Source organism: Streptomyces ruber (genome assembly GCF_014648075.1).
Taxonomy (GTDB): domain Bacteria; phylum Actinomycetota; class Actinomycetes; order Streptomycetales; family Streptomycetaceae; genus Streptomyces; species Streptomyces ruber.
Window position 1 is genome coordinate 1 of the sequence record NZ_BMQK01000012.1, and the last position, 227,073, is coordinate 227,073.

Genomic DNA, 227,073 nt, shown 5'->3' on the forward strand with positions numbered 1-227,073 from the left:
AGAAGAAGGCGGGTCTGCAGTTCTCCGGCACCTCCCCGGACGGCAAGCTGGTCGAGTACGTCGAGTACCCGCGGGACGTCCACCCCTACCTGGTCGCCACCCAGGCCCACCCGGAACTGCGCTCCCGCCCGACCCGTCCGCACCCGCTCTTCGCCGGACTGGTCAAAGCCGCCGTGGAACGTGTGAGCACTGCCTCCCCGCCCGAAGTCAGTGGCTGAGCGGCTCTCGCCCCGCACGACGATACGGATCATCGACGCCGTCGCGCCGCTGCGACTTGCCGTGGTACCAGGGCAGACAGAGTGGTCGCGAGCACATCCGTGGTGCGGTCGTGCGCATGCCGGGGTGCGTGCTTGCAGGCTGCTGCCGGGCAGGTACGCGGAGGCAACCGCGGCATGCCACGCCGACGCAGACAGGGGACGCGGCACAGCCCCTCCCTCGAACCACTGAGGCAGTGTCGAACAGGCTCCGTTGCGGGCGCAGCCGGCAGTCGGTCCGGCCGAGCGGGGCGCGGTGGCACGGGAGGGATGGCGGCCCAGCCGCAGGTCGGCGAAATGATCAGTTCGCTCCTGCGGACAACACCGATGGTGCGCCCATTGTGGTGAGGCGCCAGCGGTTCGTGAACCAGTCCACTTGGCACTGGCAGCCCGTGCGGCGGCGGATCCGCGAGCGGATGCTGCCGCTGATCCAGCCAGTGGCGGTGGGCGATCGACGATGTGTCGGTGCCCGAGGACGGGACCATGTCCGTCGGCGTGCCCCGGCAGCACTGCGGCGCACTGGGCAGGCGGGCCAACTGCCAGGTCGCGGTCAGCATCCACGCGGTCAGCGCGACGGCGTCGTGTCCGCTGCAGTGGCGGTTGTTCCTGCCCGAGGACTGGGCGGCGGATCCCGTCCGCCGGACCAGGACCGGCGTCCCGCCAGGTCACCCACCGAGAGAAGTGGCGCCTCGCACTGGGCGCTCGACACCCTGGCCGACTGGGGCATGACCCCGCCGGTGATGGTGGCCGAAGCCGCCTGCGGCACCACTGCACCACTGCACCGCCGCGGCCGGCCCTGGACGAGCGCCGGCTCGCCTATGTGCTGGCCGTCCGCGCGGAGATGACCGCCCACCCAGCACGCTCGGCCGCCGCGGCGGCACCTTCCGCTTCAACGGCACGGGCGAGCTCAGCTCCTGCCTCACGGTGTTCCGCGAAATCCTTGAACCGCACCGCGAGCTCCCGTCCCGACAGCCCTGACTCCCGTCCCGACAGCCCTGACTCGCGTCCCGGCAGCCCTGACTCGCGGCCCGGCAGATCCTCTCGAACAGCGCTTCGCGCGACTTGCCCACCAGCGGTCTGCCCGACCTGGACCGTGATCGACGAACACCAGCGCGGCGGCCAAACAGCCCAGAGCTCCTGATGACTACGGAAGCGGCACGTCACACACCATCAAGGTGACTCCCGCACTCACCGGAGAACCGCTGGCTCTCAAAGCCGCCGGAGTCAAGCCGCCGGAGTCATGGCGGCGACAGCCCCTTCACCTTACTCGCGTGCCGTCGGTGAGGCACCGCCCGGCGCGGTCCGACCGGCTTCCCCGCGACACCTCGCCGACCACGTCGGCGGGCGCATGCTCCTCGGTCAGCGCCTCCAGACACTCCTCCAGGCCGACCGGTTGGCTCCCGCGGCAGCCGCTACTTCCTGCCTGACCGACTGCACCCGCGCGCAGCCAGGACGGCCGACACAGCTCGCCGGAGAAGCTGCGCACTGCCGATGCATGATGAAACTACTGTTACGCAAGGTGCCGGAGTCAGTCACCACCCACATACTTTGAGACATCTGGCACCTCTTTCATGCTTCTCGCATGCGCCTTCACCCCAGTGTGAACAGGACGTTGTCAATCACCGCCCACACCTTCCGGTCGGTGAATAATTAGTTGATGCATGCATGTGACATGCATCACACCTACTGCTGCAATGCGTAGGTAAGGTCCCCTGGGCGTTGGGCGGAATTACTCCGCTCTCGCGCAGTGCGGGCATTATCCGCGCAAGTACTTGATTGTGCGGTGCCCGATCGGTTCCATTCTACTGAGGAAGGTGCTATGTCGCCCGTAGTCACCAAGGTGAACGAGAACGCGCAGATCAACTCCCTTGCAATGCTGAGCAGCCACGCCAAGGAGGGGGAAGTCGTCGTCGGCGCCTGGCCGGCAGCAGTCATGGACGGAGTGATGGGAGCGCTCGGGTGCGCCCCTGCCGTCGCTAACGAGGTCGGAAAGGCCGTCTACGCCGCAGTCGGCTGACAGGCTCCGCCTCTCTAGTTCCGCAGTACGTCCCTCCACATATGGAGACGACTGCTCTCGTACAGCGAAATCACTGTTAGCTAGCCAATTAGATGGAGGTGAAACATGTCTTCGATGCTTTCGGCTGTCAACGAAGATGAGCGGATCGCAGACCTGAACTTCGAAACCGCTCAGCCCGAGATGCTCGCCGATGAGGCTGTTCCTGTGCTCTGCACACCGGCGGTTCTCGTTGCGGGCATCAACGCGGCGAACGCGGTGCGCACCGCCCTCGTCGGCTGATCAGCGGTTTTCGCATTGATCAAAGGTACGCGGCCGCCAGGAGATGCGTATCTCTGGCGGCCGCGTTCTCACGATTTTCGGCCATCAGTAAGGCGCCACGCCACTCTGACCATCGATATGGGTACGTCATGGGAATGAAGCTCTGGATGCGCTCCGCCGTCAAAGGGATCCTCACACCTCCCCGTATATCTCGGGAGTCAGCGCTTACGCTCACTGAGCAAGGCAGCGCCTTGACACATATGATAAGCAGCCTAGAAGCCCTGGCGGCGGAAAGAGATCGCCAAGCCGGCGGTCTCAATGACTGGCGTATCACACGTCAGAACTACGCTACTTTGCCTCGTTCCGCTCGTCAGTTGCTTGATGCGCTGAGTCACCCTAGAAGCGTGCGAGCTATACATGGAGCACGCGTTCTGTGCGCTGCCTCTCTGTTGGTGCCAGGCACACATCGGAAAGTTAGGGCAACTGCCAATGGGATACTCGCGCTGACATCGGCAGTCGGGTACGTGAACCAGCGGTATGGAACGGATGGGACAGATCAAGTTACGTTTATTACGCAGTCTGTCTCAACTATTGCAAGGATTGGCAACCGCAATCCGAGGCTGGTGGATGCCTGCCTGTGGTATATCGCATTGCAAGCCACACTGTCGTATGCAATCTCTGGCATCGTCAAACTGCCGAGTGAGGGCTGGCGGTCCGGCGAGGCTCTCCCCGGAGTCCTGAGAACGGAGTCCTACGGCGATCCGACAGTTTACAAATTGGCTCGGAAGCACCCAAGGCTGACGAAGACGGTAGCGCACGCTGTGCTTGTACTGGAATGTTCCTTCCCCATCGCCTTCGCTGCGAAGGGAGCATTCGCACCATTGATGCTTGCCTGCACGGGATCCTTCCATCTGGTGAATGCCCGGGTGATGGGCCTGGGGAGGTTTGCGCTGGCCTTCCCCTCAATGTACCCGGCGATTCTTTACGCCGCGCAGCGACAAGATGCTCGTATTCTTCAGCCAGGCGACAGGGGAATCAAATGACGACACGGCACGACACCCTGCCGAAGGTCGCAGGTGCGATCCTGCTCAGCGCAGCTACACTTGGGATAACCGCACAGAAACGCCGTCACCGTCGCGTTCTTGAGGGCCGGGGGGACGAACTCTTCTTCCGCACGACGAGGGGCAGTGTTCTTTCTTACACATTCCGTGAAGCGTCAGCATCAAGGACCGCTCGGCCGACAGTCCTCGTTCTCGAGTCAGGTCTGCTGACAACGGATACACACTGGTCCTGGTTCCGGCACCTTCTGGGTGATGACCACCCCATTCTTTCATACGACCGCGCAGGTTACGGACGCAGCGAATACGCCAGTAATACGCCGTTCGATCTTCGGTCCTCCGTACTGGACCTTGAGGAGCTGGTGCGGCACGTCTGTGGGGATCGTCCAATCGTTCTGGTCGGGCACTCGCTGGGCGGGTACCTCGCTATGCGGGCAACCGCGTCCATGGCAGATATTGCCCGAGGGCTCATCTTGCTTGATCCCACGCATCCAGGACAACTGCTGCGGTCCTCGGCTCAAAAGAACGGTGCGAGAAGCACGCATAACATCCTTAGTCTCATGGCTGAATCGGCTCGTCTCGGGCTGGGCCTTTTGCTTGCTGCACCTCCCTGGAGCACCGAACTTCCGCAAAAGGAAAGCAAACTTTATCTTGACCAGTTCCGAGACTGGAAGATGTGGGCGGCTGCAAAACGCGAATGGTCAGCCGCAGAGAAGGAATTCCTCGGTTTCGACGGAACCCTTCCGAAGGTGCCTGTCCCCACTCTTCTCATAGCCGCGGGTCACACCCACGCGACAGACAGGATAAGCAGCGATCTGCACGAGGAGCTCGTCTCGGTAGCGCCCCTTGGCAGCGTCAAGGTGATCGCGGATGCCAAACACACTGAGCTTCTTGTCAAGCAGAAGACCGCTACCCAGGCCGTTTCATATGCTCGCGAATTTCTGCACGAGATGGGAGAGGGTGAGCTGGAACGATGAGGAAAGTGATCGAGCTGATACGCTCCAAGATGCCAAGTTCCTCCAGCTTGGCCGCGCCATCAGTGGAAGTAGCGCTGGCTGTGTGGCTGGTCGCTACGGCCCTCAGCCAGCATCCGAACAGATCCTTCGATGGCCTGCGAAGGTACGACCCGCTGGGCGTCATGATACCGAACTGGAGGTTCTTCGCGCCGACGCCGGCACAGCATGACTATCACCTCCTGTACCGGACGTTGTCTCATGACGGAGAGCAATCACAATGGGAGGCTGCATCAACGATAACTCCTCGAAGCTGGGCTCAGTCCATATGGTCTCCAGGCCGCCGGCAAGAGAAGGCAGTGTTCGATCTGTGTAGTGAGCTGGTCTCTATCGACGGGCACGGGAAGAACATAGTGGAAACTACTGCGTACAAATTGTTCAAGGGATTCGTGGCCCATAAGCTTGCAAATGCCGAGGGCGGCAACAGAGACATCAGAGGGTTCCAGTTCCTGATTGTGCGGTACAGCGGTCATGACGACTCCGAAGAACCTCTGTACTCCTTTGTTTCCCCTTTCATTCCCGCAGCACAGGTGGGATAGGCGTCCACAGGACATCGAAGCACCTGGGAAACGCGTCGGAAGGTATGCCTACATCTTCCCGCATGCAAGTGACCTGCTCGCGGGTGTGAGGAAGTCCCCGGACACACTGGATGAGCCTGTTCAGGCCGGCCCTCGAAAAATACCTGGCGGCGGGCGCACATGGTGTTGTATCGAGAGGTATTTCGGGAGAGCGGGCGGTCCAGGCGATTCACAGCGTTCACTCCGGCAATCGGTACGTTGATGCAGAGTGCTTCAGTGAAGCAATGAGCCGGGGACGCCTCGCACACCCTAAGAGGAGTGAATAATTGTCGCTGGTGAGCCGGGACACGGACACTTATTCGGCACTTCCTCCGGCTCGCCAGTGCTTCGTTGCATGGTCACCGTTCTGAAGATACCCGCCACCGCGGCGTTGTCACCTGCGATATCGCTCGTACTGCGAGCGGGGACCGATATGTGCCATGCCCACCCCGTGACCGGAAGAGCATCCTGCGTATGTATCATTCACCCCTTCGCAACCCAACCTGTTCCAGCAACACGCTGACCGATCCTCTCAACAAGGCAGCAGAAGGCGCGCGAAATGTTCCTCAGGGCGCAGCCAACACCGTTTCAGCTCGTCGAGCGCCTCGAAACGATCTTGCGTACACGGTGTCGAACGTCGAGCTCGCCGTGGACTTGAGGGCCGCCCGTCTACAGCATTCGACGCCCACGCCCGCCGGGACCGCCATATGACCGACGCCGCCATCGTCGGCACCGGCCCCAACGGCTTGGCCGCTGCCGTCACACTCGCCCGCGCCGGTCTTACCGTCACCCTGTACGAGAAGGGCAACACCATCGGCGGAGGCCTGCGCACCACCAGCTACTTCGACACCGACATCGTCCACGACGTCTGCTCAGCCGTGCACCCCATGGCGGCCGCATCCCCCTTCTTCCGCGCCTTCGACCTGGAGGCACGCGGGGTCCGACTGCACCAGCCGGACATCCCCTACGCTCACCCGCTGCCGCACGGCCGGACGGCCGCCGTCTGGCGAGACCTCTCCTGCACCGCCGAGCGCCTCGGCGCCGATGGCCCCCGCTGGACCCGGCTGATGGGCCCGCTGATCGCACACACCCGGGGCGTGGCCGACCTGCTTCTGTCGAATCAGCGTGCACTGCCTCGCGACCCGGCCGCTGCCTTCCGGTTGGCCCCCCGCGTCCTGGCCCACGCCACCCGCCGCACGCCTTTCACCACCGAGGAGGCCCGCGCCCTGCTCACCGGGGTCGCCGCGCACAGCGTCGGCAAGCTGCCCTCCCTGGCGGGCACCGGGGTCGGCCTTTTCCTCGCACACACCGCCCACTCCACCGGCTGGCCGCTGCCCGCAGGCGGCAGCGGCAGTATCGCGGAGGCGATGGCCGACGACATCCGCGCGTACGGCGGCATCTTCCATACCGGCCACCGCGTCACCGACCTCGCCGAACTGGACGGCGCCCCGATCGTCCTGCTCGACGTGGGGCCCAAGGAGTTCTTGAACATCGCCGGCGACCGGCTCCCCGCTCGCTACCGTCGCGCCCTCGTTCGCTACCGATACGGCCCGGGCGCCGCCAAGGCCGACTTCCTGGTCGACGGCCCCATTCCCTGGGCGGACCCGCTGACCGGCCGGGCCGGCACCGTTCATCTCGGCGGCACATACGCCGAGATGGTGCGGCAGGAGAACGCCACCGTCGCCGGGCACGCCACCGACCGGCCCTTCGTCCTGGTCGTGGACCCCGCAGTCACCGACCCCGCGCGGGCCGTGGGCGGCAAGCGCCCGATCTGGGCATATGCGCATGTGCCCAACGGCGACACGCGGGACCCCGTCGAACTGATCACCCGGCGCATCGAGGAGTACGCCCCTGGATTCACCGACACCATACTCGCCTCCCGGGGCACCACCGCCGTCAATCACGAGGAGTACAACCCGAACTACGTCGGCGGTGACATCTCGGCGGGCGCCTTGACCCTGCGCCAGGTCCTTGCTCGTCCCACCCTCCGCGCTGATCCGTACACCACGCCCCTCAGCGGGGTTTACCTGTGCTCGGCGGCCACTCCGCCCGGCCCGTCGGTGCACGGCATGTGCGGCCACCTGGCCGCCCTGTCGGCCCTCCGTCGGCATCACGGCATCCGCACGTCTCCGACCCTCAGGCCCGCGCCGGCGTAGACAGCCCGACACCGCCCCCGCTCCCGCGGCGGTTGTCCGGTACCTCCTGCCACCACGCTCCCGGACGACCGCACCAGGCAGCATCGAGGACTGCGGCAGGGAGGTTTCCCACCAGCTGACCCGATACGCCACCGGCCGCAGCGGCCGGTCCCCTCCACACGCGCAAGGCCCTGCGCGCCTTGCTGGAGCTGCGTACGGCGCCGCTCGTCTCGGACGAGCGTACGGGCAACTGCCCCGCCAACACAGCTCATCACGATTCGAGCATCCGAGGAGTGAAGAACACCATGGCCCGCAAGACGCTTCAGATCCTTCCCCGAGTGGCCGTTCTGGCCTCGTGCGCCACTCTTCTCCTTACCTTCTCCCCCGCTGCGACCGCCGCGGAGGCAAGCGCAACGGCACAGCAGGCAGAGAATGCCTGGACGATGACGCACGGCACAGCCACAGCAACCGGCACCGCCTCCCGGGTGAACGGCGAGGCCTTGTACACCGACCTCGTCGCTCACGGCGAGCTCACCAACACCGGCTCCGAGTGCTACTCGGTGTGGGTGGGCATCAAGCAGGACCTCACCCCTGCGTTCCCCTTCAAGCGGGCAACCCTGTGCGGCGAGGGAACCGAGTCGGTCAACCTCTCCGTACCGAACCTCATGCCAACCACGACCGTCTACGGCTACCTGTGCCGCGGTGAGCAGAACACCGAGGACTGCAGCGCCCCGTTGCGTCTGGTGTAAGAGGTCGTTCACTCCCGTTGTTCCATCCCGTGATGCGCGACATCACGGCACACCAGAGCAACAGAAAGGTGACGAACAGTGATCGCACGTTGGTTGGCAACATCTGCCAGTGCCGTGGTTTTGGCTGCTACGGTCGCCACGAATCCGGCCACTGCACATGCGGACACAGCGCCCGTGAACACATGGACGGTCACACATCAAACCGCAGTAGCAGCAGGAGAATCGTGGTGGGAGAATCCCACCCACTCCTCCACCCTCGCACTTGAGGGAACTCTGTCCAATTCAAGCGACGCTTGCTACTCACTGTGGACAAGAGGCAGCCGAGACTCCCAGCCCTTCCCGCCGAATATCGGCACCAAGAGGGCCGAAATATGCGGCTCGGGGGACGTGGACGTCAGCATCAGGCAAGCAACCCTGCCCAACACCTGGTGGCAGATCACCGTATGCTCCGGTACGCTGAATATGGACGATTGCGCGCAATGGAGGGACATCGACCTCAACTGACCGGGGCGAATGCTGCGCGCGGGAACAGCCGAGTCATAACTCGTCGCCTGTCCCGACTATCCTGCCGTGTGGCGAGAGAACCAAGCCTTTGCGGTAGGTTTGGGGTTTCGCACACGGGGAGGTTGACCGTTGTTCACGGCCCCTGTGCGCGGTGAGGAGCAATGGGGACTGCTGCACCCCGCTCCGTCCAGGCGTGTATCCGGAAGTCCTGCGCGTATCGGAGAGCGACGCCGTGCGGGGAGCCAGGCGTTGACATGGGCCTCGCCGGGTGTTCGATCGAAGCGCCAGCATCGTCCGCCCACCCGGCGAGTCTGTGGTCAGTGTGCGCCCGCCCTCCGTATATCCCAATGCCGTCGGCTGCCGAACGTGAGCGATTACGCAGCCTGTTGCGCGGCCAGGGCCGGACGGTGGTGCGGGCGATGATGGCGCTGCTGTCACTGCATGGCGCGTCACCTGCACAGATCGCCGTGCTGGTGGAGTACGACCCGGCCACCGTGCGCCGCTGGATCGGCCGCTTCGACGTCGTACCGCGTGCCGCCGGTGGTGATGCCGGCGAGCTGGCTGTGGCCGGTCCAGGTCTCGTTCGTGCGGGCGGTGGTGGTGGTGCGGCCGCCGGCGGTCTCGGTGCCGAGCCTGTCGTACGACCAGGGGGTCGCCGAGGCGATCCGGCCAGTCAGCTGGCCGGCGTCGTTGCAGGTGAACTCGGCGCTGCCCGTGGCGTCGTTACCCGTCTTGGTGTAGTCGTAGGTGAGGTCGGTGAGCGTCGTTCCGCCCGACGTCGTCCCGATCGCCTGCGGGCGGCCGTTGTCGTCGATGCGCCGCGGTGTCGAGCCCCTTCGACGTCGACTCGAAGACGATGTTCCCTCACATCAGGGCCCGGAGTACGAGAGGCCAGGTGCCGATCCGGGTGGCCCTGGAGGCTCTTGGGACTCGGCTGTCCACCGGCCTACGATGAGCGGCATGCCGCCCGATGTCTCCCCGTCCTCCGTCTGGCCGGTCCTGCACTACGACGACACCAGGGCGGCGCTGCGCTTCCTGGTCGACGTGCTGGGCTTCGAGCAGGCGGTCGCCGCGCCGGACGAGCACGGCGGGATCGGGCATGGGGAGCTTCGGTGGCCCGGCGGTGGGGCGCTGGTGTTCGGTTCGACCCGGCACACGGACAGCGTGCACGGGCGGATGCGGGCGGGCGCCAGCGCGGTCTACGTGGTGAGCGACGACGTGGACGCGGTGCACCGGCGGGTGGTCGACGCCGGCGGCGAGGTTCTCGAAGCGCCGCATGAGACGCGGTTCGGGTCGGGGGCGGCGGCGTACGTGTGCACGGTGCGCGACCCGGAGGGCAACCTCTGGACCTTCGGCACCTACCGCGGTCCTTCACCGGAGTAGCGAGCCAGGACGAGACGGGAGGACCCCGGCCGGTTGGGCCGGGATCCTCTTGGTGTTGCCGCGCTGGGGGTCAGTGGCTGCCGGCGAGTTCGCCGGTGAGCTCGCCGTGCAGGTCGGCGCCGGGGTCGTTCAGGTCGGTGATCTCCACCGTCTTGCCCCGCTGGGCGTACTCGGTCTCGATCGCGTCCAGGGCGGCCGCGGAGGAGGCGTCCCAGACGTGTGCGGCGGACAGGTCGATGACGGCCTTCTCCGGATCACCCGCGTAGTCGAACTGGCCGACGAGGTCGTTGGAGGAGGCGAAGAACAGCTCGCCGGTGACCCGGTGGACGACGGTCTTGCCGTCGGGGCCGACCACGGCGGTGACCTCGGCGAGGTGGACGACGCACGTCCGCACCGGTCAGTGGCATGGAGCTCGTGCGGTCGCCCACCGAGTCGCTGAGCACCGGCAGACGGACGGTCGCGGCAAGGTCCGCGACCGCGTCCGATGCGTCTTCGGCTGCGTCCGGCGCGTTCTCGGCTGCGTCCGGCGCGTTCTCGGCCGCGTCCGGCGCGTTCTCGGCCGCGTCCGACGTCACGATGTGTCCTTCTTCAGACGCCGGCAGGGGCGTGGAGCGGGCGCCGCACGCTGTCTCGGTGGTCGTCGGGGCCGAGGGCGGCGCGCTCGGTGCGTCGGCTGCGTGGTGTGCGGATCTTCAGACGCCTGAAGTGCCTCCCGGTGCTGCCGGCGGCCAGGGAGGTGCGTCCGTGCAGGGTCCGCCTGTTGTCCAGGCGCAGTAGATCCCCGGGGCCCAGTGGGACGGTGGACACTACTGAGGCGCACCCGAGGGCGTCCGCGAAGGCCCGCAGGGCAGCCCGGTGCGCATCGTCGAGGGTCTGCGGATGCAGCCGCAGCCCGTCGCGTGGATGGCTGTCGTGGGAGCGGACGGTCAGGTCGTCGTCGCTGCGGTCCAGGACGGGGCCGAAAAGGGGTGGGCGGTCACCCTTGACGAACGGACAGCAGCCGTCCTGGAGCAGCGCCGTCGCGCCGGGGGCACTCTCGTCGAGCCGTGCCACCACGTCGCGGACCCGAACAACCAGTGACCGTCCTTCGCCGTCAGGTGCCGCCCGGACGCATGCCGGACCCACATACGAGTGCGGATCGCGGTCGAACACCGTGTCGGTGTGGGGGGATCGGTGCCGTGTCCGGTCTCGCCGCGTCGTACGCGGCGATCCAGGCCAGGCCGTTCGCGCGCAGTCGTTCCCGGTGGGGCCGCCGCAGTCGCGTCCACATCCGTTCGAAAGTTTCGAACGTCGCGCACATGCTTGCGTTACGTTCCTCCCATACCTCATTCCATCCCTCACGACGGTTCGCGTGACAGGTAGTTTGACCAGCGCTGCTGTACTCGCCAAGACCTCATCCGGTGAAGGGAATATTTCCGAAAGACTGTCGAAAGTGTTGACAGGCTCATGGCGCTTTTCGAAAACTGTGGCCACCGAACGACAGGAGACCGTTGTTCCCCTTGCGTCATGTGACCGGGGATGGCGGCCGGTCGTTGCGGCACGACGACGGGCGACCCCCGCCGTGTTCCATGCAAGGCCGCGGGCAGCACAAGCCGCCCGACCCCCACCAGCCTTCATCGGGAGGACGCATGCAGCAGGACGGCACGCAGCAGGACCAGATCCAGCAGAACCCCGCTCCCTTCAGCGGCTTGAGCCGACGAGGCTTCCTCGGCGGCGCCGGCACCGTCGCGCTCGCCACCGCGTCCGGACTGCTGCTGCCCGGCACCGCCCACGCCGCCACCACCATCACCACCAACCAGACCGGCTACGACGGCATGTACTACTCGTTCTGGACCGACGGCGGCGGCTCCGTCTCCATGACACTCAACGGCGGCGGCAGTTACAGCACCCGGTGGACCAACTGCGGCAACTTCGTCGCCGGCAAGGGCTGGAACACCGGCGGGCGCAGGACGGTCCGCTACACCGGCTACTTCAACCCGTCGGGCAACGGCTACGGCTGCCTCTACGGCTGGACGTCGAACCCGCTGGTGGAGTACTACATCGTCGACAACTGGGGCAGCTACCGGCCCACCGGCGAGCACAGGGGCACCGTCTACAGCGACGGCGGCACGTACGACATCTACAAGACGACGCGGTACAACGCCCCCTCCGTCGAGGGCACCCGCACCTTCGACCAGTACTGGAGCGTCCGGCAGTCGAAGGTGACCAGCGGCTCCGGCACCATCACCACAGGCAACCACTTCGACGCCTGGGCGCGCGCGGGCATGAACCTGGGCCAGTTCAGGTACTACATGATCATGGCCACCGAGGGTTACCAGAGCAGCGGAAGCTCGAACATCACGGTCAGCGGCTGACCTCTGTCCGGCGAACAACCGGCTGCGGGGTCCGTCCTCGTGGCGGGTCCCGCAGCCGTGGCGGGTCCCGCAGCCGTGGCGAACTCCCCACCATGGCGACCTCGCCACCATGGTGGGGCACCCACGGCCTAAGGCTGGGAAAGGGTCGACCGGCCCGACAACCAGCACCTGCACACAGCGATCGGCGACATCCCACCCCACGAGCACGGGACCGACCACCGCGCTCAACACCAGTCCCCGACCGGCAGCTGGAGTCAATGCACAGAGGGGTATGCCCTCTCCACGGGAACACCGGATGCACCACGGCCGCAGCAGTGGTGACGCTGACGAAGACGACACTCCCGGCACTCCGTGGACGGCGACCTCCGACTCCACAGCCGGACTCCACTTCGTACCTGGCCGACGGGCGGGTCAGGTCGGTCCACCGTCAGTCGTCGGGACGGGCCGGTCATCGCATGCGAAGGCCGGGGTCAGGTATGCGATTCACGGCTCGCCCGGCCCTGAGCGTGTGCCGGGGGCCACAGACCTACAGCTGCTCGAAGTGGAAGGAGCGGATGAAGCAGTCCCGTGGTTGGCCGATCGCGAAAAGGACACAGTCGAGGACGGATTGGGCGGTCAGTGGGTCGTCCGCGGTCCGGGAGGCTTGGTCCCAGGTGGAGTGGAGCGGATCGCCGTCCGAGAAGTCCGGTGGGTAGAGCGAGATGACTCGGATGCCCTCGGGACGGAGCCGATGAGAGAGGACGTCGGCGAAGCCGGCCTGGGCGGCCTTGGCCGCGTAGAACGCGGGATGCGCTGAAGAGCGGTGGTTCCGGGCTTCCGCGGCTGAGGAGATCAGGTTGACCACGTCTGCGCCCTCGGAAGCGCGCAGCAGGGGCAGGAAGTGCTTGACGGTCAGCAGGGTGCCGGTGGCTCCGGAAGCGACGGTGTCGGTGATCGACTCGTCGTCGGCGTCCCACAGGTCCGGGCCTTCCAGGTAGCGGGCGCCATTGTTGATCAGCACATCCACCTTGTCGGCGTGAGCGGCGACCCCCTCCGCGAAGCCCCGTACGGTGGCTGGGGCAGCCAGATCACAGGCGAACGCATCCACTCGCGCCCCGCTGTCGGCCGCCACCTCGTCGGCCACCTTTTGAGCGGCAGCCAGAGTGCGAGCGGATACGAACACGCGCGCACCCATCCGGCCCGCGTGCAACGCCAACGCCCTCCCGAACCCACGCCCGGCCCCGGTGACCACCACTGTCTTCCTGACGAGATCCATACGCGCACCTCCTTCGACCTTCTCGTATTGCTCGCGGTGAGCGTAACTGTGGCGTTGAACGCGGCGTGGCTCGGCCAGCCGGCCCAGTGCCCACTGACGAGTGGCCGAGGCGGAACGGTCGGCGTGGCTCGCGCACGGTGGTTCCCGCAGGCGGGCGATTCGAGCGCCCGAGCGCCCGAAGTACCACTTCCACGGCTTCTCGCTCCTCGCTTCTCGCCGATGAGGAGGCAGTGCGGTACCCGTCATCCGAGTCAGCCCACTTCCGTCCGCTTGCGTGCCTCTTGGCCATCCGTTCCCGGTCTGCTGGGACAGTCGGCCAGCAGCGCGGTGCCGTCGGTGTGGCGGGCGAAGAGCTGTGGCACCCAGGAGCGCACCGGCCCGCGATGGTTGCGCCGCACCGGCCGCCCGGCCGCGGCTCGGCGCTCGGCTTCCGCGATCTCACCAGCTACATCGCCCGAGCACTTCCCGAGGCTGGCGGGATCAGATCCCAACTACACCCTTGACCACACCCTTGATTACTGAGAGCCCTGTATGTCGAGGCGCACGACCGCGCCGATCTCGACCAGTTGGTCCGGCAGTGCGAGATCGGAGACCCCCATGACGGTACTGGTGGGGCGGTGCTTCCCGAAATAGTCGGAGTGGAGGCGCGCGGTCGCGTCGAAGTGTTCTCGCAAGTCCCTGACCAGCACTGTAGTCTCCACGATCTGGTTTCGCTTGGCCCCGAAATGCACCAGCACCAAGTCCAGGTCGGCCAGCGTCGTCTTGACCTGGAGTTCGAAGTCGCCGGCACCTACGAAATTGCCGTCCTCGTCGTGGGACAGCTGCCCGGAGATGTACGCCGTATCGTGGACCCGAAGTGCCTGGCTGTATCCGTAGAAAGATTCCCACGGCATACCGAACCCGAATGCTTCCGCCCGAAGGTTCTTGAATTGCCTCCTGCGTCCGATTCTGCTGGTGGTTTTCCATGCGCGCCGACCACATGATGAGCCGTCCCGGGCAGAAGCAGCCGCGACTCCGGCCTTTTCCTGCCGGGCCTGTGCTCAAACAGTGTCCCTCCTGGGCCGACGCCCATTCATAATCTATTCGCGCCCAGAAGAGTGGCTTGTCGAGGAGTGAACAAGAAGTTATCCGTGAATACCATCGGACGTGCCCGCACCGCGGAGCCGCCGAAGGCGGACCATGTGCTGACGCTGCGGTCGGAGACGAGGGCGGCGATTGCGCGGTAGGTGTCGGGCAGCCGGTCGCGTCGGTGCATCCAGCGAATGAGCTGTTCCCAGCGTTCGTGGTCGGCCAGGGCGTGCTCGACGGTGACGCGGTCGGACGAGTGGCCGTGTCGGTCGCGTTCCCACTGCGGGACCCTGCCCGGCAGGGCTCCGGGGCGCGGCTTTCTCGGCCTTGGGAGGGCCTGACCGGGGCGGTCACGGCCCACGTCCAGGCAGCCGTCGCCGAGGAGGACCTCGCCCTGGTGGAAGTGGCCGAAGCAGCCGGTCACGCCTGCCGCGCGAGCGGCGGTGGTCTCGGGCAGTGGCCTTCATCGTGTTCTGTGTCTTCTTGCCCGACACCAACGCCCGCCTGCCCCAGCGTAAGGAACAAGCTGAGGGCGGGACCCTGCGGCAGGTCCGTGCCGGCCTGCCAGTGCGTGACCCGCCCCTCGGTGGAGCGGACCGGGTACACATACCGCAGGGCTCCCGCCGACGCCTCGGTGGTGTGCATCGCGTCCAGCGGCGTCCCGGCCACCACCTCGCCGCGGTCCGTCGCGCACACGGCGGCCTATTGCCACGCGCCCTTGCCGTCGTCCTCAGTGGGCGACGTGGTGCGCACCAGGAGGCGCTGGGTGGGGTCCTGGGCCCACCCTGCCGCCGGGCGCGGTTTCGGCGGTCGGCTCCAGCCGGACGGCGACGATACGGTCGGTCCGCACCACTGCTCGTCCACCCGGACTCGGAGCTCGGTGAAGTGCGCTGACACGCCGTATCTCCCTGGTGAGCGAACGGCGCCGGGCGGGCCCTTGGCGGACCCGCCCGGCAGCGGTGTGTTCTCAGTGTTGCGGAGCTGACGCGTGGACGTCAGGGGTTCTTGATCAGCCGTGGCACGAGGCGTCCTCGGGGATGCAGGTGCCGACGTCTTCGGCGGCGGTGTGGACCAGGTCATTCCGGAGCCAGCCCGTCTTGCCCTTGGCGTTGCCGGTGGTCATCTTGACCTTCGTCCAGCCATAGCTGCCGGACCAGTTCCAGTCCTTCTCCGAGCACTTGTTGCCCTTGTACGCGACACCCACCACCGTGGAGCTGGTGGACGGCTTGGAGCGGAGGTTGGCCGCGGACGCCGTGACGTAGCAGCCCTTCGCGGCGGCCTCTGCCGTACCGGCGGCGGCCAGACCGGACCCCGCCAGGGCGGCGGTCATGGTCAGCGCAGTGACGGCTCTACGGATCTGCATGTACTCCCCCGTACCTTCTCGTACTTCTCGAGGCACTCTCACGAATGCCTTTGCTGGTGAAACCGAAATGCATTCAAGGAGCATCGAGACAACCTGTCAAATATTTTCGCACCGCGCAACATGTGCCATTGTGCGAGTTTTTCGCATCGCGAAACGACGCCGAACGGAGGATTGCCCATACGGCGCTTTTCGCGTGGCGCCTCGGTTCCATTTCGCGTAGCGCAATCGATGCCCCTTTTGTCCGGAATCGAGCGATTTGAAACCGTGATGCCGTTCCGCATCGCGCATGTAGAGTTGCGATCAGTAGTTCGATCTGTGATCAGCGGGGGTGAGGAAGAACTCAGGGGGCAGGGCCGCGCTCGACCGGCGACATCACACGGACAGACGGCTCGCAGAGAGGGCCGCCCGCTTCCTTGTCCATGGGGAGGGAGGGCGGCATGCACGACAAGGAACAGCATGCTCAGCCGCACCACGCTGAAGGAAAAGAACACAGCCGAATCGCAGCCGGAAAGCGAACGCGCGGGCGGAACCGTTCACGCCCGCCGGGTCATGCTCGTCGTCCAGGCATTCACCCTGCTGCCCGGCGCGGATCACGGTCCCAGTGAACTGGCCGCCGCCACGGGCCTGCACATCACCGTCGTCTACCGGATACTGCAATCCGGGATCGCCACCTCGATCTTCCTGCGAGTACCGCCGGGCCGGTACCGGCTCGGGCCCGGAGCCGCCCAGGTCGGTATGCAGGCCATGGCCGCCACGCTCGACGCCGGCGTCGCCCGCCCCGCCCTGGAGCACCTGAGCCGGACCGTGGACGGCTTCGCGCTGCTGTGGGTGCTCTCGCCCTACGGCGGCCCGCGCAAGGCCTACGGCACCAGCGCGCCGGGCCGCTACGACTTCGAGTCGCTCGGGCTGAGCGTCACCGACCTGATCGAGGTCAGCCACTCCCTGCGCGTCGGAGCCTCCGGGCGGGCGATCGCCGCCCATCTGCCCCCGTTCCTGCTCTCCAGCATCCTGGAGCAGCCGCTTCCCGCCGGCGCCGGGCCGGGGACGGCCCGCACCCCTGCGGAGTTCGCCGCGTCCCTGGACGAGATCCGCGAGGCGGGCTACGCCGTCGCCCGCGAGGAGGTCCCCGGATGGAGCGCGGTGGCCGCCCCCGTCATGTGGGGTGACTCCGTCTACGGGGCCGTTTCCGTCCTCAAGCCGTCCTCGCTGATGTCCGGCGACCTCGCGCTGCCCGTCGCCGCGACCGTCGCGACCGCCGAACGGCTCAACCTGCTCGCCTCGGGCGGGACGGACCCCCGCTCCTTGGCCGGATAGCCCCGGACGCACGACAGGGCCGCCTCCGCGTACCGGACGCGGCCCTCGGTCGTGTCGGGGCGCGGTGCCGCGGGGTCCTGATGGAACCGCCCAGGCCACAGGGAGCCGCCTGGCCTGGCACCCGCAGCTCAACCGCTCGACGTGGGCGAGGACCACATGCCGAACCACTGCTCGGCGCCGTACTCCTCGAACCGCTTCACCTCGGTGAACCCCAGCTTCGCCGCGAGACGCAGCGAGCGGTCGTTGGCGGTCTGGGTGCAGAGCACCACCGGCTCGCCGGGCAGCGCGTCGGCGAACCAGCCGAGTGCTGCCGCGCACGCCTCGGTGGCGTACCCGTGTCCCCACGCCTCGGGCAGGAACATGTAGCCGAGCTCGGCCTCCCCGGCTTCCGGGCGGAGGTGTCCCGGACGCTCCGCGTCGCGCCGCCCGAGCGTGACCGTGCCGATCATCGCTCCGTGGAGATCGATCACGAACAGCCCAGGGCGCCGCCCGGGTACCGCCGGCACCGCGCGTTCGAGCTCGTCACGCGGTCGAGGGCCACCGAGGTAGGTGCGCACCTCCGGCGAGGCGAACAGTTCGACGAACGCCGCACGGTCCTGGGCCTCGGACTCGCGGAGCACGAGCCGTTGGGTCCGTATCGGGGCAGGTGGCCAGGCGACGGGTCCGAGTCCGGTCATGGCGGGCAACCTAACGCACGCCCGACGTCTGTTGCATGCGGGTCCGAACCAGCACTGCAGCAAGGCCCGCAACTGAGCGGTAGACGATCGCGAGCTTGTCGAACCCCATGGCCAGGCCCCGCCACTGCTTGGGCAGAGCGCGCACCGTTCCACAACGTTGCGGTTCTCGTGTACCGCCGGGTCGAACTTCGGTGGGCGGCCGCCCCCGGACCACGACGGTGACGATGTTTTCGCTGGTCCTTGCGTTCTTTGAGGACCGCGGTGATCCCGCGCACCTTCAGCGTCAGGCGGATCGCGCGGGAGGAGTACGCCTTGCCCCGCTGCTCGGCTCGGGAGGTCCCGCCAAGGGATACCGGTGCGGTACCGGCAGACGATCGCCTCCACGATCCTGCGGTGGTCGGCCCAAGGTCCGCCATGGCGACCGACGCTGGTGGGCAGTAGGGGTTGGATGCAGTCCCACTGCTGGTCGGTCGGCCGGGCGTGACGGGGCATGGAGATCAGACCGCAGACCTCGCCTCCGGCGTCCTCGTCCGGGCCGTTCGAGGATGCCGGAGACCGGTGGCCCGGCCGGGTTCAGTCGATCGTCCTGATCACCCGGGCGGGGACTCCCGCGACCAGGGTGCGGGCAGGAACATCGCCGGTCACCACCGCGCCGGCGGCGACCACGGCACCGGCACCGATGGTCACTCCCTGCAGGATCACGGCAGACGCCCCGATCCAGACGTCGTCTTCGACGACGATCGGGGCGAAGGAGAGATACTCGCGACGCTCGGCGAGGGGCAGAGGGTGCCCCCCGGTGATGAGGCTCACCTTCGGGGCGATCATGACACCGTTGCCGATGCGGATCCCGCCCTTGTCCATGAACGTGCATCCCTGGTTGACGAAGACGTTCTCTCCGAACGTCGTGTTCAGCCCGAACTCGGTGAAGAACGGCGGGTAGATCGTCACCGACTCCGGGAGCGGGCCACCGAACACAACAGAAAGTAGTTCAGCACGGCCTTCACTGTCACTGAACGGCAGCACGTTCAGGCGAGAGGTCGCGTCAGTCACTTCCACGATTCGCTCCGCATGGCGCGCGAACTCGGGCGACTGAACGTAGAGGACCTGGTCTGTGCGGGTGGGCATGTGGCGATCCCACCACCCGTAGAACGCACGATCAAACAACCTCACGACCTACCGACACAACCTGTCGTTGTGTCGATAGGCTGAAGGTGTGGATGTTGAGGCGCTGCGGACGTTCGTGGCCGTAGCCGAGGCCGGCCAGTTCCAGGCAGCGGCGGACGAGCTCGGGATCAGTCAGCAGGCGGTCTCCAAGCGGATCGCAGCCCTGGAGAGACACCTCGAAGTCACGCTCCTGGTGCGAACCTCACGAGGCTCCCGGCTGAGCCTCGACGGGCAGGTCTTCCTGCCGCACGCCAAGAAGGTCCTCGCAGCCCTCGAGCAGGCCGAGCAGGCCGTGCGCCCCGGCAGCCGGCCTTTGCGCGTCGACATCCTCAACCGGCGCATCGCTCCGGCCCAGGCCGTCTACCGGTTCTACCGCTGCCACCCCGAGATGGACCTGGACGCGGTCACACTGAGCAACGAGAACGCCGCCCAGGCCGCCCAGGCGGTGCTCGAAGGAACCGTCGACGCATCCTTCCGCGCCCTGCCGGTAGACCAGGTCCCAGCCGGAATCAGCACCGAACGACTCCTGGACGCACCCCTGGAACTCCTGGTCGGACCCGGCCATCCCTTGGCGAACGCACCCTGGGTCAGGCCTGCGGACCTGGCCGGCCACCGCATCTGGATCCCCGGGATCAGGCCAGGCACGGAGTGGGCGGCGTTCTACCAGGCGCTGTCCGAGGCCTTCGGCCTGAGCATCGACGCGCTCGGCCCCAACTTCGGTGACGAGGCCCTGATGGACGCGCTGGCCGACTCGGCCTCGCTGGCCACCCTCGTCGGCAGTGGGGACCGGTACCTGTGGCCCCAGACCCACGACCTGCGGCGCGTCCCGTTGCACGAACCGACCCCGGTCTACCCGCACGTGCTGTTGTCCCGCACCGGAGACCAGCACCCCGTGCTGACCGCGTTGCGTGACCATCTGCGCACGTCAGGGCCTCGAACCCCGGACGACGTATGGGCGCCGGACTGGGTAAGCCGCTGACCTGAGGACAGCTGCGACGGACACGCCCTCGTTGTGCTGTTCGGGCACGTCGGTGACGGCATGCGGTCTTGCATGGGTGAGGGCCTTCTGGATTCGGTGGGGGTTGCGACACCTTCCGCCGGTCCGAGGAGGCTCTCATGTGCCACGGTGACGCCCCGCTGATGCCGACCGGGAGGCTGCGTCTGGCCTGGTGCGTGGTCGGGGACGGCCGGCCGCTGCGCCGGGCGGCCGAACGGTTCCAGGTAGGCCACCGCCGAACGACGGGCCGGCCGCTACCGGCCGCCCGCTCGCCGTCACGCTCACCGACGGAACCGCCATGACGCCACCCGACTCCTGCCCTTGTCGGACGCGGTCCCACCGTTCCGCAGACGCTCCAGGCCCAGCGCGAGGTCGTCCCCGAAGCAAGCCGCGGCGCTCAAGGCCGACCGCGGCCACGACTTCGACAAGTACCGCCGTCTGCGGTGGAAACGCGGCGTCGAGCCGACGATCGCCCGCCGCGGTGTCGCGCACGGCTCCGGACTCGGCACGGTGCGTTGGGTGGTCGAGGGTACCTTCGCCTGGCTGCACCAGTTCAAGCGCCTGCGCATCCGCCACGAGTGCCGAGCCGAGCCTCGCCAGGGCCCGCTCGAGCTCGTCTGCAGCACCATCTGCCTCCGACGCCTCCGTAGATCACTCCGAAACGATCAGTGTGCCTCCTGACACGACCTCGCCGTCCCGGGTGGCGACCAGGTTCTCGTTCTGGAAGGACAGCTCCAGCGTCGCCCCGGTGTCGCCGGACAGTCCGGCGAGCCGGGCCGTGCCCCGGGCGAAGCCGCCTTGGGTTCTGCGCAGCACGTCGCCGATCTTGCCGGTGAACATCAGCCGTCCGCCGAGGACACCGGCGGCCGCCGCCACGTGTTCCCAGCGGCTCCGGTAGAGTCGTGCTCATGTCTGGTGCTTGCTGCGCGGCCGCCTGCGCCGCGGTGACGAGGACGCTCCGCTAGCGGCGGGCGTTCGTCTCACATCTGCTGAACGTTCCGTCGCTTCCGGTCGGTCCGGAGCGGCTCCTTGAGCTGCCCGGAAACATCTTCCGAGCAACGGAGCATTACCAGTGTTTCCAGGCATTCTCTCTGCGCGCCGGGACGTGTCGTCCCCCGTGCGTGCGTGGCTGGTGCTGTGCTGCATGGCCATGCTGCAGTTCCTCATCGCGGTCGACGTGACCGTGGTCAACGTTGCCCTGCCGTCGATCGGAGCCGACTTCGGCGCGGACGGCGGTCAGCTGACCTGGGTGGTCGTCGGATACACGATCACCGGCGGCGGTCTGCTGATGCTCGGCGGCCGGCTCGGCGACGTGCTCGGCAGGCGCCGCGTCCTGCTGGCCGGGACGGCGGTCTTCGGCGCCGCGTCCCTGCTGGCCGGGCTTGCACCGTCCTTCCCCTTGCTCGTGGGAGCGAGGCTGCTCCAGGGGGCCGGTGAGGCCCTCGCCCTGCCGGCGGCGATGGCGGTGATCGTGCTCATGTTCCCGGAGGGACCGCGCCGGTCCCGGGCGCTGAGCGTCTGGGCGGCGGTGGCCAGCTGCGGTCTGGTGCTCGGCTTCGTGCTCTCCGGGATCATCACGGAACTGCTCGGATGGCGGTGGGTCTTCCTGGTGGCCGTGCCGTTCATCCTGGCCGCGCTCGCCGCGGTGCTCCTCCTCGTGCCCGCCGATCCGCCGGCCGAGCGCACCGCGCTGGACCTGCCCGGATCACTTCTGCTGACCGCGGCTCCGCTGCTGTTCGCCTACGGCGTCGTGGAAACAGGAGAAGGAGACAGCGCACAGCCATGGCTGCCGCCCCTGGCCCTGGCCGGTGCCGCGCTCGCCGCGATCCTGTTCGTCTCCGTCGAACGCCGCGCGGCGAACCCACTCGTCCCCCTCAGGTTCTTCCGCAACCGCTCACGGGTCCTGGCCAACCTCGCGACCGCGCTCCTGAGCGCGGCACTGTCCACCTCGTTCCTGCTGTTCACCTACTACCTGCAGAACCAGCTGGGCCTGAGTCCCCTGGAGGCAGGCTTGACGCTCCTGCCCCTGGCCGTGTCCCTCATCGCCGCCTCCATCGTCGTCCCGCAGTTGCTCGGACGCTTCGGCGCCCGCGTCTGCGCCCTTGCCGGAGTCGGTTTCACCGCACTGGCCATGGCCGCCATCGCCCTCACCACCCACCTCGGCGCGAACGCCGCCGCGATGATGCCGGCGATGATCCTCATCGCGGCCGGCATGGGCTTCGGCATCGTCGGACTGCAGTACGCCGCGGTGAGCGGAGTCACCGAGCATGACGCCGGCATCGCCTCCGGTGTCCAGCGAGCCGCCGACCAGCTCGGAGGATCCACCGGCGTCACCCTCTACGTCGGCATCGGCTTCGCCCCCGTGCTGAACGGCACCGATCCGTTCCTCACCAGCAGCCTTCTCGCCATCGCAGGGCTGACGGCCTCCGGGGCCATCGCCTGGCGCATCGCCATGCCGGCCACCCCGCCCGAGTAACGGCCGAACAATCGCCTGACGGGGACACGCCGCCCCGGTCTTCCGGCCGATGTGCCCCCGTCAGGCAGCGACTCAAGTCGCGAACTGCAGACACGCGAGCTCACCCATTCCTCCCGCTCACCTTCGCACTCGCCCATCGTGACTGCCTGGTGGGCGGTACTGTCCCGCGGCCACATACGGTCACCGGTCAAGGCATATGACCCGGCTACTCATCTTGTCGTTCAACCTCGGTCAGCGGATCCTTCGAGGAGATCGATGAGCGGGGCCAGGACCCGGGGCAGATCGTTCTCCGAGGTGATCACCTGCTCGTCCTGCCAGGTGTACTCGGTGCGGGAGTCGATGAAAAGCAGTGAAGCGCTTCCCTGTTCCCATACGAACAGCTTCCCCAGACGCTCGTCCGACTCCAGAGCGAGGCTCACGGCCGTTGCCTTCGGGCGCCCTCTGGTGGCTGTGCCAGGGGCCGGCTGCTGCACCGTGAGGCTGATCCCGCGAGAGCGGAGTTCTTGTTCATGTGCGGCGTGCCAGTCCACAAGCCACTGCATGATCGCCGGCATTACGTCCCTCGCTGTCACAGTCGAACGAGTCGTCGAACCTGATCGTACGGATGGCGTTTTCGACCAGGCGACGAGGTCGCCGCCGTAGGCGGAGTCCGCCCAGGCGACCGTCACCTCCGGATGTGCGAGCCGAAGGCGGAAGAGCCGGGCGGGCCGCCCCTGCTCGAAGCGGGCGGCAGCGCCGCCCTCAGGCAGGGACTGCGCCATCCGCGACCATCGTGGCGCGCTGCTCGCGCGCGACCCGGGACTCCAGGTACGCCCTCAGGCACGTCTCAACGATGCTTCGAGCGTGGCGCACCGCGTAGAACAGCAGGAGGAGAGCGGGGAGAGATACCCCGCCCGCCGCCAGCCAGTACGACCAAGTCATCGACCAGGCCTCCCCGTTGTGACGACTCGTTGACGAGAACTCATCGCCCTCACCGTCTGCACGCGCCACGTGGCCCGAATCCGGATACCAGCTGCTGACTTTTCCCTCCTACGCCTCCTCCGCGTCGAGCGCCACACTGTTCACGCACGTCACGCAAGTTTTCGGCCGCCGACGAGCCGTCGGAATAGTTCCCACACGACACGACAGGCACCGACCGTCTTCCGAGCGCAGCAAGTAATGCCCTCGTGCTCTTCAGCACGAGGTACATGGACGCCGCGGTGAACCAGCTGCGCGCGGACGGCTTCGACGTCCGCGACGAGGACGTGGCCCGCCTCTCCCCGTTCGTACGGCATCACATCAACATGCACGGCCGGTGCTCCTTCCAGCTTCCCGACCTGCCCGGCGGCCTGCGCCCGCTGCGCGACAAGGACGCCACCGACGAGGAATGACCGGCGCTGGCCCGCACGGCCGGACGGGAGACCTCTGGAGGTACGGCCAGGAGGAACGTCCGGCGGTGCAGCCAGCGCGTCATCGAGCTGTCTGATGGCAGCAGGCGGTCGCGACGGTACTGCGGATCGGCCTGCCGTACTCGGCCTGCCGTACTCGGCCCGCCGTACGAGGCCGTGTGATCCTGACCGATGTCCTGGTCCGCGTGACTCGTCCGGGCCGGGCCACGAAACCACGCAACAGCAGAACGCGCTGGCGGGCGTGCCGGTGTGCCCGGCCCGCGCGATAACGCCCGCGGGTGTGCGGGCGTCGCCGGCCGATACGGGCACCATCCGTCGGACACGTTCCTAGGTGGTGCCGGACTCGTTTCTGCGCAGCAGACCCTCGTCCACGAGGGCAAGAATCCTGCAGTGCCCAAAGGCCGGACTCGTACGCGAGGTCAACATCTACGGACGCCCAGGGACGGGTTCCGGCAGGGATGGATCGAGGAGAACCGAAAGCCCGGTGAACTCGCTCTCACGGGTGGGTACGGGCGGTGTGATCGGCCCGGGTCGGCTGATCTCAGTGACCCACTGTCACGGAACCCGGCAACCGCTGCAGGACGACCTCCCTGCAAGCATTCAGCCGCACAGAACGTTAGGAGGATCTGGCTCACCCTCATGGCCTTCGTCGTGGTCACGTGTGTCCTTGGTCGGAGCACATGAGCGGACGAAGGCCGCCTTGGCTTCGTCCTCTTTTAGCAGCAGCGTTTGTTCGCCAGTGCGAACAGCAGATGGAGGTCGACGGGCTCGGGCAAGTCCACGAGAGATGACGTCGCCTCAGTGGCTGGGTCGATCGACGTCCGGACGGTCACCGAGACGACAGCCCCGCGGGCGGCCTCCTCGATGGGCCGTGTCGGCGGGCGGCCTCGGCGCCACGGGCCCGCTCGGCACGGGCGTACAGGGCCGCGTGCTGGTCGGCCGAGTTCACGTCGGGCATCCCACCGTGCAGGGTCTCGATCGCCTGACTGGCGGCGGCCACCCAGTGCAGGAAAGGAGTTCCGGGAAACGCCCCTGGACATCCTCCCTGCGAACATCCGGCCGATGGGTCGGATCCGACAGTGCTCCAGGTGTGCCGCGGCCAGTTCGGCCAGCGCCGGGCCGGTCTCGTAGGCAAGGGGAGCCAGCTCCGGCGGAGGGATGTAACCATCGGGCATCGCCGCATACGCGCGGTCCATCAGACGGGTGTAGGCCTCGGTCAGGGCGCCGGGCCAGGTGCCGGTCAACGGCGGTCGCATCCGCGCCTCTGCCGCCAGCGCCGCGTGGTGGGCTGCTGCTTCGGCGACTGCCTCGTGCAGGGACCAGTCGGTGATCAGGTCCCGGCACGGAGCGAACGCGGCCAGCGGACCCGGCAAGGGAGCGCAGGTCCCGCCGGGGGCCAGAAGGGCTCGCGCCAAGGCGGTGGCGATCAGCGGGGAGGTGTGCAGTCCGTCGCGGTGCGTGCCCGAGACGGCCCACAGGCCCTGTCTGGGGGTGGGGCCGATCACGGGATGGCCGTCCAGGCCGACGGGCCGGTTGCCGTGGTGGATGCGCAGCAGGCCGGCGGTGGCCAGCTGGTGGTCGAGCTGGCCGACCGCGTCACACCCCCCTGACCCGCACCGGCGTACGGCGCACCGTGCTCAACTTCGCCTGCACACTCCCCACGGCCACCCCACGGGCCACTCCTTCGGCGCACGAGCTGTACGCATAGCCGACCCGGGCAGGCCGGCCGTGTCCGGGTCCGTCACACCCCGGCCGGGCGGCAGAGCACCGAGGTTTCCCTCGGGCGGGCGTGGAGGACACCGGCCGCGTCAGCCACGTGCGCGGCCGGACCGCTGTGACAGCACTTCACGAGCCTCGCTGTCCAGCCAGGCCGTTCCAGGCCGCCAGGGCGGGCGCGGCGCCGAAGACGTCCTCGAAGGTGTGGGCCCGGTGGGTGGTGGCCTTGACCCAGGCGGTGTGCGTGCTCGGCATGCAGCTCGTGGGCGATGCGTTGTTCGTGGGCGTCGCCGACTCCTGCCCGGTTCTGACATGACGTCAGAGTGCCCACCGCTCCCCCATTTCGCTGCGCCGAGATGCTGTGGGTCGAGCTCCCTGGATCCGCCGGCAACGGTGTGTACGAGCACCGACTCCGGCGTCGCCTCCCTGCCGGCCGTCATGCGGTGCACCGTCAAGACCGTGCGCGAGCGCGCCGCCGACCTGTGCCCCGAGGCCCTGACACGGATGCGGACCGCCCGGGAGACCGAGCAACGGTTTCGCACCGGGCGGCGGCTTCCAGGACACGTAGCCCGCGCCCGGCTCGCGACCCGGGCCGGAGTCATGCTGCCGCGTCACCTGGCCGGATGATGTACCGACACCCGTAGTGTCAGCCGGGGACGACGTCGGCGGGGCTGTCCCGGGTGAGGCGTTCGAGTCTGTCGCGCAGTTCCTTGGCGGACGGATGGCTGATGTCCTCGGCGGTCTCCGCGGCCTGTGTCCAGGCACGACGGGCTGCGTCGGTGTCGCCGGCGGCGAGGTGGGCGTTGCCGAGGTGCTCCAGGATCTCGGTCTCCCCGTGCTGGTCACCGGAGGCCCGGTCCAGGGCGAGCGCCCGCTCGTAGCAGTCGATGGCGTCGGTGTATTCGGCGAGGTGGTGGTGTGCGTAGCCGAGGCTGTCCCACGCTCCCGCTTCGGCGTGCCGGTCACCGATCTCCTGGTTGAGCTCCACTGCTCGGGCACAGTGGTCCAGTGCCTGCCGGTGGTTGCCGAGCATGATGTGCAGCCATCCGATGTTGTTCAGTGCCTTGGCCTGTCCGGTCCGGTGGCCGGTCTGCCGGTAGAGGGCGAGGGCCCGGTTGTTGTGGTCGAGCGCCTCGCGACGGTGCCCCTGTCGGTCACACGCCCAGCCCAGGCCACGGTAGGTGTGGGCCTGGCGCACCCGATCGCCCAGAGCACTGTAGAGATCGAGGGCGTGCTGGAAGTGGGTGCGTCCGTCGTCCAGCAGGCCCATCTGGGTGTGGACGGCGCCCAGGCTGCGATGTGCCCCGGCCTGCCAGGACCGGTCGCCGAGCCGCCGGGCCGCGTCGAGTGCGGTCCGCTGGCCGGCCAGCCAGTCGTGCCAGTGACCGCAGTAGTCGAAGAACGTCTCGAGGGCCCAGGCGAGTTGCCACACCTGTACGTCACAGCCGGCGCTCACCGCGAGCTCCATTGCGCCGAGCAGAACGGGATGTTCTGCGGTGAACCAGGCCAGGGCAGCGCCGTGGTCGGTCAGTTCCTGTGGCGTCACCCCCGGCCGGGGAACGGGCAGGGAGATCCGGTCCCGGTGCGGGTCCAGCCGCCCAGCGGCGCTGTGGGCCGTGTGCAGGTGGAAGTCGATGAACCGCAGCAGCGCCTCGTCATTGTCGTCGGCGGGCTCCTGCCGCGCCTCCTCCGCTGCGTGGAGACGGACGAGGTCGTGCATGCGGTAGCGGCCCGGTGTGTGTTCCTGAACCAGGTGGACCGCCTGGAGCCTGCGCAACAGGACGCGTACCCGCGGCAGGGGAACAGCGGTGAGGGCGGCGACGGCGGACAGACTGACATCGGGGCCGGGTGTCAGCCCGAGCAGCCGGAAGACGCGGGCGGCGTCCCGGTCGAGCGCGCGGTAGGAGGAGGCGAACACCGCTCGCAGGTCGGCGGTGACGTCACCCGTCTCCAGAGCGTCGAGCCGGGTGCGTGTCTCGCGGAGTTCCTCGGCCAGTTCGGCGAGGGAGATCTCGGGGCTGATGCCCGCGCGGGCGCACAGGATACCGATGGCCAGCGGCAGGCCGGAACAGTGGTTCAGCAGGGCAGCGGCCGCGTCGGGTTCGGCGGCCGCACGATCGGCACCGAGGTGGCGGACGAGCAGGTGACGCGACTCGTCGTCGGTGAGCACGTCCAGAGTGAGAAGGCGAGCGCCGTGGGCAGTGGTCAGGCCGGTGAGCCGGTCCCGGCTGGTGATGAGGACGGTGCACGCCGGGCTGCCGGGCAGCAGGGGAACGACCTGGGCACTGTCACGGGCGTTGTCCAGGACGATGAGCATGCGTCTGTCGGCGGTGAGACTCCGATACAGCGCGGCCTGGGCCTCCGGATCCGCGGGGACGGCCGCCGGGTCGCAGCCGAGAGCGTCCAGGAAACCGCGCAGTGCCGTCTGCGGCGGGAGCGGACTGCTGGAGGGATCGAAACCGCGCAGGTTGACGTACAGCTGCCCGTCGGGATAGCGCTCCAGGTTCCTGTGGGCCCAGTGGAGGGCCAGCCAGGTCTTGCCGACGCCTCCCACGCCGCCGATCGTCGACACCGTCAGCACCTCGTGCCCGCCGCCGGACGAGCGCAACTGGTCGTCCAGGGCGGTGAGTTCGCGGGTCCGGCCGGTGAACAGCGGTGGCGGCGCGGGTAACTGGCGCGGCACCGTCGTGGGCGGCGGTGCGGACCGGGGGGCGGGGGCGTCGAGGGCGGGGTCGGCGGCGAGTACCTGATGATGGAGCTGTCTCAGCGCCGGTCCGGGATCGGTGCCCAGTTCCTCGGACAGCCGCCGCCGGAGGACGTCGTACCGGTGCAGGGCCTCGGCGGCCCGTCCGCTGCGGTACAGGGCGGTCATGAGTTGTCCGGCCACCCGCTCGTCCAGCGGATGCTGCGCCACCCGGGCGGACAACTCGGGCAGGAGCGTGGCGTGCCGGCCGATGAGCAGGCGGGCATCGGCCAGATCCAGCTCGGCCGCGAGGCGTTCCTGATGGAGTGTGCTGCGCAGGGCGTTGAACCAGGGGGTGTCGAAGCCGGCAAAGGCCTCCCCGTTCCACAGGCCGAGAGCCTGCTCCAGCAGAGACGGCACGCGTTCGTCGTTCACGTCGTCGCCACCGGCCTGGGCGACCAGGTGGCGGAAGCGGTGCAGGTCCACCGCCGAGGTGTCGACGGTGAGGAGGTAACCTCCGGACTGCCTGGTGATGCGCACCTCCTCGGCCGCGGGCGCCAGGGCGCGGCGCAGACGGGAGATACAGCTGTACAGCGTGCTGTGAGCTCGCTGCGACGCGTGATCGGCCCACACGCGGTCGATCAGCTGCTCGGTCGGGACCACGCGGTTGGCGTCGACCAGCAAGGCCGCCAGGACGCTCCGTTGACGGGCGTGGCCCAGGTCCTCGACGAGCACCCCGTCGATCCGCGCCTGAACGGTGCCGAGCAAGCAGAAGTTGACGTTCACGCGATCCCCCCTCGCATCCCCCTGCTCTTCCATACCCGCTCTGATCCGCCGTGACAAGGTTCGCGACGGCACCCGGACGGGATCGGGTGCCGCAGGCCGATGTCCGGGGCAAGGACGGGGCAAGGACGGGGCAAGGACTGCCGAGGGGAGCCGAGTACCGGTGTGCGGCCGGCCCCGGGGGGTGGAGGAAGGGTCTGAGCAGGGGTGCCGGGGCACCCGGTGAGGTCAGGACCTCTGCCGTGCGTGCTGCAGTGTGTCCACGAGCCGCAGCTCGACGGGGGTGCCCTGGTTCGTCACTCGGCCGTGCTCCATGACCAGTACGCGATCGGCCCGGTGGACGGTGGAGAGACGGTGAGTGATGATCAGGCAGGTGCGCCGGGCGAGGAAGGGCTGAAGGGCTTCCATGACCGCTCGCTCCGTGGACGCGTCCAGGTGCGAGGTGGCCTCGTCGAGAACGACGACCTCGGGCGCCTTGAGAAGCAGGCGCGCGATCGCCAGCCGTTGGCGTTCGCCGCCCGACAGCCGCACCCCCCGGTCGCCGAGCACGGTGTCGAGGCCGTTCGGCAGCCGTTCGACCACATCCCATATCCGGGCGGTCCGGCAGGCGTCGGCGATCTCCTCGTCACCGGCGTGCGGCCGGGCCAGCAGCAGGTTCTCGCGCACCGTGGTGTGGAACAGGAAGGTGTCCTGGGCCACCACCCCCACGGTGCGCCGCAGTGACGCCAGATCCGCCCGGCGCACGTCCAGCCCGCCCACCTCGACCTTTCCGGCGTCGACGTCCCAGCATCTGGTGAGCAGGCGTGCGAGGGTCGACTTGCCGGCCCCGGACGTACCGACGATGCCGAGGGTCGTTCCCGCCGGTACCTCGAAGGTCACCGCCTCAAGGGCCCGGCGCGACGTCCGCCTCGGCCGGGTGGGGTCATGGCCCGCTTCTCCCGGCTGCGGGCCGAGGGAGGCCGGTCCCGCGGCGTGGTCCTGCGGATAGCTGAAGGCGACTTCGGTGAAGGCCACCGACGTGCCGGGTACGGGCTGCGCGTCCTCGGGCTGCCGGACACCGGGCGAGGCGCACATCACCTCTCGGACCCGCTCGAAGCTGACGGTGCCCGCCACCAGTTCCATCCTGCAGGCGGGCAGGGCCGCGAGCGGACCGTAGACACGGGTGATCAGGGCCACCGAGGCGACCATGGTGCCGAGCGACAGCGCGTCCCCCGCGACCAGCAGGGCCGCGACCACGTAGACGCCCGAGGTGGCCAGGGAGAGCAGTACGGTCAGACAGGCGCCGAGCCGGGCGTCGAGGAACGCACCGCGTACCGCGGCGTCACGTACGCGACGCACACGCCGGCGGAACTCGTCCGTCTCCCGGTCGGCGGCGCCGTGGAGACGGATCGCTTCCGCGCCGCCCTGGCTCAACCGCTCCGCGGCCATCGAGTCCAGGTCGGCGACGGCGTCCAGCCGGCGCTGGGTGAGTTCGCGCAGCGCGGCGCCGAAGCGCGTCGTGATCACGTACAGCACCGGGGTCAGGCACAGGAGCGCGGCGGCGATGCGCCAGTCCAGTACGAGGACCGCTGTCCCCGCCACGACGAGGGTGACCAGTGCGGAAGTCGCGGTCACCAGGGTGCGCGCGATCAGGTCGCGCACCCCCTGTACGTCTCCGTGCAGACGGGAGACGATGGCTCCGGTCCGGGACGCGGCGAAGAACGCGGCCGACTGGCTCTGCAGATGCTCGAAGACGTCCACCCTCATCCGGGCGGTCACGTCTTCGGCCAGCCCGGCGGTCGCCCAGCGTTCGGCCAGCGTCGAACAGGCCGCCACCACCCCCACCGTCAGCAGGGCCCCGCCGAGAAACCAGACGCGCCGGGTGTCGCCCGGTACGGCGCCCTCGTCGATGAGCCGCTGTGTGAGGAACGCCGGCCCGACGGCCAGTCCCGCGTTGACCGTGATCAGCACGATCACGCCGGCGATGCGCCGGCGGAAGGCGAAGAGGAAGGTGCTGAGTCGGGCGTAGTCGCCACGTGGCATGAGCCGTCCCTGTCGTGGAGTACGGGTGTGTCCGCCGGAGGGCGGGTGGCCCGGGTACGTCCGGGCCACCCGCCTTTCCCGTCCGTCATCGGACGGGGCCGGTGCCGGGCGAGGTTCAGCCGCAGGCGAAGAGCGAGATGTCGGACGGCCGGTTGTTGCCGCACGACCACCAGCTGACTTCACTCGCCATGGTGGTGGCCGGCTCGTCGTGTGCTTCCATGCCCTGCAGGTCGTACATGCTCATCCGTTCTCTCCTTGTCTCGCCTCCCCGCAGCCGGGGAGGGCAACCTGTCCGGAGCCGGACGGCTCCGGACGCCAGTGGGGCGCTCATCGCGCCGAGGGGGTCACCGCAGGAACGGCAGGCCGAGCTGTGCTCCGTCGTGCGGAACGCCGTGCGCCGCGGCCAGCGCCAGCAGGACCCCCGCGCTGCCGGTCGCCAGGTCCGTCGACAGACGCAGCAGCTGGTTGCCGGGAAAGGCGAGTCCGCCGGCCCGGTCCAGAGCGTGCCAGCGCAGGCCCCGCACCTGACGGGCCACGCTGTCGTGATCGAGCGGCCGTGTTCCGCCCTGCCGGACGGAGTTGAACAGGACCATCCCCGCACGGCCGTCGAACAGTCCGGAGAAGACGTAGAAGTCGGAGTCCGCCGCCAGGTCCACGGCACGGAGCCGGTCGTGCAGCGACTCGTCGGGCGCGTTGCCGAGGTAGCGGTGCAGGGCGAGTCCCACTCCCACGCTGCCCTTGCCGAGGTAGGGGACGGTGCGCCATCCCTCGTCGACCCGCAGGGCACCGGCCTCGTCCGGCACGCATGCGCTCAGGTCCCGCTCCAGGGCCGTCCGCGCGGCGTCGAGCAGGGGAAGCCGGCCGGTCGCCTCGTACATGGCCGTGAGGAAGAGGGCGGCTCCGGAGGACCCGCGCAGCAGGCCCGCGACGGGCCGCCCCGCTCCCCCGCTGATCTGCGGGCCCTCCCCTGCCGTCGGCACACGGCTTCGGACGGCGTCGGCCAGGTGCTCCGCCTGCTTCCGGTAGGCGTCCTCACCGGTCCACCCGGCGAACGCCAGGCAGGTGAGACCGATGCCGGAGAGCCCGGAGAACAGACTGCTGTCCAGCGTGTCGGAGTCGACACGCGCCGTGGCCAGCAGCGCGACGGCCTCGTCGTGGTATCCGAGTTCCCACAGGGCGTAGGCGATGCCGTGCCGCCCGTTGTAGAAGCCGTTCGGGAGCCTCTCCGCCATGGCCCGGGCCCGTCGGACCAGCCACAGCTCACCCCGGCGGTAGCGGTCGGCGCCGACGGCGCGCAGGGCCCAGAGCACCCCTGCGGCACCGTAGGCCATGGACAGTCCCCCGCCTTCCCCGTCGAACTGCCCGACGTCCCCGGGGAAGAGCCGGTCCTGCCGGTCCGGGGAGGCGTCCGCCAGGATCACGGTCGCGAGCGCGTCCCGCACCTCGGACCAGCGCGAGGAGGCCATGTCGACTCGCGGCCCGGCGCTCTTCCTCCGTGGGGCGCCCCCGGCCCGGAGCGGGGTGGTCAGTTGGCGGACGGCGTCGTCCAGGGAGCCGGGTTCCGTTCCGAAAGCCTCGGTGATCAGCGTGGCGAGGTGATGCGCCTTCCCGCGGTCCAGCCGTACAAGGGTGGTGAGCGGCACGTGGAGGCCGATGCGCAAGGCGGCCAGGGAGTACTCGTCGGCGGCGAAGCCCTCACGGTCGGGCGGGGCCCCGAAACCGGGATGCTCCAGAGTGGGCCGCCGCTTCTCCCGCACCGGCCGGCTGACCTCGAAGTCCACCAGTACGGCGCGGAGACCGGCTCCGTCCTCCTTGATCAATACGTTGAACAGGTGCAGGTCTCCGTAGACGACACCGCGTCGGTGAACCGCCCGCAGCGCGTCCTCCACGGAATCGCACACCCGCCGCACCCATGCGCCGTACTCCACGAAGCGGTCCCGGCGGCCGGCCGGGGCTCCCACAAGCGGGTTGCGCTCGGCGAACAGGCGATTGAGCGGTACGGCGTCGACGAATTCCTCCACCAAGTACTCGTTCTCCCCCGACAGGCGGTAGTCGATCAGCTCGGGGACACAGCGCAGGCCGCGCAGACGCTCCAGCACGTCCCGCTCGTTGCGGAGACGAGTGACGGCATCCTGGCCCGCGGCGTCGAGCCCTGCGTGGGGACGGGCCTCCTTGATGACGAGCCGCTGCCCTGACCGGCGATGTCTCCCCTCGTAGACACCGCCGCCGTTCGAGAAGTGCAGCGCCCGTACGACCTCGTAGGGGAAGGAGTCGACCGTCAGCCGATTCCTCCGGTCCAGCTCCGGCTGCAGGAAACGGGGTATCGGCACCCACGCCGGTGTCGTGAACACCGGCCCGCGCGGATCGGGCACCAGCTTGCCGTGCGGGTCCTCGATGCCCGAGCGGACCGTTCCCGAATCGTCGAGACAGGGACGGTGCAGGAAAGAGCCGTACCTCACGTACAGCGGTCCTTCTCCCCAGCGCAGATCGCTGAGGATGTAGGGGCCGGGTTGGCCGGCGAGCAGCTCGCCGAGCTCCTCCAGCACGCGCTGCAGACCGCTCTCGTCCGCAGGGTAGAGAGTGGCCAGTTTGCCGCTTCCGCTCCGGTCGGCGTACTTGGAGTTCTTCATCACGAACTCCTGCGTCGTCGTCACGATCTTGAAGGGCAGCCGCCGCTCGACGCAGTACTCCCAGACCGTCTTCGCCACTTCTCCCGCGTTCGCGGGGGTGGCGGACACATGCACCTTCCAGCCCTGGGAGGGTACGTCCGCGTCCGGAGGCACGTAGGACCGCCACCCCTTCAGACCGACCCGCCGCCAGCCCCGCGGCAGCACGCGACGGTGCACGTCGTACCGGTGCTCGCCCGCGCGGGCAGCGCCCAGCGCCTCGTAGAACACCGGATCGGCAAGACAGAACTCCTCATACCGCGGATCCATCAGTCCCCCCCTGTGTCCTCGGCGGCTGCCGCATCGGCAGGGTGCGGATCACCCCGCCGCATGACGCCGGACCACAGCCCGGTCGGCGGCCTCACTGACAACAGTGGCCAGCCGGCCTTGCACAAACCTTGGAGAAACCCGCCGGTGCCTGACCGAGGTGCACTGCACGCCTGGTCAGGGGGTCCCTCGGCGTCGACCGGGCATGTGTACGCGGCTCTGCCGGGCAGCGGGCCGCTGTCAGGTCCGCTGTTCCAGCCCCTCCCACAGGGCCTGCTCGCGGTCGCGCGGTCGGTGTCGTGGGACCCGGCGGATGCGCGCAGGGTCCCGGTGCGGTGGACGCACGATCCGGTCGGCGCGCTCGTGCACCCGAGGACGACGTCGGCGCGCTCGTGCACCCGAGGACGACGTCGGCGAGTTCGCGGCCGGCTGTGGCGGCCGGCGGTCGGCGGTCGGCGGGGGGTCGACGGCCGACGGTCAGGCCCGGCAGGTCCGGCAGGTCCGGCAGGTCCGGCTGACCCCGCGTCACCTCCGCGCTGGCCGGCTGGGCGTCAGCAGGCATCCACCGCTCCGGCCGCCAGGCGTTGGCGCGCCGTGACCGGCGGTGTGCCGACGGGAGTGAGTTGGGCGAGCAGCACCGGGCGCGCCGAGACGCAGGCGCGGCCGTCGACGCGCAGCGTGGTCGGGCGGCCAGGGACGAGGAGGAGCAGTCCGACGCGTCCGGTCTGCAGCACGTTGTGCATGGTGTCGAGCCGCTCGTTCCCGGTCGCGCCGGGGATCGCCACCGGTCCGCCCGTCCAGCACCGGGACGAACCCGGCCGGGCCGCCGCGCGGCGTCACGTCCGCCCCGGGTCAGCGCTGTCTCACCCGCCTTCGCATGTCACCGAGTACGCCTTCCCATACGGCGTTCAGCGGACGCCACCCTGCTCGCGCGCTCGTTAACGGCCGGCGCGGAGACCGCCCTTCTGCGTGGGCGAGGCGGCACCCGCTTGCGGCAGCTTCCCTTCCCGCCGTGCCGGGAGGCGCTGCCCTGGCGACGGCACCGCAAGCCGTCGAAACGGACGGCGCTGCCTGAGGTTTTCGTTCCACCGCAAACGATGGAACGGGCACGCAACGTCGCCTACACAGGAAGGAACGGACGCGGCCACCGAGTAAGCAGAGGCGGGGGAAACCATGGACAACCGAGCGGCACAGCACAGTCAACCCCAACCTGCCCCCGCACCCCGTCCAGCGGTGCAGCGGATACCGCCGCCCCCGACGTATCCGCCGTTCGTTCCTCCACCGTCCGGCCCACGCGGATGGTGGCAGCGCCAATCGACCACTGCCAAGGGTGCGGTCCTGGCAGTGATCGGTGGCTTGATCGTGACCGGTCTGAGCAACCCACTGGGACCGGCGCTCACGGACCTGGGACAGCTGCTCAACCCCTTCGCCGGCACCGCGAACGAACTGAAGGTCGTGGCCCTCGGCCCCGACACCGACATCACCGACGGCTACATCGTCCCGGACAAGACCTTCGACGACGTCACCCCGCTCCCCGGCCCGGACAGTACGGACGGCTACCTGTACGCGTCACCGGCCGAGTGGAAGCAGTGGAAGAACCGGGTCGGTGCCGTCTCCGCAGGCAGACACCTACTCAAGCTCAGCCTGCAGGGCGGATCGTCCAAGGCCGTCACCATCCACGGCATGGACGTGACGGCCGACTGCCACGACCCCGTCCCCGGCGTGCATCTCGTCTATCCCGGGGCCGGAGGCCTCCCCTCCCGCCACTTCCGCATCATCCTGGACGAGCCGGGCGGCCCGACCGTCACGCCCTACGGCAAGACCGGCGAGGAACGACCGGACCCCGAACCGGCCCAGTTCCCCTTCTACGTCTCCGAGAGCGAACTCGAGTACTTCGTGCTCGACGTCCAGGTCCGCTCCCGCTCCTGCACCTGGCGGGCCACCCTGCACTGGAACGTCGACGGACGCCAGGGAACCACCGAGATCGGCGACGACAGCACCGCCTTCCGCGTCACGGCCCCCACCGCGGCAACCTCGCGTCACCACCTGAACGGCACCCGTCTGTAGCAGCCGCACAACCAGGCGGTCGTCGACCAGGCGAAGCGAGAACCTTTCCGCACCTCACCGTCCGCATGTGATCCACTCACGTCAATCGATACGAAGCTTAATCTTCGTAGAGATCCCTTATTACGCGGCTGTTCGGCGGTTGTAGCTCACAGGTACCAAGCTGTAGCTTGGTACCTGTGAGTGATGTCGCAGATGATCAGGCTCAGCACGACCTGGCCCTGGCCGAGTCGTTGCGCTGGGCGGTGTCCCGGCTCGCGTCCCGGCTGCGGGCCGAGCAACCGGGCCGGAGCCGGCCGCTGTCGCGGCTGGCCGCATCGGTCCTGGCGAACCTCCGCCACAGCGGAGCGCTGACCCCGTCCGACCTGGCGGCCATCGAGGGACTGCAGGCACAGTCACTGACCCGGGTGCTCAACGAGCTGGAGGAGCAGGGCCGCATCCGCCGTTCCCGCAGCGAGGTGGACGCCCGACGCCAGAACATCGTGATCACCGAGGCAGGGCGGGAGGCCCTGCGCGAACACGTCCGCGACGGCAACGCCTGGCTGGCCGCGGCGCTCACACAGACGCTGTCCCCGGCCGAGCGCGGCGTACTGCAGATCGCCGCCGGGCTGCTCGAGCAGGTGGCGGCCGCCGAGGTGCCCCACGGCCACCGCGGGCCCGAAACGGCGTCCGGACAGACGCAAGGGGCGGCTCCCGCGCTATGACCACGTCCTCCCCCGGCAAGACCTCCCGTGGTCCGCGCAGCCCCCGGACCGTCGCTGCCCGGCGCGCCCGATCACTGCTGGTCCTGGCAGGGCTGAGCGCTGCCAGCCCGCTGGCCACCGACATGTATGTGCCCGCTCTGCCGGACCTGGCGCGGTCGTTGGGCACCGACGCCGCCGGCGCACAGATGTCGCTGACCGGATTCCTGGTGGGCATCATCATCGGCCAGCTGCTGCTGGGCCCGCTCAGCGACGCCACCGGCCGTCGCCCGGTTCTCATCGCCGGATCGCTGCTGTTCGCCGCCTTCTCCACCGTGTGCGCGCTGGCGCCGACCGTGGAAGTGCTCAACGCGGCCCGAGTCGGGCAGGGCATCACCGGAGCGGCCGGAATCGTCGTCTCCCGCGCCGTCGTCGCCGACCTCTTCGACGACCGGGAACTGCCCTCCGTCTTCTCCCGGCTCGCTGCGATCACCGCTACGGCCCCGGTCCTGGCCCCCCTGCTCGGCGGCGCCCTGCTGCTGGCGGTCTCCTGGCGCCACGTCTTCGCCGCCCTCGCCGTCACCGGCCTGCTCCTGGCCGCGGGCGTGCTGCGCTGGATCCCCGAATCCCACCCGCCTCAGGCGCGTCCGACCGGCGGACCGTCCTCCAGCCTGCGCGCCATCGGCCGCGCCGCCGGCCGGCGCGCCGTCGTCATGCCCGTCCTGGCCCTCGCCTTCGGCGGAGCCGCCGTCTTCGCCTACATCGCCGGAACGACCTTCGTCTTCCAGGACATCTACCGCCTCTCCCCATCCCTGGCCGGCCTCGTCTACGGCGTGAACGCCCTCGGCAACATGACCGGCAGCCTGGCCTACGGCCGACTGGCCAGGCGCAGGTCCCCCGAGACCCTGCTCATCGCCAGCGGCACCGTGGCCACGGCAGGAACAGGCGTCCTCCTCCTCGTCCAGACGACCACCGGCAGCACCATGCCGCTGACCTGGCTGTGCCTGCTGACCGCCATCACCGCATTCGGCGTTTTCTTCCCCGCCGTGATCACCATCGCGCAGAGCCACGGCCGCGCTGCCCCCGGAGCCACCTCCGCCCTGCTGGGCGGCGGCCAGTTCCTCCTCGGCGCGGCAGCCTCACCCCTCGTCGGACAGTTCGGCACCCAGAGCCCCGCACCGATGGCAGCCGTCATGACCAGCTGCCTCGCCGCGGCCACCCTCGCCGCGATCCTCACCAGGACAGCGACTTCCGAACCGCCCCGGCAGGCCGAGCACGGATAGCGAACGGGACTGGCCGGAGTCGGTGAAGGCCGCCGCTGAGGGGTCCGGTCGTCTCGATGTCGCTCCCGGTTGTCAGTGCGGGGTGGAACACTGCCCGGCATGATCGAACCGAACCCGAAAGCGGACCTTCTCCGATATCTGCAAGAAGGGCGTGATGCCCTCATATGGAAGCTCGACGGACTCTCGGAATACGACATCCGCCGCCCGCTGACTCCCACCGGCACGAACCTGCTGGGGCTGGTCAAACACGTCGCCAGCGTCGAGCTGGGGTACTTCGGCGACACGTTCGGGCGGCCGTTCTTCGGCGAGAAGCCGCCACCCTGGTGGTATACGGAGGACCCGGAGCTCAACTCGGACATGTGGGCCACGGCAGACGAGTCCCGCGAGGACATCGTCGGGCTGTACCGCCGGGCGTGGGAGCATTCCGACAGCACGATCGCGACGCTCGCGCTGGACGCGGTCGGCCATGTCCCGTGGTGGCCGGAGGAACGTCGGGAAGTGACGCTGCACCACATCCTGGTGCGCGTGATCTCCGATACTCAGCGACACGCCGGCCATGCGGACATCGTGCGAGAGCTCATCGACGGAGCCGTCGGATATTCGCAGGACAAGGACAACATGCCACCGGGTGACCAGGCATGGTGGGAGGACTACCGGAGTCGGCTGGAGCGCGTGGCGCAGGATGCCAACGGCTGATCTCGCCCGGCCGGCCGACCCCGTCGGCTCCGGGTCGGCCATGCGGCCGGATGACGGCTTGCGGGGGCCGAGTCCCGCGGCACGGCGGGGTGTCGGACAGCGGCGGCGCAGCGGGGGCCTGGTCTACGGCTGGTGAGCAGTGTGTGCGTCGGCCGATGTCGGCGCCGCGCTGGTCGCCCCGGCGATGGTCTGCGCCGGTGCCGTCACCGCCTCGGCCCTCCGTTCGTTACTCAGCCGCGCGTCCGCGAGTAGCCGTTCGGCGGCGGGATGGTGGGAGAGCTCCAGCGGTTGATCGAAGTACGCCTTGAGGTGACTCCGCCCACGCCGGGGACGGCGCGGTGCTGCTGGCCGGCCCCGACGGAAACGAGTTCCGCGTGCTCAGGTTCCCCGTCACCGCACCGACCACTCAACGCGTCCCACGAGGAGAGCCACACCCATCGGCTCCCTCGGCCGTCAACGCCCCATGCCTACGCCGCACCTGAGGATGGCTGCCGTCATGACGCCCGAGTTCGCATGACCAGCGGATCGCATCGGACACGTGATCACAGGCTCCGAGGCCGAGGAGGCGGCCGAATTCCCCCTGGGTCGGCCCTCAAGCGGGCGGTATGTTCTGTAATGCACCAAATGGAGCCCTGTGGGGTGACCTCGTGAGCGTTCGAGCGATGAAGCGATGAAGCGCAGGACACGGCTCCTTCGAAGAAGCGCACGGCAGCGCCTCGAAGGGATCGCTCGCTGCTCTCGGTCGAGCATCACGCCGGCCCTGCAAGGACACCGGCTCCCGGCACCTGGACCGCACTCCCGAGACGGAAGGGGCATGGCATGCCTGTCAGTATTCCGGTCGACGTGACCGGCTACCTGGTGCTGGCCACCGACTCCAGCCGCGGTGCCACGTTCGCGGTGAACAACAGCTGGGACTGGGCCATGCTCAGCGATCCGGGCAAGAGCAAGACGATCCAGAAGCCGAGCCCGTTGACGCTCCGCAAGAGTGGCGAGGGATACATCGTCGACTCCAGTGCGGACTGGCCCGACTATCGATGGTGGTGCGGAGGCAACAACGGCATCAAGTTCGACGTCAAGGACAAGGCCACGGTCTTCGCGGCGGAAGCGTCCGGGGACGGCTTCCTGCTCAAGGTGGGCACCAAGCCCGTCTCCGTCCGCACCTACGACGCGCCTTACCTCTACGTGTACTCCGGCTCCGGATTCGACCCCATAACCTGGAAGTTCGTCAGCAAGACGTGACCCCCCTCCCGTCAGGTGCTACTGCGCGTCGGCAGGCCGGTTCCGGCGTCGTGAGGGAACGTGACGGGGTCAGCTCGTCGCAGCCTTCTTGCCGGCGCGGATGATGCCCGTGAGGACGGGGCGCACATCGTGCAGTTCGGCGATCTGGTCGTCGATGCGCCGGCGTTCTCGGTCCAGCTCGGCGACGAGGTCCTCGCATCCGGGAGCGAGGTACTCGCCGTCGTCGATCATGCAGGGCAGCATCTCTCTTGGTACCGGCCCGACTTCGGACCTGTGTCGACGCTGCCGATCCGGCCGTGTGCCTGGTTGCCGTGGCGGGAGTCGCCCTCCTGGGGTTCGGGCCGTGCGGCGACGAGGTGCCGGTAGTGCAGAGGCAACAACACCCGGGCGTCGACGCTCCCTGCAGCGCCTGACGTATTCGCTCAGGCTCCGTAGCCGACGCCTTGGCGAACACGCCAACCGGGCGCATAATGGTCCCTACCTCGCCGAACGGCATGAAATTAAGCGAATCGGTCGATTCCACCTTAAGTCCGGATGCACGCCTCGACGGCGAGGCAGAACGATAAGAGGCGCGACCCGCTCCGTAACACGGTGCTGGTTCCACTGCTCTCAGCAGAGGTCCGGTACGGGGGATGTCACCGAAAGGAGCGATCTCATGCACGAGCCGATCCAGGAACAGGAAGCCGTTTCCCGGAAGTCAGAACTTCACCCGCCGGCACCGTCGAAGAGGTGGCACTTCGCCAACTTCGCCACGGTCAACGCGGCGCTGACGTTCGTCAACGCGTCGCCCCCGCAGGTCGCCGGCGAGATCAGCGCGACCGCACGGAACGACGGCACGGTCGGGATGTTCTACTTCCTCTGACACCACCGGCCTTCCGCTCACCACACACAGCGGGAAGCGGAAGGCCACACCGGGCGACGGACCGGACAGGTCCGTCGCCCGGTGGACGAGCGGCTCGCCTCCACCACGCCGCTCGGCCAACCCCTTGACAGCTCCGGATCTGCCCGCGGCGGCTGCTCCAGCATGGCCGGCCCACGGCAGAACACTGCACTCGCGGGCCCTCCGCTATTACGGCGTAATAGCGGAGGGCGCGCGCATGGACGTCACATGGGCCGCGATCGATCACCCCAAAGCACTCTTCTCCGTCATACCTGCTGAAATGCGACCGCCGGAACGGCACCTCTCGCGGCCGAACGCGACCATCCCGGTGTGACACGGCCTTCGGCGTCGAGATAGGCCGCGAGAGAGCCGCTCAGCCGATTTCACCTGACCCGCTGGGTGGCTTTCGGGTTGTCGGAGGCTCCGCCGTCACCGTCCCCACACTGCTGCTGCGGAGAGCCGACACTGGCAGCCGATGCCGGAAACCCTCGACCGGCTCGCGACCGTACTGCCCCACGCTGGCCGGGCAATGTCGTGAGCGTGACACCAGCGCTCCATGTCCGCCGTGTCGGCGACCATCGATGCGAGGGCGCGGCACCAGCCGGGTGCGTCGTCGGGCTCACTGCCGGCCGGCTCGCCCGCGTCCATGAGGTCCAGCAGCGCGGCCGGGACACGGGCCATCTTCTCCGCCAACAGCCGGTCGTCCCGGCGCCGGTCACCGCGCGCGGTCAGCTCCCCGAACCCGGTCAACACCGGCGCCAGTTCCTGGCCCGCCGCATACAGCGGAGGCTTCCACAGCACCAGCGAACGAAGCGGCAGTCCGGCTGCCGCGGCGCGCAGGGCGACGGTGGCGCCGTAGGACATACCGACCAGGTGTACAGGGCGGCCGATCCTGCCGATCAGCGCTCTGAGATCCTCCACCTCGTCGGTGGAGCGCTTCGCCGCCCGGCCCGGTCCGCTCGGGACGTTTCCGCGCCGGCCGGTGTCCACAGCTCGAATCGGTCGGCGAGCCGTTCGGCCACCGGCTGCCAGGAACGCAGGCCACTGCCGGACTCGCGGACCATCACCACCGGCGGCCCGGAACCCCTGTGTCGACAAGGTGGCGCGCCCCTCCCCCAGGTGCGGTCTCGCATCGCACCGCAGATGAAGGATGATGGCCCCGTGTCACTCGACCCTCTATTACGTCGTAATAGAGGATGGCCACTCGATGGCGTGCCTGGGGTCTTAACGCGGAAGTCCCCCGCCATAGTGTGGCGGAGGACTTCCCGCAACTTCCTGCGACTTCCTGCGACTTCCTGCGACTTCCTTCGGCTCCCTGCGGCGAGCTCTCAGGCGTCAGCAGCGCTGGTCGTCGCCCGCTTGTTCTGGTGTTCGTTGAGGATGAGGAGCATCTTGTCGAACTCCGTGTCGCTCATCTTCCTGATCAGGTGCATGGCCAGGAAGGCGCCGTCGTCGTAGGGAAGCTTCGACAGCGCACGTGGACCGGGCTCGCCGGAGCCCGTGTCGCTATGAGTGCGGCCGCTGGTGCGCGGTTCCGGCACAGTCTCCGTGGGTCCGGCGTGTGCCTCTTCCACTTCGGCATCAACGGGTTCAGCCGAGGCGGACGCGCTGCCGTTCTCTATTACGCCGTAATACTCGCTGTCGGCAACGTCCGCCTCTCCCCCGCGCTCCACGGGAACCCGCGGCTTCTTGCTCCTGCTCTCCTGCTTCGCCGCCTCCTTACGCGACCGGTCGGCCTTCAGACCCTCAAGGGCCGTCTGTTGCTGCTCGGCCGGCTTGTTGGCGACCGCGCGGAGCAAGTCGATCGGCTCTTGGCCGATGCGTTCCTGGAGGTCCGAGGTGAGGTTGAGCAGGGCGAGGCGCTGTGAGACCCAGCCTTGGGACTTGTGCAGGCGTTTGGCCAGCTTGGTCTGCGTGCCGTGGATGGCGAGCAGTCGCTGCAGGGCGCGGGCCTCGTCGAGCGGCTCCAGGTCCTGGCGGTGCACGTTGGCGACGAGCGCGGACTCCAGGATCGCCTCCCCGTCGGCGCCTTGGTCGTCATCGACCATGACGTTGATGTGGGGGAGTCCGGCCTCCCGTGCGGCCGCCAGGCGGCTGCTGCCGTCGACCACGACATGGGTGGTGTCGGGCTCCAGTTCCGGTTCGCGCTCGGGGTTGGCTGTGAGGTAGGCGTCACGGTTCATGACCGTGATGGCCTGCTTCTGTCCGTGCTCCTTGAGGCTCCCCGCCAGTTCGGTGAGGTCTCCCAGGCTGGTGCGGGGGTTGTCGGGGTTGAGACTGATGCGGTGCACCGGGAGCCGTGTGGGCGGGGCGACGCCCTCGGTGGGCACGCCGGTGGCGGCACCGATCGCCGCGCGTCGCGCACTGACGGGCCTCGCGGCTGCGCCGAAACGCCCGGCTCCGAGTCGGTCGGCCTTGCTCATGAGATCTCCCGCGCGAGTGCGCGCATGCTGATGGCCTGCTGTGAAGTGGGAGCGTAGGACAGAAGGGGCTGCTTCATCCGGACGGCCTCCTTCTGCTCCTTGAGGTCGCTGACGAGTCCGACGACCCGGGGATCCTTTATGTCGACCCAGCCCTGGAGGGAGGAGGTGGCGATGTAGCCGCGGCGGCCGTCGTAGAGGTTGACGACGATGCCCAGGTAGTCGAGGTCGAGAGCGAGGTCGTTGCGGAGGTCCTCGATCTGGTGGGTGAGCAGGTCGTAGGCGTCGGCGGAGCTGTCCTCGGCCTGGACGACGATGAGGGCTCCCGACTGGCCGGGCCGTTCACCGTCGCGGCGGCGGCCGTAGTAGGCGGCGGCGTCCATGCTCAGCCCCAGGCTGGGTGGGCAGTCGACGATGATGACGTCGTAGTCGCTCTCCAGGGGTGTCAGGGCGCGTTCGAGGGCGGCCTCCCGGGCCCGCACGGCGGACAGGCGCACGTCGAGCAGGAACGCGTCGTGGCAGGCGGGCAGCAGGTGCAGGCGTCCGTCGAAGGTGTCGTCGTCGACGGACACGATGAGGTCGCGCAGGTCGCCCTTGGGATCACCGGCCATGTGGTTGGTGAGGCTGTCGCCGTCCATCGGCAGGGGAGTGCCACCGAGCTGGTTGGTGAGGTGGCACTGCGGGTCGAAGTCGACGAGGAGCACACGGAGTCCGGGACCGGGCAGGCTCTCGATCTCGAGGGGGTTCTGGTCCGGTCCCTCCTCCGATGTGTGCGTGGCACTGGCGCGGAGGGCGGCGGTGAGTGCCTTGGCCACGCGCACGGGGTGCAGGGTGTTGGAGTCCTCCGCGAGGGCCTCGCCGAGGCCGGCGGTGATGGCGGTCTTGCCGACGCCGCCCTTTTGGTTGCAGACGACGATGCGACGTGTGATGGTCGGCCGCTCGATGTCCGGGGCGGGGGTGGTGTCGAGCCACAACTGGACGGACTGGGCGAGACCCTGGATGAGGGAGACGCGACGGTCCGAGGCGACGGCGCGGAAGGTCTCCCACTGGCCTTCGGGAAGGAAGGTGGCGAAGGAGTCGGCACCGGCGGTGTCGATCGGTTCGCGTGCCGAGGCCAGGTCGATCCAGGCGCTGATGCCCTGTTCGACGGCGGTTTGGATCTCGATGCCGTGCTGTGCGGCTCTGACTTTGAGGTTCTGCCGGAGCCATCCCGGCAGTTTGGAGACGACCTTCTCGCGGTCGCCGGTGGCGGCAGGTGATGTCATGGGGGACACCTTACTAACGTTCATGATCGACGGAGTCACCGACACGTTAGTTAGCCATGCAGTGCTGGTTCATCGAGGGCCGCCGTCCCCATTACGGCGTAATAGCGCGCGCCCGCGAGCTGCCCGGCAGCCAGCTATTACGCCGTAATAATCGACAGCCGCAGGAGCATCCCGGGCGTCGCCCCCAAGCGCGCCCGATTCGATGGTTCGCTGCCGGATGTGCGTGTCCCGGACACTTCGGTGGAGGACTGGCAGGCGGTGCTCGATCTGGTGCGGTCGCAGGGGTGGTCGTATGGGTACTTCGAGGACGGCGTCGCAGTCCGGCTGCCACGTGCCGCGGACCTGCCGGTCCGCAGCGAAACGCCGATGCCCTGTGTCGTCTGCTGCGGGCGATCGGGCGACGGTTGGGGAAGCCGGTACTGATGACCCCAGAGACGGATCCGCTGCACCCCGTTCTCGGCTTCGACGTCGCGGCCGGCCGAGCGGTGTTACTGGCCGAACCGGGGCTCGGACGAGGGGGACTGGTCCCCACTCGTCATAGGCGCCGTGCCGTCGCGGAGCATCGCGGAGGCAACGCCTGCTCGTCTGTGGGCGAGGCGGAGGAGAACCGGGTGTGGTGCTTGCTCCGGCCGGATCTGCTGGTCGTAGTAGGTGGGGGAGGAGGGGCAGCATTCCCCCGGATGCAGTGGTCAGCCACGGTCAACGAGGGTGCCCCCACGGTCGGGGGGGTCGGCTCCTCACCGGGTGCCGAAGCGCCAGCGCCTCGATCGTCCAGCCTCTCTCCCGAATGCCTGCCCTCTGCTCCGCTCAGGTCGAGGGCGTGGATCGTTCGGGGGACCGAGTGGGGCACCTGTAGTCCATGACCAACGATGCAAGCCGCATCCGGCTGGTGCAGACCGTGCTCGACAGCACCGACGCCCGCAGACTCGCCGGGTTCTACCGGTTACTGCTGGGGCTCGACTACGCGAAGGGGGACGAGCCGCCTCCGGCCGGTCAGCCGGACGAGCACGGCAGGGACCGGCTGGTCCTACGTCATCCCGACGGCGGACCGCAGCTTGCCTTCCAGCAGGTGGAGCGCCTGCGCGAACCGGACTGGCCCGACGGCCCGGTGCCCCAGCAGATGCGCCTCGACCTGCGCGTCGCCTCGTTGGAGGAACTGCGGAACCAGCACGAGCGCGTGCTCGCCCTCGGCGGCGATCTGCTCAGCAACCGGGACCGGCCGGACCCCGACGACGAGGAGCGCTTCCGTGTCTACCGGGACCCCGAGGGCCACCCGTTCTGCATCTTCGTCGCGGAGTGAGCGGAGCGGGACGAGTAGCCCGCGGGGGCACCGTAGATGACGGCGGGCGGCCCCTTGCGGGCGGAAGCCGACAGGCGGCCGCCGTCGAGGACTCGCCCGGCGGCGGACGGAAGTCCGTCCGGTGCCCATGTCGATGGAGCACCTGCTCGTGATCACGCCTGGCGGCCGCGAACACCGCGAGTACCTGCTGCAGTCGATCAGCCGGGACTTCCGCGCCCCCCTGGTGCCGCCCCCGCCACCGCCGTAGCCCAGCATCATGCTGCCGACACCCGCTTCAACAGTTCGAACCCAACCCGTCCGAAGGCCGTCGTCAACGGGTGCGACAGCCGGTGAAGGCCGCCGAGCGGTTCGCTCGATCCAGGTTGCTCGCTCCAGCAGATGACGCCGTCCGGCGCGCAGCACAGCTGGCAGCTTGTGCGGCAGCCGGCCGTCGGTGACGCGTTCGTCAGCGGCACCCCCTTCTTGGCCGCGTGGTCAGATCGGCAGAGTCGCCGCCAGCGGTGCACCGATCTGGATATCGAGGTAGGCCACGAGACCTCCGTCGAAAGCGTTCGAACGCGCGTCGATGATCACGACCGTTCCGGCCACGATGCCGATGAAGCTGGTACCGGTTCGTCGGGACTGTTCGATGCGCTCCGTGACGGGACGGCGGACCGCCTCGGTGAGGAAGGTAAGGCCGTGCGGGAACTCCTCACCGAGCGGGTGCTGTTGCCGCCCGGACTCGATCAGGCTGCCGATGCCGAACCGGGCCGAGACGATCTGGTCGCCACGGAGGGTGACACCGAAGTAGCCGTTCGACTGGACACGGTCGCAGCTCTGCTGGGGTGGATAGAAGCAGTCGTAACCACCGGAGCGAAGATCATCGACGGCGGAGCTCATCGAGGTCGCGTAGTGCTCGGAGCCGAACGGCCAGCGCCGTACGGAGGCGTCCCGGGCGGTGACGACCAGTCCGTTGTGCGGGTCGTACCTGTACACCGCGTACGCGTCCCGCCACCCCGTCCGGGACACACCGCCGTCGCGCCCCCACGTGTCAGTGCGGTACTCGCCATTGAAGTCATCGATCTCCTCCCGCACACGATCACCAGCACCGGGCCAGATCGCGGTCAGCGTCGAGGCCGCCGCCACGGCAACCTCCTGGTCCTCATGGTTCTCAGGGTCCACCTCGGTGGACGGAAACCATGCCCAGACAAGCCGGTCGTCGCGGTCGAGCAAGTACTGCGCCACCTGCGCATGGACCGTGTCCGCCTCGTCGCGACGAGCGATACGGCACCACAGGGCGCGGCCGTCCGCATTGGCTCGGACCTGCGCACAGAACCAACCGGCCTCCCTCAACGGTCCAGTGAGAGCCCCTGCCACGCCGTCGGTCGGAATCGGCTCGGCCTGTGAGTTCTCAGCCGCTGCACCGTGCTCGTACACGCCGGCGGGCGGAAGGGACAGCGGCTCGTCCCAGCGGGCGCAGCCGGCCATCACGAGCAAGCCGAGCAGAGCGACCTTCAACGCCGTACGAGTCGTTCGTGGGACCGGTCTGCGTCGGACCGGTCCACGTGGGACCGGTCTACGTGGGACCGGTCCACGTGGGACCGGTCCGTATCGGCGTACGGGTATGGAGAAGAGGCGGGACACGGGACTCATCGAAGCTCCTGGAACACGAGTTCGGCAACTTCGGTCGTCCGCTGCCGGGTTGCACCACTCGTCGGGACATCCGATCCGGCGCATCGCATCGTCGAACACGCTGCTCCGCCCACGTGGCCCCTGGCCGCACGTGGCGACCGCTCGTACCTCCCCCTGGAGGCATCTCCTGACGCGCTGGTCGTCGCCCTGGGCAATGCGGCTCGACCAGCCGGCAAACGCCTTCCGTACGCAATTAGTCCGCAATTCGTACGCTATAAGTGCGTCAGACGCACGGTGTCCGCGATAGGGTGCCGGTCAGGAGGTACTGCATGTCCGAGTTGTTCGATGCGGTCGACGCACTGGTCGCGTCTCGCGCTCCGTTGCCGCCGGCGCAGGAGCGCAAGCGGCTGCGCCAGGCCCACGGTCTGACCCTGGACGACGTGGCCGGCGCGCTGAGGGTGCGCCGGGCGACGGTGTCCGGCTGGGAGTCGGTCAAGAAGCCGACCGAGCCACGCGGCCCGGAACGTGAGGCCTACGCGCGGCTGCTGAACAGACTCGCGGAGCTGTACCCCACGCCTGCCGCCCCCACCGCGGTACCGGCCACACGCAACGAGCAGCCGGCCCTCGCGGAGCAGGTCCTGCCCACGGTCGTGGCCCCGGATGCCGTGGCCACGACCGCACACGTGAACTCCTCCCGAACCGCCCCAGCCGTCACCGCCACCACCCCAGCCGCGCCTGCCCCCGCCGAGCAGGCCGCACCGCGCCCGGCGCGCACAGCCAGGAGCACGGCGGCGTCACGCCGCCCGGGCGGGCGGAAGGCGGCCCCTGCCACCGCCCCGGCACGCGACACCGACCCGCGGTTCGAGAACGGTCCACTGGCGGTCGTCGACGTCGACGTCGACGGGCAGGTGCTGGCGTACTGCACCGGGGGCCTGGTCCTGGACGTGCCCGCCAAGTCCCTCCCGTCCCTGGTGGACTGGACGCTCAAGGAGGCGAGGCTCGGGCAGCCGAAGCTGTCCGGCCCGGGCAAGGACGCCGACCCGCTGCTCGTGCTCACCGAGGCCGCACTGAAGCGCTACGGCCTGCCGGTCACCCTCACCGAGGAGGAGCGGCTCGCCGGGCGGATCCCGGAGGGGCACAAGGTCGTCAGGCAACTGGCGCGCGCCGACTGGAAGCTCACCAAGCGCGGGTTCGGGCCGTGGGCGCGGATCTACCGTCCGGCGCAGGGTTCGGAGCGGGCCTGCGTCCAGCTGTGCATCCCGTCCTGGCACGCACTCGACTCCCGCCACTGGGGCCCGGCCGCTCAGCTGCCGCCGGCGGAACTCGCCCGGCTCCTGGGCGTGTACGCGTCCCGGGTGATGACGCCCCGCGGCTCCACCGCCGTCACCGGCCTGGAGCTGATGACCGCGCTGCACCCGCCGACCTACGCCGTGCGCGACGAGGCCACCGGCGCCTTCCGCAAGGCCGACGGCAAGGCCCCGGGCTCGCTGGGCGAGCACCCGGTGGACTGCGCGCCGTGCGAGGCCCCGGACGGCCACCCGCTCCTGAAGGACCTGCCACGATTCCACGTGCGCGGCCCCGCGGAGAAGCTGTTCGAGGAGGCGTACGACTGGGCGCGGCCGATGACGGACGCCGAATGCACGCTGCGGTACCTGGTCGGCATCGACGTCAACCTCGCGTTCGGCGCCGGCGCCAACGGCCTGATCGTCGGCCTCGGCGCGCCCACGCACGTCAAGAACCCGGTGTTCGACCCGAAGCTGCCCGGCTCGTGGCTGGTGGACCTCTCCCACGTCGACCTGTCGCACGTGCAGGTCGGCAGGGAACGGGTGGAGCTGGACGGCTCGCTGCTGCCCAGCCCGTTCACGCCGAAGGGCGAGCGGCCCGAGGGTCCGGCCTGGTACGCCACGCCCACCGTCGCCTACGCGGTGGAGCTCGGCTACGAGGTGCGGCCGGTCGAAGCGTGGGTCCGTCACGAGAACGGCCGCTACCTGGACGACTGGTACCAACGGCTCCGCGACGCCTACCTCGCCACGATGGCCGACCTCGGTGTGCGCGCGGACATGACGCCGACGGACTTCCTGGCCGCGATGGACGGCTACAAGGAACGCGATCCGGAGCTGGCCGTCGTCGTCTCGGCGATCAAGGCGACGGTCAAGGGCGGCCTGGGCAAGCTGCGTGAACGCCCGCGGGGCGAGGGGTGGCGGCCGGGCGAACCGTGGCGGGCCCTGTCCCGCCCGACCTGGCGGCCGGACATCCGCGCCGCGGTCATCTCCCGCACGCGCATCAACCTGCATCGCAAGATCGTCAAGCATGCGGCGTTCACCGGGCAGTATCCGATCGCGGTCCTGTCCGACTGCGTCGTGTACGCGGCCGGCGGCCCGTCGCCGCTGGACTTCCTGCCGTACCGGGACGGCAAGCCGCTGCCCGGCGGTTTCAAGCTCGGCGTCAACCCCGGCCTGGTCAAGCACGAGGGCACCCAGACCGTGCTGTGGGGCGAGGAGGTCCGCGAGCGGTTCGACGCTCCGGAGCTGAACCTCGCCCGGTACATCAAGGACGGCACCGTCACCGACGTCGACAACGGGGAGTAGACCGCGATGAGTCTGTTCGGCGACGGCCTGGACGCCGCGGTGCAGAAGGCGTTCACCCGCCCGGCGCCCAAGAGCGCGGGCGCGCAGATGCGGTACCTGGTGAGGCAGCTCAAGGGCACCCGGGCGGTCGCCCAGCTGCTGCAGATCTCCCAGCGCACCGTCGAACGGTACGTGAAGGACCAGATCAAGAAGCCCCGCCCCGAGCTCGCCGCGCGTCTGGAGCGCGAGGTGAAGCAGCGGTGGCAGCCGCAGGTGCGGGCCAGGGCCCGGCAGAAGGCGGCGACGACCGACGGCATCGTCATCGACACCCGGGCCCGGATCGGCTACACCGCACCGGTCGGCTCGACCGACGACGCCCGCATCCGGCACCTGACCGTCGCGCTGCCGCCGCATTACGCCGCCCGCCTCTTCGACGCCCGGCAAGCCGGCGCCGGTGACCAGCAGCTGCAGCAGATCGCCGCCGAAGGCCTCAAGGAGGTGTACTTCCAGGACGGCGGCCGCCGCGCGGGTTCTCTGGAGGAGGTCCGCTTCACCGACATCGAGCACGTGGACTTCGATCTCTGATCTCTGATCGCTGATCTCCGCTCCCCGTGCCTGCACCTGCACCTGCACGATGATTGCCACGATGGTCGTCGTCAGACCGTCTCGGTGGGTTTCTGCTTCGCCGCGCCGCGCCAGGAGGTGGACCGGTCCTCCCCGCGCTCCACAGGCTGTCACCGCCGGTCCGGCAGCCTCGGGGACGTCGACCGCCGTGTAGCTGTCCCGGTCGAGAACGGCCCCGCAGGCTCCACATGCCCCTACGCGGATGCGCAGGGGTTCGGGGCCGCTCTCGACGCGGTCTTCGGCCGCTTGCCCCGTCGCCTTCGGCACGGGCGGAAAATCCGCTCTCCACGCCTACGGGCCGGTACATCCTCGGCCCCGGGGGGCCTCCGGTGCACCGACGGGGCATGCGGGTGATCGGGCGGCTGCGGTGAGTTCGGGGGTGTCATGGGACAGCGTGGCTGAGACCGGCGTGGGCTGATGGAGACACACGTGACGGGTGCTTCGTCAGGTGCGGACGCGTCGTAGCTGGCTTTCGCAGGCTGAGGTCGGGGGAGTGGAGGGCGAGTTCTGTCGACCGGTGGGGGAGTGGCGCGGTCCTGAACGCTCCGCAGGGAAGAGCGCGGCCGTGCCTCGCGCGACTGCTTCCTGGGACATGGGGCGTGGGCCAGGAGCCCCCGGTCACGGCCTGTCCCACTGCTAAAGAGAGCGCGGTCGGCAGATCCGTCCTGACCTGCGTAAACACCGTTCTGCACCCAGATCCTACGATCTGGCACCCAGTTCTCAGCATCGTGCACCCGGTTCCTGTGAGCGGGGCAGGCAGTTCCTGGAGCCGTAGTGCCCATGTCCTGAGAACCGTGAGCACTGTTCCAGGAACCGACCAGATTGACGTCACGTTCATGAGCAGCCCCCTTTTCGCGCGGGGCGAGGGAGTGTGGGAGATCGATGCAGGGTGGAGCGACACGCCCTGGGAGCGGAGTACATGTACTTCACGTTCATGTACGTTAGGTTCATCTGGTCGGCCTGAGGGCCGAGGCTCGTACACGTTGAGGCAATGCCCGGCCTTGGAGGGCCTGTTGGGAGCAGTACGCAGACTGGTCGACGCCGACACAGGCGAGGCCATCCCCTATGCCCCCTACGCCTTCTCCGGCGAGCACATTCAGGTCGACAAGGCCAGAGTCGCAGCGATCACCGAGAGCAGGGACTTCACCCCGAGCCAGAAATACCTGGTGCTGTGGTGGATCGGAGTCTCTCCTCAGGGCATGGCACCCTTGAGGGCGACCGGCGCGGACATCGCCAAGAAGGTCGGGATGACCGCCGATGCCGTCGGCAAGATCAACCGCAAACTGCTCAAGCGGCGCATCCTGATCGAACGCGGACGCATCGGCAACTACAGGCTCTACCGCATCAGCCCGTACATCGCCTTTCACGGGACCGGGGTCGAACAGCGGGAAGCGATCAAGACATGCAACCCGCCGGACATCCCCGGCTTCGACAACACAACCCCTTCGCAGTGGGAGGCCCAGTGAACAACGACGACAAACGGAAGCTGCTGGACGTCCTCCACCGCACCGCCGGCATGACCGCCAACCAGCGCCTGATCATCATGCTCTACGCGATGCACCCCACCGACCGCGCCGGCGCCGTCATCGACACCGGCGCCAACCTCGCCCAGCTCGTCGGCATGTCCCCGACCGTGTTCTCCCGCACCCGGCGCCAGGTCGTGGAAGCCGGCTGGCTCGAGGAGTCCGAGCGGCTCGCTCACATCAGCTACTACCGGCTCAGCGCGAAGAGCACGGGCGAGGACGTCGTCGTCCCCCTGCGCCGCGCGACCTGAGCGACTCCGACGTGCGGACCTCATGTACGTGAGGTCAATGAGAACCGCTTCGGCGATCGCTGCTCATTGACTTCACGTACATGACAGCCCCGTGTCCCGGACGCCGGACCCCGGATCACGGACACGGTCGGGACCGACCGCCGGATGACTCCGGGCCCCTGACCGACGACAGGCCCTGACCGACGACAAGGAGCCGTGCCGTCGCTCCGACCGCACCGACAGCGGCAGCCCGGCCCTGAGCACACCGGCCGGTCCAGGGTGCCCCCGAGCTCGTCCAGGGAGCCGATGCGCAGCCCGGGGGCGCCCCGTGCCCGGAGCCCGCCTCAGCCGCATGGCCGGCCAAGCCACGTGCGGGCCACGACTGCACGACCGCATCACAGTTGTGGGGCGGAGCGTGCGGGCGCGCTGCCACGCCGGTGATTGGCTGGAACTGCATGCAACAGGCCGGCTGTTCACCTGTCTAACGGAGCGACGCGGGCGGTTTGCAGAGACTCCGTGGTGTCCCGGTGGCTCGGCAGGCGCGCTCCGTGCACGTCGTCGTCACCGAACGGGAGCCGAGCCACCATGACCCCACGCGCGACCACCTTTGCCCTGGCCGTGTCCGCTCTGCTGAGCACCTCCGTGTTGAGCACGCCCGCGAGCGCCGCCAGGTCGGAGCCCAGCCCCGCCGACGGATGGCGGCGGGTGGACAACGTCAAGTTCTCGCAGTCGTTCCCCTGGACCCCCTTTCCCGCCGACGCCGAGGAGTACCCCGTCGCACTGGACTCCTTGGCCAACCGCAAGTTCATCACCACGGAGGTGAACCGCCCCGAGCCCGGCACGGGGCTGCTGCGCGCCCGCTCGCAGACACACGCGGGCTGGGAGACGCTCGTCCTCGACTACGACAAGGCCACGCAAAGCTGGTCGCTGAGATCGGCGGCCAACGGCAAGTACGTGGCGGTCGAGAAGAACTTCACCGGCGCCTCGCAGTACGCGCTGCGGGCCCGGTCCGACGAGGTGGCCGGCTGGGAGCGCTTCCACCTGTGGGTCAACCTCTACGACCACCGCCTGGCGTTCCAGTCCCAGCTGAACGACCGCTTCGTCACCATGGAGAAGAACTACACCGGGACCTCGGAGTTCATGCTGCGGGCCCGGTCCACCGACGTGAACGGCTCGTGGGAGACGTTCAGCATCTACGACCTCCTGGACGACCAGTGAGGTCTCGCGCCGGTCGGGGAGGCACCGAGCGGTCGGTCGCTTCGGTCGCTCGGGTCGCTGCCGCGGATAGGGGGCAGCGACTGAAGAATCAGCGACTCAGCGGCCGTTCAGTCGCTGTCAGTCGCTCCTCGGTTCCCTGTTAAGGCGCAGGTCAGCGCGTTGCCACGAGCTACGCAGCGACTGAAGCGACCGAAGGGTCGGGTATATGAAGACATTCGCGTGCGCGTGTGTGCGTGATATATAGAAGCCTTCAGTCGCTTCAGTCGCTGTTTCGGTAACTGGACCAGCTCTCACCTGCTATTTCTTCCTGCCCTCCGAGGAGCGACTGAAGGAGCTCGGTCGCTGCGCCTCCGGCTACGGTCGCTGATGGCTTCCGGCTCGTCACATCCTCGGCACAGGCGCGAGGCGTAACCGCGAGTACTCCATGACCTCGCCGGTCACGTTCGCTAGTCTGTGTCAGTCGTTGAGTCGCTTCGGTCGCTGGTGAGGGGTGCAGATGCCTGCTGAGCTGCGTTTTCCTCGCAGCGACCCATGGCCGTCCACCCCGGAGTCCTCAGTCGCTGACCGGCGGTCGCTGGCCACTGCACGCTGGTGCGCGCGCCACGGATGGCCCGTACATCCCCTTGCCCCCGGTCGCAAGGTCCCGGCGGCGAACTGCGCCGCCTGCCGTTCCCGGACGCACCACGCTGCGGACTGTCCGTGCCTCCCCGCGGGACGGTGGTGCCACGGCTTCCACGCCGCGACCCTGGATCAGAGCCGCATCGAGCGATGGTGGGGTGCCCACCCGGAGTTCGGCGTCGGCATCGCCTGCGGTCCGGCCGGCCTGGTCGTCATCGACATCGACGCCCACCCTGCCCAGCCCCCCGACCGGGACCGCATCCTGCCCGGCATCCCCATCGCCGACCACATCGACCTCACCGGCCTGGCCAACGGCTTCCACACGCTCGCCGTCCTGGCCGCGCTGCGCGACCGGCCCAGCCCCGCCGACGACACCGCCACCCTGCGCGTGCGCACCCCCTCCGGCGGGCTCCACGTCTGGTACCGGGTCGCGGACTCCCGCCGCTGGCAGTGCTCGAGCGGCTCCAGCCAGGGCCGCGCCCTGGCCTGGCAGGTCGACGTCCGCGCCCACGGCGGCTACATCATCGCTCCCGGCACCACCACCCGCCACGGCACCTATACGCCCGTCGGTGACACCCGCACGCCGGCGGTGCTGCCCCTCTGGCTCGCCCAGGAACTGCAGCGCACCGGCCACCTGCCCGCGGACCACATCCCGGCCCCGCGCCCGGTCCCGCCCCGCGCCCGGCAGGCCGTCCTGGCCGCCGGCGACGGCCGCGACCGCATCCACCGCACCCTCGCCATGGTGCTGGCCCCCGTGGCCGCCTGCGGCCAGGTTCCCGAAGGCGCGGGCTTCTCCGACGCTCTCAACCGAGCCGCCTTCACCCTCGGCGGCCTCGTGGCCGCCGGACGACTGCCCTACAAGGAGGCCCAGCGGCACCTGCACGACACCGCCAGCGCGGCCCGCCCCGGCCAGGAACGCCGCATCCGGCAGATCATCCGCAGCGGCATGGCCGCCGGCCTCAAGCGTCCCCTCCACCCGGCCCAGGAGCGGCGCCCGTGACCACACACCGCAACGACACCGAGACCCTCTTCGACTTCAACCCCGAAGCCGTCGCCGCCCAGATCCGCAGCCAGGCCCCCACCGTGCCCGCACAGGCCGACGCCGCCCCCGCCAGGGACGGACACGCCACCGCCGCCGGACTGCTCCCCGACACCCTCACCGACCGCGGCAACGCCAAACTCTTCGTCAAGCTCTACGCCAACGACTACCGGCACGTCCCCGGCATCGGCTGGTACCGCTGGGACACCACGCGCTGGCAGATCGACGAGGACGACACCGTCCTCTGGGCCGCCGGAGACCTCGCCGAGAACATCGCCACCCACGACCCCCGCGGCCTGTTCACCACCAGCGCCCTGCACAAACACCGCCGCCGCGCCCTGTCCACCACCGGCATCAACGCCATGCTCACCCAGGCCAAATCAGCTCCCGGCATGGTCCTGAACGCCGCCCGCCTGGACGCCGACCCCTATGCCCTGTGCACTCCCGACGGCATCGTCGACCTGCGCACCGGCCTGGTGAGAACCCCGGACCCCGACAAGGACTTCCACTCCCGCTCCACCACCATCGGCCCCCGGCACAGGCCCACCCCGCGCTGGCAGCGATTCCTCACCGACACCTTCGGCGACGACGCCGAGGGCCACGAGATGATCGCGTACCTGCAGCTGCTGCTCGGCTACTCCGTCACCGGCGACGTCGGCGGCCAGGTCCTCCCCTTCCTGTTCGGCTCCGGCAAGAACGGCAAGTCCGTCCTGCTGGACGTGCTGATGAAGCTCCTCGGCGACTACGCCGACGCCGCCCCGCCCGGCTTCCTCATGGCCCGCCCGTACGAGGGCCACCCCACCGACCTCGCCGAACTCCACGGCCGACGTGTCATCGTCTGCTCCGAGGTCAAGCACGGCGACAAGTTCGACGAAGCCCGCGTCAAGCTCCTCACCGGCGGCGACCGCATCAAGGCCCGCCGCATGCGCCAGGACTTCTTCAGCTTCCAGCCCACCCACAAACTCTGGCTGCTCGGCAACCACCGTCCCGAGGTCGGCACCGGAGGCTTCGCCTTCTGGCGCCGTATGCGCCTGATCCCCTTCGAACGCGTCGTCCCCGACCACCGCAAGATCGACAACCTCGCCGACATCCTCGTCATCGAGGAGGGCCCCGGCATCCTGGGCTGGCTCATCGACGGCGCCCGCCGCTACCTCGCCGGCGACCGCGACCTCACCGGCCCCGAACGGGTCCGCATCGCCACCACGGCCTACGCCGAAACCGAGGACCACACCGGCCGCTTCTACGACGAACGCTGCGTCCTGGGCCCGGACCTGCGCGCCGAGCAGACCGCCCTCTACGCCGCCTACAGGACCTGGTGCCACAATGAGGGCGCCCCGGCCATGACCTCGCGCGCGTTCGCCGCCCGCACCCGCGAACTGGTCGGACTGGCCTCACCCAAGGAAATGATCCTGTCCAATCAGCGCAAGCACTACCCGGGCATCGGACTGCTCACCGACGAGGAAAGGGCCGCCGACGCATGAGCTCCCTCATCACCGAAGACGAGATCAATCACGAGACCGACCTCGTCTGGCTGGAAGACATCACCGACCTGGACTACGTCCGACAGAGCCTGGACCGCTTGCCCACCCGCAAGGGCAAACCCGCCTACCACCGTGACGGCCGCATGGTCGGCTACGCCCACCTCGGCCCCACCGCCAAGGCCTCCCGCGCCTCCGGCACCTTCCGCCGCCGCGTGTTCTGGCTGCTGCCCCACGACCGCGACAGCCAGCCCGAGGGCCTGTACGCCAGGAGCGCCCCCGCCGAGGCGATCGACCCGCGCACGCTCGCCCCGCGCGTCAAGGGCTACAAGACCGAACGCTCCGAAGGCGGCCCGCCTTCCAGCGCCATGCGAGAACTGGGCATAACGCTTCCGCTGTGACCCCCGGCGGCTGTCGCGGGCCCGCGAGCGCGCGGACCGGTACCGGCGAAGCCCGAGGCACCGGCAGCGGCGTAGCGCGTGCTCCGCAGATGCTGTGCCGCTGCCTAGGACAGGGGCCGGTCAGGTGTGCCGGGGCGCCGCGGACATCCGGGGCCGGTCTCCCGAGTTGCGGTGGGGTCGTCTCGGGCCGTCACGTCCGGCGGCCGCCACGGCGGTGTCCTGCGGAGTGAGTCGGGCGCGCGCTGCCCCCTACCCCCGTGGGGGCAGTGCGCGCCCGGGTCTGTGGCTGTCTCACGCGGTCAGGGCGGGTGCCTCCGGCGCGGTGGGCAGCAGGGACGCGAGGAGCTTCGCGACGTGGACGAGCGTGCGTTCCGACAGGTACGGACCGATGATCTGGACGGACAGCGGCAGCCCGTCCGCGGTGGCGCCCGCGGGCACGACGATGGAGGGCAGCCCGGCCGGGACGGCGAGATTGAGCCAGCTCGTCTGGTCGAAGAAGCTGCGCTTCTCCCCGTCGACGGTGATGTGCCGCTGCGGAAGGGCGACGGAGGTCTGGTCGGGGACGGCCGCGGTGGGCGTGGCCGGGGTGATCAGGATGTCGTGGGTGGTGAAGTAGTCGGCCCAGGCGGCGCGGAGCTTCTGCCGGTCCTCGTCGGCGCGCGCCCAGTTCCGGTGCCGCATGGTGCGGGACTTCAGGTACAGGGCGGAGGGGTCGTCGTCGGCGAGGGCGTCGGCCGCCGCCACCTCGCCGGCGAACGCGTCGTCGGCGGCGCTCGCCGAGCTCGTGGCGTACATCAGGCGCAGCAGCAGATCGTTGCTCGCGGCGAAGTCGACGGGCCGGGCGGAGTCGTCGATGCTCGCGCCGGCGTTGCGGACGGCGGCGGCGACCCGGCCCATGAGGGTGCGCATGTCGCCGTCGACTCGGCAGAAGTCGTCGTCGGCCCACAGACCCACGCGGTACTGGCCGAGCCGGTGCCTGGCCGGCTCGGGGAGACGGATGCTCCAGGCCGGGGCGTCGGCCGGGCTCGGTGCGGCGATGACGTCCAGGAGCAGGCCGAGGTCGGCGGGCGTACGCGCGATCGGGCCGAGGGTGAGCATGTCCGAGCTGGTGAGCCAGCCCGGCGGGCGGGGGATGTGGCCGCGGGTGGGGACGACGGGGGAGGCACCGCGGGAGGTGCGCAGGGCGTAGACGCCGCAGTACGCGGCCGGGAGGCGCAGTGATCCGGCGAGGTCGGAGCCGACCTCGAGGGAGGTGAGGCCGGTGGCGACGGCCGCGGCCGGGCCGCCGGAGGAGCCGCCGGCGGTGCGCTCGGCGTCGAAGGGGTTGTTCGTCTTCCCGAAGATGGGGTTGCTGGTCTGGATGTCCTGGCACATCGTCGGCACGTTCGTCTTGCCGACGATGACGGCGCCCGCTGCACGGAGCAGGGCGACGACGTCGGCGTCGGTGTCGGGGACGTGGTCGGCGAGGTCGGTGGAGCCGCAGGTGGTGCGCATGCCCGCGGTTTCCAGGGCGTCCTTCACCGTCATGGGCAGACCGTGCAGGGGGCCGAGGGTCCGGCCGGTCCGGGCGAGGTACCGGTCCGCCTCGTCGGCGGCGGCGCGTGCGGCATCGGTGTCCAGGGTGACGACGGCGTTCAGCGCGGGGTTGATCCGGTCGTGGTGTTCCAGGAGCTGGTCGAGCAGGGCGCGGCTGGATGTGCGGCCGTTGTGGAGGGCCGCGGCCTGCTTGTGCGCGGGAGCGAGGTGCAGCGCACGGGTGCCGCTCGTGGTGGTCCTGCCGTCGGCGGCGGCTGTCGGGCGGGGCAGTCCGAGAGATCCGGCAACGGCCGCGGACGCGGCGAGAAGGGGGCGACGGGACATCACGTACGAACTCCGTGTGTAGGGCTGGAGGTGGAGGACCGAGGAGGGATCTCCAGCCGCGGCGGTGAGAAATAGCGGGCGACACGCAGGAGATGCTGTTGCTCGGCCTGCGGGGTGTCGAGGAGGAGGGCGGTGTCGGCGTACTCGACGGGCTCGGCGACGGGCTGGTCCCGGTGGTGCAGGACGATCGCGTGCCGCAACTGGTCGGCGGTCACCGCGGCGGCCAGCCTGTCGCCCTTCAGTCCCTCCCGGGTGCGGCGCGTTTCGGCTTCGGCGCGTGCGGCGGGGGAGAGGTAGGGCCGCAGCGCGACCAAGCCGTCGCGGATCTCCATACGGCGGCGGATCAGCGGGTAGTGGATGCTCTCACGCTTGCGGAGGTAGTCGCGCTGGGGAGCGAAGTCGGTGAGGACGACGCTGGGGTCCGCGTGCACGACGGCGGTCCACAGTCTGCCGAGCCGGGCGTAGACGTAGTGCTCGTAGGACGCGGCGTACAGGGTCCCGGCACGGGCGGCGATGACGGGCAGGAAGTATCCGATCTGCGTGAGGGTGGCGCCGATGTCGCCGCAGGCCCACGCGAGTTCGTTGAGGTGGCCGACGCCGAACCCGGCCTCGGCGCCGATGGCGGCCGCCAGGCGCTGCCCGCTGTAGAGGAGGGTGATGACGGCGCCGACGGTGACCAGGCGCAGCCCGATCGCGATGGACCGGGTGGCCGCGGCCCGGGCGTACTTCCAGCACGACCGGGCGAGGTAGATCTCCGCCAGGGAGTACGTGCCGAAGTAGAGCAGTACGTACGCCTGGTAGTAGGGGTCGTGCGCGTAGTACATCGCGAAATCGACGGGCCGCTGGGTGGCCGGTGTCAGCAGCGTGAAGAGCACGCCCATGCCGGTGATGACCCCGATGCCCGCGATCAGGAGCAGCCGCGCGCGGCGACGGGCCCCGTCCGGCGGTTTCGACCAGTACGCCAGGACGGTGCTCTGGAGCGTCAGGACCAGGATCACGAAGCCCTGGGCGATGGGCACGACGATGTTGGGCACGCCGAAGAACGCATCGACGTGCACCCACACCCACGTGATGGACACGGCGTAGCTGAGGGCCGAGGCCAGGAACGACATCGCGAGGGCGACCAGGGCCCGGTCCCGGCGGTCGCGGGCGACGTCGCGGAGCATGACGAGGAACCCGGTACCGGCGATGAGCAGACATAAGGGGTGGAGGAGGTCTTTCAACGGTGCCTTCGCAGGAGGGTTCGGGATATCGGATCGTCTCGGTCCGGAACGGCCGTACGGCTGGAGTGGACGTGTTCCAGGAGGAGGGAGCCGAACGTCTCCGCGTCGGCCTCGTCGGGTTCGGCGTAGCGGGTACGGCCGAGGAGCATGCGGATCAGGCCCGGGGTCATGTCCGGCAGCAGTCCGCCGAGGGTGCCGACGCCGGCGAGCAGGTCGTCGTCCACGGTGTGGTGGCGCAGCAGGATGTGGCCCAGCTCGTGGGCGATGATGCCGTCTGCGTGCGCCTGGCTGGTGGTCCCGTCGTAGAAGATGAAGTCCGAGGTGTCCGTGGCGAGCCAGAGCCCGCACGGAGTGGCCGCGTCGAGCGATGCGGGCAGCGACTCCGCGTCGGTGACCGGCATGAGCTGGATACGGCGGCCCGTGTGCCTCTCGGTGAACGGCAGCAGGTCCCGGACGCTGTCGGCCGGCGGGAGCCGGAGTTCGTCGATGAAGCCGCGGACGCGCTGGTGGTTCCGCGTCTGGGTGTGTCGGAGGGCGTCGGGGTCGTCCGCTGTCACGGGCATGTCGGCCTTGGCCGCCGTCCGCTTGCCGCGAAGCTGCTTCCACATGACGGCTCCTTCCGCAGCCGGTGGGGGGAAAGCGGGTGCATCGGTGTTACGGGGTTTCGTCGGGGTCGTCGGTGGCGGGGGGCAGGCCTTCGGCGGCCCGGACCGCGTCGACCATCTTGAGCAGGGCGTCCTTGCTGGCGGGGGACAGTCCGGCGGCGCGCATGGCGATCTGCTTCACGCCTTGGTCGCGCAGCTGCTGCACGAGCTGGAACTGGCCCACGATCGACTGGGTGACCTCGTCCTCGACGAAGTAGCCGGCCGGGACCTCGAAGAAGCGGGCCAGGAGGCGGACGATACGGATCGTGGGGTTCTCACCTGCCGGACTGCGCAGCTTCCCGATGTACGCCGCGGTGATCGTGCCGTCGCCCCACCCGGAGATGGTGTCGGCCACGTACGCGTTGGAGAACTCCCCGGTACGGGTGTTGATCTTGCTGCGGTCACCGTCGCGTGGCCGCAGTGCGTCGAACAGGTAGTTGAGTCTCTGGTCGAAGCCGGCGCCGGGACCGGGGGCGGGCACCGGCGGCCGGTGCTCGGCGTCCTGCGGTTGACGGTTGGGCATGGATGGGCTGCTCTCGTTTCGTCGGAGTACCTAAATTATAGTTGACTCTGTAACCGGAAGTCCCCTACGTTCTCTTGCGCGACGGGAATTATTGTTTATGGAGCGTGATGAGGGCCCCTCGTGGTTCACGTACGCGAACCACCCGTGCCACAGCTTCAGCACAGCGCCAGTCGACGGGACGGGAGCAGCAGTGACCACTGAACCGGAGCGATGGACTCCACGCCGCCCCGAGCGGAACACCACTCCGGCACCGTCGGCCTTTCTCACGCTGACTACCGGGCACTGTTCCCGCTCGCGGCCACCCGTCGCAGCCGGTTCCTCGGCTCCGCCGCCGACATCACGTCCGTGTGGGCCCGCACCATCGCCCGACCCGTGCTCCGCCCGGTACCGGGCGCCGATGGGCACGCCGTACGCCTCGGCCGTCGTGTCGGGACCTGTGCCTCCGAGCCGGTCGCCATCGCCTGCACCGTCACCATCGGAGAGGACCTGCTGCGCACGAACTGGATCGACCCCGTGACCGGGAACTGCCCACGACAGCCGGCCCCGGCCGGTCCGCAGGCGAACGGCTCGGCGCACGCGAGTGCGCACCGTCATCGCGAACAGGGCGTATAGCCGCTGCGGTGCAACGGTGTCCCCGCCGTGCGCATCCGGGGCGTCACCGCACACCCCGATCCCGCCTGGGCCACCAGCAGACCCGCCAACCCGTTCCGGCACCACGGGACCCGCGCAGCCGACGACTCGGCGACAGCCGAGCCCCGGTGACGGGACGCCCTCGACCTGTCGTCCGGCGCGCCCGACGGCCGCTGTTCCGCTCCGGCTGGGGCGCATACCACTTATGCCGCCATGAGCACACGACTACTCGTTCAGCACGCCAACTTGTCCGTTCTCTGTTGACTTGGCACGTGTAGGGCCTTCGCTCAATTCCTGCCATTCTTGAAGGACTTCGATGATCGCAACCCGGTCCGCGTCGCTACGGAAGCCCAGGACCTCCCCGAAGGCAGCGTTCCGCGACGGCGCAGATGAGGCGTCAACCGTCAGACGAACACGTGTGGTGATCGCCGACCACCACACGATCTATCGCGAGGCACTGAGTGGTCTGCTCGACGGGCACGACGAAGTCGTGGTGGTGGGACATGCCGCGACACCCGCCGAGGCCGTACAGGCGGCGGCCACGCTCAACCCGGACGTGGTGCTGCTCAACCTGCCCGTACCGGACCAGCAGGGCCCCGGCACCGTGCGTCAGATCCTGCGGGTCTCTCCCGGCACCCGCGTCTACGTGCTGACCGGTGACGCCGCCCCGGCCTGGACCGATGAGCTGACCGCGGCGGGCGCCGGCGGCTGCCTGCACAAGGAAGTCGACCGGGGCGCGCTGGTGCGCCTCCTCGCCGGCACCGCTGCGGACCGAGCGGCGCCCGCGATACCGCTTCCGCCTGCGGAGGCGACGGCCAGGATCATCTTCTCGCAGCGGGAGGACCAGATACTCAACTGCGTCGCTTCGGCCATGAGTAACCGTCAGATCGCCGCTGCCCTCGGCATCACCGAGGGCAGCGTCAAACGGCACCTCCATAACGTCTTCCAGAAACTCGGCGCGGTGTCCCGGCTCGACGCCGTGAACAAGGCGGTCGCGGCCTCACTGATCCCGCCGCCTGCCGGGGCTGTCGGCAACAAGACGCCGTAGCCCCCGCCGCAGGGCCGCGCCTTCCGGTCAGGCCGCCGTCCGCGGGCGTCCGGTCGGGGTACGGCAGGCTGCCTGCCCGCACAGCCGTGTTCGGTGCCCCGACCCCCGGACCGGCCGCGCCCAGGACTCCGTGACCGGTGATGCGCACCGGGGCAGGGGCGCCGGTCGTCACAGTCGCTCACGCCTACCCAGGATGACGAGGGCGTTGTTCCCACCGAACGCGAACCCGTGGTCCTGCACGATCCGCGGCCGGGCGGCACGGGAGCGTCCGGCGACGCAGTCCAGGCGGGGCCGAGCGCCGGGTCCGCCGACCGCACCGTCGCGGTCGGCGGCAGGAACTCCTCCTACAGGGCCGCGCAGCAGGCCAGCGCCCCGAAGCCACTGGCGGCCCCCATGGTGTGCCCCAGCGTGGAGCTGATGGAAGAGGCACTCGGCGGTGCCGTCGTGGTCCGGCCGGGTGGGATGCTTGGCGTCGCGGGTGAGAGCGTAGCCCCGTACCTCCGCAGAGATACGGGCACCGCGTCCCGTCGCGCTGTCCCGGGACTGTGTTCGGTGATGTCGGTGACCCGCAGTTGGTCCCGGGCGGACCGGGTGAAGCTGCGTTCCACCAGGTCGGCGACGGACGGCGTGACATGGGCGGAGCGGCGGGTGCGACAGCCGGGCATTCCGTGCCGGCCGGTCCGCTGCATGCCAACACACCGGCCTGGTTGTCGCCGGTCATGAGATTGGTGATGCCGCCCGTTGAGGTTGACCTTCGAGTTGGTCGAAGCCCGATGATGGCGAGGTGCCGAAATCCGAGCTGATGCCGATCGGGATCTTTGCCCGGCGCAGTGGTCTGACCCCCAGTGCGTTGCGGTTCTACGCCGACTCCGGGCTGCTGCCCCCCGCCGAGGTCGACCCGGTCTCGGGATACCGCTACTACGGCGCCGACCAGGTGGCGCGGGCGACCGCGCTGCGTCGGCTCCGCGAGCTCGCGATGCCTCTCCCCGCTGTGGAGGCGGTCCTCGACGCCGGGGCCGACGAGGCGTCCCGGCTGCTCGATGAGCATGTCGCGAGAATCGTCGGGGATGCGGCCGCGGCACTGCAGAAGGCCGCTGTCATCAAGTCCGCGCTCTTCGACGTACCCGGGTGGCCCATCGCGGCGCTGAAGGGGCCCGTGCTGGCGGATGCGGTCGAGCAGGTCCTGACCGCGACCGCTCATGAGCCGGGGATGCCGGTACTCGCCGGCCTGCGCATCGAGGCGGGTCGTGAGGCGGTCGCCCTGACCGCGACCGACCGGTACCGGCTCTCCACCCGCACCCTGGTGCCGACGGAACCACCGGGGCGGACGTGGGCCGGCACGGTCGACGGCGACGATCTGCGGGCCGCGGTCACCGAGATCCGCCGCAGTGCGCTGGTGCGACTCGAAGCGGTGCCGCACGGGATCTGGCTCCGCGTGGCCGACCGGGAGGACCGGTACTGCCGGTTGCTGTCCGGGGACTTCCCCGACCATCGGCTGATGCTCGCGTCACTGGGCGAGGTCACCACCCGTGTGACGGTCCCGAAGGACCTGCTCCTGCGGGCTCTGGAAGAACACCCCGGCGAACGTGTCGTGCTGCACCTCGCGGACCAGGGAGTGGACGTCGTGTCAGCGGACGCCGAGCGCCCCGGCACTCCGCTCCCGGCCACCACGACGGGGCGGGCCCTCCGGATCTGCTTCGAGCTGACCACGCTCTATCCCGCCGTGAGCACCGCCATCGGCTCCGACGTGATGCTCGACCTGAGAGGCGACGACCAGCCCGTCACGATCCGCTCCGCCGACCGCGGCGACCTCACCACCCTGGCCATGCCCGTCAAGTCCCACCACTCCGCCTGAGAACGACGACGAGGAACACCCATGACCACCACCCCCGCCGGCCCCGACCCGACCATGGAAGCCATCGGCCAGGCCGTCACCTTGGGCCGAGCCGGTGACATCGCTGCCGCCCGCCAGAAGCTCCTGAGCCTGTGGTCGGCGATCGGTGTCACCGGCGACCCGCTGCACCGTTGCTCTCTCGCTCACTACCTGGCAGATCTCTACGAGGATCCCGCTCAGTCCCTGGCCTGGGACGTCCGGGCCCTGGACGCTGCCGACGCCGTGACCGAGCAGCGCGCCCAGGAGCACCACGCCGGCCTCCACATCGCCGGCTTCTACCCCTCCCTGCACCTCAACCTCGCCGACAACTACCGCCGACTCGGTTCCTTCGACGCCGCCGGGGAGCACATCGACGCGGCCGAAGCACACGCTCCCGGCCTTCCTCGGAATTCCTACGGTGACCTGCTCCGGAGTGCCGTCCAAGAGGTCGCCGAGGCCATCGCCAGGCGGGATCGCACACGGCGAGCCTCTGCACCCGGTTCCGCTGCGTGACGCACAAGAACGCGCCGCTCACCGCGGAGCCGGACCGCGAACCCACGACGACGCACCAGACGAGGACAACCCGGCAGCGGACAACGCACCGCAACCGTCCGAGCTGCCCTGTGACGACAGTTCGGGACGGGGCAGCCCCACTCCCTGGTCGCGGGGAGCGGGGCTGGACGGGCGGACTCGGCTTGCGCCATGCCTGCCGTGTCCCGTCATCGAACGGGCCGCGTCCTGCGGGTCAGACGCCGACGGTTCCGTCGATGCCCTCGCGCAGGAAGTCGGCGTGCCCGTTGTGCCGGGCGTACTCGTGGATCATGTGGAGCATGACCATGCGCAGCGACACGGTCGTGTCCTTGCGGCGGTCGTGCGCGATGACCTCCAGGGAGTCGGCCGCGGCCTCGATGCGCCGGGCGTGCTCGATCTCCGTGCGCCAGGCGTCGAAGGCCTCCTGCCGGTCCGCCCCTCGGGCGTCGTAGGCGGCCTGGAAGTCGAAGTCGTCCGACCACACCAGCGGGATGTCCTCGCCGTTGACGATGCGGCGGAACCAGGACCGCTCCACCTCGGCCATGTGCCGCACCAGGCCGAGCAGCGAGAGTGTCGAAGGCGGCATCGACTGCCGGCGCAGCTCCTCGTCGGTGAGGCCCTCGCACTTCAGGGCGAGCGTCGCCCGGTGGAACTCGAGGTAGCCGCGGAGCATGTCGCGCTCGTCCGCGATCGGGGGAGGGCTGATGCGTTCGCCTGTCATCGTGATCCTCGCGGTACTGGTCGTGTGGTCATGTCCGTCGCAGCCCGCAGATTGCGCTGACGGCCCCACCGCATGGTAAAGCGCTACGGCTGCTGGGTCCGCGGGCGATGCACCGGTCCGCCGCCCCTGGGGAGTTCGGAACCGCTCGCCGGCCGAGGGTATGCCGGAAGGTGGCGGTGCGGTGGCCGTGTTCGATGGTGGCGGAGCGGGCGAAGCCGACGTCGGGCCGGCCGTACCGGAGGTCCGACGTCGCGGGGTGTCAGGTGTGCGGCCGGTGCGCAGGTGCTCAGCCGTAGACGACCGACCACGGACGGGGGATGTCGTCCGGCGGGTGGGCGGCCCCCTCGCGCCGTGGGGCGGCGGTGTGGTGGCGGGCCAGGACGTCGGCGGCGAGTTCGGCGAAGCGGCGGGCGGCCGGGTGGGCGCCCCGGCCGGCGGGCCAGGCGCCGCTGATGCGCAGGGTGAGGGGGCGGCCCGCCAGGGGGCGCCGGGCGACGCGGGGCTCCGTGCGGGCCACCGGGCCTTGGCCGAAGGCGATGCCGTGCCCCGCCGTCACCAGGGCGAGCGGGAACTCCGGGTTGGAGGCATGGCGAAGGCGACCGGGAACGAAGCCCTCGACGCGGCACACGTCGAGGATCCGGTCGTACCAGCCAGGCGCGTGGGCCCGCACCGGCAGGCCCGGCCCTGCCGGTGCCGGCGCATCCGCACCGCGGTCACAGCCATGCCGGAGCCGGGACGGGTCTCGGCGTCGCCCGGCACGAACGGCCATCGATAGCCATGCTGATATGCGACATGCCCCATGTCGATCTTGGACGCTCACTGATACTTTCTGGTCTCCTTCTCGGCATGAGAAAACATCTCCGACTGCGCTTAGCACTCGCGACGTTGACCGCTTCGGCGCTGCTGGGCGGCCTCGCCTATGCGGCGGGTGCTCCCACCGGCGACACGAGCGCCGCAGCTGATACGAGCGCCGCCGCCGATACGAGCGCCGCCGCCGACGGGAGAAGCGCCTTTGGCGACGCCACCCGGGCGCGGGGCGACGCCTCCTCCGACTCGGGCCTGACCAGGACGCTGCGGGAGTTCGAGAAGTCCTACGACGGGCGGATCGGCGCGGTGGGCATCGACCTGGGGACCGGCCGGACGGTCGGGTACCGGGCCGGCGAGCGCTTCCCGTTCAACTCCTCGTTCAAGGTGTTCGCGTGCGCGGCGGTGCTGGACCGGGCGCGCACCAGCGAGCCGGGCCTGATGGACGAGGTGGTGCGCTGGAAGCCCGCCGACATGGCCGGGCTGACCGGGAACTCGCCGGAGACCACCGAGTACACCGACACCGGGATGACGCCCGCACAGCTGTGCCGCGCCGGGATCACCAAGTCCGACGGGTTCGCGGGCAACATGCTCCTGGAACAGATCGGCGGGCCGCGCGGGCTGACCGCGTTCTTCCGCTCCATCGGTGACCGGACGAGCCGCCTGGACCGGCCGGAACCCTGGCTGACCGAGTGGGCGCCCGGCGAGACGCGCGACACCACCACCCCCGCGGCGGCCGCACGGACCTTCTCCGCACTCACCACCGGTGACCCCCTCCACCCCGGTGACCGGGCGCGGCTGGTCGGCTGGCTGAAGGCCGGCCTCACCGGCGCCGACCGGATCAAGGCCGGGCTGCCGGAGGACTGGACGGTCGGCGACAAGACCGGCACCGGCGGCGCAGGCAACCACGGCACCGCCAATGACCTGGCGATCGCCTGGCCCCCGGGCTCGGACGCGCCGATCGTCCTGTCGGTGTTCACCAACCGCAACCACGACGACACCGCCCACGACGACAAGGTGATCGCAGACACCGCCACCGCACTGGCCAGGGCCCTCGGCAGGCTCTGACCGGTTACCGGACCGTGGCACGGTCCGCGAGCTGAAGGGGATTCGGCTGCCGTCCCGAGCGGTGCACGGCGCACGCTCAGGGTGCCTTCCTTCCGCCACGGCCGCCGACGGACCGCGTCCTTTGCACCGCGCACACAACGGCAGGCCCCGCTTCGCCCGGTGGAAGGCGGCCAGGCCGGGCGAGCCGAGCTGGGAGACCCCCCGGGGCCGGGGCCGGCGCGTCCGTGCGGAGCCGGTCCGGCACCGATGTCGAAGACAGCGTGTGGTGCAGCGTCGCGAGCAGTCGCGCCCGGCGGATGCCGCCAGGGCCACCGCGAGAGCCGATCGATCCATCGTTCCCGACTCGGCATGACGCGGCGCGGCCGCCCCGGACGCCGACCCCGATCGACCGGGGCGCCCGCACGCGTACCTCGTCTGAGCGGGTGTTCCGCGAGCTTGCGTCCGAGGCCGGCTCGGGCCGCCGCCGGAAGTGGCCGATGCCGACGGAACAGGCTGCCGGATCGGGTGAGGCCAGCCCCTCGGGAAGGACGTCCTGACTCGGGTCAGCTGCGCGGGCCCTGGCGGCCCAGGCGGCCGCGAGTGGCTGCCAGGATGACGGCCGCCGCCACCAGGGAACTCAGCAGGAAGGCATGGGTGGAGTAGGCGGGGTCGGCGCCGGGGAAGGTGTCGGTCCAGGCCACGGAGACGAAGTTGTTGACGCTGACGTGGGAGAGCATGACCAGCGGCATGCTCTCCCCGGTGCGGTTGAAGATCCACGTCATCACGAAGCTGAACGCGATGACGGTCACCAGGAATTCGAGCACGTAGAGGGGATCGACGCCCGGGCCGCCGCCCCACTCGGTGAGGAACAGCGGCAGGTGCCAGACGCCCCACAGCACACCCACGACGACCGTTGCGAACAGCGGCCCGTACCGGTCCTGCATCCGCGGCATCGCGAACTCGCGCCAGCCGGGTTCCTCCGCGAGACCCGTGGTGATCATCTGGAGCACCAGGCCGGGCAGGAAGGCCACCAGAACCGCCGCCGGCGGCATGACGGGCGCCTGGCCGGTCAGCACCGAAGTGGCGGCCGTCAGCGCGGCCGGTACGGCGAGGAGGACCACCGCGTACCAGACCCAGCTGACGCGGAACCTGGTCATCCGCCGCACCCAGGTGCGCAGCCCCGCGCGGCCGTCGCAGGCGGCGGTGACGAGCAGGGCCGAGGCGATCGGGCCGAGGTAGGCGCCGGGGAGCACGCCCAGGAGCTGGCTGCCGAGGACGCCGCCGGGGAAGACGAAGTCCCAGACCGCCAGGCCGTGCCCGGACAGGATGTAAGGAGTCCAGGCGACCCAGCTCAGTGCGAACGCCATCGTGAAGAACGAGGCGAGTGGCCGGCGGCGGAGCAGGGCCCGGGCACCACCGGTCCCGGAGCGCGGCGCCGGGGGGCGCGGCGGCTGTTCGGTCGTGGCGCCGGGCGGCGGGTGCAGGGCCATCGGTGATCTCCTTGATCGCTCGAGACGTGTTCTCTCTGGCACCAAGGACATCAGTGGGGTACCGGTGCGATCACTCCCGCGGACTTCCCGGTTCCGGGTACAGCAGGCTGTACCGGAAGCCGTCACGCCGTCGGCCGTGCCGGGCTCAGGGGCGGCGCTGCGGATCGGCCAGGTAGTGCAGGACGGCGGTCACCCGGCGGTCCACCTGGTCCGCGGGTGACAGGTCGAGCTTGGCGAAGATGCTGCGGATGTGCTTGTGCACGGCGCCGTCGGTGACGACGAGCCGTTCGGCGATGGCCCGGTTGCCGAGCCCCTCGGCCATCAGCGCCAGGACGTCCCGTTCGCGGGGGGTGAGCCGCTGCAGCCGGTCGGCGTGGGAGGAGCGGGCGAAGAGCTGGCCGATGACCTCCGGGTCGACGGCGGTGCCGCCGGAGGCGACCCGGTGCAACGCGTCAAGGAACTCCGCCACCCGGCCGACACGCTCCTTGAGCAGGTAACCCAGGCCGGACGTGCCGACGGCGAGGAGATCGGTCGCGAAGCTCTGCTCGACGTAGGCGGACAGCACCAGGACGGCCGTGCCGGGCCGCCGGCGGCGGGCCTCGACCGCGGCCCGGATGCCCTCGTCGGTGTGGGTGGGCGGCATACGGACGTCGAGGATGGCGACGTCCGGCTCGTGCTCGTCGATCGCTGCCAGCACCCCGTCGGCGGTGTCGGCCGTGGCAACGACGTCCAGCCCCTCCGCGCGCAGCAGCAGGGCCAGCCCTTCGCGCAGCAGCGGGTCGTCCTCGGCTATCACTATCCGCATGGGAGATCCACCTCGAGCGTGGTCGGGCCGCCCGGTGGGCTGGTGATCAGCATCGTACCGTCGTGGGCCGCCACCCGGCGGCGGATGCCCGTCAGGCCGGAACCGCCTCCTCCGCCCGTCTCCGCGCCGCCCCGGCCGTCGTCCTCGATGCGCAGGTGCAGCCGTCCGCCCCGGACGCGCACGGTGACGGCCGCCTGCCGGGCGCCGCTGTGCTTGGCGATGTTGGTCAGGGCTTCGGCGACCACGAAGTAGGCGGTGGCCTCCACGGAGGCGGCGCACCGCTGCTCCGTGTCGACCTGCGTACGGCAGGGGACGGGGCTCTCGGCGGCCAGTCCGGACAGGGCGCCCGCGAGGCCCCGGTCGGTGAGGACGGGCGGCAGGATGCTGCGGGAGACGGTGCGCAGCTCCGCGAGGGCCTGTTCGGCCGCGGAGTGGGCGCGCTCCAGCAGCTCCTCGGCCCCGGCCGGATCGCGGGCCACCATGCGGCGGGCCGCGCCGAGCAGCACGGTGACGCTGACGATGCGGTTCTGGGTGCCGTCGTGCAGCGAGCGTTCGATGCGGCGCAACTCGGCGGCGTGCGCGTCCAGGGCGGCGGCACGGGTGGCGGTCAGCTCGGCGACCCGCAGGGACAGGTCGGTGCCGGCCCCGGCCGTCAGCAGCCGGCGGCCGGGGACGGCCTGGAGCCGGGCCATCCCCGGGCCCAGGCCCAGGAGGACGGCCGTCCAGCCGAGCCCCAGCAGGGTCACCGCGGCTGCTTCCGGCCAGCTGCGCGCGGTTCCCAGCCCGATGGATGTGCTGGTGGTTCCCTCGGGCATCAGGGGCCACAGCAGCGGGAAGACGGTGTCGCGGACGGCGGCGACCGGCAGCAGGAGGCCGAGCAGCCCCAGCAGCAGTCCGCCGGTGGCGTGCCGCATCAGCCAGCGTGCCTCCCGCTGGGTCGTGACGTCGAGGACGGCGGTCCGCAGCCGGGTGGGCGGCGGCTCGGGCGCCGGCACCTCGGCGCCGTGACGGGCGAGCCGTGCGCGTTCCCACCCGGCCAGCGCGTGCAGGGCGCGCACCGCCACGGGAGCCAGCAGCAGACCCACCCCGAGCGGCACGGTCACCGCGGCGAGAGCGAGCAGGAGGAGCACGGCGAGCGCCGCCAGCGCCGTACCGAGCCCGCTGACCAGCTCGGCGAGAGCCCGCCGCGCCCCGGCGGCCGTCTGCACCACGGTGGCCCGGGGGCCCGTGTCCCGGCCACCCGTGTCCCGGCCACCCGTGCCCCGGCCACCCGTGCCCCGGTCTGCTCGGAGAGCCGTGGTGCTGCTCCGGGTCGTCGTCATCCGCATCCCCTTTCCTACCCCGACGACCCTAGGACCCCTCCGGTGGAGCTGTGGCGCCGAGTCCGTAGCGGGCCCGGAGAGTACAGCCTGCTGTACCTCTCCTCCGGCAAGCTGCTGGATCGCCCGGACCCCCGCCCCGTCCGTAGCGTCCCCGGTGACCAAGGAGCTTCCAGGAAGGGCGGCAGCCATGCGGCGGACCGAGCACAACGTCTCGACCAACACTCCGGACACGAGCGGTGCGGCCGATGCCACCGCTCCGGACTTCGTCCGCGCGGCGCTGTGGACCGTCGTCGTACTCGGCTGCCTCGGCAACATGGTCGCCTCCTTCCACGACAACCTCCCGGTCCACCTGACTTGTGGTGTGGTTATCCTGCTGGCCGCCGGTGCGCTGGTCGCGCGGGCGCTGCGCGCGAGGCGATGACCGGTCGCGTGCCCTGGAGGGTGTCTGACCGGCTGTTCTCCATCCGCTTCGACGGCAGCGCGGCGCGACGCTGCTGCGGTTCGAGAACAGCCCGCGGTTCCTCACCTGCGCCCCTGGCCGGCCCGGATCGCGGCAGGGAGCCCCGCATCCGGTCGGACGGCGCTGGGTGGGGGACGACTTGTTCAGTACGGCGCGCGTGGCGGCGGTGCGCTGCGCGGTGCGCAGGGCGGCGCAGCCGAGGAGGCCGCCGAGGGTGTCGGCGATCAGGTCGTTGATGTCGACGGCGCGTCCATTGCCGAGGGCGATGTACTGAAGCAGTTGTGCGAGCTCGATCCCGAGGCTGGCGAGGGCGCAGAGCGCGACGGTGCGACCGCGGTGAAGCGGTGGGAGAGCAGTGACGGGAGGAAGCCGAGGGGGACGAGCATGATGACATGGGGGATCATGGAGATGCCGGCTGTGAGCAGCGGGATCGGCTGGATCTGGCCGGTCCGGGGTGCCTCGTTGCGGTATGCGCCGACGTAGACCCACAGGGGAAGACCGTGATGGCGGCGACCCCTGCCGCGTAGAGCGCTGTCAGGGCCCGGAGTGCCAGCGGGCCGCCGCGTCACCCGGGGGTGCCGCCTCGTCGGCGTGCGAGGGCGAGGGGAGCGAAGACCGCGAGCGCCGGGCCGAGGACGGCAGCGGTGGGGATCTGGGTCTGGAAGTTCACGTCGTACTCCTTGGTGCGCCCGTCGATCACCGTGCGGCTCCTGGAACAGCTTCGTACCTCCTCCTCCCGGCCGGCGCCCGCCACCCGGCTGTCCCCGCGCGAGGAGGAAGTCGTCATGCTGCTGGCCGAGGGCATGACCAACGCCGAGATCGCCACAGCCCTGTCCATCATCACCGGCACGGTCAAGACCCACCTCGCCAACGTCCAGGCCGGCAGACCGCCCGCCCGGTCCAGCCCGGGACCGTCGCACAGCGGGACGGTGAGTCCAGCGGCCAGGGCGCCTTCGCCGACCAGCATGGTGGGTGCACGCCGGACATCAGGCCCGCATGCCGGTGCAGGTCGCGTTCGACGAGGACGGGCACGACCACGTTCGACACAGTTGTCGCGGCTCGGGTGGTGGTGACGTGGCGCACGAGGAGTCCACGGCGCCGGCCGTGGACTCGGGAGAGGCGTTCACGGCACCGCAACGATGTCCGTTGCGGCAGTGGCCCTCACCGGACCTGAGAGCACTCGGCATCAGCGGCGCGCGTGATGGCGATCACTTCGTCGAGCCGGTCGCGCACAGCGAGCAGTTCGGTGATTCGCTGCGCGATGCGGACGCGCTCGGCCACCAGCCGGTCCAGGAGTGCCGGGGCGCTTCCCCCGAGTCCACGCACGGCAGCACCTGGCGGACTACTTTGCTCGGCAGGCCCGCGGCGTACAGCTGCTGGATGAGCCGCACTCGGGCGACGGCGGTGTCGGGGTAGTGCCGCTGGCCGCCGGGGCTGCGGTCGGCCCGGAGCAGATCCTGTTCCTCGTAGTAGCGCAGCGCCCGGACGCTCACTCCCGCCTTCTCGGCGACCTCACCGATGCGCACGGTCCTTCTCCGTGTCCGGGCTGCCCGCCCGACTTGCACCTGACGTCAATGTCAGGTTCTAGCGTAGTGGGCGTCGGCGCTCGCCGAGCATTCACCCCGTTGATCCCCTGAAACGGCCGGTCCCGGCCGCGTGGAAAGGCAGAACGTCATGCGCGCAGTCCGCTATCACGAGTACGGCGGTGTGGAGACCCTCGTGGTCGAGCAGGCACCGGACCCCCATCCCGGGCCCGGCGAGATCCGCATCCGCGTTGCGGCGGCCGGCGTCAACCCCGTCGACTGGAAGGTGCGCTCCGGCGCGGTACGCGAGGTGATCACCGTGGACCTGCCCGCTGTTCCCGGGCGTGATGCCGTCGGCGTGGTCGACGAGATCGGTGCGGGCGTACAGGGGGTGAGCATCGGCGACCGTGTCTTCGGACTGGGCGGTGTCACCGGCGCGACGGCGGAACTGGCCGTGCTCTCGGCCTGGGCCCACGCGCCCGGCACCTGGACCGACGAGGAGGCCGCCGGCGCCGGTCTGGCATCCGTGACCGCCATGGGCGGGCTGAAGGCACTCGGCCCCCTGCGGGGGCGCACCCTTCTCGTCGAGGGCGCCGCCGGAGGCGTGGGCAGTGCCGCGGTCGAGATCGCGGTGGCTCGGGGCGCCACCGTGATCGGGACGGCCGGCGAGCGCAACCATGAGTTCCTCACCTCTCTCGGAGCCGTCCCCACCACCTACGGCACCGGCCTCGCGGAGCGCCTCGCCACCCTGGCTCCGGACGGTGTCGACATCGCGCTCGACACCGCGGCCTCCGGGTCCCTGGCCGACCTCGTCGCGATCGTGGGCGACCCTGCTCGCGTGTCGACGATCGCCGACTACGCCAACGCCCAGCGCCTGGGTGTGCATCTGGCCAACGCGGAGAACGACTCCACGCTCCTCGCCGAAGCGGGCGAACTCGGCCGGCAAGGCCGCTACACACCACGCATCGAACGGACCTACTCCATGGAAGAGATCGCGGAAGCGCACGCATACGCCGAGCGCGGACACACGCAGGGGAAGATCGTGATCCGCATCTGAGCCGGCCCCGCCGTTCAGGGCTTCCCGCAGCTTCGGCCGCGGGGAGCCGGCTGACGCACCCGTTGTTCACGGGTGACTCGGTGGCGCGTCCGGCGTCGCCGGCTGAGGAGTCGGCCCGGTCGTGGTCAGCCGCGGTGGAGGGGCGGCGCTTCCGGGAGCGCGGTGGCGCACGGAGGCGAGCCCCGGGTGCCGGTACCCGGTACCGGCTGTGTTCGTGGACCGACTGGTGGCCACGCGGATCCATCTGCGGCACGATCTGCCACACGCCGTCCCGTTGAGCGGCCGACACCGGACAGCACCGCCAGGCACGGATTCCGTGAAGCCGGGCAACGAATCGGGGTGAGACCGACAGGGGCCGGCGCCGCGTCGAAGCCGTGCTCCTTCCGCCTTCACGAACGGAGCGACGTGGTCCCGAGCGGGAGTGAGACGCTTATCCCCACCACTGCTCGACGGCCGCCTGATACTCGGGCGAGGACACGAACCCGATAACCGCGTCCTGGTGATTGAGGCTGGCTCGGAGACTTTCGGTCCAGGATCGCCATCCGTCGGTGTCCGGTTGGCGACGGAGATAGCGTTCGTAGAGACTGTGGCTGAGGTTCCGGCAGTATTCCTCGGACAGCACGAAGCCGCGCGCGACTTCGTAGCGTGGCATTCCCTGCTGCATACGCTGCTGCCAGTCCGCGAATCCACCGGCATCCGGCGGGCGGGCGAGCAGGCGGCGGTAGAGTGAGTCGATGAATGCGTCGTCCGACGGATACTTGTCGCGGTACTCGGCGCTGTCGAGGATTCCGACGATCGCCGACTGCCTGCCCATGCCCTGCTGCAGTTGACTGCGCCAGGAAGCCAGTCCCGCCGGTTCCGGTGCCCGGTCCAGCAGCGTGAAGTACAGGTCGGTTGCGATCTGACCGGAGTGTTCCTCCGAGTAGCAGAAGCCGCGCGCTACGTCCTGAGGGTTGGCTCCTGAGAAGAGACTGCGAATCCAGCCGTCGAGACCCTCGTCGTCGAAACGGCGCCCGAGGATGTCGCGATACAGCGACGCCACCCAGATGTGACGTCGATATACGTGGCGCATGCCGGTGCGGTCGTCCGCCGCCGGGGTTGACGGCGTCGGGTAGAAGGGATTCATCGTGGAGTTGGGAACATTCGTGTGGCCGAGGCCCAGGGAATGTCCGAACTCATGCACCATGACCGTCAACAGGTCGAAACCGGAGCCAGTGAGGCCCTCCTGCCAGGTTTCATCCTCATCGAAGTGGGCGTCTCCGGCGAGAGCGCCACTGTTGGGCGGAGGGAAGAAGGCGTGGGCGAGCACCATGCCGGGACCGTCGAACGCATTGCCGTCGTCGTGTTCGCCCACCGCAAACCGTATTTCGATGTCCGGCGTGTCGGCCGTCTCCCGGAACACCAGAGGAACCACGGCTGACCACCGGTCCAGCGCAGTGGTGATGAGCGCTCGTTGGCGGTCTTGAGGCATATCATCGGATAGCTTGTTGACGCGGTAGGTGATGATCGAATGGTCCCAGACGGTCCCGAACGCCACGAAGGTGCCAAGGCCGGGGTGGGCGGTGCCACGTCGGTCGGGGAATCCACACCGAGGCCGCTCGAACAGCTTGTCCGTGGCCTCGTCCATCTCTCCGGTAGCAGGCAGCAATGCCATCGCCTGACAGGCGCGAACCGCCGCTCGCCCCTAAGGCGAGTTGATGTCCGTGTCTTCAGCTAGATAGCCGAACTCTCGCAGATAGTCGGCCGCACGCTTCTCATCGACCATGCCGCTTCCTTCTCCCCGACCGTAGAACTAATCTCGCGTACTGTGTCCGGCTCCTGGCCGAGACGTCCTGTGGCGCAGTTCGTGCCGGCCTGTCGAGTGCCGCCTCACCGAAAGGCGTAATCATTCACCCGGCGTTACTGAAGTTACCCCCATTGCGGATACCGGCCCGACAGTGTGGTACGCCTCAGCGTCCTGCGTGGAGCCGAAGATGGCCAGAGCGTTTCCAGGAATCGGGTCTATCACTTGCGAAAAGCCCCGGCGGAACGTTTTCGCAGGCATCATCGCCATGCGCTCGCGACGCTTGCTCCCCGTCCGGCCACCCCGCCCACATCTCTGCGGGGCTGCGGGGAATTCCTCGCACAGCGCATTGCCGACCCGCCCGACTCTCTCTGAGTGCGGTGCATGGGCGGGCGGGTGACTCGGGCAGTCGGCCATCCCCAACGGGTGGGCAGAGTCAGCCGCCCCCCGACATAGGCACACGGGGTCCGGCTCTCCCCGGTGCCGGCGCCGGCGTCGGCGCCCGTCACCCGGCCGGCTCGACATCGAGAAGGCAACAGCCGCTACCGGCCGAAGCCGACCGGTCCGTTGATGTCCCGCGCCTGTACGACCGCCGTAGCCGTAGCGAATCGCCTCACCCCCCGTCGACCCTGCTTCGGGGCCAGCACGGTCGCCGCGAAGCGCGTGCGGCCCGGGAGCCGGGGGCCCTGGGCCGCGGAGTGGCGAGCGTGTGCTCAGTGGGAGCGGGGTCTGGCCTTGGTGGCGTGGCGGGCGGCCTTGTAGGTCTCGGGCAGGAAGCGGTGTTCGACGGCGGTGCGCCGGCGCAGGCTGCGGTGTGCCGTCTTCTCTTCGTGTGTGAGGGACATCAGGTAGCTCCGGGGGAGGGGCGGTCAGTGCGGGACGGGCAGCACGCCGAGGGCGATGGCGGTGCCGATGAACAGGAACGGGACGACGTAGAACACGATGAGCGGCACGAACGTGCGGACCGGGTTGACCTGCGCGAGGCTGGTCGAGATGTAGATCGCGGACGCGCCGGGCGGCGATGCGCCCTCGGTCGAGGCGAAGGTCAGGATGGCGCAGGCGGCGAGCACGGGATGCACCCCGGCCGTCACCAGCACCGAGAACGCGACTCTGCCGACCGTGGCGATGGTGGCGGTGGAGCTGAGCGGGCCCGCCACCAGGACGACGACCACGCCCACGATCAGGGCGGCGATCAGCGGCGGGGCGCAGAGGCCGTTGAGCAGACCGCCGAGCTGCTCGGACAGCCCGAGCGCGGCCAGGACGGCGCCGCCGGCGAAGGCGAAGACGAGCGTGGCGCCGATGTCCTTGAACCGGGGCGCGGACTCCTCCATCAGCTCCGCCCAGGCCCGCCGGCTCCTGGGCAGCTGCCTGCGGCCCACTGTCGCGGAGACCAGCCCGAGCAGGACCGGGATCCACACCAGGATGTCGATGGCGTCGACGGCGCTCTCGCCGAGCGCCGAGGCCAGGGCGGCTCCACCGGCTCCGAAGGTCAGGACGATCGGCACGGCGATCGCCACGAACACGAGCAGGGACGTCCATCCGCGGCGCAGACTGCTCAGGAAGCCGGGTATCTCGTCGGCCGGCACGGGGGCGATCTTGTAGCGGCGGACGAAGTACGTCACGCACAGCAGGCGCCAGGCCGCACACCAGCCGGCTGTGGCGAACATGGCCATCAGCAGTTGGTCGACCGAGACCAGGGGTGCGACCGCGGCCGAGCCGATGAGCACGAAGGAGGACGCGCTGGGCGGGATGATGGTGCCGTTGCCCGCGTTGCCCGCGTTGCCCGCGTTGCCCGCGTTGCCCGCGTTGCCCGCGTTGCCCGCGTTGCCCGCGTTGCCCGCGTTGCCCGCGTTGCCGGCGACCACGGTGGCCGCGATCCGCGGCTCCCAGTTGGACCGGCTCATCCACGGGATGGCGACCGCCCCGATCGTCGCGGCGTTCGCCGAGCCCGAGTGCGCGACGCTGCCGAAGGCCGCCGAGCCGACGGTCGCCACGTATCCGGCGCCGCCTCGGACCCTGCCCAGGACGGAGCTGAGGATGTCGACCTGCCGGTGGATGACGCCCGCGCGATGCAGCACCGTTCCGACGAAGGTGAAGGCCTTCGCCGTGAAGACGATGTTCTGGCTCGCGGCCTCCTTGCGGCCCGTCCAGGCCAGTTCGGGGAAGGTGGCCGCACCGGGAACCGGCGCAGCCGCTTCTCGGGCGGCTCGGGCCTGGTCGCCGCCCACGCCCGCCTCGCCCTGGGCGACGGGCCGCAGGACCGGCTGTCCGCGGCGCTCGGCCGGCTGCTCAACCGCATCACGGCCATGCGCGAGATCCACGTGCAGCGCACGGGGCCCCACGCCTGCGCACGTGCCCTGGCCGACGTCTGGGCCGCCTGGCGCACCGACCGGATGCAGCGCGCGATGTCGGACCTGATGAACGGCGCAGCGGACGCCGCCGGTCTCACCGCCCGCGACCGCTGTCTGGCCGACAGCGTGGAAGCCGACCGGCGGCCGGGAGTAACGTCGGCAGCGAACCGTCCGGGCTTCTCGGGCCGCCTCGGGACCGCCCTTCCGGAGTGTCCGGCCGTGCGGGGAAGGCGAGGTGGTCGCGGTGGACGATTCACCTGACGACGTACGGCGCACCGTGTTCTCGACCATGGACGCGGAGCACGGCGCGGAGGTCATGGCCTCCCTGTACGGTACGCGCATCCGGATGAGCCGGCCGCCCGTTCCCCGGGTGTCCTTCCGCCACGAGCGGCGTCTGGCGGGAGAGCTGTGCATGGACTTCCATGTCATGCCCGCGAGGGTTTTCTTCGTCGTGGAGCCGCTGAGCCATCTGCTGGTCTCGGAGGTCGTCGTCGGCCGTCTCGGCATCGACCACGCGCACGGCAGCGGCAGATTCACCGCTGGAGACGTCGAGGTGTCGGCCCAGCCGGGCCTGCCCCACCTGTCCTCCGCGGACGGCCTCGCCCAACGCGTCACCGTGCTCGACCCGGCCCTGTTACGGGACGTGGCGGGTCTGGACGACGACCACCGGGCGCCGCTGCGGCTGCTGCGGCCGTACGCGCCGGCCGCGCCCGCCGAGGCCGCTCTGTGGCGGGCCGCCGGTGACCATGCCTGGCATCTGCTGGACGAGGGTGCGGCGGTGTCGACCGGCCTGATGCGGGATGCGGCGGCACGCATGCTGGCCGCCGCCGCGCTGTCGGCCTTTCCCAGCACCTACACCGCCCATGACCCGCTGCAGCCGAATCCCGGGCAGGTCGGCGACGCCGCCGTGCGCCGGGCGGTCGGGTTCCTCGAGGCCCACGCCGAGAGGCCGCTGACGCTGTCGGAGACGGCTGCCGCGGCCCGGACCAGCCCCCGGGCGCTGCTCGGTGCCTTCCGCCGCCGTCTGGGTACCACGCCGACCGGCTATCTGCGGCAGGTCCGTCTGGCCCGGGTCCACACAGAACTCCGCGCGGCGGATCCGGCCACCGGCGCCACCGTGTCCGGGATCGCCGCACGCTGGGGCTTCCGTTGCGACGCCCGCTTCCAGATCCTCTACCGCGTCGCCTACGGACGATCACCGTCCCGCACCCTGCACAGCTGAACCACGTTCCGGGGGCCAGACCATGCCCACCGTATTCGACAGCACCGACCCCGACGTCACCGGCGACATGGTGAGCAGGCTGTACGCACGCGTCCGGGTCACCGACCGGGACGGGCAGCACCGGGTGACGCTGACCCAGGACCGCATCGGACCGGTCATGCTGCACCGGTTCGACTACCACTGCCTCGTGGACTTCGAAATGGACCCGCTGCGCAGCGTCGTCCTGCTCAACGCCACCCAGGGCGCCCTGCCGCGGCTCACCCTCGGCCACTACGAGGGCGATGTCCACGCCGGTCAGGTGCTCTGCATTCCCCCCGGCCTGCCATGCGCCGGAGAGGTCGACCACCTGACGCACGACTCCGTCATCCTGCCCCCCGACCAGCTCGACAGAGTGGCCGCCACCGCCCCCGGGCGCTCTCCGAAGCCGATCCGGCTGACCGGGTACCTGCCCGTGACGCCGACCGCCGGCCGCTACCTGCGGCACACCATCGCCCATGTGCGCGACACCGTCCGCGCCGACCCCACCCCGTACGAGCAGCCGCTGCTCGCCTCCACCACCTCCCAGCTCCTGGCCGCGGCCGTGCTGGCCACCTTCCCCAGCACCGCGGTCACCGAACCGACCATCGACGACCGCAACGACGCCCGCCCCGTCACCCTGCGCCGCGCCCTGGCCTACATCGACGACCACGCCGGCACCGACATCAGCGCCGCCGACATCGCCACCGCCGCCCGTATCAGCATCCGCACTCTGCAGTACGCCTTCCGTCGCCACCTGGACACCACCCCCATGCGCCACCTGCGCCGGGTCCGCCTCGCCCACGCTCACCGCGACCTTCTGACCGCCGATCCCGCCGCCGGCGTCACGGTCACCGCCGTCGCCGCCCGCTGGGGCTTCTTCCACTCCGGCCAGTTCGCCGCCGCCTACCGCAGGGTCTACGGCCGTCCCCCGCACCGCACCCTGTATCAGGACGCCCCCTGACATGCCCCGACCCGGGCGGCACCCCGACCTCACCTCCATCGGGGAGGCCGACCCGGGGAACGGTGTCTCCACCGGCGGTGTCGCGGTCATCGTGCTCGACAACGGGCGCGCCGTGCCGATGCGGCCTCTGGTCGCGGACTTCGACACCGGCGTGTCCGGCCCCTTCCCCGACCATCGACCGGCTCACCGACTACGGGATCGCGGAGCTGGAGAAGCACGGCCTGTGGGGCGACTGGAACCGTGACCCCGACCCCGGCGAGTCCCGGCCCGCCGACGACGAGCACGGCGACGGCCGGCCCCGCCGACGCGGCCCCGCCGACGCGGCCGCGGCGCCGGCGGGGCGAGGGCGGAGGTGGTGAGCACGCTTCCGTCTCCGGCGGCCACCGCTCCGAGCAGGCCGCCTCACCCCGCGCAGCGGCTCCGTGCACGAAGCCGTGCCGGCGGTCGCACACAGCCGCGAAAGGGAGGCGAGGGCGCCGGTGAGGTGTTGGTCATGCCGTGGATGCCGGAGGGCGGGCTCTCAATCCGGCTGACGGGACACGGCTGCGGAGGTGGACGCCTGCTGCCGATCGAGCTTCTCCAGGACGCGGTCACGGAGGAGCTCGTACTCCTCACGGAGCCTGCGCCACTCGGTCACAGGCGGGCGAGGGATGACGATGCCTCCGGTGACGATCTCCTCCGGTCCGAACTGCTCGCGGGTGAGGTCGACGTCGATGCCCATGCCCAGGCGGTTCCACCAGTGGTAGTCCACACGCTCTCCGCGGACGTGGACCTCTCCCCGGATCAGCTCACCGCCCAGCAGGTCGTTGAGCACCATGGCGGTCACCCCGCACTGGTCCCGGGCCGGATTGTCCGCGGTCCAGCGCGAACGGTACTCAGGCGTGCACGTCTCGGCGCTCCAACTGCTGCGCACGGCTCGCTCGATGTCGGTCAGAAGTGACGGTGTCATACCGGGGATCCTGTCAGCAGGCACTGACAACGGCCGGACGCCGACAGACCCGGCGACGGACTGCTGCCTACGGAGAATGGCGACATCACGCGCGCGTCAGCGGCCCACCGAACGGGTTCCACTGGCGCCCCCCGCCCCGCGCAGGGACTGGGTGGACGGCGGCTACCGCCAGCACGCAGCCGAGCACGCCGCGGCACTCGGCATCGCCATGGAAATCGTGCAACGCCCCGCCGACCAGCGCGGCTTCAGGCCGCTGCCGCGTCGATGGACGGTGAAGCGCACGTTGGGCCCGAAGCCATGGTTCACCGCGCCATGACATCTGATGGCCCGCCGCCTCACCGGCGAGGCCACCGTCTCCTGGCGCGACCCGGCATCACGGGATCGCACGCCCATCTGTCGTTCTTCGCCTTCCGGCAGATGACGAACATCGACATGCTGGCGCCCCGCAAGGCCCTCCTGGTGGCCGGCGCCGACGCGCACTCCCGCTACTACTCCGAGGACGTCCGGGCGATGGCCCCCGACACCGTCGACCTCGTGATCGTCCCGGGTGCGGACCACGTCGACCTGTACGACCGCAAGGACCTCATCCCCTTCGACCGGCTCGACGAGTTCTTCACCGAGAACCTCGCCCGACCGTAAGCTCCCCCGACAGGCCGGTACCGCCACCGGCCTGTCGGGGACCGTCGCGGCGGTCGATTGGCTCATCGGGGAGTTGCGGGGGCACCGCCGGCGGAGCTCCCACCGTGCCGGAGCGGCGTCAGCTGTTCGATGTCGTAGCGGGTGCGCAACTCCTCGATCGCCGCATGGTCCGGAGTCCCCCCGCGCGCGAGGATCTGCAGCAGTTCGTCGAAGTACCGTTCGTGGTCGGGCGGCGGTGACGCCTGGAAGAACATCTTCGCCGGCTCGGCGGTGGGGTTCGCGAACGCATGCGGGCAGCCCGGCGGCACGACGATGACCGTGCCGGGAACCGCCCGCACCACCCGGTTGCCCGACCGCGACTCCCAGTGCCGCCAGCCGTCCGGAGTCCGTACGCGCGGCTCGAAGGCGAGCACGTCCAGCTCGCCCTCGAGCACGTAGAACAGCTCCTCGCTGCGCGTGTGCACATGGGCGCCCACGTCGAAGCCGGGCGGGACGACCACCTCGAAGCTGGACGCCGCGCGTGAGTGCGCGCCCGTCACCTTGAACGTCACGTGCTGGGCCGGGGTGCGCACGGTGCGTCCGTGGCCCGGCGGCACGAGTAGCCCCTCGGATACCGTCATCAGCCGCTCACCAGGTCACGGGCAGGGCCTCGGGCCCGCGGATCAGTGCGCCCTTGCGGAAGGGGACCTCATCGGGCGGCACCGCGAGGCGCAGCCCGGGGATCCGGTCCAGCAGCGCGTCCACCAGCAGCTCCGACTCCAGACGGGCCAGCATCCCGCCCACGCAGTAGTGCGGTCCGTGTCCGAAGGCCAGGTGCGGGTTCGGGCTGCGGGTGACATCGATCCGGTCGGGGTCGGGGAAGACCTCGGGATCTCGGTTGGCCGCCAGGTACGACACGTACACCGCGTCACCCTCCTTGATCCGGACGCCCTTGATCTCCACGTCCTCCAGCGCGATGCGGGACAGCCCCACGGCGTTGCGGTGCGGGATCCAGCGCAGCAGTTCGTCCACGGCCCGGGAACGCACCCCGGGTTCCTCGCGCAGCCGCCGCCACAGGTCGGGGCGGGTGAGCAGGACGAAGAACATCTGGCCGGAGTTGTTGGTGACGGCCTCGCCGCCGATCTGGATGAGCACCGCGAGGCCGACGGCCTCCTCGACGGTCAGCTCCTCCCGGCCCACGGCCGCGCCGAGCAGCGACGCCACATCCTCGGCACTGCTGCCGCGCCGCTCGCCGATCAGCGCCCCGAAGTACGCGCCCATCTCGTCCCGGGCCCGCTCACTGACCTCGGCGCCGTGTGCGGAGGACAGGATCAGCTGGGTCCAGGTGTGCATGCGCTCCCGGTCGGCGGCCGGGACACCCATCAGCTCGCAGATGACGGCGATGGGGAAGGGCGCGAGCACCGCGTCGGTCAGGTCGGCCGGCGGTCCGGCGCGCAGCATGTCCCCGACCATGCCGTCCAGCAGGGCGCGGGCGCCGTCGCGCACCCGCTCCACGCCACGCGTGGTGAAGGCGGCGGCCACCGAGCGGCGCAACCGCGTGTGCTCGGGCGGGTCGGCGAAGCCCACCGCCCCGGCGGCCGGGATGAAGTGCGGCGCGAGCCGGGTCACCTGCCGTCCCATGACGGCCTCGCGGCTGAAGCGCGCGTCGTTGGTCACGAACTTCACGTCGTCGTGGCGCGTCACCAGCCAGGCCCAGCCCTCGCCGTGCGGGAGCTGGATGCGGGTGACCGGGCCCTCGCGCATCAGTTCGGTCAGGACGGGGTCGAAGTCGGCCCCGCTCAGATCGAGGGCCGGCCAGTGCCGGACGGGTGGCATCGGCCCGGTGCGGATCTGCTGTTCCATGGTGTTCACACCGCCTCTCGTACGGCCGCGTGCTGCCAGCGGCCCAGTGCCATCTCGGCCGTGATGCCGGGACCGAAGCCGGCCAGCATCCCGCGTGCCTGGTGCGCGGCACCACCCGCGTCGAACAGCCGGCGCAGCGCGTCCAGCACCACGGCGCTGGCGATGTTGCCGTACTCGGTGAGCGTGGCCCGGCTGAAGCGGAAGGCGTCCGGGTCGACCTCCAGGAACTTGCTGAGGTCGTCCAGGATGCGCGGACCGCCCGCATGGACGATGTAGAAGTCCAGGTCGGAGGCGTCCCAGCCGTGCCGCCTCGCCAGCTCCCGCAGGGCCGGCGCGAGCGGCTCCATCGTGGTCGGCACCCGCTTGTCCAGCAGGAAGTGGAAGCCGGTGGCGCGCACGTCGTACGCGATCCACTCCTCCGTCCTCGGAATCAGGTAGGACCCGTTGCGCTCCAGCTCGACGCCCGTACCGCCCCGGCCCCGGACCACCGCGGCGGCGACGCCGTCGCCGAACAGGCCGTTGGACAGCAGGGAGCCGACGCCGAGGTCGGTCGGCTGGTAGCACAGCGAGCAGAACTCGCAGGCCACGATCAAGGCGTTGGCCTCGGGATAGGCCGAGCAGAAGTCGTGTGCCCGGTTGATGGCCGCGCCGCCCGCCGCACAGCCCAGCTGGGCTATGGGGATCTGCCGGGTGGTGCTGTCGAACCCCATCGTGTTGATCAGCCACGCCGTGAGCGAGGGCATCATGAAGCCGGTGCAGGAGACGTAGACGATCACGTCGATGTCGGTCGCGAGGAGCTCCGCGTCGTCGAGCGCCGCCCGTACGACGGCGGGGACGCGGGCTTTGGCCTCGGCCGCGTAGACCTTGTTGCGCTGCTCGAACCCCGGGTGCCTCAGTGTCTCTTCGATGGGCTGCACGATGTGCCGGGTACGTACACCGGTGTTCTCGATCAGGCGTAGAGCCAGCGGGAGTTGGGGATGGTCGGGGTGTCGGGTACGCGCCAGTTCCAGCGTCTCCTCCATGGTGATCACGTGCTCTGGAACGGAAACCGAGGGCCTGCACAAAGTCGCCATGGGCCTGCGCCCTCCTCTGTCCGCTGAAGGACATGATGCCGACGAGGAGGGGGACGCTACCACCCACAATGGCTCCATAGAACGGACATATCGCGCCGGAGTGCTGAACTTCACGACATGCCCTGATTTCGCGGAGCAACCGCGTGAGGGCTTCGAAGGGGCCGCCGACGAGGTGACACGCGGGAGTGCCCTGTGGAGCCGGGTCAGGTTCGAAGCGATCTCTCGGAGGCAGGTGGCGAGCGGCGCGCTCATCACTCTCCGGTGGCGTGTTTGCCCCGCCTCGCGTGGGCGGCGGAAGTTCTGTGCGACGGCTCCGGGCACGGCATGGCGCGATCTCCGACGTCGGCGCGGCCGGTCGCCGAGTTCCCCGGTGCCGGCCGGAAGCGCGGCAGAGGGCCGCACACCGTGAAGGGGGCGGCCCGCCGGCACTCCGCTCCAGCAGCCACAGGGCCAGGCCGAGCGACGGTCACCAGGCCATGACCGAACGGACATGTCGCCGCGGGCGTACGTGGCCGGTCACGGGGAAGTCGTGGGACGTGGCTACCACCGATTCGAACGCATGCTGGGGTATGCCCCGCGATGTCCCGGGTGGACCGGTGCGATGCCGTTGCGCCGTCAGTCGGTGATCAGTCCCTCCAGCCGTCGGCGCAGGGCGGTGGCGCGCGGGTCGGGGAAGCCCGTGAGCAGGGCAAGCGCTTCGGTTCGATGCTGGCGAGCGTGCCCGGGTCGGCCGTGGTCGGTCTGGGCGTCGCTGAGGTGGGCCAGGGTCTGGGCCAGCTCCCAGGGCTGGGGCGGGTCGCGGAGGATGCGGGCGGCCATGGTGTGGAAGTCGATGGCCTCGGGCAGATGGCCCAAAGCGCGCTGGGTCCGGCCGATGCCGTTATAGGCCTTTGCCTGGCCGAGACGGTCGCCGATGGAGCGCTGGAGGGTTTCGCACGCCCAGTACGCCTCGAGGGCTTGGTCGTGATGGTTCTGCTCCCGCAGCAGTGCGGCCTGTTCGAGGCGGACGGCAGCCTCGAACGCGGGGGGAAAGGTGCGATCCGTCAGGGCTGTGGCGTCGCCGAGGTAGTTCGCGGCCTGGGTGTAGTGGCCGGTTTCGCGGGCGAGGCGGGCCAGGAGGAGCAGGGGATCGATGCGCACGTAGGAATCGGCCCCGGTCCTGCGGTGGATGTGCAGGGACTGGTGAGCGTAGCGGGTAGCCTGCCGGAGCTCGCCGAGCTCCCAGGCGATGTAGCCGAGGTTGCACAGGGTCACGCCGGTCCGACTGGGCGGGCCGTGTTCTCGGCAGATGGCCAGGGCCTGCTCCAGGCGGGTGCGGGCGTCGGCCAGTTCGTGGCGCAGTTGGTGGACCAGGCCCAGGCCGTTGGCGGATGCGGCCACGCCGGCGAAGTCGCCGAGAGCGGTGCGCAGGTCGAGCGCGGCTTGGTGGTGTTCGGCGGCCTGCGCCAGGCGTCGGGAGTCCTTGCACACCATGCCCAGGGTGTCGTGCATGAGGGCCTGGGCCCGCCGGTCCGCCAGGCGCCGGGCTGCCTCCAGCCCGGTACGGGCCATCTCCCGCCAGTCGTCGAAGAAGGCGCCGCGGGCGATATGAATGCCGTGCAGGGTGGCCGGCAGCTGCCAGGCGATCTCGTCCAGTCCGGCCTGTGCGGCAGTTCGTACGACGGCCAGGAGGTTGGCCTGCTCGTATTCATGCCAGGCGAACGCTTCCTGCGGGGTGGTGAAGGCCGGTACGGACTTCGGGCGGGCCCGTTCCGCTTCCGCGGGCAGAACGGAGGGGTAGTAGCTTTGAGCTGCCGCCCGGGCGGCGTCAGTGGTGTGCAGGTACCAGGCGGCCGCCCGCTCGAGCGCGGCGTGCCGGTCCTCGGGGGTCTCTTCCTGGTGGGCCTGGTCGGTGGCGTAGGCGCGCAGCAGGTCGTGGAACTGGTACCGGTCGGCCCCGGTGGGCTGGATGAGGTGGGCGCCGGCCAGCAGGTCCAGCAGGGCGTAGGTCTGACGCGGGTCCTGGCCGGTCAGGGCGGCGGCGGCCGGAACGGAGAAGTCCGGGCCGGGGTGCAGGCCCAGCAGCCGGAACAGGCGGGCGGCGGGCGGCGGGAGGGTGCGGTAGGACCAGGCGAAGACGGTGCGCACCGCGTCGGCTTCGTCCTCGTCGGGACTGGAGAGTGCCTCCCACAGGGTGGACTCGTCGCGCAGCTGGGCAGTGAGCCGGGGCAAGGCGAGCTGGGGGCGGGTGGCGGCGCGTTCAGCGGCGATCCGCAAGGCCAGCGGCAGGCGTGCGCACAGCCGGGCCAGTTCGGTGATCTGGCCGGGGTCGTCGCCGGTGCGGTAGCTGCGAGTGGCGGCGGTGATCAGGTCGGCGGACTCCTCCTCGCTGAGCAGGCCCAGGGTGAGGCGGCGGGCGCCGTCGCGCACGGCCAGTCCGGACAGGCGGTGCCGGCTGGTCACCACCGTCACGCAGCCCGCGGTGCCGGGCAGCAGTGGGCGGACCTGCCCGACGGTGGCGGCATTGTCCAGGACCACCAGCATCCGCTTGCCCGCCAGCAGCGACCGGTACAGCTCCGCGCGTTCCTCCGGCCCGTCCGGGACGGCCGGGCCGGGTACGCCGAGTGCGCGCAGGAAGCGCTCCAGCACGGCTGCCGGCGCGAGCGCCGGGCCGACGTCGTAGCCGCGCAGGTTGATGAACAACTGCCCGTCGGGGTAGCGCCCGCCGATGCGGTGTGCCAGGCGGATGGCGAGTGAGGTCTTGCCCACCCCCGCGGTCCCCGTGATCAGCACCATCGGGACCGCCTCGCCGGGCTGGCCGCCGTTCCGCAGCAGCGCCTCCAGTTCGGCGAGTTCGGCGGTCCGGCCGACGAAGCCGGACACGTCTGCCGGAAGCTGTCGCGGCACGGGCACCTCCGCTCTCACCGGGGCCGGACCGTGGAAGTGCACATCACCATGCACCTGCCCGGCCTGCAGCACATCCCGGGCCGAACCTGACAGATGCGACCACACTCCACCACGTCCTGCCTCTTCCTCCGGCCCGCCGGGCACGGCACCGCCCATCCCCCGCCTCCCCCTCACGCCGCCGGCACCTAGCTCCGCGGCAGTCGCTCCGCGGCAGTCGCTCCATGGCTTGTCTCCTTTCCCAGCCTCACGCACCCCGCCCGATCTGTCACGACGACCCGGCCGAGAACATCAGATGCCGGCCCCCGGCTTCCGCTGCCGGGCCCTGCGCGCACCCGCGCCCCACGGCACCACCCGCCCGCTACGCCCGGCAGGCACAGGGATCGTGCCGCTCCGCATCCGGGAGCGACGACGCCTTCCGCCCTCCCGGCCGGGCACCTGCCCGCCCGCGCCGATCTGGTCCTCGCCCACTGAGAGTTACCGCATGAGCAGGAGGCGCTCGCCGTGCTCGAGGTGGTCGTCGCCGACCGTACGGGAGTGCCGGGACGCGATCACCCCGACACCCTGGAGACGGCGCTGTACTCCGGGGAGGGAAGCCGAGGGTGAGGCCGGCGTCGCCCCTCGGCATTGGTGGCCGGGCTCGAGTGATTCCGGGCCGCCACCTGATCCTCCAGATCATCGACGGCACGGTGCGGCACGGGTATGCGGTGGCCATGGGACGGAGGAAGGGGGCGTGGTACATGGCCGCCCCGTTGCTGTGGGGCGGAGTGGTGGCCCTCGTGGTGTGGGCCCTGGACTGGGAGGATCCGTTCGGCCGGGGGCTGATGGCCGGGTGCCTGATGCTCGCCCTGCTGGTGTCTGAGGAGATACGGGCCCGCTCCCGGCGACGCCGGGACGAACGCCCGGACACCCGCTGACCGGCGCAACCGTCGTGATCGGCGCGGGCCCGGCGGGGTACCCGGCCGGGCATGCCCGCCCTCCAGCGTGCCGAGCGCCGAGTCCGTCTCGAGCGGGTCGGCGCGGCCACCGTGCGCAGCCTCCAAGTCGGCACCGGTGCCGGTACCGGTGCCGGTGGTGGTCCGCAGGTCGTCCTGCTGCCCGGGCTGGGTGCCCTGGGCTACCTGCTCAGGACCGCCGGCGCGTGCGCCGCGCGCGGGAGTACGGTGCGGCTGCTCGACCTGCCGGGCTACGGCGGGGGCGCGGGCCCGTCCTTCCCGGCGACGATCGAGGCGCTCGCCGACGTCACGGCGGACTGGCTCCGAACCGTCCCCGGACGCCCGGTCGTGCTGGCCGGCCACTCCACCGGCGCCCAGATGGCCCTGCACGCGGCCCTGCGGGTGCCGGACCGCGTACAGGCCCTGGTGCTGCTCGGTCCGACCTTCCCGCCCTCGCTGCGCAGCGCGGGCGCGCTGCTGGGGGCGTTCGCCCGGACGGCCCTGTGCGAGGCGCCCTCGGTCCTGCCGCACGTGCTGCCCTACTACGCGCGCGGCGGGCCGCGCCGGCTCGGACGCCTGGTGCGTTCGGCGCAGCGCGACGCGCCCGAGCGGCTGCTGTCGTCCGTGTCCTGCGACACCTTCGTGGTGGGCGGGCGGCACGACGCGATCGCGCCGCCCGCGGCGAGCTGGACTGGTCGCGGTGCGCGATCGACGCCGTCAGCCTCAGGGCCGCAAAAGGGGGCCACTGACCGCATGCGCGGTCACCCGCCCGCCGCCGGCCGCCGCCCTGCGGGTGTACGCCCTGCGTCGGCGGAGCCACCCGCCGGAACGGCGTCCACAACTCATCCGGCGACCAGTCGCTCAGTAAGGCCCGTCACGTACCGCTCACTTCCCTCTCGATTCCAGTGCCCATGGGTGGCGAAGCCAGACCTCTCGGTGGAAAGGCACGATGTAGTCGCAGACAGGTGGGCCCTCCACTCGCCGATCTCCCGCACGGACGGCTCCGCCTCAACGCACCACCGGTGACGAAGTGCTGCCGTCCTTGCGTGAACGCACACCGCCACCCGGCCGCGCGGAACGTAGCGCGGACCGGATGGCAGTGGGGATGACCGGTGTTACCGGCCAAGGCATCTCCGACCGGATGTGCCCTGTCCGTCTACGCTCCCAGACCGCCTGCGCAGTTCGCCGCCACATAGCCCTTGCGGCCGTTGTAGTTCACCGGGACCCACCAGTTGTCCTGAGGCTCGCCCGTCGCACATCGGTAAGTTCCCCCGAGCTCCGAAGAGCATCCGTTCTGCCACGTTGGCAGACGGGTGCCCGTGTACCTCACGATCAGGCCTGCCGTAGCGGACTTGGCGCTCCGCACGTTGTAGTAGCCGAACCTGTCGGAAACGTAGAGGTAGCACGTTACGGCAGACGCCTCCGAGCCGCTGGGAGTCGCGGCCATGGCGGAGACAGGCCCTCTCGTACTGGTCTCCGCCGTAGCCGCACTGGGTGTCGCGGACACTCCTGTCGTGGTGGTGGCGAAGCCGGCCCCCGCGATGGCGACGACAGCGGCGGCACTCGCGAACAAGCGCTTCATGTGTTCCCCCTTCTGGTTGCAGCTGTGGCGGAGAGGTCCCACCGCCATCAACTGCTCCCAGGGTGCACAGCCAGCTTTGAACGAACCTTGCGGGAACCTTGGAACAGCTGGTCGGAGCAGGAACGAACGGTGCTCCTGGCACTCGCGTTCGGCCTGCTGTGCCCGCGACCGCTGATCCGGTTGCCCGCCTCGCGCGAACCAGCCATTCGCTTCGTTCGCCGCCCCGGGGCTCGTTCCGCTCCCGCCGTCGTCCGCGTCGACGAGGGCGTACACCCTGGTTCGCACGGCCGGAGCGCGCCCTCGCCTCCCGAATGATCACCTGTGCCCGTATCCAGGTGTCCCGTGCCCGTATCCGGGTATCTCCCGTGCCCGTACCCGGATGCCGCGTGACCGTTTCCGCTTGAGTGACGCCCGCACTGTGCGAGGTCACCGCGCCCGTTCGGCGCCGGATGCGCGTCGCTCCGCCCGCATCTGCCCCCATGGGTGCCCGGACGGCGTGGCCCGGTGGGGTGCGCCTGGGGCGGAGAACCTGTGGCGGGGCCTGTGGTTCACCCGTGAAGACCGGTGCGGCCGCCGCCCTGACAATCGGCTGACCACCGACCCGAGGGCTGGCGATGCGTCCCAAACTCAAATCCGACGTGCTGTACGTGCCGACCGACGACGGAGTCCATGTGTTCGGCGCGGGAGCCGATGTCGCACTGCGCGGCCGGACCGCCTATCAGTGGCTCGACCGGCTGGCCCCGCACTTCGACGGGGCCACCGAACTCGAGGAGCTCGTGCGCGGACTCCCCGACGACAAGAAGGGCGTCGTGACCGCCCTGGTGCAGCGGCTGCGCGCGGCCGGGTGCCTCGTGGACGCCGGCCAGGACCGCCCCCACGGCCTGTCCGGCCGGGAGCTGGAGACCTACGCGGCCGAGATCGCGTTCATCGAGTACTACTCCGACTCGGCGGCGCGACGCTTCGAGACCTACCGCGACAGCTCCGTCACGGTGGTGGGTGCGGGTCCGGCGTTCGTCTCACTGACCTGTTCGGCCCTGCGCTCCGGGGTGCGGCGGCTGCGGGCGGTGCGCACGGCGGAGACGGCGACGGACACCGGGCGGCTGGCGGAACTGGCCGCCGAGGCACTGCGCCGCGATCCGGAGCAGGACCTGGAGCAGGCCGACTGGTCCGCCGCGGAGGAGGCCGCGCTGTCCCGGGCGGACCTGGTGCTGCACGTGGCGTCCTCGGCTCCCGGCGTGGACCGTGCGGTGCGGCTCGACCGGCTGTGCCGGGCGTCGGACACGCTTCTGGTCCAGGGGCTGGTCCTCGACGACGTCGCCTGGCTGGGTCCTTGCGGACCCGGACCCGGACCCGGACCCGGACCCGGACCCGGACCCGGACCCGAATGGGCGTCGGCCTGGTCGCGGCTGGCGCTGGAAGGACCGTACGGGCCCAACCGGTTCCTCACCGGGCCGGCCGCCGCGGTCGTCGCCGGCCATCTCGGGCTCGCCGCCTTCAAGGCCCGTACCGGGATCAGCGGCCCGGAGGACACCGGGCTGACCCGGATCGACCTGGAGACCCTGCGCACCTCGACGCACGCGTTCCTCCCCCACCCCGGCGCCCGGGCGGCGCGGCCGGAGACCGAGGAGGAGTTCGCCTCCCGTGTCCGCCGCCTCGCCGCGGCCGCACCGGTCACCGGGCAGGAGTTCTCCGCGCGCGCCGCACGCTGCTTCGACCCGTACGTGGGTGTGCTGCGCAGCCTCGACGAAGGCGACTTCACGCAGGTGCCGCTCAACGTGACCGAGGCCGTGCTGCGCGTGGACGGTGCGCCGCGGGTGTTCGGTGCCGGAACGGGCTTCACCGAAGCACGGCTCAGCGCCGCGCTCCGTGGACTCGCGGCGTACGCGGCGGACTTCACCGACCCCCGGCGCATCCGCGCGGACGCCACGGTGTGGGGCTGGGACCTCGTGGACCGGCGGGTCCGGGCGGTCCCGGCGCCGGGGCGTGGGCCGGGCGTGGCGGCACGGCTGGGCTGGGACGACGCGGTGGCCGACGGGCTGGCTCAGCACTGTGTCCAGCTGGCCGTGGGCGACGTGGCGGCCGGGCGAACCCGGCCCGTCCCCCTGGACCTCGCGTCGGCGACGCTCGACGCCCGGTCGCGGTCCCTGCTCGGTCTGCTGCGCGCGGCCGGGGGCTCCGTCCGGGTCGCCGATGTCGGCGGTGCGCTCGGGACACCGGTGCTGGCGTGGTGGCAGGACGGCCGGCCGGTGGCGGTGACCTGCGGTACGGACGCGCCGGCCGACGGGTTGGAGCGGGCGGTGCTGGACCGGCAGGCAGTCATCACCGGTGAGCCCGACTACGCGCCCCGCCCGGTGCCGGAAGCGGGCGGACCGCCCGGGGAGCCGGCGGCCGGGACGACCTGGCCGGTCCCGCCCCGGCAGGAGGACCTGGTGCGGGTGCTGCGGTCCCGTGGTCTGCGCCCGGTCGTCGTACCGCTGGACCACGATCCCGCCGTGCACGAGGTACTGCCCTCCCTGCTCCGGGTCGTGCTCGTCGATGAGTAGGGCGGGAACGAGCCTCCCGGCGGCGGACGGCAAGGCGGCCGGGGACACGGACCCCGTCGGCCTCCGCTTCTGGCGGCGCACCTTCGAGGACGTCCGGGAGCTGTTCGCGGAGGGCCACGGCGAGGAGGGCGGGGCGGACGATCCGCTGCCGGTCAAGACGTACCGGGGGCTGCCGCGCCACCCCCTGAGCGCCCCGGCGCGGACCATCGGCGACGCCCGGTGGTCCTTCGCCGGCTTCCGCCGGGCGCACCCCGGCCAGGGTCCGGCGTCGCGCGCCCTGGACGAGCCCGCCGTGTCGGCGCTGCTGCACCACACCTACGGGCTGGGGCGGATGGAGGTGGGGCCGCACGCGGTCTGGCCGTACCACCGGCTGGTCGCCTCCGCCCGGTGCTTCTACCCGGTGGAGCTGTACCTGTGGACGGCGGGCCCGGCGGGCGGTCTGCCGGCCGGGTGCTACCACTACGACCCCGCGCACCACGCGCTCACCTCGCTGCGCGGCGGCGGCATACCCGACGTCGTGCTCGCCGCCACGGGTGCGGCCCCGGTCACGGGTGCGGCCTCGGTAACGGGTGCGGCCTCGGTAACGGGTGCGGCCTCGGTCACGGATACGGCCCCGGTCACGGATACGGCCCCGGTAACGGGTGCGGACCGGGCCAGCGGCGCGGCCGGTGCCGAGGACGGCCCCCTCGCCCTGCTGGTGGCCGCCGTCTGTTTCCGCAAGACGGCGTTCCGCTACCGCGACTACGCCTACCGGCTGTGCGCGCAGGAAGCCGGGATGACGGTCGGCAACGCGCTGCTGGCCGCGGGCGCGCTGGGACTGCGCGCCCGTGTGCACCACCGGTTCGACGACGCCGTCGTCGGCCGGGCGCTGGGGCTGGAGGAGGATGAGGAGAGCGCGTTCGCCGTGCTCGGCCTCTTCCCCGCGGCACCGTCCACGGCGGTCCCGACGGCACGGCGCCCGCCCTCACCCGGCACCGCGTCGGCGCCCGGCACCGCGCCCGCGCTCGCCGCCGCCCTGCCGGAGATCCGGCCGGAGCACGTACGCACCAACTCGGTGGACGCGGGCGCGTGGCCGGGACTGCTCGACATCGACCGGGCGGCCCGGCTGACGGGAGCCGGTGGCCGTCCGCCCGTGGACCCGGCAGCCTTCCACCTGCCCGCCGACGCGGCGGGCGCCGAGGGCACGGTGCCGCTCGGCGGACCCGGACCGCCGCCCGGCGGCGTCGAGTTGGCAGCCGCGCTGCGGGCACGCGACTCCGGCGGCCGCGCGTTCCTGCCGGGTGCCGCCCCGCTGCCCGCGCGCGGGCTGGCCGCCCTGCTGCGCCACGCCCTGGAGCCCGTGCCGTCCGACCACACCCGGCGGGAGAGCCGCCCGCTGGTCGACTGCCACGTACTCGTGCTCGGCGCCGACGGCGTCGACGCCGGGCTGTACCGGCTGGATGCCGCACCCGCGCTGGCGCGCCTGCCCGGGCGGGACTGGCGGGGTGCGCTGGCGATGCTCTGCGACCGGACGCCCGCGGTGAACTCGGCGAAGGCGAACGCGATCGTGTTCCTGACCGTGAACCGGTACGAGGGGGAACGCGCCTTCGGGGCCCGCGGATACCGGATCCTGCACCACGAGGCCGGCATCGTCGCCCAGCGCATCAGCGTGCTGGCCGCCTCGGCCGGTTGCTCCGCGCGCATCACCAACGGCTACCACGAAGGCGTCGTCCGCGACCTGCTCGGCGTCGTCGACGCGGCGTTCGTGCCCGTGTTCTGCCTGGTCGTGGGTCGTCGCCGGGCCACCGCGCAGTACGAGGTGCCGCTGACCTGGTGACGGGCGGCGGCCGGCCCGGAGCAGGCACCGCAGGCGGCGATCCTACGGCCGGAACTGCGGTCCGCACCGTGAAGACCGCAGCCCCTTCCCCACTCGAACATCGGACCCGGCCGGCTCTCCGGCCACATCCGCAACCGACACCGCAGAGAGGAGATCACGATGGAGAAGGACCTCGTCCTCGACCTCGCCGACCTCAGCGTGGACGAGCTCGACGTACTGCCGACCTCCCCGGGCGCCGGCCTGGAGTCGATCAACGTGGGTCACGCGATGGTCGAGATCGGCGCGTCCAACTGCACCTCGACCGGTACCCCGGCGAGCTGCTGTTCCTGCTGCTGCTGCTGACGCGGCACGCATCGCAGGCCGGGTCCGGCGGGCGCGCCCGCCGGACCCGGCACCTCTCACCGACCAGGGAAGTGACTGTGACCGACACAGCTGGAGCAGCCCGCCGCACCGCGGTGGCGGTCGTGGGCAAGGGACTGCTCGCGGGTGCCGTCCGCTCGGCCGTCTCCCGGACGTACGGGATCGTCGCCGACACCGACGGCGACTGTGCCGCGATCGTCACCGCCGACGACGGATGGACCCCGCAGACCGCGTCCGCGCCCGCCGGTGTGCGACGGCTGCCGGTCCGGGTCGAGCTGGGCAACGTCGTCATCGGGCCCATGACCGTCCCCGGACGGACGGGGTGCGCCCGGTGCGCGCAGACCCGGCGGGAGCGGGCCGCGGGACCGGACAGTCCGAGGGCCGCGCTGCTGCGGCGGTTCGGCGAACGGCTCGCCGACCGCGCCGCGCCGGTGCTGTCGGCCTGGGCCTGTGACGCCGCCGCGACGCTCGTCGCGGACGAACTCGCCGCACCGGAGGGCCGGCTGACGCGGCGCGCCGTGGTGATCCTGTCGCTGACGACCATGGCGGTCGGCGTGCACCCGTTCCTGCCCGACCCCCACTGCCCCGAGTGCGGCGGGCTGCCGGAGGACCGGCCGCCCACGCTGATGGACACCGCCCGCCCCAAACTCCGCGACGACGTCTACCGGGTCCGCGATCTGCGGACCGACTGGGACGCGCTGGTGCGGACCTACGTCGACGGGCGCACCGGCGTGGTCCGGCAGCTCGACGTGCGCACCGACTACCGCTACCCGATGGTGTCCGCGCCGCTGTACCTGCCGGACGGCCAGCAGGAGGCGGGCTTCGGCCGCGACCTCGACTACGCCTCCTGTGAACGCACCGCGCTGGCCGAGGCACTGGAACGGCTCGGCGGCGCCCGTCCCGGCGGCCGTCGCACGACGGTGCGCGCCTGCTACCGCGAGGTCGCCGATCAGGCCGTCGACCCGGCCGAGCTGGGCCTGTACCCGCCCGAGCGGTACACGGAGCCGGGCTTCCCCTACCCGCCGTTCGACCCGGAGCTGGAACTGAACTGGGTGTGGGGTCACTCGTTCGCCCGTGACGCGCCGATCCTGGTGCCCGAGGACTACGCGTACTACCGCACCCGGCACGGCAATCCCCTCGCCCGGCCGCTGGCGTACGAGGTGTCCAACGGGTGCGCCCTGGGCGGCTGCCTGGAGGAGGCGGCGCTGCACGGGCTGGTGGAGCTGGCGGAGCGGGACGCGTTCCTGCTCACCTGGTACGCGCGGCTGCCCGTGCCCCGGGTGGATCCGGCGACGGTGTCCGACCCTCGGATCGGGGTGCTGGCCGAGCGGATCCGGCAGGACAGCGGGCACGAGGTCATGGCCTTCGCGACCACGCCCGAGCACGGCATCCCCACCGCGTGGATCATGGCGGTGCACCCCTCCGCCCGGTCCTCCGCCGCGACGGGGCGCGGGACCGGGCCGGCGGCGGACGGCGCGGGGGAACCGGCGGCCGTCTGTGCCGCCGGCGCGCACTTCGACCCCGAACAAGCCCTGCTCAACGGGCTGCTGGAGCTGTCGGCGAACCTGGGCTGGAACCGGGACGCCTACCGGCAGGAACGGGAGCGGATCGGGGCGATGGTCACCGACCCGCGTCTGGTCCGGGAGATGCGGGACCACGCGCTGCTGTACTGCCATCCCGCCGCCTTCGACCGGTTCGGGTTCCTCCTCGGTGACGACCGGGGTCTGCCGGTCGAGGAGGCGTTCGCCCGGGCGGACTGCCGGCCGCGCGGCGCCGACCTGCGCGAGGACCTCGCCGAGGTGGTGGCGCGGTTCACCGGCCGCGGCCGGGACGTGATCGTGGTGGACCAGACCACGGACGAACACCGGGCCGGCGGCCTGGCCTGCGCGAAGGTGATCGTCCCCGGGCTGCTGCCGATGACGTTCGGCCACGCCGTGCGCCGCACCCACGGCCTGCCCCGGCTGCTGGAGCTCCCCGCCCTGCTGGGCCACCGGGCCGGACCGCTGCCCGTGTCGGAGATCAACCCGCACCCGCACCCGTTCCCGTGACTGGAGCCGGCCATGACCACGACCTTCTCCACCCCCGACACCTTCGGCGTACGGATCGGCGGACTGCCGGTGCCGGTGCTGGACGACATGCGCTCACCGGAGCTGTGGCACCTGGTCGACACCGTCCTGGCCGGTGAGCGGCGGCTCGGGGCCGCCGAGGCGGAGCTGTCCGACGCCCTGTACGAACTGATCGGACGCGGCGGACCGGCCAAACCCCGGCTCGTGGCCCTGCGCCGGGCCGTGCACAACCGGCGTGACCTCGCCGGCCGCTACTGGAACGACGAGGTCCGCGCCCTGCTGCCGCCCGCCGTGACCGACGGTGTGCGCTCCTGGGCCGGGCTGCTGGCCGCGCACCGGGACGACACGGCACGCCTGGACGAGCTGGTGGAGCACCAGGCGGCCGGACAGTACCCGCTGCTCCGCAAGGCGGTCGCCGATCCCGGGTTCCAGCACGGTCTGGTACTGAGCAGCCCGGCGCTGTACGAGCAGGTGCGCAAGTGGCTGGCGCGTCCGGACGAGGCCCTCCCGGACCGGTCGCTGGCGCTGCGCCTGGCCAAGTACCTGGCCCGGGTCACGATGAAGACCAGCCCGTTCAGCACCTTCACGGTCAGCGGCCTGGGCGTCTGGCGCGATGCGGACGCTCCGGCCGCCGGCCCGGCCGAGGCCGGTCTCGACGTGACGACGGTGGCGGAGCTCAACGTCTGGGTGGTGCAGCAGGTCGTCCGGCGGTTGAGCCGGCACCCGGCGCTGGCGGCCCGGATGCGGATTCGGCTCAATCCCGGCGCGGCCCTGGCCGGGGAGCGCTGGGAGTTCCTCGGCCCGGGGTCGGAGGAGCCGCTGCGCGCGCTGCCGGCCACCGCGGCGGTCGCGGCGTGCGTGGACGCGGTCGGCGGACACGGACGCGTCCACGCCGAGGCCGCCCGCGAGGTCGCGGCCCGGACCGGGAACGACCTCGCCGCCGCCGACGCGTACCTGGGGCGGCTGGTGGAGCTGGGACTGCTGGAGGCCGAACGCCCGTTCCCCGACCAGGCGCTGAACCCGCTCGCCGCGCTGCGGGACTGGGTGGCCGGTGCGCTGCCGGACACGGCGGAACTCGTCCGTGAACTCGACGCCCTCGCGGAGCGGGTCTCCGCGTACCCGGCGCTGGCGGACCCGGCGGACCGGCTGCGGTGCACCACGGCGGTCGAGGCCGGTCTGCGCCGCGTCCGCGACCTGGCCGGTCCGGACCACATCGAGCTGCCGGCCAAGAACAGCGTCATCGAGAACGCACTGCTGACGGCACCGCTGACCGGTCCCGCCCGGCGTGACTGGCAGCCGGTGCTGCGGGACCTGGACGTGGTGCGCCGCTGCTACGCCGTACTCGACCCGGCACTGCCCGGCCGGGTCGCGCTCGCCGACACGTTCGCCGAACGCGTCGGCAGCGGCGCCACCGTGCCGTTCCTCGCCTTCCACCGGGCGGTGCAGAAGTGGCTGCGCGAGGACCCCGGACTGCCGGGCCTGCTGTCCATCGCCACGCACGGCTACGCCGCCCTGGCCGGCCACCGGCTGCCCCGGATCCGGGAACTCGCCCGGCTGCGGGCGGCGTTGTGCGCGGAGGTGACCGCCGGGCAGCCGGACGAACAGGGGATTCTGCGTCCCGATCCGGGCCGGCTGGCCGCGCTCGCCGACGACTGGCCGGTGTGGATGCGGGCCCCGGACTCCGTGGCGTTCTACGGGCAGCCGCACGGCGGGACCGACACCCACTTCGTGATCAACGCCGTGAACTCCGGGCACGGCCGGGGGCGCGACCGCATCCGCCGGCTGCTGGCGCAGGCCGGCATCACGGCCCGGGCGGACACCGCGCCGCCGCCCGACGGTGTGCTCGTCGCGGACACCTGCCGCCACTTCGGCAGCAACGTCGGGCTGCGCATGTCGGCCGTGGCCGACGAGATCGACTATCCCGGGGGCCACAGCCTGCGCCCCGCCGAGCACCGCGTCCCGCTGGCGGACCTGCTGGTGCGGCACGACCCCGAGCGGGGTCTGCTCGGGCTGTGGTCGGCCCGCCGCGGTGCCGAGGTGCGGCCGGTGCACCCGAACCTGATCGCGGAGCTGTGGCTGCCGCCCGCGGTCCGGCTGCTGCTCCAGGCGTTCGGTGCGACGTCCAACCTGCTCATCCCCGGCCGCCGGATGTTCGGCGACCCCTCCCTGTCCGAGCTGGACGGCATGCTGGCGGAGCCCCGGGTGGTGATCGGCAGGACGACGGTCAGCCGCCGTCAGTGGGTGTTCCCCGTGACCGCCGTGCCGGTGCGCGAGAAGGGCGCGAGCGACCGCGCCCATCTGCTGCGGCTGGCCGCGTGGCTGCGCGACCACGGCATCCCGCAACGCTGCTTCGTACGCGCCCTGGACCCGGCCTCCGTGGTCGGCGGCAGCGTGTGGCGGATCAAGTCGCGCAAGCCGCTGTACGTCGACTTCGCCAACCTGCTGCTGGTGGGTGTCTTCGAGCGGATGCTGACCGGCGAGGGGCAGGTGCTCTTCCTCCAGGAGGCGCTCCCCGCCCCGGCCGACGTGCCGCGGTACGGGGACAGCGGGCCCCGGGTGACCGAGTTTCTCATCGAGATCAACGGAGGACGGGATGGAGACGAACGCCGGCGCACCGCTTGACCCCGAGGCGGTCCGGGGCACGGACTGGGTGTGCGCGCACATCTTCTACGACACCGACCAGGACGTGCTGCTGACCGACTGCGTACGGCCGCTGGTCGCCGAGCTGACCGCCGAGGGGCTGGTGCAGCGGTACTTCTTCCTGCGGTACTGGGAGGGCGGGCCGCACGTCCGGCTGCGGCTGCTGCCCACCCGGACCGCCGGCCGTGCGGCGGTCGAGGCGCGGACGGCGCAGCGCGTCGGGGAGTTCCTGGCGCGCACCCCGGCGGCGGACGTGGTGGACCGGTCGCGCTTCACCCAGGTCGCCGCGGGGCTGGCCGGTCTGGAGGGCCGGTCCGGGCACGACGACGTGGTGCGTCCCAACAACTCGGTGGAGTTCCTGCCGTACGAGCGCGAGCACGCGGACTACGGGCACGGCGCGGCGATCGCCGCCGTGGAACGGCACTTCTCCGAGTCGAGCCGGCTGGCGCTGTCCGTGGTGGCGGCGGGGGCGACGGTGGAACAGCGTGCGCTGCTGGCGTTCGACCTGGTCGTCGGGGTGTTCGCGCTGTGCGACGAGGTCCGCGACCAGTGGGCCCGCAACGGCGGGCCGCCGCTGCCGTTCGGCAGCGGCCCGGAGGCCTCCGACGTGGCCGAGCGTCATCTCGCCCAGCGCGACAGGCTCCGCGCGCGGGCCCAGCTCGTCTGGCGGACGGCCCACGGACCGGACACCGGCCGCCAGGACCAGCGGGCCTACTGGCTGGCGTCGGTACGACGGCTCCGCGAGACGCTGCACACCCTGGAGGAGACGGGCGGCTTCACCTCCGAGTGGGCGGACTCCCCCCTGGCCGAGCCCCTCGGCCTGTCCGCCACGAAGCATCCGGCCACGAGTCTGGTCCTGCTGCGCTGCGCCCATCTGGTCAACAACCGGCTGGGACTGACCCTGTGGCAGGAGAACCAGCTGCGGTTCCTGGTGGGCCGGGTGCTCGCGGAGCTGCCCGAGGCGCTGACCGCCTCGTGAGCGGGGTGCCCGGGACCTGGCACAGCGTCCACGTCCACCACCATGACCAGGACGCGGAACCCGAGCTGGTGGTGCGCGCCGTCCGCCCGGCGTTCGAGGCCGTCGCGCCCTGGGTGAGCGGGGCCTGGTTCGGCCGGCACTGGCTGCGCGGTCCGCATCTGCGGCTCAACTTCCGCACCGGTGAGGAGGACTGGGCCCGGCGGGTGCGGCCGACGGTCGTCCGGATGACGGAGGACCACCTGCGGACCCGGCCGTCCACGGTGCGGCTGGACGAGGCCGGACTGGCACCGGTGCACGCGCGGCTGGCGGAACTGGAGATGGAGACCGGGCCGCGGCACCCCTGGGTGCCCGACAACACGGTGCTGGAACAGCCCTACGACCACCGCCTGCCCGTACTCGGATCGATGCGGGCCGGCGAGCTGCTCGCCGACTTCCTCAGCGACACCAACGAGCAGGCGTTCGGTGCCTATGAGCGGGTGCGGGCCGGCGGCTCGCTGTCCCTGCTCGCGCTGGACCTGATGTGGACCACGGCGTCCGTCGCGGCGGTCCCGTTCACCGAGGGCGGCGCGCCGATCGAGCGGGGCTTTCTGTCCCTGCGGTCGCACGCCGACGCGTTCCTGTCCCGTACCCGCGACCCGGCCGCCTACCGGGAGCGGTTCGACGAGCGGTTCCGCCGCCAGGAGGCCGCGCTGTGCGACCGGCTGCGGGCGGTGGAGCGCACCTGTGCCGGCGAGGACGGCGCGGTGCCGTTCGTCGCGGAGTGGGCCGCGGCGGTGCGCCGGCACCAGCGCGTCGCACAGCCGCTGCTGGCGTCCGGTGAGGTGTCGATGGCCGGGGCCGCCCGTGCGCCGCGGATGCCGACCCGGCGGATCAGCGAGTTCCACGCGGTGCTCCAGTCGGACCACGGGCACATGGACTTCCTGTGGACCGACGACTGGTTCGCGTCGTTCCGGCTGGTGATGAATTACCTTTACCTGCACCTGAACCGGCTGGGGCTCGGACCGGTGGACCGCGCGCTGCTGTGCCACCTGGCGGCGCGTACCGTCGAGTCGGTGCACGGCGTCGACGCGATCGGCAGCTTCCAGCGGTACGTGGCCGGCGCCGAGTCCTTGGCCGGGGAGCCCGAGTGGCGCCGGATCGGCGCCGAGTGGGCGGCGGACGGGCCCGCCTCGCCACCGCCGGACGGTGCGCGCCGGCGGTGACGGGGCGGGCGGGCCGGCACCGGGCCGCCCGCCCCCGCCCGCCGTTCCCCCTACCCCGAGCGTGCGTCCAGCGGCGCGGGGATGACGTCGGCGAGCTCCTGGCGTCCCGAGATGCCGAGCTTGCGGTAGGCCCCGGAGAGATGGAACTCCACGGTCCGTACGGTGACGAACAGCTTCCTGGCTATGGCCCGGTTCGTGTGCCCGGCCCGGGCCAGGCCCAGCACCCGTTGCTCCTGCGGGGTCAGCGCCGTCAGGGCCGGCGGTACGTGTTCGTCCTCGCCCGTGGTGTGAGCCCGGTCCCGGGCCGCCAGGACCCGGTGCACGAGCGGCTGGGCTCCGCAGGACCTGGCCAGGGAGAGCGCCGCGGCGAACTCGGTGCGGGCCGCGTCCGCCCGGTCGGCCTCGCTCAGCGCGGCGCCCAGGTCGCAGCGCGCCAGGGCCAGTTGCAGCCGGTCCGGTGAGTGCGCCAGGGTCTCCACGGCCGCGGCGAGACGGCGGACGCGCCGGTCGTCCGACTCGGTCAGGGCGAGCGCGTGCTGGGCCGTGCCGACGGCGCGCGGCGTCCCCCACCGGCGGGCGTCCCCCTCTTCGGCGGCAGCGAGCCCGGACGCCTCGACGACGTCCCCGCGCTGGACGAGCAGCCGGGCGGCACGGGAGCGCCAGGGCAGCACCGCCGGGTTGCGGATCCGGGCGTCGGTCAGCAGCCGTCCCGCGGCGAAGAGGTCCTCCAGGGCGCGAGCCGGGTCACCGCCCCGCTCCCACAGCGTGGCCCGTGCGGCCAGGACGGCCACGGTGTCCTGCCGCGGCGGCAGTTCGTCGTCCAGCCCGCAGTCGGTGAGGAGGGCGAGCGCGGCGTCCGTGTCGCCCGTCTGCGCCCGGATCTCGACCAGGGCGGCCACGGCGAGCACGGCCGACAGGTGGCCGGACGAGGCCGCCGGACGCAGCACGTCGACCATGGGGGTCAGGGCGGCGTCGGCCTCGGTGAGACTGCCGCGGGTACGCAGGACGACGGCACGCAGCAGGCCGGCGGTGACGTCCTCCCACTTCCCCGGCTCGGTCCGGCCGAGCGGGAGGACCCGGCCGCAGTACCGCCACGCCTCGGCCAGTTCGTCGGCGTGGACCAGTACGCCGCAGGCGTGCCGCAGGAGGCGGGCCGGGGCACCGCCGCCGCTCAGCGCCCGGCGCGCGTCCCGCACGGCCGCGTCCCTGTCCCCGCCGTCGTGCACCGCGTGGACCGCGCGCAGGGCGGCCAGTTCCCGCTGGGCCTCCTCGTCCGGCGGAGCCTGTGCGGCCAGCGCGTCCAACGGCTCGGCGGCACCGGCCGGCGCGGCCGGCCCCGTCGAGCGGGTGAACGCCGTGTGCAGCCGGAGCCGCCAGCGCTGCGCCGACGCGGTGGGCGCCAGCCGCTCGGCGGTGTCCTCGAGCACGGCCACCGCGTCCTCGGGCCGCCCGCACTCGGTCAGCAGGGTGCCCAGGGCCACGGCGTAGTCGGTGGCGATGCCGGGGTTGTCGGCCTCGTACCGGGCGGCGTCCAGGCGCCGCGCGGTGGGCTCCGGGGCGGCGAACCCGTTCAGCTCGGCGAGCCGGCGCTGGACCGCCGACCGGACGCGTGGCCGCAGCCGCTGCCGCAGCATCCCGCGCAGATGCCGGGCGGCCTCCTCGTACCTGCCTTCCCGCTCGAGCCGGTCCGCCGCGATCTGCAGTGGCCGGAGCGCCCACGTCGCACCGAGCGGACCCGCGGCGACCAACTGCTCGCCGACCCGGATGACTTCGAAGTGTCCGTCACGTAGAATCTCGGCGGCCTTCAGGTGCAGGGCGGCCCGGGTACCGGCCGGTATCCGGCCGATGACCATCAGGGCCAGCAGGGGGTGACGGAAGGAAAGCGGCGTGCGGTTGGCGAGCAGGGAGCGGTCGACCAGCTCGTCGACCAAGGGCAGCGTCTCCCGTACGGACAGGCCCGCGAGGTCTGCGCACTGGGTGATCTCCGCGTCCGGGCCCAGTACGGCCACCGCCCTCGCCAGCCCGAGCGCCGGTCCGCCGAGGCCGGCCAGCCAGCGTTCCGTACCGGGGAGGACCGCCGACGCGGCGGTGTCGCGCAGGGCCCCCACCGTGGGCGCGGTGCCGGTGTGAGCGGCGAGGAGGGCGAGCAGCAGACCGGGGTTGCCGCCGGTCAGTTCGTGGCAGACGGCGGCGGCCGGTTCGTCGAGCGTCACGTCGCAGCGCGCCGCCGCCAACGCGCCCAGCTGCGCCGGATCGAGCCCCGTCAGATCGATGCGCTCGGCCCTCGCGGCGAGTTCCGCGGCCGGCGCCGGCTCGTCGGGGACGGCGAAGTCGCCGCCGGTCAGCGCGATCGCCAGCGGCACGCCGGAAGCGGCCTCGGACAGCGCCGCGAGCCAGCGCGCCGACCACGGGTCGAGGTGCGCGACGCCGTCCAGGCAGAGGGCGACCGGTGATCCGCCGGCGCTCCGGCGCACCGCGTCGACGAGTTCCTGGACGAGGTCACCGGACGGGGCGTCATGGCCGTGCGGTGCGGCGGCCTGTGCAGGTTCCCCGGGTTGCGCCGTGAGCCGGCCGACGATGTGACCCGCCACGGCGAGCGGACGGCCGGGCAGGTCCTGTCCCGGACCCGGACCGAAGGCCACCCGGAACCCGGCGTCGGCGGCGAGTCCGGCGAATACCTCGAGCAGTGCCGACTTGCCGATCCCGGGCTCCCCTCTGACGATCACGCTCGCCGGACCACGTCTTTCGCGCGCTCTGTCGATGACGGTCCGAAGCTGTGCTCTCTCACGTGCCCGGCCGATACCACCCATCGAGGTCGAACTCCCCCTTCTTCCATGACCTGCCGTACGCCCGTGGTCAACCGGACGTGCGGGGCGCATCACTGTAGTTGTCCTCGGCCTCTGTGTGATCAGTGCACAACTCGACGTGACCGGAAAGCGCGCCTGGTGCACCCGCCCGCATACCCGCCGACAGCCATGCCGTGACAACGATCCGGGCGCAGGTGCGGCCGGGCGCACGGGCTGGTGATGCCCGTGATCCACCACAGCTCGCGCGGACCGGGCCGTGGACTCCCGGCGGTGCGGGCGGGACAGCGGGTCGCCGCTCCGAGGCCGGGCTGCCGTCCGGACGCCACCGGCCGCGCTCGCCCGCCTGCCGGACACCCTGCGAGCACCCGGTCGTCCCCCGCGCCCTGCTCCCCGGCGCAGACGCGTGATCGAGCAGAACCCGGCCCAGCCGCCCTCCCGGGCCGTCCACCGGTCCTCGCGGGTCACGTGCCCTGACCATCCGGCTGGGCTGGGAGAACCACCGGTGGGGCGCTCGCCCCGGGCCCGGCGTGCCGCGCCGCCTCGGGCACGGGGTCAGCGCCAGGACTGTCCGACGCCTTCTCCGCTCCAGTCGGGCTCCGCGCCGCACCGTCGGCCGGCACATCAGGAGTGGGCCGCCTTTCTCGGAGCCCGGGCAAGCAGCGTGCTCGCCACCGGCTTCGTCCACAGGGACACCGTCGCTCCGCGGCGGCTGTACGCCCGGGTACTCAGGGTGGCACGGCCCCTTTCCGCCTGAGTACCGGTGAGGCTATACGTGGGTCGGTGACCCTGACGCTCGTCCCGCCTGCTGTTCCGGCTCGTCCACACGGACCGTCGGCAATCCGCGAAAGGGCCGACGGCGACCTCCAGCACGCAGCACGGTGTCGGGCCGTACCGGGACCACGGGCTGTCAGTCGAAGGTGGTCACCCGGGATGCGCTGAGGGGGAGCGGTGCCGATCCACGATCCCCTCGATGATTCTCATCAGACGATCCCCCGCCTGATCGATGCTTCCGTTCTGTGTGCTGACCTGCGCGCCTTCGAGTACGAAGGTGATCTCGGCCGCGGCCTGCTCGGGGTCGGGCAGCCCGGCCTCGGTGCACATGCCGACCAGTCTGCGGGTCTGGTGGGCCTTGTGCTTCTCGATCACTTGCCGTGCGGGATGGGAGCGGTCGGGCAGTTCGGCGAGTGAGTTGATGAACGGGCAGCCCCGGTGCGAGATGGCCGGCAATCCCTCGGCGATGAAGCGGGCCAGGCCCAGGATCTGCTCCCTGGGCCGACCGGGGTATTCCGTCTGGACCCGGTCGAAGGCCGCCTGGTAGTCGGCGGCGACGATCCGCATCCACTCCGCGACCAGCTCGTCCTTGGTTCCGAAGTGCCGGTAGATCGCCATTTTGGTGGTCTCGGCCCTCTCGGCGATCGCCTGGACGCCCACCCGCAGGATCCCCTCGCTCTGGAAGAGCTCTTCCGCCGCGTCGAGGATGCGCTCGCGAGGCGGCAGTTTCGCCACCCTGCTCGGCCTTCTGACGGTCGATGCCATGACTGCTCCGTGACGTCCGGTCGGGTGGTCGGCCCTCGCCTCATCACCTCTACGATACCATTCCGCTCCATGCGATACCGATCGGTATCGTAAGGGACTGGCAAGTATCTTCCTTTCCGCTGGGAGTGAGAGTGAGAGTTACCGAGTACGTGAACCACGACGCGGTGGGGCTCGCGGAGCTGGTGGCCAAGGGGGAGGTGACCCCCGCCGAACTGCAAGCAGCCGCACTCGAGGCCACGCAGGCGGTCAATCCGCGGATCAACGCCATCGTGGAGACCTGGCCGGCCGACGACGAGCCCAACCCCGGCAGCACACCGCTGGCCGGAGTCCCTTTCCTGATCAAGGACATCGGAGTCTCCATGGCCGGGCGGCGCACGGAGCTGGGCAGCCGCCTCGCGGCGGGCAACGTCGCGCGCGCCGACTCCTTCCTGATGCGGCGTTTCCGTCGCGCCGGCCTGGTGACGTTCGGGCGTACTGCAACGTCGGAGATGGCTTACAGCATCACGACGGAACCGGTGCTGTACGGCGCGACCCGCAACCCGTGGAACCTCGAGCGGAGCGCGGGCGGATCCAGCGGGGGAGCGGGCGCGGCCGTCGCCGCCGGAGTGGTCCCGATCGCACACGGCACCGATGCGGCCGGCTCGCTCCGTGTCCCCGCCGCCTACAACGGCCTGTTCGGGTTGAAGCCCACCCGTGGCCGGGTCTCCATGGGCCCCGGCCACGACGAGCTCTTCAGCGGCCTGGCCGTGCACGGCAGCGTCAGCCGCACGGTACGCGACAGTGCGGCACTGCTCGACCGGATCCGCGGTCCGGAACCGGGTGACCCCTACTTCGCCCAGCAGCCGTCCCGGCCGTACGCGGAGGAAGTCACCCGCCATCCGGGCTCGCTGCGGATCGGTGTCCTCACCCAGGCATGGGGCGGACGCCGCACCGCCACACCGGTGGCCGACGCCCTCTCCCGCACCGTGCGTCTGCTCGACTCGCTCGGCCACCAGGTGGAGGAGGCCGAGGTCGGCCTCGGGGCTCCTTGGGAGGAGTTCGTGCTGGCCAACGCCCGCCTGTTCACGGCGAACCTCGCGGCCTCGGTCGACGAACTGGCCACCGCCTTCGACCGGCCCGTCGACTCCGCCACCCTCGAACCGGCGACCCTCGCCGGCTATGACTACGGGCAGCGGGTCAGCGGCGCCCAGTTCGTCACCGCTCTCACGATCCGCAACCGGGTCGCTCGCAGCCTGGCACAGTACTTCGACACCCACGACATACTGCTCACCCCGACCGTGCCGGAGCTTCCCACGCCCCTGGGTACCGATGCCGAGAGCGCGCGGACGCTGGACGGCCTCGGCTGGATCGACCGCGTCTTCGACCGCTCGCCGTTCACCATGCCGTTCAACACGGCGGGCACACCCGCCATGTCCGTGCCGGTGACGGCCGACACCGAAACGGGGCTCCCGGTCGGTATGCAGTTCGCCGCCGGATACGGCTTCGAGAGCCGCCTCTTCCGCCTCGCCGGCCAACTCGAACAGGCGAGCCCGTGGTCGGGCCGCATTCCACCGGTGTGGGCAGGGCAGCGCACGGACCACTGAGGAAGGCTCCGGGCAGTGGGCGGCACTGCCCGCTCCCCCCGGCAACCAGCCCGGGAACGTGAGAGGTCCGGGGTTCCGAGCGGCGCTCCGGAGAGCCTACGGGGAGGCTGACCGGCTCATCGAGTCCTTCGCCGAACACGAGCGGCACGGGATGAACGCCAGGCCCTGGCCGATCCCATGGGCCCCATGGGCCGCCCGCTGTGGGTCTCACCGGCTCTGCCCGGGGCCGTCCGTGGCCGGCGGACCGGTACCGACGCCCCGCACCGGGCAGCCACTGGAACCGCGTCCTGCGTGGCAGTGGTCCGTGCGGTGTGCCGAGCGGCAGGGGGCAAGCCGCTCGGCTGCGCACCGTCCCCGCCCCCGGCCCCGCCCCCGATGCCGCGACATCGCGTTGCGCACCTGGCAGGAGAGAACCACGTCGACTCACGGGAACGGCCGGTGCGGGCCCGCACCGGAACGGCAGGACGGGCCTGGCGCGCCGTGGCCCGGTCCTCCTTGCGGTCAGCCGGCCGCGTACACGTCCTCGACATAGCGTCCGGCCGCGACCAGCGCGTCGAGCCACCGTTCGGCGTCCTGCTCGCCGACGCCCGAGGCGTGCTTGCGGTAGAGGGTACGGAACGCCTCCCGCACGCCCGGCGCCATCCGGGCACCGTCACCGCAGACGTACACCCGGGCTCCCGCTGCGAGCAGGTCCCACACCTCGTCGGCCTCGGCGGCGATGCGGTGCTGCACGAAGCGCACCTCGCCCTGCGGGGATGCGCTGAAGGCCGGGCGGAGGGAGACGGCACCCGCGGCCTCTGCGGCGCGCAGTTCCACGGCGTGCAGGAAGTCGGCGTCCGGCGCGTCGCAGCCGAAGTAGAGGAGGGCGGGCGGAAGGTCGGCGCCCGTGGCGAGTGCCGCCACCCGGTCGGCGACCGCGCCGCGGAACGGGGCCAGGCCGGTGCCCGCCGCGACCATGACGACGGGCGTCGTGCTGTCGATGCGGAAGGCGTCGCGGCACGGCTGGACGCGGGCGTACACCGTGTCACCGGGCCGGACGGCGGCGAGGTGGCCGGAACCGGTGCCCCGGTAGGTGCCCCTGCCGGAGCGGGCCGGGGCCTCGAGCACGGAGACCATCAGGTCGGCGTGGCCGGGGTCGGTGGCGGGGGAGGAGGAGACGGAGTAGTGCCGGGGCCGCAGCGGCGTGAGCAGGTCCAGCAGCCGGGGCCAGTCCAGGGCGCCGCGCAGGGCGGGGTGATCCTCGAACAGCTCCACCAGCGTGCGCGGATCGTCGCCGGGCAGGGCGGTGAGGGCCGCGCGCTCGGGCGGGCAGGGGTTGGCGGCGGCCAGGGCGGCCAGCCGGCCGGCGCCGGGACGCTCCTGGAGTTCGACGTGGTGCGTGAGGAGCTGCCGCACGGTCAGGGGCCGGTCCACCGCCAGTCCGTCGCGGCGAGGACGGGCCGGACGGATGTCGAGGACGGCGTCGGGGTCGACGCCGAACGCGGCGGCCGCGCGCTCCGTGAGGTCCGGGTCGTTGGCGGGCAGCACGGTGAGGTGGTCGGCGGTGCGGTAGGTGACGCCCTCCGGCAGGGCGACGCGTACGAAGCGCTTGCGGCGCGGGTGCCCGGGGGCGGTGAGGTCGTGGGCCTCGGTGACCGTCATGGGCACCAGTCCGTGGCGCTCGGCGAGGGCGTCCAGCGGGCCGCCGGCCAGGGTGCGGACCTCGTACGCCGCCGTGGGCTCCGGGGCGCCGGAGTTCGTGCCGGGGTCGGCCTCGGGGTCGCCGTACCGCTCCAGGAGGGCGGTGCGCAGCCGGACGGTGAAGTCGCGGACGGTGCCGGTCAGGTCGCCGGAGGCGTCGGCGGCGGCGCGGTCCAGGAGCCGGGTGGCGCCGAGGGCGGCGAGGCGGTCGTCGATGCGGGTGGGGACGTGCTGATAGGTGGCGGCCCAGTTGCGGTCGCCGACGCCGAGGACGGCGTAGGTGACGTCCGTCAGGTCGGGGGTGCCCTCCAGCCAGGCGGCGAAGGCGGTGGCGTCGTCGGTGGGGCGGCCGTTGTAGGACGCGGCCGTGATCACCACGGGCCGGTCGGCGGGCAGGCCCTGGGCGTAGGCGTCCAGGGGCGCCACCTGCGTCTCGCAGCCGAGCGCGGCGGCCTCGTCGGCGAGCTGGGCGGCGAACTCGCGGCAGGTGCCGTAGTTGCTGCCGTGCAGGAGGAGGACGCCGGTGCCGGGGCGGACCCGGGCGGGCAGGGCGGCGGGGGCGGACGTCTCTCCGGAGCCGTGTTCCCCGGTGCCGTGTTTCCTGGTGCCGTGTTTCCTGGTGCCGTGTTTCCTGGTGCCGTGTTCCCTGGTGCCGTGTTCCCCGGTGCCGTGTTCCCCGGTGCCGTGGGTGGGGCGGGCACCCGGCAGCGGCGGGTGGGCCCGGTCGGCGGCGGTGCGCGGGGTGAGCGTCAGCGTGAAGCCGTCGGGCTTCAGGGTGAGGGTCTCCTTCACCGTGAGCCGGTAGCCGGCGTGGTCGTGCAGCCGGTAGCGGTGGACCAGCATCGCCAGCAGCATGGTCGCCTCGTGCAGCGCGAACTGCCGTCCGATGCAGGCGCGTTCCCCGGTGCCGAACGGCTTGAAGGCGTGCACCGGCCGGGCCGCCTCCGCCTCCCGCGTGAACCGGGCGGGGTCGAACAGTTCGGGGTTGTCGCCCCAGACGGGCTGCCGGTGCAGCATCGGGGTGAGCACGGTGACGCCCTGCCCGGCCCGCAGCGGGATCCGGCCGCCGAGCACGGTGTCCTCCAGCGCGTGCCGGCTGAACGCGGCGGCCGTCGGCCACAGCCGGAGCGCCTCGTTGAGGACCTGACGGGTGAAGGCCAGCCTGCCGACGTCCTCGTACGTCGGCTCCGGGTCGGCCGCGTCGCCCCACAGCGCGTCCACCTCCCGCTGCACGAGCCGGAGCGCGGTCGGGTGCTTGGCCAGGTAGTACAGGGCGAAGGACATGGCGCCGGAGGTCGTCTCGTGGCCCGCGATCAGGAAGGTGATGACCTGGTTGCGGATGTTGGCGGCGTCGAGGGTGGTGCCGTCGGCCGGGTGGCGGGCGGTGAGCATCAGGCCGAGCAGGTCATCGCCGCCCGCACCGCCGGTGCCGAGTCCGGCGGTGCGGGCGGCGATGACCTCGTCGACGACCTGCGCGAGATGGTCGGCGTCGCCGCGGAAGGCCGCGTCGGCCGCCGAGTGGTCCTGGCCCGGGACACGGGCCAGGCGGGTCATGCTCCACTCCAGGCAGCGCACCATCGAGGCGACGAAGGGGTGGGGCTCGTCGCGGGTGAAGGAGCCGAAGTCGTAGCCGAAACCGGCCAGCCCGATGGTGTCCAGGGTCATCCGGGTCATGTCCTCGGGCACGTCCACCGGCCGCCCGGAGCGGGCGGCGCGGTCCCATGCCTCGACGAGCCGCCGGGCGACCTTCAGCATCACCGGGTGGTAGGTGCGCATCGAGCCGAGCGCGAAGGCGGGCAGGAGGACGTCGTGCGCCTTCGCCCAGTTGGGCTCGTCGTTGTACGCGGTGAACAGTCCGTCGGCGGCGAACGCGCGGACGTTCTCCAGGGCGGGCCCGATGTGCTTGGCGAACCGCCGGTCGTCGGCGAGTTCGGTCACCAGGTCCAGGTCGGCGACGAACAGGGTGTCCCGCCCGTGCAGCCGCCGCACCAGCACCGGGCCGTGCTCCCGCATCAGGCCCATGGCCTGCTGGATCGGGGCCGGGCCGGGTCCGGTGGCGGAGATGTCGACGACGGGGACGCCGGGACGGGCGCCGGCGGACGGGGAAGCGGGTGCGGTGGGGGGCATGGCGCGACAACTGCCTTTCGCGGTACGGACGTACTGCCACCCAGCGTGGTCGACGGGACCCGCCGGTCCGCGCCACGGCACTACATGATTGTGTAGGAAGTACAGGCGTGTCGCCCTTGCCCCCGGCCGGCCCGCCGTGGCAGGCGGGAGGCGCTGATGCAGCCGGATCGGCCGGAATCGGATCGTCCGGAATCGGATCGTCCGGAATCGGATCGTCCGTCACCGGATCGTCCGTCATCGGATCGTCCGTCATCGGATCGGCCGGAATCGGCCCGGGCGGAGGCGGCCCGGGCGGAGGCCGTGGTGTGGCGCAACCGCGCCCTGACCCTCTTGGACCGGGTGGCGGTGCCCGTGGCCGTCTGCGACGTGCACGGCGCGGTGCTGCTCGCCAACCCCGCGATGGCGGCGGAGTGCGCGACGACGCCCGGGCGGCTGCGCGGCCGGGACGTACTGGACCTGTTCAGCCCGCGCGAGGCCGGCCAGGTGGCGCGGATCGCGCAGGCGCTGCGGCTGCGGCACCGGTCGCGGTACCAGGTGGCGGTGCGCTGGCGGGGGCCCGGTGGCGCGGAACGGCACGGGGAGCTGACGGCGGACCCGGTCAGCGACTCCGTGGACGCCACGCCCACGCTGCTGGTGATGCTGCGGGTGCTGGGCGAGCGGACGCCCTGCGCCGAGCCGCCCGTCCGCGTGGCGCCGGTCCAGGCCCGCATCCTCGCCCTGCTGGCCGGGGGTGCCACCACCGCACAGGCCGCCCGCACGACCGGCCTGACCACGGACGGCGTGACCTACCATCTGCGGCGCCTGTCCGCCCGCTGGGGTGCGGCCAACCGCACCGAACTGGTCGCCCGTGCCTACGCCCTCGGAGTGCTCGCGCCGGGCACCTGGCCGCCGGCCCCGGCGGTCGCGGGGGAGGACGGGGAGTAGACGGCGGAGCGTTCGACCGCGGGTGCCAGGCCCTTGGCGTAGAGGCGGGCGCGGTAGCGGGCGAGATCCACGGTCACCGGGCGGACGCCTGGCTTCGGTCGGGGCGAGGGACGCGGCGCGGATGGATGAGGACGAGTGTGGTGAGCACTGCGATGGACGCGAGCGCGGCGGAGACCGTGAGGACGGCCCGGGTGCCGTCCACGACTGCCTGACTGCCTGTACCGGCGCCGCCGTGAAGGGTGAAGATCGCGTCCAGTGCCACTGAACTGGGTTGAATCACGCCGCCACTTCGCCGCCGGCCAGTGCCGACGCCGGCGCCGAGGGAGGCGAGGGTGGAGACGGTCCCGGCGACCATGCCGACCCGCTCGGGTCCGGTGACCTGGACCGCCACGGCCATCACGGGGGCGCCGGCGATTCCGCCACCGGCTCCCCAGGCCAGCAGCGGCCCGAGCAGCGCCCACCACGGTGTGCCGGGTGTGATGAACAGGGCCAGGGCTGCGAAGCCGATGCCCTTGAGCAAGTAGCCGGAGCCGATCACCAGGCCGGGGGCCCAGTGACTGAGCAGCTTGGAGCCGACCATGCCGGTGGCGATCTGTGCGAGGAAGACCGGCGTCATCAGCAGTCCCCCCGCGGTCGGTTCAGGCCCAGGCCGTCCGACAGGTACAGCACCAGGTAGGCCGAGCCGCCGATGGCCAGGACGCGGGAGAGGAGGACGGCCAGCATCGCGCCGCTGAACGCGGGCCGGGTGAACATCCGTAGGTCCAGTGTCGGCATCGGCACGCGGAACTGGAGGACCAGGAAGGCAGCCAGCGCCAGGCAGGCAGTGAGCAGTGCGACGGTGTCCTGGCCTGCCCATGGTGTGTCGCCGGGGCGGAGCACGAGCAGGGTCGCCGTACCGAGGCCGAGCATGAGCAGCAGGCTTCCGGGCCAGTCCGGCCGCCCGGTCGGAGAGGGTGCGGGGGAGGCGGGCGGCAGCACGCGGGCGGCCAGCGCCCAGGCCGCTGCGCCGAGCGGGAGGTTGATCGCGAACACCGCACGCCACCCGAAGGCGTCGATCAGCACTCCGCCGAGAGTCGGGGCGAGGAGCCCGGCCGCGGTCGCGAACGATCCCCAGGCGCCGATGGCGAGGTTGCGCTCCTCACCGGTGTAGCGGTCCGAGACCAGCGGAATGCCGTTCACCATGATCACTGCGGCTCCGCAGCCCTGGAGTACCCGGGCGGCGTTCAGCCACCACAGGTCCTGCGCCGACGTCGCGAGACCGTCAACCGGGCCCTGGGCCGCGGCTCGGGCACCGGTCGAGCGCGGCGCCGCACGCATGAAGTCCTGGCGCATCTTCCGCAGGTCCCGATGGGTTCGGCTTCCTCGGAGGGGGAGGGGTGAGCCGGGGCTTCGGCAAGGCGATCGCACAGGGTGAATGATCCCCGGGCCGGTGCCGTAGGTTCTCGCGTCGGTCACGCTCACGATCGGCAGTGCGGCCGACGAGGGCGGACACGAGGCGGCCCGCACCGGCCGGAAGGAACAACTCCCGGCTGCGGCTCCGGAGCGCCGTGCCGGTCAGGCCGTCCCCGAAGGAACCGCACCCGTGGAAGATGTCTCCCGTCCGGCCTCTGCCGGGGCCGGTACCAGGGGCGTCCACCACTCGGGACAGGTCCCGGTATTCGAGGGTCAGGGAGTGGGCGTGTTGCGTCGGCCGGTGAACGCCGGTCGGCGAGCAGGGTGTCCGCCATTAGCCAGTTCTTCGGCCGCACCCCCCTCGGCCCCGCCGGCTGGGCCACGGCCCTGGGCACCGCCGCGGCGGCCACCGCCGGCTCCCTCCTGCTCCCGCCCCTGGCCTCACGAATCCGCGGACACCTCCTACCAGAGGACGACGGCACGCGCAGCGCCACCGCGGGATCGGCACCGGATACAGACGGCCGGCAGGGCGGCGCGCAGGACCGGGCCCCCGGCGCCGCCCCGGCCCCGGCGGGCACATCCCCCGTCGCTTCCGCACCCGGCCTCCTCGCGCGGTGAGCCCGAGGACCCCTCTGATCCGTCCCGCCCGGCAGTAACTGTTGCCTGACCCTGTGACCTCGTCACGGCCGGTCGGGCTCCGTACCATGTTTCGGCAGGGCGTGCGAGAGGAGGGTCTCCGCTGCCGTCCGTGCGTGCCGGCCGTAGTCCGCGTCGCCCAGCACCATGGCTCGACTGGCCGCCCCGTCCGCGAGGGTGACCAGTTGTTCGGCGAGTGCGGCGGGTTCGCGGCAGCCCAGCTCCGTCACCAGTGCGGTGACCAGCCGTACCATCTGCAGTTTCTGCTCGCGGGCGTAGGCGTGCACCGCGCTCTCCGGGGCGGGGAACTCCGCCGCGGCATCGATGAACGGGCACCCGCGTACCGGGGCCGCGTCCGGCACGGGCCGGTCGAACAACCCGAGGATCCGCTCCCGCGGGGAGATGTCCTCGCGGGTCAGGGCGCTCTCCAGAGTGGCCCCCGACGCGACGAGGTCCTGGAGGTGGGCGATCACCAGGTCGCTCTTGGTCCGGAAATGCGCGTAGAGCGTGCGCTTGGACACCGGAGCTTCCTCCGCGACCTGCTCCATACCGGTCGCGTTGATCCCCTGGGTCGCGAACAGCCGGGCGGCGGCGGCCAGGATGCGCTCCCGTCCGCCACGCCCTCGTCCTCGGGATGCCGTAGTCGTCGCACTCACGCATCGAGTATACGACTGCGTTTACTTCGAGAGGGAAGATCTGCTACCGTCCGCTCATGTAAACGCAGTCGTTTACATCGATGGTTGTCGAGGAGTGCTTGATGAACCCGTTGGTCCCCACCGAGCTGAGCGGCGGTGCGGAGAAGCTGATACGTGGCCGTCACGCGACCCGTGCGTTCCGCCCGGAAGCGGTGCCCGAGGACGTGATGCGTGCGATCTTCTCCCTGGCCGGCGCCGCACCGTCCAACTCCAACGCGCAGCCCTGGCGGGTGGAAGTGGTGAGCGGCGCGCCACGAGAACGCCTGGCCAACGCCCTGCAGGCGGCCCACGCCGAAAAGCGCCTCTCGGCCGACTTCCCGTACTCCGAGGACATGTACTCACAGGTGCACCAGGCGCGCCGGGCGGCGTTCGGTGCCCAACTGTACGGAGCACTGGGCATCGGTCCTGACGATCACGAGGCACGGGCGGCTTACGACGCGGAAAGCCTGCGCTTCTACGGCGCGCCGCACGCCGCGTTCCTCTTCGTCACCGGGGACGGCGGGGCCCGGCTGGCCGCTGACGTCGGCGCTTACATGCAGACCCTGCTCCTGGCCATGACCGCTTACGGCGTGGCAAGTTGTCCGCAGGGGCTGCTGAGCTTCTATGCCGACACGGTCCGCGCCGAACTCGGAGTCACCGGGGGCCAACTGCTCGTGGGCGTCTCCTTCGGCTACGCCGACGAGACAGCGCCGGTGAACCACGTCACGCCCGAGCGGGCTGCGCTCGAAGCGGTCACGACCTTCCACGGCTGAAACGTGTCTCTTCGATGGGCCGGTCGGTTGATGTCGGTCGGTGGATCGGATGTGCAGTCCGCTCAGTGAGCACTGATGCGATGTGGGACCGGATCGAGCCGGTCATGCCGGCTGATCCGGTCCGCGGGCGGCGGTGGGCCGACCACCTGGAATGCGTGCCAGTTTCGAGTACCGGCAGCGGTTCTTGACCGGTCTGAGCAGCTTCCGCGGCGGCTGCGATTCGAACGGTACGGGAGTCCGGGCAGTGCCGCGGCAGCCGATCACGGCTGAGGGCCCCGGTGCCGAGGCACCTCACACCGTGGCGGCCGGCTGCCCGGACACCGTCGTCGAGTAACAGCCTGCCGGCTGACCTCCCGCACCCGATGCCGCGGGCCGCCCGATGGGGACATGGCTGAGGGAGGGCTTACTTGGTTTCGAGCCGTCCGACCGGGTCGGGGCCGGCCGTCAGTGTCTCGCACGCGGTCTGCCAGGCGTTGTCGCCGGGGTGGAGCCGGGTGCGGAGGTAGGCCGCGGTGAGCCGGGCGAGGGCGGCGACTCGCCCGGGGTTCTCGTCGGTGGTCTCGGCGGCGTCGTATCCGGCGATCCCGCCGAGCCCGTGCTCCGCGTCGAACAGGGTGAGCAGGGTCTTGGGGCCGGGGGCGAGGGTGTAGGGGTCGGCGTGCCAGTCCGGTCCCCTGTCCGTGAAGTGCCGGGAGTCGTCCTTGTCGCCGGCGACGACCAGCGCGGGTGCGGTCATGGTGGAGAAGTCGACGGCGCCGATGACCGGCCACTGCTCGGCCATGGGCCCGTTGAAGCCGTCGCCGCCCCTGCCGGGCGCGGCGAGCAGGACGCCGGCCTTGATCCGGGGCTCGACGAGGTGCACCACGTTCCCGGTGTCCGGGTCGGTGATCCCGGCGCCCAGCAGGAGGGCGGCGGTGAAGCCGCCGAGCGAGTGTCCGGCGACGGCGACCTCGGTGTGGTCGATCCGTCCCGCGAGCTGCGGCACGGTGCGCTCGATCATGTCGAGCCGGTCGAGGATGTGGCTCATGTCCTCGGCCCGGGAGCGCCAGAAGTCGGGAGCGCCGGGTGCGTCGGCGACCAGGTGGCTCAGTGTCCTGGAGGTGAGGTGGGTGGGCTGGACGACGACGAAACCGTGGGCGGCCCAGTAGTTGGCGAGCGGCGCGTAGCCGTTGAGCGAGGAGAGGTTGTTCGAGGGGCCACCGCCGTGGGAGAGGAGGATGACGGGGAGGTTGGTCCCGGTCGCGGGTGCGGAGACGCGCAGCTGGAGGTCCACGGGACGTCCGGGCACGGAGAGGACCACGGGGCTGAAGGACAGGACCGGGGCGGGCTCGCCCCAGGTGTCGGCGCCGGTGACGGTGGATGTGCTCACGATGTGGGTTCCCTTTCGGTGGCACCTGCCGTCCGCCGGTCTCCTGCGACCGGCGGCGGGCATGGCGGACAGGGGCGTCCCGTTTCGGCTAAGCTGAAACGGAACGCTGCTCCACTTAGTATCCGGAGCGCTGCTCCGCTTTGTCAATCGGTGTGGAAGGAGTACGTGATGGCCACCGGCAGCCCCGCAGATAAGTCGCCGTCCCGAGGCAAGCGGGCCGACGCCCAGCGCAACCGGCAGACGGTGCTCACCGCCGCCGCCGAGGTGTTCGTCACCTCCGGCGTCGACGCGCCGATCCGCCAGATCGCGGCCCGGGCGGGCGTCGGGATGGCCACGATCTACCGCCACTTCCCGACCCGGGCGGATCTCGTCACCGCCGTCTACCGCCACCAGATCGAGGCATGCGCCGAAGCCGGCCCGAGCCTGCTGGCCAGTGCCGGCTCCCCGTTCGACGCACTGCGCCAGTGGATCGACCTCTTCGTCGACTTCCTCGTCACCAAGCACGGACTCGCCGACGCCCTGCACTCCGACAACGACCGCTTCGCCGCGCTGCACGCCTACTTCCTCGACCGCCTGCAGCCCGTCTGCGCCCAGCTGCTCGACGCCGCGGTCGAGGCCGGCGACATCAAGCCCGGCACGCAGCCCTACGAGCTGATGCGCGGCATCGGCAACCTCTGCATCGGACGCGACAACGACCCTCACTACGACCCCCGACGCCTGATCGCCCTCCTCCTGCAAGGGCTTCAGCGACCTCACGCCCACTGACGCCGGCGAGCGGCATCGCGACCTGACCCCTCCGCGCATCCACGCGACCTGAGCGGCCGCCTCTCAACAGCCGGCAGATGCCGACAGGCGACAGCGCGCCCCTGAGCCGGCGCTGCCACAGCTCATGAACATCGAACACGACGGCGTCAGAGCGCTGCTCACCGTCGTGAACCTGCACTGTGGCTCCGGTGCGCGTGTACCACTCGTCGGCGCCCGTGTACTGGACGGTGACGCCGGCCCGGCCGTCGGGGTGGAGGGTGGTGGCGATGGTGAGGTCGCCGGTGATGACTGCCGACCTCGTCGGTCCTGGCCCCGCCCGGGCCGGCCATCACCTGGCCCACCAGCCGTTCGGGCCGGCTGGAACCGGCGTCGGGCGCGTCGGATGCTGTGTCCATGGGGGTGCGGGTGTCCAGCATCCTGGCCAGCGTGCCATCCACCCCGGCAGCCACCGACCACGGCCCGGCGAAGCCGGTCTTACGGCTGGTCAGCGCGGCCCGTCCACCCCGCCACACGTATTCGGGCACGGTACGACTGCGCTATAGTTGATCTCAGGCGCGTGGCCGAACTCGGCCACGTCGTCCCGGCGTTGGTGGTCCAAGGAAAGACGCCCCGCTTCCTGCGGGGAAATGCAGGTGCAAGGCCTGCCCGGCGCTCCGTCCGAGAGGCCCCGTCTCCGCAGTCCGCGGAGACGGGGCCTCTCGCATGTCCGGCGCCCGATCGCCGTGAGGCGCTCACGCGAGGAGGCGAAACCGGGCCTCGCGCACGGCGGCCGCCGTGCGTCCCCGGTCACCGGGCGGCGGCTGTCACTCTCCTCCTTGCTGCGCCGCCGGCCCCAGGTTCCGTGCACCGCTGTCGGGGGTTATGGGCTGGTGGTGAGGTGTCCGGTGGCGTTGGCGAGGCTGATGAGCCGGCAGCGGTGGTTGCGGTCCATTGGGCCGGCTGGGATTCCCGCCCGTCACCACCCCGACGGAGCACTGGCCGGCGCGCTCTCCGTCCACCGCCAGCAACCGCGCCGACGGGGACGTCGGTGAGCATGTCCAGGGCCGGGGTGCCGGGAGGAACGGGTGGGCGGTTGTCTCCTCGATGGGAACGGGGGAGTGACTGAGGGCGGCCGCGCCGCAGGCTCTGTCCCGCGCGGACACGGTCGCGAAGAAGCCGAGGAAGTCGCGGCCGAAACCGTGGCCGGCGACGATGTGCGGGGCGTTGCTGTGGGGGTCCCAGGCTCGTGTGTGGTGCCCATAGATGTGTCAGTCAGTGAGCTATAGGAGTGAGCTGTAGGGGAGCCAATGCCTGGTGCGGGAGGGGATGGTTGGGGTGGTCGGGGTGGTTGGTGAGGTGTGTCCGGGTGGTGCAGGCCTGGGCGGGGCCCGTAGCGGCCGGCAACGGATGCTCCCCCGGACCGCACCTGCCGTCGGCGTGCCAGCCCGCCCGCTCCGTTCCCTCGGTTTCCAGTGGAACCGAACGGGGCGGCGACTCACCGACAGTCCGACGCCGTCGACTGGCCGCGACCACGAGCGAGTCCGTAACCCTGACGACGTGAACAGAGCCACCGGCAGATGCGCGACGATCACGGTGCGCGTGAGCACCGTTCGGTGAAGTTCGGCGCCGAGCGGGTCGGCTGGTTCCGGTCAGGCTGCCGGGGCGGTCAGGACAGTCTTGGCCGCCAGCCGGAGGTGCCCGATCATCGGATTCGGGTCGCCCTTGCGGCTGACGAGGACGACCTGGCTGGGGGGAGCGCCCTCGATCGGGACGGTGACGAGGTCGGGACGCAGTGAGCTACGCCGGTCGCCGACCGGCAGCACGGCGATCGCCTCGCCACTCGCGACGAGTTCGAGCTTGTCCTCGTAGCTTTCGATCGGCGGCACGCCGGCTCCGAGGATCCGGTAGGAAGTCCAGTCCGTGGTCTCGAACGCGCACGGCGCCGCCTCTTCACCGGCCAGTTCTTCCGCGGTCACCGACGCGCGGTCGGCCAAGGGATGGCCGCGCGGGACGACGAGCATCCGGGGCTCCTCGTACAGCGGGGTGGTGAACACGTCGTCGGCGGCGAGCGGCAGCGGGGCCCGGACGATCAGGGCGTCGACGCGCTTGTCGGACAGCGCCCCGACGTCGCGGCAGCTCAGATGCCGGGTGGCGATCTCCGCCTCCGGGTAACGGCGGCGTAGTTCCCGTACGGCGTCAGTGATCACCAGGTCCTCGACGTAGCCGATGGCGATTCGTTCGGTCCGGGCCTGTTCACGCACGGCCAGCTCGGCCTGGCGGGCGGCCTGCAGCAGGGCTTGGGCCCGGGGGAGGAACGTCTGGCCGGCCGGGGTGAGCCGGGTGCCCTGGGGTGTGCGGTCCAGCAGTCGTGTGCCGAGGTATTTCTCGAGCCGTTGGATCTGGCGGCTCAGCGCCGGCTGGGCCACGTGCAAGTCGGCGGCGGCCCGGCCGAAGTGCTGGTGCGCCGCCACCACGGTGAAGTAGCGCACCAGCCGCAGTTCCAGGTCCTGTCCGAGATCGTTCACCTCTCCAGCGTACGCGTCATGCCGTTTCGGCATGACCGGGTTGCCGAACCGGTCTTGGACGGCCGTACCGTTCTGGGCCTTGACTGAGGGAGCAACGTTTCCCCGAGGAAGTGACAGGCGTGATGAAGGCGATCCAGTTCCACGAAGCGGGCGGGCCGGAGGTTCTGCAGTACGACGAGGTGCCGGTCCCCGAGATCGGCCCGGGTGAGGTGCTCGTCCGGGTGCACGCGGCGGGCATCAACCCGCCGGACTGGTACCTGCGTGAGGGGATGAAGGTCATGCCGGCCGAGATGAGGCCGGAGCTGGAGTTCCCCCTGATCCCTGGAACGGACATGTCGGGCGTGGTCCAGGCGGTCGCTCCGGACGTGCCGGGGTTCGCCGTCGGTGACGAGGTCTTCGGCATGCTGCGGTTCCCCGGGTTCGACGGCCGGACGTACGCCGAGTACGTGGCCGCGCCGGCTTCGGACCTGGCTCACAAGCCGGCCGGTATCGATCACGTGCAGGCGGCCGGGGCGCCGATGGCCGTGCTCACGGCCTGGCAGTACCTGATTGATCTCGGCCACGACGTGCCGTCTCCTTTCACCGGCCAGGTGCACCAGCCGACGCCGATCACACCGGGGATGACCGTGCTGGTCAACGGGGCCGCCGGTGGCGTGGGTCACTTCGCGGTGCAGCTGGCGAAGTGGAAGGGGGCACACGTCATCGCGGTGGCTTCTGGCCGGCACGAGCAGTTCCTGCGCAAGCTCGGCGCCGATGAGTTCATCGACTACACCAGGACGCAGGTCACGGACGTGGTCAGCGGTGTCGACCTGGTGATCGACTCGGCCGGTGGCCCGGACGGCTCACGCTTCCTGACCGTGCTCAAGCGCGGCGGCACCATGCTTCCGGTGTTCTTCGCCCAGTACGACCCGGAAGAGACGGCGCGTCTGGGCGTCACGGTCTCGAACATTCAAGTCCGTTCCAGCGGCCCCCAGCTCGCCGAGATCGGGCGCCTGTTCGATGAGGGCAAGCTCCAGGTCGGGGTGGACAGCACCTACCCGCTGTCCGAGGCGGGCAGCGCACACACGCGAGCCGCGCAGGGCCACCTCCAAGGCAAGATCGTGCTGACGGTGGTCCCGGATTCCCGCCAGTGATCCGTTGGACCGGTGTGCCGCGTCGGCACCGCAAGGTCCGCACCCGCGTCGAGCACACCTTCTCCCGGATGAAGAACTACAGCATCCTCCGTGACCGCCGGCGGCGCGGCGACGGCCTCCACCACGCCGTCCAGGCCGTCGCCCGCCTGCACGACCTCGCCCTCGCGCCCTGACCGCACACCGGCGTACACCGCCCCGGCCCGGCGATCGCGGCCTGTTGCAACACCCTTCGGAACGATCGGTGCGCGGGGCACGTGGTTCGGCAGGCCGACTTCTGGGGCGAGTCCACGCGGGTCCGGGAGCGGCCCGGGTGAAGAACGTCGGCTCCGCCTGGCTGTACCGGCCGGTGACCGGGCAGGCGGCTCGACGTCGATCAGCTGCGGACCATGCCGGCCGCTCTGTCGCCTCTGCCACTCACACGTTCAAGCCTGCAGCGTGTCCCGCCGGTGGGGGGCCGCATGGTCGAGTTCCTCGAGCGCCTGGCGCAGGGCGGGTGCAGGCGCAAGGCCGTAGGCAGCCCGGATTGCGCCTGCCAGGAAAGCCATGAAGCCATCGACGAGTGCTTCGACCGGTAGAGGGCGGCCGTCTTTCAGCCACTGGCGGGCCATCTCGTCACAGGCGGCGGCGTATCCCTGCATGGCCAGTCGGAGCCCGGGTTCGTCGATGTCGAGGTCGAGCAACGCGCAGATGCTTCGAGTTCCCTCGTGCCGGACCGCTTCGAAGGTCTCCCATGCGAGGTCAGTGGCTTCGCCCCCGCGCAGGATGATGTTCAAGGCGGCATCCTCGTGGTCGGCGAGGAAGTTCAGATGTGCGGTGAAGTGCCTGCGCAGGCGTGCGCTGGTCGATCCGTCGGCGGTGATGTTCGTCGCTGCGCGAAGCCGACGGCTGATCTCGCGCACCACCTCCGCGTAGAGGTTCTCCTTGCCGTTGAAGTGATGCGACAGGAGTCCGTGAGCGACCCCGGCCGACCGGGCGATGTCGCCGACGGTCACTGCTGCGTAAGGCCGCCGGGAGAAGTTCTCGAGCGCGGCACGGAGCAGCTTCTGACGTGTCTGCTCGGCAGCCACTTGCCGTTTGGTCGGCGGCTTGCCCGTGATGGATCGAGGCACGTCTGGACCTTCCTCACCTGCCGGTGTCGAACCTCCACCAGGTTAGGCGAGTGTCCGCCGCCGGTCGCACGCCGGCCCCTTGTTGATTGCCGTTCAATGACTTACAGTCAACGAACGGATCGGGTCGCCGAACCGGTGGGCTGGGCAAGCGCAGGCCGATGCCGTCGCAGCCGCGACAAAGCTCCGCGATCGCGGGACACGACGGCCCTGGGGCGCCTGACGGCTTCCACCTTCGGTGCAGCGCGAACCGACCCACAACACACCGAACGGCGGACCACACGGGTAGGAGTCACAGCATGACTTTCGAACTGCCGCTCCCCGACAGGGACGACCCGGTCTGGACATCGGCCCGTGGCTTCCTCGTGCGCAGGGACGAAGGTGTCGTACGGCTCACCGGTCACGAGAGGTTCGCGGTCAAGGTGACCGGCGAACAGACCGATGGCGCCCTCGCCTTCATGGACGGCCTCATCGAGCCCGATCACGGCAACGTCCCGCACATCCACACGAAGGAAGACGAAGCCTTCTACGTGGTCTCCGGAGAGTTCGAATTCCTCAACGGCAGCGAGAGAATCTCTGCCCGGACCGGAGACTTCATCTACGTACCCAAGGGCACGCGCCACGCCTTCAAGAACATCAGCCCGGAGCCGTCCCGGCTTCTCGTCTTCTACACGCCCGCCGGTCCGGAGAAGTTCTTCCTCGAGTACGGCGACGCCGAGGGCCGCCGCCCCGAGCCCTGGCCGGACGAGAAGTTGAACGAGTTGGTGGACATCCTGGGCGCCCACAACATGGTGCTGCTCCCGGCGGGCGACTGGGACTAGGCCGCTCCTCTCTCCCTGTGCTTGGCGTCTATCCCCGGTGGGCTTGGTGTTCACCGATCGAAATGGCACGTATGACGCCGAGCACGAGGGCACCGTGGGTGGGTTGCGCGCCCACGTGGAGGACGTCAACGGCTGGCAGCCGGGCGACCCCGTGAAGACCGCCTCCGCTCTCCTGGCTGCCCTGGCCGCCGACGACACCCCGTGCGGGCGGCGCTGGTCGACGCCGTTCCGGACCGTCTCACCGAGGCCGGCCGAGCAGACGGAGAAGGGGCGCATGGCCCGGGAGTCCCCGAGCCGCGGCACCGACCACGACGACGGAACCGGACCACGAGCAGGCCGGAAGAGGGACGACGAGTCATTCGTCCCGGACCTACGTTTCAGGCGGGAAGGGAGCTCGCGATGGGGCGAGTGGAAGGAAAGACAGCGGTGGTCACGGGCGGCGCGATGGGCATGGGGGCCGCAACGGTCCGCCGGCTCGCCGCCGAGGGCGCCAACGTGGTCGTCGCGGACGTGAACGTCGAGGCCGCACAGGTCCTCGCCAAGGACCTCGGAAGGGCCGCCGCAGTCGAACGGCTCGACGTACGATCGGAGCAGGAATGGGCCGACGTCGTCCGGCGCGCCGAGGAACGCTTCGGGGCCGTGGACATCCTCGTCAACAATGCGGGCATCGCCGATCCAGCTCCCCTGGAGGAGTGGGACACCACACGGCTGCAGCGCACCCTGGACGTGAACCTGATCGGCGTCTTCAACGGCATCCAGGCCGTCGTCCCGGCGATGAAGCGGGCCGGCGGCGGCTCCATCATCAACATCGGCTCGGTAGGCGCCCTGCAGGGAGTACCGAGAATGTCCGGCTACGTCGTCTCCAAATGGGGCGTTCGCGGACTGACCAGAACCGCTGCTCTGGAACTGGGCGTGCACGGGATCCGAGTGAACGCGGTGCACCCCGGCCAGACCGACACCCCCATGACCGAGGGCGTCGTGTTCGATACCAGCGACATCGCCCTCGGACGAGTCGGCCAACCGGACGACATCGCCCGCATCGTCCTGTTCTTCGCCAGCGACGACTCCCGGTTCGTCACCGGCAGCGAAGTGGCCGGCGACGGCGGTCAGAGCGCCGGCCAGGCCAATTACCAAGGCCTCCCGCAGTAACAGACCGACAGGCACCCGCAGCCACACCGGCTGCTCAACCAAACCGCTTGAGCGGCCTGCGCCGGCTCGGTGCAGGCCGCTCGAACCGCCCCAGCAGCATCCCGAACCACGGCCTCCGGCATCCTGCCCGACAGCTCCCCGCGCCAGCCCACAGGCAGCTCCGCCGGTGCCTTCGACCCCATCACCACGACGTCAATCCTCGGCTCGGCCCCAACCGGCCGCCTTCCCGTCGCGCGGCGAACAGTGCAGCAGGCGGCTCCCCTCCCTGCACCGCCTCCCGGCATGTCCTCGCCAGCAGATGTACTCCCGGTCCGAAACCGCGACCACCCCCATGGCCCGGCCCGCAGCGGAGCCGGCAGCCGCACCGTCCCTCCCGTTGCCCATCCGCTCATCCAGTGCGGAAGGGAGGCGGATAGATCAGTGCCGCCCCCACCTACCGGTCTGATGCGCAGAAAACGCTGGTCAGGTACTCCGACGACCCCTGTTCTCCGCCGGAGCAGCACCTGCTGCGCATGCCGCCTCAACAAGCCCACTGCAGCCCGTGCCGCGCCGGTCCCGGTGAGAGGCACCGGGGTTCATGATGCGGAGTGAGGCTGCAGTACTGGTTGCAGCGCCCCCTGCAGCGGGCGCTGGAAAGTGCTGTCCGTCGTCGGGGGCCGGCCGGCCCGGTGCAGGCTGGGTTGGTTCCGCCCCCGGCAGGGAGTCGGCGATGCGCGATGAAACGACGTCCCCTGAACTGCGTTTCGAGGTGCTCGGTCCGCTGCGGGTGTGGCGGAACGGATGGAGCTGGACGTCGGTTCAGTACAGCGACGGGTGGTGCTCGCGGTGCTGCTGCACGCCGACCGACGGCGTCACGGGAGAAGCTGATCGACGCGGTATGGGGCCACGTGGTCCCGGGGCGGGCGGTGAACCTGCTGCAGCGGCATGCCGCCGGGCTGCGCCGGATACTTGAGCCCGGCCGCCCGGCCGCCCGGCCGCCCGGCCGCCCGGCCGCCCGGCCGCCCGGCCCGCGCCCCGTCCAAGGTGCTGGCGTGGACCGAGGCCGGCTACGTGCTGACGGTGCCGGCCGGACAGCTCGATCTGGGGAAGTTCACCGAGCGGGTTCACCATCCAGCCAGGCTCGTGCCGCAGACATCCACTGCAACTATCACCGGCCCCACGGCGGAGCAGTCGGCCAGCCGCCTGGCTGTACGAGGCCGAAACCGAACCTGAAGATTAAACTCCATATAACATGATATTGTTCATCTTTTCCCATCGTATTGACTTCCCGCAGGGAGAGGGGCAATCTTTCAAGCACGGTGACGCTTTCCTGAAAGGGTTGAACGGTAAGGATTCGGGTTCGGGTCGTGTTTGATTTTGCGCGACACGGTAGGGGACGTTTCACGCAGGCTCTTCTGGGCCTTGCGGTGTTCGGGGAGTAAGAATGGCAGCCGCAACTAGGCAATTGTTCGTAAATTCACCCGCCAACAGGTCCGTCACGATCGACCTGGGAGCATCTACCACATTCGTGGCATGGGGGTCGATCACGATGATCGACCCGCGGATCCAATTCGATCGCGACAACGCCGTCGTGATCGACATCCCCTTCATCGACGGCAGTCGGACGAATACTCAAGTCTCTGGAGGTGATCATTGGGGAGATTCTGGCGCCTTCAGCAACGTTCACGATTCGGCAGTCGTTCGCTTCGGCCGGACAGTCACCTTCAGGATGCGTACGTTCGGGCCTGACGTTGACGCTATGGGCTGTGGCATCGTCATCACCAATCCGTGACGAACGAGAGGTAGGGAAATGCCGAGGTATTTCGTCTACGACAAGGAAGATGGCCGCGTTGTCCACGTGCATGAGACGTACGATGTGACGAGCGGTACCACGCTTCCGTGCACGCAGGAAGAGGTTCTTGCAGTTCTGGATGAGGGGCTGGAAAAAGAGAGGCTAGGCATACTGCAGTCCGAGTTCGAGCCGGATGCGGGATCCGGTGCTCTACGCGTCGACCTCACCACTCAGAATGTGATGGCGGCCGGGGTGCCGGACAAGTAGTCGGTTCAGCAAACCATCGGTAGAACCCGCCGTGGGGACCCGGGGTTTCTCAGGTGCGATCCAGCACCTGATGCGCAGTATGTCAAGGGCAAAGTCTAATCGTGGCGAACGGCCCATGCTGTATCAGGTGATGAACGTCTACCGGTCCCCTTCGCTGCCGGCTCGCCCGTGTGAGCAGGCTCCGGTTTCTTCGCTTGATTGCACTGGATCCCGTCGCTAGGCGTGGCTTCAGACGCAGTCCCTCCCATGGAGTTCCAGCCCACCCACCCCGGCCTGCCGGAGTCGGAGGCCGCCGCGGAAGCCGAACGCCTGATCAAGGCATGGGCGCAGCAGACCGCACCGCGCGAGGTGCCCACCTCGTTCCGCGACGACTCACCGCTCCCCGCCTACGGCACCACGCCGCCCGTCCCGCAGGAGGATCGGCGGATCGTGTCGGCCTGGGCGGCCGGGGTCGCCGTCGCCTCCCTCGGCGTCGGCGCCGGCGACCCCGGGATCGGCCGCGGGGCCTGGCTGGTGCTGCACGGGCTGGCCGAGCGCGATGTGCCGATGCCACGAGGTCCAGTTGCGTACTCGATAGTGATCGAGTCCGACATGGCCCTTGGCGGCCTGGAAGCACTCCTCGACACTCCACCGGACACCGGCGACGCGGACCAGCTCCGCCAGGGGTACCTCGGTGGGTGACCAGCACAGGCGGATGGCGAGTTCACCGGTGGTGCGGTAGCGGCGGATCAGCAGGTGGCGTTGGCTGTCGCTGCCTGTGTGGATCCAGGCCCAGTCGTACTAGCGCGGGCCTTTCGCGCCGTTTCCGGCGCTCTGCCGGTGCCAGGCGGTGGCGGGCAGGCGGCCGGCGACGGTGTCCGCGCGGACGGGGGTGCGGCCCTGGTTGACCCATACCCGCGTTGAGCAGGCGACGGCCATCACGTAGCCGGTCCGGCGTGCCTCCAGCGCGGCACGCAGCCGCGGGTCCTGCCCGTAGGCTTCGTCGCCGGTCACCCACCGTGCCTCCACCGCGGCGCCCAGCGTGGCGGCGATCGTCTCCCAGGCCAGACGCGGCTTGGTCGCAAACCGCACCTCGTCGGGTGTCCCGGCAGCGTCGCGGCGCCCGGGATCGGCGCGCCGGGACTGCTCCGGCAGGTGCAGCCGACGGTCTACCAGCGCCTGTCCCCGGCTGGTGGCGTAGGCGAGGAACACATCCACCTGGGAGTTCTCGACGCGCCCGGCCGTGCCGGTGTACTGCCGCTGCACGCCCGCCGAGGCACGGCCCTTCTTCACAGAGCCGGTCTCGTCCACGATCAGGACACCGCCGTCGGTGCCGAGGTGCTCGACGGCGTAGGCACGGATGTCGTCGCGGACGGCGTCGGCCTCCCAGCGGGCGTAGCGCAGCATCCGCTGCATCGGCCCCGGCCGGGCCGGGCCAGCCTGCTCGGCCAGCTGCCAGCAGTTCTTCCGCTCTGCTTGCGACAGCAGCCCGAGCAGGTAGGCGCGGGCAGTGGTCCTCGGCTCGACTCGGCTGAACCGTCCCGCGATCCGGTCCATGGCCTGGTCGAACATCGCCCGCCAGCGGACGGGGTTCACGCTATGGCAGGCGGCCACCGCACGATCGTCGTTGGTCCACACCAAACGATGACCATGCCGTGGCCGCGCTCGTTCCCAGCCGGGCCGCCACAAGATCGTGGAATCAGAACGGACTGCCGGGAGCCCCGTCGCCCTCGACATTGGCCACCATCCTGCGCAGTACCTTGAGCGCGGCCACGTACTCCTCGTCGCTGATGCCCCGGTGGACTACGGCGCGTACCTCGGTCGCCAGCTCACGGAGCCGCGCTCTGGCGGCCTCCCCGGCATCCGTGAGGTGCAGGCGCTGCCCGTCATCGATCCTGAGCCACTCGCGGTGGAGCAACTGGTCCACGACCCTGGCGATCTCATGCGGCCCGTCGGCAAGGTGCGTCAGAGAAGCGACGACCTCCTCGCGGCTCGGCGCCGAAGGACCGCCGTTCACGCGGTTGAGCACCCAGTACTGCGGCTGCGTGACGTCGATCCTGGCCATCGCATCACGCAGATGCCGGGTGACGGTCGCATGGGCCAGGCCGCTCCAGTAGCCGACCGGCTGAGTGGCCAGCATGTCATCGGTGGCGGCCGGGTTCGCCGGCGCCTGGTCAGTGGCGTGTCCGATCAGTGACATGATCGCGACGCTACATTTCCCCGGCGCGCCGAACAATCGGAATGCGGCAGTCACGGCCACTCGTCCTGGGCGCACATCGGGGCCGCCGGCCACCGTCATCTTCGGATGCGCCGCAGCCCCGCGCCACCATGCCCGACCCGACGCAGCCACCACCGACGACGGCTCACCCACTCAGTCAGCGGGTGGATCACGAAACACCACACTGGAGTACTAGGGTCCGTTCGGGCAGGTCACGCCAGGAGGTCCCGGTCCCTATCGTGTAGACCATGCCGTTGATCACCCGGCGGTCCTCCACCCGCGGCCGGCCCGTCGCGGCCCGTGGAACGAGCGGAGCGAGTAACTCCCCCTCCTCATCGGTGAGTTCATGACGGCGTACCACGCCACCACGATCCACCATCCGGCGACCTGCGAAGACGGACCCTAGACGGCGGCCCCGGCTTCGAGGTCGAAGGGGACACCTGTGAGCTGCTCGCTCGCCGCCCACAGCCGTCTGCCCTCCGCGGGGTCGTCGGCGCCTGTGGGGAGCTTGGCGGGCTTGGGGGTGCCGGAGGTCTGGTCCCGTCCGGCGGGGCCGATGAACCGGCCCGACTGGACGTACGGGCTGGTCGCCGCGTACAGGGAGGGCCAGGCCGCGCCCTCGGCCGAGCCCATGAGCAGGCGCGCGGCGACCGGGGTGACCATGCGGCTCAGAGCGCCGTTGCCGTGCTGCTGCAGACCGGTCATCGCCGACCCCGGGTGGACGACGAGCGCCGCGACGGGGCTGCTCGCAGTGCGGCGCGCGAGTTCGAGGGTGTAGACGATGTTGGCGCGCTTGGACTTGGCGTAGGCGCCCATGGCGCGGTAGCTGTTCTCGCTCATCAGGTCGTCCAGCCTGCCCGTCGGCCACCGCGCCGCGCTGGCGCTGACGGTGACCACGCGCGGTGCGGACGAGCGGCGCACGGCGGGCCAGACCTGGGCGTCGAAGGCGAAGTGGCCGAGGTGATTGGTGCCGACCGTCATCTCGAGGCCGTCGTGGGTGGTCCGCCGCTCGGGCAGGTTCATCACGCCGGCGTTGTTGAGGAGCAGGTCGACCGTCTCGGTCTCGGCGATTCGGGTGGCCGCGTCGCGGACGGAGGAGAGGTCGGAGAGGTCGAGCACGAGGGTGTCCGTCCGGGCCCCGGGGGTCGCGGCGCGCACGGCTGCCGCGGCCTGGTCCAGCTTGGTCCGGCTGCGGCCGGCCAGGATGACGCGGGCCCCGTGCCGGGCGAGCGCGCGGGCGGTCTCGAGTCCGATCCCGCCGTTCCCGCCGGTGATCAGCGCGGTGCGGCCGGTCTGATCGGGGATGTCGTCGGGGGTCCAGTGGTTCACCGTTGCCACGCTCCTCGGATTCGTTGATTCTGTGCTCGGTCATGCGGCGCTCGGCAGGGTCGTGATACCGAGCTGGAAGAGCATGCCGAGGATGTCCTCGGCGAAGGCGGCTTCGGCGGTCTTGCCGTTCCTGATGCGGTACACGCCGGTGCCGAGCCACTGGGCATGCCTGCCGGTGGGGCCGGCGCCCATGAAGTCACCGGTGCGGGTGCCGCTGTCGGTGAAGAGCAGTACGACGGTGTCGTCCTCCGCGACGGCCTGGACGATGTCCAGGCGCATGTCGCTGAAGGCGCCGGCGGCACTGGGCCGCCATGAACTTCCTGTAGGCGTCGGTGCCGCGGTGTTCTCCCAGGCTGCCGCCGCGCCAGATCTCGTCGTCCGCCCAGAGTCGGTCGATGACGTCGAGACAGCCCCCGTTGACGACTTCGTCGATGAAGCGCCGGACGACGGCGATGTTGGCTTCGGTGGTCGCTTGGGTGCTCAGGGTGTTCTCGCTTTCCCATGGGTGGGTGTCTGGCCGCCTCACTGGCAGTAGCACCACGCGGTCGCCCGCCTGCAGGGCGGCGGTGCCAATGGCGCGGCCCGGGGCCGCGGGAGCTGCGGATGACGAACCGGTCTTGGACGTGAGAGTGCTCATCTCGGGAGGCGGAGAGCTGCACAGGCGTCGGTCCTGGTGCGCCGCCCAAAACCTGCCCCCCTTTTTTCAGACCGGTGGTCTGTTCGGCTGTGGCCCCAACGTAGAGGACCACCGGTCTGATGTCAAAAGACCGGCAGTCTGTAGCATGGGGGCATGACGACCTTCCAGCGCGCGCGCAGTGAGGAGCAGCGCGGGATACGGCGCCAGGCCATCCTCGACACCACCGCCGCCATGCTCGAGGAGATGTCCATCGGCGAGGTCAGCCTGAACGAGCTGAGCCGCCGCGTCGGGCTGGCGAAGTCCAATGTGCTGCGCTATTTCGAATCGCGTGAGGCGATCCTGCTGGAGCTGCTCGACCGTGCCTGGCGGCAGTGGGTGGCCGACCTGCCTGCCCTGGTGCACGCCGGCATCGACCAGGACGCTCCGGTGAGCCGGCGTGCAGAGCAGTTCGCCGCCGTCATCGCGGGCTCCCTCGCCCGACGCCGGGTCCTGTGCGACCTGCTGAGCGCGCAGGCGGGCGTACTGGAACACAACGTCTCCCCGCAGGTGGCCGCCCGCTATAAGCGCGCGGCCGTGGCCAACGTCGCCGACATCGCGGCGTTGGCCCACCAGCACCTACCTGAGCTGGGCGACAGCGCACCGCAGTTGACCGCAGCCATGATCATGGCCGTCGGCGCCGTGTGGACACACGCACGGCCCTCCCCGGCGATGCTCGCCGCCTACGAAGCCGACCCCTCACTCACCGCGTTCAAGCTGGACTTCGTGACTGCCCTGCAGGAGATGCTGGCCACGCTCACCGCGGGCACCATCGCCCGCGCCTCCGCCTGAGCCCGGTCCTGCCCCACTCGCCTTGGAACTTCCGCGCGCGTCATCACCAAGGTTTCGGCACGAGAGAACGCTGACCGAAACATGATCATCAGCCCGGTGGCCGGTACTCGTGACCACGGGGCCGCTGCCACCTGAACGTCGCGCACGTCACGCCGTACCGGCCGCATATCTGGCCGAAAGGCGGTTCTTGACGCAGCGCGGACGGGCCTGTCGTGACGGTCGGCGGGGTGAGCCGGGGGCCGCTAGTCCGCCGACCCAATCCTGTCGGGATACACAAGCGCCGAGACGCAGCTGATCACCGGCTGGATCAGCTCCAACTGCTCATCCGTCAAGTCGCTCAGGCGACTTACTGCTCCAGCCGTAGATCGTGATCCTGTGGGCGGGGCTGGGATCAGGCGGCCGTATCGATATCGGATCGCGTGAGGTGGTCGCCCGCTGGCACGCTGCCCCCATGGATCACGCAGAAGTACTGCTCATCGGAGGACGAGCTGGTGTCGGCAAGACGACGGTGGGGTGGGAGGTTTCGGCGTTACTGCGCTCCGAGGCGGTCGCTCACGCGATCATCGATGGTGACTTCATGGGGCAGGTGCATCCGGCTCCAGAGGGAGACCCTCACCGCGCGGAGATCACCGAGAGCAATCTGACTGCCGTGTGGGCGAACTTCGCCCAGCGCGGCTACCGGCGCCTGATCTATACGAACACCATGAGTGTGCTGCCGGAGGCGACGGGCATGTTCGAGCGTGCCATGGGGGCCGGAGCGGGGATCATACGAGTCCTGCTCACCGCCTCCGATGAAACCGCCCGCGAGCGGCTGGTGGGACGAGAACTCGGCTCAGAGCTGGAGCAGGAGCTGGAAGGAAGTGTCCGAAAGGCACGGCTCCTGGACCAGCGAGCCCCCGCGGAGACCGTGCGAGTGACGACAGACGGACGGCTCGTCGCTGACATCGCGCGGGAGGTAGTTGCCGCCACCGGTTGGGCCGGGCCTCACTTCGCTCGCCGATCATGATCGTTGATGGGCTGGTCCGGGAACGGCACGGCCACCGGTGATCATCAGTGCGAAGACAGAAGATCAGTCGGTGGCCGCAGGTCACAGCATAGATCCTGCCCGTTGGCAGGACATGTTCGAGTTCCTGATGGGCCGCATCCTCGCCGCGGTTCGCGCGGGTGGAATCACGGCGCCGGGCACGGGAGTTCGTCCTTGGCCTGTTGCCGGACCTGCCGCGCAAGAACTGCTGGACGCTCGCCGAGCATGCCGAACGCGACCCCGGACGGCTTGCAGCATTTGCTGTCCAGGGCCAGGTGGGATGCCGATGCGGTCCGCGACGACCCCCGCGGCCGTCGATGAGCCCGGCGATCTCAAGAAGGGCACCGCCACGGTCGGGGTCCAGCGCCAGTACACCGGCACCGCCGGACGCATCGAAAACAGCCGGGTCGCCGTCTACCTCGCCTGCTCCACCCCGCGCGGCCACGCGGCGATCGACCGGGAACTGTATGTTCCGCGCTCTTGGGCCCAGGACACGGCCCGCTGCCAGGCCGCCGGGATACCCGAGACCGTGCGCTTCGCCACGGAACCCGCACTCGCCGCCCGCATGATCGGCCGCCACTCGGTCGCCGAGCGTGTCGGCGTGGCCATGGGCGAGGTGCTGCCCGGGGCGCCCTGGACGCCGGTGTCCTCGTGTCCTGGGTGGCCGGCGACGAGGTCTACGGGAGCGACCCGCACCTGCGGGCCGCGCTGGAGCACCGGCAGCTCGGCTACGTCCTCGCCGTCGCCCGCGACCACCGGATCACCACCCGCGCGGGCAAATCCGCGCCGACACCCTGGTCAAGAGGCTCCCGAAACGGGCCTGGCAGAAGCTCTCCGCCGGGGCCGGAGCCAAGGGACATCGCTGCTACGACCGGGCCCTGGCCGACATCGCCAGCGAGGGGTCCGGCCACCGGCATCTGCTCGTCCGCCGCAATCGCAGCACCGGCGAACTCTCCTTCTGCCGCTGCTACTCGGCAACCCGAGTACCGCTGCCCACCCTCGCGAAGGTGGCCGGCCGCAGACGGACCGCCGAAGCGACCTTCCAGTCCGGCAAGGGTCTGGCCGGGCTGGACCAGCACCAGGTCAGACGCTGGACGTCCTGGCACCGCTGGGTCACCCTCGCCATGCTCGTCCATGCCTTCCTCGCCACGGCCACCGCCCACGAACGTGCTCACGCACCCGCCGCCGAAGACCTGATCCCACTGACCTGCAATGAGATCCAGCACCTGTTCACCACACTCGTCACCCAGCCCACCCACACAGCCGCACACCGGCTGCGCTGGTCCAACTGTCGACGCCGCCATCAGGCCCGGTCTCGCACCTGCCACTACCAGCGCCAAGCCGTCTACCAGCCATAAAGATCACGATCTACGGCTGGAGTATCACGCTCGATGCGGACAAGACAGCGCCCTCCGGAAGAACAAGCAATGACGCTGACGAGCGATACTGAACGCCAGGAAAAGGGCTGCGGTCGCCGCCCCGGGAGCCGGTCACGCCGGAGCGGCCCGCCCGCCCTTCGCGTAACCCATGGATAGCTCCTGAAGGGGCCTCTGATCAGCGGGCCGCGTTGCTACGCCGCCCATGGCGAGGCACATCGAGGTCCCGGTGGACGACGCCGCGTACGAGGTGCTCGAAGAGGAGGCCGCCCGCGCCGGTATCACCGTGCCGGAGCTGGTCGGCCAGGTGCTCGCGCACGACCTCGACATGCGCCGGTTCCTCGCGGCCGCCGCCCACTTCGCCGCCGCCTGGGGCCCCGCGTTCGACGCGGAGTTCGGCCCGGCCCACCTCGGCGCCGCCGCGTGATCCTCCACATCGACCGGGCGTGGCTCCTGGACGTCGCGCACCAGCATCTCCGAAGCGACCCGGACGTCACCGACTACGGCTTCTCTGAACTAACTGAATAGCCTCCGAGTGAGGGATCCACGTTCGCACTTCGCTTCCGGCGAGGTGCTTCTTTGTTTCTGGGGCCGGGTCTGTGTCGGTGGCTCCTGTTAAGGTCCGCGCCGTGAACTCAACCGATCATCTGCTCGCATTGATCCGGGACATTCCGGACGTCGCTGACCTGCTGCATTCCTCCTTCGAGTTCGGCATCTTCCGCAATGAACACGGTGAGGCGGTCCGCGCGGCCTCCGGCGCCTCGCTGGAGCCCATCGCTGGCGACTGGGCCGGCGGGACCTTCTTCCTGTGCCATGACGAAGACGGGCGACGCCCCGTGATCTATGCCAGCTCCGAGGGTCAGGGCGGCCTGATCGCAGATGACTTGAAGCAAGCGTTGGAGATCATCACTGGTCTGGCTGTGTGGCAGGACTGCCTGAAGTTCTCGGGCAGCGGAAGGCTGGAGGCCATGGAAGCCGCTGCTGTACTCCTCGAAAAGGATCGAGTCAGCGACGAGCCTGCGATCGTGGACCATCGGGCGCAGGTTGCTGCCGCCTTGTCGCTGGACCAAATGCCCATGTCCGAACTCGTCGCCCGACTGAGGAGCGCGGTGATGAGGACGGAACCGGACCACCTGGTAGTCACTGAGTCCGGGGATGAGTACGAGTCACTCTTTGGAGAGTTCGTGCCCACCGACAACCCGGGCTGGCGATGAGCCGAGCCCGGGCTAGTGCTGTGACCAAATAGGTTCGCCGGGTTGGTAGTTGGAGCGGTTGGATGGGCGGTGACGTCCATTCCGACCGTTGGAGGTGTGGTGGCCGAGCCTGTGCGGGTGCGCAGACTGACCGACCAGGAAGGGCAGAAGCTGCAGCAGATCGTGCGCCGGGGCAGTACCAGCTCGGTGCGCTATCGCCGGGCGATGATGCTGCTGGCGTCCGCCGGCGGAAACCGCGTACCGGTGATCGCCCAGCTGGTCCAGGCCGACGAGGACACGGTGCGGGAGGTGATCCACCGGTTCAACGAGATCGGCCTGGCCTGCCTGGACCCTCAACGGGCGGGAGGCCGTCCCCGCCTGCTCACCCCTGACGACGAAGACTTCGTGATCCAGACGGCCACCACCCGCCCCACCAAACTCGGCCAGCCCTCCACCCGCTGGTCGATCCGCAAACTCGCCGCCTACCTGCGCCGCGTCCACGGACGCATCATGCATCGGCCGCGAAGCCTTACGCTGCCTGCTCCGCCGCCGCGGCATCACCTTCCAGCGCACCAAGACCTGGAAGGAGTCCCCCGACCCGGAGCGCGACGCCAAACTCGACCGGACCGAGCACGTCCTGGAGCACTTCCCGAACCGGGTCTTTGCCTTCGACGAGTTCGGACCGCTGGGATCCGGCCCACCGCGGGCTCCTGCTGGGCGAAACAGGGCAGGCCCGACCGCCTGCCGGCGACCTACCGCCGCACCCACGGTGTGACCTACTTCCACGGCTGCTACTCCGTGGGCGACGACCGGCTGTGGGGCGTCAACCGGCGCCGCAAGGGCACCGCCAACACCCTGGCCGCGCTGAAGTCGATCCGAGCCGCCCGACCCGACGGAGCCCCGATCTACATCATCCTGGACAACCTCTCCGCACACACCGGCGCGGACATCCGCCGCTGGGCGAAGAAGAACAAAATCGAGTCGTGCTTCACCCCGACCTACGCCTCCTGGGCCAACCCGATCGAGGCCCACTTCGGCCCGCTGCGGCAGTTCACCCGGGCCAACTCAAACCACCGCAGCCACCCCGCGCAGACCCAGGCCCTGCACGCCTATCTGCGCTGGCGCAACGCCAACGCCCGCCATCCCGACATCCTGGCCGCTCAACGCCGAGAACGAGCCCGCATCCGCAGCGAGAAGAGCATTCGCTGGGGCGGACGCCCGCTCACTGGCACGGCCTGACAGCACTGCGTGCACATCGCCTCCGACCTATCGAAGGATCCACAGGTCGCACCCGTGAGCATCCGTACGACGCATCGCGCTCTGCTGAGCCGTCTGCTGCCCGACGACAAACCGAACGACCTTGCAGTACGTCAGGGGCAATTCCACATCGTGGTCATCGGCACAGACCGCGTCGTGTGCCTGCCCCGCACCCGGGCAGCGGCCGCCCGGCTGCCCCAGCGGGCGGCCGCACTACACGCACTCGCCGGCCTCGATCTCGGCTTCCGCACACCTGAGCCGCTGCTCCAGGGCGGCGCCCACGGCACCGACGAGCCACCGTTCCTGGTACTCAGCCGCATTCCTGGAGAACCGCTGGAGACCGACGCCCTCAACGATGCCCAAGTGGTCGACACCGTGGCGGCGCAGTACGCCACGCTGTTGTCCGGCCTGGCCCGTGCCGGCACCGACGAGACCGTACGATCAGTTCTCCCTCAGGCTCCAGAAGGCCAGTGGCGGCGGTTCGCGGAGAACGTGCGCGCGGAGCTGTTCCCGCTCATGTCCGACAGCGGACGCCTACGGGCCGAGCGGGAACTCACAGCACTCGACGGCCTTCCCCACCTCACCCGAGCAGTGGTGCATGGCGACCTCGGTGCCGAAAACGTCCTATGGGAGTGGGCGCACGGCCTGCCGCACCTCTCCGGAGTAATCGATTGGGACGATGTCACACTCAGCGACCCGGCCGAGGACCTCGCAGCCATCGGCGCCAGCTACGGCCCTGAGCTCCTGGAGCGGGTGCTCGCCCTGGGCAGCTGGTCAAATCACCGACTCCTTACCCGCATCGCCGCGATCCGCGGCACATTCGCCCTGCAGCAAGCCCTCTACGCAATCCGCGACGGCGACGAAGAAGAACTCGCGGACGGCCTGGCCTACTACCGCTGAGGCACACCGGCACATCCGCATCATCGAGCACTTCACAGCAACAGCAACCCGGTGAACCTATGCGGTCACAGCACTACTGAGCTTTTCGTTAGTTCTGTGGGTGCAGGGGCTTCAATGGTGTGAGCATGCTGGGGTGTCTTCCGAGTCGCAGCATGCTGTTGCCGATGTCTCCGTTCTGCCGCTGACGCGGCCGCAGTTGGCCGAGGCCCGCCGCATGCGCGCGGCCGAGTTGTTCGAGCAGAGACGTCCTTCACCCGAGGTGGGCCGGGCCGTGGGGATGCACCCCGAGAGTGTGCGCCGGTGGAAACGTCTGTGGGAGCAGGGCGGGGCTCAGGCACTGCGGCGCCGGCCCGCCACCGGCCGGCCACCCAAGCTGGACGACGCCCAGGTTGAAGCGGTGCGGGTGGCCCTGGAGCTGGGCGCCCGGGCGCACGGGTTCGAAGCGGACCTGTGGACCCTGGAACGGGTCAGCGTGGTGGTTGAGCGGGTGACCGGGGTGGGACTGGCCCGGGCCTCGGTATGGCGCCTGCTGACCGGGCGGCTGGGGTGGAGTCTGCAGCGGCCCCGGCGTCAGGCCGTCGAGCGGGACGAGTCAGAGATCGCCCGATGGGTCGCCCAGGAGTGGCCCCGCATCAGAAAAGGGCGGTGAAGAAACGTGCCTGGCTCGTGTTCTTCGACGAATCAGGTGTGTCGCTGCTGCCCCAGCTGCGCCGCACCTATGCACCCCGCGGGCGTACTCCCACGCTGCGGCACCGGCTGAACTGGAAACGAGCCGGGATGGCCGCCGCGCTGGGCTACCACGCCGCGGACCCCGGGCGTGGTCCGCGGCTGTGCTTCCACCTCAGACCGGGCAGCTACGACACCACCTCTCTGATCGAGGTGCTGGAGCACGTCAAGAGCTTCTACACCGGCGAGTCGGTGGTGTCGGTATGGGACGGACTGTCGGCCCATTGGAGTCGGGGCATGCGGGCCTGGGTGGCCGAGCAGGACTGGCTCACGCTGGAACGGCTGCCGGCCTATGCACCCGAACTCAACCCGGTGGAAGGGCTGTGGTCAGCCATCAAGGCCCACGAGCTGGCCAACCTCGCCGGCGACCACCTCGCCGACGTCGCCGACGCGGCCGAACGCGGCATCCACCGGGTGTGCTCCAACGAACAACTCCGGTGGTCCTTCCTCACCCACACCGGACTGACAATCCATCCCGAAACACCACAGAACTAACGAAAAGCTCAGTAGACAACGTTTTCAGTGGCATGCCGTAAGGTCCGTCCCGTGGGTCACCGAGTCAAGTGCACCCCTGTAACGCCACTGCAGGCTGCGCGTCTGCACGCCCGGTTGCGCCGTCACCACGCTGATGACCAGGCATATCACCCGCCGGACCTCCCGCAGGAGCGGACAGCCGACATTCCGTGAAGCCCAGCGGGACTGATCGTTTTCAAGTTCACGGTCGGCAACTCCACCCGGACCGGCCCAGAGCCGGCGGGAGCCCACTTCTCCGCGAACTCCCGCGATCCCGCGGCCGGTTCAGGAGATGTGCGCGTCCCCGTCCATGCGGTCCTGTGGGCTTCGTTCGCGACTCCCACTCATCGAGCGGTACATGCCGATCGAACCGTGCGTAGCGGTGTCGGCGAAGCCGAACTTCTCGTACAGGAAGCGCGCGGGTCCGTCCGCGATCAGCGAGACATATGCGGTAGCGGGTGCCCGGCGTTCCAACTCCTCGACGAGTGCGGCCATGATGCGCTTGCCGAGCCCTCGCCCCTGGTGCGCAGGATGCACGCATATGTCCACTAGCTGGAATGCGGTGCCGCCGTCACCGATGATGCGCCCCATGCCTATGGGCTCTCTTTCGTGATAGAGGACCACCCCGTACCACGTGTTGGGCAAGGCGAGCGCGACCGCTTCGGGGGCTTTGTCGGAGAGCCCGGCGTCGACGCGCAGGCGGCGGAAGATCTCGACGGAAGGCACATCCGCACGCAATGTGTAAGGATCGCTAACATGGTTCATGTATTACATGCTAAGGCGTGTGCCACACCGCGAACAAGCCGCGTACGGCCAACTGGTGAAGTGCTCGGGTCACACCTCACGGCATGCCCGGATCAGGAACAGGCACCTAGGGAGTGTCGGGGGTCAGGTCCGGCTCGCGGGCACGGTGTCCTTCGTCACCAGCGTGTTGTCGGACCAGCAGAGCCGGTAGAGGTCGACTTCGTCCAACAGGTCGCGGCCGGAACGGTAGAACTCGCAACGGGCGCCGGGCGGCCGGGGTGCGGACCGGGCCCGGTCAGGCGGGTAGGGGTAGGCGCGGGCCGGCAGCAGGGGGGCGAGTTCGGCGCGCGGCCGGCCGGTGGTCAGCTCGTCGAACCGGGAGGGCGGCAGCACGCTCGTCGTCAGTTGCCAGGCCAGGTAGACGGCGGCGGGCACGAAGAAGGCGGCTGCGACGACCGGCGCCGCGAAGGCGGCGACGGAGCGGCGGCGAGCGGCGCTCCGTGCGGAGGCGAGCCGCTGAGCGCTCTCCGGCGTGACGGCGTCCGTGTCGGGGGCCCGGGGAAGAGCGCTCCGGGACGGCAACGCGGACTCGGTGCGCCGCCCGAGGGTCCTGGCCTGTGTGGAAGGTGCCGTCCCGGGTTCCGGCGCCGGTGCCCTCCGGCGGGCCGTGGCCTGGTGCGGGAGGACGGCGGTGACGTGGAACCCGTCGCGATACGGACCGGCCCGCAAAGAGCCGCCGAGAACCGTCACCCGCTCCCTGAGTCCCGTCAGGCCGCGGCGGCCGACGCCGGATGCCGGGCCTCCGGGAGCGTGCGCCGGCCCGTCAGCAGGTGGAGCGGCATTCACGACGCTCACGCGGGTACGGGCGGCCTCGTGGGTGATCCGCACGCGGACCGCACTGGCCGGTGCGTGTTTCACGGCGTTGGTGAGGGCCTCCTGCACCACCCGGTACAGCCCCCGTTCGACCAGCGGGGACAGCGTGGACGCCGTCCCGTGCTGCTCCCAGCGCACCGGTACTCCGGAGGCGACCGCCCGTGAGAGGAGGTCCTCGACGGTGTCGTTGACGGGCGGGCCCGCGCCGGTTTCCGTGCCGGGTGGGTCGTGCAGGACGGCGACGGTCTCCCGGAGCTGCTCCACGGCGTCCGCGATCGTCCCGCGCAGCTCGGCGAGGTCGGTGCGGTCCCGGTCGGTGAGGTCGGGGGAGAGTTCCAGGGCCCCGGCGCGCAGGGCGACCAGGCTCAGGGCGTGGCCGAGGGAGTCGTGCATGTCGGCCGCGATGTCCGCGCGTTCGGTCAGCCGCGCCCGCTCCGCGACCAGGTGCTGCCGCTCTTCCAGGCTCCGGGCCAGCCGCCAGCCCTCTTGGACGAGTTCGCGTCGGCCGCGCCAGTGCCGCCCGGCCAGCCAGGGCAGCAGGAGGGCGGCGGGCAGCACGGTCAGTGCGTAGAACCACCACACGGCCGGTGTCCGCAGTACCGCGCACGTCGCGAGATCGACCGCGAGGCATCCGGCGAGCAGCAGGAGCGGGCGCCGTGCCGCGGTGACACGTACGCCCAGCAGGCAGCTCAGGGCGGCCAGCGACAGGACGTGCGCGTTGCCGGGGGTCGCGGAGTCGGCCATGCCCAGCGCGCACAGCCCGTTGACCAGGACGACTGCGGTCCCCGGCCGGCGGCGGGACAGCGGTACGGCCACCGCCAGGACGGACAGCGGGAGGAGCAGGTCCCAGACCGGCGAGGCCGTGCGCGCCTCCCGGAATCCGTAGCCGGTGGCGGCGGCGAGCACGCACCACAGGGCCACGTCGCCGAGCACGGATCTGGCCGGGAGTGTGCGCGGGTGCGGCATGGCGCGTGGACCGTCCTTCCGATGGAGTCCTCACTGCTTCGGTCGATTCTGCGGGACGGGCCCGAACACCCGGCGAGGGAGGGGCGTGCGGAGGGTCGCCCGGGCTGGTTCCGACGTGTGGTCCGCCAGGTCAGGCGTCCCGGCGCCGCAGCACGTAGAGGCCGATCAGGTGTGCGGTCGCGGCCCACGCCGCCACGATCAGGACCGCCGTCGCCGGGGTGTACGGGGAACCGGCGCCGAGGCGCATGAAGTGCTCCCCGGATCCGTGCGGCAGGTGGTCGTTGACGTCCGCCAGCGCCGGTCCTCCGAGCCCCAGGAGCACACTCGGCAGCGCCCACAGGAGGGTGACGAGGATCGAGAGCGAGCCGGCCGGGTGTCGCGTGGCGAACGCCACCCCGACGGTCAGCACGGCGACCAGCGCCTGGTAGAGACCGATCGCCAGGACCTGCAGGAGGCCCGGGCCGGCCTCGAAGGAGGCGCGTCCGTCGAACGCCACCCAGGCCACCGCCGTGCCCAGGACGGCGAACATGGTGCCGGCGACGAACGCGACCACGGCCGCCACCAGTGCCTTCGCCGCCTGGATCAGATGCCGCCGGGGCACCGACAGCAGGGAGATGCGCACGCTCCCCGTCGAGTACTCGGAGGTGACCGCGACCGTGGCCAGGACGACGACGGCGAACTGGACCAGGACGGCGGAGGAGGCCGCCGCGTTCCCGACGGGCTGGACCGGGTGCTCGTTGATGCGGGCGATCGAGGCGTAGTAGTAGGTGAAGACAGCGGTGATCGCGAGGCCCGCCAGAAGGCAGAGGTAAGGGGCTCTGACGGAGAACAGTTTGGTCCATTCGGAGGCGATCGCCCCGGCGAAGCCACCGGGTGTGCCCCGGCCAGGGGTGTCGGGCGCAATCCGGGCCGGGTCCGCCCGCCCGCCGGGTGTCGTCGAGGTGGTCAAGGTCGTCCCCCTTCGTTCGGCACCGCGGCCGCGGTGGTCGTGTCCGTGCCGCTGCCGCCCGTCGTGTACTCGACGCTGCGTGCGGTCAGGTCCATGTACGCCTGCTCCAGCGAGACCCGGACGTCGCTCAACCGGTGCAGCCGGATGCGGCAGTGGTGGGCCAGGTCGCCGATCTCGGCGGCGGTGCGGCCCTCGACGGTGAGTTCGCCGGACGCGGACGTCTCGACGCTCACCCCGTCGGCCGTCACCAGCCGACGCACCAGCGCCGCCCTCTCCTCGGGGTCGGGCACCACGGCGCGCGCCGACGCGGGAGAGGCGGCAGCGAGGAACTCCGTCATGGACGTGTCGCTCAGCAGCCGGCCCCGTCCGATGACGACGAGGTGGTCGGCCGTCAGCTGCATCTCGCTCATCAGGTGGCTGGAGAGGAACACGGTGCGTCCCTCCGCCGCCTGGTCCCGGACGAGCCGGCGGATCCACCGCACGCCGTCCGGGTCGAGGCCGTTGACCGGCTCGTCCAGGACGAGCACCGGCGGATCGCCGAGCAGGGCACCCGCCACCCCGAGCCGCCCGCTCATGCCGAGCGAGTAGGTGCCCGCCGGCCGGCGGGCCGCCTTGGCCAGGCCCACCGCCTCCAGCACCTCGTCCACGCGGCGTACCGGAATGCCGTTGGCCCGGGCCTGGGCGACGAGGTGCGTACGGCCCGACCGGGCTGGGTGGACGGCCCGGGCGTCCAGCATCGCGCCGACCGCGCACAGCGGCCGGCGCAGGGCCGCGTAGGGCCGGCCGGCGATCAGGGCCCGCCCCCGCGTGGGATGGTCCAGGCCCAGGATCATGCGCATCGTGGTGGACTTCCCGGCACCGTTGGGGCCGAGGAAGCCGGTCACACGGCCGGCCTGGACGTCGAACGTCAGCTCGTCCACGGCGAGGGTGCCGCCATAGCGTTTGGTGAGTCCTTCGAGGGTGATCACGCAGTTCCTTCGTGTCGGTCACAGGCCGCGGACAGCGGGACACAGCACGCGGTGGGCCGACGGTGACGCGCACCGAACGACTCGGGCCGGGCCCGGCCCGGGGCGGGGCGGCCGCCTCGATTCCCGGACGAGAGCGAGGCTAGAAGTCCGCGGTGCCGGCGCCCATTGGTCGAACGGCAGCGGCGTCCTGCCCTTCGTCGGGGGTGTGCCCCGACCCGGGGCGGATCCGCGAGGGCTCGCCGTTCGCACGGCGGCGCGCCGCCCGTAGGCTCGCCGCGTGGAAGAGACGACACCGAGCAGCCGACCGGTCCGGGTCCTGGTGGCCGACGACGAGGCGATGGTCCGGGCGGGTGTGCGGGCCATCCTGGCCAGGGACCCGCACGTCGAGGTGGTCGCCGAGGCGGGTGACGGGCACGAGGCCATCGCGCTCACCCGCCGGCACCGGCCGGACGTGGTCCTGCTGGACATCCAGATGCCCAACCTGGACGGGCTGACAGCGGTGACGCGACTCCACCGGGAGCCCACGGCGGTCGGTGTGATCATGCTGACGACCTTCGGGCAGGACGACTACGTCACCCGCGCCCTGGAGGAGGGCGCCGACGGCTTCCTGCTGAAGGCGGACGATCCGAGGGAACTGCTCAACGGGGTACGGGCGGTGGGCGCCGGCGGGGCCTACCTCTCCCCGCGAGTCGCCGGCCGGGTCATCGCCGGGCTGCGCGCGCACCGTGCGGCACACCCGCACCGCTCGCTGGAACGACTCACGCAACGGGAGCGCGAGGTGCTCGCCGGACTCGGGGCGGGACTGTCCAACGCGGAGATCGCAAGCCAACTGCACCTGGTCGAGGGCACGGTGAAAGCGCACGTCAGCGCGGTGCTCGCGAAGCTGGGCGCGCGCAACCGGGTGGAGGCGGCCATCGCCGCGTACGAAGCCGGCCTGGTCCCGCCACACCGTGACTGACCCGAAGCAACGTCGTCCATGTACTCAGAGCATCGACATTCGGCCCGGCCTCGAACCTCTCGTTCTGCCGGTGATCGACTGATGAGATCCAGCTCATGACTACTTCTGCTTTGGGCGGCGCGGCGGCAGGACCGCCACCGTGGGTTGCCTGCGCGCTCTGCTGGGTGCCGACGTGACCGTGGTCCCGGGACTCAGGGGCCGGACTCTTGCCGGCACGCTACTGATTGGCGATCGCCGCTTCCGGATCGTCCGCCAGCTGGGCACGACGCCGAACGCCAGGGTCGGGATCGCGGAGGTCGGTGGCAGACAAGAGGTCTGGCGGCTCCCGGCCGGTCAGCTGCAGGCCGGCTACGACGAGACGTTCCGTGGCTGGTGGCTCAACATGCTGAGGCTGCCACGTATCCGGGTTCCCGGGCACCCGGAAGACCTATCTTCCTGTCGCCGACGGCCGGCCCCTTGCTGACCTGCAGTCACAAGGCGTGGAGGTACTCGTCAACGTCGGCTCATGTCCTTGCACATCAACACGTAGCTCTCCACGATCCCGGCATCCCCCTGCCCAACATCCTGATCATCGACGGCATCAGCAGCAATGTCGGCCATGAAGGCGTCGGCCTAGAACGCCCGTATGAGGCCAGGACGTTGTTGACGGGCGAGCCGTTCTCTTCGCGATCTGCGTGCTCGCGGGCGTCGATGAGTTCGTCCCAGTGTGCGGCGGTCCAGGCGTAGACGTCCAGGAGGACGGCGAGGAGGCTGTGGCCGAGGGGGGTGAGGCTGTAGCCCGGGGAGTCCGCGTCGGCGTCACGGGTGATGAATCCGTCGCGTTCGAGGGAGCGCAGTGCTCGGGTCAGCTCTTCGGGGCTCGTTCTCGGCAGTGCCCCGCGCAACTCGCCGAACGGCTGGGCTCCCTCGCCGAGCAGGCGCATGACCAACGGCGCCCACTTGTTCTGCATCCGGATCGGCAGCATCGAGGAGGGGCACAGCTCGTCGAACGTCTCGGGTGAGAGCCGGCGCACAGCCCAAGCGCAGGTACCCGAGCGGTAACCGGGGGCCCGCCTCGCGTCGAGCCCATGACGAGGATCGCGATCTTCGGAGCAGGCGGCAGGAGCGGCAGCGCCGCGGTGGCCGAGGCGACCGCACGCGGGCACGGCGTGACGTCGTCGAGAAGCGCTGACGCGGACATAGCCGACCCGGAAGCAGTGGCACGGGCCGCATCGGGTCCCGATGTTGCGATCGCGGCCGTGGCGCCCGCTGAGGCTGACCCGGGGAACTACTTCGGGGCCGCGGCGAACGGCTTGGTGACCGGTCTGCTGAACGCGGAGGTCACCCGGTTGGTCTGGGTGAGCATCGCCTCGTTGCTGCCCGACGCCTCCGGCGTCCCGGCCGTCGACACCGACGGTTCTCCGGCGGCGTACCGGCCGTTCTCCTTGGGGCACCGCCTCGCGTTGGGGGTGATCGGCGCCTCCGGCCCGCGGTGGGCCGCCGTGAGTCCCGCAGGAGACTTCGGCCCGGACACGTCGTCCGTCGGCGGATACGCCCTCACCGAGGTCGGGGACCTGGCCAGCCGCATCAGCCGCGCTGACCATGCCCGCGCGCTGGTCGACCCGGCCGAGCGGTCCGGCCTGCCCCGCGAGCATGTCGGCGTGCTCCCGCTGTCGCCCGACGAGAAGGCATCCGTTGTTCGCGGGGAAGGCCACCGGTGACCCACCGCGACGCGCCCCTGTGGCCGAGGGGTGCCGTCTCGTCCGATCGAGCGCTGCACGAGCCGGCCGATCGCCCACGTGGCCGCGGAGATGGGCATCTCCCGCGCCTGCGCAGCCAAGTGGGTGACCGTTCCCGCCGTCACGGTGCACTCGGTCCTTGGTCGCGCGATCCGCTGATCAAGGCGGGCATGTCGCCGGGCGAAGTGCTGGCCCTGAGCACGACCTGCGGGAGATCGTGAACGCGATCCTCTACGTGGACCGCACCGGGGTGCAGTGGCGCTACCTGCCGCACGACTCCCCGCCCTGGGAAACGGTCTACGGCTCCTTCGCGAAGTGGCAGCAGGAGGGGTGTTCGCCGAGCTCAACGGCCTGCTGCGGGAGCTCGTGCGGCAGCGGGAGGGCCGGAGGGCGGAGCCGTCGGCCTGCGTGGTCGACGCGCGGAGCGTGAGGACCGCCACCTCCGTCCCCGCCGCCGGCCAGGGCACGGACGCGGGCAGAAAGATCGTGGGCAGGAAGCGCAGCGTCGTGACCGACACGCTCGGTCTCCTCCTGGCGGTGCCGGTCACGGTGGCCGGTGCAGGACTCCGTGGCCGGCACCCGCCTGCTCGACCAGGTCGCCGCCGGCCATCCCGGCATCCGCAAGGTCTGGGCCGACGGCGGCTACCGCCGGCACCTCGTCGGGCATGCCGCCGTCCTCGGCGACGACATGGAGATCGTCGCCCGCACCCCCGGGGCCAGGGGCTTCACCCCGCTGCCGAAGCGCTGGGCGTGGAGCGGACCTACGGCTGGCTGATGCTCCACCGCCGCCTGGCCCACGACTACGAGACCCGCCCGGCCCGCTCCGAGGCCTTGATCCACGTGGCCATGACCGACCTCATGGCCCGCCGCCTCACCGGCGAGACCGCGATCTCCTGGCGCGACCCGATGTCACTGGATCAGATACGCATCACGGGACGAAACGACGAGAGAAGGCGACCTCTGAACGGGCGCCGCCTCAGCGCGTGCGACGGTGAAGGGAGGGCCGGTGACATCCGGAGAGCGTACCGGGACCGCGGGAGAGTGCCGCCCAGGTTGCGCCCGCGGCGACCGCACCGGCCGCCGCCGCGGCCAACGCCATCGTCCGGTCCTGCCGCCTGGCCTGGAGCAGGGCGTCGGCGTAAGGCGTCGTGGTGTGGGAGACGAGTGTGTACAGGGGCACCCACCGCTCGGGGAACAGGCGGTTCAGGGTGATGTCCGCCCGCCACCGGAGGAGGCGCCCGACCGTCCGCATCCCGTCACGGAACTCGGCGAAGTTCTGCTCCGAGAGGTCGGCGAGGACATCCGTATGCCGTTTACGCCGCCACTGGAAGTGCGCGAAGGCTCCGCCGACATCCCTGGGCGAGGCCGACAGACACTGGTCGAGCACCACGCAGTCCTCCAGGGCGGCGTTCATGCCCTGACCGTAGAACGGGTAGACGGCGTGTGCCGCGTCACCGATCAGCACGATCCCGTCCCGGTGGTACCACGGCCTGGTGCGGACGGTGACGAGCTGCCCGTTCGGCCGTGAGAGGAACTGCGCCGGCAACTCGGGAACCAGCGCCTCGATCTCCGGGAACGTCGAGCCGAAGAACTGCCGGACCGTGCTGCTCGTGGTGAGCGAGGAGAAGCTGGGCTCTCCCTCGTGGGCCAGGAAGAGGGTGGCGGTCAGTGACCCGTCGCGGTTGGGATGAGCGACGACGAGACCGCTCGGCCGCGGCCACACGTGCAGCGCGTTCAGGTCGAGGCGCGGTGTGACGCACGCGGAGGCAGGAATGGTCAGCTCCTTGTGCCCCCAGGCGAGGAACTGCTGGCTGTAGTCGGCCCTTTCGCCGTGCTGCATGGCGCGTCGCACCGCCGAGAACGCGCCGTCGGCTCCCACGACGAGATCGGCCTCGACGGGACGGACGGTGCCGTCCCGCCCCTCGGCGAACCGCAGGACGATCGGTTTCGGGCCCTTGGCCAGGCCGACGAAGCGGGACCGGAAGAAGAGACGCACACCCGGGTGTGCCGCGGCACGTGCGAGCAGGGCCGTGTTCAGGTCCCTGCGCCGCACGGCGTACAGGATCTCGTCCGGGGTGACACCGTACGGCTGCCACCGGTCGCCACCGCGTTCCCGGTGGATGAGCCGTCCCCGCATCGGGACCGACAGAGCCAGGACGGTGTCCCGGAGGCCGACCGTGCCGAGGGCGTACAGCGCACGGGCCGACATGCCGAGGTTGATCGACCTGTCGTCTCCGGGTGTGTCCTCATGCCTGGGGTCGGCGCGTTGCTCGTGCAGGCGGACGGCGAAGCCGCGTCCGGCCAGCATGATCGCCATGAGTGTGCCGGCCAGCCCGGCACCGACCACCACAGCCGTGCGCGCACCGCTGAGGGAGGGGCCGGTCATACGACGCTGCTCCGCCCGCCGGGACGTTCACAGGTAGTCATCGCAGCCTCCGTCGCGGACGGTGTCGAGGGTGAAGCAGTGCAGTCCGCCGCCGAAGAGCCGGCGATGCCGGTGACGGACCGGGACGACGGTGAACCCATGGCCCTCCAGCATCCGCATGAGGTCGGGACAGCCTTCGTTGGCCAACACCGTGTCCGGGGAGACCGACAGTACGTTCAGGTCGATGAACCGGCTTGTCAGGATGAGGTCGTCGTCCTCGTAGGACGGGAAGTCGGACGCTCTCGGCTCAGGAGCCACGATCATCTTCCACTTCCGCAGCGGGGACGGCAGACGGTCGGACAGGTCAGGGGAGCGGACGAGAAGGACCCCCGGCCGCAGAGCGAGGACGGCGCTGTCGATGTGGCCGTCCGTGACGTGATGCATGCGGTGCACCCGGACACGGCCGCTCAGATGGCGCTCCAGCCAGTCGCAGGCCATGGCGTGATTGACCGTCGCCACATTGACGACAAGGTCCCGGCCGAGCCGCAGACACTGGGCGGCGTCGATCATCATCTCCAGGCCCACGTCGTACGGTGAACTGCGCGGTGACGACACCGCCTCGGTGCTGCCGATGGCCCGGTGGCCGTAGGGGGCGAGGTCGAAGGATGCGTCCGTCATCAGGGGGCGGGGCATGGTGGTCCAGCGGGCGCCCTGCCGGAAGTACTCCGTGAACGTCCGTTTCAGGAACTGTGTCTCGAAGTACCGGGCACGCAGCATCGGCGGAGTCTCGATGATCTCGTCACCGAGGATCAGGGTGTTGTCACGCAGGTTCAGGGGCGGCAGGACCGGGGCCGACCAGGCCGGCGTGCGGACATCACCGGTCGTGCTCATGACGTCCATCGGCCGGTGCACGATGACGTCCAAGGACCGGAGTGTCGCCGCCATGCCCTCGACGTCCTCGTTGAGTTCGTCGACGTAGCGCTCCTTGATGGTCAGGCGGGGGGAGGGGCGGGGCTCGCCCGTGGACGGGACGCCGGTGAGCCGGGGGTAGTAGCCGTGGGAACGGTCCGCGTTGTCCTGGGTGAGGTTCTCGTAGAAGAACAGGTCGAAGGAGAGGTCCGGCACGTGGCTGCGGTACCCCGCCGCCGAGCCGAGGACCACCTCCCTGAGCGGTGACCATTCGTCATGGCTGTTCAGCCGCATTCCCTCGGTCCCCTCTGTCGTGTGGCGAAGGCTCGGCGCAACGGTGGGCGCGGAGCAGCGAGGCCGGCCGGACGGGCAGGTCGCGCACGCGGACTCCGGTGGCGTGATACACCGCGTTGGCGATGGCGGCGGCCGTGCCGACGATGCCGATCTCACCGAGCCCCTTGGCTCCGGACGGCCCGAGATGGTGCTCCTCCTCCTCGATCCAGGAGGCCTGGACATCCTGTACGTCGGCGTGGGTCGCGATGTGGTAGGTCGCCAGTTCGTGCTGGGCGTAGTCACCCGAACAGGGGTCCGTCACGGCTTCCTCGCACAGGGCCATCGACAGGCCCATGGTCATGGCACCGACGAACTGCGACCGTGCCAGGGCCGGGGCGAGCACCTTGCCCACGGCGAAGACGCCGAGCAGTCTCGGTACACGGATCTCCATCGTGTCTGCGTCCACCCGGACCTCGGCGAACTGCGCGCCGAAGGAGAACCGCGCACGGTCGGCCAGTGCCGCCACCTCGGCGTCGGTCCTCGCACGTGCGGTCAGTCCCGTCACCGGGACCACGCCCCCGCGCTCCCGGACCCGCCGACGGAGGTCGCGGCAGGCGGCGATGACCGCCCAGCTCCACGAGGAGGTTCCCATCGACCCGCCGGCCACCACGGCCCTCGGCAGGCAGGAGTCGCCGATGCGGATCTCCACCGCCGACGCGGGAACGCCCAGTTCGCGGGCGGCCACGGAACGCAGCATGGTGCGGGCGCCGGTCCCCACGTCCACTGCGGCGATCGAGACGCTGTACCGTCCGTCGACGGAGACGGAGACCGCCGCGTCCGACGGGGCCACGTCCGCGGTGTAGGTCGACGCCGCGACCCCCGTCCCCACCAGCCAGTGCCCCCTCCGTCCGCTGCGAGGCGCCGGGTTCCGGCCGGCCCAGGCGAACAGGCGGGCGCCGGATCGCAGACAGGCCGCCAGATTGCGGCTGGAGAAGAGCTGACCGGTCTCCGGATGGACCGACGTGTCGTTGCGCAGGCGCAGGTCGACCGGATCGACACCGGTACGGACGGCGAGCTCGTCCATGGCCGACTCCAGTGCGAACATGCCGGGGCAGTACCCCGGTGCCCGCATCCAGGAGGGACTGGGCACATCCAGGGCCGCCAGCCGGTGCGAGGTCGCCCGGTGCGGCGCCGCGTACATGTGCCGTGCCGCGGCAGCGGTCTGCTCGGCGAACCGGCGCAGCGTCGAGGTGTGAGCCACGGCGTCATGGGCGAGCGCGATCAGCCGGCCGTCCGGATGGGCGCCGAGGCGGACCCGTTGGATGGTGGGTGACCGGTGGCCCGCCACGGCGAACATGTCCCGCCGGGTGAAGGAGCAGGTGACGGGCCGGCCGACGACGAGGGCCGCCATCGCGGCGAGCACGGTGTTGGCCCGTGGAGCCCCCTTCGCCCCGAAGGCTCCGCCCACGTGCTCGCAGATCACACGCACGTGGTCCGTCCGCAGGCGGAACAGGGCGGCCAGCACGTTCTGCACGGTGTTCGGGCCCTGGGTCGAGTCGATGAGTGTCAGCCGGCCGTTGTCCCAGGAAGCGCATGTCGCGTGGGTCTCCAGCGGGTTGTTGCACACCGCCGGTGTCCGGTAGGTCTCGTCGACCCGTACCGGGGCGGCATCGAAGGCCCCGGCGAAGTCCCCGGACGAGGTGCCGGCCGGACGGCCCTCGTTGAGATGCTCCGGCTCGTACAGCCGGTGATGGTCCGCAGACAGCCTCACCTCGTGGCACGACTGCTCGTAGGCGACCCGCACGAGCCGCGCCGCGGCGGTCGCGGCCTGCCGGCTCGTCGCCACGACCGCCGCCACGAACTGGCCCCGGTAGGCGATGCGGTGGTTCTGGAACAGCATCAGCTCGGCATCGTGGACCTCGGCCAGCCGCGGGGCGTTGTCCGGGGTGATCACGGCGAGTACCCCTGCCTGCCGCAACGCCTCGCCGTCGTCGACACGTACGATCCGGCCTCGCGCGACGGTGGACCGGACCGGCACCGCGGTGACGGCTCGGCCGACCGCGTGGTCACCGGCGTACCGGGCACGGCCGGTGACCTTGTCCCAGCCGTCGACACGCTCCTGGCCGCCGGTCATGCGGCCCTGCCGGCGAGCTCCGACAGGAGACTCACCGTCATGTTGCGCAGCAGATCGACCTTGAAGGCGTTGCCGTGCAGGGGACGGGCGTGGACGAGTTCAGCGTCCACCGCCTGCCGCAGGACGTGGCCGACCGGCCGTCGGCCTGTGAGTGCCCGCTCCGCGTGGCGGGCTCGCCAGGGAACGGGCGCCACCGCCCCGAACGCCAGTTTGACATCGACGATGTGATCGCCGGTCATGCGGAGCGCCGCGGCGACCGACGCCGTACCGAACGCGAACGACGCCCGGTCGCGTGCCTTGCGGTAGGCGCAGGGCCAGGCAGCGGTCGCGGCGGGCAGGCGTACCGCGGTGATCATGTCCGCGCGGGCCAGGACGGTGTCGTCCGGTGGCGCGTCGCCGGGGGGCCGGTAGAGGGACGTGATCGGCACGGTACGCGTCCCGTGCGGGCCCGTCACCTCGATCAGCGCGTCGAGCGCGGTCAGCGCCACCGCCAGGTCGGAGGGGTGCACGGCCGCGCAGGCCGGCGACGCTCCGAGGACGGCCAGATGGGGCGAGTGGGGCAGGCGCGACTCCAGCGCCGGGCATCCCGATCCGGCCGATCGCCTGTTGCAGGGCTTGGTGACGTCCCTGTAGTAGGGGCACCGTGTGCGTTGCAGCAGGTTCCCGCCGACCGTCGCCACATTGCGGATCTGCGCGGACGCCCCCGACAGCACGGCCTCGGCCAGCAGCGGGTACTCCGCCCTCACCCGCGGGTCGGTTGCGAGGTCGCTGTTGCGGACCGTCGCACCGATGACCAGGCCGCCGTCGCGGGCGGTCCCGATCCGGTCCAGGGACAGCGACGTGACGTCGACGAGCAGTGTCGGCTCCTCGACGTGCAGCTTCATCAGGTCGACGAGGCTGGTGCCGGCGCCCAGGAAAGCCGCGCCCGGGTGTGCCGCCACACCGGCGACGGCGGTGGCGACACTGTCGGGCCGCTCGTAACGGAACGTCTTCACGGTGTGCCCTCCGCGATCGTCTTCGAGGCCGCTGTGACGGCGGCGACGATGTGGGTGTAGGCGCCGCACCGGCACAGGTTGCCGCTCATGCGCTCCCGGACGGCACCGGCCGGTGCCGTCCCGTCCCCACCTTCCGCGGCCAGCTCGATGAGCAGGCCGAGGGCCGAGCACAGCTGGCCGGGCGTGCAGTAGCCGCACTGCAGCGCGTCGTGGTCGAGGAAGGCCCGCTGCAGGATGCGGAGTCTGCCGTCCCGTACGGCTCCCTCGACGGTCGTGACGTCGCTGTCGGGCAGCGCGACGGCCAGCAGCAGGCAGCTGTAGACGCGGCGTCCGTCGACGAGCACGGTGCACGCACCGCACTGGCCGTGGTCGCACCCTTTCTTCGTACCCGTCAGGCGCAACGCCTCCCGCAGTGCGTCCAGGAGCGTGGTGCGGTTGTCGAGCCGCAGTTCGCGGACGACGCCGTTGACCCGCAGCCGCACCGCAGCGGAAGTGTTCCCGGTCGCGTTCATGAAGCCGGTGGCGGAACGGGCCGGTTGACCGAGGTGTCGTCCTGCGGCCCGGCGAGGAACCCCGCGTCGACGGGGAGGGCCACGCCCGTGATGGACGCCGCGTCGTCGGACACGAGGAAGAGCACGGCGTCGGCGATCTCGTGCGGCCAGGCCGGGCGCCGGTGCAAGGGATGGATGGTGCCGTACTCCTCCACCGCCTTGGCCGTGTCGGGGGCGCCCCGCAGGAAGTCGTCGGTCATCGGGGTGCGCACGACGCCCGGACACACGCAGTTGACGCGCACGTCGGGGGCGTAGTCGAGGGCCATGCCCTGAGTCAGCTGGACCATCCCGGCCTTGGTGGGACCGTAGGCGCAGTCCATGGGGTAACCGACGAAGGCCAGCGCGGAGCTGATGTTGACGATGGCGCCGCGGCGCCGGGTCAGATGCGGCAGGGTGTGCTTGGCCACGAGGAAGGATCCGCGCAGATTGACCGCGTGGGTGCGGTCCCAGCCCGCCGTGGAGGTGAGCGCCGCGCCGGCCTGCGGGCCGTTGACACCGGCGACGTTCACCAGAACGTCGACGGGGTGGCGCGCGGCCACCTCGCCCACCGCACGGAGCACCTCTTCCTCACGGGTGATGTCGGCCCGCACCGCGTGAGCGGCCGCGCCGGCCTCCCGCGCGGTCGCCCGCGCGCCCGGCAGATCGATGTCGAGACATGCCACGGTCCCTCCTTCCTGGGCCAGGCGCAGGCAGGTCGCGCGGCCGATGCCGCCGGCCGCCCCGGTCACCACCGCGAAACGGCCCTCCATACGCCGTCCCACAGCCATCAGCCCACCCCCCGGTGGGCGATCGAGGTCGTACCGACGGGCAGCGCGACTCCGGTGACGAACAGGCTCTCCGGGCTCACCAGCCATGCGACGGCGGACGCGACCGCCTCCGGAGCGGCACCGGTCACCGCGGGACAGACGCAGTTGACACGCACGCCGGACGGAGCACCGTCCAGGGCCGCGGCTCGGCTGAGACCGAGGATCGCCGCACTGACGGCGCATCCGCTGGCATGACCGGGGCGGCCGGTGAGGGCGGTCTCGGACGCCACGTTGACCACGGATCCCCGCCGCCGGGACGCCATGTGCGGCAACACGGCGCGGCACACGTGGAAGACCCCCGTCAGCGAGGTCTCCAGGGCGCGCGCCCACTGCCCCGGCGTCACGTCCCACAGCCGGTCACCCGCCATGATGCCGGGGCAGTTGACCAGCACGTCGATCCGGCCGTCGGCGGCCACGACCTCGAGGACGGCACGCTCCACCGCGACCGGATCCGACAGATCCGCCGACAGGCCGATCCCGTACGGCCATGGTGCGCCCGGCCGCCCCGGGGGCTGCTCGGTGGCATCGGCGACCCTGACCAGGGCGCCTTCCGCGGCCAGCCGTCGGCAGACGGCCCGCCCCACAGATGAGCAGCCGCCGGTCACCAGGGCGACCGCCCCTTCCAGCCGCCGGACGGCTTGCCCCGGTCCGGCCGGGGCCGATCGGGCCGCAGTGTCCACAGGCGTCCTCCATCCGTTTTCTCAGTCGGACTTCGCCGGTGCCTTCCGGTCCGGGTCCGGTGCATCGCGGTAATACATCGCGGACGCGACTTCTGCTCCGTTTCTGCTCCGTTTCTGCTCCGGATCGCGACAGAGCCTACCCGATTATTCACCGCCGATCTCCCCGATATTCCAGGAATTAATCGGGGTGAAATGCACGCCGCTTCTCCGGTGAAGTGCCGCACACCGTGATGCACGCCCCGGCTCGCGCTGCTGCCTCCAGGTGGGCGGCCGCACCCCTCGCGCGCCCTGCCGCCCCGATCAACTGCCTCGGATGATGTGGTTCTACAGTCCTCGAGTGGCGTCCGGGCGGCATGCGCCGCAGACGAGCCGCCTGCCGCCGCCACACCCGGACGGCGCGCACCCGGACGCCGGCATGGTGAATGATCGGTGGAAGAAGAGATCGGTGGCAGGAATAAGACGCCCGGTCCCCCGAATCCGCCGACCGATGCGGAGATATCCGTGATTCTCTGCGGCACTCCCATGAGTGCGCAGAAAACCAGAACGCCCGAAAGGGCGGAAAGGAGGTGGATCATGGCGCGTATCAAGTTCGATACGGCGGATCCCGACTGACGATCCGTGCGGCCGGGTGTGCTGCGCACTGTGCATCCGGCCGTTCCCGACGGCGTGATGGAGCCAGGCATGGCCAGGCACGACCCCAGCGACGGAGCCCGATGACCGCCGTACGCCTTCACGACACCTCGCGGGAGTGCCGGAGCCTGTACTCCACGATGCTCACCCGGGCCGTCCGCTCGGAGTTCGACATCCGCGATCTGCCCGGACCCGGCACGTCCCACTTCGAACTGCTCACCGCCCTGGCCGCGGAGTCCGCCGTGCGTACGCACCTTCCGGGGCCCTTGCGCTGGAGACCCCGGTGGGCCACCCGGGAGCTGTGCGCCCGGTTGCGCGCCGACTGCGCCACATCGGCCGAACGGTCGGGCGTGGTCCGCAAGGACAAGCGCAACGCCCCGGTCGGCCAGGACTGCCTGGCCGAACTCTTCGACACACTGGGGTTGCTCGCCGGTGTCCAGGCTTTGGTGGGAGAGGCGTCACTGATTCCTGTGGCGGCGAGCTACATCGTCTACGACGGCCCCGGCTCGCTGCTGCAACTCCACCTCGACCGGCCGACCTTCGGGGACATCACCCTACTGCTGCGCCTGGACGACACGGACGCCGCCGGACCGGCCGGACAGCGCAGCAGCACCCTGTTCGTGACCCCCGAGGGCTACCGGCGCGAGCCGCTCGGCACCGGCGAGTCCCTCGTCTTCGACGGGACCTCGACGCTGCACGGCAGAACCGCCCTGACGGCCGGGGAGGAGGTGACCTTGCTCAGTATCGGCTTCCAGGTCCCCGAAGGGCAGGACCCGCCATGCGCGTATTGATCGGCAACGCGTTCAGCGAGGTGCTGGTCGGCCGGTACGGACGTACCAGAGCACAGTGGAAGGCCCAGAAGCTGCTCTGGTGGGCACGGCCCGGTGACGTGCTGGTGCTGCCCGGTGAGCCGGACCACGACTTCCTCGACTACGCCCTGCGCCTGCGAGGTGTCGACCCGGGCGCCGTACGCGTCGTCGTGCCTCCGGACGACGAGGAAGGAGACCCCCGGCTCACCCGCGGCAGGCTCCTGGACGAGCGGCTGCACGCCACCCTGCGCGGCGTGATCGGAGTACGCCCCGTCGAGACGGTGCTCGCCTTCTGGCCGGACACCACCGTCTCCTCGCTCGCCGACGCCATCGGCGCGAAGGAGGCACTGAGCGGCTACGCGTTCATGACGCAGTCGGGCGGCACCGTCTCCAACAGCAAAGCCGTGTTCCGGGCGGTGGCCGCCGGGGTCGGCGCGCCCGTTCCGGACGGCGTCGTGTGCGTGCTGCGTGAGGAAGCCGAACAGGTGGCCTGGGCCATGCTGGCCGAGGGCCGCCCGGTGATGCTCAAAGGTGAGTACTTCATGTCCGGCGACGGCAATGTGATCCTCGGCCCCGATGACGGCTTCCCGCCGCTCGGAGCGCGCACCAGGATCGTGACCGTCCGTCCGGACCAGGTGACCAAGGCACTCGCGGACCACTGGGACCGGCTCACCGGTGCGGGCCGTTACCGGCTGGTGGTGGAGGAGTACCACCCAGGCTGCACGTCCCTGTTCGCGGAGTTCCTGGTGACCGACTCCGATGTCGTGCACAAGGGGGATGGGGAACTCCTCAAGGACCCGCAGGGGGTGGGCCAGATCATGCCCTTCCAGGGGCAGCCCGCCGACGTCCGCCGGCAGCTCCTCGAAGGCGGCGCGGCACTCTCGCAGGCACTCCGCGCCGTCGGCTACCGCGGCATCGTCAGCGCGGACGCCGTCGTCACGCCGGACCGGCAGGTGCTGTTCACCGAGTACAACGGGCGCACCACGTCCTCGACCCACATCTACGAGGTGATCGGCAAGGAACTGGTCGGCGAGCGCTACCCGGCGCAGCGCGTGCTCTTCGAGAAGGTCCAGCTGAAGGCGCCCTCGTTCGCGGAGGCGCTGCGTCGGCTCCGTGCCTGCGGACTCGCCTACGACCGCACAGCCGGCCACGGCGTCGTCCTGACGAGCGCCTACGAATCCCGGGTGAGCAACCTCAACTACTGCGCGGTCGGCGAGGACCTGGCGTCGGTGCTGGCGCTCAGCCGCGAGGTCGACCGGCTGGTCGCCGACCCGGCTGAACCCGGCGCACGGTGAGGGACCCTCCGGTGAGCCCACTCGGCCCGCGCTGCGCCGGTTCCCCGGACAGTCCGCACTTTCCATACCCGCACCGCCGCGAGAGGCGGCTCCACAGCGAGGAGGGTCCGTGGTCGACAGCACGACGCTGGCCGACGCGCGGCGCGTCAGGCGTCAGCACTTCGGGGGAGACTTCCGGCTGCACTCCGTCATCTACCCCATCGACTACTGCACGTCGGGCTGCACCTACTGCGGGCTCAGCACCCTCCTCGCCCGGGAGGGGGCGCACGGAGTCCGCGGCGCGATGCGCCCCGCCACCTTCGACTGGCTGATGCGGCGACTGACCGACGCCGGCTACCACGTGCACGAACTCGTCTTCGGCACCGTCGCGGACGACCAGGCACGGCTGACATCGCGGATCGCCCGCTGGGTGGAATCCGCCCGGCGGCACGACCCGGACGGATACCTGATCGTCAACTGCGACACCCTGCGTCCGCAGGACTACCGGGTACTCAGGAGCGCCGGGGCGGACGCCGTCTGGACCTTCATGGAGGTCATGTCCCCGGACGTCTACCGCGCCAAGCACCGTTCGGGGCTCAAGGCGGACAGGGAACAGCGTCTGGAGGCACCCCTGCGCATGCGCGAGGCGGGGCTGGCCGTCGGCAACGCACTGCTGTGGGGCCTGACCGAGGACTGGCAGGGCGAACTGGACCAGTTCGTCGCATGGTCCGGCCAGGTCGGCGGCTTCGACTTCGTGGCCACTCCGGTGCAGCAGCGGCTGACCCTGTCGCCCGGCAGCGCGGCGCCGGACTACTTCGACGTCACGCCTCCCCTGACGGTGGACCCGGAGCTGTACCTCACCATCTGCTGCGAGCTGCGGCTGGCCTTCCCCACCGCCCGTCTCGTCGCGAACACCCGCCTGGACCCGACGTTCGTCTACGGTCAGGTCTCCGCGGTCAACGACATGTGCAACGGCTATGTGTGGACCGGCTCCCGCTCACACCCCGAGCGGGAACTGGCACAGGACGGGCACGTCAGACACGACGGCACCCAGATGGACTTCCACAACCCCGGAGCCGACCCCGAGGCGATCCAGCGTCTGTGTCCGCAGGACATCACCGTGCGGCTGGACCTGCGGGCGTGAGGCACGAGGCGGGCAGGAAGCGGAACACGCGGGAACCGTCACCGCGGCGCGGTGCGGGCCCCGGACGTCCGTCGCCGCACGTCCCGCCCCGGAAGGAAGCGGTGCGTCTCCACCGGCACGCGCCGCAACTGCTGCGTGCGCTGAGAGCCGCGGGCGGCTGGACGCTCACGGCTCTGACGGCGGTCCTGCTCGCCGAGGCACTGCTGCCGGCGGCCCACGCGGCAGCTCTGGGCCTTCTCGTCGAGGGCGTCCAGGAGGCCGCACACACGCGTCGTCCGGGAGCCGTGACCGGATCGTTGCTGGTCTTCGGCGCCGTTGTGCTCACCGCGGAGATCACCGCGTCCGCCGCTCCCGCGCTGACCCTCCTGGCGACCGGCCGGGTGGACGGAGCCCACCGTCGTGCCGTCCTCGCCCTGACGACCTCCTGCGATCTGGCGGTGCTGAACACCCCGGCGGCGCGCGCCGCGATCCGGGACGCCCTGGCCGACCGCAGCAAGGGGTACGACTGCGGTCTGTCCGACGGCGCGCTGGCCCTGCTGCGTTCCCTCGCCTCCGTCGCGGGGCTGCTCGCCGCGCTGGCCGTGATCGGCCTGCACGTGTGGTGGCTCCCCGCCGTCGTGCTGCTGCCCGCCTGCGCTGTCCGGATGTTGCGCTCCCGCAGGGACTCCGCCCTCATGGACGACTGGCGGTCCGCGACACAGGAGGAGCTGGCCCTGGACGTCTGGCGCAGGGCGAATCTGTCCGCGGTGGAAGGACAGGACATCAGAGTGTTCGGCCTGGCGGACTGGATGGTGGCACGGATGCGCGGGCATCTCCGCGATGCCAACAAGCGTCTGTGGGATCACGTGGACCGGCAGATCCGGAGTGCGTGGCGGCCGGCCGCGCTGGTCGCGGCCGGGCTGCTGCCCGCCTTCGTCACCGTGTCCGCCGACGCCGCAGCCGGCCACACCCCCGCAGCGGCGGCCGTCGCGGTCTTCGCCGGGAGCTGGGCCGTCTTCCAGGTACTGAGCGCTCAGACGAACTCGTATCTGATCGCCGGGGGTGTGCGGGTCGTCCTCGCCACTCGGGAGGTACACCGCCTGCTGACCCCCACGCCTGCCGGAGCGGAACGTGCGGATGCCGGACGGGGACAGCCGCCGCACGTGGTCTTCGAGCAGGTGCGGTTCCGCTACCCGGGCGCTGGCCGAACGGTGCTCGACGGCGTCGACCTGGAGATCCGGCCGGGCGAACTGCTTGCCGTCGTGGGAGCCAACGGCGCCGGAAAGACGACCCTGATCACGCTGCTGTGCGGTCTGTACCAGCCCGCGCAGGGGCGTCTCCTCGTCGACGGTGTGGATCTCGCGGCGATCGACGCGAGGAAATGGCGGGAACGGCTGTGCGTGGTCTTCCAGGACTTCGTGCGCTACCCCCTGACCCTGGCGGAGAACATCGGCCTCGGCAGGGGGGACATGGTGCCCGAGCCGACGGCGCTGCGCCGCGCGGCGGTGCGCTCCGGGCTGTCCACGACGGTCGAGAAGCTGCCCCATGGCTGGGACACGCCGCTCAACCCCTCGCGGACCGGCGGGACGGAACTGTCCGGCGGACAGTGGCAGCGGGTGGCGCTCACCAGGGCGCTGTACGCCCTGGAGCGTGGTGCGACCCTGCTGGTGCTCGACGAACCTGCGGCGCATCTGGACGTGGCGGCGGAACATGCGCTCTTCGACCGGCTGGCGGAGTGCCGGGGCGAGGCGGGAGTGGTGGTCATCTCCCATCGTCTGTCGACCGTGCGGCGGGCGGACCGCATCGTCGTCCTCGGCGGGGGACGCGTCGTCGAGGAGGGGACCCATCGGGACCTGATCGCCCGTGCCGGCCGGTACGCGAGGATGTTCGCCGCGCAGGCCGAGCGGTTCCGCGCGGGCGAGGGTGGTCCGGCGGACGGCCGGGAGGGCCCGGTCCGGCACACCTCCGGTTCCGGCGGGGCCGGAGGTGCGCGGTGAGACGGTATCCGGGCCTGTGGTGGAGCCTGTTCCGGCTGTCCTGGAGCACCCACCGATGGCTCACCGTGTCGACCCTGTCGGTGCTGCTCCTCTCCGTGGTCGCGACCGGGGCATGCGCTCTGGCCCTGCGTGCGGCCGTGAACGCCATGGTCGCGGGCGAGGGCTTTGCTGCGGTGACCGCCGCCGTGCCGGCCGTGGCCGCCTACGCGGCCCTCCACGTACTGCAGGACGCCACCGCGACCTGCCGGAACGCGGTGACCAACCGCGTCGCCCGGCTCGAGGTCGAACCGGGGGTGCACCGAGAGGTGGCAGCGCTGCCGGGGATCGAGCACCTGGAGCGGACCGACTACCTGGACCGGCTGAAGGCTGTCCGGGACGGTGGTACGCAGCTGGTGGGCAGTATGTGGCGAGTGGTACTGACGTTCACCAGCGTGATGAAACTGCTGGTCGCGGCGGGACTTCTGGGCTCGATCAGCCCGTGCCTCCTCGCCTTTGTGACAGCGGCGGCGGTCCCGGCGGTGTGCCAGTTGAAGGGGCAACGGCTGCTGAACGACTCCCAGGTCGCCACCATGGAGGCCGTTCGGCTGGAGGCGTCCCTCGCGGAACTGGCCGTGGACGCGGGGGCGGCGCCGCAGATCCGGGTGAGCGGAGCGGCGCCGGGGCTGGGAGCACGACGGGAGGCCGCCTGGGCAGAGGCGCATCGGGTCAGGCTGCGTGCGCGACTGGCGGCCTCGGCCCTGCGGCTGGGCGGCTGGACCGTGTTCCTGGCCGCTCTCCTCGCCGGAATCGTCCTCGTCGTCGGCCGCTCGGCCAGTGGCGAAGCCAGCGTCGGTGACGTCGTCCTGGCGGTGACGGTCGCGACTTCCCTGGGGCAGACGGTCCAGGTCACGGTGAACAGCACGGTGGCGACGACGACGGCCGGGTCCGTGATCGAACCGTACCTGTGGCTGCGCAGGTACGGGGAGCGGGCACGGGAGTGCCCGCCCGCGGGCGGCGCGGAAGTGCCGGAAGCGCTGCGGGAGGGGATCCGGCTCCAGGGAGTCACCTTCCGGTACGGCGGCTCGGACCACGAGGCCCTGCACGGCGTCAGCTGTCTCCTGCCGGCGGGCGCCGTGGTGGCCGTGGTGGGAGAGAACGGCTCCGGCAAGAGCACGTTGGTCAAGCTCTTGACCATGCTTTACCGCCCGGACAGCGGCACCGTCCTGGTGGACGGCCGGCCTCTGGACCGGCTGGATCCCGAGGAGTGGCGGGCCAGGATCAGCGCCGTCCCGCAGCAGTTCGGCCGGTACCCGCTCACCGTGTCGGAGTCGGTCGGCATGGGTGACCTGGCGGGCATGGCGGACCGGGAACGGATCACGGAGTCGTTACGGGCCGCCAACGCGGACGAGCTGGTCGACTCCCTGCCCGAGGGGCTGGAGACCCGGCTCGGCCGGGAGCTGAGTGGCGTGGAACTGTCCGAGGGGCAGTGGCAGCGCCTGGCCATGGCGCGGGCGGCCATGCGGCGCAGTCCGCTGCTGCTGGTCCTGGACGAGCCGACGGCATCGATCGACGCCGTCACCGAGCGCGCCATTCTTGACAGGCGCATGACCCACGCGAGAGCTGCCGGCCGTGACACCGGCGGCATCACCGTCGTGGTGTCGCACCGCCTCTCCGCGGTGTCGAGGGCGGACCTCGTCCTGGTGCTCGCTCACGGACGGCTCGTCGAGGCCGGCCCGCACGCGGAGCTGGTGGACCGGGGCGGACCGTACGCCAGGATGTACGCCGCACAGGCGAACGCCTACCGCGATGAGCGGTGCCCCTGACGCCGCTCCCGAGGAAGCCGCTGAGCGCCCCTCTCGCCGACGATCACCGCCTTGGCGGGAAAGCCCCCCAGCCGGATGATCGAAAAGGCGCTCAGCGGCCCGTACAGGCGGTCACCGAAGGGAAGGCCCCCGATGGGCATGGTCGGCGACGGCCTGGAACGCGCCGTCCAGCAGGCGTTCACCCGCCAGGTCCGCCGGCTGTGGGAGAACCGCGGCCTGCCCGGCCGCACCATCGTGGTCACGGCCACCCCGCACCCCGGCATGCCGTATGACCTGACGCTGCTGCTGCGCGCGGCCGAGGCCGGACGGCCGATCACAGGCCTGACGGAGGAGGCCGTCGCCGCCGCGTTCGGCGTCGACATCGCCGAGGTGCGCATCGAGGCGGTGGCCCGCACCTACGGGCGCGAGGACGGCCCCGGCTGGAAGGAGGTCCACGTCACCCCGACGCGCACGAGCGGCGTCGCCAGGCCCCCACCACCCGCGAGTGGTGGACCGACCGGATCGGCGCCGACGGCGGGCCGGTGCCCGGCTCGGAGTTCGTGCAGAAGGTCCGCGACCACGGCCGCAAGGTCACCCACTACATCGCCCAGGTCCCCGACGGGGCGGGCGAGCCGCGCGTCAACCCGCACGCGCTGGCGGCGGCGCTGGAGACCAAGTACGACGAGGGCCGGCTGTTCGTCACCGTCGACGGCGGCCAGGTCCTCATCTGTCTGTGGGACACCAGCCCGCTCGCGCAGGTCTTCCCCGCCACCCGCGAGATCGGGGGCCCTGGGCATGTGCCCGGTGTCGATCAGGTGCTGGCGGCGCCAGACGTGGAGGGCGTCTGCTCGCTGATCCCGGGGAGCCTGGCCAACTCGGCGACCTTCCGGCCGACTCGACGGGACCGGGTGCACGCGGCTGTGGTCGGCGTGGCGTCCGGCGAAGCGGCGATGGAGGCCCGTACGGCCGCGCCGCGCGTTTCATGGTGGGCAGCCGTCATCCGCGTGGATGCGGCCGTGGGGAGCGGAGACGGTGTCGGCCTGTAGGTGGAGTCCTTCGATGCGGGCGTGGGTCAGGGTGATGTAGGGCACCGGCACGGGTGGGACGGTGGCGCTGGAGAAGCGGACTGGTAGCAGGCCGAGTACGCGGCCGGTGATCCGGCGGGCTGCGAAGCGGATGCTGCCCCCGGCGGTGATCCGTGGTGCCGTCACACACATCGTGGCGCTGTTGTTCGTCTGGATGATGTGAGGGTCGTGCAGTGTCACCGCTGCGGCCCGGCACGGTGCGTCGGCCCGGCCGGAAGGGGCGCACAGCAGGCCGGTGATGGTCAGGGAACGGGCGGTGACGACTGTTTCGTCCGGTGCGGGCGGCCGGTCGCGCGGCCGGTCGCTCCCTGCGGTGAGGCAGCGCGCCAGGGCGCGCGCCTGTGCGGTGACGGGTGCCGCCGGGGCGGGCGGTGGCGCACACGGTGCGTTCCCCCGGGCGGCCGCCGTCGGCGCCGACGGTGCTGTCGGCTGCCCGGTGTCCGGGTCGGCGCGCGGGAATCCCGGGCCGGTGAGGTGGGGGACGTGGGCGAGCCGGTGGGTGGGTCCGGGCGGGGTGGGGGACGGGGCGCCGGCACAGCACGCCAGGGCCGCGACGACGAGTGCGGCCAGTGCGGTTCGTTTCACGGGTGTTCTTCGCGCTCCGGCACGGGAGATGAGGGCCGCCGTGGGGCGTGCGGGGGCGTGCCGCCCGTTCGGTGGCCCACGGCCAGTGCCCCGCCCGCGAGGGCCAGCAGCATGCCGGTGAGGAAGCCGCCGAGGTTGGCGAGGGGGAAGGAGAGCAGGGCCAGGAGGATGGCGGTGATGCCTCCGGTGGTGGCGCGGTGCGGGCGGCAGACGCTGTGCAGTCCGCAGCCGGCCAGGGCGGTGGCGATCATCAGGGTGGAGGTGGCGGCCGTGCCCTGGTAGGCGAGGAACTCCGGCCGCCGGAGCGGGAACCAGGCCAGTTCCAGCCCGGCCAGGCACATGAGTCCGGCCGCGGTCCAGGGCCTGCGCACGGCGCCTCGCCGTGGTGTCAGTCGCCGCACGGTCGTGCTCCGGGGCGGATGGACATCGAGGCGTCCCGCAGGGAGAACGAACCGGCCGCCAGTGACCAGGCGTCCATCCGCATGCGGGTGATGCCGAAGGTCTTCGCCTGCTGGCCGTAGGCGCCGGGAGCGCCGTGGGTCGGCGGAGAGGCGTCGAGCGTGGCGGCGTCGCGGCCCATCTGCACCTGACCGAAGCGCAGATCACCGGTCACCTGCTGCAGGTCGATGACCATGCCGGTGGCTTCCACCGGTGTGCCGCGGCCGCTGCGGATGACCAGGGTGAGGGCGCCGAAGGGAGTGCGGGTCACCGAGGACTGGCACACATCGGTGAGGGTGGCACGGCCGATGGCGGCGACGGCCACCGATAGGAGCGTCAACGCCCCCAGGGCCTCCCTCAGGCAACCTGTCGGCCAGGGGCGATGTCATGCGACCCTGTGGGCGAGGAACTTCGACAGTTCGCGAAGCTCACGGACCGTGCCCGCCTTCAGGGGCAGGTCAGCGAGTACGGTCTCCGCCGCGGTGAGATGGCGGCGGGCCTCCGCCAGACAGCGGGCGCGGGCGCCCGTCCGATCGACCAGGGCCACCGCCAGGGCGGGGTCTCCCGTGGTCTCCAGCAGCGCGGCGAGTCGGCCGGCGGCCGGTCCGGGGCAGTCCAGGGCCAGTAGCAAGGGCAGTGTTTTCTTGCGTTCGCGCAGGTCACTGTGGACGGGCTTGCCGGTGACCGCGGGATCGCCCCACATGCCCAGGACATCGTCGGTCACCTGGAAGGCCGTACCGAGGTGACGGCCGGCACGGTCGAGTGCGCCGGCCGTAGCCGGGGACGCGCCTCCGAGCAGGGCACCCAGTGCCATCGCGCAGCCCAGCAGGGCACCCGTCTTGCGCTCGGCCATCGTCCGGTACTCCACCGGCCGCACCCGGCGCTCACCACTCCAGGGACGGGAGGCGAACAGCAGATCGTCCGCCTGCCCCCGCACCAGGTCGCCGAGCGCGGTGGACAGCATGCGCAGGCCCGCCGGGCCCGCCGGCGCCGAGGCGAGTGTCTCCAGGGCCAGGGCGAACAGCGCGTCACCCGCCAGGACCGCAGGCCCTGTGCCGTAGGCCTTCCACACCGAGGGGCGCCCGCGCCGCACCTGGTCACCGTCCATGATGTCGTCGTGCAGCAGCGAGAAGACGTGCACGAGTTCCACCGCGACCGCCGCAGGCACACCGGCTTGTCCGGGCGCGCCCACCGCCTCCGCACCGAGCACGGCCAGCGCCTGCCGTACGCCTTTGCCGCCGGACGTCTCGCCGGACACCTCCCCGGGCGTACCGTCGAGGCCGCGCCAGCCGAAGGCGTAGGCGGCCATCTCCCCCGTCCACGGATGCAGTCGCCTGACCGCTTCCCGCAGAGACGGTGCCACCAACGCCCGGCAGCGGCCGAGGACATCAGGCGCACCGAGCCGCTCCCGGATCTCCGGATACGCCGACGTCACCGTACGGCCCCCATCGTCTCGGCCGCATCCGAGCCGGACTTCTCCTCGTCCGCTCCGTCCGCCCACGGATGCCCAACACCGTCACCGGCACCGATGCCGAACTCCTCCCGGGCCTGTGCCACCATGTCGCGTGCGTGCTTCAGACCGATCCGCTTCAGCGTCCGGTCGAGGTCGTCCAGTTCGGCCGCCGTCTCGGCGCGGTCACGGCCCAGCCGGGCCAGGGACTTGGCCAGTCCCAGCCGCGCGAGCGCCTCCCCGCGGGGTTCGCTCATGGTCCGGAACTCCGCGAGGGCCTGCGCGTAGAGGCGGCGGGCGTCCGCGTGACGCCCGGCCCGGTACAGCACGTTGCCCCGCATCTTGTGGTTGTAGGCGAGCGCGCCCGACAGGTCCATCGCCCGGCAGGCCGCCTCCGCCTCGGTGAGCAGGTCCAGGGCCCGCTCGGTGTCTCCGTCGCGTACGGAGACGACGTCGGCGAGCCCGCGCAGGGCCCAGGCATGGCCGCGGCGGTCCTCCGCGGCGGCGGCTATCCCGGCGGCCTCCTCGAACATGGCGTACGCGGTGTCGTACTCGCCGGAGTTGCGGTGCATCTGGGCGATGCCCTCCAGCGCCCACACCGTGTGCCGCGCCTCGCCACGCCTGCGGGCCTCGGCCAGGAGCTGTTCGTGCAGCCTGGCCACGTCCTCGTAGTCGCCCTGGATGCGGCCCGTCTCCGCCAGGCCCGCCAGTGAGTAACCGCGTACGACGACGTCACCGCCCCGTCCGCCGAGATCGGCCGCCAGCTTCAGCAGCCGACGGGCCAGGGCGAACGAGCCTCGCTGACGGGCCAGCGTTCCACCGCTCCACAAGGCCCAGGCCATCGCCGCAACGTCTTCCGCCTCCCGGGCGGCGCGATAACTCGCCTTCCACGCCCGGTCGGCGTCCCGCACCTGGCCCAGCCGCCGGTGCGCCTCCGCGACCGCGAGCCCGCAGGCCGCGGCCTCGCCGGGCCGGCCCGCGCGCTGGGCGGCCCGCAGCTGCGCGGTGCCCGCGGTGAGGACGTCGGTCAGCGAGGAGTTGACGGAGAGCGCGGTGAGGGTCCCCTGGTACTCCGGGGCGACTGCCTTGCCGTACATGAATGCCTCTCGGTTGGACTGGATGCCTTGCGCGGAAGGAAGAATCAGGCGTGTGCGCGCTCGGTCTATACGCTTGGCGTATACGCGCCATGTATACACTATGCGTATAGCGTGCTTGCTGCCGACCCGTTCCAGGTGTGCCGGGGCTTCCCTCTCAGTCGATCAAGACGCGCGGCAGGGCGGGTGGGGTTGCTCCATGACGCGCGTATCGCTCGATGCGCCGCTCCCGCCACCAGTCGTACGGCCCGCGGTCACGGCGTTCCCACGAGAACGGCACACAGCTGGACACGTGCTCCGACCAATTGGCGATGGTTCGTCAGGGCGGGGCAGGCAGGGGTTGAGTCGTCGGCCGTGGCTGACGGCGTCGGGCAGGCCCCGCAGCCTTGCCGGTGGGGCGTGCTGGGCCAGGCTTCCGCCGGCGTTGCAGCGTGATGGCCGGGGTCGGTCTGCTGCGAACGGCCCGCAGGGCTTGTGGCCGACGGGGCCGCTGGGGTGGCGGTGTGCCCTCTGTCCGGCCCGGGTGGAGCGGCGACCGGGGGCATGCCGACAACCCGAGGCGACGATCAAGCAGATCGCCGCCGACCGGGGGGTGAACCCGGAGACGCTGCGCAACTGGATCCGGGACGCGGGCGTCAGCCGTCCGCGCGGCCGTCGTACAGCGGAACCGCCGGCGGTTCCGGTCGCGCCGTCGGCTCTGGAGGCCGAGGTCGCTGCCTTGCGGCGGGAGAACGCTGAGCTGAAGAAGGCACGGGAGATCCTGCGCAAGGCAGCCCGCTATTTCGCCTCGGAGACGGGCTGGTGAACCGCTGCCAGTTTGTCGAGGACCACCAGCGCCGGTACGGCGTGACGCGGTTGTGTCGCATCCTGGGCATCGCCCGCTCGAGCTTCTACCACTGGCGCCGAAGTGCACCGCTGCGGGCGGCCCGCCAGGCTGCCGACGCTCAGCTCGCCGCCCGGATACGCGTGCTCAACCACGCCTCGGACGGCACCTACGGCGTCCCCAGGATCACCGCTGAACTCCGCGAGGATGGCGAGGTGGTGAACCACAAGCGGGTCGCCCGCATCATGCGGGCGATCGGGCTGGCCGGTCTCCGCCTGCGCCGCAAGCAGCGCACCACCATCCCGGATGCCGCCGCGGCGAAAGTGCCGGACCTGATCGGCCGCGACTTCACCGCGGATCAGGTGAACCGGAAGTACGTCGGCGACATCACGTATCTGCCGCTGGCCGGCGGAACCTTCCGCTATCTCGCGACTGTGATCGATCTTTGCTCACGGCGCCTGGCCGGGTGGGCGATCGCCGACCACATGCGCGCCGACCTCGTCATCGACGCCCTGAAAGCGGCCGAGCGGACCCGCGGCAGCCTCGCCGGCGCCGTGATGCATACCGATCACGGAGCCCAGTACTGCAGCCGGGCCTTCGCCGACGCCTGCCGCAAGGCCGGCGTCACCCAGTCCATGGGCGCGGTCGGCTCCAGCGCGGACAACGCACTCGCCGAGTCCTTCAACGCCACCTGCAAACGGGAGACCCTTCAAGGCCGCCGGGCCTGGAACACCGAGCGCGAAGCCCATCTGGAGCTGTTCCGCTGGCTGCACCGTTACAACGCCCTCCGACGCCACTCCCGCCTCGGACATCGCAGCCCCATCGCCTACGGGCAAGCACTTCGAACAACATCAACTACGCTGGCCCCAGCCGCATAAACCCTGCCCAAGATCAGGGGTCAAGGCCCCTCCTCTGTTACGGCGTAATCGCCGACGGGCAAGCATGACGCTGGCGGGACCGGGACCGGGTGCCCTCGATGCCGCGGTCACCGCGGTGCTGTCGGGAGCGAACGGCGGTGTACAGGGCCAGGAGCCGGGTCGCAGCGCCCAGCTTCTTCTTGCGGACGTTCCGCTCGCCCACGACCTGTCGAACCCAGCCCCGAGATCCTGGCGCGACCCGCGGAAGGCGGCGGGGACCCCGAGGCCGTTCCCCGCAGCACCACGGCCGTCCCGGAACACCCGGCCGGCTCCCTGCCGGACCGCCGGACGAATCTGCCGACCGGACCGGCCAGCCGGTTCGAGGAGAACTGGGCGCGCGGCACAAGAAGCCACGCAAGAACCGGACGGGCTGACCCTGGACAAGCACGAGTACCAGCAGGCAGGGCGGGGCCGCCCTGCCTGCTGGTACTTCTTCCATGCCCCAACAGAAGCCGTCTCCCCATAGACGATTATCGGCCAAATCAATACTCACGTTCGATGCGCAGCGTGTGCGCGGCCCTCTGACGCAAGTCATCCAAGGCCCACAGCACTTGATCGGAAACCCCGCACGGCCGCACGGCTCGTCACGCACGCGGACGCCAATAAAAACGGACCCATGCGGCGGTGACGGACTTGGGAACGTGATCTTCAGGGACCAGAGAGACGGCGGGGGAGCGCTGCCGACCTGAAACACGGCGCTCATCACCCACCATCATCATGCTTCGAACAACATAGGGGGACCTGTGGCCATGACTCAGCGCCCGGGGTTGCGCGTCATCACGTCCATGACTGCCGTCACTCTCGCGGCAGGTATTGCCTTCACCGTCGGTGGTTCGGCCGTCGCGGCCGACCAGCTCCCGGCGGACGCCGAGGGCACGGCCACAGCGGAGGTCATCGACATCACCGAGCCGGACCAGCAGCTCCCCACGGGGGATGCGGTGCTCGGCGAGGGGGAGCTGTCGGAGGACGACGCCGTGGCATCCGGCGCGGTCGCCCTGCAGGCCGCGGCCAAACGCCTGCCCTACCTGTGCAAGGCCTCGGTGGACTACCCGCACAACTCGCACACCACCAAGGGCACGATCAACGTGCACTTCGACACCAAGTGCGGCCAGGCGGCCCCGAACCTCAACACCGAGGGGACGCTGTCCCGCTCCCGCTGGTACGGCTGGGAGCACCTGAGCACGGGCAAGGGCGGCAAGAAGGACACGAAGAACCTGCGCGTGGTGGCCCCCAAGGCCTGCAAGAAGAACACGCTGTACCGCTACAAGGGCCAGGCCCGCTTCTATGCGTCCGGTCCGCAGGGCAAGGGCTCGGCCCACGTCTACAACCAGAACGACAAAGAGATCAAGTGCGCCGGCTGACACGCGCGGCGGTGAACGGGGCGGCGGCCTGCAGCGCCGCCGCCCTGCTCGTCTCCTGCACGCAAGTCTCGTCCGTGACGCCTCCGGCGCGGCAGCCGGAGCCGGCCGCATCACCGTCCACCGACCCGGCCCTTCCAACCGCCCAGGAGCACGGCGGCACCGACCTCCCACTGGTGGCGGGCCAGTGGGGCGGCGACCGGCACAAGGCACCACCGCAGCACCTGCGATGGGACACAGCGAAGAACCGGCGGACCGACGCCGAGCAACCCTTCAAGGTCACGGTCACGGCCGCCGCGGCGCCCTCGTACGTCTCCTTCATGCTGCACAGCACGATCGACGAGTCCGGCATCCCGGACGAGGACACCCGGCGACAGAAGATCCTGGCCTGCGGGCCCGGGATCACCGACCCGGGTTGCCGGACCACAGACAACGAAGACGGCTCGTACACGGTCGAGGTCATCGGCACGCCGCCGCCCGGCCGTCCGTACCGCGTACTGTACGCGCAGTGGGCACCGAACCGTCCTGGCGCGGAGGGGACCTGGGTTTCATGGCAGCTACCCCTTGGCTAGGCGGCCGGCCCGCGGACAATGAGCGGCTGGCCGCCTGGGCACTGTCCCGGATCGCGGCGACGGGCGCCGAGGACGCGTGCGTGGACGCGGTGATCGACATCGTGTACGCGGCGCGCGACACCGAAGCGGACCTCGGCGGCCGTTTCGGCTCCGGCGTGGTGGGCGAGCCGGCGACCCGGCGACCCGAACGACGGCAGAGCTTCCACCTCGACGGAATTTCCCCCCTCCGCCTGCGGGAGGAGGACAGCGACGAGCCGTGGGCCGTCCTACTCGACCCCGCACGCCTGCTCCGGGGCATCGGGACGGTGACACAGGCATCCCGCAGCCAGGAGGGAATCGACCTCACTGTCACTGCGCACCCGGACTTCGCCGACCCCACCGACCCCTGGCTACCCCCAGGCGCCCACAGCCTGACCGTCCAACTCGACCCGGACACCGGCTTCCTCCGGTCCGCTGCACTCCACGACGAGCAGGGCACCCTGGCGACGGCCCAGGTCAGCGACCTGAACGTCCGTGATGCGCCCCCGTCGACGCAGGCCGGCGAAATTCTGGCCCGCATGGCCAGAACCCTGCTGGAGCCCACTCGCCTGACAGCGGAAGTTCACATCGAGACCGACCCCCACGAGGACCTCTCCATCACATCGGTACCCGCCTCCCGCTCCTGGACGATCCTCGTCGACGAGAACACTCTGACGATGACGGGCGACTACGCACCGGACCGGACCAGCCCGGCGGCAGCCCGCCTGGCCGAACTGCTCACCCCTGCCCGCATCGTCTCCCACCTCGCCAACGTCACGCCTACGTCACCGCACTCCCTCCAGGCCACCGTCCGCCCCCTGCGCACGTTCCCATTCAGCGCCTGGGCCCCGGACGATGCCCTGACCTGCCACTTCACCGTGGACCCGGAGACGGGCGTCCTAGTGCGGGCAGCAGCGACAGCACGAGGGCGTACCGTCTTCCGCCACACCGTCACCGCACTGGGCCCCGACGGACACACTTACAGTCCCTAACAAAGCCGTTGGACGTGGCGGTGGGTGATCACGCAGTCGGCGAGGCCGAGGAATGCTTCGCGGATGTCGTCGCGTCGCTCCCAGCGGATGCGCAGGCGGCGGAAGCCGTGGAGCCAGGCGATGGTCCGCTCGACGACGTAGCGGAAGATGCCCAGGCCGGTGCCGTGAGGCTCGTCCCGCCTTGCGATCACGGGCCGGATGCCGCGCTGCCAGAGGAGGCGACGGTAAATGTCGTGGTCGTAGCCGCGGTCGGCCAGCAGAGCTTTCGGGCGCCGGCGCGGCCTGCCGACGGCCCGCGACCGGCGGGATCTTGTCCAGCAGGAGCAGCAGTTGCGTGACGTCGTTGCGGTTGCCGCCGGTCAGCGACACCGCGAGCGGGATGCCCTGGCCGTCGACGATGAGGTGGTGCTTGCTGCCCGGCCGGGCGCGGTCGACCGGGCTGGGACCGCTTTGAGGCCTCTGCGGGCAGCCCGCACGTGCGAGGAGTCGATCACCGCCCGCTCCCGGTCCAGCTGGTTCTTCGACCTCAGCTTCTCCAGCAGCAGCACGTGCAACTGGCCCCGGACGCCGGCCTCGTTCCAGGCCGCCAGGCGCCGCCAGCAGGTCATGCCGGAGCCGAAGCCGAGCTCCTGGGGCAGGTACTCCCACTGGATGCCGGTGTGCAGGACGAAGAGGATGCCGCACAGGGCCTGCCGGTCCGGCACCCGCGGTCTGCCCTCCACCAGCTTCGGACCCGGTTTCGGCAGCAAGGGCTCGATCAGCGACCACAGTTCGTCCGAGACGATCCACGGCCGCGACTGACGCTTTCCCATATCCAGACCTACGGACAGAACCGCCGACAGTCTCATGATCAGCAACTTCTGTTAGAGCCAGTAAGGACTTGCCGGGAAACAAGTCGTGGCTTCCGGCTGCGGGGATCGTTGTTCTGGTATGGGGGAGACCAGAGGGGATCGAGGCCGTCCTGGCCGCGAAGTTCCAGGCGTCGTTGCCGCATCTGGATGAGCGTCAGCGCCGGTTGGTCATGAGGGCGGAAGCGCGGTCGTCGGGGCATGGCGGGATCAGGCTGGTCGCCGCTGCGGCCGGGGTCCGGGAGGGCACGGTTTCGCGCGGAGTGGCGGAACTGGATCCCGGTCAGGCGCCGTTGGGGCGGGTGCGTCGTCCTGGCGGAGGCCGGAAGAGAGCGAGTGAGCTGGACCCGGGGCTGCGGCCCACGCTGCTGGCGTTGGTCGAGCCCGACGAGCGGGGTGATCCGGTGTCGCCGCTGCGGTGGACGACGAAGTCGACCCGGAAGCTGGCAGCGGAGCTGACCCGGCAGGGTCACCGGGTCTCCGCCGACACGGTCGCCGGCCTGCTGCGGGAGGAGGGCTTCAGCCTGCAGGCCAACGCCAAGACCATCGAGGGCGCCCGGCACCCGGACCGCGACGCCCAGTTCCGCTACCTCAACGAGCAGGCACGAGAACACCGGGACGTCGGCGACCCGGTGATCAGCGTGGACACCGAGAAGAAAGCGCTGATCGGCGACTACAAGAACGCCGGGCGCGAGTGGCGGCCCGCCCGGCAGCCCGTGAAGGTCAACACGCACGACTTCCCCGGCCGGGCCCAGAAGGCGATTCCGTACGGGATCTACGACATGACCGCGAACACCGGCTGGGTCACCATCGGCACCGATCACGACACCGCGGCGTTCGCCGTCGCCTCGATCCGCCGCTGGTGGCGGGCCCGCGGCCGGCACGACTGCCCCCGCGCTCGCCGGCTGTTGATCACTGCCGACGGCGGCGGCTCCAACGGCTGCCGCACCCGCGGCTGGAAGACCCACCTGGCCGGCCTCGCCGACGACACGGGCCTGGAAATCACCGTGTGTCATCTGCCGCCCGGCACCTCGAAGTGGAACGAGATCGAACACCGGTTGTTCTCCCACATCACCACGAACTGGCGCGGCAGGCCCCTGACCAGCCATGAAGTCATGCTGCGGACCATTGCCGCGACGACCAGCAGCACCGGTCTGACGGTGCACGCCGAACTCGACAACGGCGAGTACCCCACCGGCGTCCGCATCAGCGACGAGGACATCGCCGCCCTGCCGATCACACGTCACCGCTTCACGGTGTCGGCGAAGGCGTCGTCCAGGACAAGCAGCCACCGCCCGGGCAAGGCGCCGAGCAGTTCGTGCACCTGTTCCTGGAGATAGTCTGCGTTGAGCGTGGCAGACGGTTGTAGAGGCTGGCGATGCAGGTGGCCCCACAGGCGCCGGAGCGAGGCCATCAAGGATGCGGCCGTGGACGCGTCGGCCCAGGCGGTGTCGTCCGTGGAGGCCGTCGACACCGGTCGCCGTGCGGAGCGGCGCGAGCGGAGCAGCCGGCGGGCAGGGGAGTCCAAGGTGTGACGAGCACCACGGGAACCGGCCCGTGCCGTGCGGAGCGTACTGAGTGTGAGAGAGACAGAACCCACGGGCCCGCTGCGGGCGCGTATCCGGGCGGGGGACCGTGCGGCGTTCGCCGACCTGTACGACGCATACGCGCGGGCGGTCTACAGCCATGCCCTGCGGTTGACCGGCAACTGGTCGGAGGCGGAGGAAACCGTGTCCGAGACCTTCCTCGCCGCCTGGCGCACCCGGGAGACACTGGAGCCCGAAGGCGGCTCGCTCAAACCCTGGCTGTTCGGCATCGCCACCCACCGGGCGCACAACGCCAACCGCGGTCTGCGCCGCCGGATCTCCTTCCTGTCCAGCTATCCGCCCCCGCCGCCGGTCCCGGACTTCGCCGACGAGACGGCGGGCCGGATCGACGACGCCCGCCGCCTCGCGGCGGTCCACGGCGCTCTGCGGAAACTGCGGCGTCAGGACCGGGAGGTGATCGCCCTGTGCGTGGCGGCCGGGCTGGACTACGCGGAGGCGGCCGAAGCACTCGGCGTCCCGGTCGGAACGGTGCGTTCACGGCTGTCGCGGGCCCGCGCGCGACTGGCCCGGCTCAGTTCCGGCCCGTCCGGCCGAAAGAAGGGGGAACCGACGGGCTCCCGCGGAGCGGTGGAAGGTGGGGCCGCGTTCGCGGCCCTGTTCGTGCAGGAGGAAACCCGATGAACGCCGACGACCGACCCGATGCCGGCTTCCCTCTCAGCGAGGCCGAGGAACTGCTGGCGACCGCCGGCGGCTGGGACCTCCCGCCGGACCGCCACCTCCATCACAGGGAAGTCCTGATGCAGCAGATCGACCACGACAGTGTTCCGGCCGCGGGAACGAGCCCGGCGCCGCGCCGCCGCCGGATGCTGCGCCCCGCCGTGTTGCTGCCCGTCGCGTCCGTGGCACTGGCCGCAGCCCTCGTGGCCACCGTCCTCGGCGGTGACCGCGACCCCGGGCCGGCCGTGGAAGCCGGGTCCGGCATCGCGACGGCGAACAGCGCCTCCATCACCCTCGACCGGATCGCCACGGCGGCCATGGCGACCGGTGCGGCACCGGTGCGGGACGACCAGTTCGTGTACATGAAGAGGATGGTCCGTGAGAACACGGGCACCTTCACCGGCCCCGTGCGCCTGGGGGCCCTGCACCAGGACGAGACCTGGATGTCGCAGGAGCCCGGTCCTGTCACCACCGCCGGGTGGGGGCGCCAGACCGGGAAGGACGCGGTGATGCCCGGTCAGCTGGTTCCCATCACGCAACCGGACCCCGTCGCAGCGGGGATCGACCGTCCCACGTACAAGTGGCTGGCCTCGCTGCCCACCGACCCCGACGCCCTGCTGGAGCTGCTGTACGACCAGGTCGAGGCGGGCGAGGACGAGTCGAGGGACCAGGCCGTCTTCAGCAGGATCGGGAACCTGCTGTACTCCACGGTCATGCCTCCCGCGAACGCCGCCGCCTTCTACGGGGCGGTCGAACGGATCCCCGGTGTGACCGTCGTGCCCGACGCTGTGGACGCCGTGGGCCGTCATGGCATCGGCATCACACGCGACGACCCCTCCTCCGCGACACGGGACGAGTGGATCTTCGACGAGGACACCCTCGCCTACCTCGGTTCGCGCTCTTACATCACGCACGACGAGGCCAGGGGCATCACGACGGACACACTCTACGGAACGGACGCCGTCATCCAGCACACCGTCGTCGACCGGTACGGCACGGTGTCCGAGCGGAGCGACGGCTGACGCAGGGCGCCGAGCGGTACGTCCCCGGTGCACACCGGGGACGTACCGCCACGGTGACCGCGCCGGCCGTGCGCGCCGATACCTGCGTGGGCGACGCAGACGGCGTGGACGACGTCGGAGAACTGCTGGCCCCACGCGGTCGTGGGCGCCGTCGTGGTCCTCGGCAGGAGAGCGGTCGCACTCGTCGCGGGCCTGCCTCCGAGGAGCCCGCCCAGCTCAGGCAGCGGTGTCCCGGGACGTGAACACGCAGAACTCGTTCCCCTCGGGATCTGCCATGTCGTCCCCGGCCTGCGCGACCGCCAGCTTGGCGACGACGAACGCACCATCGTCCACGAGAACGTCGCCCGGGTCCGGGCGACGCTATGGACTGGATCGAGACGGCCGTCGACACCGGCAAGGTGGACGTCGACGGCGCACTGGCCCGGCTCCTGCAAGGCGAGTAGGCGGTGCCCCGCGCTTCCGAGCGCAGATGGGCCGCCGCCCGGCGACACGCCGACACCGTCCGGTTCGTGCTCTTCGAGGCCCGCCCGGCCGGCCTGTCCTTCGCTCAGCTGGTCAGGGCCGCCGAGTTGTCGCCCAGCCAGGTCCGGGCAGGCATCGCCTGCCTGCGGGACATCATCGCCGAACGCTGCTGGCCCCCGCTGATCTGGACCAGGACGGACGGCTACAAGTTCTGCTCGGACCCGGCCGAGCTCCAGGCATACGAAGTCTCGATCATCCGGGAGAAGCTCACCGAGATCCGCCGGTTCATCACCGGCGTCGTCGCCCCGCACGCCGTCCTCCAGCCGAAGGGACGGTGGATCAGACACCTGAACACCCTGCTCAGCTCGGTCGAGTCCACCCTGGACGTGATCGCCGACTACATCGATGCCTGACCGGCGGGGCCGGCCCCGCCCCGTTCTGACGAGGAGGGGACCTTGCCGCGCAGGCGCTGCTACCCCTCCGACACATGGGACGACGAATGGGCCATGCTCGAGCCCCTGCTGCCGACACCGGCCTGCGAAACGAAGGCAGGCGGCCGGCCCGAGAAGCACCCCCGCCGGGAGATCGTGGACGCGATCCGCTACGTCGTCGACACCGGATGCAAGTGGCGGGCCCTGCCCACTGACTTCCCGCCCTGGCGCACGTGCTACGGGTTCATGGCCCGCTGGGCCGCCGCCGGCATCATCGGACAGATCCGTGACTAGCTCCGCAAACGGATCCGCCGCGAAATGGGCAAGGCGCCCGGAACCGGCGCCACCGTCATCGACTCCCAGTCGATCAAAGCCGCCGAGACCGTCGGCAGGGACTCCCGCGGCTACGACGCCGGCAAGAAAATCAATGGCCGCAAGCGGCACCTGGTCGTGGACACCAAGGGCCTGCCGCTGTTCGTCATGGTCACCCCGGCCGACATGACCGACCGCAACGCGGCCAGAGAGGTGCTGTTCCGGCTGCGGCTGATGCACCCTGAAATCACCATCGTCTGGGCCGACTCCGCCTATGCCGGACAGCTCGTGACCTGGGCGAAGACCCACCTGAACCTGACGATCAAGACCGTCAGCCGCCCGAAGAACACCTCCGGGTTCGTCGTTCTGCCCCGACGCTGGGTCGTCGAACGCTCACACGCCTGGATCATGCACGCCCGCCGACATGCACGGGACTACGAACGGCTCATCCAGCACTCGGAGTCGCTCATCACCTGGGCCGCGATCACCATCATGACCAGGCGAATCGCCCGCCGAAGCGGATAGCCGGACTCCCGCGAAGCGCAACGGGACTGATCGAAACGGTGGTGACGGTCACCACCGCCACCCAGAGGCCGCCCGATCCCTCGGGCCTGGGCGCAATCCTCCCACCACCACTGGAAGACCGTCAGCGGAACCGCTGAGGTCGTCGCCGGGGCCACCCGAGCCGCTCCTGTTCAAATCCTGATCTGGGCAAACGCGCAGCTCAGGATTGAAAACAGGCACTCAACTTGTTCTTTAACCTCTGGCGTCGAACAGGGCGTCGTGCGACGTCACTCACCTGGGGATTCGCCGGACAGGCGGACGGCCTTCGCATGATCCTGCGTTCCGCCACGGAATCAGATTCGTACGAAGGCCGCAGAGGTGAGTGTGCTCGATCAGGATGCCCGGCGGAACGCGTTCGACTTCACGTCACACTTCCGGGAGGACCTGTACGCGTGCCTGACCCGGCGCGGTGACACCCTGTTCGAGCTCGTGGACGCGCTGCTCTGCGGGAACGGGCTGGTGGCCTCGCCGGTCGACCTGACGCTGCTGGCTGAGCACCGCCGCGGTCACGGCGCCCTGTATGACGCCCTGAACTGCGGCCGTATCGACGCGGCCGGGTTGCGCCGGGCTCTGGCGGTGCTGCCGCAGCCCAAGGCGGCCGACAACCGGCTGGTCCTCGCGGTCGACGTGACCAACTGGCTGCGTCCGGACGCTCCATGCAGCCCGGAGCGACTGTTCTGTCACGTCTACGGGCGCTCGGGTCGCTCCAGTGACCAGTTCATTTGCGGCTGGCCGTACTCGTTCGTGGCCGCGCTGGAGACCGGCCGAACTTCGTGGTGTCAGTTGCTGGATGCGGTCCGCCTCGGTCCGGACGACGACGTCGCCGAGGTCACCGCGGCCCAGGTGGCCGGCTCCTGCGGACAGAGCTCCCCAGGTAAGTAGTCGGCGTCCGCGAGCGGTCGTGTGGCGCCCATTCTCCCCCGGCCAGCGCCGTGCTGGCCGTCATTTCGGCGGGCACGCCAATGCGACCCAGGACGCGGCGTAGAGCGCAACCTAGGTGTTCTGTCCACATAGGTTGGTGACAGAGCCCTTATCCGAGAGGCGCCGAGCGCAGCCGCCCGAGCGCCTCAAGTCTGTTTGTCTCAAACACGCGCCACGACCTTCCTGGACTTGGAAGGGGCGGCCGTGGGGGCGCAGCTTCAGGCGCCGCGCTGTTTCGGCGACAGGCTTTCAGCGACAGCCGCGATGGTCTGAGCGAGGGGGGCTAGCAGGTCCGGGGAATCTGGTCCAGGACTCGAGTGCGGGCGCTGGCCAGGTGCGCAGGCTGGGCCGAACGGAGGGCACGCAGACCAGCTTCGGTGAGGACTGCCTCGGCTCCACGGCCATCCTGGCCGTGGCGTTCTTTGCGGACGAGGCTGTGTTTGCTCAGCCCATCGATGACGCGCGTGATCCGGGAGGGCGTGAGGCCGGAGGCGCCGGCGAGGGCGGACATGCGCATGCGGTGGTCGGGGGCTTCGCTCAGGAGTAGCAGGGCGGCGAACTCGGTCATGGTGACGCCTGCACGGGTCATGTCTTCTTCCAGTGCGCGTGGCAGGGAGTGGACCAAGCGGCCCAGGCTCTGCCATAGGAGGAGTTCGTCGGGTGTCAGTGGGGCGGCGTGGGCGTCCATTCAGCCAGTTTATTTGACGAGGCAAGCAACTAGAGTGATTATTGCTTAAGCAAGCAAGTTGAGAAGGGGTTCCATGCTGTCTCCTGCATTTGCACCTGACGGGTTCGTACATGCCTACGCCCAGGTCAGCAGCGATGTCCGGCTGCACTACGTGATCGGCGGAAGCGGCCCCGCGGTCGCCCTCCTCCACGGATGGCCGTTCAGCTGGATCGAGTGGCGCACGGTGATGCCGTTGCTGGCGAGACACGGCTTCACGGTGATCGCGCCTCACCTGCGCGGTTCAGGAGACTCCTCCATACCGGCCGGGCACTGGAGCAAGCGGGACGAGGCCGAGGACCTGCACCGGCTCCTGCGCCACCTCGGGCACGACCAGGCGTTCGTGGTCGGCACGGACGTGGGCACGATGACCGCCCACGCCTGGGCGCAGGCGTACCCGGACGAGGTGTCCCGGCTGGTACTCAGCGAGGCGTTCCTGCCCGGCTTCGGCCTGGAGGAGCACATGAACCCGGCCACCGGAGGGTCGTGGCACTTCGGCTTCCACGCCCAGAGCGAGCTGGCCGCGATGGTCACCGCGGGCAAGGAGGAGGCGTACCTGTCGGGGGCTTCTGGTCGATGATGAGCCGCGGCGGCCTCACCGACGCCGACCGCGCCGACCTGTTGCGCACCTACACCGCGCCCGACGCGATGCGCGGCGGGTTCGAGCACTACGTCACCCTCGTCGACGACGGCCGCGCCGCCCGCAACGCCAACCGCCTCCGTATGCCCGTCCTGGTCTTGAACGGCGAGTTCGGACTGCCACAGCAGATTCTCCTGGACGGCACCCGGCAGGCAGCGCGCGACGTGCGCGCGGACATCGTGCCCGCCGCCGACCACACCTTCGCCGCTGACAACCCTGCCTGGACGGCGGAGCGACTCGCACGCTTCTTCACCACCTCCCCCGCCGCCTGATGCGCGTCCACCCCGCACCACACCGAAAACGGAGCACCACCATGCAGATCCTCGTCATCGGCGCCACCGGCTACGCCGGCCGCCGTGTCTCCGCCGCATTGGCCCGCGCAGGACACACCGTCCTGGGCCTGGCCCGCGACACCACCACCCCGGCCGCCCGCGATCTCGCGATCAACGAAGTCACCCCTGTACAGGGCGACTTCTCCGAGCCCGACACCTGGCGCGGCCACCTGGACAGCACGGATGCAGTCGTGCACCTTCTGATGGACATGAGCGACCCGATCGGCGCCGACCAGCGCCTGCTCGCCGAACTCACCGCCGCCCAGGAGCGCGACGGGCGCCACCGCCACCTGGTGTTCACCACCGGCATCTCCTCCTACGGCCGCACCGGACTACCGCTGATGGACGAGAACACCCCCGGCAACCCCGAAAGCCCCATCGGCTTCCGCTTCGCCCTGGAGAAGGAACTCGCCGACAGCGGCCTCGCGCACACCGTGGTCCGCCCCGGATTCATGTACGGCGGCCCCGCCACGACCTCCATGACCGGCCAGTGGTTCGCCGCAGCCGAAGCCGGCAACCCTGTCTTCTACGGCGACACTGCCAAGCGCTGGAGCTGGGTCCACGTCGACGACCTCGCCGACGCCTACGTCCGCATCCTCGACAACCCCACCGCCGTGGACGGCGAGGTGTTCGTGATCGCCGACGACCAGCGCCTGACCGCCCTGGACATGCAGTACGCCGCCGGGCGCGCCGCTGGCTACACCGGCGAGATCACCCTGGAGACCGCCGAGGCGGGCGGCATGATGCAGATGGCCGCCGACCAAGACGAACTCGTCACCAGCGCCAAGGCCCACCGCCTCCTCGGCTGGCGCCCCCGCCATGCCTCCTTCACCGACGCCCCCGACCGGCACTACCGCGCCTGGAAGGCAGCACAGCCCGCTGCCTGACCCAGCCCCGCCCGAGAGGACCGGCGCCTCGCGAACAGCGCCCGCGTTCCGACGAGCCCACTCAATGCTTCGCAACCCACTGGCGAACTTCACCACGTGACAGCGCTTCCATGACGGCCGGGTGCACGAGATAACGCTCGTGCACCCGGCCATCGTCGTCCTTCGAGCCAGAGAGATCCCGCGTGGTCCACCGCAACGCACCCCTGACCGAAACCGGCCGCCTGCGCCTGGCGCGCTGCGTGGTCGACGATCAATGGCCACTGCGCCGCGCGGCCGAACGCTTCCAGGTCTCGCCCACTACGAAGCGGTGGGCCGACCGCTACCGCGAGCAGGGGCCCGCTGGGATGCTGGATCGCTCCAGCCATCCGCACCTCAGCCCGTGGCGCACGCCGACACGTACCGAGAGACGCATCATCAAAGTCGCGCCCTGCCGCTGGGGACCGGCCCGCATCGCCTACTTGCTCGGCCTCAATCCCTCCACCGTCCACCGCTTGCTCAGCCGATACCGAATCGCCCGGCTGGCACATCTGGACCGCGCCACAAGCCGCGTCATCCGACGCTACGAGCACGCCGCACCAGGTGACTTGGTCCACGTCGACATCAAGAAGCTCGGCAACATACCCAACGGCGGCGGCCACCAAGTGCTGGGCCGTCAGGCCGGCCGCAAGAACCGTGCCGGCGGGGGCTACAGCTATGTCCACAACGCCGTCGACGATCATTCCCGGCTGGCCTACAGCGAGATCCTTGCCGACGAGAAGAAAGAGACAGCCTCCGCGTTCTGGACCCGGGCGCAGAACTTCTTCCACCAGTCCGGGATCACCGTCCAGCGCGTCCTGACCGACAACGGCTCCTGCTACCGGTCGCGGACCTGGGCTGACACGCTGGCCGACGCTGGGATCACACACAAACGCACCCGCCCTTACCGCCCACAGACCAACGGGAAGGTCGAACGCTTCAACCGCACCCTCCTCGACGAATGGGCCTACGCTAAGCCCTACCTGAGCGAGCAGGAACGCCGCGACGCGTTAGCCGGGGGTGGCTGCATGGCTACAACCATCACCGGAGACACACCGCCCTCAAGGGGTTGCCACCGGCCAGCCGCGTCCCCAACCTCTCGGGTCAGTACACCTAGGACGCGACCCAGGGTGCGACCTGAAGGGCAGGCGTGCGCCGGCCGCCCGCCGCGCTACTCCAGGACGCCCAGGGCGGTGTCGGGGCGGCAGTGCGGGCAGGCGTCCACGCCCTCTGCCAGCGCCCGCACCGCCGCCTCCCGCGGCACGCCGTTCGCGCGCTTGCCCGCCATGTGGCAGCCGCCCGTGTGGACATACACCGCCGGCGTCCGCCCGCCCGGGCTCCGCTCCACCGTCCGCTCCCACGCCGTCGGCCGCGCCGCGGCCCCCCGTTCCCGCTCCGCCGCCCGCCGCTCTTCCGTCGCCTTTCATCGGCGTACCTGCGCCAGCTGCTGCTCGGCGACGCGTTCGGCGAAGGCCAACAGCTCAAGACGGGACGGCGGACGAGAATCGGTCATGTATTCGATTTTATGGGGTGGGTCGTCCGTCATGGCTGGGGGCCGGGCTGCTGTGATCGACCCGCTTGGCCAGGGCCCGGCGGTGGGCCATGGCCAAGCGAGGTCATCCCCAGGACAGGGTCACGTGGCCGTCCTGGCCGGCGCCGGTGGCGAAGTGGGCCCCCTCGCCCGACAAGCCGCGTTCGCCGTCCGGGGAGACACGGCCGCTGCTTCCCCTCACACCCCCTCTGCCGCCTTCGCCTCCCGTGCCACCGGTTCCGCCGTCGCCTGCGCTTCCGGGATGTCCTTGGGTGGCGTGTCCTCCCTTACCGGCCCTCCATTCGGTTGTCGGCGTGCCTGGCGTGCCGGGGTAGCTGGTGCCGGTTGCGGCGCCTGTGCAGCGTCCCTGGCCGCCGGTGCCGCTGGACGCCAGGGCACCGTCGGCACCGGCGGCGGCGTTCTTCCCCTCGGTGTATCCGCTCGCCCGTCCGCCGCCGTATCCGCCCTTCCCGGCCTTCCCGGCCTGGCCGCCCTTTCCGCCGCCGGCTGTGGCGGGGGTGCTGCCGTCGGGGAGGGTGAGGGTACTGGCCTGGCCGTCGCCGCCGGCGTCTCCGTCCTTGCCGTCCACGCCGCGGTTGCCGTAGGCGGCCCTGTTGCCCTGGCCGCCGGCTCCGAAGTCGCCGCCGAGACCGTTGGCTCCGCCCCGGCCCACGGTGATGGTCAGGCTGCTGCCTGCGGTGACCGGCACGGTGCATACCGTGTGGGCGCCGCCGCCACCGCCGCCGCCAGGACTGCCCGCACCGCCGCTGCCGCCTTCGCCTCCCCCCGCGTTGCGGCTTCCGGCGCCGCCGGAGCCGCCGCCGGAGCCGCCTGCGCCGCCGGCGCCGCCGCCTCCGGCGCCCCAGAGGGCGACGGTGAGTGAGGAGACGCCCGCGGGCACGGTGAAGGTGCTCTTTCCGGGAAATTCGTAGTCTTTGGTGTGGCTGGGGGCTGCTTGTGCGGATGGGGTCAGGGCAGGGAGGACGGCGAGGGCAGCGAGGGCTGCCAGCAGTCGTGCTTTCCCGGCCTGGACATGCTGTGTCACACGAGCTCCTTGAAATCGGTGGGGGAACGGCCGTATCCGGAAATGGCCGCAAGAGGTGTCACGCGGGCCGGCGAGCGGGGGTGGGCCCTGCCCGGACAGGGCCCACCCCCGCCCGGGTGCTCCGCTGCTGTTCCGCTCCGCAGGCGATCGGCGTTGCGCGGGGTGGGGACCGGGCGGTTACTCCCGAGCGGAGTCCACGGGTGGCGCCGGCGCCGGTGGTCACCGAACGCATGGCGGAGTGAACCGGCCGTTGCCATACGGGGCGGGGCGGTCCGGGATTTCCCGCGGCGCCGGAGGTACCGGGCCGAGGGTGAGAGGGGGGTTATCCCCAGGACATGGTCACCCAGCCTGTGTTGCCGACGCCGGTGGCGAAGCCGGCACCGGCGCCCGAACGGCCATTGTCACCGTATTCCGACCGCTGATTGCTGCCTGCGCCGCCCCCGGCCCCGCCGCCATAGTCTCCGGGGCCGCCCTTTCCGCCGTCGCCTGCGCTTCCGGGATGTCCTTGGGTGGCGTGTCCTCCCACACCGCCATCGCCCCCGTGGCCCCCCACGCCCCGCGCTTCTGCGCCCTCTCCGCGATCGCCTGCCTCGCCTGCCTTGCTCGCCGCACCCGGTGTGCCGGGGTAGCTGGTGCCGATCGCCGCGCCCGTGCAGCTTCCCCGGCCGCCGGCGCCGCCGGGTGCTGCGGCGCCGCCGGCACCGCCGTCGCCGCCCTTGCCGGGGGTCGATCCCTTCCCCCGCGAGCCGCCGTATCCGCCCTTTCCGGCTTTCCCGGGCTGGCCGCCCTTCCCGCCGCCGGCCGTGGCCGGAGTGCTGCCGTCAGGAAGGGTGAGGGAACTGGCCTCGCCGTCGCCGCCGGCCCCTCCGTCCTTGCCGTCCCCGCCGCGCCCGCCGTAGTCGGCCGTGTTGCCCTCACCGCGGGCTCCGGGATCGCCGCCAAAACCGTTGGCCCCGCCCCGGCCCACGGTGATGGTCAGGCTGCTGCCCGCAGTGACCGCCACGGTGCACACCGTGTGGGCACCGCCACCGCCGCCACCGCCACCACTGGAGCCACCACCGGTACCACCCCCGCCTCCGCGCGAGCCACCCCCGAATGCCCCTGCGGTGCCGCCGGTGCCACCCCCGCCGCCTCCGCCGCCACCTCCACCGCCGGCGCCGCCGCCTCCGCCGCCCCAGAGGGCGACGGTGACCGAGGAGACGCCCGCAGGCACCGTGAAGGTGGTCTTCCCGGCGTGGTAGAAGCTTTTGGTCTGGCTGGGGGCCGCCTGCGCGGACGGGGTCAAGGCGGGCAGGACGGCAAGAGCGGCAAGGGCTGCCAGCAGCCGCGCCCTCCCGACCCGGGAATGCTGTGTCACACGAGCTCCTGAGAACGGTGGGGGAAACGGCCGCACCCGGCACGGCCGCAAGAGACGTCACGCCGACCGGTCAACGAGGTGGGCCCTGCCCGGGCAGAGCCCACCCCCCGGTGCTCCGCTGCTCCGCGCCCGCAGACGACCAGCGCCGTGCCAGGGGCGGGACAGGGGCGGTTACTTCAGAGCGGAGTCGACGGTGGCGCCGGCGCCGGAGGTCACCGACTGCACGGCGGAGCTAGCGGTGTCCTTGAGGTTGGTCACCGGGCCCGGCTCCGGCGCCGGCGGCGGCGTGGAGGACGCCGGCGGCTGCGACGAGGACCCCGACCCCTGCGGGTCGTACTTGTAGGTCTCGGTCACCTTCTGCTCCTTGGTCAGCTTCCCCGGAGCAGGGGAAACCACCAGCGCCGGGATACCACCCGGACCGTCGGCGGCCACCGCGGCCGACGCCTGGCCCAGCATCGCCCCACCGGCCGCCAGGACCAGGCCGAGGGCCGCCACACTGCTACGCATCGAGAACATCACACGCTCCTACACCGTCGAAGATGAATGCGCGGCCGGCTGCGCGCCCAGGCGTCCAGCCGGTCCATGAGCGCGAAACCCCGATCCCGGCCTGCAGGGAGGCGACGAGGAGGAAGCCGTGGCCCCGGGGCCCGGTGGCAGGGTTCCGCAGGGCTGTACAGGTACCGGTGTGATCAGCAGCCGGTCAAAACACCCGACCGCCACACCAACGGCACGCCCCCGCCTGTCTGCACGGCAATCGAACACGTGAGGTGAAACGACGCCCGAAAAGCCGCCACATTCACCGGCCGGGCCTGCCTCAACCCCCCACCGTTCCCCAGAAAGACGGGCTCTTGCCCCGTAACCTTGACCCGGCTGCACCCGCCCACCTGAACGGATGGCCGCATCCGTCACAGCCACGCCACGTCACTCCGACAGGGCCCGCCCGGCACTTGCGTTGACCTCGACGGAACGAAACCGCGGGAAGGCAGGGAGGAGGTGGACCGTGGCCCGCTACGGTGCTGGGCAGAGACTTCCGGCGTGCCACGCGGAAGGAGGACCGTCCGTGTCCGACCAGCCGCCACCCAGCACCGACCAGCTCCGGGTGCGATTTCTCGGGTTGGTGTCGGTGGTGGTGAGTGTCGGTTCTGCTGGTTCAGGGGTGGGGTGTTTCGGGGCTGGTCAGTGGGTGTTTGCGGGTGGGTGGTCCGCTGTCATGAGGTGAGAGATTGAGGGGTGGGTTCACTGTCGTGGGGCTTTATCGCATGGCAGCTGATGCTGTCTCAGGTTCGGGAGTTTTTATGCGGTGAGGTGGGCTCGGTCGGTGTGATCGTGGGGTGGAGCAAGGGGTAAGGGCCGGTCGTGGGCCTGTGCTGTCCAGGGGGTTGGTGGTGCGTCGTCTGCTGGAACGGCAGCGGGCGGGTGAGCTCGCGATGCGGCATGTGCGTGCGGTCGCGGAGACGGTGGGTGTCTCGGAGCGTACGGTGTGGCGCTGGCTGGAGCAGGCCAAGACGACTGGGCAGGTGGAGGCGCCGGTCCGGCAGGGGTATGCGGTGTCGGACGAGGTGTGGGCGCTGTTGGGCGAGGTGGGAGGGAATGTCGCTGAGCTGAGGCGCTGGCTGTCCGCTGCCAGCGGCGGGACCTTGGTTCCGTCGGCGTCGACACTGCACCGGGTGATCCGCAGGGACCGTCGGGCGGGCCGGGCGTTGATGGTCGAGCGGGAGCCTGTGGTGGCCGGGCCGAGCAGGCCCGATCCGCTCAGCGAGCTGGGCTTGAACGTTGTGGCCGGTCAAGGTGCAGGTGGGCAGGTGTTTCTGCGGGAGCAGAAGCACCTGGCGCAGGTGCCGGTCCTGGTGCCGGGCGCGCAGGTGGTGCACACGTCCGCTGTGCGGTCGGTGCTGCGGACGGTCGCGTACGCGGCCGCGGTGGGGGCGGTGGTGTGTCTGTACGGCGACGCCGGCCAGGGCAAGACCGTCGCGCTGCAGTACGCCCTGTCCCAGCTGCCGCACCCGGCCCGGGTCCGCCGGGTCCACGTTGGTGTGCATCCGACGGTGCCGGAACTGCACCGGGTGCTCGCGGATGCCCTTGAGCTGGGCAGGCGTCTGCCGCGCGGGGCGGGAGAGGCCGAGCTGACGCTGGTGAACGCGCTACGGCAGCCCCGCGTGCTGGTCCTGGACGAGGCACAGCGCCTCCCGGGGCCGGCGCTGGAGTTCCTGCGTGGGCTGTGGGACCACCCGGACACGGACACAGCCCTCGTGCTGGCGGGTGCGGGCAGCGAACGGGCACTGCGCCGAGTGCCCGCATTGGCCTCTCGGGTGCTGACCTGGGAGCTGGTACCGCGCCTTGGTCCGCGCGAGGTGGCCACCGTGATGGCTGCCTTCCACCCGCTGTGGGGGAACGTGACCGCGGACGATGTCGCGTGGGTGGACGAACATGTGGGACACGGCAACTTCCGGACCTGGGCGAAGCTGACCTCGCACCTGACCGCCGAAGTCCATGGCAAGAGCCGGGCGGTGGTGGACCGCCGGATGCTGGAGTGGGCCTGCGCACAGCTCATGGGGCCGCTGTGACCGGCGCGGCCGGGCCGACAGAGGGCGCTTCCCGCTCCGGCATGCAGGGGAAGGACAGGGGGGTGCGGGGAGGCCTGCCTTCTTCCTCCCTGTCGGCGCTGCGTGGCCCTGCCGTGCGCAGGCTGCTCACCCTGCGGCAGGAACAGAGGTTGGCCACGCGGCATGTCCGACTGATGGCTCAGTCGTTGGAAGTGACCGAGCGCACGGTGTGGCGGTGGCTTGCCGCTGCCGAGCGTGACGAGGCCGCGGCCGCGGAGCCCGGGGCGCGGGCCCAGAGCAAAGACCGCTTCTCCGTCACCCCCGAAGTGCGCCGCCTGCTGGCCTTGTGGAAGGGGAACGTCGCGGCGGTGCATCGTGAGCTGGCCGCTCGCGCGGCCAGGGGCGAGGGGGATCCGCCTCCGTCGATTCCGACGCTGCACCGGGCGATCCGCCGTGATCTGACGCCGGGGGAGCGGGCCGGGCTTGCGAGTGGGGAGCGGGCGGCGCGCAAGCACGATGTGTTCCTGGCCCGGCCGCGCCCCTGGCGGAACCAGGTGTGGGAGACCGACCACGTCCAGGTGCCGGTGCTGGTCGACGTCGATGGCAAGGCCCGCAGGCCGTGGATCACCTGGTTCACCGACTGCGCCACCAACGCGATCACAGGTGTGGCGATCACCCCCGGGCATCCGTCGCGGGAGTCGGTGCTGGCCGCGCTGCGCTCCGCCGTGCTGCGCGATGACCCCTACGGCCCGTTCGGCGGCGTGCCCGAGAAAGTGCGGGTGGACCGCGGCAAGGACTTCCTGTCCCGGACGGTGACCGCCGCGTTCGATCTCCTGGACGTCACCGTGGAGGACCTGCCCGCCTACACCCCCCACCTCAAGGGCACCGTGGAGGGCCTCAACCGGGCGGTGGAGAGCATGTTCCTGGCCGCGCTGCCCGGCTACGCCCGCCAGCCGCGCCCCGGCAAACGCTCCTCCCGTCCGAAGGACGAAGTGCTGCTCGGCTTCGAGGACTTCACCACCCAGCTTCTGGCCTGGACGCTCTGGTGGAACACCGAGCACCGACCGGCGCCGTTGCGGGGCAAGACTCCGCTTCAGGCGTGGCAGGACGATCCCACCCCGCTGCGGGACGTGCCGGCCGCGGATCTGTGGACGTTCACCCTGGAGGACGCCGGCACCCGCACGCTGACCACCCGCGGCATCCGCTTCAGGAAACGCGACTACGTGGGGCCGTGGATGACCGGCCAGGCCGGGATCCAGGTCCGTATCCGTTTCATGCCCCACCACGACCACCGCATCGAGGTCTACCACGCCGCCACCGGCCGCTACCTCGGTCCCGCGGACCTGGCCGACCAGGCCACCGACGAACAGATCAGCGCCGTACGAAGGGCGCGGTCCGCTCGCGCACGCCGCCTGAAGAAGGACCTGGAGGCCTCGCAGCGCGAGCGCTACGCCGCCGTGAACCAGCCCGAGGCACCTCAGCGGCTCGCCACGCTGACCACCGCGCAGGCCGAGGCCGAACTTGCCCAGACTGCCGACGCCGACCTCGCGCAGCTCGCGATGCCAGATCTCATCCCGCACGCCGCGCCGCCGACCGACTGGCGCACCCCGGCTTCCCTGGCCGCGCTGACCACTCCAGGCCCGCCCGTCCGGTATCCGTACGGCCGTGACGGCGCTTCCGCCCCGGACGGCCGTGACGGGCGGGCCGCACCTCCCACCACCGATGAAGACGGAGACGCCTCGTGACCGCGGCCACCTACCAGTACGTCGACCTGCCCGACGCCTCCGTGGTCACTACCCGCGCCCTGCTCACTGCCCGGGAGAACATCACCGACACGGTCGCCGCCCGCGCGATGATGTGCATCCACGGCGGCGCCGGCTTCGGCAAGACCCTCGCCGTCAACACCTGCCTGCGCGCACTCGAACCCGGCGAGGACGTCCAAAGATCGCCTTCCGGGCCCGGCCCACGGGCCGCGCGGTGCGCTACGAACTGTTCACCGCGCTCGACCTGGCCGGCGAGCCACCGCGCCATCCCAGCGAGTTCGACCGTCTGCTGAAGACGGCCCTGGCCGAACGCCCCCGTACCTTCCTGGTGGACGAAGCCCAGTGGCTAAACGGGGAGGCGTTCGAATACTTCCGCTACCTGTGGGACGAGCCCTCCACCCAGCTCGCGATCATTTTCGTTGGTGGCACGGGCTGCCACACCGTGCTGCGCCGCGAACCGATGCTGTCCTCCCTCATCTGGCAGCAGTTCACCCGACTCACACCCGACGAGGTCCTCGAGGTGATCCCGCTGTTCCACCCGGTCTGGGCTGATGCCGACCTCGAGGACATCGCCTTCGCCGACCAACACGCCGCGCACGGCAACTTCCGCGCCTGGGCCCAGCTGACTGCCCACACCCGTACCGCACTGGCCCGTACGGGACGTGCCCGCGTCGACCAGGATTTGCTGCGCTGGGCCTTCAGCCGCCTCGCCTGACCACACCGCCCATGCCTCCTATCCCGCCGCTGCCGTCCGTCACCGTGGTTCTCGACCGTCACGACGACGTGCTGCACTCGCACACCGCTCTGGCCGCCCACCATCCGCCGTCCGGCCGGATCACCCTGCACCCCGGCCCGGGCACCACCAGCGAAACCGGCCTCGCCCACGACCTTCTCGTCGCCCTGGGCAAGCCGCCCTTGCTCCCGGGCCGCTTTCCCGGCGGTCGTCAGCCCGCCTGGGAAGTTGCCACGGCCTGGATGACCTCCCTGCCTGTGAACCGGCTGACCGTGCTGCGCGCCCACCGCCTCACCGCCCGCCGCGCGATGCGCCTCCTGCAGCTACCGGCCCTCACCGGTTGAGGTTCCCCCGAGATGCGGGGAGAGGTGAACGCAGGACAGATGGGGCTTACGAAAGGAGCTCTGACGATGCCTGCCCCGAGGAAGTACCCACTGGAGTTGCGTGAGCGTGCGGTGCGGATGTACCGCGCTTCCGAGCCGAAGCCCGTGATCCGCCGCCTGGCCGAGGACCTCGGCGTGCACCACGAGGCCCTGCGTAACTGGATCCGCCAGGCCGAGGCCGATGCCGGCGAGCGAGGCGACATGCTCACCACCGCCGAGCGTGAGGAGCTTGCCGCCCTTCGCAAGGAGAATGCCCAGCTCAAGCGCGCGAATGAAGTCCTGCGGACGGCCTCCGCTTTTTTCGCGGCCCAGCTCGACCCGACCCGGCCCAGGTGACGGCGCTCGTTGACGAGCACCCGCACCTGGGGGTCGAGCCCGTACTCCGGGAACTGAACATCCCCTCCTCCACCTACTACCGGTGGCGCCAGGCCGAGACCAAGCCATGCGAACGGCGCCGCCGGGACGCCGAGCTGACCGGCAGGATCCGGCAGGTCCACGACGAGTCCGGCGGCATCTACGGCTCACCCCGCGTCCACGCCGTCCTCAAGCGTGAGGGCGTCCACGTCGGCCGCAAGCGCGTCGAGCGGCTCATGCGCCAGGCCGGCCTCGCCGGGATCAGCCCCCGCCGGGACAAGGGCTTCACTCGCCGTGACCCGGACGCCGATCTGGCCCCTGACCTGGTGCAACGCGACTTCACCGCGGACGGGCCGAACCGGCTGTGGGTCACAGACCTGACCATGATCCCCACCGGGGAGGGGCCGCTGTGGCTGTCCGCGATCCGCGACGCGTTCTCCCGCCGGGTCGTAGCCTGGGAGACCTCCGCCCGCGCGGACGCCGACCTGGTCCTCACCTCGCTGGAGTATGCCCTGGCCAGCCGCGAGGTCGCCCCCGGCGAGCTCGTCCATCACGCCGACCACGGCTGTCAGTACACCTCCGTGAAGCTCACAACGCGCCTGGTCAGGGCCGGTATCCAGGCGTCCATGGGCTCGGTCGGCGACTCGTTCGACAATGCCCTGGCGGAGAACCTGTGGATGGTCATCAAGACCGAGTGCATCCGCGGCCGCGTCTTCGCCACCAGGGCCGAAGCGAACCTCGCGCTCTTCGCATACATCGACGGCTTCTACAACCCCCGCCGCATCCAGAAACGGCTCGGCTACCTCAGCCCGATCGAATACGAGGAGAAGCACTACGCCGAGCGGGCAGCGGCCGAACAAGTAAACCTGAAACCACGTCAACCCGCTCTGACCAGCTAGTCAGCCACTCCCACACTGCGGGGGAACCTCAACTGCTTGATCGATTCGAGGCTGTCGGTGTTGACAAGGGGCGGGGCATCGGGCAGCGCGGCGTCCTCCTGCTCCCAGGACGGCAGCGCCCTAAGAGATCATGTGACTCGTACAAGTACTGGCGTCTGGTCAGCAGCCGGGCCAGACAGCTGAGGGAGAGGTCAGACAACGCGGATTGGCACCCGGCGCCCTGCCAGCAGGTGTGCCAGCGCGTCGGTCTCTTCCTCGGGCAGAGCGATGGCGGCCAGGCGGCGGGCGCGGGTGACGGCGACGTACCAGATCCGCAGCACCTCGTCGGTGGCCGGGTTTGAGTGGGTGTTTCATCCCGTTGTTTCATCCCGGAGCACGTGGTTTGCGCTGGTTTAGGTCCCTCGCCAGGTGGGGGTGGACTCGCCGGTGAGGCGGCGGGCCATCAGGTCGATCATCCGGAGCTGGATGAGGGCGGCGGAGCGGGCGGGCAGTGTCTCGTAGTCGCGGGCGAGCCGGCGGAACATCATGATCCATCCGAAGGTGCGCTCGATGGTCCACCGGCGGGGCAGCGGGGCGAAGCCCCGGCTGCCCGGGGTGCGCTGGACGACTTCGAGGGCGATGCCGAGCCGGGCGGCGTGCTCGGTGCAGGTGGTGCGGAAGGCGCTGTCGGCCCAGAGCTTGTGCAGCCGGGGAGCGCGGGCGTGGGCGGTGTCGAGCAGGCGCAGGCCGATCGCGTTGTCGGAGGCGTCCGCGGCCAGCACAAGGAGGGCCAGCAGCAGGCCGGTGGTGTCGGTGATCGCGCCGCGCTTGCGGCCGACGATCCGCTTGCCGACGTCCGTGCCCTGCCCGCGCAGGGGCACGTTGGTGGAGGTCTTCACGCTCTGGGTGTCGATCGCGCCGGCGCTGGGCTGGCCGTTGCGTCCGGCGGCCTCGCGGACCAGGCGGTGCAGCAGGCCGTGCAGGCGGTCGATGACGCCGTCGGTCTGCCAGTGCGCGAAGTAGCCGTACACCGTCTGCCAGGGCGGGAAGTCGTGTGGCAGGTAGCGCAATTGGGTGCCGGTGCGGTCCAGGTACAGCAGGGCGTTGAGAATCTCGCGCAGGTCATGCCGGGGAGGCGGGGAGATGTCCAGCGCGCCGCGGAGGCGCACGGCCCGCCAGTCCTCCAGGAACGGGCCGAGCAGCGCCCAACGCTCGTCCGAGAGGTCGGTGGGGTAGGGCGGTCGCTGTGCCATGGTGCAGGCGTACCGCGGCGGCCGGGCGGGGGCCAGGGCCATCAGGGCGGGCCAGCGGCCCCGGGACATCATGGGATGAGACAGGCCAGTGGGCAGGAGACGGGCATTCAGGGCTGCCCGGGAGCCCCTTCGGGCGATTGTTGAACCGTACGGCCCAGCACTTCCGGAGATAACGGCGCGCGAATGCCTCATTCATTTTCATCAGTGGACTAAACACCCACTTACTGCCATGGTCTGGGACCTGGCGAGCCGATGCGGTCGCAGCGCTAGATCCAGCGGCGCTCGCGCGCCAGGAGGGCTGCTTGGAAGCGGTTGCTCGCATCCAAGCGGCGCATGAGGGCCGCCACATGCTTGCGGTACGTGCGCAGCGCGATGCCCACCTCGCGTGCGCCTACTTCGTCCTTGTCCGCAGTGCACAGCGATTGCAGAATCCTTCTTTCAAGCGCCGTCACCGAGCCCGCCTGCTCATCGGTGTCCTGCATGCCCTCGGGAATCAGGGGGTTGGCGCTGTGCCACATACGTTCGAACAATGACACCAGTGCGGCGACGAGTCCGGGTTCGCGGGTCAGGATCGCGCCTTTCGCGGTGTGCGCGGGGTCCAAGGGTGTCAGGGCCGCGACATGGTCACAGATGATCAGGCGCTCGATCGGGTCACGTGCGATCCGGATGGAGGCACCTTTCTCCGTCAGTTCTCGCAGGTAGGCCATGGTGGGGGCGTCTTCGCGGGCGGCGTGGCCGACCACGGTGCGCATGCGCACTCCGCGGCGCAGTACCCGCTCGTCTATGGGACGGGCGTGGGCGATGCTCTCTCGGCTCAGTGTGCCTCGGGGGTTGGTGGTCAGGCTCTCGTTCCAGGTGAAGAAGGTCAGTTCGTCGATGGCTGCCCGCACTGCCTCCATACCCGGCCTCGGGGAACATCGGTACAGCGGTTATCGGTGAGAACGATCATGGCCGTCTAGCACAGTGATCCACTTCGCCGCTGGGGTTCGGTGAAACGCCTCCGGGCCTGTTCCGGGGCTGACTACGGTCCGGCTCGTGCCGGTGGAATTTCTGAGTGATGAGCAGGCCGAGGCGTACGGGACGTTCGCCGAGGAGCCGACGAGGCCCGAGCTGCAGCGGTTCTTCTTCCTGGACGACGTGGACCGGGACCTGATCGCCCTGCGGCGGACGGAGCATCACCGGCTCGGGTTCGCGCTTCAAATGTGCACGGTGCGGTACGTCGGCCTGTTCCTGGAGGACCCGCTCACGGTGCCGTGGCCGGTGGTCGAGCACCTGGCCGTGCAGCTCGGCATCAAGGACCCGTCCGTGGTCAAGCGGTACACGGAGCGACGCCAGACGCTGTACGACCACGCGTGGGAGATCCGGGACGCCTACGGCTACCACCCCTATGAGGACGCCGAATGGGGTCGTCGGTTCCGTACGTTCCTGCACGGGCGGGCGTGGACGCACGCCGAGGGCCCGAAGGCGTTGTTCGACCACGCGGTGGGCTGGCTGCGCCGTCACCGGGTCCTGCTGCCCGGGGTGTCCGTGCCGGCCCGGCAGGTGGCGGAGGCGCGGCAGGTCGCGGAGAAGCGCCTGCACGCCACGGTCGCGGGCGCCGCCCGCCGCGCGGACCCGGCGCTGCCCGGTGATCTGGTGGCGACGCTGAAGACGCCGGAGGGTTCCCGGTTCTCGGAGCTGGAGCGGCTGCGCCGGCCGCCGACGCGGACGACGGGCACGGCGTTCGCCCGCGCGCTGGAGCGGGTGGACGAGATCGGCGCGTACCGGCTCGGTCGGCTGAGGCTGTCGCAGATCCCGCCGAACCGGATGGCGGCGCCGGCCCGGTACGCGCTGGGGTCGAAGGCGCCGTTGCTGGAACGGGCGGCGGAACCGAAGCGCACGGCGATGCTCACCGCGGTGATGCGGCACCTGGAGGCGAAGGCGATCGATGAGGCCCTGGACCTGTTCCAGGTCCTGATGGCCACCCGGCTGCTGAACACGGCGAAGCGGAAGACGGAGAAGGAGCGGCTGTCGACGCTGCCGCAGTTGGAGAAGGCGTCGCGGGTGCTGGCGCGGGCGGCGAAGGTGCTGTTCGAGGAGCTGGAACTGGTCGAGGAGCGGGAGGCGGACCTGGACGTGGCCGCGCTGTGGGCGGCGGTGGAGGAGGTCGCCCCGCGCGCCGCCGTGATGACCGCGGCGGCCACGGTGGTCTCGCTGGTGCCCGAGGACGAGAACTCGGCCGAGGTCGCCATGCGGGCCGCGCTCGCGAACCGGTACGCCACGGTGCGGCCGTTCCTCGCGTTGCTGGGCGAGTCGAAGGCGCTGGACGCGGCGAGCGCGGGCAAGCGGGTCCTGGCCGGGGTGCGCGGCCTTCCGGCGCTGGCCCGGCGGAAGGTGGGGGTCAAGCCGCTGCTGCCGCGCGAGGTGGACGACAAGCTGGTGCCGCCGGCGTGGCGCAGGGCGGTGTACGCCAACCCGGATCTGCCGCAGGGCGCGGTGGACCGGGACGCGTACGTGGTGTGCGTGCTGGAGCAGTTGCACCGGGCCCTGTACAACCGCGACGTCTTCGCCGCACCCTCGCACCGCTGGTCCAACCCGCGGGCCCGATTGCTGGACGGCCCGGACTGGGACGCGGTCGAGGAGGACGTCCTGGCGGCCCTGAGCCTGGACATGCCCGTCACCGAGCACCTGGCGGAGCTGGTGCGGGGCCTGGACGCCGCATGGAAGCAGCTCGCGACGCGCCTTCAGGAGGCGGGGCCGACGGCGAAGGTCTCCATCGAGGTCCAGGACGACGGGCGGGTGAAGCTGAACGTCGACAAGCTCGGCGCGCTCGGCGAGCCGAAGTCCCTGACCTGGCTGCGAGGGCGGGTCGAGAAGATGCTCCCGAAGATCGACCTGCCGGACCTGCTGTTCGAGGTGAACGCCTGGACCGGGTTCCTCGACGCCTTCGTCCACCTCGGCGACGGCACCACCCGGATGAAGGACCTGCCCACCTCGGTGGTGGCGCTGCTGGTGTCCGAGGCGTGCAACATCGGCCTGGCCCCCGTGGTCAACCCCGGCTACGAGGCCCTGACCCGGGCCCGGCTCGTGCACGTCGACCAGTACTACCTGCGCGCCGACACCATCGCCATGGCGAACGCAGCTCTCATCGCCGCCCAGGTCGGCATCCCGATCGTGCGTTACTGGGGCGAGGGGCTGCTCGCCTCCGTGGACGGGCTGCGCTTCCAGGTGCCGGTGCGCACCATCAGCGCCGCTCCGTCGCCGAAGTACTTCGGGTTCAAGCGGGGCATCACCTGGCTCAACGCCGTCAACGACCAGGTCGCCGGCATCGGGCAGATGGTCGTGCCCGGCACCCCGCGCGACAACCTGCACATCCTGGACGCGCTGCGCTGCTGAACCTCGACGGCGGGGTCAAGCCGGAGATGGTGGCCACCGACAACGCCTCGTACTCCGACATGGTGTTCGGCCTGTTCAAGATCCTCGGCTACAACTTCAGCCCTCGGTTCCGCGACCTGGACGACCAGCGGTTCTGGCGGGCCACCATGCCCGGTGTCGAAACCGGCGCGTACGGCGCGGTGGAGGACCTGGCCCGCAACCGCGTGAACCTGAACAAGGTGATCACGCACTGGCCGGACATGCTGAAGGTCGCCGGTTCCCTGGTCACCAACCAGGTCCGCGCCTACGACCTGCTGCGTATGTTCGGCCGCGACGGCCGCCCGACCCCGCTCGGGGCGGCGTTCGCGGAGTACGGGCGGATCGCGAAGACCGAGCACCTGCTGCGTGTGGTCGATCCGGTGGACGACACCTACCGCAGGCAGATGAACCGCCAGCTCACCGTGCAGGAGTCCCGCCACAAGCTGGCCCGCGACGTGTGCCACGGCAAGCGCGGCACCATCCACCAGGCGTACGGCGAGGGGATGGAGGACCAGCTCGGCGCGCTCGGCCTGGTCCTCAACGCCATCGTGCTCTGGACCACGAAGTACATCGACGCCGCTGTCGCCCGGCTCCGCGCCGAGGGCCGTGAGATCCGGGACGAGGACATCGCGCGCCTGTCCCCGCTCAAGCACCGCAACCTGAACCTGCTCGGCCGCTATAGCTTCACCGCCAGCGTCCCGGCCGCCGGCGCCCTGCGCCCGCTGCGCGACCCGGATACGTCAGAGCTGGACGAGGACGACGTTGGCCGCGAGGACTGGCACGGGCGATGAGCTCTCGGCACGTCGCCGCGAACGACGACTCACCCCTGACTCAGAAAAGTGCGCGGCGCGAATTTTTGCGTGCCACGCATTTTCTGTTAGTGTGAACCGTATGAGCGGTCTACGGGAACGCAAGAAGGAAGCCACGCGCGCAGCGCTGAGCTGGGCCGCAGTCCGACTCACCGCCGAGCGCGGGTGGAGTGCGGTCAAGGTCGAAGACATCGCCGCAGCGGTCGGCGTGTCGCCGCGCACCTACAACAACTACTTCTCCAGCAAGGCCGAAGCGATCGCCTTCCGGCATCTTGAGCGCTCGTTGCGGCTCGCGGCCGAGCTGCGTCACGGGCCGCCCGGTGAGCCGCTGTGGGAGGCGATCACGCGCGCGGCATTGCGGCAGTTGGAGCCTGGGCCCGAGGTGGAGCACATGCCGCCTCAAGGCCCCGACGAGTGGGCGGCCGGCCTGCGGGTGATGCTGGCCGAACCCGCACTGGAGGCCGAGATGCTGCGCGCGGGCAAGATCGCGGAGAAGGAGCTTGCCGCGGCGATCGCCGACCGCACAGGCATGAACCTCGGGACCGATCTCTACCCACGCCTGGTGGCCGCGAGCGTGATGGCCGCAAGCAATGTCGCTCTCGAACTGTTCGTACAGGGCGGCACGGGCGAGCCGATGGAGGTTCTGCTGCCCCGAGCTCTGCGCATGGTGGCCGCCGGACTCCCCACCCCGTAAATCCCGTAGATCCCCCTTCTCGCTCTGAACAGGGGCTGCTGCCCGCAGCCTCTACCCCGCCACGCCCTGGAAAGGTGAATTGTCATGCTTGATGTCGTAATCGTCGGTGGCGGTCCGAACGGGTTGATGCTCGCCTGCGAGCTGGCACTGGCCGGGGTGCGCCCGGTCGTGCTGGAGCGTCTGGCCGGTCCGAAGACCGAGGCCCGCGCCAACGGCTTGGTCGGTCAGGTGGTGCGCATGCTCGACCGGCGCGGCCTCTACGCGCGCATCAGTGGGTCCGAGGAGCCGCCCCGCCCCGCGCCCCGGTACATGTTCGGCGCATTCACGCTGGATCTCACGGGGCTCGGTGACAGCAATCCCGTAAGCCTCCTCCCGGCGCCCCAGGAGCACATCGAGAAGGTTCTCGCCGAACGCGCCGTGGAACTGGGCGTCGATCTCCGCAGGGGCCAGGAGGTGACCGATGTGCAGCAGGAGGACGACTTCGTCCGGATCACCCTTGCCGACGGCGAGACGTTCACCACCCGCTACCTGGTAGGGGCCGACGGCGGCCACAGCATGGTGCGGCGCCTGTCCGGCATCGACTTCCCCGGCGTGACCACCGACGACTTCATCACCCGCTCCGCGCACGTGTCCGTGGCGGACGAGCACCTGGGCCCCGACGGCAGCCTGCACGTCCCCGGCTACGGCACCCTGCCGCCCCTGCTCTACGTGCGCACGGAGCACGGCACGATCGCGTGGGGTCTGCTGCCCGGCCGAGTGCCTGTCCTCAACACCACCGAAACCGGCAGCCCGGACGAGTACACCACCCCGATGACCTTCGAGGAGATGATGGCGAGCGCCGAACGCGTGCTGGGCGTACCCGTCCCGCTCGCTCCGCCCCAGGGAGAGGGGCCCCACCTTCTTCGACGGCTGCTCGGCGGAAACACTCGGCTGGCAGAACGCTACCGCGATGGGCGGGTTCTGCTCCTGGGTGACGCGGCCCACGTGCACTCCGCGATCGGCGGCCCCGGACTCAACCTCGGTCTGCAGGACGCGTTCAACCTCGGCTGGAAGCTGGCCGCCACCGTGCACGGGTGGGCCCCCGAAGGTCTCCTCGACACCTACGACGAGGAACGCCGGCCGGTCGCAGAACACGTCGTGGCCTCGACCCTGTCCCAGTCGGCACTGATGCGCCCCGGACCGGAAGTCGGAGCCCTGCGGACCGTCTTCGGCGACCTGCTCGCCACACCGGGCGGCACGGAACACATCGCCCACCTGCTCGCCGGCACCACCGAGGGATTCGCACCCGACCTCGTGATCCACACCGACGCAGGCGCCCGCCGGCTGGCCGACCTGACCACCACCGCCCGCCCCCTGCTGCTGGACCTGAGCGGTGACTTCGCCGAGGCCGCCAAGCCCTGGCACGACCGGGTCGACGTCATAAGCGGCAAGGCCGACGGCACGAGCGCGACAGGTCTGCTGCTACGCCCCGACTGCCACATAGCCTGGACCGGAACCGAACCGAACGACGTCAGCGGTCTGCGAGCCGCGCTGTCCCAGTGGTTCGGCGAACCGCTGAACAGCGCCCGCGAGCCGGGCGCGTCTCAAAAGGGGATCAGCCCCACTTCCGAATGAGACCGGGCTCTGCGAACGGACTCGGGTTGAGGGGCTGAGTGCCTGTTTCTGAACCTCATCTCAGCAGGTCAGGACCCGTCAGTCCGAAATGGGAACTCTGGGGAAGCGTTCGGGCAACGGTCACGGTGACCGTTGCCCGAACGGAAATCTCTGCGACTGAGGTGGCGCTGACGGTCGTCAGTGCCACCGGGAGCCCACCGGGTGGCCGTGACCTTGATCGATCTCGAGTTGGTCGTGACCAACTCGGTCCAGGCGCCGCCTGCTACCAGGCTACCGAGCCCGCGCCTTCCAGGGGTTCAGAAACAGGCACTGACGGCCGTTGATTGATCTCGCTCGCGCAAATGACCAGATGCGAGAGTTCTGCGAACGCCCCGGAGCGCGCTCACGACTCCGCCTGGAACTGGCGCTGCCGCGCGTGCCGCCCGTCCTCCCTGCCGGCAGGGAGGACGGGCGGCACTGTTGCATGGCTGTCGTCAAACGACCGTTTGACGACAGGGCGGCGGTGCGTCCAATGAACCCGTGCCATCCGGGGGTTCACGGCGGCCCGAATCCAATCAGATCCGATGGTGATTGCTGACAGGGTTTGACGACAGATAGGGTCCGGTCCTCCGTACGGAAGGGGCCCTTCGGTGGCGAACCTGGTCTACAAGCGGGTCTCGACGGACCAGCAGTCCACCGCCCGGCAGGACCTCGTCCTGGCCGAGGCCGGGATCGAGGACCCGGTCGTCTTCGAGGAGGAGCCGGGTACCTCCAGCCGTCTCCACCCGCTCCAGCGCCCGAAGTTCGGCGAACTGCTCACCTACGCGCGGCCGGGCGACACCGTGCACATCTCCGAGATGTTCCGCCTCGTGCGCGGCAACCAGCACATCCTCGACGTGCTCGACGTCCTGCACCGAGACCGTCTCGCGCTGCGCATCCACGACGGCGCGTTCTCCGCGATGGACCTCACCGCCCGCCACCCGCGCACCGGCGAGCTGCTGTCCACCGTGAAGTTCATGGTGCAGACCCTCGCCGCCGCCGGCGAACTCCAGCGCGACCTCCAGCGGGAGCTGACCTACGACGGGCTGCGCGCCGCCGAGGCCAAGGGCAGCAAGGGCGGACGCCGCCCCGCCGTCGCGGCCGCGCAGACCACTGGCGTACGCACCGCGTACCTGGAGGGCCGCTCCATCGCAGCCCTGGCCCGCGACCACCGGGTCAGCCGCGGCGCGATCCGCACGGCCGTCGCCGACCTGCTTCCCGACCACGCCGCCGAGGAGAGCACGCCCGCCCCGGAGTTGCCGGTCACCCTCGACATGCCGGGCAAGGTCGCCGACTACCTCCGCACCACCGAGCTGGAGCCTGCCGAGCGGGCCGCACTCGACCAGGGCGTGACCGTACGGCGCGGCCAGGGCTACACCCTGCGCGTCAGCGCCGTCCCCGCCGTGCACCGAGGACTCCTCGCCCGCTGCCAGCCGCTCGACGGCGTCCAGGGCGCCGCGGCGGTTCCGGCCCAGCGCAAGGCCCGCCGCGAGTACGAGAACCGCGTCAGCACCCTCACGCCCTGACCAAGATCGTTCTCACCGATAACCGCTGTACCGATGTTCCCCGAGGCCGGTCAACACCTGGAACGCCCGCCGGGCGGCGGTGCTGTCCTGGCTGGGCTGGTGCGCGGAGTACGGCTACGACAGTCCGTCCGTCCCGGCCTGGACGAAGCGGCTGGCGGTGCCGGACTCCGAGACCCCGGTTCGCTCGAAGATGGCGGTGGACCGGCTCATCGCCCGGCGCGAGGTCCACCTGCGGGAGAAGACGCTGTGGCGGATGCTCTACGAGACCTGCGCCCGTGCGGAGGAGATTCTCGGCGTGAACATTGAGGACTTGGATCTCGCCGCCCGCCGCTGCCCGGTCAAGGCCAAGGGCGCCCGGAGCAAGGCCCGCTGACGCGGGCAGGCGCGGGAGGACTTCGTGCTGGAGACCGTCTACTGGGACGCGGGAACCGCCCGGCTCCTGCCCCGGCTGCTCAAGGGCCGCACCCGGGGCCCGGTTTTCGTCACCCACCGCCGCCCCGGCCCGGGGAAGGTCGTCAGCCCGCGCGATGTGTGCCCGGACACTGGCCTGGCCCGCCTCTCCTACGGCCAGGCCCGCGCCCTCCTCGATGAGCACACCGCCGTACGCGGGCCGGGAACCGGCTGGGACCTGCACGAGTACCGCCACTCGGGACTGACCGAGCTCGGCGTACGAGGGGCCTCCCTGCTGATGCTGATGGCGAAGTCCCGGCACAAGAAGCCGGAGAACGTCCGCCGCTACTTCAAGCCCTCGCACGAGTCGATCTCCGAGCTGACCAGCCTTCTCGCACCCGGCGACGCACGCCGCTGACCTGACTGCTGGGCACGTCCGGCTGTCCGGGCGCCCGAAGAGGCCGTGATGACGCTCGCGCCGCCGCGCGGACCCGATCCGATGCCGGCGCTAAACAAGGACGCCCTGGCCAAGGCGCAGGCCACCACCTCGGTGCTGGTGCGCCAGGGCAAGGTCGCCGAGCCGGTCGGCGCGATGGTGATCCCCGCCCCGTGCGGTGGCGTGCTGTTCGCCGTCGGCGGCCGGGGCGGGGCTGTAGGTCAACGGGCAGGCCCTCACCTGGTAGTGGACCGACGAACTGCGGGCCGAAGTGCCGGACCTGGACCGGCTCCAGGTGATGCGCGCCAGGTGGCTGGACTCCCCGCTCCAGGGCCGCACCCAGGGCTGTGTGTGGCCTCAGCGTGCGAATTTCGCGATGGCCTCCGGGGTGACGGGGGTGAAGAAGTTGACGAGGTTGCCGTCGGGGTCGCGGAAGAGCAGTGACCGGTTGCCCCAGGGCATCGTGGTGGGTCCGGCGACGAATTCGGTGACGAAGCCGGTCAGGTTCTGGTGGACGCGGTCCACGTCGTCGACGAGGAACTCGGTGATCACGCTGTGGTTGTCCGCCGGGCGGGCAGAGTCAGGGGCGAACAGCGGGACGGTGCGGGTGCTGGCGATTGCGAGGGTTGCGCACGCGGTCTTGAGTTCGGCGAAGTCGTCGTTCGCCCACGTCGCCCGCGCCCCTGTGGCCCGCTCGTAGAACTCGACGAGGCGCGCTACGTCGCTGGTGATGATGCGGATCGAGACGAAGTCCATGGCAATCTCCTTGGCTGTGCTGAAGTCGTGCACGGCGCAGACTAGGTGAAATAGTGGACAGAATCGGTCCTGTATTACCTTTAGACTGCGAACATGTCTCGTCCAACCGCCCGCGTGCTGACTCTGCTGGAACTGCTGCAGTCCGGTGGAACCCGAACGGTGGCCGAGCTCGCTGACCGGCTCGGCGTCGAAGGGCGCACCGTGCGGCGGTATGTGGACCAGCTGATCGACCTGGACGTGCCGGTGGAGTCGGTGCGCGGCCGCTATGGCGGGTACCGGTTGGCTCCCGGATACCGTCTGCCTCCGCTCATGCTCAGCGACGACGAGGCGCTGGCCGTGCTGCTCGGTCTGGTGGCCGGCCGTCGGGCGGGGCTGACGACGGCGGAGCGTACGGCGAGCGAGACGGCATCGGCGAAGATCCGGCGGGTGCTGCCCCAGCACATCGCCCACCGGCTCGACACCCTCCTGGAAGCTCTCGCCTTCACGGATCAGCCCGGCGAGTTCGACACCCCGGACGCCGGGATCCTGCTCACCACCGCCGATGCGGTGCGCCACCGCCGGCCGGTCTCGATCCGCTACACCGACCGCGATGGACGCCGCAGCGAACGCACGCTCCACGCGTACGGGATCGTCGCCCATGCCGGCCGGTGGTACGTGACGGGCAAGGACGCCCAAGTCGGTGAGGACCGAACCTTCCGGCTCGATCGCATCACGGACGCGCGGACTCTGCCCGGCTCATTCGAAGCGCCCGTGGGACCCAGCCCTGAACAGCGCGTGCTGTCAGGATTCGCCGCGGCCGAGTACCGGCATGAGGTGATCTTGCGGATCCACGGGACAGTCGAGCAGATCCGCGCCCGCCTGCCCGCCAGCGTCGCGAGCCTGGAGGAGCACGAGGCCGCGGCCGACCGGGAACGGGCGGCCGAGCGCTGGCTGCGCGTCGAGCTGCGGGCGCAGCAGCTCGACTGGTTGCCTCCGGTGCTCGCCTCACTCGACCGGCCGTTCGTCATCGAGCGCCCCGAGGAACTGCGCGACCTCGTCACCGCACTCGCCGATCGCCTCACGTCCTATGCCCGCCAAGCCTGACAGCGAAAAAGCAACGTCACGGGACCGCACAACTAGTCGTCGTCGGCAGCGTGCTTGTCGCGCAGGGGCCGCAGCCCGCCGGGCAGGTCGGGGAGCTGGAAGGAGTACCGGCCCAGCACGTTGACGTGGTGCCGGACGAAAGGGGAGAGCCGGGTGACGTCTTGGTCGCGGACGTCGAAGCCGTCGGCGCGGAGCTGGGTGAGGGCGGCGTCCATGTAGCGGGTGTTGAACAGCACGAGGGCGTTGAGGACGAGGCCGAGGGCGCCGATCTGGTCTTCCATGCCGTCCTGGTAGCGCTGGTAGAGCTGCCCGGCCCGGCCGTGGAAGATCTTCCGTGCGAGTGCGTGGCGGCCTTCTTGGAGGTTGGCCTGCGCCTTGATCTGCCTGCGGTAGCCGGGCTCGTCGGCCAGGCGCAGGATGTGCAGGGTCTTCGCGATCCGCCCGTAGTGCGCGATCGCGTCGCCGAGGGGGGTGGGGCGTCCGTCACGGGAGAGCATCCGGATGACGTCGTAGGCGCGGACGGCTCCGGTGTGGATGGAGCCGGTGATCCGCAGGATGTCCTCCCAGTGCCGTTCGATGCGGGCGGGGTCGACCCGGCCGCGGGCCGCGTCTTGGAAGGCGCCGTAGTCGGCGGTGCGGTCGATCCGCCACATCTTCTGGTCCGGCAGGTCCGCCAGCTGCGGCGCGTACGCGAACCCGGCCAGGGTCAGCAGCCCGAACACGATGTCGCTGTAGCTCGCGGTGTCGGTGACGATCATCTCCGGGCGGCGGCCGCCGTCGCGGTCGTAGAGGGCGTCCAGCACGTACAGGGAGTCGCGCGGGGTGCCGGCCACGACCCTCCCGCCCAGGCCCGCCGCCTGGTCGTTGATCATGTTGAGCCACGTCGCGCCGCCCCCGGCGCCCGAAGTACTTCGGGTTCGGCCGCGCGTACACCGACGGCACGGGGACGACGAACCGCATCCCGTCCACCGAGGCGACAAGGCCCCCGCCCCACGCGCGGACCAGCGGGATGGACGCCTGGTGCTCGATGAGCGCCGCGTTCGCGGCCCGGTACGTCGCCAGCCGCAGACACGTCTGGTCCACGTGGGACAGCCGGCCGTACTTCAGCGGGTCCGCAGCCCCCATGACCGGGGTGTAGCCGACGTTGCAGCCGTGGGCGACCAGCAGCGCTGCGATCGTGACGTGCAGGTCCTTCAGCCTCGCCTCGCCGCCGGTGACCGAGGTGAACGCCTGGTCGGCGCCGGTCCAGGCCATCACCTCCAGCAGCACCTCGGGCAGGTCCACGCGCGGCAGCATGGCGTTCACCGCCGCGCGCAGGTCGAGGAGGGAGGCGGGTTCGGGCTCCGGCTCCAGGGCGGCGAAGTGCAGGCGGCCGTCGTCGTCGAAGACGATCTGCGCGTTGTCCGGGACGCGGGCGGCGACCTCCCGGTAGGTGCCGTCCAGCAGCGCCGCCCGCGCCACCAGGTGCGCACCGGCCTCCCCTGGCAGGTTCAGCGAGGCGAGCACGGTCGGGCGGGCCTGCTGCCACGCCTCACCGGCCAGGAGCTTGGCCCGCGGGTCGCCCCACTTGGAGGAGTTGCGGGCGAAGACCTGCTTGCTGCGCAGCATCCGGTGCAGCTGCTCCAGCACGCAGAACGTGTACGCCTTCCAGTCCACCGCGCCCGGCTCCAGATGCGGCGCGGACAGCACCAGGCGCCGCCACGAGCCGCCCAGCAGGGTGGTGTCGATCTCGGCCGGGCCGACCTTCTTGCGGCCCATCAGCTCCGGCAGCGACAGCAGCGCGCCCAGCACCGGCTCGCCCTCCGGGGTGGCGTCGAAGTCCACCACCGTGACCAGCAGCTTCAAAAACGGCCTCACCGTGCCGAACCGATTGACCAGCATGGCCCGCCATGCCTCGTCCGCATCCGAGTCCAGCGGCGGAGTCAGCTCGAACAGCGCGGCGATCGCCGCGGCCAGCTCATGGCGGGGCACCACCTGCTCGATCGCCGCCCACATCCCTTCCAGGCTCTCCACCTTCGGCGGGGCAATCTCCCCGGTGTCGGTGTCGACCTGCTCGGAGGTGGTGTCGAACACGACCTGGAAGGCGGTCGCCAGCTTCGCCGACGCCCGCTCCACCCGCGGCAGCGTCTTCAGCTTCTCCTTCGCGCTCTCCCGCTCCGCCCTGGCCGGCAGCTTCGTCGCAATCAGCACCTCCAGCAGGTCCAGCGCGTCGTCCACCGCCCGCGAAGTCAGATACACCGTGGTGGCCAGCAGCGTCGCCAGCCTGCGCGCGTCGGAGTGCCGGCGCAGCAACGACGCCTTCCCGTCCACCCCGTACCGCGACAGCTCCGCCAGACGCCGGGGCGGTATCCCCGACACGTCCACAGCGCCCATCCCCGGCGCGGCGATCTCCTCCGCCCGCTCCAGCGCCCGCTTCATCTGCGGACCCGACACCCGCACCGGCCCCCCGGCGCGGGAGTGTCTAATCAACGGCGGATCTGATGATCAAGGAGACGCCAGAGATGACCGACACCGTCGTTGGGCCTGTGCCCGCTGAGCAGCCGGTCCAGGCGCCGTCGAGTACGGCGACGGACGAGCAGTTGATCGCGATGCTGGTGGACCGGGCCCGCAACGAGAAGCTGCAGCTGACCGGCGAGGGCGGGTTGCTGCAGATGCTGACCAAGCGGGTGGTGGAGTCCGCCCTGGAGGGCGAGATCACCGACCACGTCGGCTACGAGAAGCACGACCCGGTCGGGAAGAACAACGGCAACAGCCGCAACGGGACCCGGGCGAAGACCGTGCTGACCGATGTCGGCCCGGTGGAGGTGAGGGTGCCGCGTGATACTGCCGGCGGCTTCGAGCCGCAGATTGTCAAGAAGCGGCAGCGCCGCCTGACCGGCGTCGACGAGATGGTGCTGTCGCTGTCCGCGAAGGGCCTCACGCACGGCGAGATCTCGGCCCATCTCGCCGAGGTCTACGGCGCCGAGGTGTCCAAGCAGACCATCTCCACCATCACCGACAAGGTGATGGACGGCATGGCCGAATGGCAGAACCGTCCCCTCGACCGCGTCTACCCGGTCCTGTTCGTGGACGCCATCAACGTCAAGATCAGGGACGGGCAGGTCGCGAACCGCCCGATCTACGTGGTGATGGCGGTGACCGTGGACGGCACCCGCGACATCCTCGGCATCTGGGCCGGCGACGGCGGCGAGGGCGCCAAGTACTGGCTGCACGTGTTCACCGAGCTGAAGAACCGCGGCTGCGAGGACGTCCTCATGCTCGTCTGCGACGGACTCAAGGGCCTGCCCGAGGCGGTCGAGACCGTCTGGCCCCGCACCATCGTGCAGACCTGCGTGGTCCACCTTCTGCGCAACAGCTTCCGCTACGCGGCCCGCCAGGACTGGGACAAGATCGCCAAGGCCCTCAAGCCCGTCTACACCGCCCCCAGCGAGGACGCGGCCACGGAGCGGTTCCTGGAGTTTCAGGAGGCGTGGAGCAAGAAGTACCCGGCGATCGTGAAGCTGTGGTCGGACGCCTGGGCCGAGTTCGTGCCCTTCCTCTCCTTCGACGTCGAGATACGCAAGGTCATCTGCTCGACCAACGCGATCGAGTCCGTGAACGCGCGGATACGCAAGGCCGTCCGGGCCCGCGGGCACTTTCCCAACGAGGCCGCCGCCCTCAAGTGCGTCTACATGGCGCTGATGAGCCTGGACCCGACGGGGAAGGGCCGCAAGCGGTGGACCATGCGCTGGAAGGCACCCCTGAACGCCTTCCAGATCGCCTTCGAGGGCCGCCTGACCCCGAGCAACAACTGACCACTCAACAACCGAGAGCAGCCGTTGAATTGACACACCCTCGCCCGGCGTCCTGCCGTGTCCTGACCCGCCCCTGTGTCCGACGCCCGTCGAGTCCCTACGCTCCGCTCTTGCGGCGGCGGGACGCGGCCGAGCGGGGCGGCGCCGAGCGCATGTGGTCGCGCACCGGCGCCAGCAGGTCGGCGAGGGCCTTGACGTCATCGCGCGAAAGCGGTTCGAACAGAAGGCCGTTGACCACCTCGATGTGACCTGGCAGCACCTTCGCGAGCAGCTCACGTCCGTCCTCGGTGAGGGCGACGGTGATGCTCCGCTCGTCGTCCGGCGACGGAGCGCGGACGACCAGGCCCTCCCTTTCGAGCAGACTCACCTGGTAGGTCAGGCCGCTGCGGCTGTAGACGACGCCGTCGGCGAGGTCGGTCATGCGGTGGCTGCCCGTCGGCGAGTCTCCGAGGCGGGCCAGCAGTTGGAACTGCACATAGCTGAGATCACCGGTCTCGCGCAGCTGCTGCTCGACCGCATGCCGGAGCAGGCTGGTCACCTCGACGAGGTCGAAGTAGGCGCCGAGCTGAACGGGGTCGAGGGACGGCGGCGAATCAGGCATGACCGGAGTCTACTGCTTCGAATTCGAAGAGAGTGGCTTGCCGCCGTGCCGGCCACCATCGGCGGAGCGAGCGCATGGTGTGGGCAGTGTTGGGCCCCACTGAGCACTCCAGAACATGGAGTTCGGGCCATGGTGCGGCGCAGGGTTGCGAGCAGGAGGACGGCGCCGCCGCCCACGGATCCCGAGGAGCGGCCATGAGCATCCCCTGTCTCGCGCAACGTGAGGACCAGCAGCAGCTCGAGTGGATCGGGAGGAGTGTCTTCAGGGTCCTGCTCGGCGCCGAGGCGACCGGTGGGCATCTGACTGTCGGCTGCCTCGACGTTGGCAAGGGTGAGGTGCCCGGCCGCAGGCAGGAAGCCATGAACGCGATGTCGGAATGAGCGCCGCCGCGTGGGCTCCGGTGTCCTTGGCTGTGGTGAGCGCCGGTGTCGGCCGTCCGCGTCCGACTCGCCGGCTCGCGGACTGGGTTGCTGAGGCTGTGTGCCGGTCGCTGGCGGCCGGCGGTGCGCGCGCCGAGGTGGAGGTGGTGGAGCTGCACCGGCTGGTGGCCGATCTTGCCCAGCACTGCATCCAGGGCCGCGCCAGTCTCGACCTGCGGGAGGCGATCGCGGCGGTCGTGGCGGCCGACGGGCTGGTGGTGGCGACCCCGGTGCTCGCCGCATCTCCGAGCGAGGTGTTCGACTCGTTCCTCGCCGTCCTCGGGCACGGAGTCCTCTCGGGCATGCCGGTGCTGCTGGCGCGCAACAGGAGTTCCGACCGGCAGTCGCCCGACATCACACAGGTGATGCACAGGCGCCTGACCTGCGTGCGCGCCGACCCCGTGCCCACGGTCGTCGTCGCAGGCCCCGTCGACTGGCAGGCCGCGGCCCACAGCGACGCGGCGCGGCTGCGCGCCTGCATCGACCAAGCCGCCGCGGAACTCGCCGTGGCGATGCGCGCGCGCCGACAGTGACCGGTACCACTTGCTTCGAATTCGAAGCAGATGTAGTGTCCTCAACAGTTACTTCGAATTCGAAGCAACTTGGATCGCGGTGAAGGTGAGAACCGACATGAAGGCAGTACGTTTCCACGAGTACGGCGACCCCGGCGTCCTGCGCTACGAGGACGCGGAGCAGCCCGTCCCCGGGGCCGGTGAGGTCCGCATCCGCGTTGCCGCCACGTCCTTCAACCCCGTCGACGCCAACATCCGCGCCGGCTTCATGCGCGGCCCCATCCCGGTGACACTGCCCCACACCCCCGGCATCGACCTCGCCGGCACCGTCGACGCGCTGGGCGAGGGCGTGGACGGCCTCGCGGTCGGCGACGACGTCATCGGCTTCCTGCCGATGGACGGGGCCGGCGCCGCCGCGGAGTACGTCCTCGCACCGGCCGAGGTCCTGACGCCGCCCCCCAAGGACGTCCCGCTGGCTGATGCCGCCGCGCTGCCACTGGTGGGCCTGACCGCGTTCCAGGCGCTGTTCGACCACGGCAAGCTGACGGCCGGGCAACGCGTACTGATCAACGGCGCCGGCGGAGCGGTTGGCGGCTACGCTGTACAGCTGGCCAAGAACGCCGACGCTCACGTCATCGCCACGGCCGGCCCGCGCAGCAGCGAAGCGGTCCGATCAGCCGGTGCGGACGAGGTCATCGACCACACCACCACCGTGGTGACCGCGGCGCCGACCGAGCCGGTCGACGTGGTGCTCAACCTCGCCCCGGTCGACCCCGCCGAGCTAGCCGCGTTGGTCACCCTGGTCCGTCCGGGCGGTGTCCTGGTGAACACCACGGTCTGGATGCCCGCCCCCAGCGACGAGGAGCGCGGCGTGCGGGGAATCGACCTGTTCGTCCGCAGCGACGCCGACCAGCTGGCACAGCTGGTGGCGCTGATTGACCGCGGCGAGCTGCGCGTCGCCGTCGCCGAACGCGTGCCGCTGGCCGAGCTGCCGACGCTGCACACACGTGCCGCCGAGGGCGCGGTGCACGGCAAGGTCATCGTTGTCCCGTCCGGCGTCTGACGCCGCTCCTCCACCGAGAGGAAAGGGCCACGGCATTAACTGATCATTTCAGAATGAGCTTGGCGGAGGGCTCGGCCGTGGGCTGAGTCAACGGCACACTTCTGCAGGCGTCGGACGATCTTGTGCCTGATGACCTGTGGAACCGCATAGCCCCGTTGCTCCCTCCTCGTCCGCCGCGTCGTCGCCGGTACCCGGGACGACTGCCGGTGGATGACCGGGCCGCCCTGCGCGGCATCGTCTACGTGCTGCGCAAGGGGGTGAGCTGGGCGGATGTGTCCGCAGAGCGGATCGGTCGCAGCGGTGTGACGGCCTGGCGGCGGCTGCGGGACTGGACCGAAGCCGGAGTCCGGCCGCGTCTGCACGAGGTCCTGCCGGCCGACTTGCGCAAGGCGGGACTGCTGGAGATGGACGACGCGGCGGACGACGGCTCACAAGTCCGGGCCTTCAAAGGAGGGCTCACACCGGGCCTTCGCCGGTCGACCGGGCCCGTCCGGGAAGCAAGCACCACCTGATCACCGACCGGAACGGGACACCCCTTGCGGTGTCCCTGACCGGCGGAAACCGTCATGACGTCACGCAGTTGATGCCGCTGCCGGACGCGATCCCGCACATCCGCGGGACCCGTGGCCGCCCCCGTCACCGGCCCAGGCGCCTGTTCGCCGACCGGGGCTACGACTACGACAAGTACCGCCGCCTCCTCCGGGCCCGCGGCATCACACCGAAGATCGCTCGCAGAGGCGCCGCCCACGGCTCCGGTCCGGGAAGGACCCGCTGGGTGGTGGAGCGGACCTTCGCCCGGCTCCATCAGTGCAAACGGCTACAAACCCGCTACGAGATACGCGCCGACCTCCACCTCGGCTTGCTCCAACTCGCTTACAGCATCATCTGCTTGCGCCGCCTCAGAACGTCATTTCGAAACGATCAGTAAGGCGCAGCAGCCCCGGATCGGGGCGCTGAACCGTGCGCGGCGTCGCTGGCCGGTGCGGGGTGGTGGGCGCGGCCAGGTCGTGGAGATGAGCGCGTTCGACCTCGTCCAGACGCAGGGCCCGGGCCGGCGCGTCGAGTGCTGCGGCAGAGACGTTGGCCTGGCGCCCCTGCTCGAGCCGACTGTAGTGATCCGGGCTCACGCCTGCCGCGACGGCCAGCTCGTCCCGGCGCAGTCCCGCCGGGCTCCGGGGAAGGGCTCGATGCCAGCCTGGGACGGAGTGAGGCGGTCTCGGCGAGAGCGCATAAACGCTCCGAGCGCGGCGCGGTCGCGTGGCATTGCTCCAGCGTAGGTGCCCCCGGGCTCCCTTGACCGGTCCTGCCATGACCAGGTTCATCCCGACCTGGCCTGGTACCCGCGGCCCCCATAGAAAGGGACCCATGACTTCCCTTCACACCAACGACAGCACTCCCCCCACGCGACTGATGAAGCGCTGGATACTGCCCGCAGATGCGACCGATGCCGCCGAGCTCGTCCTGGACGAGACACCCGTACCCGTACCGGGCCCCGGCGAGGTCCGCATTCGCGTCCGGGCGATCTCGATGAACTACCGCGACCAACTGATCCTCAAAGGCCCCTTCGGCCGGCTGCCGGAGCAGGACCTCGTCCCGTTGTCGGATGTCGCAGGGGAAATAGATGCCGTCGGCCCGCAGGTCAAGGGCTGGAGCGTAGGCGACCGCGTCACCAATCTGCACGTGCTCGGCTGGAGCGACGGCCGCCCGCCGGTCGCCATGGGCCTGGGGCTGGGCGCCTTGCACGAGGACGGAGTGCTCGCCGAGTACGTCGTCCTCCCGGCCCGGCGCATCATGCGCGCCCCCGCCAACCTCGACCACTCCGAGGCAGCCACCCTGCCCGTGGCAGCCCTGACCGCCTGGAACGCCCTCTACGGAGACCACCCGATCACCGCTGACAGCACCGTCCTGATCATTGGCAGCGGCGGCGTCGCGCTCTCCGCCCTGCAGTTCGCCCGGGCCGCCGGCGCCCGGGTCTACGCGACCGTGCGCACCAACGCCGCAGGTGAGGACCTCGTCCGCTTCGGCGCTGCGGGCTACGTCAACAGCATGACCCAACATGACTGGGGTGATGCGATCTACGCGCTGTCCGGAGGGGTGGACAAGGTGGTCGACAGCGTCGGCGTGTCCATCCTGGCCCAAGCCCTGGCCGCCCTCGCACCGGGCGGTGAGGTCGCCACCCTCGGCCTGTTCGATGCGGCCGGCGGGCCGCTGGACGGCTACGCCCTGCTCAGCAAACAGGCTCGCATCCGCGGCGTCGCGGTCGGCAGCGAGGCCATGCACCGCGATCTTGTGCGTCACGTCGACACCCATGACATCCACCCGGTGATCGACCGCCGGATCGGCTTCCTCGACGCCCCTGCCGCGTACACGGCTCAGACCGCCGGCGGGCTGTTCGGCAAGGTCGTCATCGAACTGGACTGAGCCCACCGGCGCCGACACGGCACATCCGAGGCTGAGCACCCGAGGTGGTGCTGCCGGCGACGTCGTGCGTCGCCACAGGATGCGCAGGACATGACCCAGGTCTCCGATCCGGACGGCAACGAAGCACAGCCCCGCGTCACGAAAATCGTGTCAGGGCCACGTGTACGCCGACAGCCGGGCGGGCCACGCGGTGAGACGGCCACCCGGGCGGCCTCGACGCGGCGGCGACCTCATCGGAGCCTACCCGGGCTTCGCCGTCTGCCTCATCACCCACCGCCACGTGCAACGCCTCTGTCAGGACCTTGTGCCTTTACCTGCGGGTGGTGCAACGCGTAACTGCGGAGCAGGGGGAGGACGTGTGCAGTCGGTGAGTCGGGCTCGACCGTGTAGATCACCAGTTGTTGGTCGGAGCTCTGGGGAAGTGTCACCGCTTCGACGCCGAATTCGAGCGGGCCTCCTGCGGGGTGCGCGATGTGCTTGGTGACCGACGAGCGGTCTGTGACGCCCTGGTCGTTCCACCACCGATCGACCTGGGGTTCCTTGGCACGCAGGTCTTCGATCAGCGCGGCGAGCGCACGGTCGTTCGGGTGCCGGCCCGCTTCGTAACGCAGTGAGCCCACAGCAGCGTTCGCGTAATCCGCCCAGTTGACGATGCGCACACGGGCGGCTTCACCAAGCAGGAGCCACCGCGCAAAAGAGGTACCCGGGTCAAGCCTCACACCCAGAACCTCCTCGAGCAGCGCGTTGGTGGCCAGTACTTCAAGGCGGTGTCCGAGCAGGAGTGTCGGCAGATCCTCCAGGGCGGTCATCACGCGCAGGAGTCCCGGTTCCGGCTGCTGCGGGCGGTACCAGTCGCCGCGGCGGGATCCGGGATCGGCCAGGGACCGCAGGTGTTTGCGCTCGGCGTCGGTGAGGTTCAGGGCCCCTGCCAGTGCCTCGCACAGGTCGTCGCTCAACGTGCGCTGGCGCCCCTGTTCCAGACGGCTGTAGTGGTCCGGGCTGATACCTGCCAGGCCGGCAACCTCCTCCTTGCGCAGCCCCGGCACACGTCGAGGGCCGGGCCAGGGGCGGATCCCGGCCTGTGCGGGGGTGAGACGGTCCCGGCGGGAGCGGAGAAAGGCTCCCAAAGCCGAGTTCGACCTGGTGCGTCGGCCTGCCGTCGGGTGAGGGTCATGCACGTCATGCATCACTCCATTCGACCAGACCGCTGCGCAGGGTGCCTGGTCATGCGAAGACCAGGCACAGGTCGGCCTGGTTGCCCCACGGACGGCGAACATAGCGTCGCCGACATGAGCACTTCGAACACGGCGCCGGTCACCGACACCACCGCGATACCGGTGTGGCGGCGGCACGCGCTCGTCACAGTCGGCCGCCGGCACCCCCGCCGAGCGCGTCGGCGCCTCTGACGAGGTCACCGCCACCGTCAGCCGGCTCGTCTCCGACGCAGGAGGCGCCGTCCACGGTGCCGATGTTCCGTCGACGGCGGCGCCGGCTCCTCCCGGCAACGCCGGCCACCGATGGCCCCGGACACACGTCCGGACACCTGCCGCCCGTGCCCTTCCCGGCGACGGTCCGGCAGGACCCGCTCGGGGTGCCACGCTGCCACAACACCACCAGGAGGTCCCATGACCGACGCGCTTGCCCCTCCCCCCTTCGATCCCGAGCTCCGGGCCGTCCTCGACCTCCTCGGGGATCAGCTGCCGGTCGGGTTCACGGCCGAGATGATCCCGCTCGCCCGGCAGGCCGCGGGGATCGACGCCTCCGTCGATGGTGTCCTCGCGGAAGCGGGCGTCTCACGGCGCGATGTCACGATCCCCGGGTACGAGGGGGCCGACATCGTCGTATCGGTCCTTGCCCGGGAGGACCACACGGGCCTCGGACCGGGGATCTTCCACACACACGGCGGCGGCATGATACTCGGCGACCGGTTCCTCGGGCTGCCGCAGATCTTGCCGTGGATCGTGGAGCACGACTCCGTGGCGGTGACCGTCGAGTACCGGCTCGCCCCCGAGTACCCCGACCCGTATCCGGTGGAGGACTGCTATGCCGGGCTCCGCTGGACCGCGGAGCACGCCGAGGAACTCGGAATCGCCCCCGGACGGCTCATCATCGCGGGGGCGAGCGCCGGCGGAGGCCTCGCGGCCGGGACAGCACTGTTGGCGCGAGACCGGCAGGGTCCGCGTCTGGCCGGACAGGTTTTGATCTACCCGATGCTCGACGACCGCGACCAGACCGTCTCGACGGCGCAGATCGACGGCATCGGCGTCTGGGACCGAGTGAGCAACCTGACCGGCTGGACCGCCCTGCTCGGCGACCGCCGCGGCACGGCGGACGTATCCGTCTACGCCGCCCCCGCCCGGGCGACGGACCTGTCCGGCCTGCCACCCGCCTTCATCGACTGCGGGTCCGCCGAGGTGTTCCGCGACGAAGACGTCGCCTACGCGTCGGCACTCTGGGAGGCCGGCGTACAGGCAGAACTGCATGTCTGGCCCGGAGGATTTCACGGATTCGACGTGCTGGCATCCCATACGTCGCTCGCACATGCCATGACCGCAACACGAAACGCGTGGGTGGCGCGTCACATCGGAACGTGACCCGCGAGGGCTGAGCCCACCGCTCCGTTCCGCAGCCCCACGGGTCATATCCCTTCTCGTGGTGTAGGGGATCAGTCGTCTGACGTGGCTGGCAGGACGGTCGTGTCGTCGGGGCAGAGGGCGTCCATGCTCTCGTCGGAGAGGTAGCGGCGGGGGAAGGCGATCCATTCGTCGTGGAGTTCGGCGAGGACCGCGGTGGCCAGGCGGAGGACGGCGGGCGGGTTCGGGAAGACCTGGACGACGTCGGTGCGGCGTGTGATCTCCCGGTTCAGCCGCTCCAGCGGGTTCGTGGACTGGATCTTCTTCCAGTGCTGGTGCGGGAAGTCCGCGAACGCGGTCAGATCTTCCTTGGCCTCCAGCAGCATGTCTCTGACCTTGGGGAACTGTCGGCCGAGCAGGTCGGCGACGGTGTCGAGCTGCGTGCGGACGGCGTCCGCGGTGGGCTGGGCGAAAACGGTGCGGATCGTCGCGGCGACCATCTCCGCCGCCGGGTCGGTCGGGAACCTCGTAGCCGGCCGTCACGCCGAAGGCGGCCCAGGCCCCGGCCGGGGGCGAAGGTGACGGTTACTGTCACGGTCACCGCCCTGCTCTCCGGTGCCCGGGTTCCCGCAGTCACGGTCGCTCAAGGGGACGGCCGCCGTCCGCGCCACCGCCGCGGACCTGCCCGGATCCGATGTGATTCTCACGCCCCGCGACAGCGGGGCGCAGCGGATGCTGCCGGCCGGCGACACCACCACCGCGAGCGCGGGCGGGGGTTCGAAGCGGGCCAAGGCCGAGAGCCGCGGTATCCGCCTGGCCACCCCCGACGAGTTCGCCGACCTCATCGCGGACTACCTCGGCTGAGGGACCACTACCGAGCAGCCGCCCCCTGTGCCCGGGCTCAGCCGACCGTCTGGGTACCGATGACGGACAGCAGACGCAGTTTCTCGTAACTCTCGGAGCCGGGGGCGGCGGTGTAGACGAGCAGCCGGTGCGACTGGTCGGTGTCCAGGAGGGAATGGCAGTTCAGCTCCAGGAGCCCCACCTCGGGATGGAGGAACCGCTTGACCGGCTGGGGGCCGACACCCACCTCGTGGGTGTCCCACAGCATGCGGAACTCCTCGCTGCGCTCCAGGAGGAGGTCGGCGTAGTGCGCCGCCCGCGAACCCGAACCCCTCAGCGTGGCGATCTCCCGCAGCGCGGACGTGAACATGCGGGAGAGGTGGTCGTGGTCCTCCGGCGCGTACAGGGCACGGGTCTCCGGCCGGGTGAACCAGCGGTAGCCCATGCTGCGCTCGGGGCCGGTGAACCGCGTGGTGTCGCCGGTCAGGGCCACACCGAGCGGGGTCTGGCACAGGGTCTCCCCGAGTTCGCCGACGACCTCGGCGGGGGTGTCGGCGAGGCGGTCGAGGATGCGGAGCAAGCCGGGGCCGACGTGGTCACCGGCCGAGCCGCGCACGGGCGGACCGATCCCGACGAGACGAAACAGATGGTCGCGCTCCTCCAGGGACAGATGCAGCCCCTGTGCGATCGAGGCGGCCATCTGCGGGGAGGGCTGGGGGCCGCGCTCGCGCTCCAGCCGCGCGTAGTAGTCGGTCGACATGTGGCAGAGCGCCGCGACCTCCTCGCGCCGCAGACCGCTCGTCCTGCGGCGCTGCCCGCGGGGGAGGCCGACGTCCTCGGGCTGCAGCGACTCCCGCCGATGCCGCAGGAACGCGGCCAGTCCGGCCCGGTCGATCGCCATGTTTCCCCTCCTCCGTGACGCTTTCCTTTCTACCGCCTCCCACAGGTGGTCACGGTGGCGCAGCCACGGATCGTCGATCCCCCTCTCGGGGCGGCGCTCCGGCCACGACGCGCCCGGTCGGCGGCCTGGCGCCATCCTTGGCGCGCCGAAACGCGAGGAAAGTCCGCTGTGGCCGAGGAGGTCCGCCGTATCCACGGCCCCGCGATCAGTGGCTCGGCAGGCCCTGCACCCAGCCGGCGGATCGGGTCACGGTGGTCTCACCGCACATCACGAGGGAGCCCACTCATGCCACGTACCGACATCGACATCACCGTCCCCGATCTGTCCGGCAGGCGCGCCGTCGTCACCGGCGCGAGCGACGGCATCGGACTCGCCCTCGCCACTCGCCTCGCGGCCGCCGGCGCCGAGGTGCTTCTGCCGGTCCGCAATCCTCACAAGGGCGAGGCGGCACTGGCCGCGATCCGCACGGAGGTCCCCGACGCGGACGTGGCGCTGCGCACGCTGGACCTCTCCTCGCTCACGTCCGTCACGGCACTGGGCAAGACCCTGCTGGCCGAGGACCGACCGATCCATCTGCTCGTCAACAACGCCGGCGTCATGACACCGCCCGAGCGGCAGACGACCGCGGACGGATTCGAGCTGCAGTTCGGCACCAACCACCTCGGCCACTTCGCCCTCGTCGCCCATCTGCTGCCGCTGCTCCGGGCCGGCCGCGCCCGTGTGACGACGCAGATCAGCATCGCGGCCAACCATTACGCGATCAACTGGGCGGACCTCGGCTGGGAACGCTCGTACAGCGGCGGCCGCGCCTACAGCCAGTCGAAGATCGCGGCCGGACTGTTCGGCCTGGAACTCGACCGTCGCAGCGCGGCCGGCGGCTGGGGCATCACCAGCAACCTGTCCCACCCGGGCGTCGCCCCCACCAGCCTCCTCGCCGCCCGCCCCGAGCTGGGCCGCGCCAAGGACACCGTGGGCGTGCGCGTCGTCCGCGCCCTCTCCGCCCGCGGCATCCTCCTCGGCACGGTCCACACCGCGCAGCTCCCCGCCCTGTACGCCGCCACCTCGCCCGAGGCCGAGGGCGGAGCGTTCTACGGTCCCGGTGGGCCCGGCCACCTCGGGGGCCCGCCCGTGCGGCAGAAGCTCTACAGCCGTCTGCGCAGCACGGACGAGGCCCACCGCGTCTGGGCCCGCTCCGAGGAACTGACCGGAGTCCGCTGCGCCTGAGCGCGACGGCGACCCTCACCACCGCGGTATGACGGCCCGAAGGCCGGCGGCGGCTTGGGCCAGGCGGCCTTCCCGCCCCCACGGGTGACCAGGGGGACCACCTCACCGGCACCCGGCAGGTGTGCGGTAAGGCCGCGCCTTGCGGCGGCGCGGACGAACCGCCCGGCGATGTCGCGCTGCTCGACGTAGGTGGGCGGGTCGTCGAACAGTTCGTAGTGGCTGGCGCAGACGGCGGTGGCGCCGAGGATCGCCCCGGGTGCTGTCACGTTGGCTGACTGGGTGGGATGATCTCCGGGTTGATCATGCTGGAGGGGGCTGCTCGTGGGGGACGCGTCGCCGTCGTACAAGGGCCACCGGTACCCGGTCGAGGTCATCTCCCACTGCGTGTGGCTGTACTTCCGGATTCCGCTGTCCTTCCGTGAGGTCGAGGAGCTGATGCTGGAGCGCGGTGTTGTCGTTTCGCATGAGACGGTCCGCCGCTGGTGTGCCAAGTTCGGGCAGAGCTACGCCGGCGCGCTGCGCCGCCGGCAGCCCCGGCCCGGCGACAAATGGCATCTGGATGAGGTCTTCGTCAGGATCAACGGTGAGCGGAAGTACCTGTGGCGGGCAGTCGACGCCGACGGCACCGTCCTGGACATCCTCGTGCAGAACCGCCGGAACACCGCCGCGGCCCACCGTGAGGTCATGCCCTCGGTAGAACATCGCTCGCACAAAGGGCTGAACAACCGGGCAGAAAACAGTCACCAGCCCACCCGCCAGCGTGAAAGGGCAATGAAGGGCTCTTCCGTTCCGTCGGCGGGGCGCAGCGGTTCCTATCGGCGTTCAGCGGCATCTCCCCTCATTTCCGGCCCCGCCGCCACCTGATGACCGCACACGACTACCGGGCCGAGATGACCATCCGCTTCGTGATCTAGGAGCAAATCACCGGCGCCGCCAGCCTGCCCACCACGGCCTGAACACAGGCGCTGAGCGGAGGTCACCATGCCTTGACACGCAGTCAGACACGTACACACCCGACAACGTGACAGCGCCCCAGCTACCACGGCGGGCCGGTGCAGTCGCCGCTCGCGTCGGAGTGCATCTCCGGTACAGGTCCGGGAGCCGGCAAGGGGACCATGGAGGGTGCCGGTCGATGCGGCTGGGGCGCGTCAGGTGGTCGCGGCGACGCCGATGCCGATGGCGATGAACAGCCAGCCGGTGGTCAGCTCCCAGCGGTGGCGGACCTTCGGACGGGCGAGAAGGGCACCCAGTCGTGCGGCGACAGTGACGAGGGCGAACCAGTAGACGACGCCGATGACGACGTCGAGGATGCCGAGGAAAAAGATCTGCCGGGCCATCGAGCCCCCGCCGTCCACGAACTGGGGCAGGATGCTGAGGAAGAACAGTGCCGCCTTGGGATTGAGCACGTTGGTGAGGAACCCCTGGGTGAAGCCGGCCCGCCACCGGTGCGGTTCCGGCTCGCCCCGAGGTGAGGGGAACGGGACCGGACCGTCCTGGGGATCGCCACCCGTCTCCCGTTCGTGCGTCCGCTCGCGGGCGGACCGCCGGGCCGCCAAGACCGCCCGCACCCCCAGGTAGACCAAGTAGGCGGCTCCCAGGAGCTTGATGGCGTCGTACACCAGGGGGGAGCGGGCGGCGATCACCGACAGTCCGGCCGCCGCGGCGAGCATGTGCACGCACAGCCCGGCCTGCGCGCCGAGCGCCGCCGCCCGTCCCTTCGCCGGGTGCTCGGTCGCCGACCGCACCACCACGAGGAAATCCGGCCCGGGCACCACGTACGCCACCAGGACGACGCCGAGGAAGCCGACGAGGTCGACCGACATCCGCTCTCCGTTCATCGGGCCCGTCGGCCGGTACGCCGCCGGGGAATCGGTCCGGGAATCGAAGCGTCCCCGTCCTGTCAGACCGCCAGCGTCCGCGCGCCGGCCACCGAGGCGACGGCCGCGTCGAGTGTGTCGAGGCCGTGGGTGAGTTGCTCGTCGGTCACGGTCAGCGGCGGCAGGAGCTTGGCCACCTCGTCGTACGGCCCGGCCGTCTCGAGCAGCAGACCGCTCCGGTAGGCAGCGTCGCACACCTCGCGGGCCGCGCCCGGACGGTCGAAGGGCAGCGCCCAGGCCAGCCCCAGGCCGCGCGGCGCGGGCAGTCCGTACCGGTGGGCGGTCCGCGCGAGGGTGCCGCCCACCCGCTCGCCCAGGGCGGCGGTCCTGGCCTCCAGCGCGCCGTCGGACCAGAACAGCTCCAGCGTCCGGGCGGCGGTGACGAACGCCGGGTCGTAGCCGCGGAAGGTGCCGTTGTGCTCGCCGGGCTTCCACACGTCGTACTCGGGACGCAGCAGCGTCAGGGCCATGGGCATCCCGTACCCGCTGAGGGACTTGGACAGGCAGACGAGGTCGGGGATGATCCCGGCCCGCTCGAAGGAGAAGAACGGGCCGGTGCGCCCGCAGCCCATCTGGATGTCGTCCACGATCAGCAGTGCGCCGTGGGCTTGAGTCCAGGGCGCGAGCGTGCGCAGCCATACGGGGCGGGCCGGGTTGACTCCGCCCTCGCCCTGGACGGTCTCCACCACCACAGCCGCCATCGGTGCGTCCGCGGCGGCGGTGTCCAGCGACCGGACGAGCCCGGCCACCGCGCGTTCCTCGTCCTGCCCTGGGTCGTCGAAGGGCAGCGGCACGGTGTGCGGCAGCGGTACGCCCGCCCCGGCGCGCTTGGCCGGATTGGCGGTGATGGTCGTACGCGATGCCCATCTGCTGCGGACCGAGGCCCTGCAGTACGTCTACGGGCTGTAGAGCCTGTTCCAGGACCGTGAACGCCGGATGCCCGTCGTCCTGGTGGGACCCGAGCAGATCCGGTCCATGCTGCGTCGGCCGTCACTCGCCGGCCTGGAGAGCTGCATCTTCATCTGGCACCGACTCACGCCCTCACCTTGAAGGCGCGAGACCCTGGGCCGCGACGACGCGGGGTCTCATGTCGGAAGTCGTCTCGGCCGGAGGGCGGCCGTACTGCTCGAGGGGGTGCAGACACCGACCGCCAGGTGATCGAGGAACAGGTGCCTGATCTATAGCCTCGGTGATCTCGAGGTGGCTTCCTCTCGGACGATCGCGGCGAGGTAGCTGTTCGGGCGGGTGTACACGTATTCGCGGGCGGCTTTGATCTGCAGCACGTTCATCTTGTCGACTGCGGACTTGGCGAGGCGGCCGTAAAAGGGAGTCGGCCCCAGTGCCAGCATGTGGTGGGGGCCGATAGGGAGGACGGTGGTGTGCGAGTCGAGAAGGGCCATGCCGTGGGAAAGGCTGTCGCCTTCCTTACGTACGGTCAGAGCAGGGTTATCTCCGATCAGGAATTCCCCCTCTTCGGTCTCCAGGATCTCCAAGGAATACTGCGCCATGAGCTGGCGAGCTTGGTCGAAGGAGGCCTCAATGCGCACGCGAAGCAGTGATCCGTCGTGGAACTGGTCGAGCATCAGGCTGAATATCTCGTCGGCAATGGCAGCCAAGTCCTCCGGCCCGGCCGCAGGGCGCCCTGTGTGCTGCAAATAGGCAGCCTCCAGCTGGTCAGCACGCTCGGTGAGAAGCCACTCCCGTTGCCGCGGCAAAAACTCGGTGAAAACGCGGTTGAAGGCCTCGCGGTAGTGGTGGGACCGGATGTAGTGCAACGCGATCAGGTCACGCAGAATACCGGCAGTGCGCGGCTGTCCAAGTGCGATCCCCGCTTTGACCGCGGCGAGGGCGTCGGGTAGCTCTCGCTCGACCAGACCCCACTTGATCTCCAGCGACGTGGAAGCCCACGGCACGAAGTTCTCGATCTTTCCGATGCCCCGAGGTGGTCGGGTGTTGAGTCGGCGTTTAGGGTGTTGCAGATCGTAGGGTTGCACATGCTCAATGGTGGTGTGTTTCACGGCGGCGGCCCATTCACGCAACAGCACCTTCGAAACGATGTGCTGGCCCATGACATTTTCACTTGCCTGGGGAGTGAGTTCGGCGATCCGTTCCGGATCTCTGCTTCCGGGCCCGGTGATTTTGACGTTCACGGGATCTATGGTCGCGCACCGGGAGGGACCGCGCTTGGGTTTTCCGCTTTCCGGCGATCGCTCACGGGCTGGGACGCGTAGAAGCGGCAACTATCTGCCGGCCGACAACACGAGACCCCAGGCTTCGAAAGGCCCGGGGCCGGCGGAGCGGGGAGCGGTCGGGGCCCATCTCAGTAGTCGTCCCGATCGGAGGGCGGTTCGTACTGCTCAATCAGGTCGCAGGTGCAGGCGCCGCCCTCGTACAGCACCGTGTCGCACTCGTCATGGTGGTGCCGTACCGACGTCTGCTTCGGCGGGGTGGCCGACGCGGGCGGGGCGGGCGGCTGGTCGGCCCCGGACCGGACGGCGACCCGGAGCTCGTTGTCGACGACGGCGGAGGCGATTTCGTCCTTGCGCCACTTCTCGGGGGAGTTGTGGTTCACCAGGCCGCCCGCGTAGGCCATGCGCAGCAATTCGGCCTTGGTATGCTTCCGCGTCAGTTCGGCGAGGCGCTGCATGCGCGCCCGGCCACAAGCCGCCTCGGCTTCGCGCTCTTCGTCCGTCAACGTGTCGGCGTGGGGGACATGCTGCCCCTGCTTCGACACCTCCGGTGGGAAGGGCTGAGCGGGGCCGCCGCCCTTCGGAGCCGGCCCGCTGGACGGGACCGGCACCGCTGCGGCCTTGGCCCAGGGAACGCCCAGGGCTGCGAGGGCTGCCTGCTGGTCGCCGGTGAGTTTGTCGCGCCTGGCGCGGGTGTTCGATACCCATACGCCGAGCTTCGTCTCGGTCCCATCAGGCAGAACCTCGACCGCTTTCCGCGGTACCGGCCGCTGGGCGCCTTCTCGCTCTACCCACTGCGCGAGCGCCGCCAGACCCCGCTGGAACGCCTGCGATGCCTTGCTCTGCCCCTTCGTCGCACGCGGGGCCGCAGGGGCGGGAGACGGCGCCTCAGCGGGCGTCACGCCCAGCCGGGTCAGCCGTTCCTGCTGCTCGGTGGAGAGCAGCTTCCAGGTGCCCGAGTTCTTCTGCCGCTTTAGCCACGTGCCCAGGTCGTCGCCGTCCATCAGCACCCCGGGTGTGATGTCGGGCAGGTGGCCGTCGGCGTCGACCAGGTCGGCGAGGACGCGGTAGTGGCGTTGCCAGTCCAGCGGCCACGGGCAGTTCCAGTCCTCGTCGATCGCCGCGAGCCGCTGGGCGCGTACGGCGGCCCGCTCCGTGTCCTTGCCCAGGCCGCCCTTACGCCGGAGGTTGGCCATGTGCTGGCCGATGGGCACCATCGCGTCGCCTTCGCCCCAGACGGTGTCTTGGCGGGGAGCGAGGTGCCCCGTGGCCCGCCTGTAGGCCCTGAGCGCGGCGAGCTTCCTCTCCCATGCTTCCTCGCCGGGTTCCCAGACCATCCCGGCCTCGGGTGCGTCGAGCAGGGTCTTGCGCCGGTCCTCCAGCTCCCCGGCTCGCAGCGCCTTCCGCTGCTGATGCACCCATCGCCCCAGGGGGAAGTCCTTGGTGACGCCGACTTCGACCTCGACGTCATAGGGCACGGCGTACAAGCCCGTAATCTCATTCTCCTTCCGCCAGCGGAGGAGGGCTTGGTAGCCCTCGAGCCAGACCAGGGACTCGGGCCGGTAGACCCGGGTGCGCAGGAACGCCGCGATGGTTGCGGCGTCGCGCGGGGTGGAGAAGTGGAGCAGCGCGGACTCGACCGCACCATCGGTGTCGTCGTCCTCCTGGTCCTCGCCGTCGTCCGCGCCGTCGGCCCCGATGATCTGCCCGTCCTCGTCGCGCTGGATGTGGACCTTGCGTTTGCCGCTCGTGAGCGCCCGGGAGGCGAGTTGCTCGACCAGGCGTTCGTCATGCGAGCGCAGGCCCTGGAGCACGGCTACGAGGGGGCGGAACGAGGCGCTGGCGACCATGTCGGTCGGGTCCTCGCCGGGCTCGAGGAACACTGGCACGATGATCCTGGCCACCTTGGTGGAGCCGTCTTTGTTGAGCCGGAGTGCGCGGCCGATGTTCTGGACGATTTCGACCTGGGAGCCGCGGGTGTCGGCGAAGCAGACGGCCTCGACTCCTCGTTCGCCGGTGATGTCGACGCCTTCTCCGAGGACGCGGCAGCTGGCGAGGAACGCCCGGTGCACCCGACGCCCGGCCGCGTCGATGCCGTTGGCGAACTGCTGGAGCACCTCGCGGCGCTCGGCGACGAGGTGATCACCGCACAGCCATGCCGACCACACCCGCTCCGGGGAGACGTGGCGGCCCGGCTCCAGCTCGTAGAAGGCCGCGTCGATCGACGACACTGGCAGCTTCCCCGCGGCCGCCAGGTCCTTGTCCGAGGCATCGTTGGTGTACAACTCGCCCGCGGTTTTCGGCAGTTTCTCCGCGAACGCGGCGGCTTCCTCGACCTTCTGGTGAAACGTCATCACCGTACGGAGGTTGTACGCCGCCGCGTGCTCCAAGAGTGCGGTCTGCAGCAGCGCCAGGCGCCGGCCCCGCTGGGCCTCCTCCGATTCCCCGAGGACGGGGGAGGGGTCGCGGATCTCAAGGACGTCGATCTCGAACCCAGCGAGGATGCCCCGCTCGATCGCCTCCGAGAGTCCGAGCTCGGCGAGCCACGCGCCGTAGGTGCCCTCCGGGTCGTCGGCCATGGTCGCGATCTCCGCCTCCTGGCCGTCCGCGCCCTTCTGCGGCCGGGGCGCGGCGAGGATGCGTGGAGTCGCGGTCAGGTAGAGCCGGAAGTCGGCAGGGATCCGCTGGTTGTCGTGGATGGCCGCCCACGGCCGCCCCAGATCACCGGCGGTTCCGTGGGCCTCGTCCACGATGGCGAGGTCGAAGCCTGCCATCTGCTGCCCGTACAGCCGCTCTCCGCCCGCCAGAGCGGCCTCCAACGGCCCGCGAACCTTCCGCTGCCCCTCGGGGGCGTCGATGTCCTCGCGGTCCACGAGAGAGGCGTACGTGGCGAACACGATCACCGGTCCGCGCCCGGCCCACAGGGCGAGCTGGATCGGATTCGTAGTGGTGCGCACCCCCAGCTCGTTGAGAACCGGGTCGTTCTCCAGCGAGCACACCGCGACCATGGGGGAGCGGTGATCCACCGACCGCCACGCCTGAGCGGTCTGCACGAGCAGGTCCAGGGTCGGCACGGTCACGAGGATCCGACTCTCGGGGAAGCACTCCAGCGCGCACGCGGCAGCCATGATCGTTTTACCAGACCCGGTCGCTGACACGATCGTCCCACGGGCACCCTGAGGCGGCACAGATGACCTTGCAGGAAATCCGACCCACTTTCGGAAACTCGACTTCTGCTCTACCTGGTGCTCCCTGAGCTGAATCACAGACCCTCCTCACCTCTCCAACCTCGGCAATGATAAAGACTCAGCAGAACGTCAGATGTGATTGCGGTGGAGGATGGCACGAACAGCAGCCTCGAACTCACGCACCGCCAAGCCGTGTTCATCGCGAGCCGCGTCCCAGGCCGAATCCTGCCCGTATGAATCCCGAAGCCGATAGTACGCATCCATCAGACGGGAAGCCCGAGAGCGAAGCTGTTCACTACCAGGAGTCATGAAAAACTGGGTCGTTACCTCGTAGCGGAGAGGATCTGCAACGGCCAGATCTGACACCGCCACACCAGCTGTAGAAGCGTCAAGGAGCTGCCCACACAGCCGGTTGTACATGGAGGAGAGTCGCACACTTACTTCTACGAGTCGATTCACTTCCTCTTTGTGCCTTTCGACTCTGCGTCGAATGAAATCGCCGAAGAGAACCAGAGTTCCACCGAGAATTGCTCCAAGCAGTGCCAGCACACTTTGCACTTCATCACTCCGCAACGTAGGACCTCCTGTGGTTCTTCCAACACTACATGCTGCATCATCCGACATGTGCGATACATTGGAACCACGCGAACGAGCACCTCCCACAGCCAGCCAGGTCCAAGTCACCACCTCGGCTGCTCCCCGCTCTCGCTGCCCGGGCCGTAGGCCCGTTGGCCGACCCGCGCAGCGGAGCCGGCCTTTTGGGTGCACAGCGCCCTCGGGTGGCTGGAGCGCAGCGGAGGCCACCCTGTGGGGACGCAGTCCCCGCAGCTCCGGGAGCGCAGCGGACGGAGTGTCACCGGCCCGGCGCAGCCGGGCCGGTGGGCTGCTCGCGCAGCGAGCAGCAGCGCTCACGCGGAGCGGGAGCGCAACACCCGCGCTGCGCGCGGGTGTTCGCTTGCCCATCGCGCAGCGATGGGGTACCCGCTCCGCGGG

189 protein-coding genes and 32 pseudogenes are annotated in these 227,073 nt (G+C 70.6%); 125 read left to right on the forward strand and 96 right to left on the reverse strand.

The annotated features are described in order from the left end of the window. From IEZ04_RS22970 to IEZ04_RS23020, 12 genes and pseudogenes are all read left to right on the forward strand, one after another. Positions 1-218: pseudogene (locus IEZ04_RS22970) on the forward strand (CTP synthase); the annotation flags it as partial. Between the two features lie 389 nt (positions 219-607). After that, positions 608-1,146: pseudogene (locus IEZ04_RS36260) on the forward strand (IS701 family transposase); the annotation flags it as partial. A gap of 927 nt (positions 1,147-2,073) precedes the next feature. Continuing rightward, the gene (locus IEZ04_RS22980) at positions 2,074-2,271 is read left to right on the forward strand and encodes a hypothetical protein (protein WP_189218856.1); all 198 of its coding nucleotides are present in this window, start codon (positions 2,074-2,076) and stop codon (positions 2,269-2,271) included. A 105-nt stretch (positions 2,272-2,376) separates the two neighbouring features. Continuing rightward, on the forward strand, positions 2,377-2,550 hold the full coding sequence (locus tag IEZ04_RS22985; protein ID WP_189218857.1) for a hypothetical protein: 174 nt from the start codon (positions 2,377-2,379) through the stop codon (positions 2,548-2,550). Between the two features lie 503 nt (positions 2,551-3,053). Next, entirely contained in the window at positions 3,054-3,572 is a 519-nt protein-coding gene (locus tag IEZ04_RS22990; protein ID WP_189218858.1) for an HTTM domain-containing protein, read from the forward strand. Beyond that, positions 3,569-4,564, forward strand: coding sequence for an alpha/beta fold hydrolase (locus IEZ04_RS22995; RefSeq protein WP_189218859.1), 996 nt, complete (start codon positions 3,569-3,571; stop codon positions 4,562-4,564). The genes IEZ04_RS22990 and IEZ04_RS22995 overlap by 4 nt, the downstream gene beginning before the upstream one ends. 5 nt (positions 4,565-4,569) lie before the next feature. Continuing rightward, on the forward strand, positions 4,570-5,139 hold the full coding sequence (locus IEZ04_RS23000) for a hypothetical protein (protein ID WP_189218860.1): 570 nt from the start codon (positions 4,570-4,572) through the stop codon (positions 5,137-5,139). Between the two features lie 725 nt (positions 5,140-5,864). After that, positions 5,865-7,313 carry a phytoene desaturase family protein gene (locus IEZ04_RS23005; protein WP_189218861.1) on the forward strand — a complete coding sequence of 483 codons (1,449 nt, stop codon included), beginning with the start codon at positions 5,865-5,867 and terminating at the stop codon, positions 7,311-7,313. 422 nt (positions 7,314-7,735) lie between these two features. Then, positions 7,736-8,041 carry a hypothetical protein gene (locus IEZ04_RS23010; protein WP_229821199.1) on the forward strand — a complete coding sequence of 102 codons (306 nt, stop codon included), beginning with the start codon at positions 7,736-7,738 and terminating at the stop codon, positions 8,039-8,041. Positions 8,042-8,867: 826 nt separating this feature from the next. After that, a pseudogene (locus tag IEZ04_RS35835) lies at positions 8,868-9,066 on the forward strand (helix-turn-helix domain-containing protein); the annotation flags it as partial. A gap of 10 nt (positions 9,067-9,076) precedes the next feature. Next, the gene (locus IEZ04_RS23015; RefSeq protein ID WP_189218863.1) at positions 9,077-9,286 is read left to right on the forward strand and encodes a hypothetical protein; all 210 of its coding nucleotides are present in this window, start codon (positions 9,077-9,079) and stop codon (positions 9,284-9,286) included. Between the two features lie 219 nt (positions 9,287-9,505). Beyond that, positions 9,506-9,928, forward strand: a complete 423-nt coding sequence (locus IEZ04_RS23020) for a VOC family protein (protein WP_189218864.1) — start codon at positions 9,506-9,508, stop codon at positions 9,926-9,928. A gap of 70 nt (positions 9,929-9,998) precedes the next feature. Here the strand turns inward: IEZ04_RS23020 and IEZ04_RS23025 are convergent. Continuing rightward, positions 9,999-10,310, reverse strand: a pseudogene (locus IEZ04_RS23025) (STAS domain-containing protein); the annotation flags it as partial. A gap of 206 nt (positions 10,311-10,516) precedes the next feature. Next, positions 10,517-11,545, reverse strand: coding sequence for a TauD/TfdA family dioxygenase (locus tag IEZ04_RS23030; protein WP_308429823.1), 1,029 nt, complete (start codon positions 11,543-11,545; stop codon positions 10,517-10,519). An 11-nt stretch (positions 11,546-11,556) separates the two neighbouring features. Between IEZ04_RS23030 and xynA the strand changes: the two genes are divergently transcribed. Then, complete coding sequence (xynA, locus tag IEZ04_RS23035; protein ID WP_189218866.1) at positions 11,557-12,282, forward strand: endo-1,4-beta-xylanase XynA; 726 nt, start codon at positions 11,557-11,559, stop codon at positions 12,280-12,282. A 526-nt stretch (positions 12,283-12,808) separates the two neighbouring features. Here the strand turns inward: xynA and IEZ04_RS23040 are convergent. From IEZ04_RS23040 to IEZ04_RS23055, 5 genes and pseudogenes are all read right to left on the reverse strand, one after another. Beyond that, complete coding sequence (locus IEZ04_RS23040) at positions 12,809-13,537, reverse strand: SDR family oxidoreductase (protein WP_189218867.1); 729 nt, start codon at positions 13,535-13,537, stop codon at positions 12,809-12,811. 269 nt (positions 13,538-13,806) lie between these two features. Further along, positions 13,807-13,947, reverse strand: a pseudogene (locus IEZ04_RS36265) (TnsA-like heteromeric transposase endonuclease subunit); the annotation flags it as partial. Between the two features lie 105 nt (positions 13,948-14,052). Then, positions 14,053-14,430, reverse strand: coding sequence for a RidA family protein (locus IEZ04_RS23045; RefSeq protein WP_189218868.1), 378 nt, complete (start codon positions 14,428-14,430; stop codon positions 14,053-14,055). A gap of 290 nt (positions 14,431-14,720) precedes the next feature. Beyond that, positions 14,721-15,147, reverse strand: a pseudogene (locus tag IEZ04_RS23050) (transposase family protein); the annotation flags it as partial. A gap of 467 nt (positions 15,148-15,614) precedes the next feature. Next, complete coding sequence (locus IEZ04_RS23055; protein ID WP_189218869.1) at positions 15,615-15,968, reverse strand: SH3 domain-containing protein; 354 nt, start codon at positions 15,966-15,968, stop codon at positions 15,615-15,617. Positions 15,969-16,424: 456 nt separating this feature from the next. Between IEZ04_RS23055 and IEZ04_RS23060 the strand changes: the two genes are divergently transcribed. After that, complete coding sequence (locus tag IEZ04_RS23060; RefSeq protein ID WP_189218870.1) at positions 16,425-17,282, forward strand: IclR family transcriptional regulator; 858 nt, start codon at positions 16,425-16,427, stop codon at positions 17,280-17,282. Positions 17,283-17,410: 128 nt separating this feature from the next. Here IEZ04_RS23060 and IEZ04_RS23065 read toward each other — a convergent pair whose 3' ends face one another. From IEZ04_RS23065 to IEZ04_RS23075, 3 genes and pseudogenes are all read right to left on the reverse strand, one after another. Next, the gene (locus IEZ04_RS23065; RefSeq protein WP_189218871.1) at positions 17,411-17,959 is read right to left on the reverse strand and encodes a GNAT family N-acetyltransferase; all 549 of its coding nucleotides are present in this window, start codon (positions 17,957-17,959) and stop codon (positions 17,411-17,413) included. A 384-nt stretch (positions 17,960-18,343) separates the two neighbouring features. Beyond that, a pseudogene (locus IEZ04_RS36010) lies at positions 18,344-18,451 on the reverse strand (IS5 family transposase); the annotation flags it as partial. 81 nt (positions 18,452-18,532) lie between these two features. After that, positions 18,533-19,084, reverse strand: coding sequence for a DapH/DapD/GlmU-related protein (locus tag IEZ04_RS23075; protein ID WP_189218872.1), 552 nt, complete (start codon positions 19,082-19,084; stop codon positions 18,533-18,535). Between the two features lie 88 nt (positions 19,085-19,172). Here IEZ04_RS23075 and IEZ04_RS23080 point away from each other — a divergent pair, with 88 nt between their 5' ends. From IEZ04_RS23080 to IEZ04_RS23090, 3 genes and pseudogenes are all read left to right on the forward strand, one after another. Then, positions 19,173-20,102 (forward strand): LysR family transcriptional regulator, encoded by a 930-nt coding sequence (locus IEZ04_RS23080; RefSeq protein ID WP_189218873.1) that lies wholly within the window; start codon positions 19,173-19,175, stop codon positions 20,100-20,102. A gap of 137 nt (positions 20,103-20,239) precedes the next feature. Then, positions 20,240-20,347 (forward strand): annotated as a pseudogene (locus tag IEZ04_RS23085) (IS481 family transposase); the annotation flags it as partial. 26 nt (positions 20,348-20,373) lie between these two features. Beyond that, positions 20,374-20,801 (forward strand): annotated as a pseudogene (locus tag IEZ04_RS23090) (transposase); the annotation flags it as partial. On the opposite strand, the gene IEZ04_RS23095 reads toward IEZ04_RS23090, so the two are convergent. Next, positions 20,772-20,996 (reverse strand): S-methyl thiohydantoin desulfurase domain-containing protein, encoded by a 225-nt coding sequence (locus IEZ04_RS23095; RefSeq protein WP_229821201.1) that lies wholly within the window; start codon positions 20,994-20,996, stop codon positions 20,772-20,774. The pseudogene IEZ04_RS23090 and the gene IEZ04_RS23095 overlap by 30 nt on opposite strands. Positions 20,997-21,264: 268 nt before the next feature. Between IEZ04_RS23095 and IEZ04_RS23100 the strand changes: the two genes are divergently transcribed. Continuing rightward, entirely contained in the window at positions 21,265-22,596 is a 1,332-nt protein-coding gene (locus IEZ04_RS23100) for an MFS transporter (RefSeq protein ID WP_189218874.1), read from the forward strand. A 221-nt stretch (positions 22,597-22,817) separates the two neighbouring features. Here IEZ04_RS23100 and IEZ04_RS36305 read toward each other — a convergent pair whose 3' ends face one another. Both IEZ04_RS36305 and IEZ04_RS23110 read right to left on the reverse strand, forming a co-directional pair. Further along, on the reverse strand, positions 22,818-23,150 hold the full coding sequence (locus IEZ04_RS36305) for an immunity protein TriTu family protein (protein ID WP_506004864.1): 333 nt from the start codon (positions 23,148-23,150) through the stop codon (positions 22,818-22,820). 57 nt (positions 23,151-23,207) lie between these two features. Next, a pseudogene (locus IEZ04_RS23110) lies at positions 23,208-23,294 on the reverse strand (IS5 family transposase); the annotation flags it as partial. Between the two features lie 459 nt (positions 23,295-23,753). Between IEZ04_RS23110 and IEZ04_RS23115 the strand changes: the two are divergent. Continuing rightward, positions 23,754-23,966: pseudogene (locus tag IEZ04_RS23115) on the forward strand (Tn3 family transposase); the annotation flags it as partial. 1,863 nt (positions 23,967-25,829) lie between these two features. Here IEZ04_RS23115 and IEZ04_RS35635 read toward each other — a convergent pair. The 6 genes and pseudogenes from IEZ04_RS35635 to IEZ04_RS23140 form a co-directional block, all read right to left on the reverse strand. Further along, on the reverse strand, positions 25,830-25,955 hold the full coding sequence (locus IEZ04_RS35635) for a hypothetical protein (RefSeq protein ID WP_268245684.1): 126 nt from the start codon (positions 25,953-25,955) through the stop codon (positions 25,830-25,832). Positions 25,956-26,346: 391 nt separating this feature from the next. Then, positions 26,347-29,169 carry an AfsR/SARP family transcriptional regulator gene (locus IEZ04_RS23120; RefSeq protein ID WP_189218875.1) on the reverse strand — a complete coding sequence of 941 codons (2,823 nt, stop codon included), beginning with the start codon at positions 29,167-29,169 and terminating at the stop codon, positions 26,347-26,349. Between the two features lie 225 nt (positions 29,170-29,394). Continuing rightward, positions 29,395-31,188, reverse strand: a complete 1,794-nt coding sequence (locus IEZ04_RS23125) for an ABC transporter ATP-binding protein (protein ID WP_189218876.1) — start codon at positions 31,186-31,188, stop codon at positions 29,395-29,397. A 115-nt stretch (positions 31,189-31,303) separates the two neighbouring features. Continuing rightward, positions 31,304-31,432 carry a SapB/AmfS family lanthipeptide gene (locus IEZ04_RS23130; protein ID WP_189218877.1) on the reverse strand — a complete coding sequence of 43 codons (129 nt, stop codon included), beginning with the start codon at positions 31,430-31,432 and terminating at the stop codon, positions 31,304-31,306. 100 nt (positions 31,433-31,532) lie between these two features. Next, positions 31,533-34,124, reverse strand: coding sequence for a class III lanthionine synthetase LanKC (lanKC, locus tag IEZ04_RS23135; protein ID WP_189218878.1), 2,592 nt, complete (start codon positions 34,122-34,124; stop codon positions 31,533-31,535). Positions 34,125-34,617: 493 nt separating this feature from the next. Continuing rightward, a pseudogene (locus IEZ04_RS23140) lies at positions 34,618-34,967 on the reverse strand (pyridoxamine 5'-phosphate oxidase family protein); the annotation flags it as partial. A gap of 516 nt (positions 34,968-35,483) precedes the next feature. Between IEZ04_RS23140 and IEZ04_RS23145 the strand changes: the two are divergent. The 5 genes from IEZ04_RS23145 (at position 35,484) to IEZ04_RS23165 (ending at position 40,083) form a co-directional block, all read left to right on the forward strand. Further along, complete coding sequence (locus IEZ04_RS23145; protein ID WP_189218879.1) at positions 35,484-36,188, forward strand: hypothetical protein; 705 nt, start codon at positions 35,484-35,486, stop codon at positions 36,186-36,188. Between the two features lie 176 nt (positions 36,189-36,364). Continuing rightward, positions 36,365-36,889: a MarR family winged helix-turn-helix transcriptional regulator gene (locus IEZ04_RS23150; protein WP_229821203.1), complete on the forward strand. Its 525-nt coding sequence runs from the start codon at positions 36,365-36,367 to the stop codon at positions 36,887-36,889. Then, the gene (locus IEZ04_RS23155; protein ID WP_189218880.1) at positions 36,886-38,148 is read left to right on the forward strand and encodes a multidrug effflux MFS transporter; all 1,263 of its coding nucleotides are present in this window, start codon (positions 36,886-36,888) and stop codon (positions 38,146-38,148) included. The genes IEZ04_RS23150 and IEZ04_RS23155 overlap by 4 nt, the downstream gene beginning before the upstream one ends. Positions 38,149-38,247: 99 nt before the next feature. Further along, positions 38,248-38,844 carry a DinB family protein gene (locus IEZ04_RS23160; protein WP_189218881.1) on the forward strand — a complete coding sequence of 199 codons (597 nt, stop codon included), beginning with the start codon at positions 38,248-38,250 and terminating at the stop codon, positions 38,842-38,844. Between the two features lie 819 nt (positions 38,845-39,663). Further along, positions 39,664-40,083: a hypothetical protein gene (locus IEZ04_RS23165; RefSeq protein ID WP_189218882.1), complete on the forward strand. Its 420-nt coding sequence runs from the start codon at positions 39,664-39,666 to the stop codon at positions 40,081-40,083. A 69-nt stretch (positions 40,084-40,152) separates the two neighbouring features. On the opposite strand, the gene IEZ04_RS23170 is transcribed toward IEZ04_RS23165, so the two are convergent. Next, the gene (locus IEZ04_RS23170) at positions 40,153-40,314 is read right to left on the reverse strand and encodes a MerR family transcriptional regulator (protein WP_189218883.1); all 162 of its coding nucleotides are present in this window, start codon (positions 40,312-40,314) and stop codon (positions 40,153-40,155) included. Positions 40,315-40,738: 424 nt separating this feature from the next. Between IEZ04_RS23170 and IEZ04_RS23175 the strand changes: the two genes are divergently transcribed. Further along, positions 40,739-40,945, forward strand: coding sequence for a hypothetical protein (locus IEZ04_RS23175; RefSeq protein ID WP_189218884.1), 207 nt, complete (start codon positions 40,739-40,741; stop codon positions 40,943-40,945). A gap of 447 nt (positions 40,946-41,392) precedes the next feature. Here IEZ04_RS23175 and IEZ04_RS23180 read toward each other — a convergent pair whose 3' ends face one another. From IEZ04_RS23180 to IEZ04_RS23190, 3 genes are all read right to left on the reverse strand, one after another. Next, positions 41,393-42,061 (reverse strand): alpha/beta fold hydrolase, encoded by a 669-nt coding sequence (locus IEZ04_RS23180; protein ID WP_268245685.1) that lies wholly within the window; start codon positions 42,059-42,061, stop codon positions 41,393-41,395. Positions 42,062-42,291: 230 nt separating this feature from the next. Further along, a complete protein-coding gene (locus IEZ04_RS23185) occupies positions 42,292-43,386 on the reverse strand; it encodes a ParB/RepB/Spo0J family partition protein (RefSeq protein WP_189218886.1) in 1,095 nt (364 codons plus the stop codon). Beyond that, complete coding sequence (locus IEZ04_RS23190) at positions 43,383-44,648, reverse strand: ParA family protein (RefSeq protein WP_189218887.1); 1,266 nt, start codon at positions 44,646-44,648, stop codon at positions 43,383-43,385. Before IEZ04_RS23190 ends, IEZ04_RS23185 begins: the two co-directional genes overlap by 4 nt. Positions 44,649-44,798: 150 nt before the next feature. Between IEZ04_RS23190 and IEZ04_RS35035 the strand changes: the two are divergent. The 3 genes and pseudogenes from IEZ04_RS35035 to IEZ04_RS35640 all read left to right on the forward strand — a co-directional run. Continuing rightward, positions 44,799-45,151, forward strand: a pseudogene (locus IEZ04_RS35035) (hypothetical protein); the annotation flags it as partial. A gap of 356 nt (positions 45,152-45,507) precedes the next feature. Next, entirely contained in the window at positions 45,508-45,948 is a 441-nt protein-coding gene (locus tag IEZ04_RS23195; protein ID WP_189218888.1) for a VOC family protein, read from the forward strand. Between the two features lie 121 nt (positions 45,949-46,069). Then, positions 46,070-46,195: a hypothetical protein gene (locus IEZ04_RS35640; protein WP_268245686.1), complete on the forward strand. Its 126-nt coding sequence runs from the start codon at positions 46,070-46,072 to the stop codon at positions 46,193-46,195. A 227-nt stretch (positions 46,196-46,422) separates the two neighbouring features. On the opposite strand, the gene IEZ04_RS23200 is transcribed toward IEZ04_RS35640, so the two are convergent. Continuing rightward, the gene (locus IEZ04_RS23200; protein WP_189218889.1) at positions 46,423-47,445 is read right to left on the reverse strand and encodes a hypothetical protein; all 1,023 of its coding nucleotides are present in this window, start codon (positions 47,443-47,445) and stop codon (positions 46,423-46,425) included. A gap of 443 nt (positions 47,446-47,888) precedes the next feature. Here IEZ04_RS23200 and tap point away from each other — a divergent pair, with 443 nt between their 5' ends. The 8 genes from tap to IEZ04_RS23240 all read left to right on the forward strand — a co-directional run bounded on the left by tap (position 47,889) and on the right by IEZ04_RS23240 (position 57,257). Then, positions 47,889-50,147 carry a telomere-associated protein Tap gene (gene tap / locus IEZ04_RS23205; protein WP_189218890.1) on the forward strand — a complete coding sequence of 753 codons (2,259 nt, stop codon included), beginning with the start codon at positions 47,889-47,891 and terminating at the stop codon, positions 50,145-50,147. Between the two features lie 6 nt (positions 50,148-50,153). Continuing rightward, entirely contained in the window at positions 50,154-50,711 is a 558-nt protein-coding gene (gene tpg, locus IEZ04_RS23210; RefSeq protein WP_189218891.1) for a telomere-protecting terminal protein Tpg, read from the forward strand. Between the two features lie 1,052 nt (positions 50,712-51,763). Beyond that, positions 51,764-52,216, forward strand: coding sequence for a MarR family transcriptional regulator (locus tag IEZ04_RS23215; protein WP_189218892.1), 453 nt, complete (start codon positions 51,764-51,766; stop codon positions 52,214-52,216). Continuing rightward, positions 52,213-52,524: a cyclic nucleotide-binding domain-containing protein gene (locus tag IEZ04_RS23220; protein WP_189218893.1), complete on the forward strand. Its 312-nt coding sequence runs from the start codon at positions 52,213-52,215 to the stop codon at positions 52,522-52,524. The genes IEZ04_RS23215 and IEZ04_RS23220 overlap by 4 nt, the downstream gene beginning before the upstream one ends. A 564-nt stretch (positions 52,525-53,088) precedes the next feature. Continuing rightward, the gene (locus IEZ04_RS23225) at positions 53,089-53,721 is read left to right on the forward strand and encodes a fascin domain-containing protein (protein ID WP_189218894.1); all 633 of its coding nucleotides are present in this window, start codon (positions 53,089-53,091) and stop codon (positions 53,719-53,721) included. A 496-nt stretch (positions 53,722-54,217) separates the two neighbouring features. Then, positions 54,218-55,339, forward strand: coding sequence for a bifunctional DNA primase/polymerase (locus tag IEZ04_RS23230; RefSeq protein WP_189218895.1), 1,122 nt, complete (start codon positions 54,218-54,220; stop codon positions 55,337-55,339). After that, entirely contained in the window at positions 55,336-56,859 is a 1,524-nt protein-coding gene (locus tag IEZ04_RS23235) for a DNA primase family protein (RefSeq protein WP_189218896.1), read from the forward strand. The genes IEZ04_RS23230 and IEZ04_RS23235 overlap by 4 nt, the downstream gene beginning before the upstream one ends. After that, positions 56,856-57,257 carry a DUF6009 family protein gene (locus IEZ04_RS23240; protein WP_189218897.1) on the forward strand — a complete coding sequence of 134 codons (402 nt, stop codon included), beginning with the start codon at positions 56,856-56,858 and terminating at the stop codon, positions 57,255-57,257. Before IEZ04_RS23235 ends, IEZ04_RS23240 begins: the two co-directional genes overlap by 4 nt. A gap of 291 nt (positions 57,258-57,548) precedes the next feature. On the opposite strand, the gene IEZ04_RS23245 is transcribed toward IEZ04_RS23240, so the two are convergent. From IEZ04_RS23245 to IEZ04_RS23260, 4 genes are read right to left on the reverse strand one after another with little or no spacing between them, the layout of a single operon-like run. Beyond that, entirely contained in the window at positions 57,549-59,117 is a 1,569-nt protein-coding gene (locus tag IEZ04_RS23245; RefSeq protein ID WP_189218898.1) for an amidase family protein, read from the reverse strand. Further along, complete coding sequence (locus tag IEZ04_RS23250) at positions 59,117-60,340, reverse strand: MAB_1171c family putative transporter (protein WP_189218899.1); 1,224 nt, start codon at positions 60,338-60,340, stop codon at positions 59,117-59,119. The genes IEZ04_RS23245 and IEZ04_RS23250 overlap by 1 nt, the downstream gene beginning before the upstream one ends. Continuing rightward, positions 60,337-60,948, reverse strand: coding sequence for a hypothetical protein (locus IEZ04_RS23255; RefSeq protein WP_229821204.1), 612 nt, complete (start codon positions 60,946-60,948; stop codon positions 60,337-60,339). The genes IEZ04_RS23250 and IEZ04_RS23255 overlap by 4 nt, the downstream gene beginning before the upstream one ends. A gap of 46 nt (positions 60,949-60,994) precedes the next feature. Next, a complete protein-coding gene (locus IEZ04_RS23260; RefSeq protein ID WP_189218900.1) occupies positions 60,995-61,507 on the reverse strand; it encodes a hypothetical protein in 513 nt (170 codons plus the stop codon). 210 nt (positions 61,508-61,717) lie between these two features. Here IEZ04_RS23260 and IEZ04_RS23265 point away from each other — a divergent pair, with 210 nt between their 5' ends. The 4 genes from IEZ04_RS23265 (at position 61,718) to IEZ04_RS23280 (ending at position 65,571) form a co-directional block, all read left to right on the forward strand. Further along, complete coding sequence (locus IEZ04_RS23265) at positions 61,718-62,119, forward strand: hypothetical protein (RefSeq protein ID WP_189218901.1); 402 nt, start codon at positions 61,718-61,720, stop codon at positions 62,117-62,119. Between the two features lie 436 nt (positions 62,120-62,555). Further along, positions 62,556-63,185, forward strand: coding sequence for a response regulator transcription factor (locus IEZ04_RS23270; RefSeq protein WP_189218902.1), 630 nt, complete (start codon positions 62,556-62,558; stop codon positions 63,183-63,185). A 784-nt stretch (positions 63,186-63,969) separates the two neighbouring features. Continuing rightward, the gene (locus IEZ04_RS23275) at positions 63,970-65,040 is read left to right on the forward strand and encodes a DNA polymerase III subunit beta family protein (RefSeq protein WP_189218903.1); all 1,071 of its coding nucleotides are present in this window, start codon (positions 63,970-63,972) and stop codon (positions 65,038-65,040) included. 21 nt (positions 65,041-65,061) lie between these two features. Beyond that, positions 65,062-65,571, forward strand: a complete 510-nt coding sequence (locus tag IEZ04_RS23280; protein WP_189218904.1) for a hypothetical protein — start codon at positions 65,062-65,064, stop codon at positions 65,569-65,571. 232 nt (positions 65,572-65,803) lie between these two features. On the opposite strand, the gene IEZ04_RS23285 is transcribed toward IEZ04_RS23280, so the two are convergent. Together IEZ04_RS23285 and IEZ04_RS23290 are read right to left on the reverse strand one after the other, a co-directional pair. Beyond that, complete coding sequence (locus IEZ04_RS23285; RefSeq protein ID WP_189218905.1) at positions 65,804-66,310, reverse strand: DinB family protein; 507 nt, start codon at positions 66,308-66,310, stop codon at positions 65,804-65,806. A 286-nt stretch (positions 66,311-66,596) separates the two neighbouring features. Further along, positions 66,597-66,977, reverse strand: a pseudogene (locus IEZ04_RS23290) (LysR substrate-binding domain-containing protein); the annotation flags it as partial. Positions 66,978-67,195: 218 nt separating this feature from the next. Between IEZ04_RS23290 and bla the strand changes: the two are divergent. Continuing rightward, positions 67,196-68,182 carry a class A beta-lactamase gene (bla, locus tag IEZ04_RS23295; protein ID WP_229821205.1) on the forward strand — a complete coding sequence of 329 codons (987 nt, stop codon included), beginning with the start codon at positions 67,196-67,198 and terminating at the stop codon, positions 68,180-68,182. 542 nt (positions 68,183-68,724) lie between these two features. On the opposite strand, the gene IEZ04_RS23300 is transcribed toward bla, so the two are convergent. The 3 genes from IEZ04_RS23300 to IEZ04_RS23310 form a co-directional block, all read right to left on the reverse strand. After that, positions 68,725-69,651 (reverse strand): CPBP family intramembrane glutamic endopeptidase, encoded by a 927-nt coding sequence (locus IEZ04_RS23300; RefSeq protein ID WP_189218907.1) that lies wholly within the window; start codon positions 69,649-69,651, stop codon positions 68,725-68,727. Between the two features lie 145 nt (positions 69,652-69,796). Then, positions 69,797-70,456 carry a response regulator gene (locus tag IEZ04_RS23305; RefSeq protein WP_189218908.1) on the reverse strand — a complete coding sequence of 220 codons (660 nt, stop codon included), beginning with the start codon at positions 70,454-70,456 and terminating at the stop codon, positions 69,797-69,799. After that, positions 70,447-71,778, reverse strand: a complete 1,332-nt coding sequence (locus IEZ04_RS23310) for a sensor histidine kinase (protein WP_189218909.1) — start codon at positions 71,776-71,778, stop codon at positions 70,447-70,449. Before IEZ04_RS23310 ends, IEZ04_RS23305 begins: the two co-directional genes overlap by 10 nt. Positions 71,779-71,965: 187 nt before the next feature. On the opposite strand from IEZ04_RS23310, the gene IEZ04_RS23315 reads away from it, so the two are divergent. Continuing rightward, on the forward strand, positions 71,966-72,199 hold the full coding sequence (locus tag IEZ04_RS23315; protein WP_189219026.1) for a hypothetical protein: 234 nt from the start codon (positions 71,966-71,968) through the stop codon (positions 72,197-72,199). A 282-nt stretch (positions 72,200-72,481) separates the two neighbouring features. Here the strand turns inward: IEZ04_RS23315 and IEZ04_RS35040 are convergent. Together IEZ04_RS35040 and IEZ04_RS35045 are read right to left on the reverse strand one after the other, a co-directional pair. Continuing rightward, positions 72,482-72,727, reverse strand: a pseudogene (locus tag IEZ04_RS35040) (hypothetical protein); the annotation flags it as partial. Between the two features lie 76 nt (positions 72,728-72,803). Next, on the reverse strand, positions 72,804-73,079 hold the full coding sequence (locus IEZ04_RS35045) for a hypothetical protein (protein ID WP_229821242.1): 276 nt from the start codon (positions 73,077-73,079) through the stop codon (positions 72,804-72,806). On the opposite strand from IEZ04_RS35045, the gene IEZ04_RS35050 reads away from it, so the two are divergent. Then, on the forward strand, positions 73,042-73,311 hold the full coding sequence (locus tag IEZ04_RS35050) for a helix-turn-helix domain-containing protein (protein ID WP_229821236.1): 270 nt from the start codon (positions 73,042-73,044) through the stop codon (positions 73,309-73,311). The genes IEZ04_RS35045 and IEZ04_RS35050 overlap by 38 nt on opposite strands. Before the next feature lie 88 nt (positions 73,312-73,399). Here IEZ04_RS35050 and IEZ04_RS23330 read toward each other — a convergent pair. Further along, positions 73,400-73,764, reverse strand: a pseudogene (locus IEZ04_RS23330) (MerR family transcriptional regulator). 148 nt (positions 73,765-73,912) lie between these two features. Here IEZ04_RS23330 and IEZ04_RS23335 point away from each other — a divergent pair. Further along, positions 73,913-74,818: an NADP-dependent oxidoreductase gene (locus IEZ04_RS23335; RefSeq protein WP_189218910.1), complete on the forward strand. Its 906-nt coding sequence runs from the start codon at positions 73,913-73,915 to the stop codon at positions 74,816-74,818. A gap of 430 nt (positions 74,819-75,248) precedes the next feature. Here the strand turns inward: IEZ04_RS23335 and IEZ04_RS23340 are convergent, their stop codons facing one another. The 3 genes from IEZ04_RS23340 to IEZ04_RS23350 form a co-directional block, all read right to left on the reverse strand. Then, a complete protein-coding gene (locus IEZ04_RS23340; protein WP_189218911.1) occupies positions 75,249-76,445 on the reverse strand; it encodes a matrixin family metalloprotease in 1,197 nt (398 codons plus the stop codon). An 869-nt stretch (positions 76,446-77,314) separates the two neighbouring features. Further along, on the reverse strand, positions 77,315-77,446 hold the full coding sequence (locus IEZ04_RS35645) for a hypothetical protein (protein WP_268245687.1): 132 nt from the start codon (positions 77,444-77,446) through the stop codon (positions 77,315-77,317). A 24-nt stretch (positions 77,447-77,470) separates the two neighbouring features. Then, positions 77,471-78,679, reverse strand: coding sequence for a TRAP transporter large permease subunit (locus tag IEZ04_RS23350; RefSeq protein WP_373296348.1), 1,209 nt, complete (start codon positions 78,677-78,679; stop codon positions 77,471-77,473). On the opposite strand from IEZ04_RS23350, the gene IEZ04_RS35060 reads away from it, so the two are divergent. From IEZ04_RS35060 to IEZ04_RS23360, 3 genes are read left to right on the forward strand one after another with little or no spacing between them, the layout of a single operon-like run. Further along, positions 78,653-79,213 (forward strand): hypothetical protein, encoded by a 561-nt coding sequence (locus IEZ04_RS35060; protein ID WP_229821243.1) that lies wholly within the window; start codon positions 78,653-78,655, stop codon positions 79,211-79,213. The genes IEZ04_RS23350 and IEZ04_RS35060 overlap by 27 nt on opposite strands. Then, a complete protein-coding gene (locus tag IEZ04_RS23355; protein ID WP_189218913.1) occupies positions 79,197-80,174 on the forward strand; it encodes a helix-turn-helix transcriptional regulator in 978 nt (325 codons plus the stop codon). The genes IEZ04_RS35060 and IEZ04_RS23355 overlap by 17 nt, the downstream gene beginning before the upstream one ends. Positions 80,175-80,196: 22 nt before the next feature. Then, the gene (locus IEZ04_RS23360; RefSeq protein WP_189218914.1) at positions 80,197-81,153 is read left to right on the forward strand and encodes an AraC family transcriptional regulator; all 957 of its coding nucleotides are present in this window, start codon (positions 80,197-80,199) and stop codon (positions 81,151-81,153) included. Positions 81,154-81,673: 520 nt separating this feature from the next. On the opposite strand, the gene IEZ04_RS23365 is transcribed toward IEZ04_RS23360, so the two are convergent. Further along, positions 81,674-82,102, reverse strand: a complete 429-nt coding sequence (locus IEZ04_RS23365; protein WP_189218915.1) for a YunG family protein — start codon at positions 82,100-82,102, stop codon at positions 81,674-81,676. A 417-nt stretch (positions 82,103-82,519) separates the two neighbouring features. On the opposite strand from IEZ04_RS23365, the gene IEZ04_RS23370 reads away from it, so the two are divergent. Further along, positions 82,520-82,741 carry an alpha/beta hydrolase family protein gene (locus IEZ04_RS23370; protein ID WP_189218916.1) on the forward strand — a complete coding sequence of 74 codons (222 nt, stop codon included), beginning with the start codon at positions 82,520-82,522 and terminating at the stop codon, positions 82,739-82,741. Between the two features lie 62 nt (positions 82,742-82,803). Here the strand turns inward: IEZ04_RS23370 and IEZ04_RS23375 are convergent, their stop codons facing one another. The 4 genes from IEZ04_RS23375 to IEZ04_RS23390 form a co-directional block, all read right to left on the reverse strand. Beyond that, positions 82,804-83,361, reverse strand: coding sequence for a cupin domain-containing protein (locus tag IEZ04_RS23375; RefSeq protein WP_189218917.1), 558 nt, complete (start codon positions 83,359-83,361; stop codon positions 82,804-82,806). Between the two features lie 7 nt (positions 83,362-83,368). Continuing rightward, complete coding sequence (locus tag IEZ04_RS23380; RefSeq protein ID WP_229821238.1) at positions 83,369-84,583, reverse strand: cytochrome P450; 1,215 nt, start codon at positions 84,581-84,583, stop codon at positions 83,369-83,371. Positions 84,584-84,588: 5 nt separating this feature from the next. Continuing rightward, positions 84,589-85,656, reverse strand: a complete 1,068-nt coding sequence (locus IEZ04_RS23385; RefSeq protein WP_189218918.1) for a type III polyketide synthase — start codon at positions 85,654-85,656, stop codon at positions 84,589-84,591. Between the two features lie 615 nt (positions 85,657-86,271). Further along, positions 86,272-88,542 carry an ATP-binding protein gene (locus IEZ04_RS23390; protein ID WP_189218919.1) on the reverse strand — a complete coding sequence of 757 codons (2,271 nt, stop codon included), beginning with the start codon at positions 88,540-88,542 and terminating at the stop codon, positions 86,272-86,274. Positions 88,543-89,183: 641 nt separating this feature from the next. Here IEZ04_RS23390 and IEZ04_RS23395 point away from each other — a divergent pair. From IEZ04_RS23395 to IEZ04_RS23440, 9 genes are all read left to right on the forward strand, one after another. Continuing rightward, positions 89,184-89,456, forward strand: coding sequence for a hypothetical protein (locus tag IEZ04_RS23395; protein WP_189218920.1), 273 nt, complete (start codon positions 89,184-89,186; stop codon positions 89,454-89,456). Between the two features lie 51 nt (positions 89,457-89,507). Continuing rightward, positions 89,508-90,500, forward strand: coding sequence for an alpha/beta fold hydrolase (locus tag IEZ04_RS23400; protein WP_189218921.1), 993 nt, complete (start codon positions 89,508-89,510; stop codon positions 90,498-90,500). A 1,170-nt stretch (positions 90,501-91,670) separates the two neighbouring features. After that, complete coding sequence (locus IEZ04_RS23405) at positions 91,671-93,599, forward strand: YcaO-like family protein (RefSeq protein ID WP_229821206.1); 1,929 nt, start codon at positions 91,671-91,673, stop codon at positions 93,597-93,599. Further along, complete coding sequence (locus tag IEZ04_RS35065) at positions 93,592-95,415, forward strand: nitroreductase family protein (RefSeq protein WP_229821207.1); 1,824 nt, start codon at positions 93,592-93,594, stop codon at positions 95,413-95,415. Before IEZ04_RS23405 ends, IEZ04_RS35065 begins: the two co-directional genes overlap by 8 nt. A gap of 159 nt (positions 95,416-95,574) precedes the next feature. Further along, positions 95,575-95,757: a hypothetical protein gene (locus IEZ04_RS23420; protein ID WP_189218922.1), complete on the forward strand. Its 183-nt coding sequence runs from the start codon at positions 95,575-95,577 to the stop codon at positions 95,755-95,757. Positions 95,758-95,834: 77 nt separating this feature from the next. Beyond that, entirely contained in the window at positions 95,835-97,823 is a 1,989-nt protein-coding gene (locus IEZ04_RS23425; protein WP_189218923.1) for a TOMM precursor leader peptide-binding protein, read from the forward strand. Between the two features lie 12 nt (positions 97,824-97,835). Further along, on the forward strand, positions 97,836-100,463 hold the full coding sequence (locus tag IEZ04_RS23430) for a lantibiotic dehydratase (RefSeq protein WP_189218924.1): 2,628 nt from the start codon (positions 97,836-97,838) through the stop codon (positions 100,461-100,463). After that, positions 100,435-101,460: a lantibiotic dehydratase C-terminal domain-containing protein gene (locus IEZ04_RS23435; protein WP_189218925.1), complete on the forward strand. Its 1,026-nt coding sequence runs from the start codon at positions 100,435-100,437 to the stop codon at positions 101,458-101,460. Before IEZ04_RS23430 ends, IEZ04_RS23435 begins: the two co-directional genes overlap by 29 nt. Continuing rightward, a complete protein-coding gene (locus IEZ04_RS23440) occupies positions 101,457-102,662 on the forward strand; it encodes a thiopeptide maturation pyridine synthase (protein ID WP_189218926.1) in 1,206 nt (401 codons plus the stop codon). The genes IEZ04_RS23435 and IEZ04_RS23440 overlap by 4 nt, the downstream gene beginning before the upstream one ends. Positions 102,663-102,712: 50 nt before the next feature. On the opposite strand, the gene IEZ04_RS23445 is transcribed toward IEZ04_RS23440, so the two are convergent. Beyond that, on the reverse strand, positions 102,713-105,472 hold the full coding sequence (locus IEZ04_RS23445; protein WP_189218927.1) for a helix-turn-helix transcriptional regulator: 2,760 nt from the start codon (positions 105,470-105,472) through the stop codon (positions 102,713-102,715). Between the two features lie 918 nt (positions 105,473-106,390). Then, complete coding sequence (locus IEZ04_RS23450; RefSeq protein ID WP_189218928.1) at positions 106,391-107,005, reverse strand: TetR/AcrR family transcriptional regulator; 615 nt, start codon at positions 107,003-107,005, stop codon at positions 106,391-106,393. A 131-nt stretch (positions 107,006-107,136) separates the two neighbouring features. On the opposite strand from IEZ04_RS23450, the gene IEZ04_RS23455 reads away from it, so the two are divergent. Then, on the forward strand, positions 107,137-108,588 hold the full coding sequence (locus tag IEZ04_RS23455) for an amidase (RefSeq protein ID WP_189218929.1): 1,452 nt from the start codon (positions 107,137-107,139) through the stop codon (positions 108,586-108,588). Between the two features lie 501 nt (positions 108,589-109,089). On the opposite strand, the gene IEZ04_RS23460 is transcribed toward IEZ04_RS23455, so the two are convergent. Further along, on the reverse strand, positions 109,090-112,395 hold the full coding sequence (locus IEZ04_RS23460) for a bifunctional cytochrome P450/NADPH--P450 reductase (protein WP_189218930.1): 3,306 nt from the start codon (positions 112,393-112,395) through the stop codon (positions 109,090-109,092). 300 nt (positions 112,396-112,695) lie between these two features. Here IEZ04_RS23460 and IEZ04_RS23465 point away from each other — a divergent pair, with 300 nt between their 5' ends. Beyond that, positions 112,696-113,319: a PAS domain-containing protein gene (locus IEZ04_RS23465; protein WP_229821208.1), complete on the forward strand. Its 624-nt coding sequence runs from the start codon at positions 112,696-112,698 to the stop codon at positions 113,317-113,319. Positions 113,320-113,392: 73 nt separating this feature from the next. On the opposite strand, the gene IEZ04_RS35070 is transcribed toward IEZ04_RS23465, so the two are convergent. The 3 genes from IEZ04_RS35070 to IEZ04_RS23480 form a co-directional block, all read right to left on the reverse strand. Next, on the reverse strand, positions 113,393-113,935 hold the full coding sequence (locus tag IEZ04_RS35070; RefSeq protein ID WP_229821209.1) for an MFS transporter: 543 nt from the start codon (positions 113,933-113,935) through the stop codon (positions 113,393-113,395). Continuing rightward, on the reverse strand, positions 113,935-114,507 hold the full coding sequence (locus tag IEZ04_RS35075; protein WP_373296349.1) for an MFS transporter: 573 nt from the start codon (positions 114,505-114,507) through the stop codon (positions 113,935-113,937). Before IEZ04_RS35075 ends, IEZ04_RS35070 begins: the two co-directional genes overlap by 1 nt. Positions 114,508-115,391: 884 nt before the next feature. Continuing rightward, entirely contained in the window at positions 115,392-116,003 is a 612-nt protein-coding gene (locus IEZ04_RS23480; RefSeq protein ID WP_189218932.1) for a TetR/AcrR family transcriptional regulator, read from the reverse strand. 101 nt (positions 116,004-116,104) lie between these two features. Here IEZ04_RS23480 and IEZ04_RS23485 point away from each other — a divergent pair, with 101 nt between their 5' ends. Continuing rightward, a complete protein-coding gene (locus IEZ04_RS23485) occupies positions 116,105-116,794 on the forward strand; it encodes a nitroreductase (protein ID WP_189218933.1) in 690 nt (229 codons plus the stop codon). A 403-nt stretch (positions 116,795-117,197) separates the two neighbouring features. On the opposite strand, the gene IEZ04_RS23490 is transcribed toward IEZ04_RS23485, so the two are convergent. Next, positions 117,198-118,163: an alpha/beta hydrolase family protein gene (locus IEZ04_RS23490; RefSeq protein ID WP_189218934.1), complete on the reverse strand. Its 966-nt coding sequence runs from the start codon at positions 118,161-118,163 to the stop codon at positions 117,198-117,200. A 168-nt stretch (positions 118,164-118,331) separates the two neighbouring features. Here IEZ04_RS23490 and IEZ04_RS23495 point away from each other — a divergent pair, with 168 nt between their 5' ends. Continuing rightward, positions 118,332-118,928, forward strand: a complete 597-nt coding sequence (locus tag IEZ04_RS23495; protein WP_189218935.1) for a TetR/AcrR family transcriptional regulator — start codon at positions 118,332-118,334, stop codon at positions 118,926-118,928. Between the two features lie 1,628 nt (positions 118,929-120,556). On the opposite strand, the gene IEZ04_RS23500 is transcribed toward IEZ04_RS23495, so the two are convergent. Continuing rightward, positions 120,557-121,432: a LysR family transcriptional regulator gene (locus IEZ04_RS23500; protein ID WP_189218936.1), complete on the reverse strand. Its 876-nt coding sequence runs from the start codon at positions 121,430-121,432 to the stop codon at positions 120,557-120,559. A gap of 122 nt (positions 121,433-121,554) precedes the next feature. Between IEZ04_RS23500 and IEZ04_RS23505 the strand changes: the two genes are divergently transcribed. Then, positions 121,555-122,565, forward strand: a complete 1,011-nt coding sequence (locus tag IEZ04_RS23505) for an NADP-dependent oxidoreductase (RefSeq protein WP_189219017.1) — start codon at positions 121,555-121,557, stop codon at positions 122,563-122,565. Between the two features lie 26 nt (positions 122,566-122,591). After that, positions 122,592-122,738, forward strand: a pseudogene (locus IEZ04_RS23510) (transposase); the annotation flags it as partial. Between the two features lie 249 nt (positions 122,739-122,987). Here the strand turns inward: IEZ04_RS23510 and IEZ04_RS23515 are convergent. After that, complete coding sequence (locus IEZ04_RS23515) at positions 122,988-123,674, reverse strand: TetR/AcrR family transcriptional regulator (protein WP_189218937.1); 687 nt, start codon at positions 123,672-123,674, stop codon at positions 122,988-122,990. Positions 123,675-123,970: 296 nt separating this feature from the next. On the opposite strand from IEZ04_RS23515, the gene IEZ04_RS23520 reads away from it, so the two are divergent. From IEZ04_RS23520 to IEZ04_RS23535, 4 genes are all read left to right on the forward strand, one after another. Then, on the forward strand, positions 123,971-124,492 hold the full coding sequence (locus tag IEZ04_RS23520; RefSeq protein WP_189218938.1) for a cupin domain-containing protein: 522 nt from the start codon (positions 123,971-123,973) through the stop codon (positions 124,490-124,492). 399 nt (positions 124,493-124,891) lie between these two features. Further along, positions 124,892-125,641, forward strand: a complete 750-nt coding sequence (locus IEZ04_RS23525) for an SDR family NAD(P)-dependent oxidoreductase (protein ID WP_189218939.1) — start codon at positions 124,892-124,894, stop codon at positions 125,639-125,641. Positions 125,642-127,064: 1,423 nt separating this feature from the next. Continuing rightward, complete coding sequence (locus IEZ04_RS23530) at positions 127,065-127,412, forward strand: hypothetical protein (RefSeq protein ID WP_229821210.1); 348 nt, start codon at positions 127,065-127,067, stop codon at positions 127,410-127,412. Between the two features lie 18 nt (positions 127,413-127,430). After that, on the forward strand, positions 127,431-127,679 hold the full coding sequence (locus IEZ04_RS23535; protein WP_189218941.1) for a hypothetical protein: 249 nt from the start codon (positions 127,431-127,433) through the stop codon (positions 127,677-127,679). A gap of 531 nt (positions 127,680-128,210) precedes the next feature. Here IEZ04_RS23535 and IEZ04_RS23545 read toward each other — a convergent pair. From IEZ04_RS23545 to IEZ04_RS36020, 6 genes and pseudogenes are all read right to left on the reverse strand, one after another. Beyond that, positions 128,211-129,215 (reverse strand): annotated as a pseudogene (locus IEZ04_RS23545) (IS701 family transposase); the annotation flags it as partial. 142 nt (positions 129,216-129,357) lie between these two features. Then, the gene (locus tag IEZ04_RS23550; protein ID WP_189218942.1) at positions 129,358-129,858 is read right to left on the reverse strand and encodes a MarR family winged helix-turn-helix transcriptional regulator; all 501 of its coding nucleotides are present in this window, start codon (positions 129,856-129,858) and stop codon (positions 129,358-129,360) included. A gap of 187 nt (positions 129,859-130,045) precedes the next feature. Beyond that, positions 130,046-130,255, reverse strand: coding sequence for a transposase (locus IEZ04_RS36015; RefSeq protein WP_189218943.1), 210 nt, complete (start codon positions 130,253-130,255; stop codon positions 130,046-130,048). Positions 130,256-130,278: 23 nt separating this feature from the next. Continuing rightward, positions 130,279-131,205: an oxidoreductase gene (locus IEZ04_RS23560; RefSeq protein WP_189218944.1), complete on the reverse strand. Its 927-nt coding sequence runs from the start codon at positions 131,203-131,205 to the stop codon at positions 130,279-130,281. 39 nt (positions 131,206-131,244) lie between these two features. Continuing rightward, entirely contained in the window at positions 131,245-131,484 is a 240-nt protein-coding gene (locus IEZ04_RS23565) for an ester cyclase (protein ID WP_189218945.1), read from the reverse strand. Further along, positions 131,402-131,842 carry a nuclear transport factor 2 family protein gene (locus IEZ04_RS36020; RefSeq protein WP_189218946.1) on the reverse strand — a complete coding sequence of 147 codons (441 nt, stop codon included), beginning with the start codon at positions 131,840-131,842 and terminating at the stop codon, positions 131,402-131,404. The genes IEZ04_RS23565 and IEZ04_RS36020 overlap by 83 nt, the downstream gene beginning before the upstream one ends. Positions 131,843-131,995: 153 nt before the next feature. Here IEZ04_RS36020 and IEZ04_RS23575 point away from each other — a divergent pair, with 153 nt between their 5' ends. The 9 genes and pseudogenes from IEZ04_RS23575 to IEZ04_RS23615 all read left to right on the forward strand — a co-directional run bounded on the left by IEZ04_RS23575 (position 131,996) and on the right by IEZ04_RS23615 (position 139,641). Continuing rightward, positions 131,996-132,670, forward strand: a complete 675-nt coding sequence (locus IEZ04_RS23575) for a TetR/AcrR family transcriptional regulator (protein WP_189218947.1) — start codon at positions 131,996-131,998, stop codon at positions 132,668-132,670. A 451-nt stretch (positions 132,671-133,121) separates the two neighbouring features. Beyond that, a complete protein-coding gene (locus IEZ04_RS23580) occupies positions 133,122-133,676 on the forward strand; it encodes an ATP-binding protein (protein ID WP_189218948.1) in 555 nt (184 codons plus the stop codon). A gap of 127 nt (positions 133,677-133,803) precedes the next feature. After that, a pseudogene (locus IEZ04_RS23585) lies at positions 133,804-135,052 on the forward strand (IS701 family transposase). A 223-nt stretch (positions 135,053-135,275) separates the two neighbouring features. Next, positions 135,276-135,497, forward strand: a complete 222-nt coding sequence (locus IEZ04_RS23590) for a hypothetical protein (protein ID WP_189218949.1) — start codon at positions 135,276-135,278, stop codon at positions 135,495-135,497. Between the two features lie 202 nt (positions 135,498-135,699). Then, a complete protein-coding gene (locus IEZ04_RS23595) occupies positions 135,700-136,284 on the forward strand; it encodes a hypothetical protein (RefSeq protein ID WP_189218950.1) in 585 nt (194 codons plus the stop codon). 99 nt (positions 136,285-136,383) lie between these two features. Next, positions 136,384-137,502, forward strand: a complete 1,119-nt coding sequence (locus IEZ04_RS23600; RefSeq protein ID WP_229821214.1) for an IS630 family transposase — start codon at positions 136,384-136,386, stop codon at positions 137,500-137,502. 54 nt (positions 137,503-137,556) lie between these two features. Beyond that, the gene (gene vph / locus IEZ04_RS23605; protein WP_189218951.1) at positions 137,557-138,420 is read left to right on the forward strand and encodes a viomycin phosphotransferase; all 864 of its coding nucleotides are present in this window, start codon (positions 137,557-137,559) and stop codon (positions 138,418-138,420) included. Between the two features lie 133 nt (positions 138,421-138,553). After that, positions 138,554-139,069, forward strand: a complete 516-nt coding sequence (locus IEZ04_RS23610) for a winged helix-turn-helix domain-containing protein (RefSeq protein ID WP_189218952.1) — start codon at positions 138,554-138,556, stop codon at positions 139,067-139,069. Further along, positions 139,066-139,641, forward strand: coding sequence for a transposase (locus IEZ04_RS23615; protein WP_189218953.1), 576 nt, complete (start codon positions 139,066-139,068; stop codon positions 139,639-139,641). Before IEZ04_RS23610 ends, IEZ04_RS23615 begins: the two co-directional genes overlap by 4 nt. A 303-nt stretch (positions 139,642-139,944) precedes the next feature. Here the strand turns inward: IEZ04_RS23615 and IEZ04_RS23620 are convergent, their stop codons facing one another. From IEZ04_RS23620 to IEZ04_RS23635, 4 genes are all read right to left on the reverse strand, one after another. Next, positions 139,945-140,424 carry a GNAT family N-acetyltransferase gene (locus tag IEZ04_RS23620; protein ID WP_189218954.1) on the reverse strand — a complete coding sequence of 160 codons (480 nt, stop codon included), beginning with the start codon at positions 140,422-140,424 and terminating at the stop codon, positions 139,945-139,947. 123 nt (positions 140,425-140,547) lie between these two features. Further along, a complete protein-coding gene (locus IEZ04_RS23625) occupies positions 140,548-142,242 on the reverse strand; it encodes a sensor histidine kinase (protein ID WP_189218955.1) in 1,695 nt (564 codons plus the stop codon). Between the two features lie 130 nt (positions 142,243-142,372). Further along, positions 142,373-143,191 carry an ABC transporter permease gene (locus tag IEZ04_RS23630; RefSeq protein WP_229821215.1) on the reverse strand — a complete coding sequence of 273 codons (819 nt, stop codon included), beginning with the start codon at positions 143,189-143,191 and terminating at the stop codon, positions 142,373-142,375. Next, the gene (locus IEZ04_RS23635) at positions 143,188-144,159 is read right to left on the reverse strand and encodes an ABC transporter ATP-binding protein (RefSeq protein WP_189218956.1); all 972 of its coding nucleotides are present in this window, start codon (positions 144,157-144,159) and stop codon (positions 143,188-143,190) included. The genes IEZ04_RS23630 and IEZ04_RS23635 overlap by 4 nt, the downstream gene beginning before the upstream one ends. A gap of 337 nt (positions 144,160-144,496) precedes the next feature. Here IEZ04_RS23635 and IEZ04_RS23640 point away from each other — a divergent pair, with 337 nt between their 5' ends. Continuing rightward, the gene (locus tag IEZ04_RS23640) at positions 144,497-145,117 is read left to right on the forward strand and encodes a response regulator (RefSeq protein ID WP_229821240.1); all 621 of its coding nucleotides are present in this window, start codon (positions 144,497-144,499) and stop codon (positions 145,115-145,117) included. Between the two features lie 518 nt (positions 145,118-145,635). Here IEZ04_RS23640 and IEZ04_RS23645 read toward each other — a convergent pair. Further along, entirely contained in the window at positions 145,636-146,130 is a 495-nt protein-coding gene (locus tag IEZ04_RS23645; RefSeq protein WP_229821216.1) for a winged helix-turn-helix transcriptional regulator, read from the reverse strand. A gap of 54 nt (positions 146,131-146,184) precedes the next feature. On the opposite strand from IEZ04_RS23645, the gene IEZ04_RS23650 reads away from it, so the two are divergent. The 3 genes and pseudogenes from IEZ04_RS23650 to IEZ04_RS23655 form a co-directional block, all read left to right on the forward strand. Further along, complete coding sequence (locus IEZ04_RS23650) at positions 146,185-146,817, forward strand: NAD(P)-dependent oxidoreductase (protein ID WP_189218958.1); 633 nt, start codon at positions 146,185-146,187, stop codon at positions 146,815-146,817. Further along, positions 146,814-146,972, forward strand: a pseudogene (locus tag IEZ04_RS35090) (IS481 family transposase); the annotation flags it as partial. The gene IEZ04_RS23650 and the pseudogene IEZ04_RS35090, both read left to right, overlap by 4 nt. Before the next feature lie 2 nt (positions 146,973-146,974). Continuing rightward, positions 146,975-147,738: pseudogene (locus IEZ04_RS23655) on the forward strand (IS5 family transposase); the annotation flags it as partial. 73 nt (positions 147,739-147,811) lie between these two features. Here IEZ04_RS23655 and IEZ04_RS23660 read toward each other — a convergent pair. From IEZ04_RS23660 to IEZ04_RS23690, 7 genes are read right to left on the reverse strand one after another with little or no spacing between them, the layout of a single operon-like run. Continuing rightward, positions 147,812-149,221 carry an FAD-dependent oxidoreductase gene (locus IEZ04_RS23660; protein WP_189218959.1) on the reverse strand — a complete coding sequence of 470 codons (1,410 nt, stop codon included), beginning with the start codon at positions 149,219-149,221 and terminating at the stop codon, positions 147,812-147,814. Between the two features lie 27 nt (positions 149,222-149,248). Beyond that, positions 149,249-150,403 carry a glycine amidinotransferase gene (locus IEZ04_RS23665; protein ID WP_189218960.1) on the reverse strand — a complete coding sequence of 385 codons (1,155 nt, stop codon included), beginning with the start codon at positions 150,401-150,403 and terminating at the stop codon, positions 149,249-149,251. Next, positions 150,384-152,516: a xanthine dehydrogenase family protein molybdopterin-binding subunit gene (locus tag IEZ04_RS23670; RefSeq protein ID WP_189218961.1), complete on the reverse strand. Its 2,133-nt coding sequence runs from the start codon at positions 152,514-152,516 to the stop codon at positions 150,384-150,386. Before IEZ04_RS23670 ends, IEZ04_RS23665 begins: the two co-directional genes overlap by 20 nt. After that, positions 152,513-153,511, reverse strand: coding sequence for an FAD binding domain-containing protein (locus tag IEZ04_RS23675; protein ID WP_189218962.1), 999 nt, complete (start codon positions 153,509-153,511; stop codon positions 152,513-152,515). Before IEZ04_RS23675 ends, IEZ04_RS23670 begins: the two co-directional genes overlap by 4 nt. Further along, positions 153,508-154,023, reverse strand: coding sequence for a (2Fe-2S)-binding protein (locus tag IEZ04_RS23680; protein ID WP_189218963.1), 516 nt, complete (start codon positions 154,021-154,023; stop codon positions 153,508-153,510). The genes IEZ04_RS23675 and IEZ04_RS23680 overlap by 4 nt, the downstream gene beginning before the upstream one ends. Then, a complete protein-coding gene (locus IEZ04_RS23685; protein ID WP_189218964.1) occupies positions 154,020-154,829 on the reverse strand; it encodes an SDR family NAD(P)-dependent oxidoreductase in 810 nt (269 codons plus the stop codon). The genes IEZ04_RS23680 and IEZ04_RS23685 overlap by 4 nt, the downstream gene beginning before the upstream one ends. Beyond that, the gene (locus IEZ04_RS23690) at positions 154,829-155,548 is read right to left on the reverse strand and encodes an SDR family NAD(P)-dependent oxidoreductase (RefSeq protein WP_189218965.1); all 720 of its coding nucleotides are present in this window, start codon (positions 155,546-155,548) and stop codon (positions 154,829-154,831) included. Before IEZ04_RS23690 ends, IEZ04_RS23685 begins: the two co-directional genes overlap by 1 nt. A gap of 713 nt (positions 155,549-156,261) precedes the next feature. Here IEZ04_RS23690 and IEZ04_RS23695 point away from each other — a divergent pair. From IEZ04_RS23695 to IEZ04_RS35100, 6 genes are all read left to right on the forward strand, one after another. After that, positions 156,262-156,969 carry a hypothetical protein gene (locus tag IEZ04_RS23695; RefSeq protein ID WP_189218966.1) on the forward strand — a complete coding sequence of 236 codons (708 nt, stop codon included), beginning with the start codon at positions 156,262-156,264 and terminating at the stop codon, positions 156,967-156,969. Beyond that, complete coding sequence (locus tag IEZ04_RS23700; protein WP_189218967.1) at positions 156,957-158,282, forward strand: preATP grasp domain-containing protein; 1,326 nt, start codon at positions 156,957-156,959, stop codon at positions 158,280-158,282. Before IEZ04_RS23695 ends, IEZ04_RS23700 begins: the two co-directional genes overlap by 13 nt. Positions 158,283-158,391: 109 nt before the next feature. Next, positions 158,392-159,405 carry a radical SAM family protein gene (locus IEZ04_RS35095; protein WP_229821217.1) on the forward strand — a complete coding sequence of 338 codons (1,014 nt, stop codon included), beginning with the start codon at positions 158,392-158,394 and terminating at the stop codon, positions 159,403-159,405. 101 nt (positions 159,406-159,506) lie between these two features. Then, the gene (locus IEZ04_RS23705) at positions 159,507-161,381 is read left to right on the forward strand and encodes an ABC transporter ATP-binding protein (protein ID WP_229821218.1); all 1,875 of its coding nucleotides are present in this window, start codon (positions 159,507-159,509) and stop codon (positions 161,379-161,381) included. Next, the gene (locus tag IEZ04_RS23710) at positions 161,378-163,183 is read left to right on the forward strand and encodes an ABC transporter ATP-binding protein (RefSeq protein ID WP_189218969.1); all 1,806 of its coding nucleotides are present in this window, start codon (positions 161,378-161,380) and stop codon (positions 163,181-163,183) included. Before IEZ04_RS23705 ends, IEZ04_RS23710 begins: the two co-directional genes overlap by 4 nt. 521 nt (positions 163,184-163,704) lie before the next feature. Further along, entirely contained in the window at positions 163,705-164,208 is a 504-nt protein-coding gene (locus IEZ04_RS35100; protein WP_229821219.1) for a hypothetical protein, read from the forward strand. On the opposite strand, the gene IEZ04_RS23720 is transcribed toward IEZ04_RS35100, so the two are convergent. The 5 genes from IEZ04_RS23720 to IEZ04_RS23740 all read right to left on the reverse strand — a co-directional run bounded on the left by IEZ04_RS23720 (position 164,143) and on the right by IEZ04_RS23740 (position 167,817). Further along, a complete protein-coding gene (locus IEZ04_RS23720; protein ID WP_189218970.1) occupies positions 164,143-164,832 on the reverse strand; it encodes a hypothetical protein in 690 nt (229 codons plus the stop codon). The genes IEZ04_RS35100 and IEZ04_RS23720 overlap by 66 nt on opposite strands. Further along, on the reverse strand, positions 164,829-165,203 hold the full coding sequence (locus tag IEZ04_RS23725; protein WP_189218971.1) for a DUF6114 domain-containing protein: 375 nt from the start codon (positions 165,201-165,203) through the stop codon (positions 164,829-164,831). Before IEZ04_RS23725 ends, IEZ04_RS23720 begins: the two co-directional genes overlap by 4 nt. A gap of 17 nt (positions 165,204-165,220) precedes the next feature. Continuing rightward, complete coding sequence (locus tag IEZ04_RS23730) at positions 165,221-165,610, reverse strand: DUF6230 family protein (protein WP_189218972.1); 390 nt, start codon at positions 165,608-165,610, stop codon at positions 165,221-165,223. A 45-nt stretch (positions 165,611-165,655) separates the two neighbouring features. Next, positions 165,656-166,579: a polyprenyl synthetase family protein gene (locus IEZ04_RS23735; RefSeq protein ID WP_189218973.1), complete on the reverse strand. Its 924-nt coding sequence runs from the start codon at positions 166,577-166,579 to the stop codon at positions 165,656-165,658. A gap of 122 nt (positions 166,580-166,701) precedes the next feature. Beyond that, entirely contained in the window at positions 166,702-167,817 is a 1,116-nt protein-coding gene (locus IEZ04_RS23740) for a tetratricopeptide repeat protein (protein WP_189218974.1), read from the reverse strand. Positions 167,818-168,337: 520 nt separating this feature from the next. Here IEZ04_RS23740 and IEZ04_RS36025 point away from each other — a divergent pair. The 5 genes from IEZ04_RS36025 (at position 168,338) to IEZ04_RS23765 (ending at position 172,494) form a co-directional block, all read left to right on the forward strand. Further along, positions 168,338-168,619 carry a transposase gene (locus tag IEZ04_RS36025; protein WP_189218975.1) on the forward strand — a complete coding sequence of 94 codons (282 nt, stop codon included), beginning with the start codon at positions 168,338-168,340 and terminating at the stop codon, positions 168,617-168,619. After that, positions 168,616-169,515, forward strand: coding sequence for an IS3 family transposase (locus IEZ04_RS23750; RefSeq protein ID WP_189218976.1), 900 nt, complete (start codon positions 168,616-168,618; stop codon positions 169,513-169,515). The genes IEZ04_RS36025 and IEZ04_RS23750 overlap by 4 nt, the downstream gene beginning before the upstream one ends. 824 nt (positions 169,516-170,339) lie before the next feature. Next, positions 170,340-170,915: a hypothetical protein gene (locus tag IEZ04_RS23755; protein WP_189218977.1), complete on the forward strand. Its 576-nt coding sequence runs from the start codon at positions 170,340-170,342 to the stop codon at positions 170,913-170,915. Next, positions 170,903-171,484: a hypothetical protein gene (locus tag IEZ04_RS23760; protein ID WP_189218978.1), complete on the forward strand. Its 582-nt coding sequence runs from the start codon at positions 170,903-170,905 to the stop codon at positions 171,482-171,484. Before IEZ04_RS23755 ends, IEZ04_RS23760 begins: the two co-directional genes overlap by 13 nt. After that, the gene (locus IEZ04_RS23765; protein WP_189218979.1) at positions 171,463-172,494 is read left to right on the forward strand and encodes a hypothetical protein; all 1,032 of its coding nucleotides are present in this window, start codon (positions 171,463-171,465) and stop codon (positions 172,492-172,494) included. Before IEZ04_RS23760 ends, IEZ04_RS23765 begins: the two co-directional genes overlap by 22 nt. Here IEZ04_RS23765 and IEZ04_RS23770 read toward each other — a convergent pair. Further along, a pseudogene (locus IEZ04_RS23770) lies at positions 172,491-173,306 on the reverse strand (IS5 family transposase). The gene IEZ04_RS23765 and the pseudogene IEZ04_RS23770 sit on opposite strands and share 4 nt — an antisense overlap. 209 nt (positions 173,307-173,515) lie before the next feature. Here IEZ04_RS23770 and IEZ04_RS23775 point away from each other — a divergent pair. The 7 genes and pseudogenes from IEZ04_RS23775 to IEZ04_RS23800 all read left to right on the forward strand — a co-directional run. Then, positions 173,516-174,595, forward strand: a pseudogene (locus tag IEZ04_RS23775) (ISAzo13 family transposase); the annotation flags it as partial. Positions 174,596-174,922: 327 nt separating this feature from the next. Next, positions 174,923-175,570, forward strand: coding sequence for an RNA polymerase sigma factor (locus IEZ04_RS23780; protein ID WP_229821221.1), 648 nt, complete (start codon positions 174,923-174,925; stop codon positions 175,568-175,570). Next, entirely contained in the window at positions 175,567-176,628 is a 1,062-nt protein-coding gene (locus IEZ04_RS23785; protein WP_189218980.1) for a CU044_5270 family protein, read from the forward strand. The genes IEZ04_RS23780 and IEZ04_RS23785 overlap by 4 nt, the downstream gene beginning before the upstream one ends. Positions 176,629-176,904: 276 nt before the next feature. Further along, positions 176,905-177,071, forward strand: a pseudogene (locus IEZ04_RS35105) (DUF6192 family protein); the annotation flags it as partial. 3 nt (positions 177,072-177,074) lie between these two features. Then, complete coding sequence (locus IEZ04_RS23790) at positions 177,075-177,503, forward strand: RacP protein (protein WP_189218981.1); 429 nt, start codon at positions 177,075-177,077, stop codon at positions 177,501-177,503. Positions 177,504-177,596: 93 nt separating this feature from the next. Beyond that, positions 177,597-178,338, forward strand: a pseudogene (locus IEZ04_RS23795) (IS5 family transposase); the annotation flags it as partial. 383 nt (positions 178,339-178,721) lie between these two features. Beyond that, a pseudogene (locus tag IEZ04_RS23800) lies at positions 178,722-179,243 on the forward strand (transposase); the annotation flags it as partial. A 358-nt stretch (positions 179,244-179,601) separates the two neighbouring features. Here IEZ04_RS23800 and IEZ04_RS23805 read toward each other — a convergent pair. After that, entirely contained in the window at positions 179,602-180,006 is a 405-nt protein-coding gene (locus tag IEZ04_RS23805) for a MarR family winged helix-turn-helix transcriptional regulator (RefSeq protein ID WP_189218982.1), read from the reverse strand. A gap of 73 nt (positions 180,007-180,079) precedes the next feature. On the opposite strand from IEZ04_RS23805, the gene IEZ04_RS23810 reads away from it, so the two are divergent. From IEZ04_RS23810 to IEZ04_RS23825, 4 genes and pseudogenes are all read left to right on the forward strand, one after another. Next, a complete protein-coding gene (locus tag IEZ04_RS23810) occupies positions 180,080-180,622 on the forward strand; it encodes an alpha/beta fold hydrolase (protein WP_189218983.1) in 543 nt (180 codons plus the stop codon). Continuing rightward, positions 180,619-180,954: an alpha/beta fold hydrolase gene (locus IEZ04_RS23815; protein ID WP_189218984.1), complete on the forward strand. Its 336-nt coding sequence runs from the start codon at positions 180,619-180,621 to the stop codon at positions 180,952-180,954. Before IEZ04_RS23810 ends, IEZ04_RS23815 begins: the two co-directional genes overlap by 4 nt. Positions 180,955-180,995: 41 nt before the next feature. Next, entirely contained in the window at positions 180,996-181,901 is a 906-nt protein-coding gene (locus tag IEZ04_RS23820; RefSeq protein ID WP_189218985.1) for an NAD-dependent epimerase/dehydratase family protein, read from the forward strand. 182 nt (positions 181,902-182,083) lie between these two features. Further along, a pseudogene (locus tag IEZ04_RS23825) lies at positions 182,084-183,033 on the forward strand (IS481 family transposase). A gap of 54 nt (positions 183,034-183,087) precedes the next feature. On the opposite strand, the gene IEZ04_RS35110 reads toward IEZ04_RS23825, so the two are convergent. The 4 genes from IEZ04_RS35110 to IEZ04_RS23845 form a co-directional block, all read right to left on the reverse strand. After that, complete coding sequence (locus IEZ04_RS35110) at positions 183,088-183,264, reverse strand: DUF6233 domain-containing protein (RefSeq protein WP_268245688.1); 177 nt, start codon at positions 183,262-183,264, stop codon at positions 183,088-183,090. 268 nt (positions 183,265-183,532) lie between these two features. Beyond that, complete coding sequence (locus IEZ04_RS23835) at positions 183,533-184,492, reverse strand: hypothetical protein (protein WP_189218986.1); 960 nt, start codon at positions 184,490-184,492, stop codon at positions 183,533-183,535. 322 nt (positions 184,493-184,814) lie between these two features. Then, positions 184,815-185,495 (reverse strand): hypothetical protein, encoded by a 681-nt coding sequence (locus tag IEZ04_RS23840; protein WP_189218987.1) that lies wholly within the window; start codon positions 185,493-185,495, stop codon positions 184,815-184,817. Between the two features lie 525 nt (positions 185,496-186,020). Continuing rightward, a complete protein-coding gene (locus tag IEZ04_RS23845; protein WP_229821223.1) occupies positions 186,021-186,365 on the reverse strand; it encodes a hypothetical protein in 345 nt (114 codons plus the stop codon). Between the two features lie 848 nt (positions 186,366-187,213). Here IEZ04_RS23845 and IEZ04_RS23850 point away from each other — a divergent pair. The 7 genes from IEZ04_RS23850 (at position 187,214) to IEZ04_RS23875 (ending at position 192,524) form a co-directional block, all read left to right on the forward strand. Continuing rightward, positions 187,214-188,413 (forward strand): AAA family ATPase, encoded by a 1,200-nt coding sequence (locus tag IEZ04_RS23850; protein ID WP_189218988.1) that lies wholly within the window; start codon positions 187,214-187,216, stop codon positions 188,411-188,413. Positions 188,414-188,526: 113 nt separating this feature from the next. After that, entirely contained in the window at positions 188,527-190,137 is a 1,611-nt protein-coding gene (locus IEZ04_RS23855; protein ID WP_373296352.1) for a TnsB C-terminal domain-containing protein, read from the forward strand. Next, the gene (locus IEZ04_RS35115) at positions 190,134-190,448 is read left to right on the forward strand and encodes a hypothetical protein (protein WP_229821225.1); all 315 of its coding nucleotides are present in this window, start codon (positions 190,134-190,136) and stop codon (positions 190,446-190,448) included. Before IEZ04_RS23855 ends, IEZ04_RS35115 begins: the two co-directional genes overlap by 4 nt. Continuing rightward, a complete protein-coding gene (locus IEZ04_RS23860) occupies positions 190,370-190,870 on the forward strand; it encodes an ATP-binding protein (protein ID WP_229821226.1) in 501 nt (166 codons plus the stop codon). The genes IEZ04_RS35115 and IEZ04_RS23860 overlap by 79 nt, the downstream gene beginning before the upstream one ends. Positions 190,871-190,881: 11 nt before the next feature. After that, on the forward strand, positions 190,882-191,232 hold the full coding sequence (locus tag IEZ04_RS23865) for a hypothetical protein (protein ID WP_229821227.1): 351 nt from the start codon (positions 190,882-190,884) through the stop codon (positions 191,230-191,232). A gap of 66 nt (positions 191,233-191,298) precedes the next feature. Beyond that, entirely contained in the window at positions 191,299-191,607 is a 309-nt protein-coding gene (locus IEZ04_RS23870; protein ID WP_189218990.1) for a transposase, read from the forward strand. Further along, a complete protein-coding gene (locus IEZ04_RS23875; protein ID WP_189218991.1) occupies positions 191,604-192,524 on the forward strand; it encodes an IS3 family transposase in 921 nt (306 codons plus the stop codon). Before IEZ04_RS23870 ends, IEZ04_RS23875 begins: the two co-directional genes overlap by 4 nt. 392 nt (positions 192,525-192,916) lie before the next feature. Here the strand turns inward: IEZ04_RS23875 and IEZ04_RS23880 are convergent, their stop codons facing one another. Both IEZ04_RS23880 and IEZ04_RS23885 read right to left on the reverse strand, forming a co-directional pair. Next, positions 192,917-193,756: an IS5 family transposase gene (locus IEZ04_RS23880; protein WP_189218992.1), complete on the reverse strand. Its 840-nt coding sequence runs from the start codon at positions 193,754-193,756 to the stop codon at positions 192,917-192,919. 266 nt (positions 193,757-194,022) lie between these two features. Beyond that, on the reverse strand, positions 194,023-194,646 hold the full coding sequence (locus IEZ04_RS23885; protein WP_189218993.1) for a hypothetical protein: 624 nt from the start codon (positions 194,644-194,646) through the stop codon (positions 194,023-194,025). A 145-nt stretch (positions 194,647-194,791) separates the two neighbouring features. Here IEZ04_RS23885 and IEZ04_RS23890 point away from each other — a divergent pair. The 5 genes and pseudogenes from IEZ04_RS23890 to IEZ04_RS23910 form a co-directional block, all read left to right on the forward strand. Then, positions 194,792-197,940: pseudogene (locus tag IEZ04_RS23890) on the forward strand (Tn3 family transposase). Between the two features lie 100 nt (positions 197,941-198,040). Next, a complete protein-coding gene (locus IEZ04_RS23895) occupies positions 198,041-198,652 on the forward strand; it encodes a TetR/AcrR family transcriptional regulator (protein WP_189218994.1) in 612 nt (203 codons plus the stop codon). An 84-nt stretch (positions 198,653-198,736) separates the two neighbouring features. Beyond that, positions 198,737-200,266, forward strand: a complete 1,530-nt coding sequence (locus IEZ04_RS23900; protein WP_189218995.1) for an FAD-dependent monooxygenase — start codon at positions 198,737-198,739, stop codon at positions 200,264-200,266. Positions 200,267-200,895: 629 nt separating this feature from the next. Beyond that, positions 200,896-201,810, forward strand: a complete 915-nt coding sequence (locus tag IEZ04_RS23905) for a recombinase family protein (RefSeq protein WP_189218996.1) — start codon at positions 200,896-200,898, stop codon at positions 201,808-201,810. A 49-nt stretch (positions 201,811-201,859) separates the two neighbouring features. Continuing rightward, positions 201,860-202,618 (forward strand): annotated as a pseudogene (locus tag IEZ04_RS23910) (site-specific integrase); the annotation flags it as partial. 375 nt (positions 202,619-202,993) lie between these two features. On the opposite strand, the gene IEZ04_RS23915 reads toward IEZ04_RS23910, so the two are convergent. After that, complete coding sequence (locus IEZ04_RS23915) at positions 202,994-203,392, reverse strand: VOC family protein (RefSeq protein ID WP_189218997.1); 399 nt, start codon at positions 203,390-203,392, stop codon at positions 202,994-202,996. A gap of 93 nt (positions 203,393-203,485) precedes the next feature. Here IEZ04_RS23915 and IEZ04_RS23920 point away from each other — a divergent pair, with 93 nt between their 5' ends. Further along, a complete protein-coding gene (locus tag IEZ04_RS23920; protein ID WP_189218998.1) occupies positions 203,486-204,475 on the forward strand; it encodes a helix-turn-helix transcriptional regulator in 990 nt (329 codons plus the stop codon). A 32-nt stretch (positions 204,476-204,507) separates the two neighbouring features. Here the strand turns inward: IEZ04_RS23920 and IEZ04_RS36030 are convergent. Then, positions 204,508-206,920: pseudogene (locus IEZ04_RS36030) on the reverse strand (Tn3 family transposase); the annotation flags it as partial. A 143-nt stretch (positions 206,921-207,063) separates the two neighbouring features. Here IEZ04_RS36030 and IEZ04_RS23930 point away from each other — a divergent pair. Further along, positions 207,064-208,269: an IS256 family transposase gene (locus tag IEZ04_RS23930; protein WP_229821241.1), complete on the forward strand. Its 1,206-nt coding sequence runs from the start codon at positions 207,064-207,066 to the stop codon at positions 208,267-208,269. Positions 208,270-208,366: 97 nt separating this feature from the next. Here IEZ04_RS23930 and IEZ04_RS23935 read toward each other — a convergent pair whose 3' ends face one another. Then, entirely contained in the window at positions 208,367-208,870 is a 504-nt protein-coding gene (locus tag IEZ04_RS23935) for a MarR family winged helix-turn-helix transcriptional regulator (RefSeq protein WP_189219000.1), read from the reverse strand. Positions 208,871-209,064: 194 nt separating this feature from the next. On the opposite strand from IEZ04_RS23935, the gene IEZ04_RS23940 reads away from it, so the two are divergent. The 4 genes from IEZ04_RS23940 to IEZ04_RS23955 all read left to right on the forward strand — a co-directional run bounded on the left by IEZ04_RS23940 (position 209,065) and on the right by IEZ04_RS23955 (position 211,792). Then, complete coding sequence (locus tag IEZ04_RS23940; protein WP_189219001.1) at positions 209,065-209,250, forward strand: hypothetical protein; 186 nt, start codon at positions 209,065-209,067, stop codon at positions 209,248-209,250. Beyond that, positions 209,247-209,822, forward strand: coding sequence for an NAD(P)H-dependent oxidoreductase (locus tag IEZ04_RS23945; protein ID WP_189219002.1), 576 nt, complete (start codon positions 209,247-209,249; stop codon positions 209,820-209,822). The genes IEZ04_RS23940 and IEZ04_RS23945 overlap by 4 nt, the downstream gene beginning before the upstream one ends. A gap of 97 nt (positions 209,823-209,919) precedes the next feature. Continuing rightward, positions 209,920-210,864 (forward strand): NADP-dependent oxidoreductase, encoded by a 945-nt coding sequence (locus IEZ04_RS23950; protein WP_189219003.1) that lies wholly within the window; start codon positions 209,920-209,922, stop codon positions 210,862-210,864. A gap of 101 nt (positions 210,865-210,965) precedes the next feature. Next, positions 210,966-211,792, forward strand: a protein-coding gene (locus IEZ04_RS23955) for an IS5 family transposase (protein WP_189219022.1) whose coding sequence is annotated in 2 segments (ribosomal slippage) — positions 210,966-211,320 and positions 211,320-211,792 — 828 coding nt in all. Because the reading frame shifts where the segments join, the coding sequence is not laid out codon by codon here. Here the strand turns inward: IEZ04_RS23955 and IEZ04_RS23960 are convergent. Further along, on the reverse strand, positions 211,764-212,231 hold the full coding sequence (locus IEZ04_RS23960) for a helix-turn-helix domain-containing protein (protein ID WP_308429825.1): 468 nt from the start codon (positions 212,229-212,231) through the stop codon (positions 211,764-211,766). The genes IEZ04_RS23955 and IEZ04_RS23960 overlap by 29 nt on opposite strands. On the opposite strand from IEZ04_RS23960, the gene IEZ04_RS23965 reads away from it, so the two are divergent. Further along, positions 212,230-213,285 (forward strand): zinc-dependent alcohol dehydrogenase family protein, encoded by a 1,056-nt coding sequence (locus IEZ04_RS23965; protein WP_229821229.1) that lies wholly within the window; start codon positions 212,230-212,232, stop codon positions 213,283-213,285. The genes IEZ04_RS23960 and IEZ04_RS23965 overlap by 2 nt on opposite strands. 266 nt (positions 213,286-213,551) lie before the next feature. Here IEZ04_RS23965 and IEZ04_RS23970 read toward each other — a convergent pair whose 3' ends face one another. Then, a complete protein-coding gene (locus IEZ04_RS23970) occupies positions 213,552-214,472 on the reverse strand; it encodes a helix-turn-helix transcriptional regulator (protein WP_189219004.1) in 921 nt (306 codons plus the stop codon). Positions 214,473-215,006: 534 nt separating this feature from the next. On the opposite strand from IEZ04_RS23970, the gene IEZ04_RS23975 reads away from it, so the two are divergent. Next, the gene (locus tag IEZ04_RS23975; protein ID WP_308429826.1) at positions 215,007-215,879 is read left to right on the forward strand and encodes an alpha/beta hydrolase; all 873 of its coding nucleotides are present in this window, start codon (positions 215,007-215,009) and stop codon (positions 215,877-215,879) included. Between the two features lie 71 nt (positions 215,880-215,950). On the opposite strand, the pseudogene IEZ04_RS23980 reads toward IEZ04_RS23975, so the two are convergent. Further along, positions 215,951-216,367 (reverse strand): annotated as a pseudogene (locus IEZ04_RS23980) (transposase); the annotation flags it as partial. Between the two features lie 187 nt (positions 216,368-216,554). On the opposite strand from IEZ04_RS23980, the gene IEZ04_RS35130 reads away from it, so the two are divergent. Then, complete coding sequence (locus IEZ04_RS35130) at positions 216,555-216,722, forward strand: hypothetical protein (protein ID WP_229821230.1); 168 nt, start codon at positions 216,555-216,557, stop codon at positions 216,720-216,722. Between the two features lie 37 nt (positions 216,723-216,759). Here IEZ04_RS35130 and IEZ04_RS23990 read toward each other — a convergent pair whose 3' ends face one another. After that, positions 216,760-217,602, reverse strand: a complete 843-nt coding sequence (locus IEZ04_RS23990; protein ID WP_189219006.1) for a helix-turn-helix transcriptional regulator — start codon at positions 217,600-217,602, stop codon at positions 216,760-216,762. 285 nt (positions 217,603-217,887) lie between these two features. Between IEZ04_RS23990 and IEZ04_RS23995 the strand changes: the two genes are divergently transcribed. Both IEZ04_RS23995 and IEZ04_RS24000 read left to right on the forward strand, forming a co-directional pair. Then, complete coding sequence (locus tag IEZ04_RS23995) at positions 217,888-218,826, forward strand: SDR family oxidoreductase (RefSeq protein ID WP_189219007.1); 939 nt, start codon at positions 217,888-217,890, stop codon at positions 218,824-218,826. A gap of 321 nt (positions 218,827-219,147) precedes the next feature. Further along, positions 219,148-219,740, forward strand: a pseudogene (locus IEZ04_RS24000) (IS6 family transposase). Positions 219,741-219,974: 234 nt separating this feature from the next. Here the strand turns inward: IEZ04_RS24000 and IEZ04_RS24005 are convergent. The 5 genes from IEZ04_RS24005 to IEZ04_RS24025 form a co-directional block, all read right to left on the reverse strand. After that, positions 219,975-220,649, reverse strand: a complete 675-nt coding sequence (locus IEZ04_RS24005) for a LysE family translocator (protein ID WP_189219008.1) — start codon at positions 220,647-220,649, stop codon at positions 219,975-219,977. Positions 220,650-220,726: 77 nt separating this feature from the next. After that, the gene (locus IEZ04_RS24010) at positions 220,727-221,551 is read right to left on the reverse strand and encodes an aminotransferase class III-fold pyridoxal phosphate-dependent enzyme (RefSeq protein WP_189219024.1); all 825 of its coding nucleotides are present in this window, start codon (positions 221,549-221,551) and stop codon (positions 220,727-220,729) included. 330 nt (positions 221,552-221,881) lie between these two features. Then, on the reverse strand, positions 221,882-222,853 hold the full coding sequence (locus IEZ04_RS24015; RefSeq protein ID WP_189219009.1) for a DUF4238 domain-containing protein: 972 nt from the start codon (positions 222,851-222,853) through the stop codon (positions 221,882-221,884). A 170-nt stretch (positions 222,854-223,023) separates the two neighbouring features. Continuing rightward, a complete protein-coding gene (locus IEZ04_RS24020; protein WP_189219010.1) occupies positions 223,024-226,158 on the reverse strand; it encodes a Helicase associated domain protein in 3,135 nt (1,044 codons plus the stop codon). 51 nt (positions 226,159-226,209) lie between these two features. Next, the gene (locus tag IEZ04_RS24025) at positions 226,210-226,629 is read right to left on the reverse strand and encodes a hypothetical protein (RefSeq protein WP_189219011.1); all 420 of its coding nucleotides are present in this window, start codon (positions 226,627-226,629) and stop codon (positions 226,210-226,212) included. Between the last annotated feature and the right edge of the window lie 444 nt (positions 226,630-227,073).

Excerpts from the sequence above, each read along its gene's own strand:
- IEZ04_RS23130 (WP_189218877.1), bottom strand. The coding sequence starts at position 31,432 with ATGAGCATGTACGACCTGCAGGGCATGGAAGCACACGACGAGCCGGCC.
- IEZ04_RS23010 (WP_229821199.1), top strand. The coding sequence starts at position 7,736 with ATGACGCACGGCACAGCCACAGCAACCGGCACCGCCTCCCGGGTGAAC.
- IEZ04_RS23155 (WP_189218880.1), top strand. The coding sequence starts at position 36,886 with ATGACCACGTCCTCCCCCGGCAAGACCTCCCGTGGTCCGCGCAGCCCC.
- IEZ04_RS23265 (WP_189218901.1), top strand. The coding sequence starts at position 61,718 with ATGGACTCCACGCCGCCCCGAGCGGAACACCACTCCGGCACCGTCGGC.
- IEZ04_RS23160 (WP_189218881.1), top strand. The coding sequence starts at position 38,248 with ATGATCGAACCGAACCCGAAAGCGGACCTTCTCCGATATCTGCAAGAA.
- IEZ04_RS23335 (WP_189218910.1), top strand. The coding sequence starts at position 73,913 with ATGCGCGCAGTCCGCTATCACGAGTACGGCGGTGTGGAGACCCTCGTG.
- IEZ04_RS23940 (WP_189219001.1), top strand. The coding sequence starts at position 209,065 with ATGAGCATCCCCTGTCTCGCGCAACGTGAGGACCAGCAGCAGCTCGAG.
- IEZ04_RS35635 (WP_268245684.1), bottom strand. The coding sequence starts at position 25,955 with ATGCCGAGCACGCACACCGCCTGGGTCAAGGCCACCACCCACCGGGCC.
- IEZ04_RS23575 (WP_189218947.1), top strand. The coding sequence starts at position 131,996 with ATGACGACCTTCCAGCGCGCGCGCAGTGAGGAGCAGCGCGGGATACGG.
- IEZ04_RS23435 (WP_189218925.1), top strand. The coding sequence starts at position 100,435 with ATGGAGACGAACGCCGGCGCACCGCTTGACCCCGAGGCGGTCCGGGGC.
- IEZ04_RS23640 (WP_229821240.1), top strand. The coding sequence starts at position 144,497 with ATGGTCCGGGCGGGTGTGCGGGCCATCCTGGCCAGGGACCCGCACGTC.
- IEZ04_RS23175 (WP_189218884.1), top strand. The coding sequence starts at position 40,739 with ATGCACGAGCCGATCCAGGAACAGGAAGCCGTTTCCCGGAAGTCAGAA.
- IEZ04_RS23965 (WP_229821229.1), top strand. The coding sequence starts at position 212,230 with ATGACTTCCCTTCACACCAACGACAGCACTCCCCCCACGCGACTGATG.
- IEZ04_RS23740 (WP_189218974.1), bottom strand. The coding sequence starts at position 167,817 with ATGTACGGCAAGGCAGTCGCCCCGGAGTACCAGGGGACCCTCACCGCG.
- IEZ04_RS23285 (WP_189218905.1), bottom strand. The coding sequence starts at position 66,310 with ATGACAGGCGAACGCATCAGCCCTCCCCCGATCGCGGACGAGCGCGAC.
- IEZ04_RS23785 (WP_189218980.1), top strand. The coding sequence starts at position 175,567 with ATGAACGCCGACGACCGACCCGATGCCGGCTTCCCTCTCAGCGAGGCC.
- IEZ04_RS23865 (WP_229821227.1), top strand. The coding sequence starts at position 190,882 with ATGCCTCCTATCCCGCCGCTGCCGTCCGTCACCGTGGTTCTCGACCGT.
- IEZ04_RS23445 (WP_189218927.1), bottom strand. The coding sequence starts at position 105,472 with ATGGGTGGTATCGGCCGGGCACGTGAGAGAGCACAGCTTCGGACCGTC.
- IEZ04_RS23185 (WP_189218886.1), bottom strand. The coding sequence starts at position 43,386 with ATGAGCAAGGCCGACCGACTCGGAGCCGGGCGTTTCGGCGCAGCCGCG.
- IEZ04_RS23755 (WP_189218977.1), top strand. The coding sequence starts at position 170,340 with ATGACTGCCGTCACTCTCGCGGCAGGTATTGCCTTCACCGTCGGTGGT.
- IEZ04_RS23255 (WP_229821204.1), bottom strand. The coding sequence starts at position 60,948 with ATGTGGAAGCAGCTTCGCGGCAAGCGGACGGCGGCCAAGGCCGACATG.
- IEZ04_RS23460 (WP_189218930.1), bottom strand. The coding sequence starts at position 112,395 with ATGCCCCCCACCGCACCCGCTTCCCCGTCCGCCGGCGCCCGTCCCGGC.
- IEZ04_RS23505 (WP_189219017.1), top strand. The coding sequence starts at position 121,555 with ATGAAGGCGATCCAGTTCCACGAAGCGGGCGGGCCGGAGGTTCTGCAG.
- IEZ04_RS23815 (WP_189218984.1), top strand. The coding sequence starts at position 180,619 with ATGATGAGCCGCGGCGGCCTCACCGACGCCGACCGCGCCGACCTGTTG.
- IEZ04_RS23530 (WP_229821210.1), top strand. The coding sequence starts at position 127,065 with ATGGCAGCCGCAACTAGGCAATTGTTCGTAAATTCACCCGCCAACAGG.
- IEZ04_RS23190 (WP_189218887.1), bottom strand. The coding sequence starts at position 44,648 with ATGACATCACCTGCCGCCACCGGCGACCGCGAGAAGGTCGTCTCCAAA.
- IEZ04_RS23375 (WP_189218917.1), bottom strand. The coding sequence starts at position 83,361 with ATGACGGTATCCGAGGGGCTACTCGTGCCGCCGGGCCACGGACGCACC.
- IEZ04_RS23260 (WP_189218900.1), bottom strand. The coding sequence starts at position 61,507 with ATGCCCAACCGTCAACCGCAGGACGCCGAGCACCGGCCGCCGGTGCCC.
- IEZ04_RS36305 (WP_506004864.1), bottom strand. The coding sequence starts at position 23,150 with ATGCCGGCGATCATGCAGTGGCTTGTGGACTGGCACGCCGCACATGAA.
- IEZ04_RS23625 (WP_189218955.1), bottom strand. The coding sequence starts at position 142,242 with ATGCCGCACCCGCGCACACTCCCGGCCAGATCCGTGCTCGGCGACGTG.
- IEZ04_RS23020 (WP_189218864.1), top strand. The coding sequence starts at position 9,506 with ATGCCGCCCGATGTCTCCCCGTCCTCCGTCTGGCCGGTCCTGCACTAC.
- IEZ04_RS23995 (WP_189219007.1), top strand. The coding sequence starts at position 217,888 with ATGCCACGTACCGACATCGACATCACCGTCCCCGATCTGTCCGGCAGG.
- IEZ04_RS23580 (WP_189218948.1), top strand. The coding sequence starts at position 133,122 with ATGGATCACGCAGAAGTACTGCTCATCGGAGGACGAGCTGGTGTCGGC.
- xynA (WP_189218866.1), top strand. The coding sequence starts at position 11,557 with ATGCAGCAGGACGGCACGCAGCAGGACCAGATCCAGCAGAACCCCGCT.
- IEZ04_RS23400 (WP_189218921.1), top strand. The coding sequence starts at position 89,508 with ATGCCCGCCCTCCAGCGTGCCGAGCGCCGAGTCCGTCTCGAGCGGGTC.
- IEZ04_RS23245 (WP_189218898.1), bottom strand. The coding sequence starts at position 59,117 with ATGTCCCGTCGCCCCCTTCTCGCCGCGTCCGCGGCCGTTGCCGGATCT.
- IEZ04_RS35070 (WP_229821209.1), bottom strand. The coding sequence starts at position 113,935 with ATGACGCCGGTCTTCCTCGCACAGATCGCCACCGGCATGGTCGGCTCC.
- IEZ04_RS23845 (WP_229821223.1), bottom strand. The coding sequence starts at position 186,365 with ATGTTCTCGATGCGTAGCAGTGTGGCGGCCCTCGGCCTGGTCCTGGCG.
- IEZ04_RS23960 (WP_308429825.1), bottom strand. The coding sequence starts at position 212,231 with ATGGGTCCCTTTCTATGGGGGCCGCGGGTACCAGGCCAGGTCGGGATG.
- IEZ04_RS23005 (WP_189218861.1), top strand. The coding sequence starts at position 5,865 with ATGACCGACGCCGCCATCGTCGGCACCGGCCCCAACGGCTTGGCCGCT.
- IEZ04_RS23280 (WP_189218904.1), top strand. The coding sequence starts at position 65,062 with ATGACCACCACCCCCGCCGGCCCCGACCCGACCATGGAAGCCATCGGC.
- IEZ04_RS23310 (WP_189218909.1), bottom strand. The coding sequence starts at position 71,778 with ATGACGACGACCCGGAGCAGCACCACGGCTCTCCGAGCAGACCGGGGC.
- IEZ04_RS23225 (WP_189218894.1), top strand. The coding sequence starts at position 53,089 with ATGACCCCACGCGCGACCACCTTTGCCCTGGCCGTGTCCGCTCTGCTG.
- IEZ04_RS23230 (WP_189218895.1), top strand. The coding sequence starts at position 54,218 with ATGCCTGCTGAGCTGCGTTTTCCTCGCAGCGACCCATGGCCGTCCACC.
- IEZ04_RS36015 (WP_189218943.1), bottom strand. The coding sequence starts at position 130,255 with ATGGTGGATCGTGGTGGCGTGGTACGCCGTCATGAACTCACCGATGAG.
- IEZ04_RS36020 (WP_189218946.1), bottom strand. The coding sequence starts at position 131,842 with ATGAGCACTCTCACGTCCAAGACCGGTTCGTCATCCGCAGCTCCCGCG.
- IEZ04_RS23385 (WP_189218918.1), bottom strand. The coding sequence starts at position 85,656 with ATGGCGACTTTGTGCAGGCCCTCGGTTTCCGTTCCAGAGCACGTGATC.
- IEZ04_RS23900 (WP_189218995.1), top strand. The coding sequence starts at position 198,737 with ATGCTTGATGTCGTAATCGTCGGTGGCGGTCCGAACGGGTTGATGCTC.
- IEZ04_RS22980 (WP_189218856.1), top strand. The coding sequence starts at position 2,074 with ATGTCGCCCGTAGTCACCAAGGTGAACGAGAACGCGCAGATCAACTCC.
- IEZ04_RS23550 (WP_189218942.1), bottom strand. The coding sequence starts at position 129,858 with ATGTCACTGATCGGACACGCCACTGACCAGGCGCCGGCGAACCCGGCC.
- IEZ04_RS35645 (WP_268245687.1), bottom strand. The coding sequence starts at position 77,446 with ATGTCCCTCACACACGAAGAGAAGACGGCACACCGCAGCCTGCGCCGG.
- IEZ04_RS23165 (WP_189218882.1), top strand. The coding sequence starts at position 39,664 with ATGCCTGTCAGTATTCCGGTCGACGTGACCGGCTACCTGGTGCTGGCC.
- IEZ04_RS23945 (WP_189219002.1), top strand. The coding sequence starts at position 209,247 with ATGAGCGCCGCCGCGTGGGCTCCGGTGTCCTTGGCTGTGGTGAGCGCC.
- IEZ04_RS23915 (WP_189218997.1), bottom strand. The coding sequence starts at position 203,392 with ATGGACTTCGTCTCGATCCGCATCATCACCAGCGACGTAGCGCGCCTC.
- IEZ04_RS23650 (WP_189218958.1), top strand. The coding sequence starts at position 146,185 with ATGACGAGGATCGCGATCTTCGGAGCAGGCGGCAGGAGCGGCAGCGCC.
- IEZ04_RS23820 (WP_189218985.1), top strand. The coding sequence starts at position 180,996 with ATGCAGATCCTCGTCATCGGCGCCACCGGCTACGCCGGCCGCCGTGTC.
- IEZ04_RS23930 (WP_229821241.1), top strand. The coding sequence starts at position 207,064 with ATGCTGGTGGACCGGGCCCGCAACGAGAAGCTGCAGCTGACCGGCGAG.
- IEZ04_RS23495 (WP_189218935.1), top strand. The coding sequence starts at position 118,332 with ATGGCCACCGGCAGCCCCGCAGATAAGTCGCCGTCCCGAGGCAAGCGG.
- IEZ04_RS23590 (WP_189218949.1), top strand. The coding sequence starts at position 135,276 with ATGGCGAGGCACATCGAGGTCCCGGTGGACGACGCCGCGTACGAGGTG.
- IEZ04_RS23975 (WP_308429826.1), top strand. The coding sequence starts at position 215,007 with ATGATCCCGCTCGCCCGGCAGGCCGCGGGGATCGACGCCTCCGTCGAT.
- IEZ04_RS23405 (WP_229821206.1), top strand. The coding sequence starts at position 91,671 with ATGCGTCCCAAACTCAAATCCGACGTGCTGTACGTGCCGACCGACGAC.
- IEZ04_RS23685 (WP_189218964.1), bottom strand. The coding sequence starts at position 154,829 with ATGGCTGTGGGACGGCGTATGGAGGGCCGTTTCGCGGTGGTGACCGGG.
- IEZ04_RS23700 (WP_189218967.1), top strand. The coding sequence starts at position 156,957 with ATGCGCGTATTGATCGGCAACGCGTTCAGCGAGGTGCTGGTCGGCCGG.
- IEZ04_RS23075 (WP_189218872.1), bottom strand. The coding sequence starts at position 19,084 with ATGCCCACCCGCACAGACCAGGTCCTCTACGTTCAGTCGCCCGAGTTC.
- IEZ04_RS23370 (WP_189218916.1), top strand. The coding sequence starts at position 82,520 with ATGACGAACATCGACATGCTGGCGCCCCGCAAGGCCCTCCTGGTGGCC.
- IEZ04_RS23935 (WP_189219000.1), bottom strand. The coding sequence starts at position 208,870 with ATGCCTGATTCGCCGCCGTCCCTCGACCCCGTTCAGCTCGGCGCCTAC.
- IEZ04_RS23670 (WP_189218961.1), bottom strand. The coding sequence starts at position 152,516 with ATGACCGGCGGCCAGGAGCGTGTCGACGGCTGGGACAAGGTCACCGGC.
- IEZ04_RS23045 (WP_189218868.1), bottom strand. The coding sequence starts at position 14,430 with ATGCCGTGGGAATCTTTCTACGGATACAGCCAGGCACTTCGGGTCCAC.
- IEZ04_RS23450 (WP_189218928.1), bottom strand. The coding sequence starts at position 107,005 with ATGGCATCGACCGTCAGAAGGCCGAGCAGGGTGGCGAAACTGCCGCCT.
- IEZ04_RS23620 (WP_189218954.1), bottom strand. The coding sequence starts at position 140,424 with ATGAACCATGTTAGCGATCCTTACACATTGCGTGCGGATGTGCCTTCC.
- IEZ04_RS23525 (WP_189218939.1), top strand. The coding sequence starts at position 124,892 with ATGGGGCGAGTGGAAGGAAAGACAGCGGTGGTCACGGGCGGCGCGATG.
- IEZ04_RS23240 (WP_189218897.1), top strand. The coding sequence starts at position 56,856 with ATGAGCTCCCTCATCACCGAAGACGAGATCAATCACGAGACCGACCTC.
- IEZ04_RS23805 (WP_189218982.1), bottom strand. The coding sequence starts at position 180,006 with ATGGACGCCCACGCCGCCCCACTGACACCCGACGAACTCCTCCTATGG.
- IEZ04_RS23380 (WP_229821238.1), bottom strand. The coding sequence starts at position 84,583 with ATGGAACAGCAGATCCGCACCGGGCCGATGCCACCCGTCCGGCACTGG.
- IEZ04_RS23950 (WP_189219003.1), top strand. The coding sequence starts at position 209,920 with ATGAAGGCAGTACGTTTCCACGAGTACGGCGACCCCGGCGTCCTGCGC.
- tpg (WP_189218891.1), top strand. The coding sequence starts at position 50,154 with ATGAGTCTGTTCGGCGACGGCCTGGACGCCGCGGTGCAGAAGGCGTTC.
- IEZ04_RS23660 (WP_189218959.1), bottom strand. The coding sequence starts at position 149,221 with ATGACCGGCCCCTCCCTCAGCGGTGCGCGCACGGCTGTGGTGGTCGGT.
- tap (WP_189218890.1), top strand. The coding sequence starts at position 47,889 with ATGTCCGAGTTGTTCGATGCGGTCGACGCACTGGTCGCGTCTCGCGCT.
- IEZ04_RS23365 (WP_189218915.1), bottom strand. The coding sequence starts at position 82,102 with ATGACACCGTCACTTCTGACCGACATCGAGCGAGCCGTGCGCAGCAGT.
- IEZ04_RS23060 (WP_189218870.1), top strand. The coding sequence starts at position 16,425 with ATGCTCAGCCGCACCACGCTGAAGGAAAAGAACACAGCCGAATCGCAG.
- IEZ04_RS23695 (WP_189218966.1), top strand. The coding sequence starts at position 156,262 with ATGACCGCCGTACGCCTTCACGACACCTCGCGGGAGTGCCGGAGCCTG.
- IEZ04_RS23055 (WP_189218869.1), bottom strand. The coding sequence starts at position 15,968 with ATGCAGATCCGTAGAGCCGTCACTGCGCTGACCATGACCGCCGCCCTG.
- IEZ04_RS23680 (WP_189218963.1), bottom strand. The coding sequence starts at position 154,023 with ATGAACGCGACCGGGAACACTTCCGCTGCGGTGCGGCTGCGGGTCAAC.
- IEZ04_RS23030 (WP_308429823.1), bottom strand. The coding sequence starts at position 11,545 with ATGAAGGCTGGTGGGGGTCGGGCGGCTTGTGCTGCCCGCGGCCTTGCA.
- IEZ04_RS23895 (WP_189218994.1), top strand. The coding sequence starts at position 198,041 with ATGAGCGGTCTACGGGAACGCAAGAAGGAAGCCACGCGCGCAGCGCTG.
- IEZ04_RS23880 (WP_189218992.1), bottom strand. The coding sequence starts at position 193,756 with ATGGCACAGCGACCGCCCTACCCCACCGACCTCTCGGACGAGCGTTGG.
- IEZ04_RS35065 (WP_229821207.1), top strand. The coding sequence starts at position 93,592 with ATGAGTAGGGCGGGAACGAGCCTCCCGGCGGCGGACGGCAAGGCGGCC.
- IEZ04_RS23485 (WP_189218933.1), top strand. The coding sequence starts at position 116,105 with ATGAACCCGTTGGTCCCCACCGAGCTGAGCGGCGGTGCGGAGAAGCTG.
- IEZ04_RS23195 (WP_189218888.1), top strand. The coding sequence starts at position 45,508 with ATGACCAACGATGCAAGCCGCATCCGGCTGGTGCAGACCGTGCTCGAC.
- IEZ04_RS23990 (WP_189219006.1), bottom strand. The coding sequence starts at position 217,602 with ATGGCGATCGACCGGGCCGGACTGGCCGCGTTCCTGCGGCATCGGCGG.
- IEZ04_RS23125 (WP_189218876.1), bottom strand. The coding sequence starts at position 31,188 with ATGCCACGTGGCGACTACGCCCGACTCAGCACCTTCCTCTTCGCCTTC.
- IEZ04_RS23535 (WP_189218941.1), top strand. The coding sequence starts at position 127,431 with ATGCCGAGGTATTTCGTCTACGACAAGGAAGATGGCCGCGTTGTCCAC.
- IEZ04_RS23305 (WP_189218908.1), bottom strand. The coding sequence starts at position 70,456 with ATGCGGATAGTGATAGCCGAGGACGACCCGCTGCTGCGCGAAGGGCTG.
- IEZ04_RS23665 (WP_189218960.1), bottom strand. The coding sequence starts at position 150,403 with ATGCGGCTGAACAGCCATGACGAATGGTCACCGCTCAGGGAGGTGGTC.
- IEZ04_RS35050 (WP_229821236.1), top strand. The coding sequence starts at position 73,042 with ATGACCAACGCCGAGATCGCCACAGCCCTGTCCATCATCACCGGCACG.
- IEZ04_RS24005 (WP_189219008.1), bottom strand. The coding sequence starts at position 220,649 with ATGTCGGTCGACCTCGTCGGCTTCCTCGGCGTCGTCCTGGTGGCGTAC.
- IEZ04_RS22985 (WP_189218857.1), top strand. The coding sequence starts at position 2,377 with ATGTCTTCGATGCTTTCGGCTGTCAACGAAGATGAGCGGATCGCAGAC.
- IEZ04_RS23100 (WP_189218874.1), top strand. The coding sequence starts at position 21,265 with ATGGCCATGCTGCAGTTCCTCATCGCGGTCGACGTGACCGTGGTCAAC.
- IEZ04_RS22995 (WP_189218859.1), top strand. The coding sequence starts at position 3,569 with ATGACGACACGGCACGACACCCTGCCGAAGGTCGCAGGTGCGATCCTG.
- IEZ04_RS23765 (WP_189218979.1), top strand. The coding sequence starts at position 171,463 with ATGGCAGCTACCCCTTGGCTAGGCGGCCGGCCCGCGGACAATGAGCGG.
- IEZ04_RS23430 (WP_189218924.1), top strand. The coding sequence starts at position 97,836 with ATGACCACGACCTTCTCCACCCCCGACACCTTCGGCGTACGGATCGGC.
- IEZ04_RS23340 (WP_189218911.1), bottom strand. The coding sequence starts at position 76,445 with ATGGACGAGGCCACGGACAAGCTGTTCGAGCGGCCTCGGTGTGGATTC.
- lanKC (WP_189218878.1), bottom strand. The coding sequence starts at position 34,124 with ATGGATCCGCGGTATGAGGAGTTCTGTCTTGCCGATCCGGTGTTCTAC.
- IEZ04_RS23170 (WP_189218883.1), bottom strand. The coding sequence starts at position 40,314 with ATGATCGACGACGGCGAGTACCTCGCTCCCGGATGCGAGGACCTCGTC.
- IEZ04_RS23300 (WP_189218907.1), bottom strand. The coding sequence starts at position 69,651 with ATGGCCCTGCACCCGCCGCCCGGCGCCACGACCGAACAGCCGCCGCGC.
- IEZ04_RS35045 (WP_229821242.1), bottom strand. The coding sequence starts at position 73,079 with ATGATGGACAGGGCTGTGGCGATCTCGGCGTTGGTCATGCCCTCGGCC.
- IEZ04_RS23565 (WP_189218945.1), bottom strand. The coding sequence starts at position 131,484 with ATGCGCCTGGACATCGTCCAGGCCGTCGCGGAGGACGACACCGTCGTA.
- IEZ04_RS23810 (WP_189218983.1), top strand. The coding sequence starts at position 180,080 with ATGCTGTCTCCTGCATTTGCACCTGACGGGTTCGTACATGCCTACGCC.
- IEZ04_RS23920 (WP_189218998.1), top strand. The coding sequence starts at position 203,486 with ATGTCTCGTCCAACCGCCCGCGTGCTGACTCTGCTGGAACTGCTGCAG.
- IEZ04_RS23735 (WP_189218973.1), bottom strand. The coding sequence starts at position 166,579 with ATGGCCGCCTACGCCTTCGGCTGGCGCGGCCTCGACGGTACGCCCGGG.
- IEZ04_RS23520 (WP_189218938.1), top strand. The coding sequence starts at position 123,971 with ATGACTTTCGAACTGCCGCTCCCCGACAGGGACGACCCGGTCTGGACA.
- IEZ04_RS23870 (WP_189218990.1), top strand. The coding sequence starts at position 191,299 with ATGCCTGCCCCGAGGAAGTACCCACTGGAGTTGCGTGAGCGTGCGGTG.
- IEZ04_RS23065 (WP_189218871.1), bottom strand. The coding sequence starts at position 17,959 with ATGACCGGACTCGGACCCGTCGCCTGGCCACCTGCCCCGATACGGACC.
- IEZ04_RS23315 (WP_189219026.1), top strand. The coding sequence starts at position 71,966 with ATGCGGCGGACCGAGCACAACGTCTCGACCAACACTCCGGACACGAGC.
- IEZ04_RS23420 (WP_189218922.1), top strand. The coding sequence starts at position 95,575 with ATGGAGAAGGACCTCGTCCTCGACCTCGCCGACCTCAGCGTGGACGAG.
- IEZ04_RS23040 (WP_189218867.1), bottom strand. The coding sequence starts at position 13,537 with ATGGATCTCGTCAGGAAGACAGTGGTGGTCACCGGGGCCGGGCGTGGG.
- IEZ04_RS23360 (WP_189218914.1), top strand. The coding sequence starts at position 80,197 with ATGCCCACCGTATTCGACAGCACCGACCCCGACGTCACCGGCGACATG.
- IEZ04_RS23970 (WP_189219004.1), bottom strand. The coding sequence starts at position 214,472 with ATGCATGACGTGCATGACCCTCACCCGACGGCAGGCCGACGCACCAGG.